This is a genomic window from Kitasatospora sp. NPDC057965, assembly GCF_042887135.1.
Classification (GTDB): domain Bacteria; phylum Actinomycetota; class Actinomycetes; order Streptomycetales; family Streptomycetaceae; genus Kitasatospora.
This window is the reverse complement of record NZ_JBHVPZ010000015.1, coordinates 1-221,971: the sequence shown is the minus strand read 5'-3', so window position 1 is coordinate 221,971 and position 221,971 is coordinate 1. Positions and strand designations below refer to the sequence as shown.

Annotated in this window: 183 protein-coding genes and 4 pseudogenes; 77 read left to right on the top strand and 110 right to left on the bottom strand. The window is 74.0% G+C overall.

Annotation, left to right across the window (positions count from 1 at the left end; translation table 11 throughout):
• Window positions 1-123 precede the first annotated feature (123 nt).
• The 6 genes from ACFVVU_RS21205 to ACFVVU_RS21180 form a co-directional block, all read right to left on the bottom strand.
• Complete coding sequence (locus ACFVVU_RS21205; RefSeq protein WP_387791518.1) at window positions 124-1,305, bottom strand: AAA family ATPase; 1,182 nt, start codon at window positions 1,303-1,305, stop codon at window positions 124-126.
• Entirely contained in the window at window positions 1,302-6,515 is a 5,214-nt protein-coding gene (locus ACFVVU_RS21200; protein WP_387791517.1) for a hypothetical protein, read from the bottom strand. Before ACFVVU_RS21200 ends, ACFVVU_RS21205 begins: the two co-directional genes overlap by 4 nt.
• The gene (locus ACFVVU_RS21195) at window positions 6,512-7,366 is read right to left on the bottom strand and encodes a DUF4132 domain-containing protein (protein ID WP_380679864.1); all 855 of its coding nucleotides are present in this window, start codon (window positions 7,364-7,366) and stop codon (window positions 6,512-6,514) included. The genes ACFVVU_RS21200 and ACFVVU_RS21195 overlap by 4 nt, the downstream gene beginning before the upstream one ends.
• Before the next feature lie 157 nt (window positions 7,367-7,523).
• Window positions 7,524-8,750, bottom strand: a complete 1,227-nt coding sequence (locus ACFVVU_RS21190) for a PQQ-dependent sugar dehydrogenase (RefSeq protein ID WP_387791515.1) — start codon at window positions 8,748-8,750, stop codon at window positions 7,524-7,526.
• Window positions 8,751-8,910: 160 nt separating this feature from the next.
• The gene (locus tag ACFVVU_RS21185) at window positions 8,911-9,750 is read right to left on the bottom strand and encodes an ABC transporter ATP-binding protein (protein ID WP_387791514.1); all 840 of its coding nucleotides are present in this window, start codon (window positions 9,748-9,750) and stop codon (window positions 8,911-8,913) included.
• Between the two features lie 78 nt (window positions 9,751-9,828).
• Window positions 9,829-10,884 (bottom strand): ABC transporter substrate-binding protein, encoded by a 1,056-nt coding sequence (locus tag ACFVVU_RS21180; protein WP_387791512.1) that lies wholly within the window; start codon window positions 10,882-10,884, stop codon window positions 9,829-9,831.
• A gap of 154 nt (window positions 10,885-11,038) precedes the next feature.
• Here ACFVVU_RS21180 and fhuB point away from each other — a divergent pair, with 154 nt between their 5' ends.
• Both fhuB and fes read left to right on the top strand, forming a co-directional pair.
• Window positions 11,039-13,210: a Fe(3+)-hydroxamate ABC transporter permease FhuB gene (fhuB, locus tag ACFVVU_RS21175; RefSeq protein WP_387791510.1), complete on the top strand. Its 2,172-nt coding sequence runs from the start codon at window positions 11,039-11,041 to the stop codon at window positions 13,208-13,210.
• Between the two features lie 40 nt (window positions 13,211-13,250).
• A complete protein-coding gene (gene fes, locus ACFVVU_RS21170; protein WP_380679879.1) occupies window positions 13,251-14,414 on the top strand; it encodes an enterochelin esterase in 1,164 nt (387 codons plus the stop codon).
• Window positions 14,415-14,459: 45 nt separating this feature from the next.
• Here fes and ACFVVU_RS21165 read toward each other — a convergent pair whose 3' ends face one another.
• Window positions 14,460-14,957, bottom strand: coding sequence for a carbonic anhydrase (locus ACFVVU_RS21165; protein ID WP_355362752.1), 498 nt, complete (start codon window positions 14,955-14,957; stop codon window positions 14,460-14,462).
• A gap of 430 nt (window positions 14,958-15,387) precedes the next feature.
• Between ACFVVU_RS21165 and ACFVVU_RS21160 the strand changes: the two genes are divergently transcribed.
• Entirely contained in the window at window positions 15,388-16,368 is a 981-nt protein-coding gene (locus ACFVVU_RS21160) for a GNAT family N-acetyltransferase (RefSeq protein WP_387791508.1), read from the top strand.
• Between the two features lie 149 nt (window positions 16,369-16,517).
• On the opposite strand, the gene ACFVVU_RS21155 is transcribed toward ACFVVU_RS21160, so the two are convergent.
• The 3 genes from ACFVVU_RS21155 to ACFVVU_RS21145 all read right to left on the bottom strand — a co-directional run bounded on the left by ACFVVU_RS21155 (window position 16,518) and on the right by ACFVVU_RS21145 (window position 25,570).
• Window positions 16,518-18,035, bottom strand: a complete 1,518-nt coding sequence (locus tag ACFVVU_RS21155) for a DHA2 family efflux MFS transporter permease subunit (protein WP_387791507.1) — start codon at window positions 18,033-18,035, stop codon at window positions 16,518-16,520.
• Window positions 18,032-18,229: an MbtH family protein gene (locus tag ACFVVU_RS21150; RefSeq protein WP_387791505.1), complete on the bottom strand. Its 198-nt coding sequence runs from the start codon at window positions 18,227-18,229 to the stop codon at window positions 18,032-18,034. Before ACFVVU_RS21150 ends, ACFVVU_RS21155 begins: the two co-directional genes overlap by 4 nt.
• A 99-nt stretch (window positions 18,230-18,328) precedes the next feature.
• Window positions 18,329-25,570 carry an amino acid adenylation domain-containing protein gene (locus tag ACFVVU_RS21145; protein WP_387791503.1) on the bottom strand — a complete coding sequence of 2,414 codons (7,242 nt, stop codon included), beginning with the start codon at window positions 25,568-25,570 and terminating at the stop codon, window positions 18,329-18,331.
• 129 nt (window positions 25,571-25,699) lie between these two features.
• Between ACFVVU_RS21145 and ACFVVU_RS21140 the strand changes: the two genes are divergently transcribed.
• The gene (locus ACFVVU_RS21140) at window positions 25,700-26,857 is read left to right on the top strand and encodes a M20 family metallopeptidase (protein ID WP_387791502.1); all 1,158 of its coding nucleotides are present in this window, start codon (window positions 25,700-25,702) and stop codon (window positions 26,855-26,857) included.
• Window positions 26,858-26,973: 116 nt separating this feature from the next.
• Here ACFVVU_RS21140 and ACFVVU_RS21135 read toward each other — a convergent pair whose 3' ends face one another.
• From ACFVVU_RS21135 to ACFVVU_RS21110, 6 genes are all read right to left on the bottom strand, one after another.
• Window positions 26,974-27,759, bottom strand: a complete 786-nt coding sequence (locus ACFVVU_RS21135) for an AMP-binding protein (RefSeq protein WP_387791500.1) — start codon at window positions 27,757-27,759, stop codon at window positions 26,974-26,976.
• Window positions 27,759-27,983: a phosphopantetheine-binding protein gene (locus tag ACFVVU_RS21130; protein ID WP_030391815.1), complete on the bottom strand. Its 225-nt coding sequence runs from the start codon at window positions 27,981-27,983 to the stop codon at window positions 27,759-27,761. Before ACFVVU_RS21130 ends, ACFVVU_RS21135 begins: the two co-directional genes overlap by 1 nt.
• Before the next feature lie 5 nt (window positions 27,984-27,988).
• The gene (locus ACFVVU_RS21125) at window positions 27,989-28,621 is read right to left on the bottom strand and encodes an isochorismatase family protein (RefSeq protein ID WP_387791498.1); all 633 of its coding nucleotides are present in this window, start codon (window positions 28,619-28,621) and stop codon (window positions 27,989-27,991) included.
• An 83-nt stretch (window positions 28,622-28,704) separates the two neighbouring features.
• On the bottom strand, window positions 28,705-30,393 hold the full coding sequence (locus tag ACFVVU_RS21120) for a (2,3-dihydroxybenzoyl)adenylate synthase (protein WP_387791530.1): 1,689 nt from the start codon (window positions 30,391-30,393) through the stop codon (window positions 28,705-28,707).
• A 92-nt stretch (window positions 30,394-30,485) separates the two neighbouring features.
• Window positions 30,486-31,688 carry an isochorismate synthase DhbC gene (dhbC, locus tag ACFVVU_RS21115; protein WP_387791528.1) on the bottom strand — a complete coding sequence of 401 codons (1,203 nt, stop codon included), beginning with the start codon at window positions 31,686-31,688 and terminating at the stop codon, window positions 30,486-30,488.
• A 212-nt stretch (window positions 31,689-31,900) separates the two neighbouring features.
• Window positions 31,901-32,767, bottom strand: coding sequence for a 2,3-dihydro-2,3-dihydroxybenzoate dehydrogenase (locus ACFVVU_RS21110; protein ID WP_387791497.1), 867 nt, complete (start codon window positions 32,765-32,767; stop codon window positions 31,901-31,903).
• A gap of 306 nt (window positions 32,768-33,073) precedes the next feature.
• On the opposite strand from ACFVVU_RS21110, the gene ACFVVU_RS21105 reads away from it, so the two are divergent.
• From ACFVVU_RS21105 to ACFVVU_RS21095, 3 genes are all read left to right on the top strand, one after another.
• Entirely contained in the window at window positions 33,074-34,312 is a 1,239-nt protein-coding gene (locus ACFVVU_RS21105) for an MFS transporter (protein WP_387791495.1), read from the top strand.
• Between the two features lie 10 nt (window positions 34,313-34,322).
• Window positions 34,323-35,111, top strand: a complete 789-nt coding sequence (locus ACFVVU_RS21100) for a TetR/AcrR family transcriptional regulator (RefSeq protein WP_387791493.1) — start codon at window positions 34,323-34,325, stop codon at window positions 35,109-35,111.
• 89 nt (window positions 35,112-35,200) lie between these two features.
• The gene (locus ACFVVU_RS21095) at window positions 35,201-35,902 is read left to right on the top strand and encodes a siderophore-interacting protein (protein ID WP_387791490.1); all 702 of its coding nucleotides are present in this window, start codon (window positions 35,201-35,203) and stop codon (window positions 35,900-35,902) included.
• A 7-nt stretch (window positions 35,903-35,909) separates the two neighbouring features.
• On the opposite strand, the gene ACFVVU_RS21090 is transcribed toward ACFVVU_RS21095, so the two are convergent.
• Both ACFVVU_RS21090 and ACFVVU_RS21085 read right to left on the bottom strand, forming a co-directional pair.
• Window positions 35,910-36,488 (bottom strand): class IV adenylate cyclase, encoded by a 579-nt coding sequence (locus tag ACFVVU_RS21090; RefSeq protein WP_387791488.1) that lies wholly within the window; start codon window positions 36,486-36,488, stop codon window positions 35,910-35,912.
• A gap of 75 nt (window positions 36,489-36,563) precedes the next feature.
• Entirely contained in the window at window positions 36,564-37,832 is a 1,269-nt protein-coding gene (locus ACFVVU_RS21085) for a CapA family protein (RefSeq protein WP_387791486.1), read from the bottom strand.
• Between the two features lie 335 nt (window positions 37,833-38,167).
• On the opposite strand from ACFVVU_RS21085, the gene ACFVVU_RS21080 reads away from it, so the two are divergent.
• The 4 genes from ACFVVU_RS21080 to ACFVVU_RS21065 all read left to right on the top strand — a co-directional run bounded on the left by ACFVVU_RS21080 (window position 38,168) and on the right by ACFVVU_RS21065 (window position 42,151).
• A complete protein-coding gene (locus tag ACFVVU_RS21080) occupies window positions 38,168-38,941 on the top strand; it encodes a universal stress protein (protein ID WP_387791484.1) in 774 nt (257 codons plus the stop codon).
• Window positions 38,942-39,041: 100 nt separating this feature from the next.
• On the top strand, window positions 39,042-40,244 hold the full coding sequence (locus ACFVVU_RS21075) for a M48 family metalloprotease (RefSeq protein WP_387791482.1): 1,203 nt from the start codon (window positions 39,042-39,044) through the stop codon (window positions 40,242-40,244).
• 37 nt (window positions 40,245-40,281) lie between these two features.
• On the top strand, window positions 40,282-40,704 hold the full coding sequence (locus ACFVVU_RS21070) for a MarR family transcriptional regulator (RefSeq protein WP_355362720.1): 423 nt from the start codon (window positions 40,282-40,284) through the stop codon (window positions 40,702-40,704).
• A gap of 97 nt (window positions 40,705-40,801) precedes the next feature.
• Entirely contained in the window at window positions 40,802-42,151 is a 1,350-nt protein-coding gene (locus tag ACFVVU_RS21065; protein WP_387791480.1) for a PP2C family protein-serine/threonine phosphatase, read from the top strand.
• A gap of 24 nt (window positions 42,152-42,175) precedes the next feature.
• Here ACFVVU_RS21065 and ACFVVU_RS21060 read toward each other — a convergent pair whose 3' ends face one another.
• Together ACFVVU_RS21060 and ACFVVU_RS21055 are read right to left on the bottom strand one after the other, a co-directional pair.
• Window positions 42,176-43,585, bottom strand: a complete 1,410-nt coding sequence (locus tag ACFVVU_RS21060) for an ABC transporter substrate-binding protein (protein WP_387791478.1) — start codon at window positions 43,583-43,585, stop codon at window positions 42,176-42,178.
• Window positions 43,576-44,202: a hypothetical protein gene (locus ACFVVU_RS21055; RefSeq protein ID WP_387791476.1), complete on the bottom strand. Its 627-nt coding sequence runs from the start codon at window positions 44,200-44,202 to the stop codon at window positions 43,576-43,578. Before ACFVVU_RS21055 ends, ACFVVU_RS21060 begins: the two co-directional genes overlap by 10 nt.
• 149 nt (window positions 44,203-44,351) lie before the next feature.
• Between ACFVVU_RS21055 and ACFVVU_RS21050 the strand changes: the two genes are divergently transcribed.
• The 4 genes from ACFVVU_RS21050 to ACFVVU_RS21035 all read left to right on the top strand — a co-directional run bounded on the left by ACFVVU_RS21050 (window position 44,352) and on the right by ACFVVU_RS21035 (window position 48,682).
• The gene (locus ACFVVU_RS21050) at window positions 44,352-44,969 is read left to right on the top strand and encodes a hypothetical protein (RefSeq protein WP_387791475.1); all 618 of its coding nucleotides are present in this window, start codon (window positions 44,352-44,354) and stop codon (window positions 44,967-44,969) included.
• A gap of 12 nt (window positions 44,970-44,981) precedes the next feature.
• Entirely contained in the window at window positions 44,982-47,075 is a 2,094-nt protein-coding gene (locus tag ACFVVU_RS21045) for an ABC transporter permease (RefSeq protein ID WP_387791474.1), read from the top strand.
• Complete coding sequence (locus ACFVVU_RS21040) at window positions 47,072-47,836, top strand: ABC transporter ATP-binding protein (protein ID WP_387791473.1); 765 nt, start codon at window positions 47,072-47,074, stop codon at window positions 47,834-47,836. Before ACFVVU_RS21045 ends, ACFVVU_RS21040 begins: the two co-directional genes overlap by 4 nt.
• A gap of 126 nt (window positions 47,837-47,962) precedes the next feature.
• Window positions 47,963-48,682: an ATP-binding cassette domain-containing protein gene (locus ACFVVU_RS21035; RefSeq protein WP_387791472.1), complete on the top strand. Its 720-nt coding sequence runs from the start codon at window positions 47,963-47,965 to the stop codon at window positions 48,680-48,682.
• 40 nt (window positions 48,683-48,722) lie between these two features.
• On the opposite strand, the gene ACFVVU_RS21030 is transcribed toward ACFVVU_RS21035, so the two are convergent.
• A complete protein-coding gene (locus ACFVVU_RS21030; RefSeq protein WP_387791471.1) occupies window positions 48,723-48,908 on the bottom strand; it encodes a hypothetical protein in 186 nt (61 codons plus the stop codon).
• A gap of 35 nt (window positions 48,909-48,943) precedes the next feature.
• Here ACFVVU_RS21030 and ACFVVU_RS21025 point away from each other — a divergent pair, with 35 nt between their 5' ends.
• Together ACFVVU_RS21025 and ACFVVU_RS21020 are read left to right on the top strand one after the other, a co-directional pair.
• Window positions 48,944-50,191, top strand: coding sequence for a histidine kinase (locus ACFVVU_RS21025; protein WP_387791469.1), 1,248 nt, complete (start codon window positions 48,944-48,946; stop codon window positions 50,189-50,191).
• Window positions 50,179-50,829: a response regulator gene (locus ACFVVU_RS21020; RefSeq protein ID WP_380679781.1), complete on the top strand. Its 651-nt coding sequence runs from the start codon at window positions 50,179-50,181 to the stop codon at window positions 50,827-50,829. Before ACFVVU_RS21025 ends, ACFVVU_RS21020 begins: the two co-directional genes overlap by 13 nt.
• A 188-nt stretch (window positions 50,830-51,017) precedes the next feature.
• On the opposite strand, the gene ACFVVU_RS21015 is transcribed toward ACFVVU_RS21020, so the two are convergent.
• Together ACFVVU_RS21015 and ACFVVU_RS21010 are read right to left on the bottom strand one after the other, a co-directional pair.
• Window positions 51,018-51,746 carry an MIP family channel protein gene (locus ACFVVU_RS21015; RefSeq protein ID WP_380680437.1) on the bottom strand — a complete coding sequence of 243 codons (729 nt, stop codon included), beginning with the start codon at window positions 51,744-51,746 and terminating at the stop codon, window positions 51,018-51,020.
• A gap of 172 nt (window positions 51,747-51,918) precedes the next feature.
• Window positions 51,919-52,887 carry an NADP-dependent oxidoreductase gene (locus ACFVVU_RS21010; RefSeq protein ID WP_380680434.1) on the bottom strand — a complete coding sequence of 323 codons (969 nt, stop codon included), beginning with the start codon at window positions 52,885-52,887 and terminating at the stop codon, window positions 51,919-51,921.
• Window positions 52,888-53,047: 160 nt separating this feature from the next.
• On the opposite strand from ACFVVU_RS21010, the gene ACFVVU_RS21005 reads away from it, so the two are divergent.
• Entirely contained in the window at window positions 53,048-54,448 is a 1,401-nt protein-coding gene (locus tag ACFVVU_RS21005; protein ID WP_387791467.1) for a LuxR C-terminal-related transcriptional regulator, read from the top strand.
• A gap of 127 nt (window positions 54,449-54,575) precedes the next feature.
• Here ACFVVU_RS21005 and ACFVVU_RS21000 read toward each other — a convergent pair whose 3' ends face one another.
• The 3 genes from ACFVVU_RS21000 to ACFVVU_RS20990 form a co-directional block, all read right to left on the bottom strand.
• Window positions 54,576-55,181 carry a helix-turn-helix domain-containing protein gene (locus ACFVVU_RS21000; protein WP_387791466.1) on the bottom strand — a complete coding sequence of 202 codons (606 nt, stop codon included), beginning with the start codon at window positions 55,179-55,181 and terminating at the stop codon, window positions 54,576-54,578.
• 92 nt (window positions 55,182-55,273) lie between these two features.
• The gene (locus tag ACFVVU_RS20995; RefSeq protein WP_380680425.1) at window positions 55,274-55,897 is read right to left on the bottom strand and encodes a restriction endonuclease; all 624 of its coding nucleotides are present in this window, start codon (window positions 55,895-55,897) and stop codon (window positions 55,274-55,276) included.
• Entirely contained in the window at window positions 55,897-56,163 is a 267-nt protein-coding gene (locus ACFVVU_RS20990; protein WP_380680422.1) for a hypothetical protein, read from the bottom strand. Before ACFVVU_RS20990 ends, ACFVVU_RS20995 begins: the two co-directional genes overlap by 1 nt.
• A 451-nt stretch (window positions 56,164-56,614) precedes the next feature.
• On the opposite strand from ACFVVU_RS20990, the pseudogene ACFVVU_RS20985 reads away from it, so the two are divergent.
• A pseudogene (locus ACFVVU_RS20985) lies at window positions 56,615-56,785 on the top strand (NAD(P)-binding protein); the annotation flags it as partial.
• Window positions 56,786-56,844: 59 nt separating this feature from the next.
• Here ACFVVU_RS20985 and ACFVVU_RS20980 read toward each other — a convergent pair.
• On the bottom strand, window positions 56,845-57,435 hold the full coding sequence (locus ACFVVU_RS20980) for a helix-turn-helix domain-containing protein (RefSeq protein WP_380680443.1): 591 nt from the start codon (window positions 57,433-57,435) through the stop codon (window positions 56,845-56,847).
• Window positions 57,436-57,628: 193 nt separating this feature from the next.
• Here ACFVVU_RS20980 and ACFVVU_RS20975 point away from each other — a divergent pair, with 193 nt between their 5' ends.
• Window positions 57,629-59,044, top strand: a complete 1,416-nt coding sequence (locus tag ACFVVU_RS20975) for an MFS transporter (protein WP_387791464.1) — start codon at window positions 57,629-57,631, stop codon at window positions 59,042-59,044.
• A gap of 153 nt (window positions 59,045-59,197) precedes the next feature.
• Here the strand turns inward: ACFVVU_RS20975 and ACFVVU_RS20970 are convergent, their stop codons facing one another.
• Complete coding sequence (locus tag ACFVVU_RS20970; protein WP_387791526.1) at window positions 59,198-59,695, bottom strand: YbaK/EbsC family protein; 498 nt, start codon at window positions 59,693-59,695, stop codon at window positions 59,198-59,200.
• Window positions 59,696-59,785: 90 nt separating this feature from the next.
• Window positions 59,786-61,459, bottom strand: a pseudogene (locus tag ACFVVU_RS20965) (2-isopropylmalate synthase); the annotation flags it as partial.
• 706 nt (window positions 61,460-62,165) lie between these two features.
• On the opposite strand from ACFVVU_RS20965, the gene ACFVVU_RS20960 reads away from it, so the two are divergent.
• From ACFVVU_RS20960 to ACFVVU_RS20935, 6 genes are all read left to right on the top strand, one after another.
• Window positions 62,166-65,324 (top strand): nitrate- and nitrite sensing domain-containing protein, encoded by a 3,159-nt coding sequence (locus tag ACFVVU_RS20960; RefSeq protein ID WP_387791463.1) that lies wholly within the window; start codon window positions 62,166-62,168, stop codon window positions 65,322-65,324.
• Window positions 65,321-65,752 carry a roadblock/LC7 domain-containing protein gene (locus ACFVVU_RS20955; protein WP_380680413.1) on the top strand — a complete coding sequence of 144 codons (432 nt, stop codon included), beginning with the start codon at window positions 65,321-65,323 and terminating at the stop codon, window positions 65,750-65,752. Before ACFVVU_RS20960 ends, ACFVVU_RS20955 begins: the two co-directional genes overlap by 4 nt.
• A 7-nt stretch (window positions 65,753-65,759) precedes the next feature.
• A complete protein-coding gene (locus ACFVVU_RS20950; protein WP_387791461.1) occupies window positions 65,760-66,191 on the top strand; it encodes a DUF742 domain-containing protein in 432 nt (143 codons plus the stop codon).
• A 3-nt stretch (window positions 66,192-66,194) separates the two neighbouring features.
• Window positions 66,195-66,815 (top strand): ATP/GTP-binding protein, encoded by a 621-nt coding sequence (locus ACFVVU_RS20945; protein ID WP_380680407.1) that lies wholly within the window; start codon window positions 66,195-66,197, stop codon window positions 66,813-66,815.
• A gap of 87 nt (window positions 66,816-66,902) precedes the next feature.
• The gene (locus ACFVVU_RS20940) at window positions 66,903-68,036 is read left to right on the top strand and encodes an FAD-dependent monooxygenase (RefSeq protein WP_380680404.1); all 1,134 of its coding nucleotides are present in this window, start codon (window positions 66,903-66,905) and stop codon (window positions 68,034-68,036) included.
• 148 nt (window positions 68,037-68,184) lie between these two features.
• Entirely contained in the window at window positions 68,185-69,270 is a 1,086-nt protein-coding gene (locus ACFVVU_RS20935; RefSeq protein WP_387791459.1) for an aminotransferase class I/II-fold pyridoxal phosphate-dependent enzyme, read from the top strand.
• Here ACFVVU_RS20935 and ACFVVU_RS20930 read toward each other — a convergent pair.
• A complete protein-coding gene (locus ACFVVU_RS20930; protein WP_387791457.1) occupies window positions 69,215-69,979 on the bottom strand; it encodes a serine hydrolase in 765 nt (254 codons plus the stop codon). The two genes, ACFVVU_RS20935 and ACFVVU_RS20930, sit on opposite strands and share 56 nt — an antisense overlap.
• A gap of 259 nt (window positions 69,980-70,238) precedes the next feature.
• On the opposite strand from ACFVVU_RS20930, the gene ACFVVU_RS20925 reads away from it, so the two are divergent.
• A complete protein-coding gene (locus ACFVVU_RS20925; protein ID WP_387791456.1) occupies window positions 70,239-71,741 on the top strand; it encodes a right-handed parallel beta-helix repeat-containing protein in 1,503 nt (500 codons plus the stop codon).
• A 46-nt stretch (window positions 71,742-71,787) separates the two neighbouring features.
• On the opposite strand, the gene ACFVVU_RS20920 is transcribed toward ACFVVU_RS20925, so the two are convergent.
• Window positions 71,788-72,714 (bottom strand): leucyl/phenylalanyl-tRNA--protein transferase, encoded by a 927-nt coding sequence (locus ACFVVU_RS20920; RefSeq protein ID WP_387791454.1) that lies wholly within the window; start codon window positions 72,712-72,714, stop codon window positions 71,788-71,790.
• Window positions 72,711-76,175, bottom strand: a complete 3,465-nt coding sequence (locus ACFVVU_RS20915; RefSeq protein ID WP_387791452.1) for an amino acid adenylation domain-containing protein — start codon at window positions 76,173-76,175, stop codon at window positions 72,711-72,713. The genes ACFVVU_RS20920 and ACFVVU_RS20915 overlap by 4 nt, the downstream gene beginning before the upstream one ends.
• A 187-nt stretch (window positions 76,176-76,362) precedes the next feature.
• Between ACFVVU_RS20915 and ACFVVU_RS20910 the strand changes: the two genes are divergently transcribed.
• Entirely contained in the window at window positions 76,363-79,554 is a 3,192-nt protein-coding gene (locus ACFVVU_RS20910) for a putative bifunctional diguanylate cyclase/phosphodiesterase (protein WP_387791450.1), read from the top strand.
• On the opposite strand, the gene ACFVVU_RS20905 is transcribed toward ACFVVU_RS20910, so the two are convergent.
• From ACFVVU_RS20905 to ACFVVU_RS20895, 3 genes are read right to left on the bottom strand one after another with little or no spacing between them, the layout of a single operon-like run.
• A complete protein-coding gene (locus ACFVVU_RS20905) occupies window positions 79,551-79,919 on the bottom strand; it encodes a helix-turn-helix domain-containing protein (protein WP_387791448.1) in 369 nt (122 codons plus the stop codon). The two genes, ACFVVU_RS20910 and ACFVVU_RS20905, sit on opposite strands and share 4 nt — an antisense overlap.
• Entirely contained in the window at window positions 79,916-80,065 is a 150-nt protein-coding gene (locus ACFVVU_RS20900; protein ID WP_380680381.1) for a hypothetical protein, read from the bottom strand. The genes ACFVVU_RS20905 and ACFVVU_RS20900 overlap by 4 nt, the downstream gene beginning before the upstream one ends.
• 16 nt (window positions 80,066-80,081) lie before the next feature.
• The gene (locus tag ACFVVU_RS20895) at window positions 80,082-80,747 is read right to left on the bottom strand and encodes a TetR/AcrR family transcriptional regulator (RefSeq protein WP_387791446.1); all 666 of its coding nucleotides are present in this window, start codon (window positions 80,745-80,747) and stop codon (window positions 80,082-80,084) included.
• Window positions 80,748-80,840: 93 nt separating this feature from the next.
• On the opposite strand from ACFVVU_RS20895, the gene ACFVVU_RS20890 reads away from it, so the two are divergent.
• Both ACFVVU_RS20890 and ACFVVU_RS20885 read left to right on the top strand, forming a co-directional pair.
• Window positions 80,841-81,878 (top strand): aldo/keto reductase, encoded by a 1,038-nt coding sequence (locus ACFVVU_RS20890; protein WP_380680375.1) that lies wholly within the window; start codon window positions 80,841-80,843, stop codon window positions 81,876-81,878.
• A gap of 145 nt (window positions 81,879-82,023) precedes the next feature.
• The gene (locus ACFVVU_RS20885) at window positions 82,024-82,515 is read left to right on the top strand and encodes a GNAT family N-acetyltransferase (protein ID WP_380680372.1); all 492 of its coding nucleotides are present in this window, start codon (window positions 82,024-82,026) and stop codon (window positions 82,513-82,515) included.
• Here ACFVVU_RS20885 and ACFVVU_RS20880 read toward each other — a convergent pair whose 3' ends face one another.
• The gene (locus ACFVVU_RS20880; protein WP_387791443.1) at window positions 82,516-83,127 is read right to left on the bottom strand and encodes a TetR/AcrR family transcriptional regulator; all 612 of its coding nucleotides are present in this window, start codon (window positions 83,125-83,127) and stop codon (window positions 82,516-82,518) included.
• 58 nt (window positions 83,128-83,185) lie between these two features.
• Between ACFVVU_RS20880 and ACFVVU_RS20875 the strand changes: the two genes are divergently transcribed.
• Window positions 83,186-84,673 (top strand): aldehyde dehydrogenase family protein, encoded by a 1,488-nt coding sequence (locus ACFVVU_RS20875; protein ID WP_387791442.1) that lies wholly within the window; start codon window positions 83,186-83,188, stop codon window positions 84,671-84,673.
• 49 nt (window positions 84,674-84,722) lie between these two features.
• On the opposite strand, the gene ACFVVU_RS20870 is transcribed toward ACFVVU_RS20875, so the two are convergent.
• Both ACFVVU_RS20870 and ACFVVU_RS20865 read right to left on the bottom strand, forming a co-directional pair.
• Window positions 84,723-84,953 (bottom strand): hypothetical protein, encoded by a 231-nt coding sequence (locus tag ACFVVU_RS20870; protein WP_387791440.1) that lies wholly within the window; start codon window positions 84,951-84,953, stop codon window positions 84,723-84,725.
• Window positions 84,954-85,013: 60 nt separating this feature from the next.
• The gene (locus tag ACFVVU_RS20865; RefSeq protein WP_387791438.1) at window positions 85,014-85,646 is read right to left on the bottom strand and encodes a TetR/AcrR family transcriptional regulator; all 633 of its coding nucleotides are present in this window, start codon (window positions 85,644-85,646) and stop codon (window positions 85,014-85,016) included.
• A 117-nt stretch (window positions 85,647-85,763) separates the two neighbouring features.
• On the opposite strand from ACFVVU_RS20865, the gene ACFVVU_RS20860 reads away from it, so the two are divergent.
• From ACFVVU_RS20860 to ACFVVU_RS20845, 4 genes are all read left to right on the top strand, one after another.
• Entirely contained in the window at window positions 85,764-86,660 is an 897-nt protein-coding gene (locus ACFVVU_RS20860) for an alpha/beta fold hydrolase (protein ID WP_387791436.1), read from the top strand.
• A 9-nt stretch (window positions 86,661-86,669) separates the two neighbouring features.
• The gene (locus tag ACFVVU_RS20855; protein ID WP_387791434.1) at window positions 86,670-87,347 is read left to right on the top strand and encodes a hypothetical protein; all 678 of its coding nucleotides are present in this window, start codon (window positions 86,670-86,672) and stop codon (window positions 87,345-87,347) included.
• Window positions 87,348-87,478: 131 nt separating this feature from the next.
• Entirely contained in the window at window positions 87,479-88,420 is a 942-nt protein-coding gene (locus tag ACFVVU_RS20850; protein ID WP_380680351.1) for a metallophosphoesterase, read from the top strand.
• A 63-nt stretch (window positions 88,421-88,483) separates the two neighbouring features.
• Entirely contained in the window at window positions 88,484-88,846 is a 363-nt protein-coding gene (locus ACFVVU_RS20845) for a hypothetical protein (RefSeq protein WP_380680348.1), read from the top strand.
• Between the two features lie 109 nt (window positions 88,847-88,955).
• On the opposite strand, the gene ACFVVU_RS20840 is transcribed toward ACFVVU_RS20845, so the two are convergent.
• The gene (locus ACFVVU_RS20840) at window positions 88,956-89,957 is read right to left on the bottom strand and encodes a DUF4331 family protein (RefSeq protein WP_387791432.1); all 1,002 of its coding nucleotides are present in this window, start codon (window positions 89,955-89,957) and stop codon (window positions 88,956-88,958) included.
• A 371-nt stretch (window positions 89,958-90,328) separates the two neighbouring features.
• Between ACFVVU_RS20840 and ACFVVU_RS20835 the strand changes: the two genes are divergently transcribed.
• Window positions 90,329-91,321 carry a winged helix-turn-helix domain-containing protein gene (locus ACFVVU_RS20835; protein WP_387791430.1) on the top strand — a complete coding sequence of 331 codons (993 nt, stop codon included), beginning with the start codon at window positions 90,329-90,331 and terminating at the stop codon, window positions 91,319-91,321.
• A gap of 125 nt (window positions 91,322-91,446) precedes the next feature.
• On the opposite strand, the gene ACFVVU_RS20830 is transcribed toward ACFVVU_RS20835, so the two are convergent.
• From ACFVVU_RS20830 to ACFVVU_RS20820, 3 genes are read right to left on the bottom strand one after another with little or no spacing between them, the layout of a single operon-like run.
• Complete coding sequence (locus ACFVVU_RS20830; protein ID WP_380680339.1) at window positions 91,447-91,866, bottom strand: arsenate reductase ArsC; 420 nt, start codon at window positions 91,864-91,866, stop codon at window positions 91,447-91,449.
• Window positions 91,863-92,627 carry an aquaporin gene (locus tag ACFVVU_RS20825; RefSeq protein WP_387791428.1) on the bottom strand — a complete coding sequence of 255 codons (765 nt, stop codon included), beginning with the start codon at window positions 92,625-92,627 and terminating at the stop codon, window positions 91,863-91,865. The genes ACFVVU_RS20830 and ACFVVU_RS20825 overlap by 4 nt, the downstream gene beginning before the upstream one ends.
• Complete coding sequence (locus tag ACFVVU_RS20820) at window positions 92,624-92,980, bottom strand: metalloregulator ArsR/SmtB family transcription factor (protein ID WP_387791426.1); 357 nt, start codon at window positions 92,978-92,980, stop codon at window positions 92,624-92,626. The genes ACFVVU_RS20825 and ACFVVU_RS20820 overlap by 4 nt, the downstream gene beginning before the upstream one ends.
• Window positions 92,981-93,055: 75 nt before the next feature.
• Between ACFVVU_RS20820 and ACFVVU_RS20815 the strand changes: the two genes are divergently transcribed.
• Both ACFVVU_RS20815 and ACFVVU_RS20810 read left to right on the top strand, forming a co-directional pair.
• Window positions 93,056-93,520, top strand: a complete 465-nt coding sequence (locus tag ACFVVU_RS20815) for an ArsI/CadI family heavy metal resistance metalloenzyme (protein WP_387791425.1) — start codon at window positions 93,056-93,058, stop codon at window positions 93,518-93,520.
• Between the two features lie 106 nt (window positions 93,521-93,626).
• Entirely contained in the window at window positions 93,627-94,277 is a 651-nt protein-coding gene (locus tag ACFVVU_RS20810; RefSeq protein ID WP_387791423.1) for a GNAT family N-acetyltransferase, read from the top strand.
• Between the two features lie 26 nt (window positions 94,278-94,303).
• Here the strand turns inward: ACFVVU_RS20810 and ACFVVU_RS20805 are convergent, their stop codons facing one another.
• A complete protein-coding gene (locus ACFVVU_RS20805) occupies window positions 94,304-95,122 on the bottom strand; it encodes a HEAT repeat domain-containing protein (protein ID WP_387791421.1) in 819 nt (272 codons plus the stop codon).
• Between the two features lie 198 nt (window positions 95,123-95,320).
• Here ACFVVU_RS20805 and ACFVVU_RS20800 point away from each other — a divergent pair, with 198 nt between their 5' ends.
• The 3 genes from ACFVVU_RS20800 to ACFVVU_RS20790 all read left to right on the top strand — a co-directional run bounded on the left by ACFVVU_RS20800 (window position 95,321) and on the right by ACFVVU_RS20790 (window position 97,656).
• Window positions 95,321-96,361, top strand: a complete 1,041-nt coding sequence (locus ACFVVU_RS20800) for an SGNH/GDSL hydrolase family protein (RefSeq protein ID WP_387791419.1) — start codon at window positions 95,321-95,323, stop codon at window positions 96,359-96,361.
• 134 nt (window positions 96,362-96,495) lie between these two features.
• On the top strand, window positions 96,496-96,993 hold the full coding sequence (locus ACFVVU_RS20795) for a hypothetical protein (RefSeq protein ID WP_380680321.1): 498 nt from the start codon (window positions 96,496-96,498) through the stop codon (window positions 96,991-96,993).
• A 141-nt stretch (window positions 96,994-97,134) separates the two neighbouring features.
• Window positions 97,135-97,656 carry a GNAT family N-acetyltransferase gene (locus ACFVVU_RS20790; RefSeq protein WP_387791417.1) on the top strand — a complete coding sequence of 174 codons (522 nt, stop codon included), beginning with the start codon at window positions 97,135-97,137 and terminating at the stop codon, window positions 97,654-97,656.
• A 153-nt stretch (window positions 97,657-97,809) separates the two neighbouring features.
• On the opposite strand, the gene ACFVVU_RS20785 is transcribed toward ACFVVU_RS20790, so the two are convergent.
• On the bottom strand, window positions 97,810-98,589 hold the full coding sequence (locus ACFVVU_RS20785; protein WP_387791415.1) for a FadR/GntR family transcriptional regulator: 780 nt from the start codon (window positions 98,587-98,589) through the stop codon (window positions 97,810-97,812).
• A gap of 107 nt (window positions 98,590-98,696) precedes the next feature.
• Here ACFVVU_RS20785 and ACFVVU_RS20780 point away from each other — a divergent pair, with 107 nt between their 5' ends.
• Entirely contained in the window at window positions 98,697-99,569 is an 873-nt protein-coding gene (locus ACFVVU_RS20780) for a proline iminopeptidase-family hydrolase (protein WP_380688900.1), read from the top strand.
• An 18-nt stretch (window positions 99,570-99,587) separates the two neighbouring features.
• Window positions 99,588-100,982: an APC family permease gene (locus ACFVVU_RS20775; protein ID WP_387791413.1), complete on the top strand. Its 1,395-nt coding sequence runs from the start codon at window positions 99,588-99,590 to the stop codon at window positions 100,980-100,982.
• Window positions 100,983-101,179: 197 nt separating this feature from the next.
• Here the strand turns inward: ACFVVU_RS20775 and ACFVVU_RS20770 are convergent, their stop codons facing one another.
• The 8 genes from ACFVVU_RS20770 to ACFVVU_RS20735 all read right to left on the bottom strand — a co-directional run bounded on the left by ACFVVU_RS20770 (window position 101,180) and on the right by ACFVVU_RS20735 (window position 106,767).
• Window positions 101,180-101,701, bottom strand: coding sequence for a DUF6879 family protein (locus ACFVVU_RS20770; protein WP_387791412.1), 522 nt, complete (start codon window positions 101,699-101,701; stop codon window positions 101,180-101,182).
• A complete protein-coding gene (locus ACFVVU_RS20765; protein ID WP_387791411.1) occupies window positions 101,698-102,234 on the bottom strand; it encodes a DUF6879 family protein in 537 nt (178 codons plus the stop codon). Before ACFVVU_RS20765 ends, ACFVVU_RS20770 begins: the two co-directional genes overlap by 4 nt.
• A 314-nt stretch (window positions 102,235-102,548) precedes the next feature.
• A complete protein-coding gene (locus ACFVVU_RS20760; RefSeq protein WP_387791409.1) occupies window positions 102,549-103,430 on the bottom strand; it encodes a phosphotransferase family protein in 882 nt (293 codons plus the stop codon).
• Between the two features lie 213 nt (window positions 103,431-103,643).
• The gene (locus tag ACFVVU_RS20755) at window positions 103,644-104,573 is read right to left on the bottom strand and encodes a hypothetical protein (RefSeq protein WP_387791407.1); all 930 of its coding nucleotides are present in this window, start codon (window positions 104,571-104,573) and stop codon (window positions 103,644-103,646) included.
• 77 nt (window positions 104,574-104,650) lie between these two features.
• Window positions 104,651-105,103 carry an NUDIX domain-containing protein gene (locus tag ACFVVU_RS20750; RefSeq protein WP_387791405.1) on the bottom strand — a complete coding sequence of 151 codons (453 nt, stop codon included), beginning with the start codon at window positions 105,101-105,103 and terminating at the stop codon, window positions 104,651-104,653.
• Between the two features lie 99 nt (window positions 105,104-105,202).
• Window positions 105,203-106,051, bottom strand: coding sequence for a Scr1 family TA system antitoxin-like transcriptional regulator (locus tag ACFVVU_RS20745; protein ID WP_387791403.1), 849 nt, complete (start codon window positions 106,049-106,051; stop codon window positions 105,203-105,205).
• On the bottom strand, window positions 106,041-106,562 hold the full coding sequence (locus ACFVVU_RS20740; RefSeq protein WP_387791402.1) for a DUF6879 family protein: 522 nt from the start codon (window positions 106,560-106,562) through the stop codon (window positions 106,041-106,043). The genes ACFVVU_RS20745 and ACFVVU_RS20740 overlap by 11 nt, the downstream gene beginning before the upstream one ends.
• Entirely contained in the window at window positions 106,546-106,767 is a 222-nt protein-coding gene (locus tag ACFVVU_RS20735; RefSeq protein ID WP_387791400.1) for a hypothetical protein, read from the bottom strand. Before ACFVVU_RS20735 ends, ACFVVU_RS20740 begins: the two co-directional genes overlap by 17 nt.
• Window positions 106,768-107,044: 277 nt before the next feature.
• Here ACFVVU_RS20735 and ACFVVU_RS20730 point away from each other — a divergent pair, with 277 nt between their 5' ends.
• Entirely contained in the window at window positions 107,045-107,551 is a 507-nt protein-coding gene (locus ACFVVU_RS20730; RefSeq protein WP_387791399.1) for a hypothetical protein, read from the top strand.
• A 245-nt stretch (window positions 107,552-107,796) separates the two neighbouring features.
• Window positions 107,797-108,390 (top strand): hypothetical protein, encoded by a 594-nt coding sequence (locus ACFVVU_RS20725; RefSeq protein ID WP_387791398.1) that lies wholly within the window; start codon window positions 107,797-107,799, stop codon window positions 108,388-108,390.
• 77 nt (window positions 108,391-108,467) lie between these two features.
• Here ACFVVU_RS20725 and ACFVVU_RS20720 read toward each other — a convergent pair whose 3' ends face one another.
• From ACFVVU_RS20720 to ACFVVU_RS20710, 3 genes are all read right to left on the bottom strand, one after another.
• Complete coding sequence (locus ACFVVU_RS20720) at window positions 108,468-108,758, bottom strand: DUF397 domain-containing protein (protein WP_387791396.1); 291 nt, start codon at window positions 108,756-108,758, stop codon at window positions 108,468-108,470.
• A 164-nt stretch (window positions 108,759-108,922) separates the two neighbouring features.
• Window positions 108,923-109,105, bottom strand: coding sequence for a DUF397 domain-containing protein (locus ACFVVU_RS20715; protein ID WP_387791395.1), 183 nt, complete (start codon window positions 109,103-109,105; stop codon window positions 108,923-108,925).
• Complete coding sequence (locus ACFVVU_RS20710; RefSeq protein ID WP_387791393.1) at window positions 109,102-109,989, bottom strand: Scr1 family TA system antitoxin-like transcriptional regulator; 888 nt, start codon at window positions 109,987-109,989, stop codon at window positions 109,102-109,104. Before ACFVVU_RS20710 ends, ACFVVU_RS20715 begins: the two co-directional genes overlap by 4 nt.
• Before the next feature lie 126 nt (window positions 109,990-110,115).
• On the opposite strand from ACFVVU_RS20710, the gene ACFVVU_RS20705 reads away from it, so the two are divergent.
• Together ACFVVU_RS20705 and ACFVVU_RS20700 are read left to right on the top strand one after the other, a co-directional pair.
• Entirely contained in the window at window positions 110,116-110,625 is a 510-nt protein-coding gene (locus ACFVVU_RS20705) for an ATP-binding protein (protein WP_355366595.1), read from the top strand.
• Complete coding sequence (locus ACFVVU_RS20700) at window positions 110,612-110,824, top strand: hypothetical protein (protein ID WP_387791391.1); 213 nt, start codon at window positions 110,612-110,614, stop codon at window positions 110,822-110,824. Before ACFVVU_RS20705 ends, ACFVVU_RS20700 begins: the two co-directional genes overlap by 14 nt.
• A 32-nt stretch (window positions 110,825-110,856) precedes the next feature.
• On the opposite strand, the gene ACFVVU_RS20695 is transcribed toward ACFVVU_RS20700, so the two are convergent.
• A complete protein-coding gene (locus ACFVVU_RS20695; RefSeq protein WP_380684839.1) occupies window positions 110,857-111,255 on the bottom strand; it encodes a RidA family protein in 399 nt (132 codons plus the stop codon).
• Window positions 111,256-111,327: 72 nt separating this feature from the next.
• Between ACFVVU_RS20695 and ACFVVU_RS20690 the strand changes: the two genes are divergently transcribed.
• A complete protein-coding gene (locus tag ACFVVU_RS20690; RefSeq protein ID WP_387791389.1) occupies window positions 111,328-112,233 on the top strand; it encodes a LysR family transcriptional regulator in 906 nt (301 codons plus the stop codon).
• Here ACFVVU_RS20690 and ACFVVU_RS20685 read toward each other — a convergent pair.
• Window positions 112,230-112,697 carry a hypothetical protein gene (locus ACFVVU_RS20685; protein ID WP_387791387.1) on the bottom strand — a complete coding sequence of 156 codons (468 nt, stop codon included), beginning with the start codon at window positions 112,695-112,697 and terminating at the stop codon, window positions 112,230-112,232. The two genes, ACFVVU_RS20690 and ACFVVU_RS20685, sit on opposite strands and share 4 nt — an antisense overlap.
• A 220-nt stretch (window positions 112,698-112,917) precedes the next feature.
• On the opposite strand from ACFVVU_RS20685, the gene ACFVVU_RS20680 reads away from it, so the two are divergent.
• Both ACFVVU_RS20680 and ACFVVU_RS20675 read left to right on the top strand, forming a co-directional pair.
• Entirely contained in the window at window positions 112,918-113,349 is a 432-nt protein-coding gene (locus tag ACFVVU_RS20680) for a hypothetical protein (protein WP_387791385.1), read from the top strand.
• A 73-nt stretch (window positions 113,350-113,422) separates the two neighbouring features.
• Window positions 113,423-113,977 carry a hypothetical protein gene (locus ACFVVU_RS20675; RefSeq protein ID WP_387791383.1) on the top strand — a complete coding sequence of 185 codons (555 nt, stop codon included), beginning with the start codon at window positions 113,423-113,425 and terminating at the stop codon, window positions 113,975-113,977.
• 22 nt (window positions 113,978-113,999) lie between these two features.
• Here the strand turns inward: ACFVVU_RS20675 and ACFVVU_RS20670 are convergent, their stop codons facing one another.
• From ACFVVU_RS20670 to ACFVVU_RS20655, 4 genes are all read right to left on the bottom strand, one after another.
• A complete protein-coding gene (locus ACFVVU_RS20670; RefSeq protein WP_387791524.1) occupies window positions 114,000-114,953 on the bottom strand; it encodes an arsenic resistance protein in 954 nt (317 codons plus the stop codon).
• 165 nt (window positions 114,954-115,118) lie between these two features.
• Complete coding sequence (locus ACFVVU_RS20665; protein WP_387791382.1) at window positions 115,119-115,631, bottom strand: hypothetical protein; 513 nt, start codon at window positions 115,629-115,631, stop codon at window positions 115,119-115,121.
• 176 nt (window positions 115,632-115,807) lie between these two features.
• Window positions 115,808-117,550, bottom strand: coding sequence for a glycoside hydrolase family 3 protein (locus tag ACFVVU_RS20660; RefSeq protein ID WP_387791379.1), 1,743 nt, complete (start codon window positions 117,548-117,550; stop codon window positions 115,808-115,810).
• A 48-nt stretch (window positions 117,551-117,598) separates the two neighbouring features.
• Complete coding sequence (locus ACFVVU_RS20655; protein WP_380684832.1) at window positions 117,599-118,888, bottom strand: MFS transporter; 1,290 nt, start codon at window positions 118,886-118,888, stop codon at window positions 117,599-117,601.
• Between the two features lie 127 nt (window positions 118,889-119,015).
• Here ACFVVU_RS20655 and ACFVVU_RS20650 point away from each other — a divergent pair, with 127 nt between their 5' ends.
• A complete protein-coding gene (locus tag ACFVVU_RS20650; RefSeq protein WP_387791378.1) occupies window positions 119,016-119,687 on the top strand; it encodes a TetR/AcrR family transcriptional regulator in 672 nt (223 codons plus the stop codon).
• A gap of 3 nt (window positions 119,688-119,690) precedes the next feature.
• Here the strand turns inward: ACFVVU_RS20650 and ACFVVU_RS20645 are convergent, their stop codons facing one another.
• Window positions 119,691-120,611 carry an EamA family transporter gene (locus ACFVVU_RS20645; RefSeq protein WP_387791376.1) on the bottom strand — a complete coding sequence of 307 codons (921 nt, stop codon included), beginning with the start codon at window positions 120,609-120,611 and terminating at the stop codon, window positions 119,691-119,693.
• Between the two features lie 195 nt (window positions 120,612-120,806).
• Between ACFVVU_RS20645 and ACFVVU_RS20640 the strand changes: the two genes are divergently transcribed.
• Together ACFVVU_RS20640 and ACFVVU_RS20635 are read left to right on the top strand one after the other, a co-directional pair.
• Complete coding sequence (locus tag ACFVVU_RS20640) at window positions 120,807-121,685, top strand: LysR family transcriptional regulator (RefSeq protein WP_387791374.1); 879 nt, start codon at window positions 120,807-120,809, stop codon at window positions 121,683-121,685.
• 346 nt (window positions 121,686-122,031) lie between these two features.
• Entirely contained in the window at window positions 122,032-123,504 is a 1,473-nt protein-coding gene (locus ACFVVU_RS20635; RefSeq protein WP_387791372.1) for an IPT/TIG domain-containing protein, read from the top strand.
• A 56-nt stretch (window positions 123,505-123,560) separates the two neighbouring features.
• On the opposite strand, the gene ACFVVU_RS20630 is transcribed toward ACFVVU_RS20635, so the two are convergent.
• On the bottom strand, window positions 123,561-124,427 hold the full coding sequence (locus ACFVVU_RS20630) for a helix-turn-helix transcriptional regulator (protein WP_380685088.1): 867 nt from the start codon (window positions 124,425-124,427) through the stop codon (window positions 123,561-123,563).
• Window positions 124,428-124,526: 99 nt separating this feature from the next.
• Between ACFVVU_RS20630 and ACFVVU_RS20625 the strand changes: the two genes are divergently transcribed.
• Window positions 124,527-125,330 (top strand): NAD(P)H-dependent oxidoreductase, encoded by an 804-nt coding sequence (locus ACFVVU_RS20625; RefSeq protein WP_387791370.1) that lies wholly within the window; start codon window positions 124,527-124,529, stop codon window positions 125,328-125,330.
• Window positions 125,331-125,462: 132 nt separating this feature from the next.
• Here ACFVVU_RS20625 and ACFVVU_RS20620 read toward each other — a convergent pair whose 3' ends face one another.
• The 5 genes from ACFVVU_RS20620 to ACFVVU_RS20600 all read right to left on the bottom strand — a co-directional run bounded on the left by ACFVVU_RS20620 (window position 125,463) and on the right by ACFVVU_RS20600 (window position 130,464).
• Complete coding sequence (locus tag ACFVVU_RS20620; RefSeq protein WP_380685086.1) at window positions 125,463-125,609, bottom strand: hypothetical protein; 147 nt, start codon at window positions 125,607-125,609, stop codon at window positions 125,463-125,465.
• 64 nt (window positions 125,610-125,673) lie between these two features.
• On the bottom strand, window positions 125,674-126,678 hold the full coding sequence (locus ACFVVU_RS20615; RefSeq protein ID WP_380685085.1) for a winged helix-turn-helix domain-containing protein: 1,005 nt from the start codon (window positions 126,676-126,678) through the stop codon (window positions 125,674-125,676).
• A 240-nt stretch (window positions 126,679-126,918) separates the two neighbouring features.
• Window positions 126,919-127,701, bottom strand: a complete 783-nt coding sequence (locus ACFVVU_RS20610) for a hypothetical protein (protein WP_387791368.1) — start codon at window positions 127,699-127,701, stop codon at window positions 126,919-126,921.
• A 91-nt stretch (window positions 127,702-127,792) separates the two neighbouring features.
• Entirely contained in the window at window positions 127,793-128,341 is a 549-nt protein-coding gene (locus tag ACFVVU_RS20605) for a PadR family transcriptional regulator (protein ID WP_387791367.1), read from the bottom strand.
• 71 nt (window positions 128,342-128,412) lie between these two features.
• Window positions 128,413-130,464: an FAD-dependent oxidoreductase gene (locus ACFVVU_RS20600; protein WP_387791365.1), complete on the bottom strand. Its 2,052-nt coding sequence runs from the start codon at window positions 130,462-130,464 to the stop codon at window positions 128,413-128,415.
• Window positions 130,465-130,683: 219 nt separating this feature from the next.
• On the opposite strand from ACFVVU_RS20600, the gene ACFVVU_RS20595 reads away from it, so the two are divergent.
• Window positions 130,684-131,922 (top strand): monooxygenase, encoded by a 1,239-nt coding sequence (locus tag ACFVVU_RS20595; RefSeq protein ID WP_387791363.1) that lies wholly within the window; start codon window positions 130,684-130,686, stop codon window positions 131,920-131,922.
• 102 nt (window positions 131,923-132,024) lie between these two features.
• Here ACFVVU_RS20595 and ACFVVU_RS20590 read toward each other — a convergent pair whose 3' ends face one another.
• Both ACFVVU_RS20590 and ACFVVU_RS20585 read right to left on the bottom strand, forming a co-directional pair.
• Entirely contained in the window at window positions 132,025-132,600 is a 576-nt protein-coding gene (locus tag ACFVVU_RS20590; RefSeq protein ID WP_355366530.1) for a TerD family protein, read from the bottom strand.
• 53 nt (window positions 132,601-132,653) lie between these two features.
• On the bottom strand, window positions 132,654-133,568 hold the full coding sequence (locus ACFVVU_RS20585; RefSeq protein ID WP_380685079.1) for a LysR substrate-binding domain-containing protein: 915 nt from the start codon (window positions 133,566-133,568) through the stop codon (window positions 132,654-132,656).
• 72 nt (window positions 133,569-133,640) lie between these two features.
• Here ACFVVU_RS20585 and ACFVVU_RS20580 point away from each other — a divergent pair, with 72 nt between their 5' ends.
• Window positions 133,641-134,411, top strand: coding sequence for an SDR family oxidoreductase (locus tag ACFVVU_RS20580; protein ID WP_387791361.1), 771 nt, complete (start codon window positions 133,641-133,643; stop codon window positions 134,409-134,411).
• A gap of 236 nt (window positions 134,412-134,647) precedes the next feature.
• Here the strand turns inward: ACFVVU_RS20580 and ACFVVU_RS20575 are convergent, their stop codons facing one another.
• From ACFVVU_RS20575 to ACFVVU_RS20555, 5 genes are all read right to left on the bottom strand, one after another.
• The gene (locus tag ACFVVU_RS20575) at window positions 134,648-134,983 is read right to left on the bottom strand and encodes a hypothetical protein (RefSeq protein ID WP_387791359.1); all 336 of its coding nucleotides are present in this window, start codon (window positions 134,981-134,983) and stop codon (window positions 134,648-134,650) included.
• 20 nt (window positions 134,984-135,003) lie between these two features.
• Window positions 135,004-143,370: a ricin-type beta-trefoil lectin domain protein gene (locus ACFVVU_RS20570; protein WP_387791358.1), complete on the bottom strand. Its 8,367-nt coding sequence runs from the start codon at window positions 143,368-143,370 to the stop codon at window positions 135,004-135,006.
• Between the two features lie 253 nt (window positions 143,371-143,623).
• Window positions 143,624-144,094, bottom strand: a complete 471-nt coding sequence (locus ACFVVU_RS20565) for a hypothetical protein (protein ID WP_380684197.1) — start codon at window positions 144,092-144,094, stop codon at window positions 143,624-143,626.
• 178 nt (window positions 144,095-144,272) lie between these two features.
• Window positions 144,273-144,791: a hypothetical protein gene (locus ACFVVU_RS20560; RefSeq protein WP_387791357.1), complete on the bottom strand. Its 519-nt coding sequence runs from the start codon at window positions 144,789-144,791 to the stop codon at window positions 144,273-144,275.
• Window positions 144,792-144,943: 152 nt separating this feature from the next.
• On the bottom strand, window positions 144,944-145,102 hold the full coding sequence (locus tag ACFVVU_RS20555) for a hypothetical protein (protein ID WP_387791356.1): 159 nt from the start codon (window positions 145,100-145,102) through the stop codon (window positions 144,944-144,946).
• Window positions 145,103-145,842: 740 nt separating this feature from the next.
• Here ACFVVU_RS20555 and ACFVVU_RS20550 point away from each other — a divergent pair.
• The gene (locus tag ACFVVU_RS20550; protein ID WP_380684200.1) at window positions 145,843-146,145 is read left to right on the top strand and encodes a hypothetical protein; all 303 of its coding nucleotides are present in this window, start codon (window positions 145,843-145,845) and stop codon (window positions 146,143-146,145) included.
• A gap of 4 nt (window positions 146,146-146,149) precedes the next feature.
• On the opposite strand, the gene ACFVVU_RS20545 is transcribed toward ACFVVU_RS20550, so the two are convergent.
• Window positions 146,150-147,721 (bottom strand): glycerol-3-phosphate dehydrogenase/oxidase, encoded by a 1,572-nt coding sequence (locus tag ACFVVU_RS20545; RefSeq protein ID WP_387791355.1) that lies wholly within the window; start codon window positions 147,719-147,721, stop codon window positions 146,150-146,152.
• A 114-nt stretch (window positions 147,722-147,835) separates the two neighbouring features.
• A complete protein-coding gene (locus ACFVVU_RS20540; protein ID WP_380684202.1) occupies window positions 147,836-148,423 on the bottom strand; it encodes a TetR/AcrR family transcriptional regulator in 588 nt (195 codons plus the stop codon).
• 20 nt (window positions 148,424-148,443) lie between these two features.
• On the opposite strand from ACFVVU_RS20540, the gene ACFVVU_RS20535 reads away from it, so the two are divergent.
• On the top strand, window positions 148,444-150,069 hold the full coding sequence (locus tag ACFVVU_RS20535; protein ID WP_387791354.1) for an FAD-binding oxidoreductase: 1,626 nt from the start codon (window positions 148,444-148,446) through the stop codon (window positions 150,067-150,069).
• The gene (locus ACFVVU_RS20530; protein WP_387791352.1) at window positions 150,066-150,983 is read left to right on the top strand and encodes a diacylglycerol kinase; all 918 of its coding nucleotides are present in this window, start codon (window positions 150,066-150,068) and stop codon (window positions 150,981-150,983) included. Before ACFVVU_RS20535 ends, ACFVVU_RS20530 begins: the two co-directional genes overlap by 4 nt.
• Here ACFVVU_RS20530 and ACFVVU_RS20525 read toward each other — a convergent pair.
• Window positions 150,937-151,353, bottom strand: a complete 417-nt coding sequence (locus tag ACFVVU_RS20525) for a hypothetical protein (protein ID WP_387791350.1) — start codon at window positions 151,351-151,353, stop codon at window positions 150,937-150,939. The genes ACFVVU_RS20530 and ACFVVU_RS20525 overlap by 47 nt on opposite strands.
• Window positions 151,354-151,486: 133 nt before the next feature.
• Between ACFVVU_RS20525 and ACFVVU_RS20520 the strand changes: the two genes are divergently transcribed.
• Genes ACFVVU_RS20520 through ACFVVU_RS20510 form a run of 3 tightly spaced genes read left to right on the top strand, consistent with a single transcriptional unit; the run spans window position 151,487 to window position 154,476 of the window.
• The gene (locus tag ACFVVU_RS20520) at window positions 151,487-151,849 is read left to right on the top strand and encodes a hypothetical protein (RefSeq protein ID WP_387791348.1); all 363 of its coding nucleotides are present in this window, start codon (window positions 151,487-151,489) and stop codon (window positions 151,847-151,849) included.
• A 34-nt stretch (window positions 151,850-151,883) separates the two neighbouring features.
• The gene (locus ACFVVU_RS20515; protein WP_387791346.1) at window positions 151,884-153,167 is read left to right on the top strand and encodes a tetratricopeptide repeat protein; all 1,284 of its coding nucleotides are present in this window, start codon (window positions 151,884-151,886) and stop codon (window positions 153,165-153,167) included.
• Complete coding sequence (locus ACFVVU_RS20510) at window positions 153,160-154,476, top strand: Clp protease N-terminal domain-containing protein (protein ID WP_387791344.1); 1,317 nt, start codon at window positions 153,160-153,162, stop codon at window positions 154,474-154,476. Before ACFVVU_RS20515 ends, ACFVVU_RS20510 begins: the two co-directional genes overlap by 8 nt.
• Window positions 154,477-154,540: 64 nt before the next feature.
• Here the strand turns inward: ACFVVU_RS20510 and ACFVVU_RS20505 are convergent.
• Window positions 154,541-154,867: pseudogene (locus tag ACFVVU_RS20505) on the bottom strand (hypothetical protein); the annotation flags it as partial.
• 232 nt (window positions 154,868-155,099) lie between these two features.
• Here ACFVVU_RS20505 and ACFVVU_RS20500 point away from each other — a divergent pair.
• Window positions 155,100-155,660 carry a TetR/AcrR family transcriptional regulator gene (locus tag ACFVVU_RS20500; protein ID WP_380684210.1) on the top strand — a complete coding sequence of 187 codons (561 nt, stop codon included), beginning with the start codon at window positions 155,100-155,102 and terminating at the stop codon, window positions 155,658-155,660.
• Window positions 155,661-155,749: 89 nt separating this feature from the next.
• Here the strand turns inward: ACFVVU_RS20500 and ACFVVU_RS20495 are convergent, their stop codons facing one another.
• From ACFVVU_RS20495 to ACFVVU_RS20460, 8 genes are all read right to left on the bottom strand, one after another.
• Window positions 155,750-157,111: a DUF2252 domain-containing protein gene (locus ACFVVU_RS20495; RefSeq protein ID WP_387791342.1), complete on the bottom strand. Its 1,362-nt coding sequence runs from the start codon at window positions 157,109-157,111 to the stop codon at window positions 155,750-155,752.
• Between the two features lie 189 nt (window positions 157,112-157,300).
• A complete protein-coding gene (locus tag ACFVVU_RS20490; protein WP_387791340.1) occupies window positions 157,301-158,890 on the bottom strand; it encodes a multicopper oxidase family protein in 1,590 nt (529 codons plus the stop codon).
• The gene (locus ACFVVU_RS20485; protein WP_387791338.1) at window positions 158,887-159,516 is read right to left on the bottom strand and encodes a hypothetical protein; all 630 of its coding nucleotides are present in this window, start codon (window positions 159,514-159,516) and stop codon (window positions 158,887-158,889) included. The genes ACFVVU_RS20490 and ACFVVU_RS20485 overlap by 4 nt, the downstream gene beginning before the upstream one ends.
• Window positions 159,517-159,846: 330 nt before the next feature.
• A complete protein-coding gene (locus tag ACFVVU_RS20480) occupies window positions 159,847-162,426 on the bottom strand; it encodes an FtsX-like permease family protein (RefSeq protein WP_387791337.1) in 2,580 nt (859 codons plus the stop codon).
• On the bottom strand, window positions 162,423-163,220 hold the full coding sequence (locus tag ACFVVU_RS20475; protein WP_380682068.1) for an ABC transporter ATP-binding protein: 798 nt from the start codon (window positions 163,218-163,220) through the stop codon (window positions 162,423-162,425). Before ACFVVU_RS20475 ends, ACFVVU_RS20480 begins: the two co-directional genes overlap by 4 nt.
• 294 nt (window positions 163,221-163,514) lie before the next feature.
• Window positions 163,515-164,303 carry an aminotransferase class IV gene (locus ACFVVU_RS20470; RefSeq protein ID WP_380682069.1) on the bottom strand — a complete coding sequence of 263 codons (789 nt, stop codon included), beginning with the start codon at window positions 164,301-164,303 and terminating at the stop codon, window positions 163,515-163,517.
• A 62-nt stretch (window positions 164,304-164,365) separates the two neighbouring features.
• Window positions 164,366-165,862, bottom strand: a complete 1,497-nt coding sequence (locus tag ACFVVU_RS20465; RefSeq protein ID WP_387791334.1) for a pyridoxal-phosphate dependent enzyme — start codon at window positions 165,860-165,862, stop codon at window positions 164,366-164,368.
• A gap of 147 nt (window positions 165,863-166,009) precedes the next feature.
• Window positions 166,010-167,086: a hypothetical protein gene (locus ACFVVU_RS20460; protein ID WP_387791332.1), complete on the bottom strand. Its 1,077-nt coding sequence runs from the start codon at window positions 167,084-167,086 to the stop codon at window positions 166,010-166,012.
• A gap of 630 nt (window positions 167,087-167,716) precedes the next feature.
• Between ACFVVU_RS20460 and ACFVVU_RS20455 the strand changes: the two genes are divergently transcribed.
• The gene (locus ACFVVU_RS20455) at window positions 167,717-168,802 is read left to right on the top strand and encodes a hypothetical protein (RefSeq protein WP_387791331.1); all 1,086 of its coding nucleotides are present in this window, start codon (window positions 167,717-167,719) and stop codon (window positions 168,800-168,802) included.
• Window positions 168,799-169,974 carry a glycosyltransferase family 4 protein gene (locus ACFVVU_RS20450; RefSeq protein WP_387791329.1) on the top strand — a complete coding sequence of 392 codons (1,176 nt, stop codon included), beginning with the start codon at window positions 168,799-168,801 and terminating at the stop codon, window positions 169,972-169,974. Before ACFVVU_RS20455 ends, ACFVVU_RS20450 begins: the two co-directional genes overlap by 4 nt.
• 380 nt (window positions 169,975-170,354) lie before the next feature.
• On the opposite strand, the gene ACFVVU_RS20445 is transcribed toward ACFVVU_RS20450, so the two are convergent.
• From ACFVVU_RS20445 to ACFVVU_RS20430, 4 genes are all read right to left on the bottom strand, one after another.
• Window positions 170,355-171,050 (bottom strand): alpha/beta fold hydrolase, encoded by a 696-nt coding sequence (locus ACFVVU_RS20445; RefSeq protein ID WP_380682074.1) that lies wholly within the window; start codon window positions 171,048-171,050, stop codon window positions 170,355-170,357.
• 56 nt (window positions 171,051-171,106) lie between these two features.
• The gene (locus tag ACFVVU_RS20440) at window positions 171,107-171,772 is read right to left on the bottom strand and encodes a response regulator (RefSeq protein WP_380682075.1); all 666 of its coding nucleotides are present in this window, start codon (window positions 171,770-171,772) and stop codon (window positions 171,107-171,109) included.
• Window positions 171,760-173,088: a sensor histidine kinase gene (locus ACFVVU_RS20435; protein WP_387791522.1), complete on the bottom strand. Its 1,329-nt coding sequence runs from the start codon at window positions 173,086-173,088 to the stop codon at window positions 171,760-171,762. The genes ACFVVU_RS20440 and ACFVVU_RS20435 overlap by 13 nt, the downstream gene beginning before the upstream one ends.
• A 195-nt stretch (window positions 173,089-173,283) precedes the next feature.
• Window positions 173,284-174,246: a DMT family transporter gene (locus ACFVVU_RS20430; protein WP_387791327.1), complete on the bottom strand. Its 963-nt coding sequence runs from the start codon at window positions 174,244-174,246 to the stop codon at window positions 173,284-173,286.
• 128 nt (window positions 174,247-174,374) lie between these two features.
• Between ACFVVU_RS20430 and ACFVVU_RS20425 the strand changes: the two genes are divergently transcribed.
• Both ACFVVU_RS20425 and ACFVVU_RS20420 read left to right on the top strand, forming a co-directional pair.
• Window positions 174,375-175,265, top strand: coding sequence for a LysR substrate-binding domain-containing protein (locus ACFVVU_RS20425; RefSeq protein WP_387791326.1), 891 nt, complete (start codon window positions 174,375-174,377; stop codon window positions 175,263-175,265).
• 703 nt (window positions 175,266-175,968) lie between these two features.
• Window positions 175,969-177,654 carry a translation initiation factor 2 gene (locus ACFVVU_RS20420; protein ID WP_387791325.1) on the top strand — a complete coding sequence of 562 codons (1,686 nt, stop codon included), beginning with the start codon at window positions 175,969-175,971 and terminating at the stop codon, window positions 177,652-177,654.
• Between the two features lie 994 nt (window positions 177,655-178,648).
• On the opposite strand, the gene ACFVVU_RS20415 is transcribed toward ACFVVU_RS20420, so the two are convergent.
• Window positions 178,649-180,739 (bottom strand): hypothetical protein, encoded by a 2,091-nt coding sequence (locus tag ACFVVU_RS20415; protein ID WP_387791323.1) that lies wholly within the window; start codon window positions 180,737-180,739, stop codon window positions 178,649-178,651.
• 441 nt (window positions 180,740-181,180) lie between these two features.
• Here ACFVVU_RS20415 and ACFVVU_RS20410 point away from each other — a divergent pair, with 441 nt between their 5' ends.
• Window positions 181,181-182,419 carry a chitinase gene (locus ACFVVU_RS20410; protein ID WP_387791321.1) on the top strand — a complete coding sequence of 413 codons (1,239 nt, stop codon included), beginning with the start codon at window positions 181,181-181,183 and terminating at the stop codon, window positions 182,417-182,419.
• Between the two features lie 87 nt (window positions 182,420-182,506).
• Here ACFVVU_RS20410 and ACFVVU_RS20405 read toward each other — a convergent pair whose 3' ends face one another.
• From ACFVVU_RS20405 to ACFVVU_RS20375, 7 genes are all read right to left on the bottom strand, one after another.
• On the bottom strand, window positions 182,507-185,542 hold the full coding sequence (locus ACFVVU_RS20405) for a hypothetical protein (RefSeq protein ID WP_387791319.1): 3,036 nt from the start codon (window positions 185,540-185,542) through the stop codon (window positions 182,507-182,509).
• Window positions 185,542-187,464 (bottom strand): HSP90 family protein, encoded by a 1,923-nt coding sequence (locus tag ACFVVU_RS20400; RefSeq protein WP_387791317.1) that lies wholly within the window; start codon window positions 187,462-187,464, stop codon window positions 185,542-185,544. The genes ACFVVU_RS20405 and ACFVVU_RS20400 overlap by 1 nt, the downstream gene beginning before the upstream one ends.
• A 147-nt stretch (window positions 187,465-187,611) precedes the next feature.
• Window positions 187,612-188,583 (bottom strand): hypothetical protein, encoded by a 972-nt coding sequence (locus ACFVVU_RS20395; RefSeq protein WP_380687546.1) that lies wholly within the window; start codon window positions 188,581-188,583, stop codon window positions 187,612-187,614.
• A 244-nt stretch (window positions 188,584-188,827) separates the two neighbouring features.
• The gene (locus ACFVVU_RS20390) at window positions 188,828-189,709 is read right to left on the bottom strand and encodes a geranyl diphosphate 2-C-methyltransferase (RefSeq protein ID WP_380687548.1); all 882 of its coding nucleotides are present in this window, start codon (window positions 189,707-189,709) and stop codon (window positions 188,828-188,830) included.
• Window positions 189,710-189,724: 15 nt separating this feature from the next.
• Window positions 189,725-191,071: a family 2 encapsulin nanocompartment cargo protein terpene cyclase gene (locus ACFVVU_RS20385; protein ID WP_387791315.1), complete on the bottom strand. Its 1,347-nt coding sequence runs from the start codon at window positions 191,069-191,071 to the stop codon at window positions 189,725-189,727.
• 171 nt (window positions 191,072-191,242) lie between these two features.
• The gene (locus tag ACFVVU_RS20380) at window positions 191,243-191,911 is read right to left on the bottom strand and encodes a phosphatase PAP2 family protein (protein WP_387791313.1); all 669 of its coding nucleotides are present in this window, start codon (window positions 191,909-191,911) and stop codon (window positions 191,243-191,245) included.
• 132 nt (window positions 191,912-192,043) lie between these two features.
• Window positions 192,044-192,694, bottom strand: a complete 651-nt coding sequence (locus ACFVVU_RS20375; protein ID WP_380680602.1) for a DedA family protein — start codon at window positions 192,692-192,694, stop codon at window positions 192,044-192,046.
• Window positions 192,695-192,842: 148 nt separating this feature from the next.
• On the opposite strand from ACFVVU_RS20375, the gene ACFVVU_RS20370 reads away from it, so the two are divergent.
• Both ACFVVU_RS20370 and ACFVVU_RS20365 read left to right on the top strand, forming a co-directional pair.
• The gene (locus ACFVVU_RS20370; protein WP_380680605.1) at window positions 192,843-193,520 is read left to right on the top strand and encodes a response regulator transcription factor; all 678 of its coding nucleotides are present in this window, start codon (window positions 192,843-192,845) and stop codon (window positions 193,518-193,520) included.
• On the top strand, window positions 193,513-194,973 hold the full coding sequence (locus ACFVVU_RS20365) for a sensor histidine kinase (RefSeq protein WP_387791311.1): 1,461 nt from the start codon (window positions 193,513-193,515) through the stop codon (window positions 194,971-194,973). The genes ACFVVU_RS20370 and ACFVVU_RS20365 overlap by 8 nt, the downstream gene beginning before the upstream one ends.
• Window positions 194,974-195,014: 41 nt before the next feature.
• Here the strand turns inward: ACFVVU_RS20365 and ACFVVU_RS20360 are convergent, their stop codons facing one another.
• From ACFVVU_RS20360 to ACFVVU_RS20340, 5 genes and pseudogenes are all read right to left on the bottom strand, one after another.
• Window positions 195,015-195,659 (bottom strand): response regulator, encoded by a 645-nt coding sequence (locus ACFVVU_RS20360; protein ID WP_387791310.1) that lies wholly within the window; start codon window positions 195,657-195,659, stop codon window positions 195,015-195,017.
• On the bottom strand, window positions 195,611-196,936 hold the full coding sequence (locus ACFVVU_RS20355; protein WP_387791308.1) for a sensor domain-containing protein: 1,326 nt from the start codon (window positions 196,934-196,936) through the stop codon (window positions 195,611-195,613). The genes ACFVVU_RS20360 and ACFVVU_RS20355 overlap by 49 nt, the downstream gene beginning before the upstream one ends.
• Window positions 196,937-197,086: 150 nt before the next feature.
• Window positions 197,087-199,612 (bottom strand): ABC transporter permease, encoded by a 2,526-nt coding sequence (locus ACFVVU_RS20350; RefSeq protein ID WP_387791306.1) that lies wholly within the window; start codon window positions 199,610-199,612, stop codon window positions 197,087-197,089.
• Complete coding sequence (locus ACFVVU_RS20345) at window positions 199,612-200,415, bottom strand: ABC transporter ATP-binding protein (RefSeq protein ID WP_387791304.1); 804 nt, start codon at window positions 200,413-200,415, stop codon at window positions 199,612-199,614. Before ACFVVU_RS20345 ends, ACFVVU_RS20350 begins: the two co-directional genes overlap by 1 nt.
• Before the next feature lie 167 nt (window positions 200,416-200,582).
• Window positions 200,583-200,924 (bottom strand): annotated as a pseudogene (locus ACFVVU_RS20340) (flavodoxin family protein); the annotation flags it as partial.
• A 259-nt stretch (window positions 200,925-201,183) separates the two neighbouring features.
• Between ACFVVU_RS20340 and ACFVVU_RS20335 the strand changes: the two are divergent.
• The 4 genes from ACFVVU_RS20335 to ACFVVU_RS20320 all read left to right on the top strand — a co-directional run bounded on the left by ACFVVU_RS20335 (window position 201,184) and on the right by ACFVVU_RS20320 (window position 207,784).
• Window positions 201,184-203,985, top strand: coding sequence for a hypothetical protein (locus tag ACFVVU_RS20335; protein ID WP_387791302.1), 2,802 nt, complete (start codon window positions 201,184-201,186; stop codon window positions 203,983-203,985).
• 421 nt (window positions 203,986-204,406) lie between these two features.
• A complete protein-coding gene (locus tag ACFVVU_RS20330; protein ID WP_387791300.1) occupies window positions 204,407-205,501 on the top strand; it encodes an ABC-three component system protein in 1,095 nt (364 codons plus the stop codon).
• Window positions 205,498-205,959 carry an ABC-three component system middle component 2 gene (locus tag ACFVVU_RS20325; protein ID WP_387791299.1) on the top strand — a complete coding sequence of 154 codons (462 nt, stop codon included), beginning with the start codon at window positions 205,498-205,500 and terminating at the stop codon, window positions 205,957-205,959. Before ACFVVU_RS20330 ends, ACFVVU_RS20325 begins: the two co-directional genes overlap by 4 nt.
• Entirely contained in the window at window positions 205,952-207,784 is a 1,833-nt protein-coding gene (locus ACFVVU_RS20320; RefSeq protein ID WP_387791297.1) for a hypothetical protein, read from the top strand. The genes ACFVVU_RS20325 and ACFVVU_RS20320 overlap by 8 nt, the downstream gene beginning before the upstream one ends.
• Window positions 207,785-207,981: 197 nt before the next feature.
• Here ACFVVU_RS20320 and ACFVVU_RS20315 read toward each other — a convergent pair whose 3' ends face one another.
• Window positions 207,982-208,701, bottom strand: a complete 720-nt coding sequence (locus ACFVVU_RS20315) for a flavodoxin family protein (protein ID WP_387791295.1) — start codon at window positions 208,699-208,701, stop codon at window positions 207,982-207,984.
• A gap of 86 nt (window positions 208,702-208,787) precedes the next feature.
• Complete coding sequence (locus tag ACFVVU_RS20310; RefSeq protein ID WP_387791293.1) at window positions 208,788-209,516, bottom strand: DUF5995 family protein; 729 nt, start codon at window positions 209,514-209,516, stop codon at window positions 208,788-208,790.
• Between the two features lie 259 nt (window positions 209,517-209,775).
• Between ACFVVU_RS20310 and ACFVVU_RS20305 the strand changes: the two genes are divergently transcribed.
• A complete protein-coding gene (locus ACFVVU_RS20305; RefSeq protein WP_387791292.1) occupies window positions 209,776-210,123 on the top strand; it encodes a VOC family protein in 348 nt (115 codons plus the stop codon).
• A gap of 43 nt (window positions 210,124-210,166) precedes the next feature.
• On the opposite strand, the gene ACFVVU_RS20300 is transcribed toward ACFVVU_RS20305, so the two are convergent.
• A complete protein-coding gene (locus ACFVVU_RS20300; protein WP_387791291.1) occupies window positions 210,167-210,841 on the bottom strand; it encodes a TetR family transcriptional regulator in 675 nt (224 codons plus the stop codon).
• Window positions 210,842-210,899: 58 nt separating this feature from the next.
• On the opposite strand from ACFVVU_RS20300, the gene ACFVVU_RS20295 reads away from it, so the two are divergent.
• Both ACFVVU_RS20295 and ACFVVU_RS20290 read left to right on the top strand, forming a co-directional pair.
• Window positions 210,900-211,769 (top strand): SDR family NAD(P)-dependent oxidoreductase, encoded by an 870-nt coding sequence (locus ACFVVU_RS20295; RefSeq protein ID WP_387791289.1) that lies wholly within the window; start codon window positions 210,900-210,902, stop codon window positions 211,767-211,769.
• 272 nt (window positions 211,770-212,041) lie between these two features.
• The gene (locus ACFVVU_RS20290) at window positions 212,042-215,050 is read left to right on the top strand and encodes a hypothetical protein (protein ID WP_387791287.1); all 3,009 of its coding nucleotides are present in this window, start codon (window positions 212,042-212,044) and stop codon (window positions 215,048-215,050) included.
• 79 nt (window positions 215,051-215,129) lie between these two features.
• On the opposite strand, the gene ACFVVU_RS20285 is transcribed toward ACFVVU_RS20290, so the two are convergent.
• The 3 genes from ACFVVU_RS20285 to ACFVVU_RS20275 all read right to left on the bottom strand — a co-directional run bounded on the left by ACFVVU_RS20285 (window position 215,130) and on the right by ACFVVU_RS20275 (window position 221,716).
• A complete protein-coding gene (locus tag ACFVVU_RS20285) occupies window positions 215,130-218,216 on the bottom strand; it encodes an acyltransferase family protein (RefSeq protein WP_387791285.1) in 3,087 nt (1,028 codons plus the stop codon).
• Between the two features lie 16 nt (window positions 218,217-218,232).
• The gene (locus ACFVVU_RS20280; protein ID WP_387791520.1) at window positions 218,233-219,942 is read right to left on the bottom strand and encodes a glycosyltransferase family 2 protein; all 1,710 of its coding nucleotides are present in this window, start codon (window positions 219,940-219,942) and stop codon (window positions 218,233-218,235) included.
• 325 nt (window positions 219,943-220,267) lie between these two features.
• The gene (locus tag ACFVVU_RS20275) at window positions 220,268-221,716 is read right to left on the bottom strand and encodes a glyceraldehyde-3-phosphate dehydrogenase (RefSeq protein ID WP_387791284.1); all 1,449 of its coding nucleotides are present in this window, start codon (window positions 221,714-221,716) and stop codon (window positions 220,268-220,270) included.
• Window positions 221,717-221,971 lie beyond the last annotated feature (255 nt).

Below are 221,971 nucleotides of genomic sequence, written 5' to 3'. Positions count from 1 at the left end.
GCGGGCTTGTCGGTCTCGCTCTGCTCCGGGGGGGGGGGGGGGCGCGGGGGGGGGGGGGGGGGGGGGGGGGGGGGGGGCCCGGGCGCGGCCGCCCCGGGGCGCCCCCCCCCCCGGGGGGGGCCCTCAGTGCTCCAGGGCGGAGCGCAGGTCCCACAGGGTGCGCCAGGTGGCGGCGCCCTGTTCGGCGCGGCGGCGGACCGGGCCGTCCCAGTAGCCGAGCAGTCGGGCGGCGTCGGCGGGGTCGTCCTTGCGCACCACGCCGATGAGCTGACCGGGAAGGCGGCCGAGCAGGTCGCCGCCGTCGGGCAGGTAGGCGGCGGTGACGCCGAGGGCGGTGGCCACCGACACGGCCTCGGCGGTGCTCATCACGGTGGAGGGGCGCTCGACGTCCCAGCCCTCGGTGGAGCGGCCGGTGCGCAGGTCGCGGAAGGCCGTGACCAGGGCCTCCAGCACCGCGTCGTCCACCGCGTAGGCGGCGCCGGCACGGGCCACGGCGGCGGTGGACTGACGGCGGACCAGCTCCACCTCGGCGGCGAGGCTGCCGATCGGGCCGACCGTCTCGAAGTTGAACCGTCGCTTGAGGGCGGCGGACATCTCGCTGACGCCCTTGTCGCGCAGGTTGGCCGTGGCGATCAGGGTGAAACCGGGGACGGCGTGCAGCTGGCCGTCGGGGGTGCCGGCGAGTTCGGGGACGGCGATCCGCCGCTCGGAGAGCAGCGAGACCAGTGCGTCCTGGACCTCGGGCAGGCACCGGGTGACCTCCTCGACCCGGGCGACCGCGCCGGTGGTCATCGCGGTGAGCACCGGGGAGGGCACCAGGGCGTCGCGACTGGGACCCTTGGCGAGCAGCAGGGCGTAGTTCCAGCCGTACTTGAGCTGGTCCTCGGTGGTGCCGGCGGTGCCCTGGACGGTGAGCGCGCTGGTGCCGCAGACGGCGGCGGCGAGGAGTTCGGAGAGCATCGACTTCGCGGTGCCGGGCTCGCCGACGAGCAGCAGGCCGCGCTCGCCGGCGAGGGTGACGACGCAGCGTTCGACCAGGGCCCGCTCGCCGACGAACTTCTGCTCGATCGCCAGGCTCTTCCGGCCTGCCTTGAGCTTCTCGCCGCCGCTGCCCATCACGAAGGTGACCACGGCGCGCGGGGTGAGCCGCCAGCCGGGCGGGCGCGGGCCCGAGTCGTGTGCGGCGAGGAAGTCCAGCTCGGCGGCGTACTTCTCCTCCGGCAGGACGATCTGCCGGGCGGTGGACCCGGCCGGAGCCGCGACGGCGGCGGTGGTGGTGGTGGCGGCGGTGGCGGTGGTGGTCATCGGCGGGCCTTCCTGCGCTTGCCGGTCTGGAGCTCTTCGAAGCCGGGGGCGTCCCCGTCGGTGACGCGCTGCCAGGCCCGGGTGAACAGCTCCGGGACGGACAGCTGCGGCAGCGCGGCGTGGTGGGTGGGCAGGGCGTAGAGGCCGGCCTTCCAGGTCTCGACGGGCAGACCGGGGGCCTTGGCCTCCTGCCAGCCGCAGGGGAGGAAGAGGCTGCGCCCGGCGCGGGCCCGCTTGGCCTCCACGACCAGCCCGGAGGCGAGGAGTTCGGCGCGCGCCTTCTTCAGCCGGACCGGCTTCCAGCCCGTCCAGCGGGCGACGTTGCGGTCGGTCGGGTCGGGCAGGGCGAGCAGCTGGAGGTAGACCACGGCGGCGTCCTCCCCCAGCTCGTGGGTCTTGGCGACCTCGGTGACCAGCTCCGGCACCGTGAGCAGCGGGTGGTGGGGCCAGACCTCGGCCTCGGCCGTGGCGCCGGCCTTGGCGCCGGCCTTGGTGCCGGCCTTGGTGCCGGCCTTGGTGCCGGCGTCCGCGTCGGCCGTGCCGGGGAGGTCCGGCAGGGCGACCAGGCGGTCCAGGGTGCCGTCCAGGAGGGCGGCGAGAACGGTCCGCTGGCGGGCGAGCCAGTAGCTCTCGGCCAGGCCGGCGAGCAGCTCCAGCGTCGGGTCCTGCGGCCCGCTCACGCCCGCCGGGCGCCACCAGATGTGCTCCGCCCCGCCGTGGGAGGGCGACAGCACCACGACCTCGCCGCAGCGCACCAGTCCGTCGGCGTCGGCACCGCCCTCGGCGGGCAGGCCGAAGCGGGTGCGCAGGACGGCGGCCAGCGGTTCGCCCTTGCTGTTGCGGCGCAGGTCGAAGGCGAGCATCAGCCCGGGGTCGGCCAGGCGGGTGCGCAGCGCCTGGACGGCCGGGGCGAGCAGCGCGCGCAGCGGGCTGTTCCAGGGCAGCCGGTAGGCGAGCCAGGCGAGGGCGTCGACGAACTCCGACGGGTCGCTGTAGTCCGGCAGGGCGTCCGCGTCGTCGGGCAGCAGGCCGACCGTGCCCGCCTCCCCCTCGGCGCGCAGCCGCTGACGGGTGGTGCGGCTGAGCCACGGGGTGACCGCGTGGTTCAGGACCTCCTCGACGTTCTGGATGCTGGTGCCGCTGACGGCGGCCTGGTCCTCGTCGGACAGGGTCACGATCCGGCCGAGGCGCTGCGTCCAGCGGGCGGCGCCGGCGGCGCTGTCCGGGCCGGTGGTCCAGAGGTCCTGCGGGTCCGCGGGCAGCAGGGCCGCCCAGACCTCGCCGAGGACGGACCGCTCGCGCCCGCGCAGCCAGTCGCGGGCGGCCTTGGCCTCGGCGGACTTGAGGCCGTACTCCTTGAGCGCGGTGGCGGGCAGCGGCGCGCCGTACCACTGGAAGAGGGTGCTGGTGGGGCTCAGCAGCAGGGTGGAGCGGACGGCGCCGATGCCGGTGCGCTCACCGAAGTCGGCGGCGCGCTCGGCGCGGTGGGTGATGGCACCGTGCAGGGCGAGCTGCGCGGTGAACTCGCTGAGCCACGTGCCGGTGACGCTCTCCTCGGTCCCGCGCTCCCTGGCGGTACCGAAGTGGGCGACCGGACCGAAGGCGCCGCTCGGGTCGTGGTCGACGGCGAGCCAGACCACCTTGTCGTCCTGGTGGTGGCGGCAGCCGAGGATGACGACGGTGCGCCCGCCGTGCCGCCAGACCTGGCCGGCCCGCGGCGCGTGCTTGCCCTCGTCGGCGTTCGGATCGGTGAGCGGCTCGGTGAGGAGCAGCTCGCGCAGGGTGGCGCCGCGGTCGGCGAGCGGCCCGCTGGTGAACTCGGAGAGCAGCACGCCGAGCGAGGCCCGGTGCCCGATCGTGGTGAGCGGGGCGGCGGCCGCGTAGGCGAGGGCGCCGAGGTTGCCGAGCACGTGCAGCCAGCCGTGGTGGGTGTCGTCGCCGTGCAGCCGGACCTGGTGCGGGGTGCTCCAGCCGTCGCCGTCGGCCGCGGGGGGATCGGCGAGGACGGCGGTGACCGTACGGAGGTTGTTGAGGACGCGGTAGTTGGCGCTGCGGTCCCAGGAGCGGCCGAAGCCGCCGGTGCCGGGCAGCAGCAGGGTGACCGCCTCGCTGAGCTCGTAGTCGGTGCCGTGCTCGGGCCGGTGGGCGAACTCGGGGGCGCTCGTGGAGGCGGTGGCGCGGCCGTCGTTCTCGGGCTGCGGCAGGTAGCGGGCGATCGAGTCGAGCAGCTTGGCGGCGGTGCGGGCGAGGCCGGCGACGCCGGCCACCAGCTGCCGGTGGCCGATGCCCGGCAGGACCTGCGCGACGGCGTCGAGCGGGAGCTCCTCGACGGCCTTGCCGCTGCTGACGACGGGGCGGCGCACGCCCTGGACGGTGATCCAGCGCTGCTGCGCGGCGGGCACCGGCTGGGCGTCGGCCGGCCAGGCGGCGTCGACGAGGCGGGCGGCCTGTTCGTCGGTGACGGCGCGCAGCACCGTCGAGCCCTGCTCGTCACGCGGGCGCAGGGCGTGCCAGAAGGCGAGCGGAAGCACGACGGGGGTGCCCGCGGCGTCCAGGCCGCCGGGGCGGCCGGGTTCGTAGTCGGCGGTGTAGCCGGTCGGGTCGGCGGTGACGGTGCCGTCCGCCGCGGAGTGCGCGGCGGGCAGGGCGAGGGCGAGGTGGCGGCCGACGCCGGACTGGACGACCGGCCGGCCGCCGCCGGGCAGGGCGATCCGGCCGAGCGGGTACGTCGGCTTCTGCTGCCCGGAGTTGTCGGCGACGAGCGTGGTGCCGTCGGCGGTGCCGGTGGTGACCTTGAGGTTCTCGGTCCGCGGCCAGCTGCCGAGCACGGTGCCGTCGGTGCCGAGCGGGGTGGCCTCCAGGCCCGGCAGGAGCGGCAGCAGCCGGGTGCGGCCGAGGTCGAGACGGCCCGCGGCGGCGCCCGCGGCGATCCGCGGCGGCTCGGACGCGCGGCCCAGGGTGCCGGTGGCGGCGTCGAGTTCGTGCAGCACGTTGCCGCCGCGGCCCCAGCGGGCGGTCCAGTGGCCGGTGCCGTCGGTCAGGACGTGGTCCTGATCGGACACCTGGGTGTCGCCGACGTGCAGCGGACGGTGGCCGCCGGTGCGACCGCCGCCGGGCAGCGGCAGGCTCGGCATCTCGGTCTCGTCGCTGCCGCCGTAGTAGCGGGCGATGCTCTCCCCACCGAGGACGAAGGTCTCGGCGGGCCGGCCGGACCAGTAGGCCCGCTGCTTGCCGTCGTGGAACCAGACGACCAGCAGTTCGCCGTCGGCGAAGCGGAAGTACGGGTGCTGGTGGCTCTCCAGCTTGTCGGGGATACGCAGGGTGTGTTCGAGCACGATGCCCTGCGGCCCGGCGACGACGACCTGGTTGCCGCGCGCGAGCACCAGGTTCGGCCAGGCCTCCTGCAACACCAGCCCCTTGGGGTGGGCGCGTCCGGCGCCGTAGCCGGGGGACTCGCCGTACTCGACGCCGAGCTTGTCGAGCGCCTCCTCCAGGGCCGGCCAGGCGAGTTCGTCGAGGATGCCGCCGCGCAGGGCGCCGGCGAGCAACCCGGCCACGTCGAGGTCGGCGACGCGCCGGGCGGCGGCCGGGTTCTCGTCGCGGATGCCGGCGCGGTGGGCGCTGAGCTCGCGCACCGCCTCCGTCGCGCTCTCCAGGCCGCGGACGGCCACCAGTTCGTCGACGCGGGCGTCGGACCACTCGACGAACAGCTCGCGCAGCACCGGCCGGGCGGCCAGGCCGCGGCTGTCGACGGCGTCCCAGACCGCGGGGACGGCGGCGCGCAGCGAGGGCCGGAAGCGGGGGTCGGCGGCGACGGCCGCCAGGGTGCGGCCGTCCGCCGAGGAGGAGGCGACCCACGGCTGGAGGAGGAAGCTGTAGCCGTCGTCCGGGTCGGCGACCGGAACGCCCTGCGCGAGCAGCAGGTCGAGGAGTTCGATCTGGGTGGCGCTGCGGCGCACCCCGGCGAGGAGGTCGACCGGCACGGCCTCGGCGCGCAGCCGCTCCAGCATGCGGTCGACCAGGCCGAGGGTCCCGGTGTTCAGGCCCCGGTCGCGCCAGCCGCGGCCGAGGTGGTTGGTCCAGCGCTGCAGCCAGGCGGCGGCCGGCTCGGGGGCGGCGGCGCCGTCGGCGGCGGGCGCGGCGGGCGGGTCGGTGAGCAGCCGCTCGGCGCCGCTATCGGCGAGCAGGGCGAGCCAGGCGGCGTCCTGGACGTCGGCGTCGTTGTTGCCGGGCGGGTCGGGCAGCAGCTCCAGCAGCCGGACGCGGACCGTGTCGTCGCGCTGCCCGAGGGCGACGATCGCGCCGTGCCAGACCTTCCAGAAGGTGCCGGGGGCCCGGTTGACGGCGGGTGAGGCCAGCAGTTCGGCGATCAGCTCCCGCTCGTGCTCGTCGCGGTCCAGCTCGGCGGCCTTGAGCAGGGCGCGGGCGTCCTCGGCGACCCCGGCGTAGGGGGCCATGCCGGCGGCGGAGCGCTCGGTGCACAGCTGGCGGAACCGCTGCCAGGCGGTCAGCGGGTCGAGCCGGCCGCTCAGTTCCTTGACGTACTGCCGCAGCGCCTTGACGCTGAGCGCGCCGGCCAGCGCGAACTCCAGGAAGACGGCGCGCAGCCGCTCCTCGTCGACGGCGAGGTTGTGGGTGCGCTCGGCCTCGCGGGCCTTGCCGAAGAAGGTGCTGGCATAGCTCTGGTTGCCCTGTTCGAGGAAGATCCGGCCGACCTGCTCGCAGTAGGTGGGCAGGAAGTGCGGGACGGCGCGGCCGAGCCGCACGGCCAGCGCGTCGAACCCGTCCTTGGCGTTGCCGGGCTTGGACTTGGCCTGGCGGGCGAGCCGCTCCATCTCCTTGACCAGGGCGAGCGCGTGGTGGCCGTTGGCCGGGTCGTTGACGAGCGCCCAGGCGGGGAAGCCGAGCGCCTCCTGGCGGACCTGGCCGACCTCGGCCGGCTCGCCGGCGGGGACGAGTCCGAGGAAGTCGACGGCGGCGTCCTCGGCGGGGCCGAGCGCGCCGGGCACCAGGCGCACGACCCGGCGCTCGCCCAGGGCGGGGTGGGCGTAGCCGCGGGCGGTGAGGACGTCGGCGGCGCTGTCGGGGGTGCCGACGTCGGCCAGGGTGCCGGGGGCGAGGATCGCCCCCGCCTCCAGCAGCCGCTCGTGGCGGGCGGCGTCGCCGCCGGGCGCACCGGTGGTGCGGTCGGGTCCGGTGGTGGTGCTCATGCGGCTTCCTCCCCTTCGATCGTGCGGCCGGCGTACAGTGCGGCGGCCATCCGCATCCCCTCGGACCAGGCGACCGGTCCGACCTCGGCCAGCGGCAGGACCTTGCCGTCCGGGCCGGTCCAGCTGAGCGCGCCCGTCTCGCACTCGTCGTACTCGTAGTAGTCGCCGACCCAGACCCGGGCCTCCAGGGCGAGGCCGTCCTCGACGACGGGCAGCACGGCGTGTCCGCCGCGGACCCGGTAGCCGAGCCGGGCGCAGCGGCCGAGCAGGTCGCGCAGCGCGGCGTAGTGGCCGCCGGCGTAGGTGCCGACCTCGGTGCCGGCGGTGTCGCCGGGCCGGTGCCAGACCTCCCGGTACAGCTGCTGGACCTGCTGGGAGACGCCGAGTTCGACGGCGAACTCGCGCAGCTCGTCGAGGTCCTCCAGCAGGACCGGGTGGGGTATGCGCAGTTCGCCGTCGGTCAGGCGGACGGTGTCCCCGTCGAGGTCGACCAGGCCGAGGCCGCGCTCGGCGTCGGCGCCGCGCAGGAAGCCGGCGACGGCGCCGTCCGGCCCGGTGACCACCAGGTCGCGCAGGACCTCCTGCCAGGCCTCGTCCGCCCAGACGGCGGTGACGACGGCGGCGGGCACGGGCAGCGAGCGGACCATCCACCGCTCGACGGTGTCCAGGCAGCCGCGCCGGTGCGCCTCCAGCCACTCGGTGAGCTGCTTGAGGCCGACGACCACCGGGTCGTCGTTCAGCTTCGGCGGGACGGCCTTCAGCAGGCGGCCGGCCGCGTTGCGGCAGACCACCTTGCCCTCCTCGTCGAAGGCGACTTGGTAGCCGCCCGTTCCCGTTTCCACCCACGCCACGGCCGCTCTCCTCCCAGCTGGTCAGTGATGGAAGGAACGTAACGGGACACACTGACAACACGGCCCGCGGGGAGGGGTACCGAGCGGTAGGAAGGCCGGGCGGCGGTTCTGGGCCGACCTCAAACCGCTCGAACGGGTGATCCAATGCCGGTCGGGATCACGTCCGATTGACGGTCAGCCGCAGGATCCGGTCGTCGCCGGGACGCGGATCGCCGCGGCCGTCGGTGTTGTCGGTGAGCAGCAGCAGGGTGCCGTCCCGGTCGGCCACCACGGCGCGCAGGCGGCCGTACGCGCCGGAGAGGAAGTCCATGGGCGGGGCGGCGAGCCGGTCGCCGTCCAGCGGGACGCGCCAGAGCCGCTCGCCGTGCAGGGCGGCCAGCCAGACGCCCCCGGCGGCGTGGGCGATGCCGCTCGGGGAGGCGTCGGCGGGGTGCCACTGGGCGACCGGGTCGACGAGGCCCGGTCGGCCGGCGGCGCCCTCGACGGTCGGCCAGCCGTAGTTGCCGCCGGGGGTGATCAGGTTCAGCTCGTCCCAGGTGTCCTGGCCGAACTCCGAGGCCCAGAACCGACCTTGCGGATCCCAGGCCAGTCCCTGGACGTTGCGGTGGCCGAGCGACCAGACCGGCGAGCCCGGGAACGGGTTGCCGGGAGCGGGAGCGCCGTCCGGGCTGAGGCGCAGGACCTTGCCGCCGAGGGAGTCGCGGTCCTGGGCGAGCGGGGGTTCGCTCGCGTCGCCGGTGCCGGCGTACAGCAGACCGTCGGGGCCGAAGGCGATCCGTCCGCCGTTGTGCCGGCCCCCGTGCGGGATCCCGGTCAACAGCGCCACCGGCTCGCCGAGTTGGGATCCGGCCGGGCGGGCGGGGTCGTAGTCGAGGCGGGCGATGCGGTTGTCGGAGGCGGTGGAGTAGTAGGCGTAGACCCGGTGGTCGGAGGCGAAACCGGGTGACAGGGCGAGGCCGAGCAGGCCGCCCTCGCCGCCGGCGGTGACGCCGGGGACCGTGCCGGCCACGGTCTTCGTGCCGTCCTTCGCCGAGACGCGCAGGATCCGGGCGTCGTCGCGTTCGGAGACCAGCAGGTCGCCGTCCGGCAGGACGGCCAGGCCCCACGGGGAGGCCAGGCCGTCGGTGACGGTGCCCGAGACGTCCACCGAGACGGCGGCACCCGGGGTCGGGGACGGCGTCGGGGTCGGGGTCGGGCCAGGGATCGCTGCGGTGGGCGCGGGTTCGGCGGCCGAGGTGGGCGAGGCGGGCGAGGTGGGCGCCGAGGCCGGCGTGGACGGCGCGCCACCAGGCTCGGGGGCGGCGGCCGAGGAGCAGCCGACGGTGACGGCCGGGCCGAGCACGAGGGCGAGGGCGGCGAACAGCGCGGCGGAACGACGGGGCATCGGTGACCTCTCCCGGGGCACGGCGGGGGCGGACGCGGCGGCGGAACGGACGTCCGGCGGACGCCCGTCCAGCAGACCACACCCGGCCCGGCGCCGGTCGCAACCCGCCGCGCCCGCACGACCGTTCGAGGGACCCCGGCACGCCCGCGAGGGGCGCGCCTCAACCGGTCGGCGAGGCCGTCGACCCGGCTGCCGACCCCGCCGCCGAGCGGACCGCCGAGCGGGTCCCCGCGCGCGGCACGATCACCGGCGCGCCGTCCCCGGGGGCCGCGAGCACATCACTGTCCACGTCGTACAGCGCCCGCACCAGCGGTGCGTCCACCACCTCGCGCGGCGCACCGCAGGCGATCACCTCGCCGCCGCGCATCGCCACCACCACATCGGCGCAGCGGGCCGCCGCCGCGAGGTCGTGCAGCACCATGACGACGGTGCGCCCGCCCGCCGCGACCTCGCGGACCAGCTCCAGCACCTCCACCGCGTGGCCGAGGTCGAGGGCGCTGGTCGGCTCGTCGAGCAGCACGACGGGGGCGTCCTGGGCGAGCACCATGGCCAGCCAGCAGCGCTGCCGCTGGCCGCCGGAGAGCCGGTCGAGCCGGCGGTCGGCGAACTCCTCGACGCCGGTGACCCGCAGCGCCTCGGCGGTCAGCCGCTCGTCGTCGGCCGACCACTGCCGGAACAGCCCTTGGTGCGGATGGCGGCCGTAGCGGACCAGCCCGGCGACGGTGACCGCCTCCGGGGCCTGCGGGCTCTGCGGCAGCAGCGCGACCCGGTGGGCGGCCTGGCGGGGCCGCAGCTTCCAGACGTCCTCGCCGCCGACCAGCACCCGCCCGGAGTCGGGCCGGTGGAGGCGGGCGATCGAGCGCAGCAGGGTGGACTTGCCGCAGCCGTTGGGGCCGACGATCGCCACCACCTGCCCGCCGGGCACGGTGAGGTCCACGCCGCCCAGCACCGGACGCCCGGGGCCGTACCCGGCCGTGAGGCCCTCGACCGTCAACTCCATGGCGGTTTCCTTCGATTGGGAGGGGAAGGCGGACCGGGCGGCGGACGCCCCCCACGGAGGGGCGCCCGCCGCCGGCGGTCACTTGGCGCCGAGCGCCTTGGCGATGTCGCCGATCACCACGTCCGCCGCCAGCGGGCCGCCGCGGGTGGACCAGACCGAGCCGTCGACGGTCACGGTGTGGTTGTTCTTCACCGCGTTCAGCTCCTGGTAGGCGGGCTTGGACTGGACGTCCTTCAGCGCGGCCTTGCCGTCGTCGGTCAGGGTGGAGAGGAACAGCCAGTCGCCGTCGATCTCGTTGATCTTCTCCAGGCTCAGCGCCGGGGTGTGGGCGTTGCCGTCCTTGTCCTGGGCCTGCGGGCGGGTCAGACCCATGTCGAGGGCGACACCACTGGCGAACTGCTTCTTCTCCATCCAGCTGGGGCCGGTCGGGTTCCAGCGGACGATGGAGACGGCCTTGCCCTTGTTCTCGCCGAGCTCGCCGCCCGTCCTGGCGGCCTTGGCGTCGTAGTCGGCGATCACCTTGTTGGCCTGGTCGAGCTTGTTGACGGCGTTTCCGATGCCGCGGAAGGAGAGCTTCCAGTCGTCGGTCGGGGCCATCGTGACCAGGGTGGCCGGGGTGATCTCGCGCAGCTGCTTGAGCACCTGCTGGTCCTGCATGTCGCCGGCCAGGATCAGGTCGGGCTTGGCGGCGATCACCTTGTCCATGACGGGCTGCAGCAGGTTGCCGACCACCGGGACGCCCTGGACCTTGTCCTTCAGGTACGCCGGCGGCTCGTTGAGGCCCTGTCCGTTGGTGATGCCGGCCGGCTTGAGGCCGAGGGCGAGCACCGCGTCGAGGTCCTCCTGGGTGAGGGTGACGATGCGCTTGGGCTCGGCGGGGATCTCGACGGCCGTACCGGTGGCGTCCTTGACGGTCCGCTTGCCGCCGGCCGCGTCGGCGGCCGGGCCGCCCGCGGCAGCGGACGGCGAGCCCTGCTCCGAGGGGGAGCCGGCGCCGGAGGAACCCTTGTCGGAGGAGCCCGACGAGCCGCAGCCGACGAGCAGGAGCGTGGCCGCCCCGGTGGCGGCCAGCACCTGGACCGCACGGCGGCGGGCGAGGTCGAACGGGCTCTGGGGGGTCGACGGGGTCGACATGGGGGCCTCCGGGCAGGGGTGTTGCAGACGGGCGGTGCGGACGGTGGAGCGGTGGAACTGCGCTGCGGCGCCGTGCACCTGGACGATCCGGACGGATCCGACGCGGCGTCGGACACCCGTCCGACCGCGATCACCATTAGGTTAGCCTTACCTTATGACATTGTCGCAAGTGGGTACCGCCGAGGCGGCCGACGCGGGTCCCCCCGCCCCCGCCCCGCCGGCGGCCGAACGGTCGCGCCGCACCTCCTGGGCCGCCGTCGGCGGCATCCTCGCCGCCCTGCTCGCGCTCACCGCGCTCTCGCTGTCCGTCGGCGCCGGCGAGGTCGGCCCCGGCCGGGTGCTGGACTACCTGCTCGACACCGACGGCGCCCGCGCCGACGGCCGGCTCGCCCTGGTCGTCGGCGACCTGCGCCTGCCCCGCACCCTGACCGCGCTGCTGGTCGGCGGCGCCCTCGGCGTGGCCGGCGCGCAACTGCAGGCCGTCACCCGCAACCCGCTCGCCGAGACCGGCCTGCTCGGCGTCAACGCCGGCGCCTCGCTCGGAGTCGTGCTCGGCATCGCCGTCCTCGGCGTGCAGACCTCCTACGGCTACCTCGCCTTCGCCTTCGGCGGCGCCGTGCTCGCCAGCGGACTGGTCCTGGCCATCGCCGGCAGCCGGGGCGGCGGCTCCCCGATGCGGCTCGTGCTCGGCGGCTCCGCCGTCGGCGCCACCTTCGGCGGCCTGACCGGTGTGCTGATCGTCAACTCCCCCGAGGCGTACGACCGCTACCGGGTCTGGGTGCTCGGCTCGCTGGCCGGCGTGGAGGGCTGGACGACGCTGCGCCAGCTCGCCCCGGCGCTCGGCGTCGGCTTCGTGGTCGCCCTGCTCACCACCCGGCCGCTGTCCGCGCTCGCGCTCGGCGACGACCTCGCCCGCGGCCTCGGCCACCGCCCCGGCGCGACCCGGGCCGCCGTCGCCCTCGCCGTCACCCTGCTCACCGCCTCCGCCGTCGCCCTCGCCGGGCCGATCTCCTTCCTCGGCCTGCTCGCCGGCTTCCTGGCCCGCGCCGCCGCCGGGCCCCGGGTCGGCCGGCTCACCCTGCTCGCCGGGCTCGTCGGCGCCGCCGTACTGACCGGCGCCGACGTGCTCGCCCGGGTGGTGGCCCGGCCGTTCGAGGCCCCGGTGTCGGTGATCGTCGCGCTGATCGGCGCGCCCGCCCTGATCGCCATCGTCCGCTCCCGCAGGACCGCCGCGCTCGGCATGACCGACACCGCGCCCGCCGAATCCTCCGGCCGCCACGGCCACACCGAGGAGAAGCCGCCCCGGCCCGACCTGGTGATCCGGCGCGGCGCCCTGTCGGTGCTGCTCCCCCGCCGCTCCACGGCGGCCGCGCTCGGCCTGTCCGCCGCGCTGCTGGCCGCCGTGGTGGTCTCCGCGCACGCCGGGCAGAGCGAACTCGGCCTCGGCCGCACCTTCCAGGCCGTCTTCGGCCACGGGGAGCGCCTGGACGTACTGCTGGTGCAGAAGTTCCGGCTCGGACGGATCGTCGCGGGCCTCGCCGCCGGCGCCGCGCTCGGCCTGGCCGGCTGCCTCACCCAGACGCTGGCCCGCAACCGGCTCGCCACCCCCGAACTGCTCGGCGTCAACGACGGCGCCACCGCCGCCGTGCTGATCTCGGTCACCGCCTCCGGCGCGTTCGGCGCCTGGTGGGCCGGGCCGATCGGCGCGCTGGCCGCCGTCGCCGTGGTCACCCTGGTCTCCGGCGGGCTCGGCGCGCGCGGCTACCGGGTGCTGGTGGTGGGCCTGGCCATGTCGGCGCTCGCCTCCGCCGTCATCCAGGTGGCGATGGCCCGGCGCTCGCTCAGCTCGGCCACCTCGCTGTACGTCTGGACCTCCGGCAGCCTCAACGGCCGGGACTACGCGGTGGCCACGCCGGTGCTGGTCGGCCTCGCCGTGCTGGTGCCGCTCGCCCTGGTGGTGGCCCACCGGCTGGCCGTGCTGCGGTTCGACGACGACGTCGCCTCCTCGCTGGGCGTCGACCCCGGCCGGGTCCGGCTCGTCTGCCTGCTGCTCGCGGTGGCCCTGGCCGGCCTCGCCGTCGGCGTCTGCGGGCCGGTCGGCTTCGTCGCGCTGGCCGCGCCTGTGGTCGCCGGACGGCTGGCCGGCCCGGCCCGGGTGCCGGTGCTCGGCTCGGCGCTGGTCGGCGCGGTGCTGATCGTGCTGGCCGACACGCTCGGCCGGGTGCTGATCTCCGGTGTCGAGATCCCGGTGGGCATCGTCACCACGGTGCTCGGCGGCCCCTTCCTGCTCTGGGTGTTGCTCAGCCGCAAGGGCAACCCCGCCTGACCGTTGAGGAGTTCTTCCCGTGCCGACCGAACGGACCACGATGGGTGACGAGTTCTGGGACCGGGTGGCCGCCGAGGGCGCGCCGCTGGTCGACCCCGACCCCGACGACCCGGCCTACCGGCAGGTGACCTTCGTGCTGCGCGACGAGCCGGACGGGCCGCCGTACGACGGCGTGCTCGCGCTCGTCCACACCGTCACCGACAAGGACCGGCACGCCGGCGACCTCACCCCGCACCTGATGGAACGCCGGGCCGGCGGCTGGTCGCGCACCTACCGGCTGCGCGCCGACCACCGGGCGTCCTACCAGCTGTACCCGGTGCGCGGCGCCGTCCCCGGCACCCGGCGGGCCGACTGGCTGCGGGTCCTGGACGGCGCCCGCCCCGATCCGCGGGGCACCGGGGAACTGCTGCCCGCCCGCGACGGGCGCCGCCCCTCCTCGGTGCTCGCCCTGCCGGAGGCACCCGCCCAGCCGTACGCGGCGCGGCGCGCCGATGTGCCCCGCGGCCGCACCGTGCGCGCCGAGGTGGCCGGGCGGCGGATCGACGTGCACCTGCCCGCCGGGCACCGCGCCGACGCCGGACCGTACCCGGTGCTGGTCCTGCTGGACGGCGAGATGTGGGGCGAGGTGCTGTCCTTCGGCGACACCCTGGACAACCTGACGGCCGAGGGCCTCGTCCCGCCGACCGTCGCCCTGCTCGTCCACACCATGGGCCCCGGCCGGCCGGACGACCTCAGCTGCAACCCGGACTTCGTCGACCTGCTCGCCGACCGGATCCTGCCCTGGGCCGCCGCCGAGCACCGCGCCACCGCCGACCCGGCCCGGACCGTGATCGCCGGACAGAGCGCGGGCGGCCTGACCGCGGCCTTTGCCGCCTTCCGCCGCCCGGCCCGGTTCGGCAACGCGCTCTCGCAGTCCGGCTCGTTCTGGTGGCCGGACGGCACCGAGTTCGACGGCGGCAGCGAGTGGCTGACCAGGCAGTTCGCCGCCACCGAACAGGGCGGCGCCCGGTTCTGGGTGGAGGTCGGACTCCAGGAGTGGATGCTGCTCACCCAGAACCGCCATCTGCGCGACGTGCTGACCGCGCGTGGCTACGACCTCGCCTACCGCGAGTTCAACGGCGGCCACGACTACGCCTGTTGGCGCGGCGGTCTGGCCGACGGCCTGGTGCACCTGCTGGGCACGGCCGCGCCGCAGGGACGCTGAGGAGCGGGGCCCGGGAGCGGCGCCGACCGCACCCGGGCCCGCCGGTCAGAGCACGACCTCCTTGAGGAGCCCGGTCGCGACGTCGAAGACGAAGCCGCGCACCGAGGTCCGGTGCGGGACGAAGGGGCTGGTGCGGATCCGGGCGGCCGACTGCCGGACGTCCGTCTCCACGTCGGCGAAGGCCTCCGCGGCCCACGGGGGCTTGACGCCGGTCTCCTCCCGGATCGACTCGCGGAAGGCGTCGTCGCCGAAGGTGAGCATGCCGCAGTCGGTGTGGTGGATGAGGATGATCTCCCGTGTGCCGAGCAGCCGCTGGCTGATCGCCAACGAGCGGATCGCGTCGTCGGTCGCCACGCCGCCGGCGTTGCGGATCACGTGCGAGTCGCCCTCGGCGAGGCCGAGCGCGCCGTAGACGTTGAGCCGGGCGTCCATGCAGGCCAGGACGGCCGTGCGGCGGGCCGGCGGGAGCGGGAGCGGCCCGTCGAAGGCCGTGGCGTAGTCGGCGTTGTTGCGCAGGTAGTGGTCGGTGGCGGTGTCGGTCATGGTGGACGGCTGTCCCTTCGGGGCGGTCGGATCGTGGTCGGCCGGGGTGCGCGCGGGCCTGCGGGTGCGCGGAGGGGCGAGCCTCTTGGGTGTGCGCACGCGTCGACGGCGTTCCCCGGCGGGGCGGACGACGGCCGCGGCGGCGCCCCGTGTGGCGGCGCGGCCGGACGGGCCGGGCGATCGAACGATCAGACGATGACCGGACAGCCGGTGGAGTGGATGCGGCCGAAGTCGATGTGACGACGGCGGACGAGCACGGTCATGCGGGCACCGTACTGCCCGCCGCGCCCGGCCGCCGGGGATTCGGGCTTTCACCACCCCGTCGAGTGACCGTTCCGGGACGACGGGTGCTTCCGGAAAAAGCCCGGCGGGGCCGACCGTGGGTCAGTACCGTGTCACATGTGATGGACTCAGCCCTCGGCGGTCGCCGGTGATCCGCCCGTTCCTGCCCGCCGTCGACTACCCCGCGTTGGCCGAGCTGCTGTCGGCCGACGGACCCGCGCCCGTGACGGCGACCGAACTCCGGGAGCGGGACGCGGCGTTGCCGGACACGGACGCGTTCTCCACCGACCACCGGGGGCGGCTCACCGGGCACGGGCGGGTGCGGCTGGTGCACCCCGGACCGTCCGGGGACCTGCTCGCCTTCGCCACCGCCTGGCGCGCGCCCTGGACGCCGCCCGGTGACCTCGCCTCGCTCACCGTCAGCGCGCCCGGCCGTGCGCCGGCCTGGCTGCTGCCGCTCTACGACGGGCTGGAGCGCTGGGCGCGCGGGGCCGGCGCCTCCCGGCTGCTCGGCGAGTTCCCGGACGGGCACGGGGCGTCGGGGCACAGCCACGGGACGTGCCCGTCCGACCTGGCCGCCCTGCTGCTCGGCCGGGGCTACCGGATGGACGCGCACATCCGATCGGCCGTGGCCGCCGTCGGACCGCACCTGCCCGCCCCGCAGGCACCGCCCGGCATGGTGCTCGGCACGCTCGCCACCACCACCGCGCCCGAGCCCGAACGGCAGCTCCACCACCTCTACCGGGAGACCCTGCGGGACAACCCGGGATTCGTCGACGCCCTCCCGGAGTTCGATCAGTGGCGTGCCGATGCCCTGGGCGCGCCCGGCGGCCGGCCCGACTGGGTGTTCACCGTCGAGTGCACGGGCCGCATCGTCGGCGCCACCGTCGTGCACGCCGTCCCGGCCCCGCACGCCTGCCACATCGACTACACCGGCGTGCTGCGCGCCTGGCGGGGCCGGGGGCTGGCGCGGGCCCTCAAACTGCACGCCGCCCGCCACCTCGCCTACCACGGTGTGCGGACGGTACGCACCGAGGTCGAGGCCGGGAACGTGCCGATGGTCGCGGTGAACACGGCGCTCGGATACCGGTGGGGGCCGGGGCACCGGCGGCTGGTCAAGGAGTTCTGAGCGCGGGGCCGGGGGCGGGACGGCGGGACGGCGGGACGGCGCGGCGGCGCGGCGGTGGGGTGGCGGGGTGTCGGGACGACGGGACGGCGGGGTGACAGGACGGCCCGCCGGGTTGCGGAGCCTGGCGGGCCGTCGGTCATGCGGAGTCGTCAGTCCAGCGGCGGGGGCCCCGGGGCCTCCTTGGGGAGGCGCGCCGCGACCAGGGCGCCGAGGGCGACCGCGGCGGCCGTGGCCAGCAGGGCGATCCGGTAGGGGCCGGGGTCGGTGGCGTGGGTGCCGTCCTCGGACAGGGCGCCGATGAGGGCCGCCGCGCCCGCGATGCCGAAGGCGCCGCCGAGGGTGCGGACGATGGTGAACAGGCCCATCGCGCGGCCCATCGCGGGCGGCGGCACGTCGGCGAACCCGGCGATCTGCACGGTCAGCACGGCGGTGCCCAGGATAAGGCCGACACCGAACATCAGCGCCCGCACCGCCCAGGCGTTCTCGCCGACGCCGGGCACCGCCAGCGCGGCCAGCACCAGCGCCGCCAGCAGCAGGGCGGGCAGTGCGAGCAGGCGCGGGCCCAGCTTCGGCAGCAGCCGGTCGACCACCTGCGAGGCGGCCATCAGGCCGATCGCCTCGGGGAAGACGCTCAGGCCCGCGTCCAGCGCCGAGGCGCCGAACGCCGCCTGGTGGAGCAGCGGGAAGGCGAACAGCGCGCCCATCAGGCCGGCGGCGGTCAGCAGTGCCAGCCAACTGGCCGCGCCGAAGGACCGGTCGGCGAGCAGCCGAAGGTCCACCAGGGGCTCCTCGGCGCGGAGTTGGTGTCGGGCGGCGAGGCCGAGCAGCAGCACACCGAGGACCCCGGACGCCGCCACCGCCGGGGAGCCCCAACCGTGCGCGGGGCCGAAGCCGAGCGCGTAGGTGAGCAGGCCGAGGCCGGGGGTGGCGAGCAGGAAGCCGGTGGTGTCGAAGCGGCCGGCCGGCGGCTCCTCCCGGTCGCGCAGGCCGAACAGGCCGGTGAGCACGGCCGCCACCCCGATCGGCACGTTGACCAGGAACAGCCAGTGCCAGGAGAGGTGTTCGGTGAGGAGGCCGCCGAGCGGCGGGCCGAGTGCCGGCATCAGCGCGGTCGGCACGATCAGCACCTTGCCGAGGCCCGCCCGCTCGTGCGGCTCGAACGCCCGGAACAGCAGGGTCATGCCGACCGGGGTGAGCAGACCGCCCGCCACGCCCTGCACGGCGCGGGCGGCGGTGAGCGCGCCGAGGCCGGGCGCGGCCGCGCACAGCGCGCTGGCCAGGGTGAAGACGGCGAGCGAGCCGAGGAAGACCCGGCGCACGCCGAACCGGTCTCCGAGCCAGCCGGCCACCGGGAGGCCGACGGCGAGGCCGACCAGGAAGGCGGTCTCCACGGCGTTGGCGGCGGAGACGGGGCGGCCGAAATCACCGGCGATGGTGAACAGGGCCGGGTTGACGATCGTCGAGTCCAGGCCGTTCATGCACATCGCGGCCGTGTAGACGAGCACCACGGCGAGGCGCCCGGCGAACAGCGGGCGCGGCGCCGGGCCATCGGCGGCCCCTGGGGACGGGCCGTCGGCGGGCCCTGGGGGCGGGGCGGGGTCCGGACCAGGGGCCGGGGCGGGGGCGGGGCCGGGGGCAGGGGCGGGCTGGGTGTCCGGCCGGCTCATCGGGCCGGGTTGAGGTCGGTCCAGTGGGCGGTGATCCAGTCGAGGGCGGCGGCGCGCTCGCACGGCCCGTGGGCGACGGCCCAGCCGGCCGGGACGGCGGCGAAGGCCGGCCAGAGCGAATGCTGGCCCTCGTCATTGACGAGCGCGAGGAACTCGCCGTCGCCGTCGAAGGGGTTGGCGGGGGCGTCGCTCATGGGGTGGGTTCTCCAGACGGGGTGGTCGGTGGGCGGGCTGACGGATGACAGCTGACAGATTTCAAAATCTGTCATCCGTTATCTGTTATCTGTCAGTTGTCAGGAGCGGGAGTCGAGGGCGGCGAGGTGCTCCGCGACGACGCCCGCGATGTGCGCGATCGGCTCGGGCAGCGTCATGTCCTTGTGCGAGCAGGCGACGTCCGTGTTGGCGATCCGCCCGGCCACGTACGGCGTCCACAGCTCGGGCACCAGGGTCTCGTCGATGGTGTCGACGGTGGCGCGGAAGAACAGCACGTCGCCCCGGAGGCGGCGGTGGTCGTAGCGGCGCACCAGGTGGTTGATGTGGAGGTAGATCCGGTTGAGCGCCTCGACGGTGGCGTCGTCCAGGCCGGCCAGCGGGCTGCCCTCGCGGCGCAGCAGCTCGGTGACGTGGCCGAGTTCGAGCGGCCGCCCGTCGAGGTCCTCCGGACCGTAGCCGCCCATGGTGAGCAGCGCCTCCAGGGCCTCGGCCTGGTCCGGGACGGGCAGGTCGCGGAAGCCCTCGGCCGGGTAGGCGTCGAGCACGGCCAACAGCTCGACCGCGCAGCCCAGTTCCTCCAGCCGGGCGGCCATGGCGTGAGCGATGATGCCGCCGGTGGACCAGCCGAGCAGCCGGTAGGGGCCCTCGGGCTGGACCTCCCGCAGCCGGTCGACGTAGTGCGCCGCCAGTTCCTCCATCGTGGCGGGCAGCGGCTCGCCCGCGGTGGCGGCGCCGACACCCTGTGCCTGGAGGCCGTAGATCGGCACGTCGGCCGGGAGGTTGCGGATCAGGCCGGTGTAGCACCAGCTGAGGCCGCCGGCCGGGTGGACGGCGAACAGCGGGTTGCGCCGGCCGGGGGCGGTGGGCCGCAGCGGCAGCAGGACGTCCAGCGCGTCGGCACCGGGGGTGTCGGCGGCGAGCGCGGCGTCCAGGGCGGCGACGGTGGGTGCCTGGAACAGCGTGCCGATGCCGACCTCCAGGCCGAGCACGGCGCGGATCCGGCCGGCGAGCCGGACGACCAGCAGCGAGTGGCCGCCGAGGGCGAAGAAGTCGTCCTCGACGCCGACCGCCGGGACGCCCAGGACCTCGGCGAACAGCTCGCAGAGCTGCTGCTCGCGCGGGTTGCGCGGGGGCCGCCCGGTGCCGGCCTCGGGGGCATCGGGGGCGGGCAGCGCGCGCCGGTCGAGCTTGCCGTTGGCGGTGAGCGGGAGGCGGTCCAGCAGCACCACGGCGGACGGGACCATGTGGACCGGCAGGTCGGCGGCGGTCCGGGCGCGCAGTTCCTCCGCGCCGGCCGGCTCCGCGCCGGGGGCGAGGACGGCGTAGCCGACCAGGCGCTTGTCGCCGGGCACGTCCTCGCGGACGATCACGGCGGCGTCGGCGACGGCCGGGTGAGAAGCGAGCACGGCCTCGATCTCGCCGAGTTCGATCCGGAAGCCGCGGATCTTGACCTGCTGATCGGCGCGGCCGAAGTACTCCAGGACGCCGTCGGCGCGGCGGCGGGCGAGGTCACCGGAGCGGTACATCCGGGTGCCGCGCTCGCCGAACAGTTCGGCGTACGGGTCGGCGACGAAGCGCTCGGAGCTGAGCGCCGGACGGCCGAGGTAGCCGCGGGCGAGGCCGGCCCCGGCGACGTACATCTCGCCGGTGACGCCGGGCGGCACGGGCCGCAGGTACGGGTCGAGGACGTAGACGCGCAGGTCGGGGATGTTGACGCCGATGGTGCTGCCGGTGCCGGCGGCGGCGCTCGCGCGGTCGAGGGCCAGGTAGGAGACGTGCACGGTGGTCTCGGTGATGCCGTACATGTTGACCAGGGTGGGCGCGTCCTCGGCGTGCCGCTCGTACCAGTCGTCGAGGCGGCCGAGTTCGAGTGCCTCGCCGCCGAACACCACGTAGCGCAGGGCGAGTTCGCTGCCGGGGCGTTCCCGGTCGGCGGCGCTGAGCTGGTAGAAGGCGGACGGCGTCTGGTTGAGGACGGTCACCCGCTCGCGGGCGAGCAGGTCGAGGAAGGCCGCCGGGTCGCGGCTGACCAGGTGCGGGACGACGACGAGCCGGCCGCCGTGCAGCAGGGCGCCCCACAGCTCCCAGACCGAGAAGTCGAAGGCGTAGGAGTGGAAGAGCGTCCAGACGTCCTCGGCGCCGAAGCCGAACCAGTGGTCGGTGGCGGAGAACAGCCGGACGACGTTGTGGTGGGTGACCGGCACGCCCTTGGGACGGCCGGTGGAGCCGGAGGTGTAGATCACATAGGCGGTGTCCTCCGCGCGCAGCGGCCGGGTGCGCTCGTGCTGGGCGAGCGGGACGGCCGGGTAGCGGTCCGACTCGCCGCCGTCGACCAGGAGTTGCGGGACGTGGTGCTCGGGCATCCGGGGCGCGGTGGCGCGATCGGTGATCAGCGCGGCCGGGGCGGCGTCGGAGAGCATGTAGGCGAGCCGGTCGGCCGGGTACTCGGGGTCGAGCGGCAGGTAGGCGGCGCCGGCCTTGGCGACCGCGAGCAGGCCGACGACCAGGTCCAGGGAGCGCGGCAGGGCGAGCGCGACGATGGTGCCGGGGCCGATGCCGCGGGCGGCCAGCAGACGGGCCAACCGGTCGGCGCAGGCGCCGAGTTCGGCGTAGTCGAGCGATTCGCCATCGCAACTGGCGGCGATCGCCGCAGGGTGGGCGAGGGCCGCGGCCTCGAAGAGCTCGGGCAGGGTGGCGCCGGCCCTTGCCGCATCGGGCGGTGAGGCGACAGGGGTGCCGTTCCACTCGACCAGGGCGCGGTGGTGCTCCTGCGCACTGATCAGCGGGAGCAGGCCGACGGCGGTGTCGGGGTCGGTGGCGGCGGCGGTGAGCAGCCGGGCCAGGCGTTCGGCCAGCGCCTGGACGGCGGCCTCGTCGAAGAGGTCGGTGCGGTACTCCAGGAAGCCCGCGATGCCGCCCTCGCGCAGTTCGCCCGCGTTGAGGGTGAGGTCGAACTTGGCGGTGCCGGAGGGGATCGCGGCAATGGTGGCGGTGAGGCCGCCGCCGAGCTCGAACTCCCGGTCGGGGACGGACTGCCAGGCGAGCATGACCTGGAACAGCGGGTGCCGGGCGAGCGAGCGGGGCGGGTTGAGCTCCTCGACCAGGCGGTCGAAGGGCAGGTCGGCGTGGTCGTGGGCGGCGAGGACGGCGGTGCGGGCGCGGCCGAGCAGCTCGCGGAAGGTCGGCTCGCCGGACGTCTCCGTGCGCAGCACCACGGAGTTGACGAAGTAGCCGACCAGGGCGGCGGTTTCGTCGGATTCGCGGCCCGCGACGGGCGTGCCGATCGGGATGTCGGTGCCGCAGCCGTGCCGGCTGAGCAGCGCGGCGAGGCCGGCCTGGACGGCGGTGAACACGCTGGTGCCGGTGGTGCGGGCGAGTGCGGCCAGGGCGGCGTGGGCGTCGGCGTCGAGGCGGAACGGCACGGTGGCGCCGCGGTGGGAGGCGACGGCGGGCCGGGGGCGGTCGGTGGGCAGGTCGAGCTGGTCGGGCAGGCCGGCCAGGGTCTTGCGCCAGTGGTCGAGTTGGCGTACGGCGAGCGGGCCGGGTGCTTCGGCGGTCCCGAGCAGCCGTGCCTGCCAGGCCACGTGGTCGGCGAACTGGATGTCGAGGGGCGGAAGTTCGGGGGATCGGCCGGCGAGGCGGGCGGCGTAGGCGGCGGCGAGGTCGCGGGCCAGCGGGGTGGTGGAGGCACCGTCGGCGGCGATGTGGTGGAGCAGCAACAGAAGGGTGCGGGTGCCGTCGGGGTTGTCGAACAGGCTTGCACGCAGCGGCGGTTCGGCGCCGAGGTCGAAGGCGTAACGGACGGCGTCGGCGAGCGGGCCGGTGCCGCGGTGCAGCTCGACGGGGGCGGGCGGCAGGATCCGCTGGTACGGCTCGCCGTCGGCGGACTCGCCGTAGACCGTGCGCAGGGTCTCGTGCCGGGCCGCGAGGTCGGTCACGGCGAGCGCGAGGGCGTCGCGGTCGAGCGGTCCGGCGAGGGTGAGGGCGAGCGGGATGTTGTAGGTGGGGCTGGGGCCTTCGAGCCGGTAGTGGAACCAGAGACCCCGCTGGGCCGGGGAGAGCAGCAGGTGCCCGGTGCGCTCGACGGGGACCAGGGCGGGGCGCGGCTCGGGGGCGGAGCGCTCGCGCAGCAGGGCGGCGAGGGCGACCGGGGTGGGGTTGCGGAACACGTCGGCGAAGCCGACGGCCACCCCGAGGGCCTCGCGCAGCCGGGCGGCGAGCCGTCCGGCGAGCAGGGAGTGACCACCGAGGTCGAAGAAGTCGGCTTCACGGGAGGGCAGTCCGGGCCGCTCCAGGAGGTCGGCGAACAGCCCGCAGATGATCTCCTCCTGCGGGGTGGCGGGCGCGGCGCCGCCAAGGGTCTCGGTGGTGGACTCGGGCTCGGGCAGGGCGCGGTGGTCGAGCTTGTCGTTGCCGGTGCGCGGCAGGCTGTCGAGGACGAGGACTGCGGCGGGCACCATGTGCTCGGGCAGCCGGGCGGCGAGGGCGGAGCGCAGCGCGGCCGCGTCGAGGACGGCGCCGGCGGCGGGGACGGCGTAGCCGAGCAGGCGCTTGCCGCTGGGGCCGGGGCGGGCGATCACCACGGCCCGGTCGACGCCGGGGAGTTCGCCCAGGACGGCGGCGATCTCGCCGGGCTCGATCCGGAAGCCGCGGATCTTCACCTGGTCGTCGGCGCGACCGAGGAATTCGAGGGTGCCGTCGGGGCGGCGGCGGGCGAGGTCCCCGGTGCGGTACATCCGGGCGCCGGGCGGGCCGTAGGGGTCGGCGAGGAAGCGCTCGGCGGTGAGGTCGGGGCGGCCGAGGTAGCCGTGGGCCAGGCAGGCGCCGGCCACGTACAGCTCGCCGGTGGCACCGTCGGGGGCGGGGCGCAGCGAGCCGTCGAGGACGTAGGCGCGCGAGCCGCGCACGACGCGGCCGACGGGGGTGCCGTCCGGTCCCGGGGTCCAGGAGTAGGCGTCGACGGTGGTCTCGGTGGGGCCGTAGAGGTTGACGGGGGTGAGGCCGTCGACGGCGGCGAGGCGGCGCCAGAGCGGTTCGGGGGTGGCCTCGCCGCCGACCGCGATCACGGCGGGGCGGTGCCGGTCCTCGGCCAGCAGGCCCTCGGCGAGCAGGACTTCGAGGTAGGAGGGGGTGACGTCGAGGTAGTCGATCCGCTCGTGGTGGACGTGGGCGGCGAGGGCGGCCGGGTCGCGGTAGGTGTCGTCGTCGAGCAGGTGGAGTTCGTGGCCGTGGAGCATCCACAGCACCGGGTCCCAGGAGGCGTCGAAGGCGAAGGAGGCGCTGTGGGCGATGCGCAGGCGCTCGCGGCCGGTGCGGGCGACGGCGGGGGCGATGTGGTCCTCGCCGTGGCCGGCGTGCAGGTTGGCGAGCGAGGCGTGGGTGACGACGACGCCCTTGGGGCGGCCGGTGGAGCCGGAGGTGTGCAGCAGGTAGGCGGTGTGCGCGGGGTCGGGGGCGGGCAGCGGTCCGATGGGGAGCGCCGCTGCGGGCGGCGCGGCGAGGTCGGCGCGCACGGCCGGGTCGTCGAGGGCGACGGCGGGGCGTCCGGCGGCGCCGGGGAGGGCGGCGAGGGCCTCGGCGGTGCCGACGGCGCAGACCGGGCGGGTGTCGTCGAGGATGTCGGCGATCCGCTGCCGGGGGTGGGCGAGGTCGAGTGAGAGGCAGGCCCCGCCGGCCCTGAGCACGGCGAACATGGCGACCAGGGTGTCGGCGCCGCGCGGCATGGCGAGGGCGACGGGGGTGCCCGGACCGGTGCCGAGGGCGGTGAGGCGGTGCGCCAGGCGGCTTGCGGCGGCGTCGAGTTGGGCGAAGGTGAGGGTGGTGGCGCCGCAACGCAGGGCGACCGCGTCCGGGGTGCGGGCGGCCTGCTCGGCGAGCAGTTCGGGCACGGTGCGGGTGGCGGGGGGCTCGGTTCGGCCGACGGTGGCCCGGCGCAGCGCGTCCTCGTCGAGCAGGTCGATCCTGGCGATCGGCGTGTGCGGGTCGTCGAGCAGCAGGGTGGCGAGGCCGTCGAGGTAGCGCAGCAGGCCGTCGAGGTGGGCGGCCAGGGTGTCGGCGGCGTAGCGGTCGGGGTGGGCTTCGAGGCCGATCCGCAGGGCGCCGCCGGGGCCGGGCGAGACGGCGAGGGCGAGGTCGTCGACGGGGCCGGCGGCGAGGTTGCGGACGGTGCCGGGCAGGCCGGCGAGGTCGAGGTCGCCCTCGAAGGCCTTGATGTTGACCATCGGTCCGAACAGGGCGCGGCGGGTGCCGGTGAGGGCGAGGTCGCGGCGCAGGTCCTCCAGCGGGTAGCGCTGGTGGCGGCGGACGTCTCGGACTTCCAGGACGACGCGGCGCAGCAGTTCGGCGGCGCTGTCGCCGGGGTGGACGGCGAGGCGCAGCGGCAGCACGTTGGCGGTGGCGATCGGGGTGCGCAGGGCGGCGGGGCCGCGGCGATTGGCGAGCGGCAGGCCGAGCACGACGTCCTCGGTGCCGGCGAGGCGGTGCAGGTAGCCGGCGGTGGCGGCGATGACGAGTTCGGCCCAGGTGGCGCGGGCGGCCCTGGCGGCGGCCTCCAGGCGGGGCAGGGTGCCGGCGGGCAGTTCGGCGGTGAGGCGGGGTGGGGCCGTAGGGGTACCGGTGGGGGCGGCCGTGGGGGTGCTGCCGCCGGGGAGGGTGGCGGGGGCGTCGGCGCCGGCCAGTCGGGTGCGCCAGAACTCCCGGTCGGCGGCGTGGTCCGGGCTCGTCCGGTAGGCGGCCTCCTCGGCGGCGGCCTCCGCGGGAGTGGCGAAGGTGCGGTCGCTGGGGCGGGCGCCGGTGGCGAGCGCGGTGTAGAGCTCGGCGACCCGGCCGGCGAGGAGGGTGAGCGCGTAGGCGTCGACGGCGAGGTGGTGGACGCGCTGGTACCACCAGTGGCGCCGGTCGTCGAGGCGGATGAGGGCCTGGGTGAACAGCGGGCCCTCGGCGAGGTCGACGGGGCGGGCGAGGTCGGCGCGCATCCAGGTCTCGGCGGTGGCCTCGGGGTCGGCGTCGGTGCGCAGGTCGAGGTGGTGCAGGGGCCAGGGGCGGCCGGGGACCAGGCGCTGGTGCGGGGCCTCGCCGGCGGCGCCGTCGGTGACGACGACGGCGCCGAGCGCGTCCGCCTCGTCGACGGTCCGGCGCAGGGCGGTCTCGAAGAGTTCGGCGTCGAGCGGGCCGGTGATCTCGACGGCGTCGCCGGTGTTGTAGACCGGGCTGTCGGGGTCGAGCGCCTGGGCGTACCAGATCGCCGCCTGGGTGGCGAGCAGCGGCACGTCGGCTGCGGCGGGGACGGCGACGGGGTCGGACGCGGCCTGGTGGCGACGCATGGTTCTGAGAGCTCCTCGGGTCCGGCGCAACGGAACGCCTACTGCCTACTTAGGTTAGCCTAAGCTATCTACATATCGTCTGGTCAACAGCCCGCCGGGAGGCGGGCCCTGACGCCCCCGGAGGCGCCGATGTCCCCCCTGAACGCGAGCGAGCCGGCCGTGGCCGACCCGGGAGTGAAGGAGGCGGTGCGCGAGCGCGTCCTCGCCCACCGGGACGAACTGCTCGCGCTCAGCCGCCGCATCCACGCCCACCCGGAGACCGCGTTCGAGGAGCACCGGGCCGCCGAGTGGTGCGCCGAACTGCTGCGCGCCCACGGGTACTCCGTCGCGCCCGGCGCGTACGGCCTGCCCACCGCCTTCGACGCGCGCCTCGGGTCCGGTCCGGTCACCGTCGCCGTGGTCTGCGAGTACGACGCGCTGCCCGGGCTCGGCCACGCCTGCGGCCACAACCTCATCGCCGCCGCCGGCCTCGGCGCCGCACTCGGTCTCGCCCCGTACGCGGACCGGCTCGGGCTCACCGTGCGGGTGATCGGCGCCCCGGCCGAGGAGCGCGGGGCGGGCAAGGCGCTGCTGCTGGACGCGGGCGCCTTCGACGGCGTGGACGCCGCGATGATGGTCCACCCCTGTCCGGTGGAGGTCGCCGACTTCCACTCCTTCGCGCTCGGCACCCTCTCCGTGCGCTACACCGGCCGCGCCGCCCACCCGAGCCTCGATCCGCACGAGGGGCGCAACGCCGCCGACGCGCTCACCGTCGCGCAGGTCGCCCTCGGGCTGCTGCGCCAGCAGCTGCCGTCGCACTGGCGGGTGCACGGCATCACCACGGCCGCCGGGACTGCGCCCAACCTCATCCCCGACAGCGCCGCGGCCGAGTACGAGATCCGCGCCTCGGTGGCCGAGGACCTCGCCGAGCTGCGTACCCGGGTCGAGGACTGCTTCCGGGCGGGCGCGCTGGCCACCGGGTGCGAGGTCGAGCTGACCCGGCCCGAGCCGGACTACCTGGACTTCCGCAGCGACGCCGGGCTGCTCGGCCTGTGGCGGGCCAACGCGGCGGCGGTCGGGCGTCCGGAGCCGGTCGAGAGCGGACCGTTCGCCTGCACCGACATGGGCAACGTCTCGCACGTGCTGCCGGCCATCCACCCGGTGCTGGACATCACCGGCGGAGCCTGCGGCCCGCACGAGGCGGCGTTCGCCGAAGCCGCCGTCTCACCGGCGGCGGACCGGGCGATCGTGGGGGGCGCCGTCGCCATGGCGTGGACGGCGGCGGACTTCGCGGCGGGGCGGCGGTGACGGCGGTGGCGGCGGTGCGCTGACGGCTGACAGATAACAGCTGACAGATTTCAGAATCCGTCAGCTGTTATCTGTCATCTGAAAGCTGTCAGTTGTCAGCCGTCAGCTGTCAGTCGTCAGCCGCGCTCCGGAACGAGGTGCACCGGTCCCGGCTCGGGCAGTGGCTCTCCGAACACCGAGGGCGCGGCCCGCAGGGCCGTCACCCCGGCGTCCCGGACCAGCTCCCCCACCTCGCCCGGCCGGTCCGGATCGGCCAGCACCAGCGCCGCCCCGGTCCACAGCGGCCACAGGAACTCCCACAGCGGCAGCCCCAGTTGCAGCACCCGGTCGCCCGGCCCGAGCCCGTACGCGGCCTGCAGCTCGCGCACCCGGCGGTCCACCTCGGCGTGCGTCGTCCACACCCCCGCCGGCCACCCGCCCGGGCCGTACGCCCGACAGAGCGGGTGCTGCGGGGCGAGTGCCCGGGGCGGGTCGGTGACCGCCCGGCCGGCCAGTTCGGCGGCGGCCGGCCGTTCCGCGTCCCGCACCCCCTCCCCCAGCACACAGACCGGCGACGCGTCCGCCAGCAGCCAGGCCAGCCGCCCCGGCGCGTCGTCCGGGTCCAGCGCCAGATACGCCGCCCCCGACTTGGCCACCGCCAGCAGCGCCGGCACGAGGTCGGCCGGGCGAGTGAGCGCGAGGCCGACGACCGTACCGGGGCGGGCGCCGCGCTCCGCCAGGAAGCGCGCCGTCCGGTTCGCCGCCGCGTTCAACGCGCCGTAGCTCACCGGCGGCGCACCGGCCGGCAGCAGCGCCGGGGCGTCCGGCGTCCGGGCGGCCTGCGCCTCGAAGGGGCCGATCGCCGTGGTCGCCGGCCACCGCCGCACCCCGGCGGGCCGGGGCGCCCCCGGGCCGGGCTCCATCAGGACGCGCCGAGCAGCTCGGCCCAGGCCTCGACGGCCGGGCGCTCGGCCAACTGCAGAAAGGCCACCTCGGCGCCCTCGGCCCGCCAGCGCTCGGCCAGCGCCATCAGCCGCACCGAGTCCAGGCCCCAGTCGGCCAGGTTCTCGTCCAGCGGGATGTCCGCCGGGTCCTCGCCGAGCAGGTCGGCGACCTCGGCCCGGATCCGCTCCACGGTGAAGGCCATGCCCGTCACTTCCCTTCCAGTACGGCATCGGTGGCGGTGACCACGCCGCAGCGTCCGGCCACCCAGGTGAGCGCGGCGCGGTGCTCGTCCGCGCCGAAGTCGGCAACCGCGTCGGCCACCACGAACGCCCGGACGTCGCGCATCCACGCGTCGCAGGCGGTGGCCTGCACCCCGATGTGGGCGTAGACGCCGGTGATCACCAGTTCGTCGCGCCCGTGCTCGCGCAGCAGCTCGTCCAGGTCGGTGCGGACGAAGGCGCTGTACTTCCACTTGGTGAGCAGCCGGTCGCCCTCGGCCGGGGCGACGGCGTCGGCGATGGCCGCCGCCCGCGGGTCGTCCGGGATGCCCGGGCCCCAGAAGTCCTGCTGCAGGCCGCGCTGTTCGGGGGTCTGACCGCCCGGCTGCGCCGAGTAGAGGACCGGGACGCCGTGTTCGGCCGCCCAGGCCCGCAGCCGGTTGATGTTGGCGAACAGTTCGGTGACCGGCGCGGCCGTCGTGTCGAAGGCGCTCAGGAAGTGGTTCTGCAGGTCGTGCACCAGCAGCACGGCCCGGGACGGGTCGACCGTCCAGTCGACCCGGTTGACCGGCAGGTCGGTGGCGGCGGGCATCAGATAGGAGGGGATGCGGGGCAGGCCCACGGCGGTGCTTCCTTAGCTGTGTCGGGGAGTTCAGGTACTTCGGGGACTTCGGGTACGTCGCGGACGTCGCGGACGTCGGGCGTTCAGCCGGTCGCGAGGCCCGCGGCGATGGCGGCGCGCAGGTCCTTCTTGCTGACCTTGCCGATGCCGGTGGCGGGGAAGGCGTCGACGAACTCGACGCGGTCCGGGACCTTGAAGTCGGCCAGCCCGCGCTGCCGCACGAAGCGCTTCAGCTCGACGGACTTCGGCGGGCGCGCGCGGTGTTCCTCGCGCAGCACGACGTAGGCGCAGGTGCGCTCGCCGAGGTAGGGGTCGGGCATCGAGACCACCGCGGCGTCGTGCACGGCCGGATGGGCCAGCAGGTGGTTCTCGATCTCCTCGGCGGCGACCTTCTCGCCGCCCCGGTTGATCTGGTCCTTGGCCCGCCCCTCGACCACCAGGTGGCCGGTGGCGGTGCGTCGGACCAGGTCACCGGTCCGGTAGAAGCCGTCCGCGGTGAAGGAGTTGGCGTTGTGCTCAGGCGCGTTCCAGTAGCCGCGGATGGTGTAGGGGCCGCGGGTGAGCAGGTGGCCGGTGGTGCCGTCGGGCAGCTCACGGTCCTGGTCGTCGACCACCCGCACCTCGTCGTCCGGGGAGATCGGGCGTCCCTGGGTGGTGATGATGACCTCCTCCGGATCGTCCAGCCGGGTGTAGTTGACCAGGCCCTCGGCCATCCCGAACACCTGCTGGAGGGTGCAGCCCAGCACCGGGCGCACCCGCCGGGCGGCCTCCTCGCTGAACTTGGCACCGCCGACCAGCAGCACCTCCAGGCTCTCCAGCCCGGTCGGCGCCCCGGCCGCCCGGCGCCGCTCGGCGGCCTCCAGCCAGAGCAGCGCCAGCGGCGGCACCAGGCCGGTGATGGTCACGCCCTCGCGCTCGATGAGCGGGAACGCCGTCTCGGGGCTCGGCTGCGGGCAGAGCACCACCCGGCCGCCCGCGTACAGGGTGCCGAGCGAACCCGGCGAGCTGAGCGGGAAGTTGTGCGCGGCGGGCAGCACCACGAGGTAGACGCTGTTCTCGTCCTGGCCGCAGAGCTCGACCGAGCCCCGCAGCGAGTAGATGTAGTCGTCGTGGGTGCGCGGGATGAGCTTGGGCACCCCGGTGCTGCCGCCGGACAGTTGGAGGAAGGCGACGTCGCCCGGACCCGGTTCGGGCTGCGGCTCCTCCCCTTCGCCGGCCGGGTCCACCGGGACGGCGGCCAGCGGCGTGTGCGCGCCCGCGTCGCCGCCCGCCACCAGGACGTGCCGCAAGGACGGCGTCTCCGCCCTTACCCGGGTGGCGAGTTCGCGGTAGTCGAAGCCGCCCTCGACGGCCGGGACGACGTAGCCGACGGCGCCGGTGAAGGCGCAGAAGTAGGAGATCTCGGTGTACCGGTGCGCGGGCAGCGCGAAGACCGGCAGCGCGCCGATCTGGAACAGCCCGAAGACCACCTCGAAGAACTCGGCGATGTTGGGGAGCTGGACCACCACACGGTCGCCGCGGCCGATGCCCAGGGCGCGCAGCCCGGCGGCCATCCGGTCCGCCCGCCGGTCGAGTTCGGCGTACGTCCAGCGGCGGGTCGGGTCCTCGCCCTCGCCGCCGACCGGGTCGACGACGGCGATCCGGTCGGGGTGAGCGGCGGCGCGCTCGCGCAGCATCGAGCCGAAGGTCTCGCCGCGCCAGTGTCCGGCGGCCCGGTAGCGCTCCGCGAACTCCGCCGGACAGGGGGTGAATCCGGCGAGCACCCGCCGCATCGGATCCTCCGCGCGGTCCAGCTGGTCCACCGGGCCCGCCGGATCGAGGTCGAGCGGTTCGGTCACGGAGTCCCCCGGGGTGGTCGGATCGCTCACCGCGGTACCCCCGCGGCGTCCAGGAAGGTACGGAACTTGGCGCTGGTCTCGGCGAGTTCGGCCTCCGGCCGAGACTCTGCGACGACGCCCGCGCCGGCGAACACCCGCAGCGTCCGCTCGTCGGCCTCGGCGCAGCGCAGGGTGACCACCCACTCGCCGTCGCCGTCCGCGTCGCCCCAGCCGACCATGCCCGCGTACAGGCCCCGGTCGAACGGCTCGATCTCGCGGATCGCCGCGCGGGCGAGCGGGGTCGGACTGCCGCAGACTGCCGGGGTCGGGTGCAGGGCGACGGCCAGCTCCAGGGCCGAGACCGCCGGGTCCGCCAGTTCGGCGGTGATGGTGGTGGCCAGGTGCCACATCGCGGCCGTACGCACCAGGGTGGGCCGTTCCGGCACGTCCAGGGTGCGGCAGTACGGGGCGAGCGCGGCGCGGATGGCGTCCACCACGAAGGCGTGCTCGTGCAGGTCCTTGGGCGATTCCAGCAGCGCGGCGGCGCGCCGGACGTCCTCGCCGAGGTCGGCGCTGCGCGGCACGGAGCCGGCCAGCGGATTGGCGACGACGGCGGCGCCGTGGCGTGAGAGCAGCAGTTCGGGGCTGGCGCCGATGAGGGTGCGCCCGCCGCCGGCCGGAACGCCGAAGGTGTAGCCGCCGGGGTCGCGGCGGGCGAGGCGCTGGAGGATCGCGGGCAGGTCGAGCGGGCAGTCGGCTTGCAGCTCCAGGGTGCGGGCGAGCACCACCTTGCTCAACTCGCCGTCCTGGAGACGGTTCACGGCCTCGGCGACGCCGGCGCCGTACGCCTCGGGGGCGGGCACCGGGCGGACGTTCCAGTCGATCCGGTCGGCGGCCGGGGCGGGCAGGGCGATCAGCGGGTCGTCGCGCAGCGCGCCGCAGCCGCGCAGCCGGGCGGGGACGGCGAGTTCCGCCCGGCCGTCGTGGTCGAACGCCACCGCGCCCACCACCAGCGGGTGTTCGATGCCGTCCCGGCGGGCCCGGGCGAGGGTGTCGGCGACCCGTTCGGCCAGCGGACGCCCGTCCTGGGGCACCCGGGCGTGCACGCCCTCGGCGAGCAGCGTGCGGGTCGGGGAGGCGAAGAACGCCTCGTCGGGCGCGGCCCGATACTGGCCCAGCAGCCCGCTGGCCGCGCCGATGACGGTGTGGTCCGTCCCGGCGGGGGCGTGGTGCACGGTGGTCACCTGGATTCTCCCAGTCTGCGAGTGGTCGCCGGGCGTCGCTGTTCGCGGCGGTCGGCGGGTGGTGTGGTTCGGGGCGCGCCCCGGTGGGGTGCGGTCCCCGGCGGGGCGGCGGGTCCGGGCGCCGCTCGTCCCGGGTCGCGGTCCGCGCGGCGGTCCGGGCCACCGGGTGCCCGGGCGTCCGGCTGCCCGGGCGGCACGGTGTTCGGACTGCCGGGGTGTCAGGCGCGCAGGGTGGCGCCGCCGTCCACGTAGAGGTCGTGCATGGTGATGTGGCGGGCCCGGTCGGAGACCAGGAAGGCCACCGCCTCGGCGACGTCGGCGGGTTGGGCGATCCGGCCGAGCGGGATGCCCACCCGGTAGCCGGACAGGTCGCCGTCGATGACGCGCTGTTCGGCGGCCGCGGCGTCGTCGCGCCAGAGCGCGCGCTGCATCTCGGTGTCGGTGGAGCCGGGCGAGACGATGTTGCAGCGCACCCCCGAGCGGCCGAGCTCCAGGCCGAGACAGCGGGTGAACATGGTGGCCGCCGCTTTGGAGGCCGCGTAGGCGGCCATCCCGGTGCGCGGCACGCCGGCGGCGTTGGAGCCGACGGTGACGATGACACCGCCGCCGCGCCCGGCCATCCGTCGCCCGACCGCGCGCGAGGCGTGGAAGACCCCGGTCGTGTTGACCGCGAAGGTGTCGGCCCAGTCCTGGTCGCTCAGCTCGGTCACCGGCGCGGCGCGCAGGATCCCCGCGACGTTCACCAGGATCCCGACCGGGCCGAGTTGACGCTCGACCAGGGCGACGGTGGACTCGACGGCGGCCGCGTCGGTGACGTCCAGCAGGTAGGGGTGGACGGGGCCGCCGGTGGCCGGGTCGCTCGCGCCCGGGGCGCCGCCCGGCCGTTCCGCGAGTTCGTCCGCGAGTTCGTCCGCGAGGGCGGCGAGTGGGCCGGGGTTGCGGTCGGCTGCGGCGACGACGGCGCCGGCGGCGACGAGCGCGCGCGTCACGGCCGCGCCGATGCCCTGCCCGGCGCCGGTCACGATCGCGACGGCGCCGGCGAGTTCGGACTGTTGCACAGGAAAATCCCCTCCGACCAGCAACATTAGGCAAGCCTAACCTAACACAGTTGTTCGGGGCCGCCGAGAGGCTGCGCGCGGCCCGGCGACCCCTGCGGGGGCGTCAACTACGGTCGGTGGCGCGGGCGGAGCGTCGGGGCCGGGCGGCCGATGAATCTGGACGCAACGTTGCGTCCAGTGTTACGGTCGCGGCGTCGAATCGAGACGCAACGTTGCGTCCACTTTTGGCGCTCCGAGCCTCCGCACGTCTGTGCCTTCACGCCTTCACGTCTTCACTCCTTCACGTCTTCACTCCTTCCGAGCCCTCCCCGTCTCCCCACCCGAGGAACACCCATGCACTCCGCCCCGCCCCGACGCCCCGGCGGTCGCCTCGCCCCGGCCGCCGTCGCCCTCGCCTTCTGGGTCACCATGGCCGGCACCACCGTCCCCACCCCGCTCTACCCTCTCTACCAACAGGCCTTCGGCTTCTCGACGTTCACCGTCACGGTGGTCTTCGCCGTCTACGCGCTCGGCGTGGTCGCCGGACTGCTCGCCCTCGGCCGGCTCTCCGACCAGATCGGCCGCCGGCCCGTCCTGCTGGCGGCCCTGCTGCTCGCCGCGGCCGCCGCCGGGCTGTTCGAGGCCGCCGACTCACTGCCCTGGCTGCTCGCCGCCCGCGTGCTGTCCGGCTTCGGCGCCGCCCTGGTCACCGGCGCCGCCACCGCCGCCCTGCTCGACCTCGCCCCGCCGGAGCGCCGACTGCGCGCCCAGACCCTGGCGCTCGCCGCCAACATGGGCGGCCTGGCCGGCGGCACCCTGCTCGCCGGCGGCCTCGCCGAATGGGCCGGCTCGCCGCTGCGGCTCCCCTGGACGGTCACGCTCGTCCTCACCGGCGCCGCCCTGCTCGGCCTGCTCGCCGTCCCCGAGACAGTGCCCGCCGAGCTGCGCGCCGCGTCCCGGTTCCGGCTGCGCCTCCAGCCGCTGCGCGTCCCGCCCGCGATCCGCGCCGACTTCCTGCGCGCCGCGCTCGCCGGCGGCGCCGGATTCGCCGTCACCGGTGTGCTGACGGCGGTCAGCGGGCTCTTCCTGGCCACCGTGCTCCACCTGCACCACCACGCGCTGACCGGGCTCGTCGTCGCCCTGGCCTTCCTCTCCACCGCCGTCGGACAGCTCCTCGTCCGGATCCTGCCGCCGGCCCGCGCGCTTCCGCCGGCCTGCGCCGGGCTGGTGCTGGCCGCCGGACTGGTCGCCGGAGCACTGCTCGGCGGCACACTGGCCCCGCTGTTGCTCGGCGCCTGCGTCAACGGCCTCGCCACCGGCACGGCCATCGGCACCGGACTGGGCACCATCAACGGCGGGGTGGCGCCGCAGCAGCGCGGCGAGACGGTGTCCGCCTTCTTCGCGGTGCTGTTCACCATGCTCTCGCTGCCGGTGATCGGCGTCGGCGTGCTGGTGCGGGTGACCGACCTGCGGACCGGCGGGGTCGCCTTCAGCGCCGTGGTCGCCCTGCTGGCACTGGTGATCGCGGCGGGGCTGGTGCGTCGGCCGCGCGGAGCCCGACAGGCGCCGACCACCCGTCCCGAGCGGGCGTGAGAGGATGGCCGTGCCCACCGCCACCGGCCCGCAGCGGCCCCCGGACAAGGACCGACCCGCCATCGCCGCCCAGCCCCGCCCCGCCACCGGAAGCCGCGCCGTCGGCGGCCGGGCGAGCGCCGCCACCCCGGCGGGGAGCGGAAGCGGCACCGGAGCCGTTGGCGGTACCGGCAGCGGACGGCGCAGCGAGGCCGCGCGCCTGGCGGTGCTGAACGCCGCCGACGACCTCCTGGTGGAGGTGGGCTTCGAGGGCCTCACCATCGAGGGCATCGCCGCCGCCGCCGGGGTCGCCAAGCAGACGATCTACCGGTGGTGGAAGTCGAAGGTCGACATCCTCTTCGACAACCTCGTCCTCGACGCGGCCACCGCCCTGGCCTGGCCGTCCGACACGCCTTCCGGTCCGGCCGACCTGCGCGCCTACGTCCACCGGTTCGCGGCCTTCCTCGGCACGGAACCGGCCGGCCAGGTCCTCCAGGCGCTCCTCGGCCACGCCCAACTGGACTCCCGGACCGCCGAGTTGCTGCACGGCGGGTTCCTGGACGAGCTGCGCGCCCGGGACATCGCGCACACCCGCGCCTGCCTCGGAATCGGCACAGGCGCGGGCGCGGAATCGGAATCGGGCTCGGCTACGGACGCAGGTGCGGGTACGGGAACGCGTGCCGACGAGATCGGTGCCGACGAGGCCGCCGTCCTGCTGGACACCCTGCTCGCCCCGCTCTACCACCGCGCGCTGGTGCTGCGCCGCCCGCTGGACGCCGCGTTTGTCGACGCACTGCTCGACCAGCACCTTTCCCGCTGACCCACCCCCTTCCCAACTGCGCCGCGCCCGGCCCGTGTTCACCTCCGGGTCGACCGCCCGCGCGCACCGGATCCCCGCCAGGAGTCACCGTGTTCCGTCGCCCCCGGCCGACCCACGACGTACGGGTCGTCGCCGTCACCCCGCTCACCCCCGCCCTCGTCCGGCTCACCTTCACCGGACCCAGCCTGGACACCCTCGCCATCGAACACCCCACCCAGTGGGTCAAGTTGGAGCTTCCCGAGGGCCACTCCCGGGCCTACACCATCCGCCACCACCGCCCGGCCGAGCGCGAGGTGGACATCGACGTCGTCCTGCACGGCAACGGTCCGCTGTCCCGCTGGGCCGAGATCGCCCGCCCCGGCGATCCGGCCCGACTGGCCGGGCCACGCGGCCGCCGCCCCTCCTTCGACGACGCCGGCCATGTACTGCTCGCCGCCGACGAGAGCGCCCTGCCCGCCGCGCTCACCATCCTCGACGACCTCGCGCAGGCCGTCCCGGTCTCCCTGTTCGTCGAGGTCGGCGACGCGGCCGGGTCCGCCGTGCCACTGCCCGACCGGGTCGGCCTGACCGCGCACTGGCTGACCCGCGACCCCGGCCTGCCGAAGGGCCGCACGCTCGCGGACACCCTGCTCACCACCGACCTCCCGGCCGGCACCGCGGCCTGGCTGGCGGGCGAGGCGAACGCCGTGGCCACCGTGCGCCGCCACCTGCTGACCGACTGGGCACTGCCTCGCGAACGCGTCCACAGCAAGGGCTACTGGAAGCACGGCGAGGCGGACCACAAGGATTGACAGCGCGTCACGGTCGAGGCGGACGAAGGCGGGCGGCCGCCACGGCGGCGGTGTACGGCTCGACGGTCAGGTCACCCTCCGGCACGCCGAGCCCGGCCAGCACCGCCCGGACGGCCGCGAGCGCGGCGGGCAGCTCGCGTTCGTCCGCCGCGGCCGTCTCGACCTCCAGGAAGACCCCGTCGAGCTCCGGCACCCGCACCAGGGTGGCGAGCATCCGGCGGCCCTCGTGCGCGAACGCGTAGTTCCGGCACCGCTTCTCGAAGGCGAGGGCGGGCCGGTGGCCGAGGCCGCGCACGATCGCGTGCGCGGCCTCGGCGTCGGCCACCCGCGTCTCGTGTTCCGGCTTCGACCCGGACGCCTCGTCGACCCGGGCGTCCTTGTAGGTGAGCAGCACCGTCCGGCCACCGTCCGCACCGGTCACCTCGCGGATCCGCAACTCACGGTCGGTTGCGGAGAGCCGACCGCCGGCCGTGTCGTAGTAGGTGTCCCGGTACACCTCGGCGCGCCCCGGCCCGTACGCGTCCTCCAACCGTCGCAGCACGGCGTCCGGTTCACGCACCACCGCCTTCAGCTCCGCCTCGATCACCGCACGCCCCCACGTTCCTTCGTCGGCCGGTCGGGCCCCGGGAAGTACACCGTAGCGATCACCGCCGTCCACCGCTCAGCGCGAAGCGGTGCGGGTGGGCGTGGGCGTGGGGGCGGGGGTCCGCGCGGCGCCCGAGGCGGTGCCGGTGCCGGACCCGGTGCTGGACGCGCCGACCGACGCGGCGGCGGGGCCTGGAACGGGGGCCAGGCCGGTGCAACCGCGCAGACCGTCGCGGCGTTTGAGGGCGGCGGTGGCGGCGGCACCGGACTGCGGCACCGGCACGCCCTTGTCGTCGATGCTCGCCGGGGCGAACGCCTCGCCGAGCACCTTGCCGGCCGGGCTGACGGTCAGCGTCGTGACCCCGGTCTCGTTGGAGTTGGCGTAGTTGGAGGTGCCGTACCAGAGGAAGTTGCCGAAGCCGTACCCGATGTAGGTGTCCCCGATCATCCCGGCGCCGAGCATGGTGTGCGCGTGCGTGCCGACCACGGCGGTCGCACCCGCGGCGGCGAGCTTCTTGGCGATCGCGGTCTGCGCGGCGGTGGGACAGGCCTTGCCCTCGTCGCCCCAGTGCAGGTAGACGAGCACCACCGGCGCCTGGCGTTTCGCCTCGCCGACCGCCTTGAGCAGCGCGGCGGTGTCCAGCGCCGAGGCGATTCCGGGCTTGTTCGCGCCGGCCCGCCACTTCTGGTTGGTGAGGTCCTCGACCTGGCTGGCCGCCACCACCGCGACCTTCACCCCGCGCACCGTGCTGACGTACGGGGCGTACGCCTCCTCGGAGTTGCGGCCGAAGCCGACGATCGGGACCGGCGAGGAGGCCTTCGCCGCGAGGGTGTCGGTGAGACCGTCGGCGCCGTAGTCGACCGCGTGGTTGTTGGCGAGCGAGACGACGTCGACGCCGGAGTCCTTGAGCGCGGTGAGCGCCTTGGGCGAGGTGCGGAAGGTGTACGTCTTGGGCTCGGGGGCGCCGCGTTCGGTGATCGCGGTCTCCAGGTTGAGCACGGCCAGGTCGGCGGCGGAGAGGGTCTTGGCCATCGGGCCGAGCGCCGTCTCGGGCGGCTGCACGGAGAGCCGGGCCTCGGTGCGGCCCTCGAAGTGGACGTCCCCGGCGAACGCCACCGTGATGCTGCCGTCGGGACGGGGCGCCGCGGTGTCGCCGGACTCCTGGTCGCCGGGGGCGGCGGAACCGTCGGACGCACCGGGCGAGGCCTTGGCGGCGGCCGCGTCGGCCGCCGCCTTGGCGGACTTCGATGCCTTCACGGCGGCCGGATCGGGGTCGTCCGGCCCGCAGGCGGCCACGGGTATCAGCCCGATCAGCAGGGCGACGGCGGCCGCGGCACGGCGCATGAGTTGTTCCCCCAAGGTCGATCCGGAAGCGGTCAGCCTACGCCACTCCCCCGCGCCGCCTTCGCCCCGCCTCCACAATCGAAACCCGCCCGTCGCCCTGCGTCCGGGGCCGCCCGCTCCGGGCCCGCGCGTCCCAACCCGCTGCCGCGCCTTGGCCATTCCGTCCCTGGCGCGGCGCCCGGGGTGGCGCGCAGCGTGGAAGCGTGGAGGCTCCGCGAGGGTGTCGGGGCCGTGACGACAGGCGGGCGGTGTGGGTCATGGCCGGCAACGGAACCACGGGCACCGGAACCACGGGCACCGGAACCACGGGCGGCGAGAGCACGGGCAGCGGGACCATGAGCAGCGAGAGCACGGGCAGTGGGACCACGGGCACCGGGCGGCGGATCGTCGTGGGGATCGACGGCTCGGCGCCCTCGAAGGCGGCGCTGCGCTGGGCGGTCGGACAGGCGGTGCTGACGGGAGCGACGGTGCACGCGGTGGCCGCGTGGGAGTACCCGTCGCTGTACGGCTGGTTCGCCCCGATGGTGGACGACGGCTTCGAGCAGTCGGCTCGCCGGACGCTGACCGCCGAGGTGGACGAGGTGATCGGTGCGCGGCGGCCGGTGCCGGTCACGGAGAGCCTGGTGCTGGGGCACGCGGCCGAGGCGCTGCTGGAGGCCGCCGAGGACGCCGATCTGCTGGTGCTCGGCAGCCGGGGCCGCGGGACGTTCGCCCGGACGCTGCTGGGGTCGGTGAGCACACGCTGCGCCGTGCACGGGTCGTGCCCGGTGGTGATCGTCCGGGCGGACGGGACCGCCGCTGCGCCCGCGCCGCTCGCGGCGGCCGCCACGGCTTCGGAGGCGGCGGGCGGTGGCCAGACGGCCGTCCGCACCAAGGACTGGCAGTTGAGCCTGCACGTGGTCGAGGACCGCGACACCACCCGGGTGCACGCGGTACTCGACGCCGACGGCACCGTGCTGCACAGCGACGCGCTGGCCCACCGCAATCCGCTGGACGCCCCGGCGCCGGCGGTGGGCGACGACTTCGCGGTCGGCCGGGCGCTGGTCGACCTCGGCCACCAGCTGCTCCGCGCGGGCACCCACGGCGCCACGGGGTCCGCCGAGGAGTGACATGCTGACGACCGAAGGACAAGATGACCATCGACGATCGACGGCCGACGCCTGACAGCTGACAGTTGACAGCTGACAGATTTCAGATGACGGATAACAGATGACAGATTCTGTCAGCCCAACTCCGGGCGGCGACCACCCCGCCCCGGCGCCCGACTTCACCCCCGCCCAGCGCGCCCGCGGCCGCGCGCTGCGCAGGAGCCAGCTCCCGTGGGCGCTCGGCGGACGGCTCACCGGCCTGGCACTGACCCTGGTGCTCGGCCTGACGCCCGCCGGCGCCGGGCTGGTCTCGACGGTCGGCGGATGGTTCGGCGGCTCGCGGACGGCGGAGGTACTCGCCGGTGCCGCCGCGCTGGTGCTGCTCGGGCAGCTGGCACAGCTGCCGTTCGGGGCGGGCGCCCGGTCGGTGCGGGCCCGGTTCGGCCTGGTCACCCAGGGCTGGGCCGGCTGGGCGGTGGACGTCCTGCGCGGGCTGGCACTGATGCTGGCCCTCGCCCTCCCGGTGGCCTTCGGCCTCTACGCGCTCACCGACCGCTCGCCGGACCGCTGGTGGATCCCGGCGGCGGGCGTGGCCGCGCTGCTGACCGCCGCCCTCTCCTTCCTCTACCCCCTGCTCGTCGAGCCGGTGTTCAACCGCTTCACCCCGATGGAGCCGGGCCCGCAACGCGAGGCACTGCTGGGCCTGGCCGAGCGGGACGGCGTCCGGGTGCGGGACGTCCTGGTGGCCGACGCCTCGCGCCGCACCACGGCGCTGAACGCCTACGTCTCGGGCCTGGGCGCGACCCGGCGGATCGTCGTGTACGACACGCTGCTGTCGACGGCCGACCCGCGCGAGGTGGAGCTGGTCGTCGCGCACGAACTGGGGCACGTCAAGCACCGGGACGTGCTGACCGGCACGGTGCTGGGCGCGGTGGGCGCGGCCGCCGTCGTCGTGCTGCTGGGCCTGGCTTCCGGCTGGGACGCGCTGCTGTCGGCGGCGGGCGCGACGGACGCGGCCGATCCGCGGTCGCTGCCGCTGCTCGCGGCGGTCGCCGCGCTGCTGGGGGCGTTGTCCGGGCCGGTGCAGTGCGCGGTGAGCCGTCGGGTGGAGACCCGGGCGGACCGGCACGCCCTCGAACTGACCGGGGACGTCGAGCAGTTCATCGCGATGCAGCGCAGGCTGGCGGTCACCAACGTCTCCGACGTCGACCCGCCGCGGATGCTTGAGCTACTGTTCGCCACTCACCCGAGCGCCACCCGGCGGATCGCGGCCGCGCGTGCCTGGCGGTCCCGTCGCCCCTCCACCCCCAAACTCGTTGTATAGTGCAACAAAGACCGAGGCCCCGAGGAGGTAGGTCACCGTGCCCGACCGCGAGACGTCGATCGCCACCATCCAGCGCGAGCTGACCGCCTTCGCCCGCCGCGCCCGCCACAAGGCGTCCCAGCTGCACCCGGACCTCTCGCTGGTCACCTACAGCATCCTGGACCTCATCACCGAGCGCGGCGGCTGCCGGGCCGCCGACGTCGCCGCGCACTTCATGCTCGACAAGTCCACGGTGAGCCGCCAAGTCACCGCCCTGGAGAAGCTCGGGCTGCTGCGCCGCGAGACCGACCCGGAGGACCAGCGCGGGCAGATCCTGCTCGCCACCGACGCCGGGCTGACCCTGCTGCGCGAGGCCAACGAGCAGCGGCGGCTCTCCTTCGCCGCCCGCTTCACCGACTGGTCGGACGAGGACGTCTCCCGCTTCGCCGACTACCTCGCCCGCTACGGCTCGGAAGGCTGAGCGAAGGCCGAGCGAAGGCTGACCCGGCCGCCGGCCGGGCCGGACCACCGACCGGCTCGGGGTGCGGCGGACCACCCGGACGGTGTACAGAGGAGAGGTGCCACCTCGGCAGCCTCCCCGCGAGCGGCACCCCGGCGCGGGGCACCCCGACGACCGGCGTTCCCGCGACCGCCGCCGTTCCCGGCGGCCCGGCCGCCGGGCGATGACGGCGGTCCCGCTCGCGCTGATCGTGGTGATCACGGTGGTCGACGTGCTCTCCCCGCCGAGCATCCACCTGGGCCCGCTGCTGATCGTCGCCCCCGCGCTCACCGCGTCCGTCGCCGGTGCCCGGGCCACCGCCGTCGTGGCGGTGCTGGCGATCGCCGGGCTCACCGTCATCGGCATCCTGCGCGACGGCCTCACCACCGCCAACCACGAGACCCAGCTCGGCGCCCTGATCGCCGTCTCGGCCCTCATCGTCGGCCTGCGCGCGCTGCGCGACCGCCACGAGCGCCAACTCGCCCAGGTCCGCTCAGTCTCCGAGGCGGCGCAGCGCGTCCTGCTGCGCCCGCTGCCCGAGCGGATCGGCCCGCTGCGCCTGGCCTCGGTCTACCTGGCCGCCGAGGCGGAGGCCCAGGTCGGCGGCGACCTCTACGCGGCGGCCCGCACCACCGTCGGCACCCGGCTGCTGGTCGGCGACGTGCGCGGCAAGGGCCTGTCCTCGCTCGGCGACGCCGCGCTGCTGCTCGGGGCGTTCCGGGCCGCCGCGCACCTGCACGCCGAGCTGCCGGGCCTGGTCGGCTACCTCGACGGCAGCATCGCCTGGGACCTCGCCCAGCTCGCGGAGCAGCAGCGCACCCAGGACCGGGGCGCCGAGGACCGGGGCGCCGAGGAGCAGCCGCGACTCCCGCCCCCGCTCCGACCGGGCGCCCGTCCACCGCCGCCCGGCGACGCGCCGGCCCATGCCTCCCCGGCAGCACCGACCCCCGCGACCCCCGCAACCACGACGTCCGCCGCGTCCGCGTCCGCCGCCACGGACGACAGCGGCGAGTCGTTCATCACCGCCCTCGTCCTGGACATCCCGGACGACGAGGCGGTGATCCGGCTGGTCGACTGCGGCCACCCGCCGCCGCTCCTGCTGCACGACGGCCTGGTCACCACCCTGGAGCCCGGCCGTACCGCGCCGCCGCTCGGCCTCGGCGAACTGGCCCCGGAGCCCTACTCGGTGGAGGAGTTCGCGTTCCTGCCCGGCGACCGGCTGCTGATCTACACCGACGGCGTGATCGAGGCCCGCGACGACGCGCGGCGCTTCTACCCCCTGTCCGAGCGGACCGCCGAACGGACCGCCGCCCACCCCGCCGAACGCCCGGCGGCCCTGCTGCACCACCTGCGCCGCGACCTGCTCGCGTACGTCGGCGGGCGGCTGGACGACGACGCGGCGATGGTCGTGGTGGAGCGCCTCGGCTGATCCGCCACCAGGGGGCCGGGCGGCTCACGGCTGGTACGGCAGCTGCGGCACGTCGAAGCAGGTGGTGGTCATCGAGGCCACCTGGGTGACCCAGCCGCCGCGCCCGCCCTCGGCGGAGTCCTGCCAGCGGGCCGCGTTCAGGCAGGCCCGGGTGAGCCCGGTCGGCGGGGGCTGGGGGACGAACGAGGCGGGCAGGATCAGCCCGTGCGCGTCGTAGGGCTCGGGGCGGTTCATGAACCGTTCGACGCAGGCCCGGGTGAGGTCCGCGCCGCAGGAGTCCATCGCGTCGGTGAGCCACTGGGCGCCCGCCCAGCCCTCCAGCTCCCAGGCCGAGAGCAGCGGCTCGCGGTCCGGGTAGTAGCGCGCCATCGCCGCCCGGAACGCGGCCACCGCCGGGTGGCCGACGTCCTCGTAGTTGAGCGAGGAGGAGGTGGCCCAGAGCTCGTTGCGGCAGGTGGGCGAGGCCTGGTAGTCGGTGCGCACCGACTCCGACCAGTTCTGCACATTGGTCACCTTGGCGGTGATGTGGACCCCGGACTCGTCCAGGGAGCGGCAGAGCGCGGCGTTGCCCCGGGTGTCCATGGCGTCGAACAGCAGCTGCGAGCCGTCCGCCCGCACGGCCGCGGCCACCGCCTGGAAGTTCGGCAGCGCGAAGTCCACCGTCTGGACGAGCACTCGGTAGCCCTCGGCCTCCAGGCCGGCGCGCAGCTGGGCGGCGTAGCGGGCGGAGTCGGCCTGGTTGTAGGCGACCACGGCGGCGCTGGTGGCACCCAGCTTCTGCTTGAAGAAACGGAACACCTCGGTGGACTGGTAGAGGGTGCCGTTCCAGCCGACAGCGTGCCCGTCGCGCGGCGCGTTGCTGCCGTAGATGCCGTACAGGTGCGGCCAGCGGTCGTAGGCGGTGCCGATCGGCTGGCCGCCGACGTCCGGCACCGCCTTGCCGCTCACGTAGGGGGCGCCGGCGTAGTCGAGGACGCTGCCGGAGACGAAGGCGAGGACGTGCGACTGGTCGATCAGCCGGTGCACGCAGTCCTGGTTGCCGATGCCGCTGCCGCCGTCGTCGCAGGTGACGACCTTGACGGTGCGGCCGTGCAGGCCGCCGTGGTCGTTGAGTGCCTGGAAGAAGGCCTGGGCGCCGTAGCGCGGTCCGCTGAACACCTCGCTGCCGACGGGGCTGGTCAGCGAGGTGACGATGCCGACCCGGATCTCGGTCGGGGTGACGCCGGTGTCGGAGGCCGGGTTTCCGGCGGCGCTCCCCCCGGGCCCGGTCCCGGTGGCGCCCGCCGTGGTGGGGCGGGCGCCGAAGGCATCGGGCGGCAGGCGGGTCCCGCAGCCGGCCACCCCTGCCGACAGCACGAGGACGAGGGCCAGGGCAAGAGCGAGGGCCGGGGCGGCGGGGCGCGGGCGCCGACGCGGGGCAGGGATCAGCTGCATCCGGGGATCGGGGTGCCGGTGGCACCGGCGGCCTGGGTCAGCAGTCCGCAGAGGGTCGCGCGGGAGACCTTCCAGGTGCCGTTGTCCAGCACCGCCTGGCCGGTCGCGGCCGGTTCGACCACGCTGCCCTGGAGGGACAGCTCGTAGGTGACGGTCGCCTCGGTCGCGGAGGTGAACGCCACGTTCGTCACCTTGGCCTGCACCTGGCCGACCCGCGGGTCCTGGGCGAAGCCCTCCAGGACGGGCAGCAGCGTGTCACCGTTCTGGAGCAGCGCGGCCTTCTCGGGGATCGGGGTGGTCGGGTCGAAGAACTTCTGCCAGTTGGCGGTGATCTCGGAGGTGGCCGCCGCCGGGTCGGCGGGCGCGGTCGCCCCGGGGCTGGGGCTCGTGGTCCCGGTGGCCGTCTGCGTGGCCGTCGCGGTCATCGTCCCGGTCGCGGTCTCGGTGCCGGTCGCGGTGCCGGTCGCGGCGGGCGGCGACGGGCTCGCCGTCGAGGACTCCGACTTGCCGCTGCTGCAGGCGGCCGCCGCGACCGCCAGCAGCAGCGCGAGCAGGGCGCCCGCCGACCGCAGGACCGGGCCGGCGGCCCGCCGGGTACCGCTCTGCCTCACGTGCATGGTGTTCCTCTCGACGGCTCTCGACGGCCGGGGCGGGCGGAACCGGCGGGCGCGCCTCGCGGGCGCCGCTCGGGCCGGTTCGCGCCGTTCCGGATGCTGTTCCAGGCCGATCCTGGAAACGTCGCAAGTGACACCATCAAGGCGGATCCATGGACGAATCGCAATCCGGGGCACAGGGGCGACCAAGCGGTACGAACCGCGCGAAGGGCGCGGCGGCGAGCGCGGTGCGCTCGGCCCGGGAGAACGGCGGGTGGGCCGGATGGGCGCTGGTCGCCGTGGGCGCGGTGCTCTGCGTGCTGGGCTGGTACGGGGTGTCCGGCGAGCGTTTTGTCGAGGAGCAGGTCCCCTACCTGGCGTCGGCGACCGTCCCGGGGGCGGCGCTGATCGTGGCGGGCGCCGTCCTGGTCGCCGTGCGCCCGCCCGGGCGCGGCCGCCCCGGACCGCCGTCGCCGCCGCTCTCGGGGGCGCCCACGGCCACGGACCGCCGGATCGAGCACCTGTACGCCCTGCTCGTCGATCCGGCGCGGCCCGGCGACGACGCGCCGGCCGCCGCCACCGGCGCCCCGCTGGCCGTGCCCGGTGGCACGCTCTACCACCGCCCGGACTGCCCGCTGGTGGCGGGCAAGGCCGCCGCCGCGCCCGTCGACGCCTCCACCGTCCGGGAGCGCGGGCTCACGCCCTGCCCGCTCTGCGACCCGGGGCCGGCCGGTGAGCCGTCCGACGGCTCCACCACCCGTCCGGGCGATCCGCGCCCGCCGACCGGCTGAGGCGGCGGGCCGATGACCGGGCTCGGTTCGGCAGCCCTCGGCGCGAGCGCCCTCCCCGCGATCCCGCTCCACCCGACCGTGCTCCACGCCGCCGGTCTCGACTCGACCGGTCTCACCGTCGACCTCGCGCTCGCCGGACTGACCGTCGGCAGCGCCGCCGCGCTCAGCGGCATCGGCCTGGTCGTCTGCCACCGCGCCACCGGTGTGCTCAACCTCGCCCAGGGCGCGCAGGCCATGTTCGTCGCCTACCTGCTGCGCGACCTGGTCGTCGTGCGGGGCTGGCCGGTCTGGCCGGCCGTGGGGTGCTGTCTGCTGCTGGTGGCGCCGGCCCTCGGGGTGCTGTTGGACGTCCTGGTGTACCGGCCGCTGCAACGGCGCGGTGCCGGACCGGCCGAGACGATGGTGGCCGGCCTCGGTGTGTTCGTGCTGCTCATCGGGGTGGTGGTGCTGGCGTGGGGGGCCGCGCCGGTGGGCGGCGCGCCGTCCCCGCTCGGCGGGGCACCGATCGCGCTGCCCGGCGGGCACACCCTGCGCCCGGACACGGTGGCGCAGCTGGCCGCGATCCTGGTGCTCGCCCTGGCGGTCGGGGCGACGACCCGGTTCACGCCGTTCGGCCTGCGGCTGCGGGCGGTGGTGGACGACCGGCGGCTCGCCGAACTGGCCGGGGTGGACGCCGACCGGGTGTCGGCGGCCGGGTGGGCGTTCGGCTCGTTCACCGCGGGGCTGGTCGGGATCGCGCTCGCGCCGTACCTGCTGCTCGACCCGTACGGGCTGCCGCTGCTGGTCATGGAGACGATGGCCGTCGCGGTGGCGGCCCGGCTGCGGAGCATCCCGGTCGCGGTGGTGACCGGGCTGGGGCTGGGCGTGCTGCAGGCCGAGCTGACCCGGTTCCGGCCGGACGGGCAGCTGCTGCCGCTGGTGCAGGCAGTGCAGGCGAACCTGTTCGTGGTGGCGCTGCTGGTCGCCGCGCTGCTGGCCGGCCCCGGGCTCACCGACGGGCGGGGGCGGCCGGACGGGTCGCCCGTCCCCCCGTGGGTGCGGGCGCGGGGCGGCGGGGGTGCCTGGGCGGCGCGGGCGGTCTGCCTGGTACTGCTCCTGCTGCCGCTCGGCTTCCGCGGCAACGACCTGCGCAGCGCGCTGCTGGTGCCGGCGCTGGCGCTGGTGCTGCTGTCGATCGTGGTGGTGACCGGCTACGGCGGGCAGATCTCGCTGGGCCAGGCCGGGTACGCGGGGCTGGGGGCGCTCGGGACGGCGCTGCTGATGTCCGGGCGGATCCCCGGGCTGCCCGCCCTGCCGGCCGTGCCCGCGCTGCTGTTCGCCGTGCTCGCCACCGCGCCGCTCGGCCTGCTCACCGGCTGGCCGGCGATCCGGCGGCGCGGCCTGGCCCTGGCGCTGGTGACCTTCGCGGTCGGCACGACGCTCAGCCGGTTCGTCTTCCAGCAGCCGTACGCCACCACCGGGCTGGTCCTGGACCGGCCCGCGTTCCTGGCGGGCGACCGCGCGTTCTACGTCGCCGAACTGCTGCTGCTCGGGCTGGGCGCGGCCGTGGTGCGGGCCCTGCACGGCGGGCGCACCGGCCGGGCGCTGAGCGCGATGCGCGACCACGAACCGGGGGCGGCCGCGGCGGGGGTGAACGTGCCGGGGCTCAAGCTGTTCGCCTTCGTGGTGGGTGCGGCGCTGGCAGCGCTCGGCGGCGGGCTGATGGGCATGGCCGGGCGCGCGTTCGACCCGGCGGCGTTCGACCCCGTGCAGGGTCTGCTCTGGTTCGCGGCCGTGGTCGTCGCGGGCGCGGACAGCGCGTTGGCGGCGGTCCTGGCGGCGGCGCTGCTCACCGGTCTGGACGCGGGCACGGTGGCGGGGGTGTCGGCGGTCGCGGTCGGCGTGCTGGCGGCCGCGATCGGCCGGCTGCCGGGCGGCCTCGCCGGCCTCGCCACGGCCCGGGCGGCGGTGCGGCCCGGTACCCCGTCGGCGTTGCCGGCAGCGGCGCCGCCCCTGCCCGCCGGCCGGCTGTCCCTGGTGGGGCGGCGGGTGCGGGCGCTGATCGCGGCCCGCCGGACGGCCGGGGGCGAGGCGCCCGGGGAGGCTCCGGGGGAGGCCGGGCCGTGACCGGGCCGCGTCGCGCCGTCGCGCCGTCGGCCGGGGTGCCCGCCACCCGGCTGACGGCCCGCGGGGTGGTGCGGCGGTACGGGGGGATCGAGGCGGTGGCGGGGGTCGATCTGGTCGCGGAGCCGGGGCGGGTGACGGCGTTGATCGGGCCGAACGGGGCGGGGAAGAGCACGCTGTTCGACTGTCTGGCCGGGACCGCCCGCCCGGATGCCGGCCGGGTGCTGCTGGGCGGCCGGGACGTCACCCGGCTCCCGGTGCACCGGCGGGTGCGACTCGGGCTGGCCCGCACGTTCCAGCAGATCGCCGTGTTCCCGACGCTGTCGGTGGCGGACAACGTCCGGGTCGGCGCGGAGCAGCAGCGCTCCGGTGCCGAGCGGCGCTCCGGCGCGGCGGACGGCCGGACGGCGCGGGCGCTCGCCGTGTTCGGGCTGGGCCCGGTGGCGGCGGAGCCGGCGGGCGGGCAGCCGACGGGCCTGCTGCGGCTGGTCGAACTGGCGCGGGCGCTGGCCGGTGAGCCGCGCGTCCTGCTGCTGGACGAACCGGCGGCGGGCCTGGACTCCGCGCAGACCACCAGGCTGCTCACCGTCCTGCGCGGTCTCGCCGACGACGGCATGGCCCTGCTGCTGGTCGAGCACGACCCGGACCTGGTCGCCGAACTCGCCGACACCGTCTACGCGATGGCCGACGGCCGGATGGTGGCGGCCGGGCCGACGGCGGCGGTGCTGGCCGACCCCCGGGTGGTCCGCGCCTGGGGGCGGTGACGGGACGGGTGACAGCTGACAACTGACAGATTTCAGAAAACAGATAACAGATAACAGCTGACAGATATCAGATGACAGATTTCCAATTCCCAACCCTCAACCCGTACTCGACCCCCGGAGCGCCCCATGCCCGTCGAAGTCGCCCTGCTGGCCGTGCGGGTGCGGTACGGCCCGCTGGAGGCCCTGCACGGCGTGGACCTGGCCGTGCCCGCCGGGCGGGTGACCGTGCTGCTCGGCCGCAACGGGTCCGGCCGCACCAGCGTGCTGCACACGCTGGCCGGGCTGGTGCGGCCGGCCGCCGGGCGGGTGGTGTGGCGGGGGCGGGACGTCACCGCGCTCGGCGTGCACCAGCGGGTACGGCTCGGGCTGGCGCTGGTGCCGGCGGAGCGGGCCGTGTTCGCCTCGCTGACCGTCGCCGAGCACCTCGCCCTCGGCGCCCGCACCCGGGGCGATCTCGCGGACGAGGCACTGGAGCTGTTCCCCGAGCTCTCCGCCCTGCTCCCCCGGCGGGCCGGAACGCTCTCCGGCGGCCAGCAGCAACTCGTAGCCGTGGCCCGCTCGTTGACCGCCGCGCCGGCGCTGCTCCTGCTCGACGAACCGGACCGGGGGCTGGCCCCGGCCGCCGCCGCCCGACTGCACGAACACCTGCTGACCTCGGCCGCCGCCACCGGTCGGACGGTGGTGCTGACCGCGCAGACGCTCCCCGCGACGCTGGCCGGGGCGGCGGCCGTGCACGTCCTGCACCGGGGTGAGGTCACCTTCTCCGGGGAGCCCGGCGAGCCCGGGGAGCCCGGCGAGCCTTGGGAGCCAGGCGAGCCGAGAACGGCTCCGGACGCGACCCGGTGATCACCTCGCACGGCGCGGCGGCGGCCGTCATCGACGCCACTCAGCAGTACGCGTTCTTCTCTCCCCCGCGGACGGCACGGGCCAGGTCGGTCGAGCCGCTCAGGATCCACGCGGCGATCCCGGGGTCGAAGACCTCGCCGTCTGCCGACCGCTCGGCCACCCACAGGCCGAGATCAGGATCTGCGGCTGGTACTGGGTTCACCATGAGATCGGGTACAGGCTTCATGGCACCGTCCTCCTGCGGTGCTCTAGCGTCGTGCCATGACGATTCCAGCTGGACTGAGACGCACGGTCCTCCGGGCGCGGCGGGACACCGGCTTTCTCGCCGCTGGTGTGCTGCCGCACCTGGCGCTGGTGCCCGTGTGGTCCTGGGCGGCGACGACCACCGCCAGGACGGGGAACTGGCTCCTTACGGTTTCCGTGTCGGCCGCCCTGGTCCTGCTCGGCACCCCGGTACTGACGGCCGTCCAGCGGGCTCGCCACCGGGTGCTCATCGGTGTGGACGTCCCCCGGCTCACCCCCACCGCGCCGGAACAATGGACGTGGGCCTCGACCGCCCGGTGGCTCGCGGCGACGCGGCCTTGGCGCAAGATCGGCTACCACCTCGTGCTGGGCCCGCCGCTCGCGCTGCTGGAGCTGCTGGTGCTCGCGGTGGCAGCGGCGTCCCTGGCGGGCGTCACCGCCTACGCCTGGTCATGGGCGCTGCCAACCGGAATCCGCCAGGACGGGTTCGACCACCTGACCCAGCTGCCGGTCTACACGGCGACCGGGCTCCTCCTCCTGTGCGCCCTGCCCTGGACCGCGCGGGCGGTAGCCCGGGCCGAGGCGCGGCTGGCGTCGGGCCTGCTCGGGCCCAGCCTGGCGCAGCGGCTCCAGGAGCGGGTCGATCAGCTGGCCGTGAGCCGGACCGACTTGATCGAGGCCGTCGACGCGGAGCGCCGCCGGATCGAGCGCGACCTGCACGACGGCACCCAGCAGCGGTTGGTGTCTCTCGCGGTCAACCTGGGTCTGGCCATGGCCACCCGCCCGGACCTGCCGGGTGATGCCCGCGAGGTGATCGCGAGGGCGCACCTGGAGGCGAAGGAGGCGATCGCCGAACTCAATGACCTGGTGCGGGGGCTGCACCCGGCCGTGCTCGAAGACCGAGGTCTGGACGCGGCGTTGTCCGGGCTGGCCGCCCGCACGCCCCTGCCGGTGCGGCTGCGGGTCAATCTGGAGGAGCGGGTGGCGCCCAGCGTGGAGTCGGCCGCGTACTTCGTGATCTCGGAGGCGCTGACCAATGCGACGAAGCACGCCAACGCGATGCGTGCTGAGGTGATGGTCCGTCGGGTCGGCGAGGTGCTGCGAGTGCGCGTCACCGACGACGGGCTGGGCGGTGCCGACGCCGCCGCCGGCACGGGGCTGACCGGGCTGGCCAAGCGGGTCGGTTCCCTCGACGGGGCCTTCCACGTCAGCAGCCCCGCCGGCGGGCCCACCACCATCACCGCGGAGCTGCCGTGCGCGCGGTGATCGCCGAGGATTCGGTGCTGTTGCGGGTCGGCCTGATCAAGGTGCTGGAGATGGGCGGGTTCCAGGTCGCCGCGGAAGCCGGCGACGCGGAGGGGCTGCTGGCGGCAGTGGCGGAGCACCGGCCCGAACTCGCCTTGATCGACGTCCGGATGCCGCCCGGCTTCACCGACGAGGGGGTGCGGGCGGCGATGGAGATCCGTCGGCGCTGGCCGGGGACGCCGGTGGTGCTGCTCTCGCAGTACGTGGAGGAGCGGTACGCGGCTGACCTGCTGTCGGCGAACACCAGTGGTGTGGGCTACCTGCTCAAGCAGCGGGTTGCCGATGTCGCCGACTTCGTGGCGGCGGTCCGGCGAGTGGCGGACGGGGGCACGGCCCTGGACCCGCAGGTCGTCGCCCAGTTGCTGCTGCGGCGCGACAGCGACCCGCTCGCGCGGCTGACCCCCCGCGAACGGGAGGTGCTCGGCCTGATGGCCGAGGGGCGCTCCAATGCCGGCATCGCGCAGGCGCTGGTGGTCAGCGAGAGCGCCGTGGCGAAGCACATCAACAACATCTTCGCCAAGCTCGACCTGCCCGTGGTCGACGCGGACCACCGCCGCGTCCTGGCCGTGCTGCGGTTCCTCGGAGCGGCCCGGACCTGACCTTCCCATCCGTGATCACGATCTACGGCCGGAGTACTTGCCCCGATGGCCGAGCGCCCCGCAGACGTGTGCGGTGCCCGATGGGCCCAGGCCGTCTGCCCCGGACACCGGACTGCAGTCGCCCGGCCTTGAACGGTGGAGTCGGCGCCATCCTGACGCCGACTCCACCGATTCGCCGACTCCGTCGACTACGCCGCCGCCCGGGCGTCCGTGGCGAGCGCCTCGGCGACGGGGAGGTTCGGCTGCGGGTGGGTGAGCAGGTGCACGCCGGCCGCCAGGGCGCCGCCGACCAGCGGCGCGAGGAGGAACAGCCACAGCTGCGAGAGTGCCGGGCCGCCCGCGAACAGGGCCGGGCCGAGGCTGCGGGCCGGGTTCACCGAGGTGCCGGTGAGCGGGATGCCGACCAGGTGCACGACCACCAGGGCCATGCCGATCGGCAGCCCGTCGAAGCCGGTGGCGGCGAGGCGGTGGGTGACCGCGAGCACCACGTAGACCAGCAGGAAGGTCAGCACGACCTCGGTCAGGAAGGCGCCGCCGGCGTTGATGTGGACCTGCGAGCGGTCACCCCAGCCGTTGGTGCCGAGCTTGCCGTGGGTCTCCAGACCCGGGACCTGCTTGGCGAGCAGCAGCACCAGCGCCGCGCCCGCGATGCCGCCGAGCACCTGCGCGACCCAGTACGACACCGCCGTGCGGCCGTCGATCCGGCGGGCCAGCAGGAAGCCGAGCGTCACCGCCGGGTTCACGTGGCAGCCGGAGATCGGCCCGATCGCGTACGCGAGCGCGAGCAGCACCAGGCCGAAGGCGAGCGCGATGCCCACCGAGCCGATGGCCTCCCCGGCCAGCACCGCCGCGCCCACCGCCAGCAGCACCAACAACAGCGTTCCGAGGAATTCGCCGACCACCGCTCGCCTGTCCATCCGGGTCCTCCTGACCTCGTCCGCGCGGACGGTCCGATGCCGCCCGTCGCTCCGGTCAACCCTGTGCACTCGAATGGGCGAGCGCATGTCGGCCGACCGGCTGATCCCCGTGATCTCGGGGATTCCGAGCGTCGGATTATTCCAAACGAGTGAAAATCAGGCCAATCCGGACTTAGCTCACCATCAGGACGATCTTCCCCCGCAGATGGCCGCGCGCGCTCTCGGCCTGTGCCTCGGCCGCCTCCGCCAGCGGCCGCACCCGGTGCAGCGGCAGGGTCAGGTCACCCGCCTCGAACAGCTCGATCGCGCCGTTCAGCGCCGGGCGGTCGTAGGTGGCGGTCGACTCTCCACCGGTGAAGCGCACCCCGTGCTGCTCGGCGCCCTGCCAGTCGGCGATGGTCAGCACCCGCTCCGCTCCGCCCGCCAGCTCGACCGAGAGCGGCAGCACACCCGACCCGGCCGCGTCCAGCACCCGGTCCACACCCCCGGGCGCGGCGGCGCGGACCCGCTCGGCCAGCCCCTCGCCGTACGCCACCGGCACCGCGCCCAGCTCGCGCAGGTACGCGTGGTTGGCCTCGCTCGCGGTGCCGATCACCCGGATCCCCCGGGCCCGGGCGAACTGCAGCAGCAGCGTGCCGACGCCGCCGGCCGCGCCGTGCACCAGCAGCGTGTGGCCGGACTCGGCGCCCAGCAGGTCGAGCGAGCGCCAGGAGGTCTCGGCGGCCACCGGGACCGCCGCCGCCTGCGCCCAGCCGAGCGCGGCCGGCTTGCGGACCAGCCGGTCCGCCTCCGCCAGCACGTGCTCCGCGTACCCGCCGCCGTGCACCGCGCCGAGCACCTCGTCGCCGGCCCGCCACTCGGTGACGCCCGCGCCGACCGACTCCACCACGCCCGCGACCTCGTAGCCGAGGACGGCGGGGAAGGCGACCGGGAACAGCGCGGTCAGCGCGCCGGAACGCACCTTGTGGTCGAGCGGGTTGACGCCGACGGCGCGCACCGCGATCCGCACCTGGCCGGGGCCGGGCGGGGGCAGCTCGACCGAGATCGGCCGCAGGACGTCCACGCCGCCGTACTCGGTGAAGCCGACGGCCTCGGTCGAGAGGGTGCCCGTACCCGTACCCGTGCCGGAAGGGTTGCTCATGGGAAAACCCACCGTTCGTTCGCTCCTGGGGACTTGGCTCGTCCCGGTGACGGCTCCAGCCTGGTACCGGCGACGGGCCCGGCCGCCCCGCCGTTCGGACGGTTCCGCCCGTCCGTTCGGCCAGGCCGGGGGCGGACCGGCGCGAACTACGCTGGTCGGCATGGTGGAGCAGGCGCGCGGCGAGGACGGACACGGCGACGACGGGGCGGCGGGGGCCGACGGGTGGTCCTGGGACGACCCCGAGGGCGCGTTGGCCCTCGCCGCCGAGGTGCTGCGCACACCCCGGACACGGCTGATGCCGAGGATCTCCGAAGTGCTCGCCGGCCTGGTCCCGCACATCGCGCTGGCCCAGCTGAGCGGGATCTGCACGCACTCCCCCGCGAGCGCGTCGGGGCCGGAGGAGCTCTCCGCGCGCATCACCGGCGCGGAACTGGCCCGACTCGGCGAGCAGGTGACGCCCGGTCGGCCCTGGCAGGGCGAGGCGGTGCTCGCGGGGCGCGCGCGCCCCGCGGTCGCCGTGGCGGCGGCGCCGACCGGCAGCAACGGGGCGCTGCTGGTCCTGGTCCGCGCCGACTCCGGACCGGGGGCCGACCGGCCCCCGGCGCCGCTGCCCGAGCGACCGCTGCGCGTGCTTCAGCAACTGTGGGAACTGCTGACCACGCACTCCCACCACCGGGCCGTCGACGCCGCCCCGGCGCACGCCTCCGCCTCACGCGCCTCGGCGAGCGCCCGGGCACGCACCATCGCCGAACTCGGCAGCGCGCACGCCTCCGCGCTCTCCGCGATCCTCGCGCCGTTGCGCTCCGCCGCGCTGGACGACGCCACCGCCCGGCGCAGCGCCACCGACCTGGCCGTGACCGCGCTGCTCGACCTGCGCGGAGCCTCCGACCGCGACCGCGAGCTGAGCGAGGAGCCGGCCGCCGTCGCGTTCGCCCGACTCGCCGACGCGGTCCGGCCGCTGCTGCGGCACAGCCCGGTCCGGCTGGACCTGCTGGCCCCGGCCGAGAGCGACCGCTCGGTGCCCGCCGACACCGCGCACGCCGCCCGCGCCGCCGTGCGCTCCACCGTGCTCGCCATGCTGGAGCAGGAAGGGCTCGGCCGCCTGCACGTGCGGTGGCAGTTCGTCGGGGACGGCCTGCGCGTGGTCGTCCGGGACGACGGCCCGGGCCTGCTGACCGCCGACGCGCTGGCCGTGCACCGCACCGCCGACCGGATCGCCGCCCTGGCCGGCCGCCTGACGATCGACGCCGTCCCGGGCTGGGGCACCACGGTGACCGCCGACCTGCCCCTGCACGCCCCGGAGGCCTGCACGTCCAGCGCCGCCACCGACCCGCTGGAGGGCCTGCACCCGAGAGAGCTGGAGGTCCTGGACCAGCTCGCCCGGGGCCGCCGCAACCGCGAGATCGCCCACGCCCTGCACATCAGCGAGTCCACGGTGAAGTTCCACGTCGCCAACATCCTCGCCAAGCTCGACGTCGCCTCCCGCGGCGAAGCCGCCGCCCTCGCGCACCGCGCCGGCCTCCCCACCCCATCCCCCACCCCCCTCCACGCCGCCTCCTGACCCCCGACGCCGGCGCGGGAAGTCGGACCCGCCGACTTCCCACTCCCCCGGCCCAAGCAGGGCCGGGGGGACGACGACGGGGCGGCATGGGCGTCGTCGGCTCGGGTGCCGGGGTGTCCGTCCCGGCTCAGGGTCGCTCGGTCCCCTTCGGGCGGGTGCGGGCGCGCAGGTGGAGGCGTTCACCCTGCTTGCCGAAGAGGCTGAGCACTTCGACGTCGCCGTCGCCGGTGGAGCCGAACCAGTGCGGGTTCTGGCAGTCGAACTCGGCCGCCTCGCCCGGGGCGAGGACGACGTCGTGTTCGCCGAGCAGCAGCCGCAGGCGGCCGGAGAGCACGTAGAGCCATTCGTGGCCGGTGTGGGTGGCGAGTGACGGGGTCTGGTGGGCCGCCGGGATGGTGATCTTGAACGCCCGGGGTTCGGTGCGGTGGCGGGAGAGCGGGACGAAGGTCCGTCCGTCGGCCCGGGCCGGGTGCTGGTGGACGCGCGGGTCCTCGACGCGTGGGGCGGCGACGATCTCGTCGAGCGGGACGGCGAGGGCGGCGGCGATGGGCAGGAGGAGTTCCAGGCTGGGCTTGCGCTGCTCGGACTCCAGCCGGGAGAGCGTGCTCTTGGAGATGCCGGTGGCCTGGCCCAGCTCGGTCAGGGACATGTTCTTGCGCTCGCGCAGGCGGCGCAGCCGGGGACCGATCTGGCGCAGGGTGGCGGCGATCTCGGGGTTGGCGTCCTGGTCCATACGGACGATCGAAGCAGGCCGTCCCGGTTCCGGCAACGCGGCTTCCCGGGAACGGGAGGAGGGGAAGGAACGGGGCGGGAGGGAGAGCGCGGTCAGAGCGGGCGGCGCGGCAGTGGCAGCAGGTGGTGCAGCGGCCGACCGACCGCCGCCCAGCTCTCCAGGCGGGCGCGGTCGACCCAGTGCACCCCGTACTGGTCGCCCCAGGCCATCGCGTCGCGGGTGAGGGCGCCGTTGGTGACGACCACGGCGACGTCGGCACCGTGCACCGGGCCGGCGGTCCCCTTGACCTGGTACATCACCTGCACGCCGACCTTGGCGCCGACGGTGGTGTGCTTGGCCTGGAGGACGATCCGGCCGTGCCGGGGGTGGTGGCCGATCACGTCGGCGGCCTGGTCGCCCTGCCGGCCGACCTGGTCCGCCGTCCAGCCGTCCCGGACCAGCAGGTCGCGCAGCGCGTACTCGAAGTCCTGGTCGCCCATCGCGTCCACCTCGGCGAGGCTGAGTCGCAGGCCGGCCAGCCGTTCGGTGCGGGTGCGCTCCAGCATCGGGCCGCAGACGGCGCCGGCGAGCGCGAGCACGGCGACCACCGCGAGGAACACCCAGGAGCGCAGCAGCGCCTGGGTGATGCCGAGCACCGCGACCGCGACCGCCGCGGCGACGAGCGCCGCCGCCAGCCGCTCCACCGGGCCGCGCGGTTTGCGGAAGGGCGGGGCCATCAGGGCGCCCCCGCGATGGAGGACGCCGACGCCTCGGCGGACGCGGCGGGCGTCGCGGGCACCGGCCCGGCGGCGTCGTCGCGGTAGCCGACGAAGTGCCCGTAGAGGTAGAACACCGCGGCCGCCCCGGCGAGCACCCACCCGCTGGTCCGCCGCCCCGCGCGGCCACCGTTCCGGCCGCCACCGCCGCGACCGCCGCCCCCGCCCGATCCGGGTTCGCGCCGGAGATGGGCGCGCACCTCGACCCACGCACCGCCACCTGCCATACCTGCCTCCTTCGCCACAACGGCCCGCGTCGCACCGGCCTTCGGTGCCGCAGCCTTCGGTGTAGCAGCGGCGGCCGACAGCGGCGGGCCGTTGTTCGCCACCCGCACCGCCGGAGCGCCGGGAACCGGCCACCCCCACCGCTCCCGCCCCTCGCCGTCCGTGCCGCCCCCACCGCCCCGCACCCCGCCCGACCTGCGAGAACGCCCCCGCACCGACTTGACGGGAACCCGCCCGGCGCCCACACCCGAACACGCGCCGCCCCGCACGCCCCACGCACGCCCCACGCACGCCGAACGGCACCCGCCCGGCCCCCGCTCAGCGCCCCCACCCCCCGCTGCGCGCGACGGGCTGTCACATCCGGGCACGCCGCGCCGTCTCCCTCCCGGCAGCGGCCCTACCCGACACCGATCCGGAGCGGCCGGACACGGACGACCCACGGAGGACGGGCCCATGGCACGGCGGCGGACGACCATCATCGGCGGAGGCTTCGGCGGCCTGACGGCGGCCATCCCGGCGGCCGAGGCCGGCGCCGAGGTGACGCTCCACGAGGCGCACCGGCGGCTCGGCGGCCGGGCCCGCACCGCGCGGGCGCCGTACCGGGCCAACGAGGGGCCGCACGCCTTTGAACGGCACCCGGGCGCCCCCACCACCGCGCACCGGAAGTCGACCGGGCCGACTTCCTAGGCGGGGGCGGTGGCGGTGCGCAGCACCGCCTGGTCGCCGTGGGGGCCGTAGAGGTGGAGGATCTCCACGGCCTCGGAGCCGGCCGGGCCGAACCAGTGGGGTTCGGCGGTGTCGAACTCGGCGGCCTCGCCCGGGTGGAGGGTGAACACGCGGTCGCCGACGAGCAGCCGCAGCTCACCGGCGAGCACGTACAGCCATTCGTAGCCGGCATGGCTGACGAGCCTGGGTTCGCGCGGGGCCAGGACCTGTTTGAAGACCTGCACCCGGCCCGGGTACTGGGTGAGCGGGACGAGGACGCTGCCGGAGTCGCGTCGGCGGGGCCGGAGGTGGAGGCGGGGGTCGCCGGTGGCGGGGGCGGCGATCAGGTGGTCCAGGGCGACGCGGTGGGCGCGGGCGAGCGGGATGAGCAGGTCGAGGGTGGGGCGGCGGTGGCCGGACTCCACGCGGGACAGGGTGCTCACCGAGATGCCGGTGGCGGCGGCGAGGGCGTCCAGGGTGAGGCCGCGGCCGAGGCGCAGCGCGCGCAGCCGGGGTCCGATGGCGGCGATGGTCCGCGTGACGTCGTCCGTCGCGGCAAGGTCACCCATCGCGGCAGCGTCGATGGCCCCGTCGCCCGTCTCGGCGACGTCGTCGGTCGTGGTGGAGTCGGCGTCCATGGAGGCGATTGTGCCCCGGAGCCGCCTCTTTGCGGTTTCCGCAAGAACACTGCGCCCCGGCCCTCCTCCGACCGCAGCATGGGCGCGCCGATACGACCGTCCGACCGGAAGGCGCGCCCACCCCATGACCACCGCCACGGCCACCGCACCACCACCGCCGCCACCCCCTCCCCCGCTCTCCGCCCGTCGTCGTTGGACCGTGCTCGCCGTCTGCGCGCTGAGCCTGTTCCTGGTCGGCCTGGACACCACGATCGTCAACGTCGGCCTGCCCGCGATCGGGCGCGGCCTGCGGGTGGGCACCCGCGACCTGGAGTGGATCGTCGACTCCTACACCGTCGTCCTCGCCAGTCTGCTGATCACGGCCGGCGCGCTCGCGGACCGCTTCGGGCGCCGCCGGGTGTTCCAGTGCGGCCTGCTGTTCTTCGGCCTCGCCTCCCTCGGCTGCGCGCTCGCGCCCTCCGCGGGCGCGCTGGTCGCGGCGCGCGCCCTGCAGGGCGTGGGCGCCTCGATGCTCAGCCCGGTGGCGCTGGCGATCGTGGTGAACGCCATGCCCGACCCCCGGGAGCGGGCCCGGGCGATCGGGGTGTGGGCGTCGGTGTTCGGGCTGAGCATGGCGGCCGGGCCGGTGACCGGCGGGGCGTTGGTCGCCGCGTTCGGCTGGCGGTCGGTGTTCTGGGTGAACGTGCCGGTGGTGGCCGCGGCCGTGGTGCTGAGCGTGCTGTTCGTGCCCGAGTCCCGCGCGCCGCGGGCCCGCCGGCTCGACCTGCCGGGCCAGGCCCTGCTCATCGCGGCCGTGTCCGCGGCGGTCGCGGTGCTGATCGAGGGGCCGCGGCTCGGCTGGACCTCGCCGTGGGCGCTCGCCGGATCCGCGGTGGCGGTGGCGGCCACGACGGGGTTCGTGCGCGCCGAGCGTCACCGGGCCGAGCCGCTGATGGACCTCGGGCTGTTCCGGCGGCCGGTGTTCGGCACGGCCGTACTGGGCGCGGTGGCGGTGTTCGTCGCACTGACGGTGAGTCTGCTGCTCACCACGTTCCAGTTGCAGCACGCGCGCGGGTGGACGCCGACGGCCGCCGGGCTGGCCGTGCTGCCGATGGCGCTGGGGGCGACGGTGTGCGCACCGCTGTCCGGCATGCTGGTGGCCGGGGCCGGACCGCGCCGGCCGCTGCTGCTCGCGGCCTGGTCCACGGCGGCCGGAGGCGTACTGCTCCTCGTGCGGGCGTCGCTGTCCGACGGCGGCGGGGCGGACGTACCGCTGCTGCTGGTGGCCAACCTCCTGCTGGGCACCGGCTTCGGCTTCGCCAACGCGCCGATCACCAACACCGCCGTGGGCGGCCTGCCGGCGGACCGCGCGGGCGTGGCCGGGGCGATCACCTCGACGGCCCGCCAGCTCGGCTCGGCCGTCGGCATCGCGGTGGCCGGCGGCCTGGTGGCGGGATCGGCCCCGGCCGGCCTGGCCGCCGCCTCCCGACCGGGCTGGCTGCTGGTCACGGCCTGCGGCCTCTTCCTCCTCGTGGTCGCCCGCGCCGCCCGCCGCCGGTAGATCGGCTGCGACGGGCCTGGACCCGGCGCGGCACCCGCTGCCGTCCGGGACCGCCCGCCGGGCCGCCGCGTTCGACGTCGGGTGACCGGTCCGGGGCGGCCCGATGTCGGGCCGCCCCGGCCACGGCTCCCCGGCGGACGCCGCCGACGGGCGCTACCCCTGCTGGGGCGCGGCCACCGCCGACGGCGTGCCACCGGTCAGCTTCAGCAATTCCCCGTACGTCATCGGCACGACGGTGTGCGGGTGCCCGGCGGCGGCCCACAGCAGGTCGTAGCCGGCGAGGGCGGTGTCGACGACGGTGCGCAGCGGCGCCGGGTGGCCCACGGGGGCGACGCCGCCGATGGCCTGGCCGGTGGCCTCGCGCACCTGGGCGGCACCGGCCCGGGTGATCGGGCCGGTGCCCAGTTCGCCGGCCAGGTAGGCGGTGTCGACGCGGTGGGCGCCGCTGGTCATGACGAGCAGGGGCGCGCCGTCGCAGACGAAGACCAGGCTGTTGGCGATGGCGCCGACCTCGCAGCCGAGGGCGGCGGCCGCCGCGGCGGCGGTGCGGGCGGAGTCGGGCAGGACGCGGATCTCCCCGGGCAGACCGGCCGCGGCGAGCGCGTCGGCCACCGCCCGGCTGCGGGCGGGCAGGGACGTGTCGTCGGTCATCGCCCCATCCTGCCGCACACCGCCCGGCTCATCGGGCAGCACGTCCGCCCCCGGCCCCGCGGCGGCGCCCGGCACCTCGGGCAGGACGCCCGCCCGCCCCACCGCGCCGAGCACCGCCCGCACACCGGCCGTCAGGACCGAGGAGTCGCGCCCGGCGCCCCAGACCACCTCCCCGTCGACCCGTGCCTCGACGTAGGCGACCGCGTCGCTGTCGGGGCCGCCGCGCACGGCGTGCTCGGTGAACTGGAGGATGTCCACGGCGACCCCGGCCGCGCCGAGCGCCGCCGCCACGGCGGCCAGCGGCCCGTTGCCCTCGCCGTGGTGCGCGGCGTCGCCGAGGGTGAGCGTGGCCCGGTGCGCTCCACCGGTCCCGGCCGCCTCCTCGGTGCGCCATCCCACCCCGGCCGGCACCGCGTCCAGGTAGGTGGCGCGGAACAGCGCGTACAGCTCGTCGGCGGTGACCTCCCGCCCGCTGTCGTCGGTCGACTCCTGGACCACCCGGGAGAACTCGATCTGCAGCCGGCGCGGCAGTTCCAGCCCGTGTCCGGTCTGCAGCAGGTAGGCGATGCCGCCCTTGCCGGACTGGCTGTTGACCCGGATCACCGCCTCGTAGTCGCGCCCGAGGTCGGCCGGGTCGATCGGCAGGTAGGGGACGTCCCACGGCGCCTGCCCCGCAGGGACGCCGAGCCGGGCGGCGGTGGCGGCGTGGTGGGCCAGGCCCTTCTTGATGGCGTCCTGGTGGGTGCCGGAGAAGGCGGTGTGGACGAGGTCGCCGACGTAGGGGTGACGCTCGGGGACGGGCAGCCGGTTGCAGTGCTCGACGGTGCGGCGGATCTCGTCGATGTCGGAGAAGTCGACCATCGGGTCGACGCCCTGGGTGTACAGGTTCAGCGCGAGGGTGGCCAGGTCGACGTTGCCGGTCCGCTCGCCGTTGCCGAACAGGCAGCCCTCGACCCGCTGGGCACCGGCCAGCAGGGCCAGTTCGGCGCAGGCGATGCCGGTGCCGCGGTCGTTGTGCGGGTGCACGGAGAGGATCACCGCCTCGCGCCGGGCCAGCTGCCGGTGCAGGTACTCGATCTGGTCGGCGTAGACGTTGGGGGTGGCGATCTCGACGGTGGCGGGCAGGTTGTGGATCACCGGGCGGTCGGGGCTCGCGTCCCACAGTTCGGTGAGGCCGTCGCACAGTTCCAGCACGTAGTCCGGCTCGGTCAGGTTGAAGACCTCGGGCGAGAACTGGAAGCGGATCCCGGGGTGGTCGCCGGCCCGGCGGGCCATCCGCTCGGCGGCGGCGGTGACCAGCTCCCGCACCTGGGCCCGGTCGCGGCCGAGGACGAGTTCGCGCCAGACGGGGGCGGTGGCGGTGTAGAGGTGGACGACGACCCGGGGCAGGCCCTCGACGGCCTCGAAGGTGCGGTCGACCAGGTCGGCGCGGGCGGCGGTGAAGACGACCACGGTGACGTCCTCGGGCACCGCGCCGGGGGTGGTGGCGAGGTGGCGCACGAAGTCGAAGTCGGTGCGGCTGGCGGAGGGGTAGCCGACCTCGATCTCCTTGAAGCCCATGGCGAGGAAGAGGTCGAACATCCGGCGCTTGCGGCCCGGGTCCATCGGCTCGGCCAGCGCCTGGTTGCCGTCCCGCAGGTCGACCGGGACCCACAGCGGGGCCCGCTCGATCCGCCGGGCGGGCCAGCGGCGGCCGCCGGGCAGGGCGTCGACGGGCGGCAGCGGGACGCGGGCGTGGGCGGGGCGGTAGCGGTGGAACGCCATGGCGCCGGCGCGCTGGCGGTTCCAGGCGGGGGCGTCGGCCGGGACCGGTCCGGCCGGTGTGCGCAGGGTGGGGAAAGGCTTGGCGTTCGGTGCGGATTCGGTGGAGCGCACGGGAGTGCGGGTCCTTCCCTGGTTCGGTGTCGGGGGACGACGACCGGCAGCACGGCGACCCGCAGCGGGGTGCCGGTCTGTCAGACCCCGCTGCGGCCACCGAGAAGAAGGCTCCACGTCTGCATGATGCCGGGTACCGTAGCCGTGAACCGCCCGCCGGAACAACCCCGTTCCATCCACCGGGACTTGCGGGGCGGCGAGGAGGGGCGGGGACGGGGGTCGCGGAGGAGCCGGGACGGGCCCGCAGCGGGCCCGCCGGGGGCTCCGCGCGGCTCGGCGGAGCCGTGAACCCCGCACTTCGGCGGTGTTAAGGACTTGTGTGTGCGCCCGCCGAAGATCGAACGGGCTTTCACTCCTAACACACCGTATGACTAGTATCGCCTCGTCATAAAGCCCGTGCCCCGGTCGGTGCGGCCCTCCCGGGCCGGCCGCCAGCCCCAAGGAGTCAGCTCTGCGCGCGCGTGCGAATCGGCGGCCCCCGACGCCGAAGGCCCCCCGCAGGCGTCGGCCGCGCCTGTCACTGCGGACGGCTCTGCTCGTCCTCGCCCTCGTCCCCAGCATCGCGCTGGCCGTCCTGTGGGCGGTCACCAGCGGTGTGACCTTCCTCGACTTCCGGCGCCTGGCGGACCAGGGCCTGCTGGCCCAGCAGGCGGGACAGCCGTCCAACATCGTCTACTACAACCTCCAGGAGGAGCGCCGGCTCAGCGCCGAGGTGCTCGCCCGGACCGGCACCGCCGGGGCCGCCGTCTTCGTCGAGCAGCTGAAGCAACAGCGCCGGCTCACCGACGAGGCCGTGCAGAAGTTCCAGGCCCTCTCCCGGGAGACCGGCGGCAACGCGCCCACCGAGGTGCTCACGGCCGTCGACGAGGCCCGGCGCGCCATGGAGAAGCTGGCCGACCAGCGGGCCGCCGTCGACAAGGGCACCACCGACCAGCAGGGCGTCTACACGTACTACACCGACCTGATCGCGGTGGACCTGCGGCTGTTCACCGCCCTCAGCCACGTCGACGTCGGCGAGGTCACCTGGATCTCCAAGACCCTGGTCAACGCCTTCTGGGCGAAGGAGATGCTGGCCCGCGAGGACGCGATCCTGGCCCGCGGCTGGCCGTCCGGCAAGCTCAACGCCTCCGACTACCAGCTCGTCCAGCAGTCGATCGGCGCCCAGGAGCACCTCTTCACCGTCCAGGTCGTCCCCTACCTCCCGCAGGACGAGCGGGGCGCCTGGACGGACGTGCTGAGCGGCACCGCGTGGCAAGCCAAGGCCTCCGTGGAGCAGGCGATCACCCGCCCGACCGTCGCCGACGCCACCGGCACCGTCCGGCTCCCGCAGCTGCAGGACCAGTGGCGCCAGGCGGTCGACCAGGTCAACCCGCAGCTGGTGAAGGCCCTCGAAACCCGCACCGAAGGCGTCGTCCAGGTCGGCAAGGACTCGTTCCTCTCGCTGCTCACCCGGGTCGTGCTGACCGCGGTGATCGGCCTGCTCGCGCTGATCGCGGTGGTCGTCGTCAGCTGGCGGCTGACCCGCTCGCTGCGCCTGCGGATCAAGGACCTGCACCACCAGGCGCAGGACCTGGAGCGCACCCTGCCCGAGGTCGTCGAGCGCCTCGCCCGCGGCGAGCAGGTCGACGTCGAGGCGGAGAGCCGGTCGATCACCGCCGGGGCGCGGGCCCGCGGCGGCGACGAGCTGGCCGAGCTGGGCAAGGCGATGAACCTCGCCCGCGCCTCCGCGCTGGAGACCGCCGTCCGGCAGGCCGAGCAGCACCGCGGCTTCGAGCGGCTGCTCCAGCGGATCGCGCGCCGCACCCAGCTGCTGATCGGCCAGCAGCTGCGCAAGCTGGACGCCCTGGAGCGGCGGCACGAGGACCCGGAGGTGCTGGAGGGTCTGTTCGACCTCGACCACCTGACCGCCCGTCTGCGCCGCTACGAGGAGAACCTGGTCATCATGGCCGGCGGCCAGCCGCAGCGGAAGTGGCGCAAGCCGGTGCCGCTGCTGGACGTGCTGCGCTCGGCGCAGGGCGAGGTGCAGGAGTACCGCCGGATCGTCCTGGACGTCGAGGGCCACCCCTGGCTGTCCGAGCGGGCGGTCGGACCGGTCGCCCACGTGGTCGCCGAACTGATGGAGAACGCGGCCAGCTTCTCGAAGCCGCCCACGCCGGTCGACGTGCGGGCAGCCGTCGTCGGGCGCGGGCTCGCCATCGAGATCGAGGACCGCGGCCTCGGCATGGACCTGGAGCAGTACGACGCGGCCAACGCGCTGATGGCGGCCGCGCTCGCCGACGACCCGCCGCGCACCGACATGCTGGCGCGCGGCGACGACATCCGCCTCGGCTTCCACGTGGTGGGCCGACTGGCGGCCGCGATCGGCCTGCAGATCGAGTTCCGCCCGTCGGCCTTCGGCGGGACCAGGGTGGTCGTGCTGGTCCCCGGCGAGTACGTGCTGGACGGGGACGCCGGGCTGCCGGACGGCGCGGCGGTCACCCCGATCCCGCTCGCCCGGCGCCAGCGGCCCGAGCAGCGCGAGGAGCGGGCGCCGCTCGCCTCGGTGACCGAGATGCCCTCGGCCGCGACCGCCCCGGCGTCCTCGCCGGTCGTCGCGGTGGACGAGGCCGAGGAGCGGGCGGCCCTCGAAGGGCCCGGGGCGGACCCGGACCCGACGGGCGCCGACTGGTTCACCCCGGGCACCCACCCGGCACCGGCCCAGGCCTTCGCCCACGTCGAGTACGTGCCGCCGTCGGACGACGAGGTGCTCGGGGCCCCGGCCCGCACCGGCTTCGACGACGGTTTCGGCGACGGCTTCGGCGGCCACGTCGACACCCGGTACGACCACGGGCTCGGTGACGGGATCGGTCACGGGCTCGGCGACGGGCTCGGCGCCGGGCGCGGTGACGGCTTCGCGCCCGGCGACGCGGACGGCTACCTGTACCCGCTCACCGAGCCGGGCCGGCCGGTCGAGCACGGCTCGCCCGACGACCCGTACGGCTACGTCGCCGGAGCCGGACACGGAACCGGAACCGGACTCGGAGCCACCGGTACCGGCACCGGGGCGCCGTACGACGACCCCGCGTACCCGGACATCGCCTACGCGACGGTGACGCCCGACGAGGCCCCGTACGCCGACGAGCAGTACCGGCCCGCCGACCACTACCGGCTGGCCGAGCGGCGCCGCGAGGACGGCCCGGGCCCGGCGGAGCAGCCCGCCGTCGCCCCCGAATCGGCCCCGGCCCCGGCGGCCCGACCGGCGGGCTCCCAGCCCCCGCTGCCGCAGCGGGTCCGGCAGGCCAGCCTGGCCGCCGAGCTGCGCGTGCCCCCGCCGCCCCGGGCCCCCTACGCCGGCCACCCCGGCGTCGGAGGCACCGGCGACCCGGGCCACCTCGGCACCGCAGGCACCCCCGCCACCCCCGGCACCCCCGGCACCGCCGGGAGCCCCGGCACCGCCCCGGCCGCCGCAGGCCCGTTCCAGCGCCCGGCCCGCCGCTCGGGCGCCACGGTCGGCGCCTTCCAGCGCCAGTCCCGGGCCGCCCGCGGCCTGGCCGGCACCGCGCCCGGTCACCCCGACCCCGCCGGCCCCGACCGCACGACCGCGGACCACCACGCGGACCACATCGCGGACCACGCCGCGGCGCACCGCGGCCTGCCGCCCGGCCCGGCCGCCCCCACGGCCGTCACCGGCCCCCCGACTCCCGCGCCGGGTTCCTCCCCCTGGGCCCTCCCGGCCGCGGACCCCCGAACCACGAGGACGGAAGAGCAGTCATGAACCGCACCATCGCCACCCACCAGGACCTCGACTGGCTGCTGGACGGACTCGTCGACGCGGTGCCCGGCACGAGAAGCGCCGTTCTGCTCTCCGACGACGGCCTCGTGGTCAGCCACTCGCGCTCCATCGACCGCGCCGACGCCGATCGCCTGGCGGCCGTCGCCACCGGCCAGCAGAGCCTGGCCCGGGGCATCGGCCAGCTCTTCGACGGCGGCCCGGTGCACCAGGTGATCATCGAGCTGGCCGAGCTCTGGCTGTTCGTCATCTCCGCCGCGCAGGGCACCCACCTGGCGGTGGTCGCCGACCAGGAGGTGGACGCCGAGGTGATGTCGGTGGCCATGCACCAGCTGGTCCAGCAGGTCGGCCAGAAGCTCAGCACCCCGGTCCGCAGCGAGTTCGACGCCTTCGCCGCCAGGAACCGGGGGTGACGCCACGGTGAGGCCACACTGGAGCGAGCTGCCCGACGAGGACGAGGACGACGACTACGGCGCGGGCACGATGGTGCGCCCGTACACCATCACCCGCGGCCGGACGGCGCCGGAGCACGACCACCTCACCCTGATCACGCTGCTGACCACGGTGGAGGAGCTCGCGGACCCGGTGCTGGGCGCCCGCTCGTCCGGGGCCCGCGGGCTGCAGCCGGAGCACCGCCGGATCCTGGAGCGGTGCCGCCGGCCGGCCGCCGTCGCCGAGGTGGCGGCCGGGCTCGACCTGCCGGTCTCGGTGACCAAGATCCTCCTGGGCGACCTCATCGCCCAGGGGTTGCTGCGGGCCCGGGCGCCGATCTCGGTGGCCCGGGCCTCGGGGGACGGCGGCCTGGACCTCGGGCTGCTCACGGCCGTACGCGAAGGACTCCGGAGGCTCTGAACCATGGCACCATCCGCACCTCTCCCTTCCTCCCGCTCCTCCCACCCCTCCCCCCTCACAGCCGCCGCCCCAGCGGCGCTGAAGATCCTCATCGCCGGCGGCTTCGGGGTCGGCAAGACCACCCTGGTCGGCACGGTCAGCGAGGTCGCCCCGCTGCGCACCGAGGAGTACCTGACCCGCGCCAGCGAGGGCGTGGACGACCTGTCCGGGGTGGACAACAAGGAGACCACCACGGTCGCGCTGGACTTCGGGCGGATCACGGTCAGCCCGGAGCTGGTGATCTACCTGTTCGGCACACCCGGCCAGGAGCGCTTCTGGTTCATGTGGAACGACCTGGTGAACGGCGCACTCGGCGGCATCGTGATCGCGGACACCCGCCGGCTGGAGACCAGCTTCGCCTCGATCGACTTCTTCGAGAGCCGGGGCATCCCGTTCGTGGTGGCGATCAACTGCTTCCACGGCGAGAACACCCGCACCGTGGCGGAGGTCCGGGCCGCGCTGGACCTCGACCCGCAGGTGCCGATGCTGGTCGGCGACGTGCGGGTGCGGATGTTCGGGCGGGACCTGCTGCTCGCGCTGGTCGACCACCTGATGGAGCTGTCGGCCGACGCCCAGGCCCGCTGAAACGTTTCCCTCCCTCCCCCTGCTTCGTCCCCCGCTCCACCCCTCGCTTCCTCCTCCCCGTTTCCTCCCGCTTGGAGTACCACCACCATGACCCCACCCCTGCGCGTCCTCGTCCACGGCGCCGGCATCGGCGGCCTGACCGCCGCCACCGCCCTCGCCGGCCGCGGCCACCGGGTCGACGTCGTCGAGCTGCGCGACGCCCTGGAGGCGCTCGGCGTCGGCATCATCCAGCCCTCCAACGCGCTGCACGTGATGCGCGAGATCGGCGTGCTGGAGCAGTGCCTGGCGGTCGGCTTCGAATGGGAGGTGCTGACCATCTGCGACCCGGCCGGCGGTGTCCTCGCGAAGATCCCGCAGCCCCGGATGGACGGCGCGCCGTCCAACAACGGCATCCCCCGCCCGGCGCTGGCCAAGGTGCTCGCCGAGTCCGCCACGGCAGCCGGGGCGACCCTGCGCTTCGGCACCACCGTCACCGAACTCGCCGACGAGGGCGAGGAGGTGGCGGTCACCCTGTCGGACGGCAGCAGCGCCCGCTACGACCTGGTGGTCGGCTTCGACGGCATCGGCTCGCCGCTGCGCAAGCGACTGTACGGCGAGAAGTACGCGCCCGAGTACACCGGATTCGCCAACTGGCGGGCCACGCTGCCGCGTTCGCCCGAGCTGCAGGGCGTGCTGATGTCCACCGGCAACCTCGCGGCGAAGGCGCTGCTGACCCCGATCAGCGACGAACTCATGTACCTGGGCTCGGTGTTCGCCGAGGCCGCGGACTTCCGCCCGGACCCGGAGCGCGCCCACGAGCAGCTGCGCGAGCGGCTGGCCGGCTTCGGCGGGCCGATCGCCGAGGCGCTGGCCCGGGTCACCGACCCGGCGGCGGTGGTGTACTCGCGGATCTCGCAGGTCACCGTCGAGGAGCCGTGGCACGTCGGCCGGGTGGTGCTGGCCGGCGACGCCGCGCACGCCTCCACCCCGCACCTGGCACAGGGCGCCGCGATGGCCGTCGAGGACGCCCTGGTGCTGGCGCAGAGCCTGGACGCCGCCGAGACGGTGCCCGCGGCGCTGGCCGCCTGGGAGGAGCGCCGCCGGCCGCGCGCCATGTGGGTGCAGGCGCTGTCCCGGGCGGTCCTCAAGCAGGAGACCGGCACGCCGACCACCCCGGAGGAGGACGAGCTGCTCAAGGTCGGCGTCCCGGGCGCGGCGCACGTGCTCGTGAAGCCGTACTGATCCGGCCACCACGGCCCGCCGATCCGGCCGCTACGGCCCGGTAGCCCGCACGCGAACCACCCGGACCCGGTGCGGACTTGTGTCCGCGCCGGGCCCCGGACAGACTTGACGCCCGTCCGACAAAGTGGCCAGCGCCCGAGGGGGACGGATGACGCCGTCGTTGTTCCGCATGCTCGACCTGTACGAGGCCGTGGAACGGGCCCGGCGACGACCGGACGGGCGGCTGTTCGTCTCCGGCGACAACGGCGGCCATCCCTTCGTGGCCGACTACCTCGGTGACCTCGCGCACACCCCGCCGTACCGGCTCGGCGACGTCGGCCGCTTCTCGGCGCTCGGCGAGGACCTCCCGCTGCGCGCCAAGATCGCCCGCCTGCACGAGAGTTACGACGCCGAGCCGTGCTCGCCGGACCAGGTCGTCCCGGCCGGTGGCGCCAGCGCGCTGCTCGCCACCTTCTGCACCTGGCTGCGCACCACCGACCGCACCCGGGTCCACTACCTGCCGCCGGTGTCCCACCGGTTCGCCTACGTCTTCCGGCGGTTCGGCATCGAGCCGGTCCCGGTCGCCGAGGCGCACGCCCACCAGCCCGGGCTCGACCTGCGGCTGCCGGACGAGCGGACCGTGCTGCTGCTCACCGACCCGGTCTGGTACACCGGCCGGCGAGTGCCCAGGCTGGTGCTGAAGCAGCTCGCCGAGTGGCAACTCGCCACCGGCTCCCTGGTGTTCGTCGACGGTACCTTCCAGTACATGCGCTGGGACGGCGGGCGCCGCGAGGACTCCGCCGCGCTGCCCGCCGACCTCACGCTGCGGATGGTCTGCCCCACCAAGTTCCTGGCCATCCACGGCTACCGCTGCGCCCACCTGCTGGTGCCCGAGCCGTTGCGAGAACCGCTCGCCGAGCTGCACCTCAACCTGCACGGCGATGTCACCCTCGCCGACCGGCTGTTCGCCCACCGGGCCGCCGACCTGATGCTGATCGAGGGCAACCACCGCCTGCTCGACCACGTCCGCGCCAACCACCAGCGCCTCACCGCCTCCGGGGCGCTGGCGGCCCAAGAGCCGGTCGACACCGGCTACTTCCTGTTCGCCCGCCCCACCGCCCCGCCCGAGCAGCTGCTCGCCCTGGACGGCCGGCACTTCGAACTCCCCGGCCACCCCGGCTATGTGCGGATCAACCTGCTCAACGAACCGGCTCTGGCAGGACTGGTGGAGCTGTGCGACCACCGGCCCGGGTGATCGTGTGCCGCCGGGCCCAGACCGCCGCCGAGACCCGGGCCACCAGGCGGGCCGCCGGATCGGCCTCGGCCCCGTCGGCGCCCGAGGCCAGCGGGCCGGTGTAACAGACGGCCAGCAGGTACGGCGGACAGTCCTCCGGGCTGACCAGGCCGACACAGTGCCGCGCGCCGGGGATCCAGCCGTTCTTGAACGCGACCCTGGTCCCCGGCGGCAGCCCGGCCGCGAGGTCGCCCCGGAAGGCGTTGCGCTCCAGCAGCGCGAACAACTCCGGGTCGCCGTCCAGGGACTGCAGCAGCCGGACGAGGTCGCGCGCGGTGACCAGGTTGTGCAGGCCCGCCGCACGCGCCGGGTGGTCCTCGATGCCGCGCGGGCTGGCGCTGCGGGTGGCCCCGGCGCGCCGCCACACCTCGTCGACGGCCTCGTGGCCGGCCCGGGCCAGGCAGAGGTTGGTGGCGAGGTTGGACGAGTGGGTGATCATCCGCTCGGTGAGCAGCCCCAGCGGCACGGTGGCGCCGAGCAGCGTCCACGGGACCGGATCGCTGTCCCGCTCCGGATCGTTGGCGAACTCACCTCCCGCCCGCGACACGAAGCCGTTGACCACGGGCACCGGTTCGCCGGGGTCGGCCCCGGCCCGGTGCAGTGCGGCCAGGACGGCGACCTTCATCGTGCTGGCGGCGTCGTGCGGCTCGTCCCCGTTCCGCTCGAACACCGGTTCTGCGCCCCATGGGGCGACCACTACGGAAAGCATGTCGGCCACCGTCCCCGCCCGGAGCCCACCCCAAACCGACGCACGCCTCGACGATGCCGCCGGGCGGCCACCGGCCGCACCCCACGTCCGGTTGAGACCGCACGCACGGGTCATGGATACTCTTGGCGATCCCGCATCCACCCGCCCGCACACGGTTTCTGTCGGTGCGTCAACCACGTGACGCCGATTCCGTGCCTGCTGCTCCAGGAGGATCCCGCCCGTGCCAGCATCCCGTCAGGTCGGCCTCGCGCTCGCGGCCGCCGGCTCCGCGATCGCCGGGACCGTGCTCCCGTTCACCGCGCACGCCGAGACCACCGTGCTCCACGTCGACAACGGCCCCCGCTCGAACTGCTCGGACGCCGGGACCGGCACCCGGGAGCGGCCTTTCTGCACGGTCCAGGCCGCCGCCGACGTGGCCGGCCCCGGGCAGACCGTCCAACTCGCACCCGACCGGCGGTTCACCGGCCAGGTCACCGTCAGGCGCTCCGGCGAGCCCGGTCGTCCGATCGTCTTCCAGGGCGCCGAGCAGGCCGACCGCGTGCCGAACGCGTCCGTGGGCACCCGCCACTGGGCCCCGGGGGCGCCCCCCGCTCCGCACGCCTTCGTGTTCGAGGGCGTGCACGACGTCACCGTGTCAGGCCTGCGCCTCGACGCCCCGCAGGAAGGCGTGCTCGTCAGGGACTCCACCCGGATCCTCGTCGACCACAACGACGTGGAGGCGGGCGATCCGGCCCGCGGCGGCGTCCGGGCCTTCCCGGCGGCGACCCCGAGCGTCCGGATCACCGGTACGGGCGCGAACGTCACAGTGAGCCGCAATCGGGTCTCCGCCGCGCCCGTCACCGGCGTCGCGGTCGACAGCGGGACCTCCGGCGTCGTCGTCACCACCAACCTGATCACCGGGGGCGCCGGCCGCGGTGTGGTGGCCACCGACGCGCCCGGCACGATCGTGGTGGGCAACACCTTCGCACGGAATTGCGGGACCGACCTGGAGTTCGCCGGGAACTCCACCGGGTCGGTGGCCGAGAACAACATCCTGGCCAAGCGTCCCGCCCCGCGCTGCGGCGGCACGCCGCCCACCGCGACACCCCTGGTGGTGTCGGCCGGATCCGTCCGGAGCACCAAGGTCGACTACAACACCGTCGTCCCGTCGGGCCCGTACGCCTATTCCTGGGGCGGCACCCCGTTCGCCACCCCCGAGGCCTTCCGGGCCGTCGGACAGGGCGCGAGCGACAACGCCGTCGACCCGGGATTCGCCGCCGACGGCGGGGACTACACCCCGTCCGCCGTGGCGGGTCTGACGGACGCGGCCGACCCGACCGCCCTCGGCACCCTGGCCACCGACCTCCACGGCGCCGAGCCGGCCGATCACCCGGGCTTCCCCAGCCCCACCGCGTGGGGCTACCGGGACCGCGGCGCCATCGAGCTCCAGGACCCGCTGCGCATCCGCGTGAGCGCCCGCCCCCGCCCCCGGCCCGGCCACCCGCTCAACGCGCGGTTCGCGGTCGGGTACTCCGCCGGCTGGGTACCGGGCACCGCGAGCCTGGACTTCGGGGACGGCAGCGCGCCCCGTGCCGTCGAGCCCGGCCACGGGTTCCTCGACCACGACTACCCCGCCCCCGGCACCTACACCGTGACGCTCACCGCGACCGGCCCGGCCGGCCCGGTCCGCACGTCCACCTCCGAGGTCACCCTGCCCGGCCCCGGCCGCACCGGCGGCTCCTGAGCACGGACGGCCGACGGCCGGGGGCCGCTGTTCGGCGGACGGCCCCTCAGGCACGCCGGGCGTTGCGGTACGGGTGCCGGTGCGCGCGCGGGTGCCCGTGCCGGTGCGGCTCGCGGGGGCGCTCCGGGGCGAGTCGGGCGGCCGGGAGGCGGACGGTGTCCAACGGCCCGACGGCCCGACCGGTCTCCTCCCCGTCCCCGGCGTCCCCGGCGTCCCCGGCGTCCCCGGCCAGCGCCGCGAGGTAGCGGGCCCGGGGCTGCGGAACGGCGCCGAGCGAGCGCACGTGCGGGGAGTCCCGCTGGGCGTCCAGCAGCGTACCCCCGGCGGCGGCGAAGCGGGCGGCGAGGTCGGCGACGGCCACCCGGGCGGCGTCCGGGCGGCGGTGGAACATCGAATCCAGGCTGAGCACCGGCCCGGCGACGATCCCGAACACCCCGCCGACCAGCTCGCCCTCCTCCCACACCTCCGCGCTGTGGGCCGCGCCGATCCGGTGCAGACCGGTCAACGCCCGCTGCAAGTCCTCGGTGAGCCAGGGAGGTTCACGGCCCTCGGCGCAGGCCGCGAGCACCTCCCCGAAGGCCAGGTCGGCGGTGGTCCACCAGTCCAGGCGGTTGCGCAGCAGCCGGGAGAGCTTGCGACCGAGCCGGACGCCGTCGACGGCGAGCAGCGGCCGCGGGTCGGGCGACCACCAGGCGAGCGCGTACGGGTCGGCGGCGGGGTCGGCGTCGGCCTCGGGGTCGGCGCCGGGGACCGGCAGCAGGGCGATCTCGCCGGCCGCCACCGCCCCCTCGCAGCGGGCCTCGTTGAAGGCGCTCGCGTAGGGGTCGGCGGCGGGCAGCGGGAACAGTCCGCGCCGGTAGGCGGCGAGCAGCGTGCGGGGCGCGAGGTCGGCGCCGAACGCGGCCGGGCCGTCGGCGGGCGCCCGGGCGACGTCGAGCGCGGCGAAGAGCTCCTCGGGGGCGGTGGCCGTCATCGCGGCGCCTCCAGCGGCGGTGTCTCCACGAGCGGTGCCTCCGGCGTCGACGCCTGCCGCGGCCGGGGCTCGCGCGGCGCGTCGAGGAAGCCGTCCGCGGTGAGCCGGTCGAGGTAGAAGTCGAGCAGGGCGTCGTCGACGGCCGGCAGTTCCACCCCGCTTCCGGCCAGCGCCCGTTCGGTGCCGGCCCGGTCGAAGCGCGGGAACATGGGCCGGAAGTACAGCTCGCTGATGGACAGTTCGGTACCCGGCACGCGGTCGACGAAGAGCGGCACGAACGGCGTCATCGGGTGGGTGGGGTGCCCGGCGGCGAACCGGACGAGGTCGCGCACCCACCGCGGGTAGGGGACGAGGTCGACGCGGTGGCCGCGGGCGCGCAGCCGGGCGGCGAGGTCGGCGAGGTCCGCCGGGTGCGGCGAGGTCAGGTGGTAGACCTCGCCGATGGCGGGGGCGTGGGCGACCACGTGGCAGATCGCCCGGCTGAACCGGTCGGCCGGCACGAAGTCCAGCGGCAGCCGGACGTCGGGGCAACTGCCGCTCTGCGCGATGTACTTGATCAGCGCGCAGATCTCGGTGCCGGTGTTCATCACGCCGGTGCGCAGGTCCCCGGTGACGTCGTTGGTGCGCAGCACGGTGACCGGCAGCCCGCCCGCGGCGGCGTGGTGGAGCAGCTGTTCGGCGACCCACTTGCTCTCGACGTAGCCGACGGCGAGCTTGTCGGGATGGGCGAGCGGGGTCCGTTCGGCGACCTCCCGCACGCCCGCCGGGCCGAAGCCGGCCAGCACGGCGAGGGTGGAGAGGTAGTGGACGGGGATGCCGCGGGAGTGTCCGGCGAGGCGGATCACCTCGCGGGTTCCGGCGACGTTGGCGGCGCGCAGCTGGTGGTAGGGGTAGAGGAAGTTGACCTGGCCGCCAAGGTGGTGGACGGCGTCGAGGCTGCCGGCCAGCCGTTCGAAGTGCGGTCGGCCCAGGCCGAGCCGGGGTTCGGCGAGGTCGCCGACGAGCGGGACGACGCGGCGGTCGGCGAGGTCGTGGCGCAGGTAGCGCTGCTGGGCGGCGCGCAGGCGTTCGAGGGCGTGCTCCTCGTCGGGGGCGCGGACCAGGCAGTGGATCCGGGCGTCGGTGGTGTGCAGCAGGGCGTCCAGCAGGTGGGCGCCGCAGAAGCCGGTGGCGCCGGTGAGCAGGATCTCGGTGGGTTCGGCGCGGGAGGGGGCGGGGCTCCAGGACTGCCGCAGGGGGGTGTCGAGGCGGGCCTCGGCGGCCCAGTCGACGGCGGCCTCGCCGGCGGGGGGCTCACCGGCGGCGAGGGTGGCGGCGGCGAAGGCGCGCAGGGTGGCGTCGCGCAGTAACGCGCGGGTGAGGAAGCGGATCCGGGTGACGTCGATGCCGAACACGATGCGGGCCCGGGCGAGCATCTCCATGGCGAGCAGGGAGTTGCCGCCGAGTTCGAAGAAGTCGTCGTCGGGGCCGATCTCCTCGATGCCGAGCAGTTCGGACCAGAGCTGGGCGACGCCGGTCTCGACGGCGGAGCCGGTGCCACCGGGGGCGGGCGCCTGCTCGCGGCGGTCGGGGGGCGCGTCCGCCCGGGCCCGCGCCGCCGCCCCGTCCGGCCGGTCCCCGGCGTACCGGTCCCCGTCCGCCGGGCGCCCGTCCGCCCGGTCGCCGTCGCGCGGCCGCACCCGGGGCGGGGCGTCCGGCAGCCGGCGGCGGTCGATCTTCCCGGCCGGGGTGAGCGGCATGCCGGCGAGCGGTACGAACCGGTCCGGGACCATGAAGTCCGGCAGCCGTTCGGCGAGGTAGGCGCGGATCCGGCCGCGCCGGGCGCGGGGGCCGGAGACGGCCCGGTCGGTGAGCGTGTAGTACGCGGTGAGCACACGGCTGCCGTCGCCGCCCTCGCCGGCGGCGACCCGCGCCTGCCGGACGTCGGGGTGGCCGGCGAGCACGGACTCGACCTCGGCGGGGTCGACGCGGTGGCCGCGGATCTTCAGCTGGTCGTCGTAGCGGCCGAGGACCTCCAGGGTGCCGTCCGCCCGCCAGCGCCCGGCGTCGCCGGTGCGGTACATGCGCTCGCCGGGACCGGGGGCGTAGGGGTCGGGAAGGAACGCTTCGGCGGTCGACCCGGGCGCCTTCCAGTAGCCGCGGGCCAGGCCCGGCCCGCCGAGGTGGATCTCGCCCTTCTCGCCGGGTCGCACGGGGCTGAGCCGGGCGTCCAGCACGTGCACCCGCACCCCGGGCAGCGGCCGTCCGATCGGTACCGGGGCGCCGGGCCCGTGCGGACCGGGCGCGGCGAGCGTGCGCCGCGTGACGGCGCCGAGCGTGGAGGTGACGGCCGCCTCGCTGACCCCGTAGGCGTTGACCAGCCGGACGCCCGGCAGCCGCTCCAGGCTGGCCCGGCAGTCGTCCTCGTGCACGGTGTCTCCGCCGACCACGATCAGCCGCAGTCCCTCGGGCGCGGGTCCGCCGGGCGGGAAGAGGCCGAGCAGGTGGTGCCAGTAGGCGGGCGTGAGGTCGGCGACGGTGAGCCGCAGCCCGGGCATCCGGTGGGCGAGCTCCGTGGGCGCCCAGGTGCGGGCGCCGCCGAGGACGAGGGTGGCCCCGGCGGCGAGGGTCGCGAAGACCTGCTCCAGCGAGGTGTCGAAGCCGAGCGCGGCGAGCTGGAGCACCCGGTCGGCCGGGGTGAGCCCGTAGGCGTCGATCACCCGGTCCAGGGTGAAGGCCAGGGCGCGGTGGGTGACCGGCACGCCCTTGGGGGTGCCGGTGGTCCCCGAGGTGTAGATCAGGTACGCCAGGTCGTCCGGCGCGCCGATGTCGGGCACCTCGGCCGGCGCGGCGGCGCCCTCGTCCGGGGTCACCGTCCGCGCCTGCGGGAAGCGCGTCCCCTCCCCCGCCACGACCAGGTGCGCGCCGCAGTCCGCGACCAGCCGGGCGAGCCGCCGGTGCGGGTGCGCCGGATCCAGCGGCAGGAAGGCCCCGCCCGCCTTGAGCACGGCGAGCCAGGCGGTCACCAGGTCCGCTCCGCGCTCCAGGCACACCGGGACGATCCGCTCGGGCCCGGTGCCCAGGGCGCGCAGCACGGCGGCGAGCCGTTCGCTGCGGGCGTCCAGCTCTCCGTAGTCGAGCGTGCCGTCGTCCGCGACGACGGCGGCGGCACGCGGGTCGTGCGCGGCGCGCGCCCGGACCAGCCCGTGCACGGTGCCGACGGGCCCGGACCGGGGTCGGGCTCCGGTCCCGGGGGCGTGTCCGGGGGGCCCGCAGCCGAGTCCGGCGGGAGCCCACTCGCGCTCCACGTACCGGCGGCAGTCCTCGCGCGGGGCGGGCCCGAACACCGGGCGCCAGCCGCCCGGCACCGTGAGGTCCCCCGGCCAGATCGCGTACTGACCGTCCTGGCTGACCAGCACGGCGTGACGTCCGGAACGCGCTCCGGGACGTGCTCCCCGTGCGCTCTCTGCTGCATCGTCCACCGGCTTGACCTCGTGCTGTGGCGGCAGAATGCTGGGAGGTGCGACATTTCCGACTATACGCACTCAAGGCCCATTTCGAACGTCCGACCGGACCTCCCCGGCCCGGGACGGACGCTCGCGAGCCCCTGCCCGGACCCCACCGCCCCACTCGGGGCGGGCGTGGTGATGCCGAGGAGGAGGTAGCTCGTTGACACGTCGGCGCCAACGCCTGATGGTCTGTTACCTGGCGTGGATGGTGCTGTTCACCGGCATCTACTACACCAACCCCTCCCAGCGGATCATCTGGTGGACGGGCATCGGCCTGGGCGGCGTCGCCGCCATCGTGGTCGGCGTCCGCCTCAACCGCCCCTCCCACGCCGTCTACTGGTACCTGCTGGCGCTCGCCAACCTCAGCTTCACCGCGGGCGAGGTGGTGCAGGTCGTCCAGATGCAGTTCCTGCACCTGGGCAGCCCGTTCCCGTCCGTCGCCGACGGCTTCTACCTCGCCGAGTACCTGCTCTACGCGGCCGGCGTGCTGGGCTTCATCCGCTGGCGGACGGCGCATCAGGACCGGGCCAGCCTGCTGGACGCGCTCATCCTCACCATGGGCCTGGCGCTGCTCGCCTGGATCTACCTGATCCTGCCCTACGCCCGGAACCCGGACCTGGACTGGTTCCAGAAGGCCGTCTCGATCGCCTACCCGCTCGGCGACGTCGTCGTGCTCGCCCTGCTGCTGCGGCTGATCGTGCCGCGCGGCGGGGTCAGCCGCTCCCTGCAGCTGCTCGCCGCCGGAACGGTCGGCCTGCTGGTCTCCGACATCCTGTACGGGCTGATCCTGCTGCACGGCGACTGGCGCATCGGCACCCCCGTGGACCTCGGCTGGGCCGCCTTCTACACCGCCTGGGGCGCCGCCGCGCTGCACCCCTCGATGGTCGAGCTGACCAGGCCCATCCCCAGCCAGCAGCCCGACATCGGCCCCGGCCGGCTCGCCCTGCTCGCCGCCGCCTCGCTGATCGCGCCGACCATCCTGATGGTGGAGGCGGCCAACGGGAACACCAGCAACGCCGGGGTCATCGGCGCCTTCTCGGCGATCCTCTACCTGCTGGTGCTCGCCCGGCTGGCGGTCGTGGTGCGCGCCCGCCGGCAGGCCGTCACCCGCGAGCGGGCACTGCGCGAGGCCGGCTCCTCGCTCACCGCGGCCGTCACCGTCGAGGAGGTCGCCGACGCCGTCCAGGCCGCCGCGTCCACCCTGATGCCCACCGAGCCGGGCCACGTCGCGCTGCTCGCCGTCACCGAGGGCGGCGTGCTGCACGTCCGGCACGCCGAGCGCGGGGCGGGCCGCCACCACCTCGGCGCCGGACGCGACTCCGGCGAGGTGCTCGCCCTGGCCGCCTACCGGGAGACGCGGCTGCTGCCCGTCGAGGACCTCGGCAACGGCCTCGCCGGCCGGATCGACGGCATGCCGAGCGCCCTGCTGTGCCCGCTCACCCTCGCCGAGCGCCCCTCCGGCGACCCGCTGATCGGCGCCCTCATCGTCACCGGCACCGAGCAGGAGCTGACCAGTCTCTGGGGCTCGCTGGAGATCCTCGCCGCGCAGGCCGCGCTCGCCGTCGAACGGGTCATGCTCAGCCAGGAGATCACCCGGCGCGACAGCGAGGCCTACTTCCGCACCCTGGTGCAGAGCGCCGGCGACGTCATCCTGATCCTCGACGAGGACGACTCGGTGCGCTACGCCTCGGCCTCCTCCGCCGGGCGCGTCCTCGGCCGTGCCGACCTGGCGGGCACGCTGCTCACCGACCTGGTGCCACCCGAGGACAGCCGGGCGGTCGGCAAGGCGCTGGCCCGGATGCGCGGCCCCGCCGTCACCGGCGGCGCCCGCTCCGGCCTGGACACCCTGCGTGAGCACTGGCGGTTACTGCGGGCCGACGGCTCCCCGATCGAGGCCGAGGTGCACTGCAACGACCTGCGCGACGATCCGACGGTCGGCGGCCTGGTGCTCACCCTGCGCGACGTCACCGAGCAGCGGCAGATGGAGCGCGAACTCACCCACCGGGCCTTCCACGACTCGCTCACCGGCCTCGCCAACCGCGTGCTGTTCCGCGACCGGGTCGGCCACGCACTCTCCCGCGGCGAGCGCAGCGGCGCCGTCACCGGGGTGCTCTTCGTCGACCTGGACGACTTCAAGGTGGTCAACGACACCCAGGGGCACGCGGTCGGCGACGAGCTGCTGGTCGCCGTCTCGCTGCGGATCTCCACCGCGCTGCGTTCCTCCGACACCGCCGCCCGGCTCGGCGGCGACGAGTTCGCGGTGCTGGTGGAGGACGCGCTGGAGCCGGCCGATGTCGGGGTGATCGCCCAGGCCGTGCTGGCGGCGTTCACCGAGCCGTTCAAGCTGAGCGCGGGCGCGGTGCGGGTGTCGGCGTCCATCGGGGTGGCGACGACGGAGGACAGCGTGGACGCCACCGAGCTGCTGAGCCACGCGGACCTCGCGCTGTACTCGGCGAAGGCGGCGGGCAAGCGGCAGTGGTGCCCCTACCAGCCGGCGCTGCAGGCCGGGCTGATGGCGCGGCACGAGCTGAACGAGAACCTGGACACCGCGCTCGCCGAGTCCGCCTTCCGGCTGTACTACCAGCCGATCGTCGATCTACAGACGGGGGACCTGGTCGCCTTCGAGGCCCTGGTCCGGTGGCCGCACGACCGGCGCGGCATGGTGCTGCCCGACGAGTTCATCGCCCTCGCCGAGGAGAGCGGCCAGATCGTGCCGCTCGGGGCCTGGGTCCTGGAGCGCGCCGCCCAGGAGGCGGCGGCCTGGCACGACCTCAGCACCCCCGCCCGCGCCACCGCCGGCCTGCCCCCGCTGCGCGTCAACGTCAACGTCTCCGCCCGCCAGTTCCGCGACGCCGGCTTCGTCGACGTGGTCCGCGGCGCCCTGCGCTCCTCCGGCATCCCGCCCGGGTCCCTGGTCCTGGAGCTGACCGAGTCCGTCCTGATGCGCCGCGACGACCGTGTCCACACCGACATGCGCACCCTCGGCGAACTCGGCGTCGGCATCGCCATCGACGACTTCGGCACCGGCTACTCCTCGCTGTCCTACCTGCGCGAGTTCCCGATCTCCGTGCTGAAGATCGACAAGTCCTTCATCGACGGTCTCGGCCTCTCCCAGCAGCAGTACGCCCTCGTCGAGGGCATCACCCGGATCGCCGACACCCTCGACGTCCAGGTCATCGCCGAGGGCATCGAGCACCCCGAACAGCGCGACCTCCTCGCCGCCATGGGCTGCCCCCTCGGCCAGGGCTACCTCTTCGCCCACCCCCTCACCGCGGACCAGGCCCAGGACTTCATCACCCGCCACACCACCGCCCTGAGCCACCCCTCCCGCACCGGCCTCCAGGAGCACTAGGCGGCCGACCGACCCGCTCCCGCCGAAGCCCCGCCCTCCGGCAGGTCGCCGTGCGGCGAGAACACGAAGGACGAGGCATCGCCGTCGAGATCGATGGTGAGCGCCGCCTCCAGTGCCCGCGCGAGCCGTCGGAGCAGGGGCAGCGTCGGCAGCGAGTCACCGCCCTCGATCGTCGAGATCTGGGGCTGGCTCATGCCCGCACGACGGGCCAGCTCGGTCTGGGAAAGCCCCAGTTCGGTGCGCCGGTCGTAGACCGCCTGCCCGAGTGCGAACGCGTACCCCGCCTCCACGTAGGCCGCGGACTCCTCGACCGGCTCACCCAGGAGCTTCTTGGTACGCCGGGTCCTCCACTCACCGTGGTTCACGGACTCTCCTCCTTGATCCGGTCGTACTCGTGCTCGGCCGGACCGTGCCGGGCCTCGCACTCCTTCTGCGCCTGGTGCGCCCGTTCGACCTCCGCGGACTCACGCTGCCGTGTCTTGCGATCCGGCTCGATTTCGAGCCGCCACATGTCTGGCCGGTGGCGACTATACAGAAATCCCTATAGCGCCCGGCCCGCCGAGCCGGAAGGCGCCCGCGCGGGCGGCGTGCTCGGCGGCGGCGGCGGCGCGGTCGGCGGCGGCCTCGTCGAGGGGGTCGGGGGTGGTGAGCATGCGGTAGTAGAGGGGGGCGGAGACGGCGCGGATGACTTCGGCGGGGTCGGTGCCGGGCGGGAGGTCGCCGCGGTCGACGGCCTCCGTGACGCAGGGGGCCCACTCCTCGACGCGGGCGCGGTAGAAGCGGTGGAGGGCCTCGGCGGCGGCCGGGTCGCAGGTGGCGGCGACCAGCACGGCGCGGAACAGGGCGCCCTGGCGGGGGTCGGCCAGGGTGCGCCGGACGAGGCGGGCGTTGGCCCGCAGGTCCTCGTGGAGGGAGCCGGTGCGGCTGCGCGGGAGGGACTGCTCGGCCATGTCGGCGAGGACGTCGGCGAGCAGCGCGCCGACCGAGCCCCAGCGCCGGTAGACGGTGGTGCGGCCGACCTCCGCCCGCCGGGCGATGTCACCGAGGTCGAGCCCGGCGAAGCCGACCTCGACGAGAGCGTCCTCGGCCGCCCTCAGCACGGCGGTCCGCACGCGCGCCGTCCGGCCGCCCGGCCGCTGCATGCCCTGGGCTCCCTGGGTTCCCTGCGGGCCCTGCGGGCTCGATGAAGTCATTAACGGGATTCCTGTTCCATTAGCGTCGCCGACAGTGCTAGGGTCGGTGACATCTTAACGGCACAAAAGTCCCGTTAGCGAAGGGAACCCCCCATGGAGTACCGCCGCCTCGGCGCGTCCGGCCTCACCGTCCCCGCCCTCTCCCTCGGCACCGGCACCTTCGGTGGCCGCGGCCCGCTCTTCGGCGCCTGGGGCAACTCCGACGCCGACGACGCCCGCCGCCTGCTCGACATCGCCATCGACGCCGGCGTCACCCTCTTCGACACCGCCGACGTCTACTCCGACGGCGCCTCCGAGGAGGTCCTCGGCCAGGCCGTCAAGGGCCGCCGCGACCAGGTGCTGATCTCCACCAAGGCCGGCCTGCCGGTCGGCGACGGCCCCAACGACGCCGGCACCTCCCGCGCCCGCCTGGTCACCGCCGTCGACGCCGCCCTGCGCCGCCTGGACACCGACCACATCGACCTCTTCCAGCTGCACGCCTTCGACGCCGCCACCCCCGTCGAGGAGGTGCTCGCCACCCTGGACGACCTGGTCCGCGCCGGGAAGGTCCGCTACACCGGCGTCTCCAACTTCTCCGGCTGGCAGCTGATGAAGTCCCTCGCCGCCGCCGACCGCGACGCCCGCCCCCGCTACGCCGCCCACCAGGTCTACTACTCGCTGGTCGGCCGCGACTACGAGTGGGAGCTGATGCCGCTCGCCCAGGACCAGGGCGTCGGCGCGCTGGTCTGGAGCCCGCTCGGCTGGGGGCGCCTCACCGGGCGGATCCGCCGCGGCACCCCGATCCCGGCCGGCAGCCGCCTGCACGACACCGCCGACTACGGCCCGCCGGTCGACGACGAGCTGCTGTACGACGTGATGGACGCGCTGGACGCGGTCGCCGAGGAGACCGGCCGGACCGTCCCCCAGGTGGCGATCAACTGGCTGCTGCGCCGGCCCACCGTCTCCTCGGTGATCATCGGCGCCCGCAACGAGGAGCAGCTGCGCCAGAACCTCGGCGCGGTGGGCTGGGAGCTGACGCCCGGGCAGGTCGCCCGGCTGGACGCGGCCAGCCTGCGCACCGCGCCGTACCCCTACTTCCCGTACCGTCGCCAGGAGGCCTTCGCCCGCCGCAACCCGCCGCTCGCGGGCTGAGCGGCGGCGCGGCGGCGCGGCGGCGCGGCGGCGCGGGGGTGCGCGGGTGCGGGGGCGCGGGGGTGCGAGCGGGGCGTGCGGACAGGCGCGCGGCCGGACAATAACCGCTTGTCAGCGCAGCTCACGACAGGGCATCGTCAAGACCATGATCGAACTGAGTGCACTGACCTCCGACGACTGGCCGCTCTGGCGCGAGCTGCGCCTGGCCGCCCTGGCCGAGGCGCCGTACGCCTTCGGCTCCGCGCTCGCCGACTGGCAGGGCGAGGGCGACCGCGAGGAGCGCTGGCGGTCCCGGCTGGAGATCCCCGGCGCCCTCGACCTGGTCGCCCTGGTGGACGGCGAGCCCGTCGCGATGGCGACCGGCGTGCCGCAGGACGGTCACGCCGAGCTGATCTCGATGTGGGTCGGCCCGAAGGCGCGCGGCCGGGGCGTCGGCGCCCTGCTGATCACCGAGATCGAGCGGTGGGCCGCCCGGCAGGGCCTGCCCGCCCTGCGCCTCGCCGTGATGCCGGGCAACGCCCACGCCATCGCCCTGTACGAGCGCACCGGCTTCACGGACACCGGCGAGCCGGGCGACCTCCTCCCCGACGGCGTGAGCCGCGAGATCGTGATGGCCAAGCCGCTTCCCGCCGCCTGATCAGGCGCGGTGGCCCAGGGCCCGCAGGACGAACGGGAGGAGGCGGTCGGCCGCCTCCTCCGCCGCCCGCGCGTCCACCTGGTCGGGCGCCTTCGGGGTGAGGAAGAACCGGCTCATGACCGGGCCGACGACCACGTCACCGAGCGGTTCGGCGTCCTCGGGCGGCGGGATCTCCCCACGCTCGACGGCGCGCCGCACGATCGTGCCGACCCGCTCGTGGACCGGCGCGAGGAAGGCCGCCGCGAGCGCCTCGGCCAGGGCGGTGCTCCGGGTGGCCTCGCCGATCAGGGCCCGCATCAGCCGGCCGCCCTCGCCGGTCATGGCGGCGGCCTTGTCCCGGAGCAGGGCGCGCAGATCGCCTTCGAGGCTGCCGGTGTCGGGCTGGACGGTGAGATCCTCGGCGCAGAGCGCGGCCGCGGCGATGACCAGGTCGTCCTTGGACGACCAGCGGCGGTAGAGGGTGGCGGTGGAGACGCCCGCCCGGGCCGCCACGGCGGCGGTGGTCAGCCCGCCGTAGCCGCTCTCCGCCAGTACGGCCAGGGTCGCGTCCAGCAGGGCCCGGTCCCGGCTCGCGTCACGGGGGCGGCCCCGGCGTGCCGCGGTCTCAGTCATCCCACCAGCATATCGCCACAAGAAACGAAAACGTTTCGTTTCGTATAGGCTCGACAGTATGAGCGCCTCCACCGAACCCCTCGCCCTGGACGCCGCCGACGCTGCCGCCTCGACCACCGACGGCACCACCACCGACGGCACCACCACCGACGGCACCACCACCGACGGCACCGTCACCGACGCCGCCTCGACCGTCGCCCGCCTGAACGCCGCCTTCGCCACCGGCCGCACCAGGCCCGTCGCCTGGCGCAAGGCGCAGCTGCGCGCCCTGCGGCGCCTGCTCGTCGAACAGGAGGCCGTCTTCGCCGCCGCCCTCTGGGCCGACCTCGGCAAGAACGCCACCGAGGCCCACACCACCGAGATCGGCTTCACCCTCAACGAGATCGACCACACCCTGCGCCACCTGGACCGCTGGCTGCGCCCGCGCCGCGTCCCGGTGCCGTTGTCGCTCCAGCCGGCCCGGGCCCGCACGGTGCGCGAGCCGCTGGGCACCGTGCTGATCATCAGCCCGTGGAACTACCCGCTGCAGCTGGCCCTCTCCCCACTGGTCGGCGCCCTGGCCGCCGGCAACACCGCGGTCGTCAAGCCCAGCGAACTGGCCCCGGCGACCTCGGCCGCCCTCGCCGAGTGGCTGCCGCGCGCCCTGGACCCGCGGGCGGTGGCCGTCGTCGAGGGCGGGGTGCCGGAGACCACGGCGCTGCTGGAGCAGCGCTTCGACCACGTCTTCTACACCGGGAACGGCACCGTCGGCCGGATCGTGATGGCCGCCGCCGCGCGCCATCTCACGCCGGTCACCCTGGAGCTGGGCGGCAAGAGCCCCGCCGTCGTGGAGCCGGGCACCGACCTCGCGGCGGCGGCCCGCCGGATCGCCTGGGGCAAGTTCATGAACGCCGGGCAGACCTGTGTCGCCCCCGACTACGTGCTCGCCGTCGGGGACACCGCGCCGGCCCTGGAGCGGCACCTCACGGAGGCGATCCGCGCGATGTACGGCGCCGACCCCGCCGCCAGTCCCGACTACGGGCGCATCGTCAACGAGCGGCACTTCGACCGGCTGTCCGCCCTCCTCGGGGACGGCCGCCTGGTCACCGGCGGCGACCGCGACCGCGCCACCCGCTACCTCGCCCCGACCGTCCTGGCCGACGTCGAGCCGGACGCGCCGGTGATGCGCGAGGAGATCTTCGGTCCGGTGCTGCCGATCGTCCGCGTCCCCGACCTGGACGCGGCGATCGCCTTCATCACCGCCCGCGACAAGCCGCTCGCCCTCTACGCGTTCACCGCCTCGGCCCGCTCCAAGGCCCGGCTGACCGCGCAGACCTCCTCCGGCGCCCTGAACTTCGGCGTCCCCAACGCCCATCTGGCGGTGCCCGGGCTGCCGTTCGGCGGCGTCGGCGAGAGCGGCACGGGCGGCTACCACGGCCGGCACTCGCTGGACACCTTCAGCCACACCAAGGCCGTCCTCGACAAGCCGCTGCGCGCGGACACCCTGCGGCTGGCCTACCCGCCGTTCACCGCGCGCAAGTCCGGGCTGCTGCGCCGGTTCCTGTAGGACGGGGCCGCCTCCCGGTTCCTCGCGGCTCCTCCCGGCCCCTCCCGGTTCAGGCACTCCACAGGTAGACGCTGAACGACGTGGCCCCGTCCCCGAGGTCCCACGACCGTCGCTCGGTGAACGCCCGGCGCCCGCGCCCGAGTTCGCGCTCGGACTCGGGTGCGGGCGCCGGCTCGGGCTCCGGCTCCGGCGCGTCGGCCGTCGCGGTGAGGACGGACAGGGCCATCCTCGTCATCGCGGCGCCACGCAACGGCCGGAGGGACTGCGTCGTCTCGCTCATGCCGCCAGCTTCTCGGCCCCGTTCACCCGGCTCCCCGACATTCCTCTGCCGTTCACCCGATCAACGGACCGTATGGGATGCGGACTTGACGCCTCCGGGGAAGAGTCGGCCGAGGTGGTAGTGCAGGACGGCCGTCGCGTCCTCTGCGGTGCGCTGGCCGAGCAGGACGCTCAGGCCGAGACCGGCGGAGACGGCGAGCAGCACGACGGCCTCCTGCCGGACGTCCAGCCGGGGATCGGTGTCCCCGGCCTGCTGGGCGGCGGTCAGCTGGGCGACCAGGAAGCCCTCCATCTCGTTGGGCGCGGCCAGGAACGACTGGCCGCCGAGCGCGGGGTCGGTGACGGAGAGCACCGCGTACTCGGTGTAGACAAGGTGGAAGGTGCGGCTCTCCTCGTCCGTCGGCACGGCCTCGATCAGCACCGCCTCGACGACGTCGCGCGGGGCCGTCGACGCTCCGGCCGCCCGGACGCGGTCGCGGACCCGCTCGCCCATGCGGACGGCGAGGCGGCCGAGCGCCGCGAGCAGCAACTGCTCCTTGGTGTCGAAGTAGTACTGCACGAGCCGCACCGAGACGCCCGCCTCGGTCGCGACGGATCGCATGGTGACGGCGTGCAGTCCGTCGCTCGCCGCCACCCGGAGCAGGGCGTCGATGATGTGGGCGCGCCGTTCCTCGTGGTCCACCAGCTTGGGCATCGGGTTCCGGTTCCTCTCGAATTCTTTTATGGTACAAACATACCATCAAGCCCTGCGGCTTTGCCGATCGGCGGCCTTGCCGATCCGCCGCTTCACGCCTGTTCCGGGAGGGGACCCATGACCAGGACAGCCATCGGACACTTCACCGACGACGGGGCCCGGGCGACGTTCCTCGCCGCCTACGACCGCGCGATGGAGCTGTGGCCGGGCCCGCGCGAGGAGCTGGACGTCGAGACCTCCTACGGCACCGTCCACGTCCACCGCTACGGCCCCGCGACCGGCGAACCGGTCGTCCTGCTGCACGGCCACGCGGGGCACGCGTCCAACTGGTACCCGCAGATCGCCGCCCTCGGCGAGCACCACCCCGTCTACGCGATCGACACCCTCGACGACCCCGGCCGCAGCGTCCAGCGCGCCGTCGCGGCCGGCTCCGCGGAGAACGCCGCCTGGCTCGGCGAGGTGTTCGCCGCGCTCGACCTGGACCGCATCCACCTGGCCGGCCTCTCCTACGGCGGCTGGCTGGCCCTCAACCAGGCGGTTCACGCCCCCGAACGCCTCGCCTCCGTCGCACCGCTCGACCCCGGCGGCATCGGCAAGGTCCCCGCCCGCTTCTACGCCCACATGATCGGCGGCCTGTTCGGCCTGCTCGCCCCCCGGCGCTGGCGCCCCACGCTGGGCCGCCTGCTCGCCAACCCGGCGCTGAGCGCCCCGCCCGAGATGATCGCCCCGCTGATGCTGGCCATGCGGAGCTACAAGCCCAGCACCCGCCCCGCCGCCCGCCGGTTCACCGACGAGGAACTGCGCTCCGTCCGCCTGCCCACCCTCGTCCTGCTCGGCCGCCGCAGCGCCCTGCTCCGCCCCGCCCCGGCCCTCGCCCGCGTCACCGCCCTCATCCCGGGCGTCCGCGCCGAGATCGTGGAGCGGGCCGGCCACGGCCTCAACCTGGAACGCCCCGACCTCGTCAACGACCACCTGCTGCGGTTCATCAGCGGCGCGGTCAGTGGGGCCCGCTAGCCTCCGGACATGGCGAACTACGCGTATCTCTGCGCCACCGAGGTGGCCTCCCTCTACCCCTCCAGCCAGTTGAAGGGCTTCGATCCGCAAGGCGGGGTCGTCGCGCACGACGTCTCCGGCGTGCCGCTGCTCTGGCTCGCCATGTTCCGTCCGGCGGACCTCGTGACCGGCGTGTTCACGCTCGACGAGGACGACCTGGACGACGACGAGGAGGCGGAGGTGGAGGCCACCGCGCCGCTGGCGGCGAAGGAGCGGGCGCTCGCGCAGCTCGATGCGGCGCTGCCGGTGCTGAACGCACTGTTCGCCGCCGAGGGCCCGCTCGACGCCCATGCCGCGCTGCTGCGGCAGGCGGTCGAGAAGGCGCCGGGCGCGTTCGTGACGATCGAGCTCGACGAGATCGAGGGGATCTGGGAGGAGGAGGGCACCTTCCAGCCCACCCTGCGCGCCGCACTGGCCGGCCTCGACGGCAGCCTTGACGGCGGCCTCGACGACGGCACGCGGGCCGCCGCCGACCGTGCCCGCCTGATCGAGCTGTCGCGACTGCGGCCCGGCCGCCCGTTCCCCTCCGCCCGGCTGATCGTCGACGGAACGGAGGCCGGTGACGACGACTACTGGAACCTCGTGCGGCTGCTCGGCACGAGCTTCGCCGCCGAGGTGCCGTGGGAGACGCCGGCCGCGACAGCCTGAACCGATCAACCGCAAGGAAATGCTCGTCAGGAATTTACACAACTGCCATCTGGCAGTCCTGCCACTTCCCTAGCTTTGGTGGGGCCCGGCCACGGACCCGCGGCCTGGCCCCCACCAGAGTGAGGCCGCACATGACGCACGACGGCACCATCGGCATCGTCCAGATCTCCGACACCCACTTCCGCGCCGCCCCCGGCACCCGATCCTTCGTCGCCCACGAACCCGAGGACGGCCTCGCGGCGGTGTTCGCCGACGCGGCGGACGCGATCGCGGACGCCGCCCTGGTGGTGGCCACCGGCGACCTGGCGGACCTCGGCGAGCCCGGCGCCTACGACCGGCTGGGCGGGATGCTGGACACGCTGCCCACCCCCGTCTACTGCCTCGGCGGCAACCACGACCGGCACGACCCGATGCAGGCCCGGCTGCCCCGCCCCAACGTGCACGTCGAGCCCGCCGTCCAGGTCGGCAACTGGCTGATGCTGCTCCTCGACACCAACGCCCACGGGCGCGAGGCCACGGACGACGGCGGCTACCGCGACCTCGACGACCGGGTCCACCGGGCCGCCCAGCCCGGCCTCACCCCGGTCGAGGAGCAGCGCGCCCGCGCGATCCTGACCGCCACGGGGGCGGAGCACGTCTTCCTCTGGCTCCACCAGCCGCCGCTGCCCCGGACCGCCCCGGACACCGAGACCTACCGCGAACTCACCCGGCTGGTCCGCGACTTCCCCACGATCCGGGCGATCGGCGCCGGCCACCTGCACAGCGACCTCTCCGGCGAGTTCGAGGGCCGCCCGGTCCACGTCTGCCCGTCCAGCTTCATGAGCATCGACGCGCCCAACCGCATCCTGGAGGGGCCCGGCTACCGCACCTACCGGCTGCACCCCGACGGCCGCGTCGAGACCGAGGTCCGCATCGTCCCCGGGGCGATGACCGAGGCCATGCGCGCCACCCCCATGCCGGTGTTCCTCGCCGACATGATGGCCGGCCGGATCACCGGCCGGGAGCTCAACGCCCTCAGCGACGACGAGTTCGAGGCCCGCTACGGCGAGCGCCGCCCGCTCGCCCACCGGTAGCCCGCGCGGCGCCCCTGCCGACCGCCACACCCGACTGTCGGTGCCGGATGACAGGCTGCGCCCATGAGTTACGACCTTGCCGTGTGGGAGGGCGAGCGGCCCGCCGACGACGCCGCCGCGAGCCAGTGCTTCGACGACCTCTACGACCGCTACGTCGCCGCCGACGGCCCCGACATCCCCCCGACCGACCGCATCGCCGCCTACGTCGCCGCCCTCCTGCGACGGTGGCCCGACCTGACCGAGGACGAGCACGACACCTCGCCCTGGTCGACGGGCCCCCTGATCGGGGAGGCGAGCGGCCCGCTGATCTACTTCCCGATCCGCTGGAGCATGGCCGAGGAGGCCGCCGTGTACGCCTCGCAGCTGGCCGCCTCGATGGGCCTCAACTGCTTCGACCCGCAGTCCCAGTGCCTCCTCCCGGGGTGATCGCGAACGCTTCCGGATTCCCGCCCCCGGCGCACCCTCGGCCCGGTCCTCGGGCGGTCGGGAGTGGGAAGTCGCAGCGGCCGGCTCTCCACTCCCCTCGGGCGGGCGGCTACCCGGCCGGCGGGTACGGGTGGGGGTGGCCGAGGTGGGGGAAGACGGGGAGGAGGTCGGTGTGCGGGGGGATGTGGTCGCTGGTGATCTTGCCGCCGGAGATCATGGCGAGGCGGGCCGAGGTCACGTCGTCGGTGAGGGTGCGGCCGTTGGGGTAGGCGGCGGGGCGGGAGCGGTCGTAGCGCAGGACGTCGGGGAGGACGAGCTTCAGCGTCTCGGTGGCGGCGTCGGTGGTGTAGTCGCCGGTGTGCTGGAGGACGGCCGTCCACGGCCGGCGGTAGGTGTCCCAGTCGTCGGCCGGCTCCCCGGTGTTGTACACGTCCTTGACCTCCTCCGCGTTGAAGTACGCGGTGAGCGAGGGGTGGGCGCCGCGGTCGACGGAGACGAGCTGCCCGTCCTGGTGGAGGCTGACCCGCGCCCACACGCCGATCGTCGGCTCCGGGCCGAGGTCGGCGTCCGGCACTTCGAGGGCGATGCCGAAGACGTTGGCGTCCTTCATCGCGTCCTTGCCGGTCCAGCTGAAGTTGTTGACGATCCCTTCGAGGTCCGCGAAGAAGGGGTCGCTGCGCAGCCCGACCGAGAGCCGGTAGCCGCCGTAGGGCGAGGGGATGACGTGCGGCGCGTCGCCGAAGGACACCGGGGCGTCGGCGAACACGACGTCGCCCGAGTCCTCGTGCTTGCGCGCCGCCTCGCCGGTCGCGCGGCGCACGGTGACGCTCTGGGCGGCCCCGGCAGCCCCGGCGCCCCCGCCGTTCGGCGCCGAGAAGGTGAACGAGTACGCGACGTCGGCGCGGTTGTCCCCGTCGCTGTCGATGTTGATGCGGTAGACCGCGTCCGGGTGGAACTCCGTGCCGCCGGTGGGGGCGTAGGGGTTCACGTTCATGATGAGGACGGTGCGGCCCGGGGCGTCGGCGGCCGGGAAGGCGAACAGGTCGGTGAGGTCCAGCCGGGCATCGCCGCGCGGTGAGCGGAGGTTGGGTCCGCTGAGGTGGTGGGACATGGCGGTAGAGCTACCAGGGTGCCCCGGGCGGACCGGGGAGGACACCCGCGAACCCGGCTCCTGTCCGCCGATCGGCGGACAGGAGCACGGGACGGCCGGAAGCCGGATCGTCGGCCCACTGCCAACCCCCGTGTCGCGGCGGTTCGAAGCGCGCCGACCGCGACCGTGACAGGGAGCCGGGGAAATCGATCGGTCCCGCGGCCGTACTGCGCTCCTGGGTGGAGTCCAGGATGTCTTCGTCGCGACCAACACTCCCCTGCCGGCAGCGCGGTGGCTACGCTTTTGCGCGAGGACGCAAAGGCTTCGAGCGTCGTCGAACGTATCGAGCGATCCACGACAGCACCGCCAGGGAGCGCGCCAGGGATGCCCCGTTGATACAGATCCGTCTGACGACCGACGACCTCGACCGGATGCGGGTCGCCGAAGCGCCCGACTTCGGTTACGAACTCGCGCTGAGCGGGCGGCACTTGGTGGTCAGGCCGCCCGGCCGCCACCTCTCGGCGTGGCGCCTGGACGTCGCCCGCGCCTGGAACCCGCGGCACAACCGGCTGTTCGACCTCTACACCGACCTCTACCTGCCGGCCTTCTTCGACGAGGCCGTGCAGCCCGCGCCGGCCCCGGTCGACCCCGCCTCCCCGCCCGCCGTCGCCCATCTGCGGGACCTGGCCCGGTCCTCCGCCCTGACGCCCTTCACCCGCGCACTCGCCGAGGGCGACCCCCGGGCGACCACCGCGCTGGACCGGATCCTCGCCGGCCTGCGGGCCACCGCGCTGGACCCCTACCGCCGGCGCATCTCCTCCCTCGTCGCCACCGCCTCCGCGACCACCCGGGCCCACGCCGCCGTCGGCGGCCCGGACAGCCTGCTGCGCTCGATCCACCCGTCCGTCGACTGGGACGGGCGCCACCTGCGCCTGAACACCCGGGTCGACTCCGTGGACTCCCTCGAAGGACGGCCCTTGGTCTTCCAGCCCTCCGCGCTCGCCACCGGCATCACCTTCAACCCGCTCGCCGACGCGGTGATCGTCAGCTACCCCACCGCCGCCACCCCCCTCACCCGGGACCCCGAACTCCACACGCCGTCCCGGGCCCTGCAGTCCCTGCTGGGCACGACCAGGGCGGCGGCCCTGGTCGCCGTGGCCCGGACCCCCGCCCTCACCACCGGCCGGCTCGCCGCCACCCTCGGGGTCTCCCCCGCCGCCGCCTCACGACACGCCTCCGTCCTGCGCGACGCCGGCCTCATCGCCACCATCCGCAACGGCCAGACCGTCCACCACCACCCCACCCGCCTCGGCCTCGAACTCGCCCACGGCACGGCCACCGATCAGAACGCCCAGGACGCCGCCTCCCCGCCCGGCGCCGTGTAGCCGACCAGCTGCGGGCCACCGGGGGCGCAAGGGCATCGGCTCTCCGGTACAGGAAGGGGTGGAACTCGAACGCCCGCACCGGAAGTCGGGCGGGCCGACTTCCCGTGCGGGGCAGTGGTGCGCGGTCAGGCGGTGGGGGTGATGGCGAGGTCGGCGAGGAGGGCGCGGATGTGGGATTCGATGGCGTCGCGGATGGGGCGGACGGCGGGGACGCCGTGGCCGGCGGGGTCGGCGAGGGGCCAGTCCAGGTAGCGCTTGCCCGGGTAGTAGGGGCAGGCGTCGCCGCAGCCCATGGTGATCACGATGTCGGACGCCTCGACGGCCTCAACGGTGAGGACCTTCGGGATCTCGGCGGAGATGTCGATGCCGACCTCGGCCATCGCCTCGACCACGGCGGGGTTGACGGCGTCCGCCGGGGCGGAGCCGGCGGAGCGGACCTCGACGTGGCCGGCGGCGAGGTGGGTGAGGAAGGCGGCGGCCATCTGGGAGCGGCCGGCGTTGTGCACGCAGACGAACAGGACGGTGGGGATCGCGGGGGTGCTCACGGGCGGCGTCCTTCGGGCAGCGGGGTGGGAGGGGCGAACAGCAGGGCCACCAGGGCGAGTCCGGCGGCGAGGCCGAGGAGCTGGGCGGCGACGAAGGGCAGCACGGAGGCCGGGGCGATGCCGGCGAAGGTGTCGGTGAAGGCCCGGCCGACGGTCACCGCGGGGTTGGCGAAGGACGTGCTGGAGGTGAACCAGTACGCGGCGCCGATGTACGAGGCGACGGCGACCGGCGCGAGCCGCTCCCGGCCGACGCGGGCGAGGCCGAGGACCAGCAGGACGAGCCCGGCCGTGGCGACCACCTCGCCGAGCCACAGGTGCGGGGCCCAGCGGTCGTGGGTCGACCAGCGGACCGTCGGTTCGGCGAACATCGCGTTCGCCAGCACCGCACCGGCGATCGCCCCCGCGACCTGCGCCGGGACGTAAGCGGCGAGCTCGCGGCCGGTCGGGCCGTCGCCGCGCCCCGTCCACCAGGCGGCCAGGGTCACCACCGGGTTGAAGTGCGCCCCCGAGACCGGCCCGAGCAGGGTGATCAGCACGCCGAGGCCGAAGACGGTGGCCAGGGAGTTGGCCAGCAGTTGCACGCCGACGTCCGGGGAGAGCGTGGCGGCCTGGATGCCGGAGCCGACCACGATCGCGACCAGCGCACCGGTCCCGACGAATTCGGCCGCCGCGCGACGGCCGAGCGGTATCGAGGGCGCCGTCGCGGACGCGGTCGAGGACGCCGTCGCGGACGCCGTCGAGGACGCCGTCGAGGACGTCACGGGGTCTGGAGCAGGGAGGAGAGCGTGGCCAGGGCGGCGGGCAGCACCCAGTAGTAGACCCACGTCCCGCGTCGCTCGGAGTCGACCAGGCCGGCCTCGCGCAGCACCTTCAGGTGGTGCGAGATGGTCGGCTGGGACACGTCGAACGGCCCGGTCAGGTCGCAGACGCAGGCCTCGCCGCCCTCGTGCGAGGCGATCAGCGACAGCAGGCGCAGCCGCACCGGGTCGGCGAGCGCCTTGAACTTCCGCGCGAGGTCGACGGCCGCCTCCTCGCCGAGCGGCTCGCGGACCATCGGCGAGCAGCAGGCCGCGGCCTCGTCCTGCCCGATCAGTTGCAGTTCCGGATTCGACATATGTCTATGTTGACAGCTGTCTAAGCAGCGAGCAAGCTCGCTGTATCGACATTCATCGATGCAGAGGAGACCGTCATGTCCCGTGTCCAGCTCGCCCTGCGGGTCGCCGACCTCGAAGGCTCCGTCGCCTTCTACTCCCGGCTCTTCGGCACCGAGCCCGCCAAGCGCCGCCCCGGCTACGCGAACTTCGCCATCGCCGAGCCCCCGCTCAAGCTCGTCCTCATCGAGGGCGAGGCCGGCGAGGACACCCGGCTGGACCACCTCGGCGTCGAGGTCGGGAGCACCGAGCAGGTCACCGCCGCGACCACCCGCCTCCAGGAGGCCGGGCTGGCGACCGCCGAGGAGAGCAACACCTCCTGCTGCTACGCCGTCCAGGACAAGGTCTGGGTGCACGGCCCCGGCAAGGAGCCCTGGGAGGTCTACGTCGTCAAGGCCGACGCCGACACCCTCGCCAAGGCCACCGACGGCGCCTCCGGCACCTGCTGCACCGGCGACGCCGAGGCGGCGGCGACGGGCCGCCTCGATGAGGCCCGTCGATGAGACCTGCCGAGGAGACCCGTCGGTGCGGCCCGTCGATCAGGCCCGTCGATCAGGCCCGGACAAAATCGCTGGTCACGGCGCCGGGAGACCGGGAGAATTCCCGGTCATGAGCCTGATGTCGTCACACTGGCCGCTTGCCGGACTGCGGCTGACCACCCCCCGGCTGGAGTTGCGGCTGCCCGGCCCCGACGAGCTCGCCGCGTTGGCGTCGCTGGCCGCCGGGGGTGTGCACGACCCGGACGTGCAGCCGTTCACGGTCGCCTGGACGGACGTCGCGCCGGAGCAGCGGGCCCGGGGCGTCCTGCAGTACCACTGGCGTTGCTGGGGCGAGTGGCGGCCGGAGAACTGGGAGTTGAACCTCGTGGCGCTGCACGACGGCGTCGTGGTCGGCACCCAGGGCATCAGCGCCCGGGACTTCGCGATCCGTCGCGAGGTCCGCACCGGCTCGTGGCTCGGCAGGGGGCACCACGGCAAGGGCCTGGGCACCGAGATGCGCGCCGCCGTTCTCCAGCTGGCCTTCGCCGGACTCGCCGCGCGGCACGCCGTCTCCGGCGCCTACGCCGACAACACGGCGTCGCTGGGGGTGTCGGGCAAACTGGGCTACCGCGACGACGGCATCGAGCACCACGTCGTGCGCGAGCAGGTCGCCGTGCTCCGCCGGCTGCGCCTCGACCCCGAACAGTGGCGGGAGCACCGGTCGGTCCCGGTGGAGATCGAGGGACTGCGGGAGTGCCTGCCCTGGTTCGGCGTGGACTGACACCTCGGCCGCCGCGGCCCGGGCCGTCACCGCGCCATGCGTTCCTCCTTCGCCTCCGCCACCGCCTCCCGGACGCCCGGGTCCGGGTCGTCGGCGAGCCGGTCCAGCAGCTCGCCGACCCCGGGGGTGGACCAGGCGGCGACCGCCCGCACCAGGACCTCCCGCACGCCGGGGTCGGGGTGCGCGGCGAGGCGGGCGAGTTCGTCGACCGGGCCCCGCGTGCGCCCGGGCATCCAGAACCATTTGAGGGCCTCGCGCAGTTGGGCCGGGTCGCCCGGCTCGCCCGCCGCCGCGATCCTGGCGAGCAGCACCCGGGTCGGCGGCGGCGGACCGTCCAGCGGGTGCGGCAGCCGCTCGCGCAGCCGCCGCGCCCCGTAGCCGCCGCGCCCCTGGCACCCGTTGCAGGTGCAGGGGCGGGTGCCGTGGGCGTCCGGCTGGTACCGCCAGCCGACCACCTGCGGCGCGGAGCGGATCCGGTGCACCTCCGCCGCCCTGATCGCCCGGGGCACGAACACCTCCCAGCCGCGCGGGTCGTCCAGCGCCGCGATCCGCCGCACCGCCTCCGCCGCCGGGACGGTCCGCTGGCGCTGCAGCCACCGGTCCCCGTAGGGACCGACCTCCACCGGCTGGGCGTCGTCCAGCCGGACGTGGACGGCAACCCGCCCGCCCCTGCTGTCGAACCGTCCCAGCTCGCGCATCCACTGGTGGGTGAGGGTGTACGACGGCAGCACCGGGAAGCAGTACACGCCGCGCGTGCCGTCCTGGCCGTGGCTCACCGCCCGGATCCCGGACCGCCGGATGCGCGGCGCATTCGCCGTCGCCGTCAAATGCACAAACATCGCCATGAGTTGGCATGTTATGCGCCCGCTGCGACAACGGCGGCCATCGCGGCCGGGCGAATGATCTGAGCATTGCGGCCGAACAGGGGTGGTCGGCCCGCGTCTCCCGGAGGGACGCGCCATCGGCATGGATGATCTCGGCCCAAGTCCGTTCCGCCCGGGGCCGCTTTCCGCCCGGCCGGCTTCCCAGCTCACGGAGGATCCATGCGACACCCCGACCCCCGCCCGCGAGCACGCGTCCTGGCCGTCGGGCTGGGGCTGACGGCCGCCGCGATCCTGCCCTCGGGCCTCGCCGGCGCGTCCGACAAGTACCAGTGGGCCGCGTTGGGCGATTCGTTCACCACCGGTGTGTTCGTCGGGGAGCCGCGGCCCGCGCTCGGCGACGCGTCACGGGACGGCTGCGACCGCACCGCCAACGCCTACCCGGACCTGGTCGACCGGGCGCTCGCCGCGTCCCCGCCGGGCAAGCCCGTCCGGCTGACCGACGTCAGCTGCAGCGGCGCCACCGTCGCCGACATCGCCACCACCCGGCAGACGCCGATCAGCCCGGTCCAGCCCCCGGCCGGCGGCTGGAGCGCGCTGGACCAGCAGACCACGCGGGCCGAGCTGGGCGACGGCACCGACGTCGTCACCATCGGCATCGGCGCCAACGACCTGCCCTTCGGCGTCATGCTCCTCAAGTGCCTCGAACTGGGCCACGCCGGCCGGGCCGGCCGCTCCTGCCGCGACTACTACACCGATCCGCCCGAGGGCGAGGCGAGCATCCGGGACAGGCTCGACCGGCTCCAGGACGAGTTCATCGGCATGCTGGCCAAGGTGCACCGGGCCGCGCCCAACGCCAAGGTGATCACGGTCGGCTACCCGGCCGTCCTGCCGGAGAAGGGCAGTGCCTGCACCGGCGGCGACCCCACCCAGCTCGGCTCGATCACCGCCGACGACATCAACTGGCTCCGCGACGAGGTGCTCGCACCGCTGAACCGCACGATCCAGCGGGTCTCGGAGGCCTTCGGCGACCGCTACGTCGACGTCCACGCCTCCAGCGTGGGCCACGACGCCTGCCGGCCGGAGGAGACCAGGTGGGTCGAAGGGCTCTGCGGCAACGCCGAGGACCACTGGCCGGGCTCGTTCCTGAACTGCGCGGCGATCGACAAGCGCACCACCCTGGCCCACCCCAACGCGGCGGGATACGCCGACACCGCCGCCCACGTCGAACGCGCCATCCGCGACGCCCTCCTCGAACACTGACCGCCCGACGCCTCCGATCTGCCGCACGCGGGCGCCCCGGGGCCGCGATCCCCACAGTCAGCTACCCTGTGGAGTCAAGAGGTGACAACAGGTAGTCACTTGACATATGAACCGACCTTCGGAAGGACACCTCCATGACTCGTTTCGCTCGGCTGTCCGCCCTCCTGGCCTCCGCGATCACCAGCACCGCGCTTCCGCTCGTGGCCGCCGCGCCCGCCCATGCGGCGGCCACCAGCTCCTGCGCGGCGGATGCCAAGTGGAGCTACGTCTGGGGCGAGCGGTTCCAGCAGGAGGTGGAGTCCAAGCTGTGCCTGGAGACGGAGTTCGGCCAGATCACGGCCACCGTCTTCTCGCACTGCAAGGTCGACGGCAACTTCGGCTGGGCCGAGGACTGGTGTGACGTCAACAAGTCCAAGTACCGCCTGACCTCACCGGACGGCACCGTCTACAACGGTGCGATTCCCACCGGGCAGGGCAAGGGGGCGTGGACGCTGCGCTCCGAGACCGACCACCCCTGCTCCACCGGGACGTGGAAGTACGAGATCAGCTCGTCGACCACCTTCTACTACAACGGCAAGCCGACGGTCGACACGTCCCAGAGCAAGGAGATCAACGTGTCCGAGTGCGGCTAGGAAGCACCCTGGCGGCGAGCGGCACCGTGGGGGGCGGCGACCGGTTCCACCCCACACGTCGTCAGCCGTCCCGCTCCGCGACGACGACGCGTCCGTCACCCAGCTTCGCCCGGCCGTTCGGGCGCTTGCTAGCGTGTGCGAATGGATGATCTCGGAGCGACAGCCTGGCCGCCCGCACCGATCAGGACCGAGAGGCTCGTCCTCCGCGAGCCCGAGGCCCGGGACCGGGCGGCGTTCGTCGAGCTGCTCGCCTCGCCGGAGGTGAACGCCTACCTCGGCGCGCCGCGGCAGCGCGAGGAGCTCGAACGCGAGCTGCCGGAGGTGCCCGAGCGCTGGCCCGGGAGCTTCGTCGTCGAGCTCGACGGAGCGATGATCGGCCACGTCCTGCTCCGCAGGGCGACCGGCCACCGCCGCCCGGCCGCCGCGGGGAAGCTCGACCTCGGCTACCTCTTCCTCCCGCGGGCCTGGGGCTCCGGCTACGCCGCCGAGGCGTGCGCGGCGGCCCTCGACTGGCTCGCCGGCGTGCTGCCCGGCGAGCCGGTGGTCCTCACCACCCAGCGCGCCAACGCCGCCTCGATGCGGCTGGCGGAGAAGCTGGGGTTCACCGAGGTGGAACGCTTCGAGGCCTGGGACGCCGAGCAGTGGCTCGGCATGCGGCCCTGAGGAGTCCCGACTGAGCCCGAGGGATCCTGCCGGAGCCGAGCGCGTACGCACCGCGCCGACCGGGCGACGGCCGAACCGGCGGCCGTCGCTCCACCCGCACCCGCCCCGGCCAGGTGATCAGCACCTCCCGCACGACGGAGGACGCCAGGGTCCTCATGCCCCTGACCGTTCGTCCGCAGCTGTCCGGGTGCCGAAGTGGGCCGCTTCGATGTGCTCGATGTTGATGCGGGCGTGCAGGCGCCCGATCTCGTGGGCCTCGGCGACATCCCGCGCGAGAATCGCTCCGACGAGGCGTTCGTGGTCGCGGAGGGCGCGGCGCTCCATGTCCTGCCAGGTCGGCTCCGTACCCCAGGGATGCAGCGGAGCACGGATGTGGATGCGACGTTCCAGGGTCAGCAGGGAGTCGTGCAGCGCCGGGCTCTGAGCCGCGTTCGCGATCGCCTCGTGCAGACGCTCGTCCGCGGCCTGGGCCTCGGGCCCCGAGCCCGCCGCCCGGAACTCGTCGAGGCGGATCAGCAGCGTCTCCCGGTCGGATCCGGTGTGGCGTTGTGCCGCCGCCGCCGCGACGGCTCCGTGCATCCAGCTCTCCGCCTCGTACTGGTCGAGGAGTTGTGCGCGTGCGGTCTCCAGGACCCGGACGATCTCGGGCTCCGCGCGCACGGCGTCCGCGCCGATGACGAAGGTGCCGCCGCTGCGTCCGCGCCGCTTCTGCAGGAGCCCGAGGTCCACGAGCCGGGCGATCGCGGCGCGCACTGTCACCCGCCCCACCCCCAGGGATTCGGCGAGCTCCCGCTCCGGCGGGAGCTGCACCCCGGGCAGGTACTCACCGATCGCGATCGCGACGATCAGGCGGTCCCCGATCTGTTCCCCCAGCGTCCGCGACCGGGCACCCCGCGGGAACGGCTCAACGTGGATCTCTTCAGGCTCCGGCACCCCTCCATCATCCGCCAAGGCCCGCTCGATAAAAGGTTCCGCCGTAGAACCTTTTATGAGAAGGTGGGCCACCAGCCAAAGGAGTCGAGGTGCTGACATCTCCACATATGCGACGTGAGGTCGATGTTCGGACGGGTTTCGTCCCGACCCCGCAAGGGCGCCTGGCCTACCGCGCACACGTCCCGGACCGCACGGACCGCATCGCCGGGCTTCCGTTGCTCGTGCTGCACGGAGGGCCGGGGATGCCCGCCGCGTACCTGTCCCCGCTGTTCGAGCTCGCGGACGAACGCCCCGTGATCCTCTTCGATCAGCTCGGCTGCGGACGGTCCGACAGGGCGGCCGATCCGGCCGCTCTCACCCTGGAGGTCTTCACCGAGCACGTGGATCTCGTGCGCGAGCACCTCGGCCACGACAGGGTCCACCTCTTCGGACACTCCTGGGGCGGGCTCCTCGCGCTCTCCTGCTACTCCGCCCACCCCGGACGGGTCGCGTCATTGGTTCTCGCGAGCCCCCTGGTCAGCGTCGACCGGTGGTGCGAGGACGCCCGGCGGCTGACCGAGGAACTGCCGGCGCCGCTGCGGCAGGCGATTGACGCCGGGCCGGGCGAGCCGGGCTACGCGGACGCGGAGAAGGAGTTCTACCGCAGGCACTTCTGCGCCCTGGACCCATGGCCTGGTCCACTGCGGGACTCGATGAGCCGGCTGGCAACCGACGTGTACGAGAGCATGTGGGGGCCGAACGAGTTCAGCCAGACCGGAACCCTCCGCGGGACCGATCTTTCCGGGATCGCCGCCACCGTGGACATCCCCACGCTCTGGATCGCCGGCTCCGACGACGAAGCACGTCCCGGCACGCTCCGCGAACTCGCCGGAGCCAATCCGCGAAGCGAGTTCGCCGTCCTGCCGGGCACCCACAACGTTCACCTCGAACAGCCCGAGACCTATCTCGCCGCGGTCCGCCGCTTCCTCGACACCCACTAGTTCCGAAAGGAAAGCCCCGTGGCCGGTCCGCAGCACCATGAACTCCCAAGGCACGACGCCACTCTCGAAGAACTCGGGTACGCGCAAGAACTCAAGCGCACGATGTCGCTCGGCGATGTCGTCATATTCGGGCTCATCTACATGGTTCCGATGGCACCGCTCGCGGTCTTCGGCATCATCTACAACTTCTCCCACGGCATGCCCGCCCTCGTCTACGTCGTCGCCGGCATCGCCATGGTGTTCAGCGCGATGAGCTACAAGGAGATGGCGAAGCGCTTCCCCGTCGCGGGTTCCGTCTACTCCTACGTCCGCCTCGGCATCAACCGCTTCTTCGGATTCGTCTCGGGGTGGGCGATCCTGCTGGACTACCTCCTGCTCCCGGCCCTGCTCTCGGTGTTCGCCGCAGCCGCGATGACGAGTGTCCTTCCGGGCGTGCCGGGGTTCGTGTGGGTGATCCTCTTCGTGGTCCTCGCGGCGGCGATCAACCTGCGCGGCATCACGCTCACCGCCGGCATGAACCTGGTGTTCCTGGTCCTCCAATGCCTCGTGCTCGCCGTCTTCGTGGTAGGCGCCGCAGTCGCCGTCGCCCAGGGGCGCGGCGCCTTCTCCCTCGGTCCGGTCTTCCGGGCCGACGAGTTCTCCTGGGAGATCGTCTTCGGCGCGATCCCGATCGCCGCCCTCAGCTACATCGGCTTCGACGCGATCTCCACCCTGAACGAAGAAGCCAAGGGGGGTGGAAGGACCGTGTCGAAGGCGACCATGATCGTCCTCGTCGTCGTCACCCTGCTGTTCGTCGCCCAGGTGTACCTGGCCGCGATCTTCGTGCCCGCCGGCACCGTCTTCGAGGACGGCGATCCCGTCAACAACGCGTTCTACGACATCGCCGGCCAGGTCGTCGGGCCGTGGTTCAAGGTGGTCATCACCTTGACGTCCGCCCTCGTCGCGATCTTCGCGAACTCGATCGCCTCCCAGGCCACCTCCAGCCGCCTGGTCTTCAGCATGGCCCGCGACCGTCAACTGCCGGCCGTCTTCGCCAAGGTCGGCAAGCACCAGGTTCCACGGAACGCCATGTTCCTGGTCGCCGGGCTGTCCCTCGTCGTCGGCATCGTCGGCACCACCCAACAGGAACTGCTGACGACGCTCGTCACCTTCGGCGCGCTGACCGCCTACATCCTGCTCAACGTCGCCGTCGTCGTCCATTTCGGGATCCGAAGGCGCAGCCGGCACTGGTTCCTGCACTGGACCTCGCCCCTGCTCGGCACCCTGGTGCTCGGTTACGCCCTGTGGAACGCCAATCCGCACGCCCAGCTCCTCGGCCTCGGATGGCTCCTCATCGGCATCGGCATCGCGGGCTACTGGGCATTCCGCGAACGCGGCACGGACACCGGATCGGCGGCCCCGGCAGGTCACTGAGGGCTGTCCCGTGGAGGACCCCCGTTCCTCACCTGCAACCGGAAGACCGAGAAGACCTGGGCGGGCGCCCTCCACCTCGGCCTGGCCGACGGCACCGACCACGCCGCCGACTCCCGCTTCAAACCAACGACCCGCCCGCCGCAACCCCGCCCGCCACTTGCAGCCCCCTGCACGCGGCGGGCGGCCGAGGCCGTATCTCACGCGGTGCCGTACCGTTCCCACCAGGACTCGAACGGCTCGGCATGGCTAAGCGCGGTGTCCCTGAGGGCGATCCACTTCTCTGGGCCGGGTTCCTCCTCGGCCCCGGTGAACACCCCTCCGTCGGCGTACGCCATCGAGACGACGGCCGACTCGTCGAACATCCAGAAGTCCGGTGCACCGGCCAACGGGTTCGGCTTCTCGGTGACATCCAGGATGTAGAACTCCTCGCCGGCGGTGGCGTTCTTCCGGTAGCCCCAGCCGAGTTCGAACCGGAGGTACGGAGTGAGCGGCCGCGAGAGCACGTGCACGCGGTACATGCGCCGTCCGGCGGACGTGTTCCGCCGGACCTGCGCCAGCCAGGGGGCGTTGTAGTCCTGTGGCTGGGGTTCGCCGGCGAGAAAGGCACGGTAGGCGTCGAAATTACCGGAGCCGCTGTAGTCGTCCAGCGTTTCGAGGCGGAAGGCCTCCCGCTGGACGGTATCGAACAGGGCGCCGAAGGCGTCAGGAGAGATGGTCACGGGCAACCCTCACCAGCAGGTCGATCGGAATGCTGTTGCCAGTACTCCACGAACGGAACCGCCCGGGACTCGGCGATCTGCCGGTAGTGGAGGTATTCGGGGGTGGCCTCTGCGGGGAGCTTCTCGGCTCCGATGAACCTGCCGTCCGTCGTGTAGTGCATGCGGTAGACGTCGGTGTCGTCGAACAGCCAGAAGTCGTGGTCCGGGAGCCCGGCCGCCTGCTGGTCGGCGCGGTCGATGATTCCGATGGTCTCGCCCGCCGTGATGTTGCCGGGGTAGGCGGCGAGTTCGTACCGCAGGTAGTCGGTCAGCGGCGAGGTGAGGACGTGGACACGGGCCACCGTCTTGCCGTGGTCCGTCATGGACCGGACCCACGGGTTGTCGGCCCACTCGGGCGGCATGGGGTCGCCGGCGAGGAAGGCCTCGAACTCCTCCCGCTCCTCCTCGACGTCGTAGAGGTCCAGCGTCTCCAGCCGGAACGCGGTGTGCTGGAAGTTCTTGAAGAGCCGGCCGAATTCGGTTCCGTCGATCATGGAAGTAGTCCTCCAGGATGTTCACAGGCACACGGACGACGGCCTCACCTTCGGGCAGGCCGATCTGGGCAAGCTTTTCGAGTCACCGGACAGTTTACGCAGAGCCACTGATCCTCCTCGTTCTGTTATCGAGGTCGATACTTCAGGCTCGTCCTGCCGGAAGGCAAGGCCATCGGCTTTCCAGTACAGGAAAGGGCGGAGCTCGAACACCGGAGCAGGAAGTCGGCCCGGCCGACTTCCTACGCAGCGCCGGGCCGGCCCGCCCCGCACGTCGTCACTCGGCGAGGGCGGGGAAGGACTGCCGGAGGAAAGGGCTACCCGAGGCGGTGGCGGAGCCAGGCGAGTCCGTGGCTGCTCAACGCGTCCCACTGGCGGCCGGGGGTCTCGGCGGCGCGGAGGGTCCACAGGCCGGTGAGGATCGCGCCGAAGGCCGTGACGGACCGATCGGGCGTGGCCCGCCACAAGGGCACGCTGTCGGCCCAGCGCTCCGCGTGCTCGGGGGTGTGTCCGGCCTCGATCAGCCGGATGACCAGGTACGCCGTATCGGCCCATGCGGCGCCGGGGGCAGGGAACGCCCAGTCGACGACGCGCACGGCCGTACCGTCCACCAGGAGGTTGGGGCCGGTCAGGTCGGTGTGGACCAGGGTCCTGCCGTCGATCAGATCGGGTGCTTCCTGTTCGGCCAGGGCCAGCGTGTCCAGCCGTGCCACGGTCCACGGGTCGAGCCGGTCCCGGTACCGGCTGCCGAGGGTGTGCCAGAAGTCATGTCCCGACCACCGATCGGCCAGGCTGAAGGCGCGCAGGGGCGGCGCGGGGGTGAGCGTTCCTGCCAGCACCTCCAGCGTCCGCGCGACCAACGGCAGATCGGCGGACCCCGGCGACAGGTCCGCGTGCCTGCCGGGAACGTGCTCGAATCCCAGCGCCAGCCACCCACCGGCTTCGGCCTTCCAGAGCAGGCGGGGAGCGATGTCCGGCGGGAGCACGGAGTTCACAACGGACTCCAGGTGGTGCATCCACGCCTTGGGGTTGTCCTCACGCACGGCCTTGCAGAACACCCGCCCGCGGGCCGTCTCCAGGTTGGCGGCGAAGTCTGACACCGTTCCCACCGCCGGGGGAACGGCCGCGGTCACCGCACCGGTCCGGGCTTCGATGCTGACGCGCAAGGCGTCCGGTAGTTGCTTCCAGGTGTCGGCCATCGGGGGTTCCTCGGGGTCGGGCCCGCCCGGCCCCGGTCGCGGGGCCGGGCGGAAGGTGGCGGCGCGGGTCGGGACGGGCGATCTGATCGGCTTCTAGCCGCTATGGCAACCGCGCTGCCGCTCCCACTGAGACGGGCCCGAGCGCCCTGCGAACCGGGTCGGTGATCAGCTTCACGTCGGTCAGATCGTCGTCGGGGTCGAAGTGCAGCAGGGCTACTCGCCGGGGTCCGGTCCGGTGTAGGCCGGTGAACGAAAGATGCGCGGGAACGCTCGGGCTCCGTAGCGCCGGTCGAGCCAGCCGGTCAGGCCGGACACGTCTCCCCCGATCATCGCGGCGACGATGAGGCCGTGCAGCGCGGCCTCCTCAGTCCCGCCCATCTCCGCCAGGAAGCGCCGGTAGCGCATCCCGACGCCGTGCTCGTACCCGGCCATGGCCAGTTGAAAGTGGGCGGCAACGCCGGGATGGGCGCTGTCGAAGTCGGACGGCTCCAGGCGGCCCGTGGTGTCGCTGAACGCCAGCCGATCGGGCTCTGTGATCCGCTCGGCCAGGCCGAGGCGATCGGCCACCTCGGCGGCGATCGTCCGCGCCTCCTGGTCGGTCGCGCCCTCCATCACGATCCCCAGATTGCGGGTCGAGACGGCATCGTCCTTGTCTCTCTCCGAGTAGCTGCGCCCCTGCGGGTCGCGCCGGTTGATCCCGTACCGGCTCCGGACCACCCGCCCTTCCTGGAGCCGGTACTCCCGGAACGATCCCCAGTGCAGGCAATCATGCGCGTAACTGCGGAGGAGGTCGAGCGCCACCAGCTCCGGTGAGGTCAGCCGGGGATCGCTCAACCGGCCGTACCGGGTGATCACGGACGCCAACTGCACGTGCCGGTAGCCCTGATTCGGGTGGTGGAAGCCGCCGAACGCATCGGCCTGGGTCGATCGGACCCCGACCCAGACTCGATCGATCGGCAGCAGTTGGTTCAATCCCAGCTGCCGGTAGCGGCCTGCCAGGAGGGTCGCGCCCTGCCGGAACACCTCCCGCGCCGGCTCGTCCGCCCAGGTGTCCAGCAACCAGTGCAGCAACGAGAACGTGACGTGCGGGTGTGCCCGATCGAGTGCGACCGTCGCCCGGTGCGCGGCCAGCAGGTGCGCCAACTCAGCGCGTTCGGCCGTGTCTCCGGCCAGGTATTCGTTCGGCCCCAGGCAGGAGGGCGTGAGCGATCGGCCGAGTGTCAGAACGGCCGACGCCCGATCAGCTGCCGGTGCGACTCCTGCAGTCCCTCGGGAAGGTCGTCCGGCGAGAACCATCGGGCCTCCAGGATCTCGAATGAGACCGCCTCGACACGGCCGCTGACGAACAGTGCCTCGTAGGCGACTTCAATGCGCAGCTTGTATCCGCTCTTCAGGTGCGCCAGTTCGCACACCTTCACCGTGAGTCCGGTCTCCTCCCGGACCTCACGCACGATCGTGTCCTCGAAGCTCTCGCCCTTGTTGGCATAGCCAGTCGGCAGACCCCACTGCCGCCCCTCCGGCCACAACCGGTGTTTGAGCAGCAGCACCCGCCCCTCGTCGTCGCGGACGATGCCCGTGACTCCGACCATGAACTTCGAGTGCCACAGCCACAGAACGCGCCACTGCATCGGCCCACGGATGAGCCGCCAGAGCTTCGCAATGATCTTCTTCATGGGTCGCCCCTTCATCTTTCCCCTTCGTTCGGCTTCGCGGAGCTGAATGCCAGGCTAGGGGGTTTCCGGATAGAGACTCAACAATATTCCTGCCATCGACTAAAAATCTTGCGATATATCTCGAAAATGGTCAGCCCAACCGCCCATCTTTACCCGGGCATTCTCACCCCAGAGCGCATATCCCTCGAAGGTCAGGAACTCGTCCAGATAGTCCTGGACATCTCGGGGATCGCGGAACACGAGCGCTCCCGTGGAGACTTCCACGATGGCCAGGGATTCGTCATAGACGGTGAAGACGTTCAACGGCGCCCATGGCATGTGGCCGGCCATCGGAATCACCCCGATCCGGACGTTCGGCAGCCGGGAGACGGAGACCAACCTGTCGATCTGCATCGCCATGGCCTGCGCCGGGACAAGGGGCCACCGGCAGGCCTGCTCGGTCAGGATGAAGCTGAACTGCTTGGACGACTCGTAGAGGACGTCCTGCCGTTCGAGCTTCTTGGCGATCGCCTTCGTATGGTCCCCGGGAAACGGGGCGAGGCTGGCCCGAACGTACTCGGGCGTCGCGAGCAGTCCGGTGATCATCGTCGGCAGGAAGTAGCGGAACCGGATCGTGCTGCGCTCAAGTGTCGCCAGCTCGATCTGCTTCCTGTCGAGGCCCTTCCGCCGCAACGCTCGCGCATCCTGCCACTCGGTGTTGGCGAGGCGGGCAAGCGCCGTCACATGAGCGACGAGGTCCAGCGGCGCGTCCAGCGCCCGCAGGATCAGCTCGACGTCGACAAGTGACGGTATGACCCTGCCGGTCTCGATCTTGGAGATCTTGGACTGCGACATGCTGACACGCCGAGCAAGCTGGACTCCGGAGAGTCCAGCTCGCTTGCGAAGCTCTTGAAGGATTGCCGCCAGGTCAGAACTCGATTGACCCAGCTCCTGCGGATCAAACGTCAATGCCCTTCACGTACTCCTCGAAAGGCACCGACTCGGCGATGGCAATGCGCTGGTACTCGATGAACGGACTGACGTCGCCCTCGAAAACGGTGCGGTCGATCTGTGTCCCGTCGGGGAGGTAGTTCATGAGCACCACCTCCCTCTTGTCGAACATCCAGAAGTCGGTGACTCCAGCCAGTGGATCGGGGCGGTCCGTGACATCCATGATGCGGATGTCCTCCCCCGCCCAGACGTGCGGCAGATAGTACATGAACTCGTAGCGAAGGTACTCGGAGAGCGGGCGCGTGACGATGTGCACCCGCCCCTTCACCTTTCCCTCGCGCCGGACCCGCTTGAGGTCGTCGGTGTACTCGTTGGAGTGTGCGTGCGGGTCGATCCGCTCGCCCGCCCGGAAGGCCCGCAACTCCTCGATCTCCTGCGGCACGTTGTAGACCGGGAGGGTTTCGAGGCGCCATGCCTCCGTGGCGAAGTCCCGGAACCTGGACTGCCAGGCGTCACCATCCAAGCGCACGAAAAGCCTCCCGAAGCACGCTCTCGGGGATCTCCACCAGTCCTTCGCCGCCGGGCGGCGTGAAGGCGTCGGACACGTCCCCCTGGACCACGATCGTCCCGCGGTCGGTCCGGTACACGTTGGGGCAGTCGTTCTGGTTGCACTCCCCCGATCCGCTGCCGTTGCCCGTGTTGGTCAGCCTCGTGAGATTCGACCTGCTGTCCATCTCAACCCCCTGAGTTGCAGAGCCGTCAGACCCGACGGCAATGACGCTAGAGAAACCGGTCGGCCTGTGTCCACGGCGGGAAGGGGATATTCCCGTATTGGACTAAAGATCACGGCCGAAGGGTCCAAGGATCCATCGGCCGAAGGGAGTTCGCCTCCGGAGCTGCACAGGAAGTCGGACGGGCCGACGTCCTGTGCAGCCGGCCAGCAGCTCCGGTGGGTGCGGGCCCGTGAGGGTAGGGTGGCGGGTGGCTGTTGGCGGGGGGAGGGAAGGCGGGTTGACGGTGCTTCACGTCATCACTGGCGCGCCGGGGGCCGGGAAGTCGACGCTGCTGGGGCACTTGGGGGCGTACCCGTTCGGGAGTGTCGACTTCGATGAGTTGCCGGAGCCGGATGGCAGGCTGCTGGGCATCGGCATCACCTCGCCCTCGGCGAGTCCCGTGTGGCCCGCCTACAACAGGCTCTGGGTGAAGATCGCGAACATGATGCTCCGGGCCGGTAGGCCCGTGCTGATCCTCTGCCCCTTGACGCCGGGCGAATGGGCAAGCGCGGCTGCCGACGTCGTGGACCCGCCGCGCACCTCCTGGGCGCACCTCGATTGCGTCGACGCCGACAGGCGTGCACGGCTTGCCGCGCGCGGGTGGGGGCCGGATCGGATCGAGGGCGCGATCAAGGACGCCGAGGAGCTTCGGTGCGCGGTGGACCGGCAGTTCACCACCAGCGGACGGAGCCCTGCCGAGGTGGCTTCGGCCGTCGCCGACTGGATCGCCAACGGCCCGGAGTAGCACCCCTTCGAACGCCGGTGTTGTCGAGCAGGTGCCGCTGCCCCGGGATGGGCGGCGGAGCAACGAACTGCCGTCCGCCCCGTGCTCGACGATCGTCCACGCTTCCGGGGACCGAAGCCCCGGGTGCCCCTCTTCCGGGTGAATTCCTCGGCACCCCGGAACCGTCCGCGGTAGTCCGGTTCCCGGGTGGTGAGGATGGCCGACGCACCGGACTCCGGCCACGCCGAACGCTGAGGGGTACGCCCATGTGGAAGTCACTACTGCTGCACCGATCGCTGCGCCGTACGGCGGTCGCCGCGGCCGGCTGCCTCGCCCTGCTGGCGGGTGCCGCCCCGGCGTCGACCGCGCAGGGCACCGCGACCCGCGCCGCCGGTCACCGGCTCCCCGCGAACTTCGCCCACCCCGCACCCTCGAAGCGGGAGACCGTCTTCGACCCCGTCTACCTCGTCCAGGCCAACTCCGGCCGCGGGGCGACGTTCGAGGTCTACGAAGGCTGGGACTACGCGCTCCTGACCAACCAGCCGGGCAACGGCACTGCCCTGGTCTTCACCCTGCACGCCGACGACCTCACCTACAGCATCGAGTCGACGTCCGCCAACTGGGGCGAGTACCGGACCTGGTGCCTCCACGGAAGTGACATCCGGCTGGAGAAGAGCAGTTGCAGGACCCGCTGGCAGGTCGAAGACCTGGGCGGCGACCAGTTCTACCTCAAGGTGGCGGGGACGAACAGGAAGATCAAGACCAGCAAGCTGCAGGACCGCAAGCGGTGGCTGGCCGCCGAGACGGAGATCTTCATCGTCAACGAGGAGTTCGTCAGGTTCAAGCTCGTCCACCCCTGATCCCGGGCTCGCTCAGCACAGGCGGCCGTCCACCGGTGGGCGGACGGCCGCTGGGCGCCGAGCGGGGAGGCCGGCCGTCAGACCGACTGGGCGAAGGCGAGGAAGGACTGCCAGGCGGCCGGGGTGAAGGTGAGGTGGGGGCCGGACTTGTCCTTGGAGTCGCGGACGAGGACGGCGGACGTCGTCTCGGCGACCTCGACGCACTCGCCGCCTTCGCCACTGCTGTGGCTGCTCTTGTGCCAGCCGACCTCGATGCAGCAGGCATTGTCGTTGAGGCTGTGGCTGCTCTTGAACCAGGCGATCTCGACGCAGTTGCCGCCCTCGTTGCTGCTGTAGCTGCTCTTGAACCACACCAGATCGCTGCTCATCGCTCTCCCTGAAGTGAGGTTGCTGTAGCGCCCGTTCAGGATACGGAGCGTCGCCCAGGGTGGCCATGGCACAACCCCTACACGGCGGGGACGGCACCCACACAGAGAGCGGCCGTCCACCGGTGGGTGGACGGCCGCTGGGCATCGAGTGGGGAGACTGGTCGTCAGACCGACTGCGCGAACTCGACGAAGGACTGCCAGGCCTCCGGCGAGAAGGTGAGGTGGGGACCGGACTTGTCCTTGGAGTCACGCACCAGCACGGTCGACGTCGCGTCCGCGACCTCGACGCACTCGCCGCCCTCGTTGCCGCTGTAGCTGCTCTTGAACCACACCAGTTCGCTGCTCATCGCTCTCCCAGAATCTTCTCGATCATCGCCATGGACTCCTGCGGAGTGTGCGCCTGCGACCTGAGCGTGCTGTAGCGCGCGTTCAGGATCCGGACTTCACTCTGATCCGTAATCAGCCTACTGCTCGTCTGCACCTCGATGTAGCCCACCTGCGAGCGTCCCCTCGGCGTGAGCAGGATGAACGGGCCGCCCATACCAGCGTGCTCCGTGCGGTCGAGCGGCATCACCTGGATCACCATCCCCCTGGTGCGCCCGACCTCCAGCAGGTGCCGCAACTGCTCCGCGTGCACGTCCCAGCCCCCCATCGGCCGACGGAGCACGCTCTCGTCGATCACCCAGCTGAACATCGCGCGAGGCCACTTCGTCAGGACCTCCTGCCGCGCCATCCGGGCCGCCACCCGCATCTCGATGACCTCCTCAGAGAGCAGCGGCTGACGCATCTCGTAGACAGCTCGCGCGTGGGCCTCCGTCTGGAGCAGCCCCGGGAAGTCCCACATGCTCCAGTTGTTCAGGTCCTCGCACACCGCCTCCAGGCCCGCATAGCCCCGGAACCACTCGGGGTGCCGCACACGGGCCTTGGCCTTCGCCTGCTCGATGTCGTCCGCGATGATGAGCAGCAGGCCACCCGCGTCCAGGATCCTCTCCGCCGCCTCCAGCAGTTCCCGCTGCGGCGTACGCTTGCCCTGCTCCACCGCGCCGATCAGGCTCTCGGTGTAGCCGACCTGCTTGGCGAACTCCTTCTGCGTCAGGCCGGCCCGCTCGCGCAGCAGCTTGATCTGCTTGCCGACCGCCCGCAGGAAGTCCGACACCTCGGACAGGTCCTCGTCGAGCTGCGGGCGCGCCACGTCGCCGCTGTCTCCGCCGGTTCCCTTAACTTCGGTCATTACGACCTCCCCATTTTCCGGTCACGGCCGACCGCCGTCACGCGACACTTTCCGCACACACACAGGCACTCACCGTGCCCACCAGATGCGTCGTCAGCCTAAGCCTGGGGGGGCAGGCTTTTCCCCATGAAGTCCGAAATTCCCCTCGACGACCCCGAGCCGCGCGCCCACACCGCGCTCCTCACTTCCACCCCCAAGGGAGCCGCCATCGGCCGCCGGATCGCCCGGCAGCAGCTGACCGCCTGGGACCTCAACTCCCTTTGGCCGGAGGCGTTTCACCACGCGTTGATCATCGTCGCGGAGCTGGCCGCCAACGCCTCCACCCACGGGCGCACTCCGGGGCGCGGGTTCGAGCTGCACCTCTCGCTCACCACCGCGCGCCGGGCGTGCACCACCGTGCTCCGGATCGAAGTCTCGGACTGCCGAGGGGACCGCCGCCCCGTCCTCCCGTCGGCGGCCTGCCCGCCGGACTCCCAGTCGGGGCGCGGGCTCACCCTCGTCGACGCGCTCGCCGACCGTTGGGGCACCCTGCCCCGGGAGCCCAACGCCAAGACGGTCTGGGCCGAACTCGATCTGCCCGTCGCCGAGTTCAAGACCGCCCCCGACCCCTCCCCCACCGACGATGTCGCTGCCTGACCAGACCCCGCACCCCCAGCACAGCCCGGCCGCCGCCGCGGCCTACACCGTCCTCCCCTTCGCCCTCCTCCTCGCGCTGATCGCCTGGATCTACCCGGTCCTGAAGTACCACCACGACCTGCACCCCACCACCCCGGCCGCCACAGCAACCGCGACTGCGACCGCGACCCCGACCCCGACCGCAACCCCCAACCCCTGACCGCCGCACAGGAAGTCGGCCCCGCCGACTTCCTACTCCCCCTCCACCGCCGGCCGCCGGGCGTCGACCTCGATCTCGATGCGCATCCGGGGGTCGGCGAGTCCGCAGACCATCATCGTGGCCGCGGGCCGCACCTCCCCGAAGTACCGCCGCAGCACGGGCCAGCAGGGCTCGAAGTCCGCACGCTCCGGCAGCAGATACCGTACCCGCACCACGTCGGCGAAGGTGCAGCCGGCCTCGGCCAGGGCCTCGCCGATGTTGCGCAGGCACTGCTCGGCCTGCTCGACGACGCCATCGGCGATCGTCATCGTCCGGTAGTCGAATCCGGTGGTCCCGGAGACGTGCACCGCGTCCCCGACCACCACCGCCCTCGCATAACCGATCTGCTCCTCGAAGGTCGAACCGCTGAGAATGGCGCGTCGCTCTGTCATGCGGCGAACGCTAAGCACGCTGCGGTGATACGTCCAATACCCGAATAACCATCGCCTGATATCCCTAGGAATATGGACCGCCCCGAACTCCCACTCCCCCAGTTGCACGCTTTCACGGTGCTCGCCGAGGAACTGCACTTCGGCCACGCCGCCGCCCGCCTCGGTATCGCGCAGCCCCCGCTCAGCCAGCAGATAGCCCGGCTGGAGACGAAGGTCGGGCACCCGCTGTTCGTCCGCGCGCCGGGGCGGGTCGCGCTCACCCCGGCCGGGCGGGAGCTGCTGCCGGCGGCCCGGCGGGCGCTCGCCGACCTCGCCGACGGGCTGGCCGCCGCCCGGGCCGTGGGCAGCGGGCGGGCCGGGCGGCTGCGGATCGGGTTCTCGGCCTCCCTCGCGCTGACCGTCCTGCCGGGACTGCTCGCCACCTTCCGCACGCGCTACCCGGACGTGGACCTCGACCTGCGCGAGATGACCACCTCCCCGCAGCTCGCCGCCCTCCAGGAGCGGACCATGGACGTCGGGCTGCTGCGCGAGCCCCCGGACGACGCCGGGGCGGGGCCGCTCGCCTTCCGGACCGTGCTCACCGAGCCGTTCGTCGCCGTGCTCCCCGCAGACCACCCGCTGGCCGCCCAACGCGCCATAGACGTCTCCCAGCTGGCGGACGAGCCGTTCGTCCTCCTCCCCCGCTCCGTCGGGCCGCGGCTCTACGACGGGATCACGGGACTGTGCGAAGCAGCGGGGTTCGCGCCACGGATCGCGCAGCACGCGGTGGAGTGGCAGACGGTGTGCGCGCTCGTCGGCGCGGGGCTCGGGGTGTCGCTCGCCCCGGCGAGCATCCGGCGCCTGCGGCTGCGGGAGGTCGCCTTCCGCCCGGTCGAACCGCGCACGGCCCGCACCCGGGTCGCCGTCGCCTGGCGGCGGGACGACCCGAGCCCCCTGGTGGCCAACCTGCTGGCGGCCCTCGGCGAGCGCGACGGCTAACGGTGCCAGTTGCTCCAGTTGCCGCCCGTGTCGCGCTCCTTGTACCAGCTGTTGCCGTCCGTGCCGCGCGCCTTCAGCTGCAGGTAGTTGCCGCTGTGGGCGCTGATGGTGGCGTCGGAGGTGAGCACGCCGCCCAGCGAGACCACGGGGCTCGCGGTGTTGTTCGGGGTCATCCAGGTGGTCCAGATCGCGTGGTCCGCGCCGACGAAGAACGACTGGCGGGTGCCGTCGTCGAAGTAGTACATGGGGATGTTGAAGCCGTACCCGCCGCCGCAGAGGAACTTCGCGCCGGGCCAGCCGATCCAGTTCTCGGCCGTGGTCGCCGGCTTGGTGCACATGTAGTTCACCAAGGTGTCCACCTGCGCGGCCTGGGCGGTGCCCGCCGTACCGGCGACCGCGCCCACCAGCGTGGCGGCGACCACGGCCGACGACGCGACGGCCTTCCCGAACCTCTTCATCCCCATGACCCGACCTCCGGATAGCGGACCGGCCCGCCCACCGGTCCGGCGGGCGGCGCGAAGGCCCTCACCACCCATCCTCAGCCGCGGGTTCGGCGCCTTCGGCGGTCACCGACGAGAACGGCCCGCGCGGCCGGGCAGGAGTGCCCGGCCGACCGCCGGACGACTGCCCGCTCGCGCGGAAAACCGCTTGCCGGCGGCACGTGGGCAACGCGGATACTGCGGCATGAGCAGAATCGCGCAGGTCATCGTGCTGGCGACGTACGCGGACGAGGCCATGGAGCCGCTGACGCGGGAGGACTCGCCGGACTGGCGCTTCAAGCCGCTCGACCTGTTCGCCGGCGGGTGGGTGATCGAGTTCCACGGGATGCGCCCGCGGACCGGGCTGCTGCGGCGGCTGGAGTCGCTGGCGTGGCCGCACCCGGAGAGCGTCCAGGTGCTGATCCACGACGAGGAGGACGACTGCTACGGGCTCTGGATGATGCGGGACGGCACCCTGACCGAGGTGCCGATCCCCGGTCACCGGCGCTACTACGGTCCGGAACCGAGCGGCGACGACCCGCCCTCGCCGGGCTCGCTGTGGCGGCCGGACACGGCGACGACGGCCGTCTCCGGCTGGGCCCGCACCACGCCCCAGGATCCGCGCCCCGCCTGGTGACGCCCGCCGGGCCGGGCGCTCCCGCAGGAAAAGCGCGTGCCCGCACGAAGCGGCCGGTGCGAGACTGCGCGCCATGAGCGAACCCGAACTCAGCGAGCTGGACTACCTCCGGGAGATCGAGCGCCTCGCACACGACGTGACCGTGGAGGCTTCCGCCGAGGACCGGCTCTCGTACGCGGAGGATCCGCCGGACGCGACGCCGTTCCAGCGCAGCGTCAACGCGCTCGCCCGGGCGGTGCGCTCGTACCACTTCGAGGGCGACGGCTGTGTGGAGGACCGCCCCCTCCTCAAGCTGGCCGCCGCCGCGGTCCTGAAGCCGGGGGCCATGCCGGCGGGGGCGGAGGAGGACTACGAGCAGGCGTGCGCGCGGTTCGGTGTCGAGCCCCGGCCGGAGGGCTGGGCGCTCTGGCACACCTGGGGCGAGGGCGGGCTCCAGGTGACCATGGTGGTGTCGGCGGTCGGGACGACCGAGGGGCTGTTCAGGAACTGGTCTCTGGGCAGGGAGCTCGACCCGGTGACGCCGCTGCCCTCGCAGATCGCCCTCGTCCACCACGGCTGGACCGGCCCGATGACGTTCGCACCGCGCGGCCACCGGCGCTTCGGGCTCACCGGGGCACCGCTGTCCTGAGCGCCGCGGCGGGAGCCGGCGCTCAGCGCGCCGGGACCGGGCCGGGGACGAGACGGGGCACGAGGCGGACGTAGGCGACCATGCCGAGGACCTCGACCAGCGTCTGCGTGACGACGACGGAGGCCGCGAGGGCCAGCGTGTCCGGCAGGGCGAGGGCGAGCGGGAGGACGACCAGGGAGTTGCGGGTCGCGCCGGTGAAGACGATCGCCCGGGCGGCGCCGGTGCCCAGCCCGAAGAGGCGGGCGACGGCCTTGCCCGCGAACGCCATCACCACCAGGAACAGCACGTAGAACGGGACCATCCCGGCGACGTCGCCCAGGCTGTCGCCGAGCTTGGGGACCTGGGAGGCGACCACGGTCAGCAGGGTCGCGGCCATCAGCGGCACCATCGTGGTGCTCGCCGCGTCGGACACCCGCTGCCCGGCCGGGCGGCGGGCGGCCCAGGCCTGGAGCAGCCAGGCGAGGGCGAGCGGGGCGACGATCAGGGTGAGGAAGGCCCGCAGGAACGGGGCGGCCTCGACGGTGTCGGCCAGCTCCGAGCCCATGAACAGGTAGAGGAACACCGGGAGCAGCAGCATCTGCGCCACCAGCAGCAGCGGGGTGGCGGCGAGCAGCCGGCGGCTGGAGCCGCCGGCCAGGCCGGAGAAGACGATGACGTAGTCCACGCACGGGCAGAGCAGCACCAGCAGCGCGCCGATGCGCACGGCCCGGTCGTCGGGCAGGAAGGTGAACATCGCGGCCACCACCAGCGGGACGACGACGAAGTTCACCGTCAGCGCGGCGGCGAGGAAGCGGGTGTCGCGCAGCGAGCGCAGCAGCTCGGCGGCGGGCACCTGGAGGAAGGTGACGAACAGCAGGGCGCCGAGCACGGGATTGATGGCGTGCTCCAGTCCGGGGCCCGCGCCCGGCGCCAGCAGGCCGAGCAGGCCGCCGAGCGCCATCGCGGCGAGGTAGATCGCCACCTGGTGCCGTTCCATCCGCTCGACGGGGCCGCCGCCGTCGCCGCTGCCGCTCGCCGGTTCCTGCTGTGACACTCCCACTGCTCCCTCGTGCGTCGGCGCCCGGCCGCCACGGTGGTGGCGGACCGGGGTTCATCCTCGCAGCTCAGGGCGGTCGGGCCGGATGGGAGCGGGTCGGGCAGGTCAGGGGCCGTCGGGGCAGGAGGCCTTGCGGCGCTTCTCGAACTCCTTGGTGTTCATCAGCTTGTAGTCCCAGTCCCAGCCGCCGGCCGCCCAGGTGCCGACGGGCAGGCTGAGCAGCACGTCGCCGGGGACGGTCACGCTGAGGGTGCGGTCGCGGGCGACCTCCACGGTGTACCGCTTGTCGGCGACGACGCCCTCGGCGAGGGCGCCGTGCGAGGTCCAGCCGGGCGGCGGGTCGCCGAGGTCGACCTTGTCGGTGGCGGAACGGCCCTCGCGCGGGCGGACCTCGACCTTGTCCGTGCCGGGGAAGACCTTCACCCGGATGGCGTGCAGGCGCTCGTCGTGGCACATGCCGGTGCGGACGACCACCCGGCCGGACTCCATGCGGACACCGATCAGCTGGTCCTGCTTGGGCTTCGGCCCGCCGCAGCCCACCGTCGCCGTCACGGCGGCCGTCACCACCACCAGCACCGTTCTCACCCCGCGCCGCCGCACCCCGTACCTCCTTCGCACCCACCCGATCGGACCCGATCCTGCCCCACGGGCCCCACCCGCCGCACAGGAGGGACCGGTGGGGGCGTTGCGGGGCGGGCCGTCGGGAGGGCAGGGGCCCGTGCCCCGAGGGGAAAGGGGCGCGCCCCGCACCGGGGGGACCGGTGCGGGACGCGGGGTGGGGTGGGGCAGGGGTGTCAGGCGTCGTAGCGCAGGCCGTGGCCGAAGCGGAACAGCGGGTCGGCGGTGTCGAACGGGACGTCCGGACGGCTGGCCTCCACGGCCGCCATCGAGGACGGCAGGTCGAACGGCAGCGAGCCCTGCGGGCGCTCCTCGCCGAACAGGACCCGCACGAAGGCCTGCTCCTCCGCGCCGAAGTTGACCGTCAGCGCGGCGGCGTGGCCCGCGATGGCGGTCAGGATCGCCGGGCGGTCCAGGTACACGTCCACGACCGTCGGCACGGTGGCGCAGATCCGCCGCACGCGCTCGACCTCCTCGGCCGGGAAGTCCAGCGAGCCCGCGCGGAAGAAGGACTCGACGGTTCCCGCCTCCCCGCGCGGCTCGAACGGCGCCGCCAGCCGCAGCACGGCCACGTCCGCCTCCTGCGGCGTCGCGACCAGGGTCGCCCGGTCACCCAGGACCTCGGCGGACAGCCCCTCCGCGTACACCTTCAGCGCGCCGCCCGGGGCGAGCGGCAGGCGGGCCGGGCCGGCGTCCGCGTTGGCCAGCAGGACAAACGCGGCCGCCTGGGCGGCGAGGCCCTCGGCGCGCGCCCCGGCGGAGCCGACCAGCAGGTCGGCGGCGTCCTCGTCCAGGTAGGGCCGGTCGAACAGGCCGAGCCGGAACTTCTCGCGCAGCAGTCGGCGCGCCGAGTCGTCGAGGCGCCGCTCGCTCACCTTCCCGGCCGTGACCAGGTCGACCAGCACCTGCGGGCGGAACTCGCCGCCGAACTGGTCCACCCCGGCGTCCAGGGACTTGAGCATGCGCTCCTCGTAGGTCAGCTCCTCCACACCCCAGAACTTGTCGCCGAGGATGGCCCAGTCGGTGCAGACGATGCCGTCGTAGCCGAGCCGCTCGCGCAGCAGGTCGGTGATGATGCCCTTGTTGAAGCCGAAGCCGACCTCCTCGTACTCGGTACCGACCGGCATGCCGTAGTAGGGCATCATCTGGGCGACACCGGCGTCGATGACGGCCTTGAACGGCGCGAGGTGGTAGTCGAAGTGGTCGCCCGGGTAGACCTGCTCGCGTCCGTACGCGAAGTGCGGGTCCTCGCCGTTCAGCTGCGGGCCGCCGCCGGGGAAGTGCTTGGCCATCGCGGAGACCGACTCCGTGCCGACCTCCTCGCCCTGGAGCCCGCGCACGTAGGCGACGGCGAGCTTGGAGGTGAGCTCGGCGTCCTCGCCGAAGGTGGTGCTGATACGGGCCCAGCGGGGCTCGGTGGCGAGGTCGATCTGCGGGTGCAGGGCGACCCGGATGCCGGTGGCCAGGTACTCGCGGCGCACGGTGTCGGCCCAGCGCTCGACCAGTTCGGGCGAGCCGACGGCGGCGAAGCCCAGCGGCTCGGGCCACTGCGAGAACGGGCCGGCCATCAGGGCGGTGGCGGGGTTGTCGGTGAAGGAGTGGCGCGGGTCGCTGGAGATGGTGACCGGGATGCCCAGCGGCCGCTCCAGGACGGTGCGCTGGAGGCTGTTGTGCCAGGCCGCCAGGTCACGCGCGCTGTTCGCCCAGAGGATGTTGAAGTGGTTGATGCGCCGCTCCAGGAGCTTCGCCATGGACGGCATGCCGAACAGGCCGGGCTCGTCGAGGGCGGCGGTGTGGCCCAGCGGGTGGAACATCAGGCCGACCTTGTCCTCCAGCGGCAGGCGGCTCAGCAGGTCCTCGACACGCTGGTCGACGGAGAGCGTCGGGTCCTGGTACGGGAAGCGGGCTTCGGTGCTCATGACGGGGGCCTTTCTCGGTGGTGCAGGGGGGGCGGGGAGTCGGGAGGGTCAGACGGCGCTTCTGATCCTGGTCACCAGCAGCGCGCCGGCCAGGCAGAACACGGCGGCGAGGCCGAACCAGAGCGAGTAGCCGGCGCCGCCGAGCAGGGCGTTGCCGACCGGGATGACGACCACGCCGGCCAGGAACGGCGAGAGCGAGGCCGGCAGGGTGTTGGCGATGTTGAGCACGCCCAGGTCCTTGGCCGTGTCGTCCTGACTGGGCAGCAGGCTGATGGCGAGGGCGTTGTCGACGGCGAAGAACATGCCGGCGCCGATGCCGAGCACCGCTTCGAGGGCGAGCAGGGTGCCGAGGCCGGCGTCGCCCAGGTACGGCGTGACGGTCACCACGGCGAGCACGGCCGCCATCACCAGGCCGCCGGCCATCACGAAGGGCTTGCGGCGGCCGACGCGGTCGGAGACGGTGCCGCCGACGACGCTGGCGACGACCAGGGTGGCCACGCTCAGGCCGTTGGCCAGGGCGTTGAAGCGCAGCTGCTCGTCGGTGTCGTCCATGCCGAACTCGGCCGCCAGGAAGAGCGTCAGATAACCGGCGAGGGCGCCGTAGCCGAGCATGATGAGGAACTTGCTCAGCCAGGCCCAGCCGAAGTCCGGGTGCTTGCGGGGATCGAAGACGAAGGAGAGCAGCAGGCTGCGCAGGTTGAGCGGCTCGTCCGGCGGGGCGGTGCGGACACGGTCGGGCAGCCGGGCGGCGAACCAGAAGCCGAGGACGACGGCGATGGCGGCCGGCACGGCGAAGCGCAGGAGATCGCCGGGCAGCACGGAGAGCAGGACCGCGCCGATCATGATGCCGATCGGGGTGACCGCGCCGACGATGCCGGACACGCTGCCGCGCCTGGCCTCGGGCACGTGGTCGGCGACGGTCGCGCCGGCGGCGGCGAAGGCGACGTTGGCGGCGCCCTGGGCGGCGCACCAGGCGATCAGCAGCAGCGGGACGTTGGGGGCGAGGGCGCAGGCCACCAGGGCCAGGGCCATGACGGAGATGCCGCCGACGATGAACGGGCGGCGCATGCCGAACCGGGAGGCGCAGCGGTCGGAGAGGCGGCCGGCGAGAGGCTGGGCGACCAGCGCGAACAGGGCGCCGGTGCCGCTCACCAGCCCGAGCTGGGCGGGGGCGTCGTCCAGGCCCACGAGGTCCTGGATCTTGACCGACAGGCCTCCCATGACGGGGGCGAGCACGGCCAGGTACATGCCGAACTGGCCGAGGGCCAGTCTTCGGACGAAGCCGTGCGGTGCCTGCGGCGCGGGGGTCGCCGCAGGCAGGGGCGGGGATTCGAGCATGGGGGAGCTCCTTGGAGGCCGGCCACGACGGCGGGGCGGATCCGGCCGCGGTTGCAGGGGGCGCGGCGTGGGGCCAATTGCTACACACGTGTAGCTTTCTGTCAAGCAACCCTGCTACCGTTCCCCCATGACCACCTCAGGAGCCGGGGCCCGGGCCGGGACCGCCACGGCCGGCGGGTACGCCAAGGGACGCGCCCGGCGCGCCGCGATCATCCAGAGCGCCGCCGAGCACTTCGCGCAGCGCGGATTCCGGGCCGTGACGATCCTCGACCTCGCCGCCGCGTGCGACATCTCCCGGGCCGGTCTGCTGCGCTACTTCCCCGACAAGGACGCGCTGCTGCAGGCCGTCCTGGAGGACCGCGACCGGCTCGACCGGGAGCGCTTCCGGCCCTACACCCGGCTCGGCGGCGGCCTCGGCGTGCTGCGCGGGATCGTCGACCTCGCCGGGCACAACGAACTCACCCCCGGGCTCATCGAGCTGTTCGTCCGGCTCTCCGGCGAGGCGTCGGACCCCGAGCACCCCGCCCATGCCTACTTCGCCGAACGCTACGAGCGCATCCGGCGCGGCACCGCCCACGCCCTGCGCGAGGCCGGCGCGGCCGGCCACCTGCGGGCCGGCACCGACCCCGGGGACGCCGCCGTCCGACTCACCGCGCTGATGGACGGTCTGCAGACGCAGTGGCTGTTCGACCGGTCCGTCGACATGTCCCGCCATGTGCGCACGGCCGTGCTCGCGCTGCTGAACGAGCGGGGCGCCGCCGCCTTCGAGGCGCTCACCCCGCCCGTCCTGCCCGACTGATCGTCACTTCTCCCGGACGGTCCGGGCGCGCGCGTCGCCCGGCGCGGCGGACAGGGGCCGTCCGAGCACGATCGCGATCGCCAGGAACACGGCTGCGATGCCGAGGAGTTGGGGCACGGACAGCGTCTGGTCCTTGACGAGGTAGCCCAGCAGCGCCGCCGTCACCGGGCTGGCGAGTGCCAGGAAGGAGACCGTCACCACCGGCAGGCGGGCCAGGCCCCTGAACCAGAGCAGGTAGCTCAGGACGGCGCCCAGGCCGGCCAGGTACGCAAACCCGAGGACGTTGGAGCCGGTCAGTCGCTCGGGAAGGCGCTCCAGCGACAGCCAGCACGGCAGCAGGACCACCCCGCCCGCGGTGAGCTGCCACCCGGTGAAGGTGAGCAGGCCGACGCCGTCGGGGCGGCCCCACCGTTTGGCCAGGGTGAGGCCCGCGGCCATGCACAGCGCCCCGCCGACGGCGGCGAGCACCCCGGTGCCGTCGAGCGGGACCGCGCCCTTGAGGACGAGCAGGGCCACTCCCCCGGCGCCCAGGGCGCAGGCCAGCGCGCGCCGGGCGGTGACCGGCTCGCCGAGGACGGCGGCGGCGAGCACCACGACGAACATCGGCTGCGCGGAGAGGATCACCGCGGCGACACCGCCCGGCAGCCGGTAGGCGGCGACGAAGAGCAGCAGGTTGAAGGCGCCGATGTTCAGCACGCCCAGCACCGGGGCGCGCCACCACCAGAGGCCGGCCGGCAGTCGGCGGCCGGCCGGCGACCGGCCGCCGAGAGCCAGCAGGAACAGGCCGCCGGGCAGGGCGCGGACGGTGGTGGCCAGCAACGGCCGGTCCGGGGGCAGGAGTTCGGTGGTCACCAGGTAGGTGCTGCCCCAGACCGTCGGCGCCAGGGCGGTCAGGGCCACGGTGGGCGCGGTCGTCAGGCCCACGCGGTGTCCTTCGGGGTGTGGTGCCCGGTGGTGTGGTCGATGCCGTTCACGTGGCGCTCCTCTCGGCTGCACGGGCGCGCGGAAGCGCGCTCCGGGTAAGGGAGTTGAGGGGGAAGGGCACCAGTCTCGGGCCGGGCGGATCGATGAGTCCAACACATGCTTGTCACCCGACGCATCGCACATCACGATGGATCGATGGAGCTCCAGCAGATGCGGTACGTCGTCGCCGTGGCCGAGACGAACAGCTTCACCAGGGCCGCCCAGCGCTGCCTGGTGGTGCAGTCCGCTCTCAGTCACCAGATCGCCCGCCTGGAGAAGGAGTTGGGCGCGCGGCTGTTCGAGCGCACCAGCCGCCGGGTCCGGCTGACCCCGGCGGGCGCGGCCTTCCTGCCGGCCGCCCGGCAGTGCCTGGAGGCAGCGGAACGGGCCGCCGCCGAGGTCGCCGCGTCCCTCGGGGAGGTGCGCGGACGGCTCACGGTGGGGCTGATCCCCTCCGTCGCCGCCGTGGACCTCCCCGCCGTGCTCGGGGAGTTCCACCGCCGCCACCCGAAGGCCCGGGTGAGCCTCAGCGTGGGCGCCAGCGACGACCTCGTCGAGCAGGTCCGGCAGGGCGCGATCGAGGTCGCCTTCCTCGGCATCCCCGTCACCGCGCGCCCCCGGGGTGTCATGGCGCGGGAGCTGGCGAGGGAGCGGCTGGTCGCCGTGGTCGCCCCGGACCACCCGCTCGCCGGGGAGACCTCGGTGGACCTGCGGCGGCTGGCCTCGGAGGTGTTCGTGGACCTCCCGGCGAAGACCGCCGGCCGGGCCCAGTCCGATCTGGCCTTCGCCGCCGCCGGTCTCACCCGCGAGGTCGCCTTCGAGGTGACCAACGCCGACTACCTGGCGCGACTGGTCGGCGCGGGCCTGGGCGTGGCCCTGCTGCCGCCCTCGTACGTCGCGGGCCTGACGACCGGCATGGTCACGGTCGAGGTGACGGACGCGCCGGCCCGCGCGGAGTACGTGATCTGGGGCCGGGAGAACCCCCACCCGGCCGCGGCCGCGTTCCTGGAACTGCTGGACCTCGCGGAGGACTGAGCGAGCGGCGCGGGCACCCCGTCCGGGGCACCCGCGGGTCCGCGGGTGCCTCGGGCGGGGGGGGTCGGTCCGGCTTGGATCGCGGCCGGTGACCGGCACCGGGGTCACCCGGGGGCCGCGTGGCGTGAACCGGTCGGGGTGACCGGCCTGACCGATAAGGCGTCAGATCTACATTTGCCACCGGAATCCGAGGAAGTGGGAGTCCGTTTGTGGACGGTGTGCGAGGATCACCGTCGGCCACAGGCCACTCCGCCGGTTCCGTGCTCCCACCGGCAGCCGAGTGCTCCGCCGTGCCGGACCGCGATCGCCCGTCCTGGCGCGGCCCACCCCCTGACGAAGGGCATCCATGTCTCGTTCCACCCTCGCCGCAACGTCGGCCCCCGGCAGGCGTGTCCCCGCGGCCCTCCTGGCCACGGCGGTCACCACGTTCGGTCTGCTGGCCGGCGCGAGCCCTGCTCACGCCGACTCCGTGGTGCAGATAGCCGGCCCGGCCGGGCCCGTTCCGGCGAACACCGGCTACACCGTCACCCTCGACGTCCCCAACACCAACCCGAACTCCCGCGCCAACTCCACGTACCTCAAGATCGCGCTGTCCGGCGCCGCCGCCACGGTGACGTCCGCGACGACCTCCAGCGATTTCTGGACCTGCGACTTCACCGCCGGATCGTCCGGCGAGTGCTGGCACCTCGCCAACCTGGTCGCCCCGGTGTCGATCACACTCACCGTCGTACCGACCGCGGGCGGGACCGTCACCACCGGCGTCGACGCCTTCAACAGCGCCCTGCAGCCGGTGGGGAAGGACTCCCTCAGCACGCGGGTCCAGACCCCGGCTCCGGTGGTGACGGGCCTCGCGCCCGGCCACGGCCCGCTGGCCGGCGGCAGCACCGTCGTGCTCACCGGCACCAACCTGACCGGCGCGAGCGCCGTGAACTTCGGCGCCACCGCGGCCACCTCGTTCACCGTCGACAGCGACACCCAGATCACCGCCACCGCTCCCGCCGGGAGCTCCCCCGGTGCCGTCGACGTCAGCGTCACCACCCCGGGCGGCACCGCCGCCGCCCCGAAGTACACCTACGACGAGGGCTCGTACGTCTTCTCCAAGACCGCCGACCCCGCGTCGGGCTCGACCGTGAAGGCGGGCGACAAGGTCACCTACAGCGTCACCGTCGCTCAGAAGGGCACGGGCGAGGTCAAGGGCGCGACCCTGACCGACGACCTGTCGAAGGTGCTCGACGACGCCGCCTACAACGACGACGTCAAGGCCACCTCCGGCACCGCCGAGGTCAAGGACGGCAAGCTGACCTGGACCGGGGACCTGCCGCAGGGCGGCACCGCGACGATCACCTACTCCGTGACCGTCAACGGCAACGGCGACAAGCAGCTGCACAACACCGTCACCACGTCGGACACCAAGCGCGGCACCTGCGACACCGAGAAGGCCTGCGCGACCGACCACGCGGCGACGGTTGCGAGCACCCCGTCGCCCACGCCGACCTCGACGGCCACCTCGACGCCGACGGCCACGCCGCCCCCCACCTCGACGCCGACCCCCACGCCGACCCCCACGGCCACGCCGACCGATGCCGGCCAGACGCCCGGCACCCCCGCCCCCAGCGCGTCGACCACGGCTCCGGCGGCCCCGGGCCACTCGGCCTCGCCCGCCCCGGTGGCCCCGGTGGCCCCGGTGGCCGCGCAGACGTCGGGCGGAGCGCTCGCGAGCACCGGTTCCACCGCGCTCACCACGACGGCGGTCAGCGGCGCACTGCTGATCCTCGGCGGCCTCGCCGTCGCCGTCAGCCGCCGGCGCCGCCTCGGCTGACCGGACCGATCCGACGGGCGGGGGTCGTGGCATCCAGCCACGACCCCCGCCCGTTGTCAGGCCCCGGCGAGGCGGGCGAGGGCGGCGGCCGCGGCGGTGTCCTCCCCCGGGGAGAAGACGTGCAGGACGAGGCCCGTCTCGCCAGGAGCGGCCGGGACGTGCAGGGCCTCGAAGTCCAGGGTGAGGGTGCCGGTGAGCGGGTGGTGCAGGCGTTTGCGGCCCGCCGCGCACATCACCACCTCCCCGGAGTCCCAGATCCGGCGGAACTCCGCGCTCGCGGAGGAGAGTTCGGTGATCAGCGCGGTCAACTCGGCATCGTCCGGCCAGGTGCCCGCCGCCACTCGGAGCTGGCCGACCGCCTCGGCGGCGCGGTCCGCCCAGTCGGGGTGGACCGCGCGGGAAGCCTCGTCCCGGAAGAGGAAGCGGGCCTGGTTGCGGTCGCGGCGGGCCTCGTCCCCGACGCCGCCGAGGAGCTCGGCGCCCAGCGGGTTCCAGGCCACCGCGTCGAGGCGGTGGTCGGTGACGAACGCGGGCAGGCCCGTGCCCAGCGCGTCCAGCATCCGCCGCAGCACCGCGCTCACCCGGGGCGCGGGCACCGGGGGGCGGCGGCCACAGGCCAGGGTGTCCAGGTGGCGGCGCTCCGCCTGGTCCAGGCCCAGGGTGCGGGCCAGCGCCTCCAGCACCTCGCCCGACGGCTGGGTGGAGCGGCCCTGCTCCAGGCGGACGTAGTAGTCGACGCTGATGCCCGCCAGCTGCGCCAGTTCCTCGCGGCGCAGTCCGCGCACCCGCCGGCGACCGCCGCCCGCCAGGCCGACCCGCTCCGGGGCGACCCGGCCGCGGCGGGCGCGCAGGAACTCGCCCAGGGCGCGGCGGGGATCGACGGAACGGGAGGCGGTGTCGTCGGCGGTGGCGGCGGTGTCCATGGGATCCAGTATGGGTGGCCCCGGCAGTACCAGGACCGGGAGTCCGCCGGACGCACAGGGGCCTGGCTGCGGCGGGCCGGGCGGGCGAGGGTGGGTGGCATGAACAGCCACGCACCGCGGCAGCAGCCTGCCGCCGAGCGCCCCAGGCGCGTCCTGATCGTCACCGCCCACCCCGAGCCCCGCTCGCTCACCGCCGCGCTGGCCGGCTTCGCCGTCGAGCGGCTGCGCGCCGCCGGGCACGAGGTGCGGGTCTCCGACCTGTACGCGATGAAGTGGCAGGCCTCGCTCGGCGTCGACGACTTCCCCGAGCATCCGGCGGACGCACGTCTGGAGGTGCTCCCCGCCCAGGGCGAGGCCACCCGCGCCGGGCGGCTCGCGGCGGAACTCGCGGCCGAGCAGGAGAAGCTGCGCTGGGCGGACGCGGTGGTGTTCCAGTTCCCGCTGTGGTGGTTCTCGGTGCCGGCGATCCTCAAGGGGTGGATCGACCGGGTCCTCACCTTCGGCTTCGCGCACGGCCCGGACGTCCCGCCGCCGTACAGCGAGGGCGCGCTCGGCGGCAAGCGCGCGCTGCTGGCGGTGAGCGTCGGCGCGCGCGAGTCGGCGTTCGACGAACGGGGCGCGCACGGGCCGCTGGCGGAGGTGCTGTTCCCGCTGCAGCACGGCGTGCTCTGGTTCACCGGTATGGCGGCGCTGGAACCGTTCGCCGCGTACGGGACGGTGGGCCTGGCGGAGGAGGGGTTCGCGGCCGTCGCGGAGGTGTACGGGCGGCGGCTGGACGGGCTGTTCACGGAGCGGCCGGTGCCGTTCCGGCGGCTGGACGGCGGCGACTACGGGCGGGACATGCGGCTGCGGGAGGGCGTCGGGCGGCCGGGCGCGAGCGGCCTGGCGCTGCACACGCGCTGACCGGATCGCCTCGGCGTCGTGAACGGCGCCTCCGGGGCGTTCGGAAGCGGGTTCAGAAGGAGGCCAGGCCGAGGGCTTCGCGCAGCGAGGCGGAGAAGACGCAGAGCAGCAGCCAGACGCCCAGGCCCGCGGTCACGGCGGCGAGGATCCGGCGAAGCGGCCTCGCCGCTCCTTGGGGCGGCGCAGCTGCCGCACGCCGAGCACGGCCACCAGTACGGCGAGGGCGCCCAGGGCGTAGGCGAGCACGGGGCTCAGGCGGTGGGCGAGTTCGGCGAGCACGAAGGCGGCGGCCAGGGAGCCCGGGGAAGGACGAGGGCCGGATCGGGGGCCGGGGGTCAGGGGGTCAGGGGTGGGGTGGGCGGTCGTCGAGGAGGGCTTGGCCGAGGGGGGTGAGGGCGTGGCGGACGCCGGGGCCGGTGCGTTCGGTGGTGAGCAGGCCGGCGGCGCGCAGGACGCCGGCGTGGTGGCTGGCGGTGGCGGCGGAGGTCCCGGTGCGGCGGGCGAGTTCGGCGGTACCCGCCGGGTCGGCCGCCGCTCGCAGGATGCGGGCGCGGGTCGCGCCGAGCAGGGCGACCAGTGCGCCTGCCGGCTCCTCCGCGGCGGCGGCCCAGACGGTCCGGTAGGTGGCGAGGTCACGGGCCAGCGGGTAGTGCAGCACCATCGGGTGCTCCGGGCCGCGGTTGTCGGTCATGGCCAGCGGCTCCGGCCAGAAGAAGGTGGGCACGAGCAGGATGCCGCTCCCCCGCAGCCGGATGTCGGCGTCCAGCGGGCAGGGCACCGTCAACACCGGTGACGTCCAACGGATTTCGGGGTGCAGCGAGCCGAGCAGGCCGTCCAGCCCGGCGTCCACCGCGGCCAGCGCCCGCAGCGTGCGCTCGGTGTGGGCGGCGGCCAGCAGCTGCGACCAGTACGGGGCGACCGCGAAGGCGTGGTAGTCGCGCAGCCTGCGGTCCACCACGGCGCGCCACTCCCGGGAACCGCCGTGCAGCTCCCGCACCCAGCGGGGCGTCCTCGGCCGCAGGTACTCCAGGACCGTCAGGTCCGCCGCCCACCGCCGGCGCGACAGCGACCAGGTGTGGTCCAGGCTGTCCGGCAGGCTGTCGGTGGCGACGTGCAGGAACGCCTCCGGCGCCTCCGCCGCCCCGGCGGGCGTCGCCAGCTCGAACAGCGGCCCCAGGTGGGGGCGCAGGCGTTCGCGGGTCCGGCTGCGCCACCCCTCCAGCGCCACTCCTCCCACGTCGCGGGTCTGGACCAGCGACAGGCTCAGGACCGTCTCGGCGAGCGGATCGGGTGCCCGCGCGATCCGGACCCTGGTCAGGTCGTCGTGGGTGAAGTGGATACGCAGCAATCCGGTCCCTTCCGTCGGCCTCCCGGCGGAGTTCGGCGACGTCCCGGCCACGTCCCCCACCGATCCCTGCGGCCCCGGGCGGCCGTGGGCCCACCGTAGCCGCGACGGTCGGGCGCGCAGGGCGCATTGCGCGGCTCTGACCGGTTCGTGGCGCCGCCCGGACATTGCCCCGTCCGAATTCGATGCGGCTCGAACGGTCTTGGGACGAAGAGTGGCGGTTTGCGGGACGGCCGGATGCCGTCAGACGTGCGCGCCCGGGGCGGCGGTGGAGCCGGCCTGGACGCCCAGGGTGCGTTCGGCCTTGGCGACGGCGGCGCGGTAGTAGAGCGAGGCGAGTCGGGCGTCACCGGAGTCGCGCTGGAAGAAGCCGAAGGCGAGGGCGACGCCGCCGAGGCGTTCGATGCCGAGGAAGCCGTTGAGCCGGACGCCGGCGAAGGTGCCGTCGAGGCGGACGGCCGGGGCCTCCTTGCGGTCGCCGAGGGTGAGCGGGGTGACGGTGAAGGTCACGGCCTCGCCGGTGCTGTCGGTGAAGGTGAGGCTCCGGCAGTCCGCGAACGCGGCGGTCGCGGCGGCGAAGTCGGCGTTCAGGCGCTCGGGTTCCTCGGCGGTGAGCGACTCGGTGACCATCGGGTTGCCGTCGGGGCCGTCGAACTCGACCTCCTGGTGGGGTGCCCGGGACGGGCTGTGGGCTCCGGTGCTGTTCAGCAGGGCGCGCAGCGCGTCGCAGCCGGTCACCGGGGAGGCGCCGGCGCCGGGTTCGGGCTCGGCCTCCGGCGCGGGCGAGGAACCGGGGTCGGGAGTGGATCCGGGGTCGGCGGGGACCTCGGTGAAGTCGGGGCCCAGCTCGGTGGCGGTCAGCAGGGCGGACCTGAGCTGGTCGTCGGTGGGCGGCCCGGTGGCGGCGCGGACGGTCGTCACGGGCGCGGCCGGTACCGATCCGGCGGCGAGCTGGGCGGTGCCGAGGGTCAGCACGGTGGTGACGGCCGCGGCGGTGAGGGCGAGGAGAGGCCTCGGGAGAGACATGCGGCCCCCGATCGATGAGGTCGGACAGGGACAGGCGTCCAGTGTCCCACCGGCCACCGGGCCCCGCCCGTCCGGCCGGCATCGCCGCAGGTCAGACCCTGTCCTCGGGGGCCGGCGGAAGGGTGGCGACGGTCTCCGCGAGCCACTGCACCCAGAAGGTCTCCAGGCCGATCCCGGCGCGCAGCACGGCGTGCTGGAGCGGATCGCCGTCGCGCCGCTCCCCCGCCGGGAAGTCGCGCCGCTCGATCTCCTCGTAGTGGGCCAACCGCTCCCGGTGCAGGGCGAGATGACGGCGCAGCTCGGCGTCCAGACCGGCCGTGCCGACCACGGCGGCGGCGCGCAGCCGCAGCAGCAGCGGGTCGCGGACCGGCCGGGGGTCGTCGGCGGCGGCCGTCCACCGCTCCAGTTCGGCGCGGCCGGCGGGCAGCACCTTGTACTCCTTCTTCTGCCCGCGCACCGGCCCGGCCTGCGGGAGGGCCCGGATCAGGCCGGAGGACTCCAGTCGGCCGAGTTCGCGGTAGATCTGCTGGTGGGTGGCGGACCAGAAGAAGCCGATCGACTTGTCGAACCGCCGGGTCAGCTCCAGACCGGAGGACGGCTTCTCCAGCAGGGCGGTGAGGATGGCGTGCGGCAGCGACATGGCACCGATCCTAGGGGTGCCGATCTTGGGGATGCCGGTCCCGGGCGCCGCTGCCGCACGCGGGGGCGGGCTCAGAGCGCGGCGGCGAGTTCGGTGCCCTGCTTGATGGCGCGCTTGGCGTCGAGTTCCGCCGCCTCGTCGGCGCCGCCGATCAGGTGCGGGGTGACGCCCAGGGCCCGCAGTGCGGCGTCCAGGTCGCGGCGCGGCTCCTGGCCGGTGCAGAGCACCACGGTGTCGACGGGCAGCAGCTGCGGCTCGCCGTCCAGGGTGAGGTGCAGGCCGGCGTCGTCGATCCGCCGGTAGTCCGCGCCGGCGACCATGGTGACGCCGCGGTGCTTCAGCTCGGTGCGGTGGATCCAGCCGGTGGTCTTGCCGAGCCCGGCGCCGACCTTGCCGGTCCTGCGCTGCAGCAGGTGGACGCGGCGCGGCGACGCGGGGCGCTCGGGGCGGGCGAGGCCGCCGCGCTCGCGGTAGTCCGCGTCGATGCCCCAGTGGCGGCGGTGCACGGCCGCATCGAGGCTCGGCGCGTCGCCCGCGTCGGTGAGGTACTCGGCGACGTCGAAGCCGATGCCGCCCGCACCGAGGATCGCCACCCGCTCGCCGACGGCGGCGCCGTCGCGGAGCACGTCGAGGTAGCCGAGCACGCTGGGGTGGTCGACTCCGGGCAGGTCGGCGGGGTCGGGGGTGCGCGGGGTGACGCCGGTGGCGAGCACCACCTCGTCGAAGCCCTCGGCGGCGAGCGGGCCCGCCTCCACCCGTGCGCCGAGCCGCAGGTCCACGCCGAGGGCGTCGAGCCGGTGGCGGTAGTAGCGCAGGGTCTCGGCGAACTCCTCCTTGCCGGGGACGCGGCGGGCGATGTCGAGCTGGCCGCCGATGGTGTCGGCCGCGTCGAACAGGGTGACCCGGTGGCCGCGCTCGGCGGCGGTGACGGCGCAGGCGAGTCCGGCCGGTCCGGCGCCGACGACGCCGATCCGCCGGGCGAGCCGGGTGGGGGCGAGCACGAGTTCGGTCTCGTGGCAGGCGCGCGGGTTGACCAGGCAGGAGGTGATCCGGCCGCTGAAGGTGTGGTCGAGGCAGGCCTGGTTGCAGCCGATGCAGGTGTTGACGGCCTCCGGGCGGCCCTCGGCGGCCTTGGCGACGAAGTCGGGGTCGGCGAGCAGCGGGCGGGCGAGCGAGACCAGGTCGGCGTAGCCGTCGGCGAGCAGTCGCTCGGCCAGCTCGGGGGTGTTGATGCGGTTGGTGGTGACCAGCGGGACGGAGACCGAGCCCATCACCCGCTTGGTCACCCAGGCGTAGGCGCCGCGCGGCACCGAGGTGGCGATGGTGGGGATGCGGGCCTCGTGCCAGCCGACGCCGGTGTTGATGACGGTGGCGCCGGCCTGCTCGACGGCCTTGGCGAGGCGGATCACCTCGTCGAGGGTGGAGCCGCCGGGGACGAGGTCGAGCATGGAGAGCCGGTAGATCAGGATGAAGTCGGGGCCGACCCGCTCGCGGACCCGGCGGACGATCTCGACCGGGAAGCGCATCCGGTTCTCGTACGGGCCGCCCCACTCGTCCTCGCGGTGGTTGGTGGCGGCGGCGGTGAACTCGTTGATCAGATAGCCCTCGGAGCCCATGATCTCGACGCCGTCGTAGCCGGCGCGCCGGGCGAGCTCGGCGCAGCGGGCGAAGTCGTCCACGGTCCGCTCGACCTCGTCCGCGGTGAGGGCGCGCGGCGGGAACGGACTGATCGGCGCCTGGAGGGCGCTGGGGGCGACCAGGCCGGGGTGGTAGGCGTAGCGGCCGAAGTGCAGGATCTGCAGGGCGATCCGGCCGCCGGCGGCGTGCACGGCGTCGGTGACGATGCGGTGCTCGTCGGCCTCCTCCTCGGTGGTGAGCTTGGCGCCGCCGTCCCAGGGGCGGCCGGCCTCGTTGGGGGCGATGCCGCCGGTGACGATGAGACCGACGCCGCCGCGGGCGCGTTCGGCGTAGAAGGCGGCCATCCGGTGGAAGCCGCCGGGCGTCTCCTCCAGGCCGACGTGCATGGAGCCCATGATCACCCGGTTGGGGAGGGTGGTGAAGCCGAGGTCGAGCGGCCGCAGCAGGTGGGGGTAGGGCGGCGGGGTGCTGGCGGTCGTCGTCATCGGGGCGTCTCCTGGGGCGGACGGGGGGCAGCGGCCCCGGGGTGGTTACCACACGGTAGGGGACGCGGATCCGTCTATGCAACCAGTTGCATAAGTGACCCCGGGGACACCGACGGGCCCCGCCCCGGGGCTTTCGCTGACGGATCATCAGTTCACGCCGTATCGTCGGAGGGGCGACGGACGGGGTCGGCGGGACTCCGGCGAGGAGGGGGGACGGCCGTGCGGGGTGGATCGGTGGCGGTGGTCGGTGGCAGCATCGCGGGATGCGCGCTCGCGCGGGCGGCGGCCCGCGGCGGCGCCGAGCGGGTCACCGTCCTGGAGCGCAGCCCGGGACACCTGGAGGACCGCGGGGTGGGCCTGTGCATCCTGCTGGACCGCTACGAGGAACTCGTCCGGGCCGGCCACATCGACGACGGCATCCGCCACCACCCCGTCACCGCCCGGCACTGGGTGGCCAGGGACGCCGAGGGCTCGCCGCGCGGGCGGGCGCTGTGGGTGCAGCCGATGGCCATGCACTCCTACCACTGGGGCGTGCTCTGGCAGGGCCTGCGCGAACGCACCCCGGAGAGCGTCGAGTTCCGCCCCGGCGCGGCCGTCACCGCGGTCGGCGGTTCCGACGGCGCCGGCCCCGCCTGGGTGGAGACGGCCGCCGGCGGGCGCGAGGAGCACGACCTGGTGGTCGGCGCCGACGGCCACCGCTCGGTGGTGCGCACCGCCGTCTGCCCCGAGGCCCGCTCGGAGTACGCCGGGTACGTCGCCTGGCGCGGCAGCTTCGACGCCCGGCTGCTCGACACCCTCCCGGGCGGCGCGGCCCGCTGGCCGGAGCAGGAGGTGATCACCGTCTGCTACCCCGGCGGCCAGGTCGTCCTCTACCGCATCCCGGGGCTGGACCCCGGCTCCACCCTGGTGAACTGGGTCTTCTACGCCCCCGCGCCCGCCTGGCTGCGGCGCGCCGCCGAGGACTCCGACCCGCTCGGCTTCCCGGTCGGTGCGCTCGACACCGCCCGCCACGACGAACTGGCCGGACTCGCCGAGCGCGTCCTTCCGCCGTACTGGGCGGGCGTCGTCAACCTGACCCCGGTCGCGCGGATCCTGCTCCAGCCGATCCACGACCTGGAGACCCCGCGGCGCACCGCCGGCCGGCTGCTGCTCGCCGGCGACGCCGCGACGCTGGTGCGCCCGCACACCACCAGCGGCGCGGCCAAGGCGCTCCAGGACGCCTGCGCCTTCGAGGACGCCTGGCGGGCGGCCGACGACTGGGCCGAGCTGCTGCCCGGCTACGACCGCGAACGCGGCGCGGCCGGGCGGGCGTTGGTGGAGCTCAGCCGCCGGCTCGGGCGGGCGCAGGTCAGCGAGGCGCCGGACTGGTCGGCGATCGACGAGCCGGGCATGGTCGCCTGGTGGAGCCGACAGCTGGGCGCCACCGGCGGGTTCGGCGGCCTGGCGCTGGGACGGTAGGCCACGACGCACGGCAGGCCACAACGCCGCGAACCACCGTTCGGCCACCGGGCGTTGACCCGCTCAGTCGACCGCCCGGTGGCCCGTCGTCCCCCCGTCGGGTCAGACGTTCACGCCGTAGTCGGTGGCGATGCCGCGCAGGCCGGAGGCGTACCCCTGGCCGATCGCGCGGAACTTCCACTCGGCGCCGTTGCGGTAGAGCTCGCCGAAGACCATCGCGGTCTCGGTGGAGGCGTCCTCGGTGAGGTCGTAGCGGGCGATCTCCTGCCCGTTGGCCTGGTTGACGATCCGGATGAACGCGTTGCGCACCTGGCCGAAGTTCTGGAACCGGGCGTCCGCGTCGTAGATCGACACCGGGAAGACCACCTTGGCCACCTGCGCCGGGACGGCGTCCAGGTCGACCTTGATCTGCTCGTCGTCGCCGTCGCCGCCACCGGTCAGGTTGTCGCCGCTGTGCTCGACCGAACCCTCGGGGCTGCGCAGGTTGTTGAAGAAGACGAAGTGCTGGTCCGAGACCACCTTGCCGTGCGCGTTGCAGAGCAGCGCGCTGGCGTCCAGGTCGTAGTCGGCGCCGGTGGTGGTGCGCACGTCCCATCCGAGCCCGACGATGACCGCCGTCAGCCCCGGCGCCTCCTTGGTCAGCGAGACGTTGCCGCCCTTGGCCAGCGAAACTCCCACGATTGCCCTCCTCGGTCGCTCTCCCTGCCAACGAATCTACAGCACTGTAGAGATCACGAGCATCCGTCACCCGACAACTGCCGGGACACGTGTTCCGGCAGCAGGCACGCCCGCCGCGCCAGCAGTTCGACGAACGCCGCCGTCAACGCGTCCGGCCTGGTCCGGGTGTACGCCACCAGCGGCCGCCGCACCGGCGGTTCGGGCCGGCGGACCAGCCCGTCGAAACCGGCCGGCACGATGTTCGCCGGCACCAGCGCGGGCCCCAGTCCGGCCGCCGCGAGCAGCGGCGCCGCCGCCGTCTGCTCGGTGCGCACCGCCGCGCGGGGGCGGAAGCCGGCCTCCGCGCAGGCCGCGTCCAGCAGGTCCGCCAGACCGTTGCCGGGGGCGTAGTGCACCCAGTCGCGCCCGGCCAGCCCGGCCAGCGGGACGCGGCCGCCGCCCGCCTCGTCGCCCTCCGGAAGGACCAGCACGAACTCCTCCACCCCCAGCTCGCGGATCGGCCCCTCCCAGTCCGCCGGCGGCGTCCCCACCGCCACGTCCGCCTGCCCGGCCGCCATCGCCGCCCGCAGCTCCTCGGTGTGCGCGAACTCCCGCAGCCGGATCCGCACCTCCGGGTGCGCGGCCCGCCAGGCCCGCAGCACCGGCGGCAGGATGCCCAGGCTCACCGAGTACACCGTCGCCAACTCCAGCTCCCCGCCCGCCAGTCCGGCCGCCTGCCGGGCCGCCGCCCGCAGCCGCTCGGCGTCCGCCAGCGCCGCCCGCGCATGCGGCAGCACCGCCCGCCCCATCGGCGTCAGCCGCACGGCCCGCGGCAACCGCTCCAGCAGCCGCCCGCCCACCGCCTTCTCCAGCGCCCGCACCTGGTGCGACAGCGCCGGCTGGGTGACGTGCAGAAGCTCGGCGGCACGGGTGAAGGAGCCGGTGTCGACGACGGTCACCAGGTACTCGAACTGCCGGAGGGTAGCCATGCACACAGTTTATGGCTGACGCAAAGAACAAGCCTTGGACGCATCGCCCCAGGTCGGCGCAGCCTTGTCGGCATGACCGCCAACACCTTCCCGGTACCCCTCCCGCTCTCCCTCCCGCTCCCGCTCGCCTCGCGCCGCGTCGTCGTGGTCGGCGCCGGCTCCCACACCGGCCGCGCCCTCGCCCACGCCGCCTCCGCCGCCGGAGCCGAGCTGGTCCTCGCCGGCCCCGACCCGCGCAAGCTGGAGTGGACGGCCGGCGAACTGTCCGGCCCCGCGAAGGTCGTGCCCGTCGACCTCACCGACGAGGCGTCCATCGCCGCCCTCGCCGCCGCCACCGGCCGCTTCGACCACCTGGTCTCCACCGCCGCGATCCCCGCCAACGGCCCGCTCGCCGAGCTCGAACTCGCCGACATCCACCGCGCGTTCGCCGCCAAGGTCTACGGCCCGCTGCTGCTCGCCAAGCACCTCGCCCCGAACGCCGCCACCGACACCCCCGACGGTGCCTCCTTCACCTTCTTCTCCGGCGTCGCCGCCTGGCGCCCCGCCCCCGCCCGCACCGTGATGGCCACCACCAACGGCGCCCTCGCCTTCCTCGTCCAGGCCCTCGCCGTCGAGATCGCCCCCGTCCGCGTCAACGCCGTCTCCCCCGGCATCGTCGACACCGGCGCTTGGGACCGGCTGGGCGCCGACAAGGCCGCCTTCCTCCACTCCACCGCCGCCCGCAACCCCGCCGGCCGCACCGGCACCACCGAGGACCTCACCCGCGCCGTGCACTTCGCCATGACCAGCCCCTTCGTCACCGGCACCGTCCTGCACGTCGACGGCGGCGGACGTCTCGTCTGAGCGGCTCGACGAGCCGGAAGCAGCCGGAAGACAGGCAGGGCCCGCCGGATCGGCGGGCCCTGCCTGGTGGGACGGATTCTTCGGGAGGGCTTCGAGCCGTCCGAGGGCGTATGCGGAACCGACCCGGTTCAGCAGGACGGCCCGTACCCGCGCGGGATTCCGCGCGGGTACGGGCCGCTTCGCCCGGCTCCTAGCCGTGGGCGGGTCCCACTGAACTCGCCCGCCCCTGCCGGTCGCTAGTCACCGATGAACGCGACCACCGTGCCAGGTCGCCCGATGCAGCTCCGCAGGATCTCCTCCAACGCATCGAGCGGCGGGACGGATCCCAAGGGTTGCAAGGCCTTCAGCTTTCCGACTTCACTCAATGCCTTCCGTGCCCCTGCGCCGTCGAGGCAGGTGTCCCCGTACGGGTCCACCGCACCCAGCACCGGGTAGGCCGCGGGATCGAGGGCGGAGATCAGATCGGAGAGCACATGGTCCGTGTCACCGAACTCGGCGAGCAACGTGCTGCGTGACAGTTCCCAGTCCCACTGTTCGTGCGCCTTGGAATGCCACTCAACATCCACGCCCACGGTGGATTCCTCCTTCTGCGTCAGTAGGGATATGCCGTGTTCACGGTGCCGTTCGGATAGAGCACCACCTTCACCCGGGTCTGGCCTGCCGTACCCACCCTGCGTTTGAAGTCGTGGATGTGAATGTGGCCGGCCCTCCCCTGCGTGTTCGGCTGGGCAGCCGACTTCTTGATCGCCGTGCGGATCATACGCTGCACCTTCCGTGGCGACTGGGTGCGGAACTTCGACTTGTTCGTGTAGGTGACCCGTGAGACGTGGCGCGGGTAGATGTGGGTGTTGTACCGGTGCTGGGTCAGGACCGCGGTGGAGCAGTTATGGACAACCGCATCACCCTCAGCGACCTGGACGGCATAGGTGTGCCGGTTCCCGACGTTGAGGTTGAACACCATCTGATCGGGCACGTCACCGAGGTCGTCGATCTCGGTGACGACCGGGGTGCTGCCGTCCGGGGACCGCAGGAGGTCACCGGGCCGCACGTCGAGCGCGTCGACCCAGCCGCGGTCGGTCACCCACACGGGGTGTCCGGCCGTTGCCCGGAGCGGAGCGGCTTCCGAGCCGAATCCGGTGAAGATGTCGACCAGGTGCTTCGACCCGTAACCGACGATGACGTCGAGAACGGGCTCGGCTCGGGTATCCCCCGTCTCCGGGTCGGTCGCGGCTACCAGGTCCCCCGGCTCGATCTCGCTGATCGCCTCGTAGCGGCCGTCCGCCATCAGGACCGGGGTGTCCGGCGCGAAGGAGTTGGGGCATGAGCTGGGGGTACGTCGGATGGCTGTGCGAGCGGCCGCCGCCACCTTGCCCACCCGCGCGGCAGCGCGGGTCGACTTCACGGCCACTGCTGCGGCCTTGACGACGGGGCCCGCGCCCACGGTCTGCGCCACCGCGGTGACGGCCATCTCGGCGGCCTTCTCCCAGTTGCCGGTGACGGCGTAGGAGACCGAGGAGACGGCGGCCGCGACGGCGCCGATGGGGCCGGGGATGTAGGAGGCGACCTCGGCGACCTTGGCGACCACCTCGACCGTCTTCTTCAGCCACTTGGGCATGCCCCAGTTGCCGTCGAGGTCGGTGCAGTTGACGGGGTCGCCGGTGCAGTATTCGTAGGCGCCGGCGTTGCCGCCGGGCACCGGGTCGATCTGCAGGAAGCGGCCGAGGGCCGGGCTGTAGAGGCGGGCACCCATGAGGATGTCGCCGTCCTGGGCCTCGGCCGAGCGCTGCTTGCCGCCGAGCCAGCCGTAGCGGACGTTCGTCTGGCCGTCCTGCGGGATGCCGAACTCGTCGAAGTCGAGCACGACCGGCTTGGTCAGCGCGGTGTCGGTGGTGATGACGACCGAGCCGAACAGGTTGGTGAGCTGGAGCTGGACGTCACCGGTCCTGCTGGTGGTGGCGACGAGATCGCCCTCCGGGCCCGAGACGTTGCGGGTCAGGGTGCCCTGGGTGGTGTCCTCGATCGTCCAGCGGACCTTGTCACCGTCGTCGCCGTAGTGGTTCAGCTTCGACGTGGCACCGGCCCAGGAGCCGTCGGCCTGCTTCTTCGACGTGGTGAACGCGGTCAGGCGGTGGGCGGCGTCGACGGCCCACTCCTGCTTGGTGTCCCCCTTCTCCTGGGCGGCGACCCGGTCGTTCGCCCAGTAGGTGTTGGTCGCACCGCTCGCGGTCTTCACCGTGCGCCCGAAGGCGTCGTAGGAGAAGCCCGCGTCGGTGAGGCGGTCGGCGCTGTCGTAGGTGTGGTTCTCCGCCGTGGCCCCGTCCGTGCTGCATCCGTCGGCCGCCCCGCGCGGAGAGGTCGACTTGGACAGGCGGTTGGAGTGGGCGTCGAAGGCGTACTGGCGGGTGACGCAGCCGGTGGCGACCGTCGACTGCTCGGCCTTCACCAGCCGGCCGAGCCGGTCGTACTGGTAGGAACGGGTGGCGGTGGAGCTGGTGTCCTTGGCCACCTGGCCCTGGGTGGAGATGTCGGCGCTCTGCGCCCAGATGACCTTGTTGTCGGAAGTGCGGGTGTAGGTGCGGCTGGTGGCCTCGCCGACGGCGTTGGTGGTGTCCTTGCGGACGATGCCACCGGGGTAGGTCTGCTCGACCAGCTGGCCGTCCGGACCGTACTTGGCGGTGAACTCACCCGCGACGCTGTCGTTGACGGAGGTGACCAGCCCGCGCGGCTCCTTGGCGCGGTCGTAGGTGTAGGTGGTGAAACCGGTCGGGTCGGTGACCTTCACCGGCTTGCCGAACTTGTCGAACTCGCTGGTGGTGGTGCCACCGTCGGCGTCCGTGTAGGAGATCAGGCGCCCGAGCTGGTCCAGGACGCGGATCAGCGACTTGCCGCCGGCGGTCGTCTTCACGATGTCGCCGGTGGCCGGGTCGTACTCGGTGGTGACCTTCGGCAGCGGCTTGCCCTCGTCCGAGGTGATCTCGGTGGAGGTGATCCGGTCCGCGCCGTCGTAGGTGGTGACCGTCTTGCGGGACTTGCCCGCGTTGGTCTCGGTCGTCTCCTCCGGCTCGCCGAACGGCGAGTAGCGGGTGACGCGCTTCACCGGCAGCGTGGTCGGCATCCGCGTCGCGTCCGCACCGGTGATCGCACCGCCCGGCCCGGTGACACACGGCAGGCCCGCCCACTCCGGACGGTTGGCGCACAGGGCGTCGTCCGGGTTGGCGCCGGCGGTGTAGAACACCGACTTCACCGTCCCGGCGTCCGCACCGTTCGAACCCGGCTTACGGGATTCGAGAGCGCGCCCGGAGGCGTCGAACTTGACCGTCGAGGTCAGCTTCGCGCCCAGCGCGTCGGTGGTCACCGACGTCGCGGTCTTCAGCACCCAGCCCGACGTCCCGCCGATCGGCGTGTCGTAGCCGGTCCTGGTGACCCGCAGCTCGACGTCGTCGGCGTAGCCCTCGATCCGGGCACCGTCGGTCTGAGTCGTGACCAGGTGGTACGCCTGGCCGTCCGGCTTCCCCTCGTCGTAGGCGCTGGTGTTGTGGTCCCGCGCCACCACCGAGGTCCCCACCAGCAGGGTCGGGTTGACGGTGGTCTTGGTCAGCGTGACCGTGTCCAGGCCGGCGTGGTAGCGCGCGCCGGTGCTGGCCGTGTTGGTGCCGGTGACGGTGAGCTTGAGTTCGTGGTCACCACGCGTCAGGTGGACCGGCGTCCCGACCGAATACGGCGCCACGGCCGGATCGGCGGAGTACTGGTCGATCGGCTGGCCGAGGTTCTGGCCGTCGATCGCGAACTGCACGATGCCGTGGTCGTTGTACCTGGTCTGCTGGCCGGAAAGGAGGTAGTCGCCCTCCTCCGGCACGCTGACGCGCAGCGCGACGTAGCCGCCCGCGGCGGTCGCCCGCACGCTCAGGTGCGCGCCACCGGACCAGATGAGACCGCAGCAGTTGTTGTCGATCTGGACGGGCACCGTGGCGCCGAGCTGCGGCAGCTTCTCGGCCTCCGAGGTGACGGAGACCGGGGTGGTCTGGCCGTTCACCTGCTCGGCGAGCGAGGCGCGGTAGACCGGGCCGAGCGTCTCGACGACGTCCAGGCCGTCCGGGCTGTAGGTGGTGCGCGAGTCCAGGAGCCGGGCGCGGGACTTGGTGATCTCGGCCTTGCGCGCCTTCTGCTCCTCGGTCAGGTTCGCGGCGAGCAGTTCGGCCGGGATCTGGGGCAGGCCCAGTTCGGCGGTGAAGCGGTCGGCCTCCGGGTGGGTGCCGAGCGCGATGGCGCGGTTGGTTGCCTCCAGGGTGCGCACGGCGTGGCCGTAGCGGTCGTACTCGGTGGTGTCGACGTCACCGCCGGGCGTGACCGACGGGCTCGCGGTGTTGACCTCGTTGCCGGAGGCGTTGAGGTAGTGCACCGCGGCCGGCTTGTAGCCGTCCTTGCCCGGCTTGACCGCCGTGGCGGTGCTGGTGCCCGGGTCGTCCTCGGGTCCGAAGACGGCGGTGGCGTCGGTGGGCGCGTCGGTCTGCGCCCAGGTGAGCGCCTCGGCACCGGACAGGTCGTACGGACCGCCGGCGCTGCGGGTCAGCGGCACCTCGTAGACGACGGTGGTCGCGACCTCGCCGTTGAGCTGGTCCTTGCTGCCCTGCGTCAGGGCCGCGCGGCGGACCTTCAGCAGGCGCCCCGGGTCCTGGTCGGCCGCGGCCTTGCCGTAGTCGAAGTTCCACGGCAGTTCGCCCGCAGCACCGATCCTGGTGACCCGGCCGTCCGCGTCGTAGGCGTACGAGGTCTTCAGCGGCTGGGCCAGACGCGGGTCCCAGGCCTGGGCCAGACGGCCCTTGTCGTCGTACGCGTAGTGGGCGACCTCGACGGCCTCCTGCTTGGAGGTCACCGGGTTCCAGGACCAGACCTTGACGCCGCGGATGCGGTCCAGGTAGTCACCGGGCGTCGTCGCGGTCGCCGTGGTGACCTTGGCGTAGTCGTACTCCATGACCTCGCAGCCGCGCGGCAGCGGGTCGACGGAGCAGTGGTTGGCGTCGTCCACACCCGGCTCGACCGGCGGGATGACGCGCTTGACGAGCGAACGGCCGTCGGCGGTGTCGTACTGGTACCGGGTGGTCGAGGACGCCTCGGGACCGGTGTCGCTGATCACCTGGTAGATGCTGGAGCCGGCCTGACGGGCGAAGACGGTCCTCGAACCGTCGAGCTCGCTCAGCTCGTAGGTGGTGCCGGCGGTCTGCACGTCCCAGATCTGGTTCGGGCCGCGCCAGCAGGACCAGATGGTGCCGCCCTGGTAGGCGTCCAGGCACTTGGACGACTGCTGGTTGACGACCTGGCCGTCGGCCAGGACCTCCCACTTCTGGTTGGTCCCGCCGTTGCAGTCCCACAGCACGACCCGGCTGTTGTCCGCGGTCACGCCCCAGGGGTTGTCCAGGCACTTGCCGAGGATCTGGAAGCGCTGCTGGTCGTCACGGGTCCACTGCTGGTTCGCGCCGCCGGTGCACGGCGCCGACTGCAGGTTGGCGCCGTTGCCCGCGGCCCCGCCCGGGACCTCCAGGCACTGCCCGGTCGCGGACAGCACGAGCGCGCCGCTGGTGGCCGGCACGGCCTTCAGCGTCAGCGACTCGGCGCCCGGCTCCGGGAACAGGGTGCCGTCGGTGCCCTTGGCGAAGGTGATGGAAGTGTCGTCGTTGCTCTTGATCTCGACCAGGTCGGACTGCGGGAACGACAGCGAGCGGTAGTCGGAACCCGCGCCCGCGTCGGGGCCGCCCGCCCACTGCGGACCGAACGGAGCGACGATCTCCTTCAGCGACAGGTCGTCGAAGAAGACCTCCTTGTCCGCGGCGGCGAAGCCGTTGATCAGCCGGAACCAGGCCTCGGTGGCGTCCTTCGGCACGGTCATATCGACGGTCAGCTGCTGCCAGCCGTCGGTGAACGAGGCCTTCGGCGACAGCACGTCCGTGTAGCCGGTGGGCGTGCGGTGGACGCCCAGGATGCGCAGGCCGATGTCGGCGCGGTCCGGGTTCAGACCGGTCGAGCCCGGCACGTAGATCCAGCCGGTCAGCCGGTACGTCTTCCCCGGCTGCATGTTCTGCCCGAGGCTGTACCCCGGACCGATCTCCAGGTAGGAGTTCACATTGCCGTTGGGCTTGACCAGCAGCGAGTCGGTGGAGCTGTCGTGACCGCGCACGGTCGAGCGGCTGATGTCCGCCGGACCGGCGGTGAAGCCGGCCGTGTCGGTGCTCACCTGACGCTGATTGGCCGTCAGACGCTCACCCTGCGGCTGCCAGCCCCGTCCGAGGTCGCGTGAGGAGGCGGTACGGGCCACCGACATGCCGAACTCGTTGGCGTCGGTGACGTCGGTGGAGAAGTCACCGGTCAGCAGGTTGACCGAGCCCGGGCCGATGCCCGCTCCGGCCGCGCCGTCCGCGTTGCGGTCGACGGTGATGGTGTTCCAGACGGTGGCGTACCCGGCGCCGGAGCCGTCCTGCGGGAACAGCTTGGCGCGCACCTGGAGGACGCCGCCGACGTTGCCCAGGGTGTCCAGGACGTTCCAGTTGGCGTGCGGGCCGAGGTCCGCCAGCAACGGCTTGTCCTCGGTGACCGGAGTGTTGTCCGCCTTGGTCAGGTTGCTCCGGGGCACCGCGTACTCGGTGGCGCCGGGGCCGCGACGGTACTCGTAGACCACCCGCTTGAACTGCGCCTGGGCGTCCACGGACAGCTTGACGCGCTTGGCCGCCTGGGTGCCGTTCACCGGCGAGCTCAGACCGGCCTGGCCGACCTGGAAGGTGTAGACCGTCGGCGGGGAGAGGTTGCCCGCGCGGTCCTTGGCCTGCACGCTGAGCACGCGCCGGCCCTCGGTGGTCGGGGTGATCGACGTGGTCAGCGCCGCCGTGGCGTTGACGGTGACCGGGGTGCCGCCGTCCAGGGTGTAGACGTAGGCGGTCAGGTCGTCGGTACCGCCGGCCGGGGTGAAGGTGAACGAACCGGCCTGGTTCGCCGCGCCGTGCCACAGCGAGTCCGACGGGTAGTCGGCGGAAGTGACAAACGGTGCGCCCGGCTTGACCGTGTCGGCGATCAGCGTCGTGCCGGCCCAGCCGGAGCGGGCCTTGCCGTCGTCGAGCATCGCCCAGATCGAGTACTGCACGCCCTCGTCGAGCCGGGCGAGGCCGTAGTCGGACGGACGGACGGTGGCGATGGCGCCGTTCGGGGTGACCTTGGGGATGCTGCCGATGAAGGTGCCGCCGCGCCACAGGTCGAAGTAGACCGTGACCTGGTCACCGTCGACATCGGCCGCCTGCACCTGGAAACGCGGGTTGGCGTCCGAGGTGTACGCCGGGTTGCCCGGCTGCGAGGGCTGCACCTGGACGGCGGCCGGGGTCGTCGGCACCGTGTTGTAGGTGACCGAGATGTACGGCGGGTAGTCACCCTCCGCGGAGTCGAACTTCTTCCAGGAGAGGCTGCTGTTCTCGTCCGCCGCCTTCAGCAGGAAGCCGTAGTCGCGGTAGCCGAACTGCGCGAAGTACCGGATCATCCCGGTGACGTCGGCCTTCGCCCACACCGAGCCGTCGCCGGCCGTGCAGGTGTGGGTGTCGCCGCCGTCGTTGTCGTAGGTGTCGTTGGACGTCGCCCAGAGGCTCTCGCCCTGCGGCATGTTGTTCCACCGCATCCACCCGGCCGCGCCCGGCGCGTTCCAGACCTCCCACTGCTTGGCGACGCAGGAGGAGGAGTGGAAGTTGTACAGGTTGAGCTTGGCGTCGATGATCTGCTTGCCGTTGAAGTCGGCACCCGGGATCGTCAGGAACGAACGGGCCTTGGTCGACCCGTCGTAGCTGCCCAGCTTGAGGAGATCGGCCGACGAGTTGTCGGTGTTCTCGTTGTTCTGGATGTAGGTGTCGAAGGTGGTGACGACGTCGACGACCGGGTCGATGGTGACCGGGTACTGGGTCTTCGCGTCGGTCAGGAAGGCCGCGTCCGGGGTGAACACCAGCTCGGTGTCCGCGCCCTCACCGCGCACCTCCATGGTCACCGGCGCGCGGTTGAGGTGCTCCTGCGAGGCCTCGTCGAGCGCGGCGTCCCACATCACGGGGGCGGGGATCTTGACGGTCTGCTTGCCGGTGGCCTTGTCCAGCAGCTGGATCGAACCGTCCGGCTGCGGGGCGACATTGAGGCCGGTGGTGTCGAGCGGGATCGTGATCGTGCCGGTCTGGGAGACGGCGGAACGATTCTTCACGATCAGGAACTGCTCGAAGCCGGTCCGGGTCGCCTGGAGGACCAGGTCGACGCCGGGGCGGGCGTCGACGTAGGTCGCCTTCTTGCCCTCCAGCTTGGGCTTGGGCAGCTTGCCCAACCAGCCGAAGGAGATCTGCTGGTCACCGGAGCCGATCGTGACCAGCGGGCGCTCGGCCGGCTTGGTCTCGGGAGCGGCCGGAGCGGGTGGAGCAGCCGGCTGGTCGGCGGCGCCGCGGGCGGCGCTGCGCGAGGCGTGCTCGGTGGGCGCCGGGGCCGGTGTCGTGGCGGGCGTCGTAGCGGGCGTCGTGGCACCCGGCAGACTGTCGCCCACCGTCACCCCGGCGTCGCCGCCCTCGAACACCAGGCCCTCGGGGTGCGCCTTCGGCGCCACCTTGCCGTCCGGCGTCTGCACCAGCGTGGTGTCCACCGGCACCCACGCGTCGCCGACCTTCATCCGCAGCGGCCCGGTGGCCCGCTCCGAGGTCAGCGTCCCGTCCGGGTTCGCCCACAGGGTGACGAACTCCGTCCGAGCCTTCGTCACCTCGATCCGACGCCCCTGCAAGCGGGCCGCCAACAGCGCCGACGCCTCGTCGGGCGCCTCGGTGGCGGGAGCCGCCGCCGCGACCGGCGGCGTCTGCGGCGTGACCCCGCCGGACCGGTTCGACGCCAGGGCGTCGGCGACGACACCGGTCTGCACGAGCAGACCGAGCGTCAGAACCGTTGATATTCGGCGTATCCAACGCATCGAAAAGGCCCCGCCGGTGGAACCGGACGAGGCCAAAGACCGTCGTTTCATCAAGACTCTCTCGTAGATGACACCTGTTCAGTTCGTTCAGAACCTTAAGGAACCTCTCATCTTCAGCGGACATCCAGGAACCTCCCAGGATGACAATCGAGTAACGGATCGTCGACGCAGCGTTATTACGTGCCACTTTCTCAGCAATTGCGCCGACTGCACTCCTTGTACGCATCATCCCGTTTAGGACGGGCCCGGCCGGCTACGTCAGATACGGCGACTCGAACTCATCGACGTTCAATCCGGACGCCCTGACATCCCGGACGGCCTGCTCCGGCTCGGCCACAAGGCCGATGTACATGTAGAAGTCGTAGCCGATGTGCACAAAGAAGTCACCGTCACCGACGAATCTGCACCAGACGAACTCCTCCCGGAGCACCGACCTGATGAGCTCGATCGCCTGGTCGAGCGCCAGCCACTCCCCGTCCGCGACGCGCTGCCACCACGGGCTCTCGGGATGGACCTCCAGCCCGTCGACCCGCAGCCCGGTCACCCCCTGCACCGCCGCGAACCGCCGAACGGCCGCGAGATACCGCTCCTCCGTCGCCAGGTACTCCGCCTCCGTGAGCACCTCCCCACCGAAACTCAGCCCGATGTCGGAGATCGCCGTCCACGCCGGCGCCGACCCCTCCATCTCCTCCGCCGAGTACTTCACCACTCTGAACTGAAACATCCGCCCTCTCCCGTCTCCTCAGGAAACCCGCCACCCGATCGACCGATCTCCTCTGGGCCCGGACACACCTCGGCCGCGGAGAGCGCTCTCTCCGCGGCCGAGCTCTTCATGCGTCCCGGGCGGCCTTCCTGGCCGGGATCCAGATTGCTCTGCTCCCAATGGTCGGATTCGGGGCGGGTCAGCACCCGATCTTCGAACGGTCCACGGCAGCCTCGGCGGTGGCCCGGAAGGTTGCACCGGCCTCTCCCCCCGGCCTGAACGTGATCGTCAGTGTCTCCCATCCCAGTTCGGACTTCCTCGTGAAACACGTCCGCACGTCCCCCGGCCCGGCATCCCGTCCTTCTCTTCGCCAGCCCAACCCGGCGAGCTCCCCCTCGTAGAAGCCGATCAAGTCCCTTTGACTCCCGCCGTACGAATACACGCGACTGCTGGACAGCCAGGAACCCACGGAATCATCGCCAACGCACTCGGCCGCATTCGCCGACTCCTCGACCTCTTGCGATCCGCTCGGCTTCAGGGCAAGAGCATCCAGCTTGTCGAGCGCGGTCAGGCGAGCGTCCTGGCCCGAGCACTGGTCACCTCCCTCACCCAGAAGCCGTCCGGATGAGACCACAAGCCACACCACGACCGTCAGGCCGAGAACGGGCACCGCTATCGCCAAGCGAGTCGCAATCCGCATTCGTCGGGCATCCAACACGAACTCTCCCTGTCGTCCTGTTCAGCGCTGCTCGCTTCTCGCACATCCTCCGCGATCTCCTCAGGCAGTCCGTCACCCGTGTCGCCGATCCGGTACTGATCACGCTCCGGCCGCCCCTTGGCGTCCACGCGCAGGGAACTCCGCAGCGGCACTCAGAATCCGAACTGCCCGAACTTCTCGACGGCAGGGAACTCGATGTACCCGCGCCCGGGCTCCAGGAGCGCCCCCTCGGCCGACTTCACGAGCAGCCGGTCCCCGAGGACGTCCGCCGTCAACGCCCTGGCAATACCCGGAGCCGTCCACTTCCCCATGACACTCCCTTCCGCGCCCATCCTTGGAGAGAACACCGGAAGGCCGCCCCCCAGGGGGTGGCGGCCTCCAGTCGTTCGCGCCCGGTCGGCATCACGTCATGGATGCCGGAAGCGTGGCGCCATGCCTACGGCCGATCCGGCCGTCCCAGCCGGCCCCGTGGCCCGCTCCGAGGTCAGCGTCCCGTCCGGGTTCGCCCACAGGGTAACGAACTCCGTCCGAGCCTTCGTCACCTCGATCCGACGCCCCTGCAAGCGGGCCGCCAACAGCGCCGACGCCTCGTCGGGTGCCTCGGCGGTGGGGGGCGGGGCAGTGGAGGGAGTCCCAGGTGCTGCCGCGGCCGGGGCCGCCGTCAGCACGTCTGACGCGGCACCGGTCTCCACCAGGAGACCCAGCGTCAGGACGACGGATATCCGGCGCATCCAACGCGATGAAAAAGCCCCGCCCGCGAACGCGGACGAGGCTCGGGAGTGAGAAGACATCGACCCTTCCGAAATGTCGTCAAAGAAATTGAACGGCTTGTTCGGAGCTGAAGCACAACCTCTCACTCTCCGGCCGATCCCCGAGGGGAGTTCAGATGAAAATCACATAACAGATGGCACATGTCATATGGCACTGCCCGAACTTTTCCTGCCAATGTCAGCCTTTTGGCGCGATCATTACCTTTGCCGCGCTTTTACGCGCTTTGGCGGATGAGTTCTAAACTGACCATGTCTCCGCCGGATCCGCCGGGAGGTCCCCCATGCGTCAGCGGCACAGCTTCCACCTCGACCGGGGCGGCCACTCCGTCACGGTGAACGTCCGGTCCGGCTGGATCACCGAGACCGAGGTGCTGGTGGACGGCAAGGAGGTGGCCTTCCACCGGGTGCACGGTCACGGGGTGTATCCGCTCACGCTCGCCGCCCAGCTGCCCGGGCCGCTCGAGGAGCCGGCGCAGCCGCTGGCCGTGCGGCTGGAGCGGACCGGCGTGGCCGAGCGGCCGCTGCGCTGTTCGCTGGAGCTGAGCGGGGCCGTGCACCCGATGGCGGAGCGGACCGAACGCTGAGGGCTCAGCCCGTCTGCGCCACGATCTCCTCGACGGCCGCGCGCGCCCGCTCGGCGTCCGCCGGGACGAGGCCGATCCGGGTGCGCCGGTGCAGGACGTCCTCGGCGTCCAGCGCGCCCTCGTGGGTGAGTGCGTAGACGATCTCGGCGCGGCTGACGTCGATCCCCTCGGCGACCGGCGCGCCGTGGCCCGCGCCCAGCCGCTGCTCCCCCGCCACCAGCACCTCGCGCGCCGCGCCGCCGTGCCGGGCGAGCAGCGAGGCCGCGACCCCGCCCTCCGGCAGCGGGCGGCTGTCGCGGTGGTCCGGCGCGCCGACCAGCGGCAGGCGGGCCGTCCAGCAGGCGCGGGCGGGCAGGCCGCGCAGCCGGACGGCGGTGTCCACGGCGTCCTCGGCCATCCGGCGGTAGGTGGTGAGCTTGCCGCCGACCACGGTGATCACCCCGTCCGGGGACTCCAGCACGGCGTGCTGCCGGGAGAGGTCGGCGGTGGCGCCGTCGCCGGTGTCGATCAGCGGCCGCAGTCCGGCGTAGGCGCCGAGCACGTCGTCCCTGGTCAGGGCGGTCTCCAGGGCGGCGTTGACGGTGTCGAGCAGGAAGTCCAGCTCGGCCGCGGTGGGCTGCGGCTCGTCGGGGATCGGGCCGGGCGCGTCCTCGTCGGTGAGGCCGATCGCCACCCGGCCGAGCTGCTGCGGCAGGGCGAAGACAAAACGGCTGGTGGAGCCGGGGACGGGCACGGTGAGCGCGGCGGTGGGCCGGCCGAGCGCGGCCGCGTCGACCAGCAGGTGGGTGCCCCGGCTGGGGCGCAGCCGGATGGACGGGTCCACCTCGCCCGCCCACACACCGGTCGCGTTGACGACGGCACGGGCGTCGAGGTGGAACGATTCGCCGGTCAGGGTGTCGGTGAGCCGGGCGCCCGTGCCGGTCACCTGCTCGGCGCGCACCCGGGTCAGCACGGACACCCCGTACTGCGCCGCCGTCCGGGCCAGCGCCACCACCAGCCGTGCGTCGTCGACGAGTTGGCCGTCGTGCGCGACCAGCGCGCCGGACAGCCCGGCACCGCGCAGGCCCGGCACCAGGGCGCGGGCCCGTCCGGCGTCGACCTTGCGCACCCGCGGCAGCAGCCGGCCCGGGGTGCCTGCGCTCAGCCGCAGCGCGTCGCCCGCGTGGAAGCCCGCTCGGACCAGGGCGGCCTGCCCCGGCTTCAGCAACCCGTCGAGCAGCGGGACGAGTTGGGGCAGCGGCCGGATCAGGTGCGGGGCGGTGCGGGTCATCAGGACGCCGCGCTCGACGGCGCTCTCCCGGGCCACGCCGATCCGCCCGGAGGCGAGGTAGCGCAGACCGCCGTGGACGAGCTTGGAGCTCCACCGGCTGGTGCCGAACGCGAGGTCGCGCGCCTCGACCAGGGCCACGCACAGCCCGCGCGCGGCCGCGTCCAGGGCGACGCCCGCGCCGGTCACGCCGCCGCCGATCACCAGCAGGTCGATGGCCGGCCCGGCGGCGAGCGCGTCGAGGTCCAGCTGCCGGCGGCGGCCGGTGAGTCGGGTGGTCCCGGCGAAGGGCCCGGCGGTGGTGGTCATCTGCGGCCTCCGTGGCGGTCGGTCTGCTGACGGTCGGGACTTCTGGCGGTCGGGGCTTCTGGCGGTCGGTCCGCCGGCGGTCTGCCGGCGCCCGGTCCGCCGGCGGTCGAGGGGCTACGGCGCGAGGTAGCCGTCGAGGGCGCGGGCGAGTTCGCGCCGCCAGGCCGCCTCCGACAGCAGCGGGGCCACCATCCGGTGCGACTGGACGGTGGACTGGGCGATCAGCAGCACCATCGCGGCGAGTTCGACCGGCTCGCCGGCCCGGATCGAGCCGTGCCGCTGGCCCTGGGCGATGCCGGCCCGCAGCGCCTCCAGCAGCCCGCGCTGGCTGGCGCCCAGACGGTCGACCACGTACTCGAAGAGCGTGTCGGAGTCGGCGGAGCGCAGCAGCGCGCCGAGCACCGGGTGGTCGCGCAGCCGGACGGCCACCTCGACGACCCCGTCGACAAACGCGGCCCGGTCGGTGCCGCTGAGCCGGACGGCGTCCCGGGTGGCCGCGATCTCCCGGGTGAGCAGCGCGCCGATCACCGCCCGCACGTCCGGCCAGCGCCGGTAGACGGTCGGCCGGCTCACCCCGGCGCGGCGTGCGATCTCGGCCAACTGGGTGCGGCCCACGCCGAATTGGACGATCAGGTCGGCGGCGGCGTCGAGGATCACGTCGTCGGTGCCGCGCTCGCGATGGTGCTCGTTACTACTTGACATGATGTGTAAAACTGTAACGCATGACCCCCGAGAAGCAAGCGGCGCCGGCCGGTGCGGCCGCCCTGCCGCTCCCCCCGATGAAGTGGGACGCCTGGGGCGACCCGGCCCTCGCCAAGGAGCTGTCCGCCGACGTCAAGAGCCTGCTCGCGGCCGCCCTCGGCGTGACCGGCGACGCCGCCCCCGGGCCCGACGCCTCGGAGGTCGTGCTGCGGCCCTCCGCCCTCACCCCCGACGACCTCGCGGCGCTCGCCGCCGCCGTCGGCGAGGCCCACCTCAGCACCGCCGACGCCGACCGCCTCCCCCGGGCCGGCGGCAAGTCCACCCCCGACCTGCTGCGCCGCCGCTCCCGCGAGCCGCAGGACGCACCCGACGCCGTCGTGCTGCCCGGCGACGAGGACGAGATCGCCGCGCTGCTCGCCGTCTGCGCCGAACGCCGCATCGCCGTCGTGCCGTTCGGCGGCGGGACGAGCGTCGTCGGCGGGCTCGACCCGGAGCGCGGCGCCTTCGCCGCCGTCGTCTCGCTCGACCTGCGCCGCCTCGACCAGCTGCTCGACCTCGACGAGACCTCCGGCGAGGCCCTGCTGGGCGCCGGCCTCACCGGCCCGGCCGCCGAGGCCCTGCTCGCCGAGCGCGGCTTCGAGCTCGGCCACTACCCGCAGAGCTTCCGCTACGCCACCATCGGCGGTTTCGCGGCCACCCGCTCCTCCGGGCAGAACTCGGCCGGCCACGGGCGGTTCGACGAGATGGTGCGCGGCCTGCGCGTCGTCACCCCCGCGGGCGTGCTGGACCTCGGCCGCGCCCCGGCCTCCGCCGCCGGCCCCGACCTGCGCGAGCTCTTCCTCGGCTCGGAGGGCACCCTCGGCGTGATCACCGCCGTGCGGGTGCGGGTGCACGCCCTGCCCGCCGTCAAGGCGTACGAGGCCTGGTCGTTCCCCGACTTCACCACCGGCACCGCCGCGCTGCGCGCCGTCGAGCAGCAGGGCACCGGAGCGACCGTGATCCGGCTCTCCGACGAGGCCGAGACCATGGTCAACCTCGCCATGACCGAGAAGATCGGCGGCGAGCCCGCGGTGAGCGGCTGCCTGGCCGTCACCGTCTTCGAGGGCACCGCCGAGCAGGTCGCCGCCCGCCACCAGCTCACCCGCGCCGCCCTGCTCGCCGCCGGCGGCAGCTCACTGGGCGAGGCGCCCGCCCGGGCCTGGGAGCACGGCCGGTTCAACGCCCCGTACCTGCGCGACGCGCTGCTCGACGCGGGGGCGCTGTGCGAGACGCTGGAGACCGCCACCACCTGGCAGCAGCTGGCGGGGCTGCGGTTCGCCGTCACCGCCGCGCTGACCGAGGCCCTGCCCGGCTCGCTGGTGCTGTGCCACATCTCGCACGTTTACCCGACCGGCGCCTCCCTCTACTTCACCGTGGTCGCCGCACTCGGTGAGCAGCCGCTGGAGCGCTGGGCCGCCGCCAAGCAAGCCGCCGGCGACGCGATCGTCCGCTCCGGCGGCACCATCACCCACCACCACGCCGTCGGCACCGACCACCGCCCCTGGATGGCCGCCGAGGTCGGCGACCTGGGCGTGCGCATCCTGCGCGCCGTCAAGGCCGAGCTCGACCCGACCGGCATCCTCAACCCCGGCAAGCTGATCCCATGACCGACCGGAGAACCATCGCCCGCGTCGTTCTCCTCACCAACCCCGCGGCGGCCGCCGGCCACGCCGAACCGGCGGCCCGCCGCGCCACCGCCCGCCTGCGCGCCCACGGCATCACCGTGGACGCCCGGGCGGGCGCCTCCGCCGCCGACTCCCTGGCCCTCGCCCGGGCCGCCGCCGCCTCGGAGGACTGCGACGCGCTGGTCGTGGTCGGCGGCGACGGCATGATCAACCTCGGCCTCCAGGCCGTCGCCGGCACCGCCACCCCCCTCGGCGTCGTACCTGCCGGCACCGGCAACGACCACGCCCGCGCCCACGGCCTGCCCCGCGACGCCCCCGAGGCCGCCGCCGACGTCATCGCCGCCGGCCGCACCCGCACCGTCGACCTCGGCCGGATCACCGCCGCCGACGGCACCACCCGCTGGTTCGGCTCCGTACTCGCGAGCGGCTTCGACTCTCTGGTCAGCGACCGCACCAACCGGCTGCGCTGGCCGCGCGGCCGGATGCGCTACCACCTCGCCATCGCCGTCGAGTTCGCCAACCTGCGCCCCCTGCCGTTCCGGATCACCCTCGCCGACGGCACCGAGATCCGCCGTGACCTGACCCTCGCCGCCGTCGGCAATACCAGCAGCTACGGCGGCGGCATGCTCGTCTGCCCCGACGCGGACCCCGCCGACGGCCTGCTCGACGTCACCCTCGTCGACGCCATGCCGCGCCACCGCGTCGCCCGCTTCTTCCCGACCCTGCTGAAGGGCACCCACATCCACCACCCGGAGGTGACCACCTACCGCACCCCGTCGCTGCGCCTCGACTCCCCGGGCATCACCTCCTACGCCGACGGCGAGTTCATGGCCCACCTGCCGATCGAGGTCACCGCCGCCCCGGCGGCGCTCCACCTCCTCGGTCCGCTCCCCTGAGCACAGCCCGCTGGAACGGGGGCGGCGGGGCGTAGCCGTGGTCGAGGATGTAGTGGATCACCAGGGTCGGCGCCGCGAAACCGCCGCCCCCGGCCCCTGCGACGTGGATCTCGGCGCTGCCGAGCAGCGTCGATCCGGAGGCGGCGTGCGGGTTCTCCACCGTCAGGTAGAACCCGCCGCAGAACGGGCACGTGTGCACGCCGCGCGTGACGTTCACCGGGTCGGCGGCCGGCCGGAGCAAGGCGTCCACCAGCCCGGCGGGAACGCCGCCGCGCCGGTACGGGTGGGAGTCGTCCAGCCAGCCGATGTTCACCAGCTCGGGCCACAGGTCGTCGTACACGTAGGGCGAACCGTCTGGGTAGTACGGCACGACCGCCTCCGGGGCGTCACGGGATCACGGAACGGTCCACCGTACCCCCGGGGGGTGGGGGCGCGGAGCGGCCGGGATCAGTAGACTGGCCGCCCTCAACTCCGTCCATCACCAGGCCTTATGGGGGGCGCTCGTGGACGTGCACATTTCCGTGACCGGTGGGGAGACCGTCGCGGAGGCCGAGTCGCTGACCGACTGGCTCCGGGGAGAACCCGAGCTCCGGGGCGTGACCCTGACCGGCCGTCCGCCCGGGCCCGGCGAGATGGGGTCGGTGCTGGACACCGTCTCCGTGGCCTTCGGGGCCGGCGGCGGCCTGTCGGTGCTCGCCTCCTCGCTGCGCGCGTGGTTCGCGCAGCCGCGGCGCAGCGACGTCCGGCTGAAGATCCGCCGCCAGGGCGGCACGGTCGTCGAGATCGACGCCAAGCGGGTGCGCGCCGGGGAACTGGAGGCGATCCTGCGCGCCGCCCTGGACGGTACCGACGCCGAGCAGGCCTGACGTGCCGCTCCCGGATCCACAACGGTCCCGGATCGTGATCGTCGGCGCGAGCGACTACACGGACCCGGACCTGCCGGACCTCCCGGCGGTCCGGCGCACCGTCACCGACCTCGCCGCCCACTTCACCGACCCGGACCACGGCATCGTCCCCGAGAAGCACTGCACCGTCCTGCTGGACGAGGGCGACCTGACCCGGATCGGCAAGACGCTGCGGAACGTCGCGAGGGCGGCCGAGGACCTGCTGCTGGTGTACTTCACCGGACACGGGCTGATCGGAGGCGGCCGGCACGACCTCTACCTGGCCCTGCCGCACAGCGAGTACGAGTCACCGGAGTTCAACTCCCTCGAGTACGACAAGCTGCGCGCCACCGTGCTCAACAGCCGCGCCGCCACCAAGATCATCGTGCTGGACTGCTGCTTCTCCGGCCGCGCCGTCACCGGCACCATGGCCGGCAGCGGCACCCCCATCGCGCAGCTGGAGGTCACCGGCACGTACGTGCTCGCCTCCTCCCCGCGCGACCAGGTCTCCCTCTCCCCGCCCGGCGAGGACTACACCGCGTTCTCCGGGCGGCTCCTGCGGCTGCTGCGCGAAGGCATCGTCGGCGGCCCGGAGGAGCTCACCGTCCTGGATCTCTACAAGCGGCTCGCCACCACCATGCGGGCCGAGAACCTGCCCGTGCCGCGCAACCGGGGCACCGAGAACGCCGACCAGACCGCCCTCGGCCTCAACCGGGCCTTCGCCGCCACCGCCGCCGAGGCCCTGCGCGAGCGGCAGGAGGAGGCCGACCAGCAGGCCCTGGGGGGCGACTGGGCGGGCGCCGCCGAGGCCCTGCGCGCCGTGGTCGACGAGCAGACCCGCATCCTCGGCGCCGAGCACGAGGACACCCTGATCTCCCGGCGCGCGCTCGCCCACTGCCTCGGCGGGGCCGGCGACCCGGCGGAGGCCGCCCGCCTGCTGCGTCCCCTGCCCGAGGTCTACGCCCATCTGCACGGCAAGGACCATCCGCAGACCCTGCACACCCGGCAGTTCCTCGCCGTCAACCTCGGCGAGTCCGGCCACCGGGTGGAGGCGGTGGCCATGCTGCGGATCCTGCTCGCCGACCGCAGCCGGGTCCTGGGCGGCGAGCACGTGGACACGCTGCGGACGCGGCACATGCTCGCCCGCAATCTGGCGCTGTCGGGCGCCCGGGAGGAGGCGGCGGCCCTGCTGCGGCAGTTGATCGCGGAGCGGGACCGCACCCTGGGCTCGAACCACCTGCACACGGTCCGGGCCCGGAAGGACCTGGCGGCACTGGAGGGAGGTGCGCGAGGTGTCTGAGCGGTTCACCGACCGTGCGCACCAGGCCCTCATCCTGGCGCAGCAGGAAGCCAGGCATCTGAACTACCTCCGCGTCGGCACCGAGCACCTCCTCCTGGGCCTCCTGCACGAGCAGCAGGGTGTGGCCGGCCAGGCCCTCAGAGCACTGGGCGTGTCGCTGGAGAACGCCAGGAAACAGGTGCTGACCGTCTCCAAGCCCGCCCTTGTTCCCGCGCTCGGGCACATGCCGTACACCCGGAGGGCCGCGGCCGTCCTCCATCGCTCGGCCGAGGTGGCCACCGGCCGCCGGCACTACGAGATCGGGACCGAGCACCTCCTCCTCGCCCTCCTCGACGAAGCGGAAGGGGGTGCGGCACGGACACGGGCGGCGCTCGGTCTGGACGGGGCCCGGGTGTTCCAGGAAGTCATGCTCCGTCTGGAGGACCGGGTCACCACGACGGCGCCGGCCGCCCTGGAATGGGCCACCCGCAACCTCACTCGCGAGATGGCCGAGCGGTCGGCCACCACCGTCCTCGGACGGCGTCCGGAGATCGAACGGATCCTGCAGACCGTCGCCCGGCAGAGCCGCAACGTCCCGCTGCTGGTCGGGGAACCGGGGGTCGGCAAGACGAGTACGGTCCTCGGGCTCGCCCGGGCCGTGGTGACCGGGAACGTCCCCCGGCCGTTCCGCGACCGGACCGTCCGCCTGCTCGACGTCGGCGCGCTCTTCGCCGACCCGCAGCACCACGGGCGGTTCACCGAGCTGATGGCGGAGCTGGTCGGCGAGGTCCAGCGGACCACGGGTCTCGTCCTGTTCCTCGACAACGCCCTCGCCACCGTGCACACCCGCGAGGGCCGGACGACGGCACTGGCGTTCTTCCGACCGGTGTTCGGCAGGCCGGGCGTCTCCGTGGTCGCGGCCGCCACCACCGCCGAGTACCAGCACTGGGAACGCGACTCCGGGCTCGACCGGCTGATCCAGCTGCTTCCGGTGACGGAACCGCTCCCCGCCGAGGTGCTGGCGATCCTGCGTGACGCCGGGCGCCGGCTGACCGAGCACCACGGCGTGGAGATCACCGGCGAGGCGCTGGAGGCCGCCGTCCGGCTCGCCCGCGGCCATCAGCCCGGCCAGGTCCTCCCGGGGGCCGCCGTCGACCTGCTCGACGAGGCGTGCGTGCGCGTCCGGTCCGAGTCGATGGCGGCCGGGACAGCGCCGACGGTCACCGGGGCCGTGGTGGAGGAAACGGCGGCCGGGGCGTACACCTCGCTGCACCTGTCGACTGTCTCCCCGCCGGTCCCGCACGACCCGTCCGTCTGGTCGATGAGCTGACGTCGCACCGGAAGTCGGCCGGTCCGACTTCCGGTGCGGCGCCGACGGCTCGGCGGCCGTGCTACCCCAGTTCCAGTGCCTCCCAGTCGAACGCCTCGCCCCACCCGGGCTCGCGGCGGGCCCAGGCGGTCATGGCGGTGATCACCGGATCGGGGGCGTCGAGACGCACCTGGAAGTGCCGGTCGGGCCCGCCCGAGCGGTGCTCCAGGGTGTACTCCCCCTCGCCCTCGTGCCACACCTGGACGTAGACGTCCGGCTCGTCGGGTATCCGCTCGACCACCAGGAAGCGGTCCTTGCGCCCCCCGATCCGCCGCACCAGCCCCGCCAGCTCCTCGGCGCTCACCCGCGGGTGGGCCTCGTCGTCTTCCGTCCGCACCGTGATCTCCAGCATGACCGCAGATCCTGGCACAGAGCACTGACACCCGGCCGGGCCCGCACGTCCGGGCAGGCACCTCGTCCTTCGCCGGTGCGCCCGCCCGCGCGGACGGCCGGCCGTCGACCGCTCGCGCGCGCAGCCGGTACGGGGCGGCGGCTGCGCCGAGCAGGGCGGCCAGGGCGCAGAGCCGGACCCGCCTCCTCGGCCGCGTCCAGCCCTGAGCGGCCGTTTCGGTACGGTGGGGCGCATGGGTGTGACGCGGACGCCGCGAGGGCGGTGGGTGGAGGAGGGGTTGCGGGCGCTCGCGGGGGGCGGTCCCGAGGCAGTGCGGGTCGAGGTGCTGGCACAGGCGCTCGGGGTGACCAAGGGCGGCTTCTACGGGCACTTCCGCAACCGCGAGGCACTGGTCGCCGAGATGCTCGACACCTGGGAGCGGACGGTCACCGACGACGTCATCGAGCGGGTCGAGGGCGAGGGCGGGGACGCGCGGACGCGGCTGGACCGCCTGTTCGTCATCGCCGCGACGCCCGGGGACGGGCCCGCCACCGGGGTGGCGCTCGATCTGACGATCCGCGAGTGGGCGCGCCGCGACGAGGCGGTGGCCGAGCGGCTGCGGCGGGTCGACGACCGGCGGATGGCGTACCTGCGGTCGCTCTACGGGGCGTTCTGCCCGGACCCGGAGGAGGTGGAGGTGCGCAGCTTCGTGTCGTTCACGCTGCGGATCGGCTACCACCTCATCGACGTCGACCACGGCGGGCGCACCCGGGCCGAGGTGATGGCGCGCACCAGGGACTGGCTGCTGAGGTAGCACCGGTCAGGGCGCCGGTCAGGGCACCAGGAACAGCTCGTCCAGGTGGAGGGCAGGGCCTGTCCGTCCCCGGATTCCTCGGCGGCCGGTCAGACGCCTCGCTGTGCCGTCAGGTCACCGGCGTCGATCGCCGCGAGCAGCGCGGCGTGGTCGGCGGCGGTCCGGTCGGCGTATGCGAGGGCGAAGTCGGCGACGGCCTCGGCGAAGGCGTCCGAGCCGCCGAGGTAGCCGGCGATGGCGATCCGGTCGCCGGAGCGGGCGTGTGCGCGGGCCAGGGCGCGCCCGCAGAGATCGGCGTAGGCGCGCAGATCGCCGGGGGCCATCCGGGCCACGTCGGCGGAGCCCTTCATGTCGCGCAGCTGGCGGCCGTAGAAGTGCCGGCCGGCCGGGCCGGTGGTCCAGCCGAGGAAGATGTCACTGGCGGCCTGCAGCAGGTGCTGGCCGGTGACGACGCGCTGCCCGCCGTGCACCACCGGGGCCTCGGCGGTCGGGCGGGCCGGCGGCAGGTGCTGCTCCAGGACGGACCGCCCGGCCTCCTTGATCTGCAGGAACAGCGGGTCGCTCGGATCGCGGCCCTCCAGCAGCAGGATGAAGCAGCGGGTGCCGACGCTGCCGACGCCGACCACCTTGCGGGCGACGTCGACCAGTTGGAAGCGGTCGAGCAGCACGCGGCGGTCCTCGGGGAGGGTGGCCCGGTAGTCGCCGAAGATCTTGCCGACCCGGCGCAGTTCGTCGCGCGGGAGGGGTTCGAGCAGCGGCGGATCGCTGACGATCCGGCGCCGGCCCTCCTCGTCCGTCGTGGTGAGCTTGCCGAAGGCCTGCAGGCTGGTGCGCCGGCGGGCCTTGTCGAGGGTGGCCTCGACGCGCTTGCGGCGGCCGGGGTTGCGGACCAGCGGGAAGACCTCGGCGGCGGAGATCCGGGTGTACCAGACGTCGAGTTCGCCCAGCCCGGCGAGGCGGCGCACGGCGAGGGCGTAGCCGCGCACGGCGGTGAGGGCGGCCCGGCGGGCGTTGTCGTCGCCCTGGCCGTTGTCGCGGGCGGCGACGGCGACGCTGGCGGCGAGCCGTTTGACGTCCCACTCGAAGGGGCCGGGGTAGGTCTCGTCGAAGTCGTTGACGTCGAAGAGCAGTATCCGCTCCGGGGAGGCGTACACGCCGAAGTTCAACAGGTGTGCGTCGCCGCAGAGCTGGACGGTGAGGCCGGTCTCGGGGACGGCCGCGAGGTCGGCGGCCATGACGGCGGCGGAGCCGCGCAGGTAGGCGAACGGCGAGTCGGCCATCCGGCCGTAGCGGATCGGGGTGAGATCGGGGAGCCGGTCCTCGGCCTGCCGGGCCAGGACGGCCAGCGGGTCGGGGCGGTCGGCGGCGGGGATCCAGCGGCCGTGGGCGGACCGCGGGATGAGCTCGCGGGCGGCCCGGCCGAGCCGGCGGCGTTCGGTCGGACTGGTCATGGCGCGGCTCCTCGACGTGCGTCCGGCGGACCGGGGCGGGCGGCCTCCTTCCCCGTGACGCTAGGGCAGCCGCCACCGGACGGCACGTCGGAGCGCGGGCGAGCGTCCTGGACGCTCGCCCGCGCTCCGCCGAACGAGTGAACGGGTGCACGGGTGCACGGGTGCACGGGGGTCGGTGTGCGGCCCGCGTCACTCCACGGCGAAGTCCGCCATCATCGCCATGTCCTCGTGCTCCAGGTTGTGGCAGTGCAGCATGTACGAGCCCGGGTAGTCGGTGAACCGCACCAGCACCTCCACCGCCTCCGCCGGCCGCAGGTCGACGGTGTCCTTCCAGCCCGCGTCGTAGGCGCCCGGGTCGCCGCCGTTGCGCGACAGCACCTGGAAGGAGTTCAGGTGCAGGTGGACGGGGTGGTGGACGTCGCTGAAGAACCGCCAGATCTCGGTGCTGCCGAGCGCCGGGCTGGCGAGCGCGCGACCGGGCTCGTAGGACCGGTTGTTGATGGTCCAGTCGCCGCCGCGGCTGCGGCGGAAGCCGAACACCCGGGTGGCGACGGCGTCGTCGGCGTCGAGCCGTTCGAGGGTGCAGAGCCGCTCGGGCACCGTCGAGTCGTCGCTCACCGCTCGCGAGCCGACGTCGAAGAGCATCACCTCCTCGGTCCGGCCGCCGCCGAAGCGGTTCATCAGCCGCACCGCGGTTCCGGGCGGGTAGCGGGAGAAGTCCACCACCAGGTCGAAGCGCTCGGCGGGGGCGATCTCGACCGCGTCGTGCGCGATCGGCTCCTCCAGCAGGCCGCCGTCGCCGCCGATCTGGACGAGCGCGTCGCCGCCGGGCGGCTGCGGGTCGAGTTCCAGCCGGTAGAGGCGGGCGTTGGAGGCGTTGAGCAGGCGCAGCCGGTAGCGGGCCCGGTCCACCGCGGCGCGCGGCCAGGGGGCGCCGTTGACCAGGATGACGTCACCGAGGACGCCGTTCATGTAGTCGTCGGTGACGCCCGGGGCGGCGAGCTCGGGGTCGACGGCCGGGTAGGCGGAGGAGCCGTCGGCGGTGAAGGCGCGGTCCGCGAGCACCAGCGGGAGCTCGCGGTCGCCGCGCGGCAGCGGCAGGGCGTCCTCCTCGTCGTCGCGGACGAGGAGGAAGCCGGTCAGGCCGTTCCAGATGGCCGGGCCGGTGAAGCCCATCCGGTGGTCGTGGTACCAGAGGGTGGCGGCGCGCTGGTGGCCCGGATAGGTGTAGTCGCGGGTGCCGATGGTGGTCCGGCCGAGGTCGACGGCGCCGGCCATTCCCTCCATCCCGGCCATTCCGGCCATCCCGTGCCCGGCGGTGTGCTCGGCGGACGAGCCGACCGGGAACACCAGGTCCACCGGGTAGCCGTCGCTGTCCGCCGGGGTGTGGCCGCCGTGCAGGTGCACCACCGTGGGCACCGGCAGCTCGTTGCGGTGGGTCACCACCGTCCGGCGGCCGGAGCGGACGGACAGCGTCGGCCCGGGGTAGCTGCCCCCGTACGTCCAGGTCTCGGTGCGCAGACCGGGCAGGATCTCCAGCCGGGCGACCTTCTGGGTGATCTCGTAGTAGTCCGTGGTGGCGTCGGAGCGGACCGGGGCGAGCACGGCCGGCACCGGCAGCGGCACCTGGAACGCCTCCGGCAGCGGGACCTCGCTGCGCAGCAGCCGGCCCGGCCGGCCCTCGGCCAGCAGCCGGGCGGTCGCGGGGACGGCGAAGGCTCCGAGGGCGCCCGTGCCGAGCAGGGCCACACCGGCGCCGAGGAACCGGCGGCGGTTCACGGCGCCACCTCCACCGGTCCGGTGCCCGCGCCGGTTCCGCTGCCGGTGCCGGTGCCGGTTCCGCTGCCGGTTCCGGACGGCCGGGGCAGGCGCCCGGTCCCGTCCTCCACCGCCGGCGACGGCGCGGGCGCCGACGCGGGCGCGGGCGCGGGCGCGGGCAGCGTCAGCGGCAGCCGCCACGCGCCGACCAGGCCGAACAGGTGCGCGCTGACCAGCAGGACGCCCAGCGTCACGTGCACCCCGACCGCCCGCTCGTAGCCGGTCCCGGTCTGCGCCCCGGCCGCGAACAGCAGGAGCGCCGTGACCACGAGCGGCCACCAGGGCCCCCGCTCCCCCGCCGGCCCGGTGGCCCGGCGGACCGGCACGGCCACCGCCAGCTGGAGGAGCAGCACGCCGCCCAGGGCCATCGCGGCCAGCGCGTGCCCCCGCAGCGCCTCGTAGTGGCCGTTCAGGAAACCGGCGGCCAGCACCGTCTCGGCCAGCACCAGCACGGCCGAGGCGGTCGTGGCGCCGCGCAGCAGCAGCCGCGGCAGGCGCACGGCCGGGGGCGCCGGCGCGCGGTCCGCGGAACGTGCCGGGGGGAACAGCGGCAGGCGGGGCGTGCGGATCACCGGGGGACTGCTCAACGGTCGGCCTTCTCTCTGCCGGGCACCGCGGCGCCGTGGGCACGCCGGGGTGACGGGCATGCCGAAGGGCGCTCGGCGCGGGGGTGTGGGCGGGACAGGCGCGTCCGGGCACGCGGCACCGGGACGGGCGCGGCCACGAACGCGGCTGACCACCCCTCACTATCGGTGCGGTGCCAGGCCTTTGCGCTCGGCGACCCCGCGCTCCCGCCTGTTCAGCGCGTCTTTGTCACCCGGACGGGCGGTGCGCCACCCCCGCGCGCACCGCCCGTCCACTCCCCCGGTGTGCTCCGGGAGCTCCCCGCTCCGGCGCCCGGAAGGGCCCGGGGTCCGCTACTGCTTCCCGCCGACCGAGGCGACCGGACTCGACCGCAGCAGGGCCCTGGCCGGCAGGGCCGTCGCGCCCAGGCAGAGCACCACCGCCGCGGCCGCCAGCGGCAGCGCCGTCCCGGCCGGGACGTGCGGCGCTGCGCCGGTGATGCCCCGGGTGATCGGCACCAGGGTGAGCCAGGCGATCACCGCGCCGACGCCCAGACCGGCCGCGGCCACCAGCAGCGCCTCCCAGCGCATCATGTGGCGCACCTGGCGCCGGGTGGTCCCGGCGAGCCGGAGCAGTGCCACCTCGCGGCGCCGGTCCAGCACCGTCATCACCAGGGTGTTGGCGGCCGTGACGGCGGCGAAGCCGCCCAGCACGCCGGCCATCACCGAGTTCGCCCAGGAGCCCATCTCCTGCGACTTGTCGGACTGCGCCGCGTACCCGGCCCGGTCGGTCACCGTCAGCCCGGCCACGCCGAGGTCGGACAGGCCCCGGGCGACCGCGGCCCGGTCGGCGCCGGGCGCGTCCGCGACCAGCACCTGCGCGTCGTAGGCGGCGGTGACGTGCGCCGCGACCGCCGCCCGGGGCAGCAGCGCCTGGCCGAAGCCGAGCCCGCGCTGGTAGGTGGCGACCAGCAGCGGCTTCACCGCCGTGCCGTCGCCGAGCCAGAAGGGGACGTGGTCACCGACCTTGGCGCCCAGGGAGGAGGCCAGTTCGGTGGAGAGCGCGACGGTGTCCGGGGAACCGCCCAGGTCGGCCAGCGCGCCGTCGCGCACTCCGAGGTCCAGCACCCGGGGCAGCCGGGACGGGTCACCGGTGACGCCCAGCGCGGTGGCGGAGAGCAGTTGGTCGCCGGTGCGGACGACGATGCCGGTGTGCAGCACGCCGACCGCCGCGTCCACACCGGGCACCCCGGCCGCCTGCGCGACGACACCGGGCGTGCCGGGCGAGGCGGCGGGCAGGCCCGGTCCGGTGGAGCCGAGCACGTGGTCGGCGGTGATGCCGGTGCGCACCTGCTCGCCGGTCTCGTGACGGATGGTGCTCTGCATGAACAGCAGGGTGCCGCAGAAGGCGGTGACCATCACGATCGGCGTGATCGCGGAGGCCAGCCGGCGGGCGTTGGCGCGGGTGTTGTCGGCCGCCAGCGAGCCGGGCGCGCCGCCCGCCCGCAGCGGCAGGCCCAGCACCCAGGCCGCGGCGCGGGCCACCCACGGGCCGAGCAGGGCGACCGCGACCAGGAAGCACATCACCACGCCGAGCGCGGTGTTGGCGGCGTTCTCGCCGTCCAGGTTGGCCGCGACCGCGGCGAGCACCACGCCGCCGGCCGTGAAGACCACGCCCAGCAGGGTGCGGACGACACCGAGCCGGGCCGGTTCCACGGCGGCCGCGCCCAGCGCCTGGCTCGCCCGCATCCTCGCGGGGCGGCGGGCGGCGAAGAAGCCGGCCGCGAGGGCCGCGAGCGTGCACAGCACGACGGCGACCAGCATCGGCAGCGGTCCGACGGACAGCTCGACGTCGGCCGGGACGACGCCGCGCTCCACCATCCCGTCGAACCACCAGCGGGCCAGGCCCACGCCGGGCAGGATGCCGAGCGCGGCGGCGAGCGGCGCGACCAGCATCGCCTCGGTGGCGATGGTGCGCCGGATCTGGCGCGGGGTGGCGCCGACGGCGCGCAGCAGGGCGAACTCGCGGGCACGCTGGCCGGTGGCCAGGGCGACGGTGGAGACGACCACGAACACTGCGGTCATGGTGGCGGTACCGCCGAAGGAGCCGCCGATCGCGACCAGCATCACCTTGGCCTCGTTGAGCACGGGCTGCTCGGCCTCGCCGCGCCCCTTGCCGCTCAGCACCTCGGCGGCGCCGCCGACGGCCTGCTTCACCTGGGCGGTCAGGGTCTTGCGGTCGACGCCCTCGCGGGGCTGGACGGCGATGGCGTCCACCCGGCCGGGGTGGCCGGAGATCCGGTCGGCCTGCTGGTCGGCGAACCAGGCGGTGGGGCCGGCCTGCTGGGCGGCGGCGAGACCGGAGATCCGGTAGCTGCCGCTGCCGCCGGGGGCGCTGAGCACCACGGTCGCGCCCGGCGCGAGGTGGGCGGCGCGCGCCGTGTCGGCGTCCAGCACGACCTCGTCCACGCCGGGGGCGCGGCCCTCGACCAGCTTGTCCTGCGGGCCGGCGATGCCGAGCGCCGCGAAGCCCCGGCCGGTGAGCGGGCCCGCCGGGCCCGCCGGGCCCTGGGACGCCCCACGCGGTGCCGCGGCCTGCAAGGGGAACGCCGTATCGGGGCGGGCGGCGGCGACACCGGGCTGTCCGGCGATCCCGGCCACCAGGCCCGCGTCCACCCGGGCCCGCTCGGACAACGGCTGCTCGTGGGTGTCGTCGTCGCCGTTCTTCTTGTACTTGATGGAGACGTTCGGGTCGGCGGCCACCACGACCGGCGCCTCGGCGTACCGGACGGACGGCACCGAGGCGGTGATGCCGGTCTGCAGCAGCGTGCCGCAGGCCATGATCACGGCGGCACCGAACAGCAGCGCGACGAAGGTGCCGACGAAGGACGCGGGGCGGAAGCGCACCGAGGCGCGGGCGAGTCCGTTGCTCATGCCGCCACCCCCACCGGACGCGCGGTCAGGCTGACCATCCGGTCGGCGATCGTCTTCGGGTCCGGGTGGTACAGCTCGTCGGCGAGCGCGCCGTCGGCCAGGAAGACCACGCGGTCGGCGAACGAGGCCGCCACCGGGTCGTGGGTCACCATCACGACGGTGGCGCCCATGGTGTCCACCGCGCGCCGCAGCAGGCCGAGCACCTCGTGGGCGGTCGTGGTGTCCAGCGCGCCGGTCGGCTCGTCCGCGAACAGCACGTCCGGGGAAGTGATCAGCGCGCGGGCGATCGCCACCCGCTGCTGCTGACCGCCCGACAGCTGACCGGGGCGCCTGCGGCCGAGGTCGCCGAGGCCGACCTGTGCGAGCAGCTCCCGGGCCCTGGCCCGGTCCTGGCGCTCCCCGGCGAGGCGCAGCGGGAGCAGCACGTTCTGCAGCACGGTCAGCGAGGGCAGCAGGTTGAAGGACTGGAAGACAAAACCGATCCGGCTGCGGCGCAGCTTGGTCAGCCGGTCCTCGCTCAGCCGGGTGATCTCCTCGCCGCCCAGGTAGACCTCACCGGTGCTCGGGCGGTCCAGGCCGGCCGCGCACTGCAGGAAGGTGCTCTTGCCGGAACCGGAGGGTCCCATCACGGCGGTGAAGGTGCCGTGGCCGAGCGCCAGGTCGATGCCGCGCAGGGCGTGCACGGTCTCGCCACCGCGGCCGTAGCTGCGCCGGACGTCGCGCAGCTCGATCGCGGCGTGGGCGGCGGGGCGCCCGGTCGGCTCGGGCTGGGGGCGGGAACGGCGGGGTGCCATGGTGGGCCTTCCTTCGTGGATCGTCGCTGCTCGTCGACGAGTTCCAGGCTAGGAAGGCGGGATGCGGCGGACCATGCAGGCCGCTGGCGGACCGGGGGTGGGGTTATCCCCCGGTCCGGTGTCCGGGCGGTGTCCGGGCGGCGTCAGGGCGCGTGCGCCGGGCGTGCGTGCCGGGTGTGCGTGCCGGGTGTGCGTGCCCGGTGTGCGTGCCCGGTGTGCGTGCCCGGTGCGCTTCGGGTCGGGCGCCGGCGATCACGTGCTTCGGGTCAGGTGCGTCGGTTCGGGCGCTTGCGGTCAGATCTGCTCGCCGTCGACGCCTTCGTAGGCGGCGCGCAGCTCGCCGACGACCGGGTGCGCCGGGTCGAGGGCGGTGCCGTCGATCGCGGCGAGCGGGCGGACGCCGACGCCCGCGTTGACGGCGACGGCGGCGACGAAGCCGCCGAGGGCGTCCGCGGTGACGGGCTCGCGCCGCTGCGGGCCGGTGTGCGCGTCGGCCAGCAGGGCGGCGGTGACGCCGGGCAGCGCGGCGGCGTCCGGCCAGACCAGGTCGCGGCCGTCGTACAGGGCGACGTTCCAGGTGGCCCCCTCGGTGATCCGACCCGCGTCGTCGAGCAGCAGGGCGTCGTCGTAGCCGTCGAGTTGGGCGAGCCGACGCTGGTGCAGCAGGCCGAACAGGCCGACGTGCTTCACCTCCGGCAGCTCGCGCCGGTACGCGGCGGTGCGCACCCGCAGCGGCCCCGGCGCGGCGGCCGGCGCCGGGCGGGTGGTGACCAGCAGGTGGGGTACGGCGGGGGCGGAAGGGCGCTCCAGGCCGAGCGCCGGGTCGAACACGGTGACCCGGACGATCACCGGCGCGCCGTCGGCCGGGAGCGCCCGGCGGATCCGGGTGCGGACCTCCGCCCGGTCCAGCTCGGCACCGAACACCGTGCGGCAGTCCCGGACCAGCCGGTCCAGGTGCAGCGCGAGGCCCCGGGTGCGGCCGGACTCGGCGCGCAGGGTGGTGAAGTGCCCGTAGTTGAGCAGGCCCAGGGCCGCCAGTCGGGCCGGGTCGGCGGGCGCTCCGTCGATCTCGATCTCTGCCATGGCGTCGAGTCTCCCAGGGGTCCCGGCCGGCGCGGGGCGGGGGCGGCGGTCCCGGGGCCTAGCTAGTCGGCGAGCGCCGAGCGCGGCAGCACCCCGGCGGCCCGGCCGTCCACCAGGACCAGAACACCCGGGTGCCCCGCTCCGAGCGCCGCGCGGGCCTCCGCCACCGACTGCCCGACGCCCACCGCCGGCAGCGCCGGCCCGAGCAGGGCGCCCAGCGGAGCGTCCGGCTTGGCGGAGCCGTCCGCGAGGGCCGCCGCGAGCACCTCCCGGGACACCGCGCCGACCACCTCCGCCGCGCTCACCCCGTACGGGCGCGCCGTCCGCGCCAGGACGGCCGGGGCCACGCCGCCCGGCACGCCGTGCAGCGTCCGCGCCGCCTCGCCGACGGTGGCGCCGGCGTCGACCGTCACCAGCGGCCCGGCAGCGTCGAGCAGTGGCCGCAGGCCGGTCGGCCGCGTCGGCGCGCCGTGCTCCACCGCGCCGCCGTTCCCCGCCGCGACGCCGTCCTCCAGGAAGCCCCACTGCCGCATCCACGCGTCGCTGTGCACCTTGGAAAGGTAGGAGCGGCCCGAGTCCGGCAGCAGCACCACGACCAGGTCCTCCGGCCCCAGCCGGCGCGCCACCCGCAGCGCCGCCGCCACCGCCGTGCCGGAGGACGGCCCGGCCAGGATGCCCTCCTCACGGGCGAGCCGGCGCGCCGTCAGCAGCGACTCGCGGTCCGGGATGCGCTCGAAGGCGTCCGCGACGTCCCGCCGGTAGGCCAACGGCCAGCGGTCCTCGGCGGTGTCCGGGTGGACGAAGTGGCCGATGCTCTCGACGTAGTACGGGCTGCCGTCCCCGCCGCCGTAGACCGAGCTCTCGGGGTCGGCGCCGACCACGGTCACCGCGCCGCCGGAGACCGCCTTCAGATGGCCGCCGGTGCCGGTGATGGTGCCTCCAGTGCCGACCCCCGCGACGAAGTGGGTCACCCGGCCGCCGGTCTGCTCCCAGATCTCCGGGCCGGTGGTGCGGACGTGCGCGTCGGGATTGGCCTGGTTGTCGTACTGGTCGGCGAGCCAGGCTCCGGGGGTCTCCTCGACGATCCGGCGGACGACGTTGAACAGGTGCGCCGGGTCCTCCAGCGGCACGGCGGTCGGCGCGAGCACCACCTCCGCGCCGTACGCGCGCAGGATGTCCGACTTCTCCGGCGCCGCCCGGTCCGCCACCGCCGCGATCACCCGGTAGCCGCGCCGACGGCCGACGATCGCCAGGCCGATGCCGGTGTTGCCCGAGGTCGCCTCGACGATCGTCCCGCCGGGCGCCAACAGCCCGTCACGCTCGGCGGCCAGCACCATGGACAGCGCGGCGCGGTCCTTCACGCTGCCGCCGATGCTGAGGAACTCGGCCTTGGCGTAGACCGGGGCGGCGAGGCCGGCGCCGAGCCGGGCGAGGCGGATCAGCGGCGTCCCGCCGATCGCGTCGAGGACGGATTCGTGCACAGCGGGTGCGGGCTTCGCGGGTGCGGGCATGGCGGGCTCCGCGGGTGCGGGCATGGCGGGCTCTGCGGGTGCGGGCATGGCGGGCTCCTCGACTCGGTCTGCTGCGGGCGGTGTCGGCACGGCCTCCGGCGGAGCCTGCCCAGGGTGGCGCGCCGGTAGGCCGGGTCCTGCGACTCGTCCGTGGTGTTCCGGTGGTGTGCGGTGGTGTGCGCGGGGTGCGGCCCCTCAGGTCGTCGACGCGCCGTCCGACGGCCGGAGGGCGGGAACGTCCGGCCGGGGCTCCTCGGACGGCCGGGGCAGGTCCGGGACGGCCGGGGCCCGGTAGGGCGTGACCACCGCCCGCCCCGCGGCGCGGGCCGCCTGCTCGATGTGCCCGATCCGGTAGGCGAGGCCCTCCGGTTCACCGATGTCCGCCCAGCGCCAGGCCTCCGCCCACCACTGCGGGCCGCGCACCAGCGGACGGCCGGCGAGCGCGAGGTGCAGGGCGAGGGTCGAGCGGGCGTAGCCGTGCACCCAGCCGTCGGCCTGCCGGTAGGCGGCGGTCTCGTCCAGGCGCAGCCGGCGGCCCTCGCTCCCGGCGGCGAGCAGCGGCGTCCAGACCGCCTCGGCCGGGTCGGGCGACGGGCGGTCGGCGACCAGCAGCACCAGGCGGCCGTCCTCCTCCCGGACGCGGTAGGGCGGGAGTTGGGGCATCCGGGCGAGGCCGAGGGCGTGTTTCCAGGAGACCACCCACAGGCCGCGGCGCAGGTGGTAGCGGACGGCGCGCTGCCAGGTCCAGTGCGCCTCCAGTCGGTAGCCGGGCAGGCCCTCGGCGGTGGCGGCCCGGTAGACGTGGTCGAGGGCGCTCGCCGCGAGGCCGTAGCCGCGCGCCGAGGGGCGGAGGTAGAGCGAGGAGACGGCCAACTGGCCGGGGCCCCTGGTCCAGTTGTCGACGGCGAAGATCCCGACCGGCTCGGCCTCCCCGGCGCCGGTGCCGGTGCCGGTGCCGGTGCTGGTGCTGGTGCTGGCGCCAGTGCCGCCGTTGCCCCGGGTGCCGTCGGCCAGCAGCCAGTAGCGGCGGCGGTACAGCTCGCCGCCCGGCCACTCACGGCCGCTCTCGCCGAGGCGCTCGCGCAGCCGGCGCTCCTCGGCCGGGCCGATCGCCGACGGGTCGACGCACTCGCCCAACTCCCCCTCGGCGCAGGAGGCGAGGTCCCAGAGCGCGAATCCACGCCCCTCGCCCTCCCTCACCGCCCGCACCCCGGGCACCGTCGCCAACCGTTCCTGCGCCCGCCCGACCGCCGCATCCCAGGACCTCACCACGGGGTCCACGATAGCGAGCCATCAGCACCGAACGTAATTCGGTGGACACCGAACGTGAGATCGGATACGAATTCCCTTGTCCGGAACGCCGGCTGACGAGGAGGAGCCACACCCGTGCACACCGACCGCACCCATGACGCCGTGTTCAGGACGCGGGGGCCGCCCCGGACTCCCGCCCGGTGGTAGGGGAAACCCGACCTGAGGACTCGACCTGACCGTCATGACCTCGCCGACCTGCGCCGCTGCAATGAAGTGGTGCTGATCCACCGCATCCGTACCGCGTTTCCGTCCGGCCCCGGCCCTGCCTCCCAGTCCGGCACCGACTCCCCATCCGCCTCCCGATCCGTTCCCGGTTCCGCTTCCGTCCCCCGCCGCGGCCGTCCACCCCGCACCGGCCGTGTCCACCGCGTCCCCCGTCCACCGGGTTCCTCCGGTCCGCCCCGCCCACCCGGCGGGCGGAGGGCGCTGTGGTGCGGCGGGTGGCTGGTCGCGGCCGGGTGGGCAGGGGCGTTCCCGGTCGTCTCCGGGCTGGGGCCGCACCGGAGTTGGGGGCTGCTCGCAGCCGCCGGGTACCTCGCGGCGGCGGTCGCCGCGCTCACGCTGCCGCCGCGGTGGGCGCGGGCCGGATCGGTGACGGTCGCGCTGGCCGGTGCGCTGCTCACGCCGCTGCTTCTCCTGGTCGCGACCGGGCAGGGGCAGAGCGAGGTCGCCGTCATCGAACGGTCGGGCGAGTTGCTGCTCCGGCACGGGACTCCGTACCTGGCCGAGCCGCACACGGTCGCCGAGTACACCCCCTACCTGCCCGGGATGGCACTGTTCGGGCTGCCCCGCGCCCTGTTCGGCGCGGACGGCTGGCCGGCCCGGCTGCTGGGCGACGCCCGCCTGTGGTGCGCCGCCGTGTTCCTCGGCTGCCTGGCCGCCGCCGTCCGCCCCGGACGGCCCGGCGCCGCGCCGCACGCCGGCGGTCGCGCGTCCGTGCGCCCGTCCGGCGGCGTCGGCGGCGGCGGCGGCCTGAACGTGCCCGTTCTCGCGGTGGCGGCGCTGGTCGCCTCACCACCGGTCGCGCTGCCGCTCTGCGTCAGCGGGGTCGACCTGCCGCTGGCCGGCCTCTGCCTGCTCGCGCTCGCCCTGGCCGGACGGGCCCGCCCGTTCGCCGCCGGGTCGGCCCTCGCGCTGGCCTGCGCGCTCAAGTGGACGGCCTGGCCCGCGGTCGCCGTCGTCGTCGCCCTGCTCGCCGCCACGGCCGGACGCCGGTCGGCCCTGCGGGCGTTCGCCACCGCCGCCGTCGGAACGGCCGCGCTGGTCCTGCCCGGCGCACTGCGCGCACCGGGGCCGCTGGTGGAGCAGGTGTTCGCCTTCCCCACCGGTCGCGGTGGGCTGCTCGCCGACCTCGGCCCCGGCGGCTGGTACACAGCGCTCGCCCTGCTGCTGCTCGCCGGGCTCGCCGTCGCCGCGTCGCTGGTCCGCACCCCGCCCCGGGACACCGTCGCCGCCGCCGATCGGCTCGCGCTCGGCCTCGCCCTGGCGTTCCTGCTCGCCCCCGCCACCCGCTTCGGCTACCTCGCCCTGCCCGCCGTACTGGCCCTCGTCCCCCGTCTCCCCCGCCTCCCCCTCGTCACCGGTCCGCACCGTCCTCCCCGCCCGCAGTCCACTCCGCGCGCCGTCCCGTCCGCCGCCCCGCGCCCCCGCACACCCCAGGTGGTCCCCGTCCCATGACCGGCACACTCATCGTCACCAACGACTTCCCGCCCCGGCAGGGCGGCATCGAGACCTTCGTCCACGCCATGGCCACCCGGCTGCGCGCCGACCAGGTCGTCGTCTACACCTCGGACGAGCCCGGCGCCGCCCGCCATGACGCCGCGCTCCCGTTCCCGGTGGTCCGCGACCGGTCCCGGACCCTGCTCCCCACACCCCGGGTGACCCGCCGGGCCGCCGAACTCGCCCGGGCGTACGGCTGCGACCGGGTCTGGTTCGGCGCCGCCGCCCCACTCGCCGCGATGACCCCGGAGCTGCGGCGGCAGGCGCCCGGCATCCGGCGAACCGTCGCCACCACCCACGGCCACGAGATCTGGTGGGCCCGCACCCCGGTAGCCCGGCGCCTGCTGCGGCGGATCGGTGACAGCGTCGACGTCGTCACCTACCTCGGTGCCCACACCCGCGAGCGGATCGCGCCCGCGCTCGGCCCGGCGGCCCGCCTGGAACGGCTGGTCCCCGGGGTGGACACCGAACTGTTCCGCCCACGCCCCCGGGAGGCCGACCCGCAGGCGCCGGTGATCCTCTGCGTGGCACGACTCGTGCCGCGCAAGGGCCAGGACACCCTGATACGGGCACTCCCGCTGATCCGGCGGACCGTGCCGGGCGCGGTCCTCGTCCTGGTCGGCCAGGGACCGGACGAACGCCGCCTGCGCGACCTCGCCCGCAGGTTCACCGAACCCGGCACGGTCGTCTTCGCCGGCGGCCGCGAACACGCCGACACCCCGGACGCCTACGCCGCGGCCGATGTCTTCGCGATGCCCTGCCGCACCCGCCGGGCCGGCCTGGAGGCGGAGGGCCTCGGCATCGTCTTCCTGGAGGCGGCCGCCGCCGGCCTGCCCGTCGTCGTCGGCCGCTCCGGAGGCGCCCCGGACGCCGTCCTCGACGGCGTCAACGGCACGGTCGTCGACGGCCGCGACCCGTCCGCCGTCGCGACCGCGATCGCCCGCATCCTCCGCGCCTCCGCCCCCGACCGCGCCCGGATGACCACCGCCGGCCGCCATTGGGTCCGCACCCACTGGTCCTGGGACACCACCGCCCACCGCCTGGCCACCCTCCTGGCCGAGAGCCCCACCCCGCCCGAGCAGGCACACCACCACCAGCAGCCCAGCCGCCCCGACCAACCCCGGCGCTGACCCCGCGCCCCTCACCGACCAACCGGGCCAACCCGACACAGCCAGTGCCCCCACGCACCCCGCCTGCCAGGCCGAGGCACACCCCAGCAAGCCACCCACCAAAGCCGCCCACCCCGCCAAGCCGGCCACCACAACCCCGCCCGACGGCACACCCCGGCCCGGCCGGGCCGACCGGACCACCGAAGCAATCAGCACGCCCCGAGACAGGCAACCACCCCGACCCCATGGCCCCGGCCACAGCGACCAGGGCGACCTGGCCCAGTCGCAACCCCACGCCGGAGGGCAACAGCGGACCACTCGCCCGGGCCGGGGCCGGGCCTGACCCCGGCCCCGGGTCGACCAGGGCGCCGCTCGGCGGAGCAGGGGGGCGGGCGGGCCGGTCAGCGGCGGGCGGCGGTCAGGAGGAGCTCGGTGAGGGCCCCGGGCTGGGAGAACATCGGCCAGTGGCCGGTGTCGAGGGTGGCGTGGTGCCAGCCGGCGTCGCGGATCAGGGCGACGACGGCGGGTGGGGGTTCGGGGCTGTCGAGGAGGCAGGTCAGGTAGGTCCCGGGTATCGCGGCGAGCGGACCGGCGAGGGCGGCGGGCTCGGTGAGGGTGCCGCCGGGGTGCGCGGTGGAGCCGGTGACGATCCGGGAGATCTGTGCGTCGGTGAGCCCCTGGCCCACGAACTCGTCGGCGGTGAGCGGCGGCCAGTAGCCGTCGTTGGCGCCGATCGACGCGGCGACGGCCTCGCCCCACGGCCCGGCACCGACGAACGCCTGCCCGTCGACGGGAACGTTGGCGTCGACCAGGACCAGGTGGGCGAGCCGGTCGCCGATCCGCTCCGCGGCCTGCCCGACCGGGATGCCCGAGTAGCTGTGCCCCACCAGGACGACCTCACGCAGGTCGCGCTCCTCCACGAGGTCGACGACGTCCTGCACGTGGGTCTGCTGTCCGGCGGGCAGGCCGCGCCGTTCGGCGAGGCCGGAGAGGGTCAACGGGTGCACGCCGTGTCCGGCGGCGCGCAGCCCGGGGACGACGTCGGCCCAGGCCCACGCTCCCAGCCAGGCACCCGCCACGAGTACGAATTGCGTCATGGCGGGCACCGTAGCGCCCGCCACCGACAACGAGCCGACCCCACCGAGCCGCCCGGCTACTCGCCGCGCAGGTCGGCGAGGTGCGCCAGGACGGCGAGGACCCGCCGGTTGCCCTCCACCGGGTCGAGGTCGAGCTTCATGAAGATGTTCCCGCAGTGCTTCACCACGGACGCCTCGGTGATGTTCAGCCGGGCGCCGACCGTCTGGTTGTTGAGGCCCTCCGCCATCAGCCCCAGCACCTCGCGCTCGCGCGGGGTGAGTCGGGTGATCGGGCGGTCCGCGGACTGCTGCCGGAGCAGCACCCGGACGACCTCCGGGTCGATCACCGTCTCCCCGGCCGCCACCCGCCCCAGCGCGTCCAGGAACTCGGACACCTCACCGACCCGGTCCTTGAGCAGGTAGCCGAGCCCGGCCCGCTGCGCGCCGGCCGCGCCGAGCAGCCGGGTGGCGTACGGGGTGGCCACGTACTGGGAGAGGACGAGGACGGGCAGGCCGGGGTGGCGTCCGCGCAGGTCGAGGGCGGCGCGCAGCCCCTCGTCGTGGAAGCCGGGCGGCATCCGGACGTCGGTGACGACGGCGTCCGGCCGCTCGGCGTCCACTGCGGCGGCGAGCGCGTCCGCGTCGCCCACGGCGGCGACCACCCGGTGGCCGCCCCTGGTGAGCAGTTCGACCAGGCCGGCCCGGAGCAGCACGGCGTCCTCGGCGATGACTAGCCGGAGCACGGCACCTCCAGCCGGAGCCTGGTCGGCCCGCCGGTCGGACTCGTCACCATCAGTCGTCCTCTCAGGATCGCGACCCGGTCGGCCAGTCCCTGGAGTCCGGCCCCGGCGGCCGGGTCGGCGCCGCCGCGGCCGTCGTCGGTCACCTGGAGCACCAGCCGGCCGTCCGCGATCCGCCCGTGGACGGTGATGGCGGCGGCGCCGCTGTGCTTGGCGGCGTTGGTGAGTGCCTCGGTGACGGTGAAGTAGGCGGTGGACTCGACCGGACCGGGCAGCCGTCCGGGCAGGTCCAGGTCGACCTCGACGGGGATCGGGTGGCGCAGCGCGACCTCGGTGACGGCGGCGGCCAGTCCGTGGTCGGTGAGCACCTGGGGGTGGATGCCGCGGACCAGGCCGCGCAGCTGCTCCAGCGCCTGCCGGGCCTCGCCGCGCGCCCGGTCGACCAGGTCGAGCACCGGGTCGTCGCCGACCGGCCCGGCCCCGGGGGTCGCGCCGCCGGTGCTCACGGCGGTGGTACCGGCGGCCCCGGCGCGTTGGCGCAGTTCGTGGGCGGCCAGGCCGAGGGTCATGCTGAGGGCGACGAGTTGCTGCTGGGCGCCGTCGTGCAGGTCGCGTTCGATGCGGCGGCGCTCGGCCTCGAAGGCGTCCACCAGCCGGGCCCGGGAGCGGGTCAGTTCGACGACCTGCCGGCCGAGGTCCTCCTCGCGGGGGCCGAGCAGCAGCCGGGCCAGTCGGACGTGGACGACGGTGAGCAGCGCCCCGGCGTAGCCGGCGAGCAGCAGCCCGGCCAGGCCGACGGCGGTGGCGGGCAGGGCGTACAGCGGTCCGGGGACGGCGTGGCCGGGGATCAGCATGACGGTCTCGGGGGCCATCGCCCAGACCACGAGCGGGCTGACGACCAGCGCCGCGGAGAGCAGCAGCAGGGCGGTGAGGCCGAGTCCGGCGGCGGTGAGCGGCGGGCCGGCGAGCAGGGTGTGGGCGAGTTCGCGCCAGGTCGCGCGTTCCCGCAGCCTGGTCCGGAGCCGGGCGCGGCGGCCGGCCCCGGGCAGTGCGCGGTGCGGGTCGGGCAGCGGGGTCGGTTCGACGAGCCGCAGCAGGCGGCGTTCCAGGCGGCCGACCGGCAGGCCGGAGAGGGCGACGGCCAGGAGCAGCGGCAGACCGATGCCGACCACCGAGAGCCCGAGGCCGATGACCACGAGGGCCGCCAGCAGGACGGCCACCAGCAGACCGAGCAGGGCGCCGCCGACCAGGTAGGCCCAGCAGCGCAGCGAGTCACGGGTGAACGGGAAGCGGAGCGGACGGGCGCGCAGCGCCGCCAGGACGGCGACGGTGAGCGGGGACTGCGGCGCGTCGGCCGCACGGTCGACGGCCTCGTCGGTGGTCGCGTCGACGGGCTGGTCAACGGTCTCGCCGGTGGCTCCGTCGACATCAACGCCGACATCAACGCCGACGTCCACGCCGACGTTCACACCCGTGCCCCCGTCCGCTGCCCGCCCCGCGCCCATCGGCCCACCCTAACCGACCGGCTGACGCCCTCTCCGGCCCCAGCGTCCGGTCCGCGCCGCGCCGTCGGGGGCGCTCGGCGGCTGCCGGGTGAGCGCGACGGCGGCGATCACGGCCAGGCCGCCGACCAGGGTGTTCCAGCCGACGGGCTCGGCGAGCAGCAGCGCGCCGAGGGCCGTGGACCAGAGCGGGGTCACATAGGTGACGGCGGCGGCCACGGCCGTCCCGGCGGTGCGCACCAGATCGAGGTTGAGGACGTAGGCGATGCCGGTTCCGACCGCACCGAGCAGCAGTAGCGCCACGGCGGCCCCGGCACCGGGCCAGTGCGGGGCGCCGGCGGCGAGCGGGGCGACGACCGCGAGTTCGACGGCGGCGCAGGTGATCTGGGCGGTGGACAGGGCTGCGGCCGAGTGCGGTCGGGCGGAGAGGTGGCGGCGCAGGTAGGCGAACCCGGCGCCGTAGCAGCAGGTCGCGGCCAGGCAGGCGAGCCCGCCGACCACGACCCCGGAACCGGTACCGCCCACCGCACCGGAGCCGAGCCCGTGCTGCACGCCCAGCACGGTGAGCACCCCGGCGAAGCCGAGGGCGAGTCCGGCGAGCCGACGCCACCCCGGACGCGGTTCCCCCGGCAGGGCGGCCAGCGCGAAGAGCAGGGCGAACAGCGGGGTGGTCGCGTTCATCACCCCGGCGAGCACCGAGCTGACCCGGGTCTCGCCGTAGGAGAAGAGCACGAACGGCACCGCGTTCAGCAGCACCGCGACCACGGCGCTGTGGCCCCAGGTGGCGAGGTCGCGCGGAGCGGCCTCACGGCGGACGGCGAGGATCGCCCAGAGCGCGACCGCGCCGAGCAGGCAACGCCAGGCCGCCACCCACACCGGGGGCACCCCGGCGTCGACCGCCACCTTGATCAGAGCGAAGCTCGCACCCCAGATCGCCGACAGTGCCACGAACCCCGGCCACCAGCGCCGTCCCATCCCGGCCACCCGTCCTTCCGCTCTCGTCGACGCGCCTCGCCTCTCGCGGCTTCGCGCTGGACAGAGGGTGACGGGTCGGCCGACCATGAGTCCAACAAGTGACAGTGCTGCTCGGATGAGGAAGTCTCATGACCTCGGAGGTGAACCTCGCCCAGCTCAGGGCGCTGGTCGCGGTGGCGGACGCGGGCGGCTTCGGGGCGGCGGCGGTCGAGCTGGGCGTGAGCCAGTCGGCGGTCTCGCACGCGGTGGCGGCCCTGGAGCGGACGCTCGGCGCGCCCGTCCTGCACCGGGGCGCACCGGCCCGGCCGACCCCGCTGGGCGAACGGATCATGCCGCACGCCCGGACGGCGGTCGCCTCCGCCACCGCCGTGCGGACGATCGCCGCCCACCACTCGGGCGGGCTGACCGGGACCGTCCGGCTGGCCGCGCCGACCACCGTCTGCCAGGGGCTGCTGCCCGGACTGCTGCGCGACTGGCGGACCGAGCACCCCCGGCTGACGGTGCGCGTGTTCGAGGGCGAGGATGACGAACTCGGCGTCTGGCTGGAGGCCGGCACGGTGGACGCGGCGGTCCTGGTGGACGCGGACCCGGTGCCGCCGGGGGCCGTCGCGCTCGGCGCGGACTCGATGCACGCGCTGCTCCGCCGCGACCATCCGCTCGCGGGCGAGCCGACCGTCGACGTGGCCGACCTGGAGGACGACGACTTCCTGCTCTCGGAGGGCGGCTGCGAGCGGCACATCCGGGACGCCTACCGCCGGGCGGGCGTCCGGTTCACGCCCCGGCACCGGATCCGGGACCTCAACACGCTGATCGGCATGGTGCACGCGGGGGTGGGGGTGTCGGTGATGCCGGCGCTGGCCCAGCCGATGCTGCCGGCGGACTGCGTGCTCGTCCCGATCCGCCCGGCCGCGCACCGGACGCTGACCCTCACCGGCCCGGCCGGCCGACCGTGGTCGCCGACGGTGGCGGGCCTCCTGGCGGCGGTGCACGGCACCCACCGGGCGCCCACCCCGCGCTGAGCGCCGGCCCGGAGCGGGAAGCGCAACCCCGCGTTCCAGCAGAGCAGGCGGGAGTTCGCCGCTGGGCCGGCCACGGCAGTCAGCCGACGTGCGGACCCGCCGGCAGTGCGACTCCGTCGGCCGCAGGATCGAACCCCGGAACTGGGTGGAGCGGGTCAGGCTCCGGGCTCGACGTCACCGGCTTTCCGAGCCGGACGCCGCCCCGCAGCAGCAGATCCGGCATCCCGCCATGCTGCCCGGCCACCCGCCCGAACGCAGCCCGGCTTCCTCGACGAACCCCGGACGGGTACCGCCGATTGATCCGCCGGGCCCCGGCACCGCCGACACCGCCCCACCTGCGGCCCGACCTGCCCGAACGCCGCGCGCACCGCTCCCGTAGATTCGGATCCGACTGACGGAACGTCCGATCGACGGGGGCTCGGGGTGGAGTGGCGGCGGAGCGAGGTGGGATCCACGCGGTCCGGCCCGTGTCGGCGGTCCGCCGGTTACCATCGCCCCTATGCCCGCGCCGACGCCGCACCGCCCCGAGCCACCCGAGCATCCGCTCGGCGCGGCTCGACGGGCGTCGCTGAGCCGTGGTAGGCGCGAGAATCGGCCAGCGGCCAGCGGCCAGCGGCCAGCGGCCAGCGGCCAGCGGCCAGCGGCCAGCGGCCAGCGGCCAGCAGCGGGCCCGCGTCCCCAGGTCTCCGGCCCGGGAGATCCGATGACGCCGCCCGATGCCCCGTTCGGCGTGCTCTTCGCCGTCCGCTCGGCGGCCGCGCTGCACCGGCTGCTCGACCTGCTGCCCGTCTTCGACGGCGACTCCCGGGTCCGGTGCCGCTTCACCCTCGTCCCCGGTTCCGCCTTCGACGTCGACGCGCTGGCCGCCGTCGCCTCGTCGGGTGCGCGCTGCCTGTCCTGGCCGGAGGCGCTGGCCTGCCGCCACGACCTGATCCTCACGGCCAGTCCGAAGGGTGAGCTGGCCGCGCTGCGCGGCCCCAAGGTCCTGCTGCCGCACGGTGCCGGGTTCAACAAGGCGCTCTCCGAGGAGGGTTCGCCGCACCTCCCGTCCGGACTGGACCCGGCGTTCCTGCTCACCGCCGACGAGCGCCCGATCGCCGACCTGCACGCCCTCGCCCACCCCGACCAGGTCGCCCGGCTCATCGAGCAGTGCCCGCAGGCCGGGTCGACGGCGCTGGTGGCGGGCGACCCGACGCTCGACCGGATCCTCGCCTCACCGGACCGGCGCGAGGCGTTCCGGGCCGCGCTCGGCACCGGTCCACGCCGGCTGGTCGTGCTCTCCTCCACCTGGGGGCCGGAGTCGCTGCTCGCGCGGCATCCTGACCTGCCCGCCCTGCTCGCCACCCGGCTCCCGTACGACGCCTACCAGTTGGCGCTGGTCGTACACCCCAACGAGTACAGCCGGACGGGCTCCTTCGACCTGGCCCGGCGACTGCGGCCCGCGCTGGACGCGGGACTGGTACTGGCCGGCCCGTACGAGGAGTGGGCGGCGCTACTGGTGGCCGGCGACGCCGTGGTCACCGACCACGGCTCGACCGCCCTCTACGCGGCCGCGCTCGACCGGCCCGTGGTGGCGGTCTGCGACGGCGGCGCGGAGCTGGTCCCGGGCAGCCCGATGGCCCGCCTGCTCGCCGCCGCACCCCGGTTGGACCCGTCCGGCGACGACGCGGCGGCCGTGCTCGCCGCGCAACCGGCCGCCGCGGGCACCCGCCGCTTCGCCGAGGCCGCGTTCGCCCTCCCGGGGGAAGCGCTGACGACGCTCGGCCCGGAGCTGTACAAACTGCTCGGCCTCGTCCCGCCGCCCCGGGCCGCACACCCGCGCCCGCTCGCCGTCCCGCCGGCCGCGCCCCGCACCCCGGCCGCCTTCGCCGTCCAGGCCACCCGGTCGGACCGGGCGGACCGGGCCGACGGCGTCGTCATCGACGTCGACCGGCTCCCGCCGTGGACGGACCTGCCGTACCACCACCTGGCCGCCGAGTACGGCCGCGCCGGGATCCGCGAGACGCAGAGCGCGGCGCTGCTCTACCACCGGACGACCGGCGCACCACCGCCGGACGCCGCCCGGCACCACGAGTACCGGACCGCCGCCGACTGGACCGCCGAGGCGCTCGCCGACCACCCGGGCTGCCGCACCGCCGCCGTCATCCTCTCCCCCACCCGCTGCCTGGTCCGACGCCGGAACGGCGAACCACTCACTCTCCGGATCGACCCGCACCGGACCACCGGCCGCGTGCGGTACACCGACCCCGCCGCCGCCCTCTCCGCCGCCCACACCTTCCTCGGCGGCCAACACCCCCCGACCACACCCCTGACCTGCCGCATCAACGGAACCCCCTACCGCCTCCACCTCACCCCGGCCACCAGCGCCGACCTCCAGCACCTCCTCTGACACCCCCACCCAAAAGTCGACCCCACCGACTTCCCACTCCACCCCCTGCACCCCGCCACCATCGATCTATGCGCATAGAACGCCTCCGACGGGAATCCCGCGACACCCAAAAGTCGGACCCGCCGACTTTCCACCCCACCACCCACCCGCAAGCCCCGCACCCAGCTGCCACACGCGAGCCGTACCGAGAAGTCGGCCCCGTCGACTTTCCACTCCACCCCCCGGCGCCCCGCCGCCACCGACTTGAATCTACGCGCATAGATAGATCGCAGCTCGCACGCGGGACCCAAAAGTCGAACCTTCCGACTTTCCACCCCACCGGCCCGCCGGCGCACCCCATGCCCCGCACCCCACTCGGGCCCGGCATTCAACTCCACCGCCCCCACTTCGCCACCCATCTACGCGCATAGATCGGCCCCGGCGAATCACATGCGGCACTCAAAAGTCGGGCCCGCCGACTTTCTACTCCATCACCCGCCGGGCACACCCCAGTACCCAGCTGCCACGCGCGCACCGCACTCAGAAGTCGGCCCAGCCGACTTTCCACCTCACCCGACCCCCGCCCGCCAGCGACGCCGATCCATCCGCATACATGGCTCCCGGCGAATGGCGGGCGAGACCCAAAAGTCGGACCCACCGACTTTCCACTCCACCACCCAGCCACCACACACAAGCCGGCCCACCTCCCCACCACCGCGGCCGCTCCACGCGCACAGGCGGACGGCGAGGGCCCGCGGGCGGGAATCGAAAGTCGGGCCCAGGCACCGGCACAAGGGGCACCGAACCGCCGCACGTCGGTCCAATGAGCCGCAGGCGAGACCCAAAAGTCGGACCCACCGACTTTCCACTCCACCACCCAGCCGCCACACGCAGGCCGGCCCACCTCCCCACCACCGCGGCCGCTCCCCCCGCACAGGCGGGCGGCGAGGGCTCGCGGGCGGGAAGTCGGAAGTCGGGTCCGCCGACTTCCTGGGATCCGCGGTCCGGGGTGTCGTCAGGTGAGTGGTGCGGCGGTGCTTCCGTCGGGGCCGCGCAGGGTGGCGGCGGCGGTGCGGTAGGTGGCTGCGGCTTCGGCGTCGCCGGTCTCCTCGCTGAGCGCCGACAGGGCCTCCAGCACCCGCAGTTCGTCGCCCGGGGAGCGCCGTTCGCGGGCCGCCGTCAGGGCCGCGCGGTACAGGCTCGCGGCCTGCTCCCGGCGGCCGGCCGCGCGGAGGGCGCTGCCCAGCTCGAAGCCGGTCCGGGCGGCCATCCGTTCCCGGCCGAGTGCGGTCGCCTCCGCGTGCGCCTCGGTCAACAGCTCGACCGCTCGCGGCAGTTCGCCCATCGCGACGGCGGCGCGGCCGAGCAGGTAGGTCTGCAGCATGACACCGTAGGCGTTGCCGATGGCCCGGTGTTCCTCGCGGGCGGCCTCGAAGTCCGGAACGGCCGCGGCCCAGTCGCCGCGCACGGAGGCGAGCTTGCCGCGGAACTCGACGGCGGAGGCCCGGAGTTTGCGCTCCTCGGGCGAGTCGCCGAGCAGCCGGGCCCCGTTGACGGCCAGCCGCAGTTCGTCGGCGGCCTGCTCGTAGCGGTGCTGTTCCCAGAGCGGGCGGGCGAGTTGGCAGCGCATGCGGACGGTGGCGGCGAGCCGTTCGGAGCGGACGGCGGCGGCGACACCGTGCCCGAAGGCCTCGATGGCGTCGGCGTAGTGGCGGTGGTCGAGGAAGTGCGTCCAGAGGGCTTCGCAGAGCGCCACCGCCTCCTCGTCGAGCCCGTCCTCCGCCGCGAGCCGGACGCAGCCGTAGAGGGCGAGCCGTTCGGCCTCCAGCCAGTGCAGCGCGGTGGCGGCGTCGGGGAATGGGAGGTCCGGCACCTCGGCGGGAGCGGGTGCCTCGGCGGCGGGGGCGGAGACGGTCAGCCGGGGGCCGGCGGCGACCAGGTCGGCCCGCCCGGCCTGCCGCCGGTACCAGCGGACCAGCCGGCGCCGCGCGTCAACGGCGTCCGAGGAAGCCGAAGCGGCCCGCGCCCGGCGCAGCGCGTGGCCGCGCAGCAGGGCGTGCATGCCGAGGCCGTCGGGCCGCCGCTCCAGCAGCCCGGCCGTGTCGAGTTCGTCGAGCGCGTCGGCGGCCCCGTCGAGGTCGGTGCCGAGCAGCGCGGCGGCCGCGTGATCGTCGACGACGGGGGCGGGGTGGTGCGGCAGCAGCCGGTAGAGCCGCGCCGCGACGGGGCCGAGGCTCGCGTACGCCGCGTCCCAGACGGCCTCCACCACGGGCAGTCCCTCCCGGTCGAGTTCGGTGGTCAGGTCCTCGACGAGCCGGCGCAGTTCGCGGCGCCGGTGGCGGCGGATCCAGCGGCCGGCGACGTAGAGCGCGGCGGGCAGGCCGGCGCAGCGGCGGGCGAGTTCGGCGGCGGCCTCGGGGTCGGCGGCGAGCCGGGGGTCGGCGACGATCCGGCGCAGCAGGTTGGCGGCGTCCTCGGGGCCGAGCGGGCCGAGCGGCAGGTCGAGGAGGCGGACGCCGTCGAGGTCGTACAGCGGCCCCGGGCCGGCCACGATGACGACGCTCGCGGCGGAGGCGGGCAGCAGCGGGCGCAGTTCGGCACCGCTGCGGGCGTTGTCGACGACCACGACCAGCCGCCGCCCCTGGGTGGCGGTCCAGTACTGGCGGGCGCGGCCGCGGAGTTCCTGGTCGGGCCGGGCCTGCGGGTCGAGCGAGCGCAGCAGGTCGCCGAGCGCGTCGGCGGTCTCCACGGCGCCGTCGCGGCGCAGGTCGTCGAGGTCGACGTGGAGGGCGCCGTCCGGGCAGTGGTCGAGCAGCGCGCGGGCGAGTTCGAAACCCAGCGCGGTCTTGCCGATCCCGCCCATCCCGCTGAGCGCGACGACCAGCGGCCCGCCGCCGTCGCCCGGTCCCTCGGCGACGGCGGCCAGCACCCTGGCGCGTTCGTCGGCGCGGTCCTCGAAGTGCGCGAGCGCCGGCGGCAGCTGGCACGGCACGGCGGCCACCGGCACGGCCGCCTCGTGCACGTGCAGTTCCCCGACGGAGCCCGCCTGCACGATGGCGCCGGCCCGCACCGGCCCTTCCACCCTGTTCCACGTCTCTTCGGCCACCCGTCAACTCTAGGGCCTCTCTTCCGGATCGCGTCGGACAAGCGGGCGTCGTCGGAGTGCGTGCGTCGGCGGTGCGAAAGGTGGCGACACCTCCCGGTCGGAGACTGGGGCGTGTCCCGGCCGGAAGCTGGGGCGTGCGCGCTCCGGCTTCGACCGCCCGGCGGGATCCGGATTCTCACCCGGAGCAGCAGTCCGGGTGGTTGACGGCCCCTCAGGACAGGTCTATACCAGTGAGGACCTTGCGGCGGCCCGACCCCGACGCGGGGTCCCGTCGGCCCGGCGCGCCGCCCCCACAGTTGGCGCGGGTGGGCCGTACTCCGCCGTTTCCTGGAGAGGTCGATCCCGATGGAACGCGCACGTCCCCCACAGACACCGTCACCTCAGCAGCCACGTCCCTCCCACCGGGCCCCCCGACAGCGGGCCGCCGCCGCGGTGGCCGGGGTGCTCGGTCTGGTGGCCGGCGGCCTGGTGGCCGTCGCCGCCGCGCACGCGGCGCCCACCGCGGCCGCCGGCGCGACCGCCACCGGCGCCCTCGCCGGCGGCATCGGCAGCAACTGGTACGCCTCCGCGCCGTACCTGATGCCCGAGGACAACAGCCCGCCGGACGTCGCCACGGTGATGGACGCCACCGGCCAGAAGGCCTTCCAGCTCGCCTTCATCCTGGCCAAGGGCGGCTGCGTCCCGGCCTGGGGCGGGACGTCGCCGATCGACACCGACACCACCATGCCGAACGTCATCCAGACCGTGCGCGCCAAGGGCGGCGACGTCTCGGTCTCCATCGGCGGCTACAACGGCACCAAGCTGGGCCAGACCTGCGGCACGCCGGAGGCGACCGCGGCCGCGTACCAGAAGGTCGTCGACACGTACCAGTTGAAGGCGCTCGACTTCGACCTGGAGGAGCCGGAGTACGAGAACACGGCCGCGATCCACAACGAGATCGGCGCGGCCCGCATCCTCCAGCGCTCCAACCCGGGGCTGTACATCTCGGTCACCACGGCCGGGACCGCCGCCGGCACCGGCTGGTTCGGCCAGCAGATGCTCAACGAGGCGAAGGCGCAGGGCTTCACGCCCGACAACTTCTCGATCATGCCGTTCGACGGCGGCTTCAACGGCGCGGCGGCCCAGACCTCCGCCCTGGTGAACTTCAACCAGATCCTGCGCACCACGTTCGGCTGGTCGGAGGCGGACGCCTACGCCCACGAGGGCGTGTCGCAGATGAACGGCCGCACCGACGCCGCCGAGTACTTCCGGCAGGCGGACTTCCAGACGGTGCTGGACTTCGCGCTGGCGCACAGGATGGCCCGCTACACCTACTGGTCGGTCAACCGGGACCGGCAGTGCCCGGGCACCGTCGACCCGGGGCTGTCCGGCTCCTGCTCCAGCGTGGTGCAGAACGACTGGGACTTCACCAAGTTCACGGTGCGGTTCGCGGGGGCCACGCCGCCCACCGACCCCACCGTCTCGCCGACGTCCCCGTCCGCCTCGCCGACGTACACCATGCCGGGGGTCTGCAAGGACCCGGAGTGGCAGCGCGACACGGTGTACACCGCCGGCGCCAAGGTCTCGTACCAGGGCCACGCGTACCAGGCCAAGTGGTGGACGCTGAACGAGGAGCCGACCGCCGGCGGCGAGTGGGGCGTCTGGACGAGGGGGGAGATCTGCGCACCGCGCAACCCCTGAGCACCCGGAATCCATCGAGCCCCTGACACCCGCCGGGCCCCTGCCGTGCCGCCGCTCCGGGCGGGCACACGGCAGGGGCCCCGGCCGTCAGTCCGCGAGGCGCTCGCGCAGGTCGGTGAGGATCTCCGCCGCCTCCTCCAGCCCGTGCGCCCGGCACCGCTCGGCGGCGGTGGTCAGCCGCTGACGGGCCGCCGCGACGCGGCCGAGGTCGGTGCCCTCGATCAACGCGGCCAGCCGGACGGCCTCGGCGCGCGGCGTCTCGGCCTGCTCACCGCCCTCCTCGTAGGCGGCGATCGCCCGCTCGGCCTCGGCCAGCGCCTCCTCGTAGCGGCCGGCCACCGCGTGGACCCGGGTCCGCTCGTAGTGGACGGCGGCGCGCGGGTACCAGGTCTCGGCCCCGGGCTCCTCACGCTCCAGCCGCTCGCGCACGGCGTCCGCCTCGGCCAGCCGGGCGAGCGCCGACTCCACGCCGTCCGGGCCCTCCTTCTGCGCGGTGAGCCGGGCGAACTGCCGCAGCATCGCGGAGACCGGGCCGGGCTGCGGCCACTGCTCGTGCGCGGCGAGCGCCCGGGTGCGGGCGGCGTGCGCGGCCTCCCAGCGGTCGGCGTGCACCAGCGCGACGGCCGCCTCCGAGGCGACCATGGTGCGCAGGTGGAGGTCCTCGGTCCAGCCCTCCAGGATCGCGGCCAGCCGCAGGAACTCCTCGGCGGCGTCACGGTCCTCGTCCAGCGCGAACAGGCCGCGCGCCAGGTCCAGCCGGGCCTGGGCGAGCACCCGCTCGTCCAGGCCGGCGGTAGCCCCGTCGGCCAGGACGGACTCCAGGACGGCCACCGCGTCGGCGGTCCGGTCGGCGCCGGTCAGCAGGTCGGCGAGCTGCAGCCTGGTCCGGGCGGCGTCCTCGGCGGCCCCCGGTCCCTTGCGGTCGAAGCGGGAGGCGGCCTCGGAGAGCGACCGGATCGCGGCGCCGGTGTCCCCGAGGTGGGCGCTGGCGTGCCCGGCCATCACATAGGTGGCGGCGAACGGGTACGAGTCGTCGGCCCAGCGGGCGGCCGCCGCCAGGGCGCGGTGCAGCACCTCGACGGCCTCGGCCTGCTCGCCGCTCTGCAGCAGTGCCTGCCCCAGCAGGCCGTACGCCCGAGGGGTGTGCCAGGGCTGCCCGCCCCGCTCCAACTCGGCGATGGTGTAGCGCAGTTCCTCCACCGCCTCATCGGTCCGGCCCTGTCGGGCGGCGGCGTCGGCGGCGTACTGGCGGGCCACCGCCAGCCGGCGCACGGAGCCACGGGCTGCGGCCGCGTCGCGGTAGGCGGTGACGGCGGCCTCGAAGCGCGCGGCCTGCTCGGCGGGCGGCTGGTCCGGCCGCCCGGGCAGCGCCCGGACCAGCTCCTGGTGGGCGGCGTAGGCGCGGCACTGGAGGACGACCAGGTAGGCGTCGTCGGTGATGCCCGGCGCCCCGTCGGCGGCCGGCGCGGCGGCCAGTTCCCCGGCACTGACGAGCGCGGCGTCCAGGGCCGCCCAGTCGATGACCGGCGCGGACGGCGCGACCGCGACCGCCCCACCGGCGCCGTCGGCCTCCGTACCCTCCCCGTCCTCCCCGTCCTCCGGGTCCTCCCGGATGAGTTCGGCGACCAGCGCCCTGGTCCGGGCCGCCAGCGCCCGGCCGAGCAGCCCCTCCCGCCGGAACAGCCCACCCGCGGCCAGCAGCTGCGCGGCGCCCTCCTCCCAGTCGCCGCGGTCGAGCGCGTCGTGCGCCCGCCGCTCGGTGAGCTCGGCACGCAGTTGCCCGAACGTCCCGGCCTCCGCGCCGAGCAGCCCCTCGACGGCGCCGTCCTCGACGGCGTCCTCCTCGGCGGCCGTGAACCGCTCGGCGATCCGCTTCCAGAGCCGGTCCGCGTCCGGGTGGCCGACCAGCTGCAGTTCGCGGGCGCGCAGCACCAGCGCGGTGAAGTCCTCCGGCTCCGGCTCGGTCTCCCGGGCCGGGACCGCCGGGACGACCGGCACGGCCGCCAGCTCCGGCGCGGCCGCCGCCCGCACGCCGAGGGCGAGCGGCTCGGCGAGCAGCGGCCGGCGGGCGAGCCGGTCGCGGCGCCGGCCGCTGACCGCCGCCGTGCCGTTGCGGGCGTCGAAACGGGCGGCGAGCGCGTCCGCCTCGGTGCGCAGGTGGGCGAGCAGGGTGTCGACGGTCCAGCTCGCGCCGGGCGGGCCGCTGACGGTCAGCTCGCCGTGCCCGGCCCGGGCGAGGCCGGCGATCAGCACCTCGACGCCGGTGAGGAAGTCCAGCCGGCTGACCGGGTCGCCGGTCATGCCGAACAGGTCGCGGTTCTCGGCGAGCAGCTCCAGGCCGCGCGGCTCGTTGCCGGACAGCGCGCAGAACTCGATGTGCAGGCCGACCGAGCGGGCCAGCCCGCTCTTGCCGCGGGCGAAGCGGTAGCCGACCAGGTGGCTGGAGCGGGCCTCGTCGAGCCGGCCCTGGCGCAGCAGCGGCAGCAGCGCCTGGGCGTGGCTGACGTAGGGCTCCTCGGCGCAGGTCGCCTCGCCGCTGAGCACCGGCCGCCAGACGTCCAGCGCGGTCGCGTCGTCGCCCCGGCGCAGGTGGTGGACGGCGCGGGCGCGGATCTCGCAGGCGTGGCAGTCGCTCAGCTCGGTGCGCGGGCGCCCGGCCCACAGCTCGTAGGCGTCCTGGACGTCCTCGCCGAGGTGCGCGGCGAGGTGGAAGCGCTGGGCGTAGTACGGCTGCAGGCCGTGCCCGGCGGCGCGGTAGCGGCTGCGCATCTCGTCGTGCCAGCGGCGGATCGCGGCGAGCGGCACGTCGGGGGTGCCGAGCAGCGAGGTGGCGACCCACTTGAAGCGCCAGAACACCTGCTGCTGCGACCACTCGCCGAAGCCGTCCGGGTCGGTGTCCCAGAGCTTGAGGACGCGGGCGAAGACGACCGGGGACTTGCTCCGCTCGCCGTCGTACTCGTAGGCCTCCATCAGCTCCAGCAGGGCCATGGAGCGGACCGCGGTGTCGTCGAACTGCTCGGCGGCGTCGACGAGTTCCTCGGCGGTGACGGTCCGCTGCCGCCCGTAGGGGCGGTCGTCGTTCTCGCGCAGCGCGGCCATCACCGCGTCGATGCTGTTCAGCATCACGCCTCCTTCGCGTCGGAGCCGCCGGAGCCGCCAGCGCCGCCGGAGCCACCGGTGCCGCCGGAGCCACCGGTGCCGCCGGACGCGGCCTCGTGCCCGAGCATCGCGTGGTCGAGCAGGCTGATGAACGAGCGGTTCAGCAGCGCGCTCTCGCTGGAGGTCAGCGGCCGCCGGGTGAGCAGCACGGCCTGCCCGTAGAGCGTCTCGACGGCGGTGACGGCGAGTTCGCGGTCACCGATCGAGGCCGCCCGCCGGACCAGCGGGTTGAGGTGGTTGAGGACGAGCTGGGCGCGGGGCACCTCGGCGCGCAGCGAGCCGAGGATGTCGGCCCACAGTCCGTCGGCCTCGTCGGCGAGCTGGGCGCGGGTGCGCTCGTGCCGGGCCTCCCGGTTGTCGAGCAGCAGGGCGGGCGCGCTGGTCGGGTGGAAGCTGCGCAGGGCGACGTCGCAGTCGAAGCGGCCGACCACCTCGCGCGCGGTGGTCAGGAAGGCCGAGGCGGCGAGTTCGGCGGCCGGGTCGACGGTGTCCAGGTGCGCGGTGACGGTGCTCGGGTCGAGGTCCGCGACGGAGGTGCCGGGGCGGATCTCGGGCAGCCGGTGCACGAGGTCGCGGTCGTAGGTGTAGCCGCCGTTGACGACGCCGAGGCCGGCGGCGCCGGCGATCGGGGCGACCTGGCGGAACTCCTCGACGGTGCGGGTGACCAGCACCACCGGGTGGGTGCGGGCGAACTCGTCCAGGGTGACGTTGCCGTCGGTGGTCTCGAACGGCAGCCAGGGCAGCAGCATCCGCAGCAACTCGTCGTCGTAGCGGGCGAGTTCCTTGACGGCCAGGTGGTGCACCGAGATGAACCGGTGGAGCAGCGCCGGGTCGCTGGCGGACAGGCCGGTGAGCCAGTCGCGGATCCGGGCGCCGAGCGCGTCGCGGACGGCGGCGAGCGTCTCGTCGGCGTACAGGCCCTCCCGGCTGGCGGTGGGCCGCAGGCCGTCGGTGTCGACCACGCAGCGCACGAAGAACGCCCAGTCGGGCAGGAGTTCGTCGGCGTGGTCGGAGAGCAGCATGCCCTTGAGGTGCACCCGGTGGCCGGCCCGGCGCGACGGCGGGACGGCGTCGGGCAGCACGTAGGCGACGCCGCGCAGGCCGACCAGCGGGAGGTCCAGCTCGATGGTGTCGAGCGGGGTGAAGTCGAAGGTGGAGCGGCAGTAGGCGGCCAGCGCCTCGCGGCGGGCCAGCGGGGAGCCGTGCTGGGCGGCCCACGGCGGCGTGTGGTTGACCCGGGTGGCGTCGCCGCGGCCGTCGATGACGGTGACCTCGTGGCGCAGCAGGCTGCCGAAGTCCCGGGCGAGGGTCAGCACCCGGTCGGCGCGGGTCCACTCGGCGGCGTCGGCGCGGGGCGCGAGGCGGACGGTGGTGCCGGGCTCGGGCTTGGCGTCGGCGGGCAGGGTGCGGATGGTGTAGCGGCCGTCGGAGCCGCCGCGCCACTCGATGACCGGGGCGTCGGGGGTCGCGGCGGAGCGGGTGACGACGGTGATCTCGTCGGCGACCACGAAGCAGGCGAGCAGGCCGATGCCGAACTGGCCGATGAAGTCGCCGCGGGCGCGGGCGAGTCCGTCGCCGTCGAGGCGGCCGTCGGCGTCCCGCTTGGAGCTGCGGCCGATGGTGGCGAGGAAGGTGTGGACGTCCTGCTCGGTGAGGCCGATGCCGGTGTCGGTGATGCTGAGCTCGCCGTCGGCGCGGACGGTGATGGCGGCGGGCGCGGACGGGTCCAGGGCCTGCCGGGCGGAGATCGCGTCGACCGCGTTCTGCAGGAGTTCGCGCAGGTAGACGCGGGGGCTGGAGTAGAGGTGGTGGGAGAGCAGGTCGACCAGGCCGCGCAGGTCGACCTGGAAGGTGTGCGCGCTCGTCGGGTTCTCGGATGGGGACACCGGTGGCTCTTTCGATCGCAAGGGGCGGGTCGGACTTCGGCGGCCTCGGGGCGGGACGGCCCGGGCCGCCGGGCGGCGCGTTCGGGCGCCGCTCTACAGGCTCTGTGCAGGCTCTGTGCAGGCTCTGTGCAGGCTGGTCGCGCCGGCTCAGCGCGGCACGCAGCGGTCCCGGTGGACCTGGAAGTTGTCGGCCTCGTCGCCGCCCAGGTAGTACCAGGGCCACTCGGTGACGACGTCGTCGAGGGTGGCGAACACCGCGTGGGCGAGCTCGCGCTCGTCGGCCAGCGAGAGCACCATGGCGAAGGCGTTGTGGGTGGCCCGCCAGTCGCGCCGGCGCCGGTAGGCCGGGTGCAGCACGGAGCGCAGCACCGCCTCGCGCAGCGAGGAGCGCACGGCGGGGCCGGTCAGGTAGGCGTGGTCCTCGCCGTCGGCCAGGTCCAGCCAGTGCTCCAGGTGGGCGAGGGCGACCAGTTCGCCGAGCGGGCTGCCCTCGGGGGCACCGAGCATCGCGGCGCGGGCGAAGGCGTGCATCTCCTCGTGGGAGCCGCCCCACTTGGCGCAGAGCTGCTGGAGGCGCTGCTGGTGGGAGGCCTGGTGCTCCGGATCGCGGCGCAGCGCGGCCTCGAAGCGGGTGGTGGCGACGGTACGGCCGAGCGAGGCGCCGCGCGCCGCGATCTGGAGGAAGAACCAGGGGGCGAGCCAGCGGGGCTCGCGCTCGGCCACCTCCAGCAACTGCTCCTCGGCGGTCTCCAGCCGCTCGCCGAACAGCCGCCACTGGTCCTCGGTGACGTGCTTGGCGCGGGCGCCGGTGCGGGCGTCCCAGGCCCAGGCGATCTGCCGGGCACCGGAGAGCAGCAGCACCAGGGTGTCCTCGGGCCGTTCGGCGACGGCCTTGGCGAGCCACTCCTCGGTGCCCTCGACGTCGGAGATCCGGTGCACCAGCCAGGTCAGCTCGCCCTGGTCGGGGACGGCCGCGAGGGCGGGGCCGAGGGCGGCCCAGTCGCCGGCGTCGGCGAGGGCGCGCAGCCGGCGCAGTTCCTCGTCGCCGTGCGAGAGGTCGAGCACGGGAGGCAGCGCGCGCGGCGTCTTCCGCCCGGTCAGGCGGCGGAAAATGGACATGGTGCGGCCCCCCTGAGACCTCGTCGACCGGCACGGTCGTCGGCATCGTTCGTATGGCCTCGCAGTGGCCAATCGGATGATGCACTGCATATCACGTGCCACCGACGTCCCGGTGAGCAGCCCTCTTCCGGGAGCCCCCGCCCGGGCCCCGCCGGAGGGCGGCGGACCCGGCCGGACCGGACGACAGGACCCGGCCCCGCCGTCGTTCGGCCGGGCCGGGTCCTCGCCGTACGGCGACGCGGGGTCAGACCCGGTCGGCGGCGATCAGCAGGTACTGGAAGGAGCCGTCCTTGTAGGAGTTGATGAACGCCTCCTCGATGCCGGTCACCAGGGACGGCACGGTGGCCCGCAGCTCCCAGTACGGGAGGGTGGCGGCGGTCAGGTCGACGACGGCGTTCGGGACGAGGCGGTTGTCGGCCATCGCGCGCAGGTACTCGCGACGGGAGTGGATGTTGCACTCGAAGTGGGCGTTGATCTGCGAGACCCACTTCGACGGCTGGCCGTAGATCGGGTTCCAGCAGCCGGTGATGGTCACGTACCGGCCGCCGACGGACAGGATCCGGGAGTGCTCGGCGAACAGGTCGTGCAGGTCGACGTACATGCTGGACTCGTTGTTCCACGAGGCCCGCACCGTACCGCTGTCGAACGGCATGTCGAGCATGTTGCGGACCTGGGCGTGCACCGAGTCGTCGATGCCGAGCTCCTTGGCCCGCCGGTTGCCGAACTCGGCCTGCTTGGCCGACAGGGTCACGCCCTCGACCTTGCAGCCGAAGCGCTGGTGGGCCATGACCATCGAGCCGCCGCGGCCGCAACCCGCGTCGACCAGGGTGTGCTCGGGGCGGATGTCGCCCAGGCTGTCGAGCAGGACGTCGGTCTGCGCGGACTCCAGCCGGTGCAGTTCGGCGACGAGCTTCTTCTCGCGCTCGCTGTCGTCCGGGTCGCCCAGCGCCGACTGGTCGACCTCGCCGATGCCGTAGTGGTGGTGGTAAAGGCCGTCCACGTCGCCGAGACGCAGGTTCACCGGCCGGGCCTCATGGTCCCAGTAACGGGCGATGTCGCCCTGGTAGGGAGTGGCCGGCCCGGGGACGGCAGTGCGGGTGACGGGGGTGGTGTCGGTGACGGACACGGTTCAGCTCCTTGGTTACCAGAAGTCGGGCAGGCTGTAGCGGTAGGTATTGGTCTGGTGCCAGTAGTGGTTGCCGTCGACCCACGCGGCGACCCCGCGCAGGAAGCGCACCACCACCGGGACGGGGGTGGCGGCGGCCAGCGCCGCGGCCTCCGCCTCGAAGGCGTGCATCAGCTCGTTGTGCACCTCGACGGCCTTCAGGTAGCCGTCGCGGTCGCCGACGGCCTCGCGCTCGGAGATCACCACCGGCAGGTTGAGGTGCCGACCCGGGCTCGCCAGCTCCTTGGTGTACGAGTACAGGTCGTTGACGATGGTGGTGGCGTTGGAGGCGAGCGCGATGACCCGCTGCATGGCCGGGCGGGCGTGCAGGTCGGCGGGCAGCTCGTAGCCGCCGACGGTGTCCGTGATGGTCGGACAGGGGCGGAAGTTGTTGAACTGCCGCATCGACAGGTACTCCCACACCTCCGGGACGTGGCCCTCCTGGTCCCAAGCGGCCTCGGCGAGGTAACCGAGGTGCAGCCGCGCCATGTCGTGCCGGAACCGGTCCGCCTGGGAGGCGGTGGCCGCGCCGGTGAAGTGCTCCATCGCCGAGCGGTACGCCCGCCGGGGCGCGTCCGAGAGCAGCGACTCCTGCCAACCGCCCTGGTACTCCGCGGTGGTGTGCACCGGGTCGAGGGCGGTGTGGGCGAGCAGCAGCCGGCTGCCGAGGCCGACCGGCGAGCCGCCGAGGTCCTCGCAGTAGCAGTCGTCGACGGCGTTCTCGGCCACCATCAGCCGGGTGGCGAGCATGACGTGGTCGACGCTCGGGGCGTCCGGGTGGCAGGCGACCATGTACCGGCTCACCGAGAAGCCGTCGAACTGGTCCTCCCAGTCCGGCGGGTAGAGCTCGATCTCCTCGGCCCACAGCTTGATCCGGCGGTTCACCTCCGCCACCCGCTCGGCGTCCGGCTCGGCCACGGGGTGGAAGTACAGGCCGGGGACCGGGTCGCCGGACTTCGGCTTGCCGGACGGCACTTGCGCCACCGCCCCGGCCGGCACCTCCGCGACCTGACGTCGCGTCAGGTTCAGTCCGGCGGTGCCGATCCCGCTCGGCCCGCGGAGCAGCTGCTCCAGGACCGTCCCGCTCATGACCGCACCGCCGCGCGCCGGAACGGGTGCGGTTGCCGCTGCGACGCCGGCGGTGTCTCGTAGCTCGTGGCCACGGGCATGGGAGAACCTTCCTCTGTGAAGGGGGACGGGCCATGACGGGTCGTCGGCCGTCGCCTCCGCCCCGGGAAGAGGGGATCTCCGCGCTGCTGCGGCGGTCCCGTCTCGCTTGGGCCCAACCGTAGGCGGGGCGGAACGATCTGGGCCGCTTCCCATGATCCTGTGCACTCGAAAGGGTGAACGTTCACATCAGTCGCGTTTGAAATGGCGCATCCGATGATCGGTTCGGACCGCCACCAATGGCAAAGCGGCCCCGCCGGGTTGGCGGGGCCGCTTTACAAGGATCGTTCCGGTACCGACGGAGCGCCGGTCCGGCTCCGCGCCATGTCACCGCCGCGCGTGCTCCGGCAGCAGCGAGGAGGCGGCCGCGCCGGCGGCCAGCCAGCCGACGGCGAGCAGCCAGCCGGCCAGCACGTCCAGCGGCCAGTGCACCCCGAGGTAGATCCGGGTCAGGCCGATCGTCCCCGCGAACAGCACCGCGCCGACGACGGCCGGGCGGGTGGCGGCGGGGCGGACGCGGGCGACGGCGAGCGCGAGCAGGCCGGCGCAGAGGGCGGAGGTGAAGGCGTGCCCGGAGGGGAAGGCGAAGCCGGAGGCGCTGAACGCCCAGTCCGTCTCCGGCGGCCGGGGCCGGCCGAAGGCGTGCATCAGGCCCTGGCGCAGCAGTTGCCCCAGGGCCAGCCACAGCACCGGCAGGAGCAGCGCCCGGGCCACCGTCCAACGGGACCGGGGCGATCCGGCGCCGCGCCGGGCGATCAGGACGCCCGCGGCCAGCGCCAGCAGGTAGGGGAACAGGTCGGTGCCGAGGGAGGTGACGGCCATCGCCACGGCGCGGGCGAGCGGCGGCCGGTGGGCGGTGCCCCAGTCGACGGCGGACCGCTCGAAGGCGAACGGTGCCCAGCCGTGGGCGGCGACCACCACCGCGAGCACCGCGAAGGCCGCCCAGGTGGCGGCGAGCACGGCCGGCCACCGTCGCCCCGTCATGCGGTCGCCCATCGGCTCAGCCCTCCTGCCCGTGCCCGGGCCACCGGTCCGCGGCTCCGCGCGGCCAGGGTAGCGGGCGAGGTGGCGGGCGGAGCAGCGAGCCGGGGTCCGGACGACCGAGCCGGCCCGCGACCGCCCTCGTGCTCACCGGTGCCCGGCCCGGCGGCGGGAGCGCAGCAGCTCCAGCAGCAGGGGCAGCAGCGAGAGCACCACGACGACCGCGACGATCGGCAGCAGGTAGCGGTCGACGTTCGGCACCGAGGAGCCCAGGGCGTAGCCGGCGAGGACGAGGCCGAACGTCCAGACCAGGCCACCGACCACCTGCCACAGGGTGAAGGTGCGCACGTTCACGCCGAGCGCGCCGGCCAGCGGGTTGAGCACGGTGCGCACCACCGGGACGAAACGCGCGAGGACGACGGCCTTGGCGTGCCCGTAGCGGGTGAGGAGTTCCTCGGCCCGCATCGCGCCCTCGTGCAGCCGCTTGTTGCGGGAGCGCGCGAGCAGGGCGCGCCCGCCGCGCCGGCCGATGACGTAGCCCGTCTGGGCCCCGGCGAGGGCGCCGACGGCGGAGGCGGCCAGGACCTGGGCGAGGTTGAGGTGGGGGCCGCTGTGGGTGCCGGTGGTGCACAGCAGGCCCGCGGTGAACAGCAGGGAGTCGCCGGGCAGGAAGAAGCCGACCAGCAGCCCGGTCTCGGCGAACAGGACGACGGCGATGCCCAGCGCGCCGAACGCGCCGAGCAGCGATCCGGCGTCCAGGGGGTTGACGGCCAGCAGGGCGGCCGAGGGCGACGGCATGGTCGGGACCTCTCCGTGAGCGGGAGCGCTACGGTCCGGGCCCGGTACCCGGACGACAGCGCCAGCATGGCGGGCCGATGCTGAAGATCCGCTGAAGACGGCACGGCCCCCGCCCCCGACCGGCCCGGACACCTGCCACCCTGGGGACATGCGCGTACTCGTGGTGGAGGACGAACGACGGCTGGCCCAGGCACTGCGGCTCGGGCTGACCGCGGAGGGTTTCACCGTCGACCTCGCCCACGACGGCCTCACCGGCCTCGCCCGGGCCACCGAGCACGCCTACGACGTGATCGTGCTGGACATCATGCTGCCCGGCCTCAACGGCTACCGGGTGTGCTCACGGCTGCGGGCCGCCGGCAGCGACGCCGGCATCCTGATGCTGACCGCCAAGGACGGCGAGTGGGACGAGGCCGAGGCCCTCGACACGGGCGCCGACGACTACCTGTCCAAACCGTTCTCCTTCGTCGTCCTGGTCGCCCGCCTCAGGGCCCTCGCCCGCCGCATCGGCACCCGCGCCCCCCGGCGCACCGTGCTCGGGGACCTCGTCGTCGACTCCGCCGCCCGCACCTGCACCCGCGCCGGCACCGGCATCGCGCTGACCCCCCGCGAGTTCGCCGTGCTCGACCACCTGGCCCGCCGGGCCGGCGAGGCCGTCTCCAAGCGCGAGATCCTCGAACAGGTCTGGGACAGCGGACCGGACAGCGACCCCAACACCGTCGAGGTGCACATCAGCGCGCTGCGCCGCAAGATCGACACCCCGTTCGGCCGCGCCGCCGTGCAGACCGTGCGCGGCGCCGGCTACCGGCTGGCGGCCGACGGTGGCTGATCCGACGCACCCCGGCCGCCGACGCGGCGCGGCGGGCGGGGCCGGCGCCCTGCTGCACCGGCTCGCCCGGCACCCCCGGGCCGCCGCGCTGCTCGACCGGCTCGCGCCGCGCTCCGTGCGCACCCGCACCACCCTCGCGGCCTGCGCGAGCGTCGCCGTCGTCCTGTTCGTCGCCTCCGCCGCCGTGCTCCTGCTGCTGCGCGCCAACCTCGAACGCACCGTCGAGACGGGCGCCCGCGAGCAGGCCCAGGCCGTCGCCCGCCTCGCCTCCGGCGGCCACCTGCCGGCCCAGCTCGCCCTGGACCACGGCACCGACTTCATCCAGGTCACCGACCACGCCGGCACCGTGGTCGCCGCCAGCCAGAACCTCGCCGGCCATCCGCCGCTGACCGACGCCGGGGCCGGCCGCGGCACCTTCGACCTCGGCTTCCTCGGCGACGAGCACCACCAGCGCGTCACCACCCTCACCGCCGACACCCCCACCGGCCCCGTCACCGTCCGGGTCGGCGCCTCGCTGCGCACCGTCGACACCGCCGAGGACCTCACCACAGCGGCCCTCGCCGGCCTCGGCGCCGTCCTGCTGCCGACCGTCGGCGTGCTCACCTGGCGGGCCACCGGCCGGGCGCTGCGCCCGGTCGAGGCGATCCGGGCCGAGGTCGCCGCGATCGGCGACCGCGACCTCGACCGGCGCGTCCCGGTCCCCGGCAGCGAGGACGAGATCGCCGGTCTGGCCCGCACCATGAACGCCATGCTCGACCGGCTCGAAGCCGCCGGCACCCGCCAGCGCCGCTTCATCGCCGACGCCTCCCACGAGCTGCGCAGCCCGCTCACCGTGCTGCGCACCCAGCTGGAGGTCGCCCTCGCCCACCCCGACCCGCAGGTACGGCAGGAGCTGGTCGCCGGGGCCCTCCAGGACACCGAACGCCTCCAGGCCCTCGCCGCCGACCTGCTGCTCCTCGCCCGGCTCGACACCACCGGCCAGGAGCGCCCCGGCGAGGCGGTGGACCTCGCCGAACTCGTCCGCGCGAGCGTCGCCCCGGGCGGACCGCAGGCCCGTCCGGTCACCGTCCACGTCTCCGTCGACGCCTCCGGGCCCGTCACCGTCGACGGCAACCCGCTGTGGCTCGGCCGGCTGCTGACCAATCTGCTCGACAACGCCCGGCGGCACGCCCGCGGCCGGGTCACCGTGCGACTGTCCACCGACACCGCCACCGGCGACGCCGTCCTCGACGTCGCCAACGACGGCCCCGGCATCGACCCCGCCGACCGGGAGCGGATCTTCGAACGCTTCACCCGGCTCGACGACGCCCGCAGCCGCGACGACGGCGGCACCGGCCTCGGCCTGCCCATCGCCCGGGACATCGCCGCCCTCCACGGCGGGACGCTCACCGTCGAGGACGGGCCCGACGGCGTCACCTTCCGCGCCCGGCTGCCGCGCACCCGGGCCCACTGAGCCCGGTGGCCGGCCACCGGGCTCGGGGGATGCCGGCCGGCTCAGGCGTTGAGGTAGGCGAGGACCGCCAGCACGCGCCGGTTGCTGTCGCTGTCCGGGGCCAGCATGAGCTTGGCGAAGATGTTCGAGATGTGCTTGGCCGCCGCCCCCTCGGTGATGAAGAGCCGCTGGGCGATCGCGGTGTTGGAGCAGCCCTCGGCCATCAGCTCCAGGACGGCGCGTTCCCGCGCCGTGAGCGAGCCGAGCGGTTCGTCGCGGGCGTGGCTCACCATCAGTTGGGAGATCACCGCCGGATCCATGGCGGTGCCGCCGGCGGCCACCCGGCGGACCGCGTCGATGAACTGCTCGTTGTCGAAGACGCTGTCCTTGAGCAGGTAGCCGATGCCGCCGGTGCCGTCGGCGAGCAGCTCCCTGGCGTACATCTGCTCGACGTGCTGGGAGAGCACCAGGATCGGCAGTCCGGGGATCTCGCGCCTGGCCCGCAGGGCGGCCTGGAGTCCCTCGGTGGTGAAGGTCGGCGGCAGCCGGACGTCGACGATCAGGATGTCGGGCCGGTGCCGGGCGGCGGCTTCGAGCAGGTCGGGGCCGTTGTCGACGGCCGCCACGGTCTCGAAGCCGTAGGCGTCCAGCAGCTGGATCAGCCCCTGCCTGAGGAGGAAGAGGTCTTCGGCGAGGACAACACGCACGGTATCTCCATGGTGATCGCGGTCGGGCCGCCCGGCGGGCTGGCGACATCGAGGGTTCCGTCGAAGGTGGCCAGCCGGCGGCGGATGCCGTGCAGGCCGGTTCCCCCGGCGGCGTCGGCACCGCCGCGGCCGTCGTCGGCGACCCGGGCGTGCAGCACGGCGCCGTCGTGCCAGGCACGCACCTGGACGTGCTCGGCGCCGGAGTGCTTCAGGGCGTTGGTCAGCAGCTCGGACACCGCGAAGTACAGGGCGGATTCGAGCGGTGGCGGCACCCGGCCCGGGAGGCTCACCACCACCTCGGTCCGGAGCGGACTGGCCAGGCCGAGGGCGCGCAGCGCGTCGGCCAGGCCGCGTTCGGCGAGCACCGGGGGGTGGATGCCGCGCACCAGGTCGCGCAGCTCGCGCAGGGCGGCGATGGACGAGGCCCGGGCGTCGCGCAGCAGTCTGCGGGCCTCCTCCGACTCGCCGCCGAGGTGGCGTTCGAGCGCCCCGAGGGTCAGGCCGAGGCCGACCAGCCTGGCCTGGGCGCCGTCGTGCAGGTCGCGTTCGATCCGGCGCAGTTCGGCGGCGGCCGTCTCCACCGCGCCGGACCGGGTCTCGGCCAGGTGCCGGACCCGCAGGGCGAGCCGGGAGCGTTCGGTGGGGCCGAGCAGCAGACGGGTGAAGTGCGCGTGCACGACGAGGAAGAGCCGGCCGTACCGGACCCAGACGGCGAAGAGCGCCACGGCCGCCAGCGCCGCCAGGAGAGCGGTGGGCCGGTTCTGGACCGGGATGAAGAGGTACGCGCGCGGGCTGCCCTGCGCCCGCAGGACCGGCCGCCACAGGCCGAGGGCCAGCGCGAGCCCTTCGAGCACGTAGTAGAGCACCGCGGCGGGCAGGAATCCGATCATGCCGACGACCGAGTTGAGCAGCAGCCAGAGCAGGTCCCGCCAGCTGGCCGGGTCGGTCAGGATCCACTTGCAGCGGCGGATCCAGCCGACGATGTCCTTCTCGAACTCCGGGGGCTCCGGCCGGTAGGGGACGTCGACCAGGACCCCCACCCGGGCGGCCGCACGCCGGTTGGCGTTGCACAGCCGGCGGACCCACCCGGTCAGGATCGGCAGCGCCGCCGCGCCGATCCCAATGACGAGGAGGATCACGAAGTAGCCGGTGACCACGAACAGGCAGGCGGAGAGCACGGCGCCCAGGGCGATCAGCACGCCGGCCACCAGGTCTTCCCCGGCCCGGCGCAGTCGGGCGGGGAACGCCTGCAGACCCTTGCGGTGAGCGATTGACACCTGAGCGATCGTCCCTCCCTGACGGCGGTGACGGCAGCGGTCCCGCGAGCCCGACCCCTTCATACGTACGTACGTCCAAATCGTTCCGGCTGGTCAGGCTAGCGGGTTTCACCGACGGGCGCCACGGCATAGAACGCGGTCGCGCGGCGGTCAGCGGGCCGTTTCGACCGGCGCGGTCCGCATGCCCCGCCAGGAGGGGAGCAGGGTCGCGCCGAGCACCAGGACGAGCGCGCCGCCGACGATCGCGAGGTAGATGCCGATCGAGCCCCGCGGCAGCACCGAGCCGGCCTTCACCAGGCTGTACGGGACGATCGTGGCCGCCGAGGCGGCGGTGCCCAGGACGGTCGCGACGACGGCGATCAGCGCGCCCTCGACGTTCAGCATGCCCAGCACCTGGGCCCTGGTGGCACCCGTCAGACGCTGGAGACCGAACTCGCCCCGGCGCCCGCGCGTCACCGCGACCAGGCTGTTGATCACGGTGATCGCCGCATAGCCGACGATCATGGCGACGACGGTGTAGTTCGAGGAGGCCAGGATCTGCTCGATCCGGTGGTCGGCACCGGTCAGCGCGGAGCGGTCGGCGACCGCGGTGCCGGGCAGCCCGGCCGCCACAGCTTCCAGTTCGGCCCGGATCCGGGCGGGGTCGGCGCCGGACTCCGCCCGGACCAGGATCTCGGTCGGCAGCCCGGCGGTGGTGTGCGCGGCCAGCACGTCGGCGGGCAGCAGCAGGTACCGCTCCTGCGGGCCGGCGGCATAGGTGGCCACCACCCTCGGGTCGGCGGCGGCGCCGTCACCGAAGTGGATCCGCAGGGTGTCCCCGACGCGGACGCCGAGCTCCTTCGCCCGTTCCTGCGCCAGGGCCACCGTGTTGCCGCGCAGGTCGGCGATCGACCCGTCCAGCACCTCGGGCGCGACGGTCTGCCGCGCTCCGTCGGCCGAGACCCCGCGCAGGTCCACGGTGCCGTCGCCGGCGGAGTCCACGGTGCCGTCGCCGGCGGAGTCCACGAAGCCGGTGGAGCCGACCAGTTCGGAGGCGCCGGCCACCCCCGGGAGAGCGCGGACCGAACTGACCACGCCCGGTGCGAAGCCGCCGGTCGAGGAGGTGAGCACGTGGTCGGCCGGGACGCCGCCCGCGCGGCTCGCGGCGGAGACGTGGTCCTCGGTGGCCTGCATGTACAGGGTGCCGGTGGCGATGCCGATCAGCAGCACGATCGGGGCCACGGCGCCCGCCGTCCGGACGTGGTGGACGGAGGCGTTGCGTTGCGCCAGGTACCCGGACAGCCCGCAGAGCGCACGGACCGGCCGGCCGAGCACCGCCACGGCCGCCCTGGTGATCCCCGGGGCGAGCAGCGCCAGGCCGATCGCGCACAGGACCGAGGCCGGCCCGGCGGTGCTCGCCAGGGTCGGACCGTCGGCCATCACCGTGGCCGTGACGACCGCCAGCAGCACGCCGCCGAGCAGGAGGAACACCGCCGACAGCAGGCGGGTCCGGGTGAGCCGCCCGGTCGGCACCGCGCTCTCGGCCAGCGCCGCGACCGGCTCGGTCCGCGCGGCCCCGCGGCCCGCGAACAGCGCCGCGCCGAGGGCGGCCGCGATCGCCACGCAGGCGCCGACCGCGGTCGGCAGGGGGCCCTGGTGGAAGACGACCTCCTCGGACACCACACCGTTGGCGGCCAGCTGCCCGAACAGCAGCCTGCCGACGACGGAGCCGAGCGCGACCGCCGGCGCGGCGGCGAGCACCGCCAGCGCGGCGGTCTCCCCGAGGACCATCCGGCGCACCTGCCGGGAGGTGGCGCCGATCGCCCGCAGCAGAGCCGTCTCGCGCGCCCGCTGCCGCAGCGAGAGCCCGAGCGTGGAGGCCACGCCGAACATGACGATCAGGACCGCCCAGCTCCCGAAGATCGCCGCCAGGACGGTCACGGTCGGCCCGCCGGCGAGTGCCCCCGGCAGATCGGCCAGACCGCGCCGCTCACCGGTGAGCACCACCGCCGCGCCGCCGACCGCCGACCGCACGGCCCGCCGCAGTTCCGCGACGTCGGCGCCGGGCGCGGGCAGGACCCCGATGGCGTCGAACCGCCCGTCGGATCCGGCCAGTTGCCGCGCCTGGTCGTCGGAGAGGAACAGGGTCGGCCCGAGCGCACGGCCGGTTTCCGGGCGGGCGCTGCCGGAGACCGTGAACGTCCGGGTGACGCCGTGCACGGTGAGCTGGAGGGCGGAGCCGACCGTGAGGCCCGCGTCGGCCGCGAGCCCGGTGTCGAGGACCACCTGCCCGCTGCCCGGGGCCGACCCCCGGGTCAGCGTGTAGGGGGTCAGCGCGGCGCCGCTCCAGGTGTGGCCGACGGAGCCGGCGTCGACCGCCCGGCCGTCCACCACCACGGTCGCGGGGAAGGACAGGTCGGGGAGCACGGCGCCGACGCCGGGAACCGCCCGGACCGCGTCGAGCACCCCCGGACCGGTCCGGTTGCGCTCGGTCAGCGCGGCGGAGCCGTGGGTCTGCTGACCGGTCACCACGATCGGCACCCCGGCCAGGCGCTGCGGCGCGACCGCCATCCGCAGGCCGGTCTCCAACAGGCCGCCGCAGGCCATCACGATCGCGGAGCCGAGGAACATCGCCACGAAGGTGGCGACGAACCCGGCCTTGCGGAACCTCAGGGTGCGCAGGGCCAGCAGCAGCATCAGCGGCCACCCTCCGAGCGGACGGCGGCGGAGGCCGGGACCGTCGCGTCGTTCCAGGCGCCGAGCCTGGTCATCCGCGCCGCGACGGCTTCGGCGGTCGGCCGGTGCAGCTCGCCGGCGAAGCGGCCGTCGGCGAGGAAGACCACCCGGTCGGCGTAGGAGGCGGCCACCGGGTCGTGGGTGACCATCACCAGCGTCTGCCCGCCGGCGTCCACCGTCTCCCGCAGCAGGCCGAGCACGGCCGCGGCGGTGCGGGTGTCCAGCGCGCCGGTCGGTTCGTCGGCGAAGACCACGGCCGGCCGGGTCACCAGCGCCCGGGCGATCGCCACCCGCTGCTGCTGCCCCCCGGAGAGCTGCCCGGGCAGGTGGTCCAGCCGGTCGGCGAGCCCGACCCGGTCGACCACGGCCAGGACCTGGCTCCGGTTCGGACGCCGGCCGGCCAACTGCGACGGCAGCACGATGTTCTGTCGCACTGTGAGCGCCGGAAGCAGGTTGTACGACTGGAAGACGAAGCCGATCCGGTCGCGGCGCAGCCTGGTCAGCCCCACCTCGTCCAGGTCCGCGAGGTCGGTGTCGCCGACCAGCACGCTGCCCCGGGTGGGCCGGACCAGGCCGGCGGCGCAGTGCAGGAAGGTGCTCTTGCCCGAGCCCGAGGGCCCCATCACGGCGGTGAAGGTGCCTGCGTCGAAGGTCATGCTCAGCCGCTTGAGCGCGGCCACCTCGTTGTCCCCCGTGCCGTAGATCTTCTCGACCGCCACCAGTCGGACGGCCGCCGTCCCCTGACCGATCTCTTGCGTCTGCACTCGAACTCCCCACCGGGTCGGTCGCGCACCTCGTGCGCGCTGGTGACCACGCTAGGAACGGCGGCGGTTCGGCACAGTGACGCTGCTTGGCGTATCCGGAGTAGAACTTCCTCCACCAACCCGTCCGCGCCACCGGCCGCCGACCGCCGCTGCCGGCCGCTGCCGGTTCAGCGGTGCTCGGGGTTCTCGAAGTCGAACCGGCACCCGGCGTCCCACTCGGAGCGCTGGTTGCCGTGGGCCGGGATCCCGCCGGCGTCCTTGAGCATCCGGGCCAGGTGGAGCAGGTTCCACGTCATGAACGTCGCGTTGCGGTTGGTGAAGTCGTTCTCCGGCCCGCCCGACCCCGCGTCCAGGTACGACGGCCCCGGCCCCGCCTCCCCCACCCACCCGGCGTCCGCCTGCGGCGGGATGGTGTACCCCAGGTGCTGGAGGCTGTAGATCACGTTCATCGCGCAGTGCTTGGCGCCGTCCTCGTTGCCGGTGATCAGGCAGCCGCCGACCCGGCCGTAGCATGACATGTAACGCTGAGTCAGATCGGCGGAACTCTCTGGCACCCTACCTGACCTGCACCGAATCAGCTCACCCGTGCTGGTGAGCGCGTTTGTCCCGAACTGCACTGCCCCGTAAAGCCCGTATGACAGTCCGTGCTCGACGCGACACTTACGCCCTATCCCCGGCGTCAAGCCCAGAACCGGCTCGGCCGCGCTGTCAGCACGACCGCATAGGCTGCTCACGAACACGAGCGAGCCGAGCACGAAGGTGCCACCGATGCCCCACCGCACCCCGACCGCCCAACCTCCGGTGGCCGACCCGAAGATCCCGCTCCTCCCCTTCGACTCCCAGAACTGGGCCGACTTCGAGCGGCTGGTCTGCGAACTCGTCGAAGCCGCCGAGGGCCTCGCCCGGGTCGCCCGTTACGGAACCGCCGGCCAGGCGCAGGGTGGCATCGATGTGGTCGGCCGTGCTTCCGACGGTCGTTGGTCAGCCTTCCAGGTCAAGCACGTCGCCGAGTTCTCTGTCACCGCAGCCCGAAAGGCCTTCGACCGCTTCGTCCACGGCAACCGTCCCCATCGCGCGACCAGGTTCGTGATCGTCACCTCATGCCGGGGCACCAACACCCAGGTACGGGAACTCGCGCTTGAGTACCAGGCCGAGTTCCCAGACCTGCAGCTCGGCGAGGTGTGGGACGCCGAGCACCTGGGCCGCCTGCTGCGGCCCCTGCCGTGGATTGTCGCGCGGTATTTTGGTGACCAGATCGCCCACCGCTTCTGCGACGCGGACGCGGTGGCCGCCTACTACGCTGGTACCTCCGGGCAAACAGGCACGCCCGAGGACACCGTAGGGATCGCCGTCACGGAGGCCGACCCGTTCGACTTCGAAGTCCACCAGGCGATCCGGACCGAGGACGGCACCTTGGCCGACGATCCTCTCCCTCGCTACCTGCGGAGGCCCTTCGACGACGAACTCGCCGCTGTCCTGGGCCGCGCTGCGCATGGCAATAGCGGTACGGCTGTCCTGCTCGGCGACTCCTCCACTGGCAAGACCCGGGCGCTCTGGGAAGCGGTCCAACAGCTGTCTACCGGCTGGCGCCTGTGGCAGCCGCGGTCGCCCGACGCGTTGCTCGGTTCCCTTCGTTCGGTCGGGCCACGGACGGTCCTGTGGCTGAACGAGATCCACCGGTACCTACTCACCACCGACCGCAGTCGGGACGAGAACGTCGCCGCCGGGCTTTCCACACTCGTCCGTGACCCCGACCGAGCCCCAGTGCTCGTGCTGGGTACGTGCTGGCACGAGTATCAGCAGTCGATGACCAGGGCACCGGGCACCACCGACGAGACCAAGGAACGTCGTGCGTTCCTCGCAAACCGGTGGATCCCCGTGCCCTCCCGCTTCACCGAGGACCAGGTGGCCTCGGTCTTCACGATGCCCGGCCCGAGTGACAAGCGCCTATACCAGGCGGCGCGTTCGGCCGAAGGCCGTCACATCACCCAGTACCTGGCGGGCGGTCCCGCGCTCCAGGAGCGGTACGCCAACGCTTCCCCCACTGCCCGCGCCGTCCTCGAGGCCGCGATGGACGCCCGCCGGTTCGGCTACGGTCTCGAACTGGCTGCAGGTTTCCTGGAGGAGGCGGCCACGGATTACCTCACCGAGCTCGAACTCGACCTCGCGCCGGAGGACTGGTTCGCGAGGGCGCTCCACTACCTCTCCGAGCCGTGCCGAGGTGTGCGCGGACCCCTTTCACCCGTCCGGGGTACGAAGGGCGACAGGCTCCGGCTCGCGGACTTCCTCGAACAGGATGCACGTCGTGCCCGTGGCCTCCACTGTCCTGGTGACGCCTTCTGGCGTGCTGCCGAACGGCATGCGACCGCCACCGACCGATCGGCCCTGTCCCGCGCTGCAGCGGCTCGCGATCGGATCTCTGATGCCGCATCCCTCGCCCGGTCAACGGCGGCCAGCGACGGCGGGGAGGCACTGAACGCCCTGGCCTGGCACTTCGAACAGCGCCACAACAAGCGCGACGCCGCCCCCTACTATGCCCTCGCCGCTGAGGCGGGTCATCCTGGAGCACAGGTCCGACTGGCCTGGCGGCTCGAACAGGACGGGAGCCTGGACGAGGCCGAGACATGGTACCGACGAGCCGTCGGCTCCGACGTCAACACGGACGCCACCGTAGGCCTCGCATCCATCGCCTGGGAGCGCGGCAACCGGCAGACAGCGCTGGATCTCTACGACGAGGCCCTCTCCTCGGGCGGTGCCCGCAGCGTCGAGTACCAGGCCCGCTGGCTGGCCACGAGAGGCCGACATCGGCTGGCCCTCGCCCTGACCAGCTGTGCCTTCCGAGCCGGCAACACTGGGGCATTCACCGGACTCGCCTGGACGTACATGACCCCGGAGGAGAAGCCGAGGGCTCTCGCCGTCCTCAAGCACGCGCTCCACGTCGAAGGTGACGTGAACGCTCCTCGGGAACTGGCCTGGATCCTGGCCGATGACGGTGACCGAGCGGGAAGCGAGGAGTACACCAAGATCGCGCTTGAGCTCGGCGAGGCAAATGTGTTGCGCGGGCTGGGGATGAAGCATGCCTCCGAGGGCAACCATCGCGCCGCCGCAGGGCTGTACTGGCACGCCTACAACCTGGGCATGACCTGGATCCTGCTCGACCTTGCCAACCTCCGGGAGAAGCAGGGTGACCTCCGCCGCGCCGGACGCCTCTACCGACGGGCGCTGCGTGACGGCCAGTCGTACGCCGCCCACGGCTTGGTCCGGGTCCTCGAACTCGCCGGACAGGGACGGGCTGCCGAGGAGCTGGCGAACCGCTCCTACGAAACCGTGGAAACGCTCGCCCGTGTCCGTGCGGCGAACGGACAGCGGGAGAGTGCCGAACTGCTTCTCCGCGCCCTGGTCGTCGAGGGACACACCGAAGCCCTCCTCACCTTGGGGCAGCTCCGCCGGGCAGCCGGGGACCGTGCCGGGGCCGAGTTGGCTTTCCGTCAGGCCATTGCCGCCGGCGTTGACCGAGCCATCCAGGCGCTCACCGATCTGCGCGCCAGCCCGCAGGACAACACTCACTGAACCCAGCCGCCCGCACCTAAGGGGCCCGGGTTTCACCACGCCGAGACGGCCCACAGCTCCACGTTCAACCCGGGCGCCGTTGGCAAGGTAGGCGATGGTCCCGTAGGCCGCGATCCCGGAAAGGTCGAGCAGCGACGCGTCGCCGCAGTGTGGACAGATGGCAAGTCAGATGCTGGCGTGAGGACTTCGTCTCGCGAAGGCACGCTACAGGCCGGCCAAATCCCGCCTGGCTCAAACAAGTTCGCTGCACGGCACATTCGGAGGCCAACCGCCCTCCGCAGACGCCCAGGTCGCTCGTGAGGGGCCAGACGAGCAGTCAGTCCTGATTCGTACTCTTCTCTCGGTCGGGGCAGTAGTGATATCACTTGACCCCGAGTGATCGACTGGTCACGGATGCACGGGGTTCGGGGGGCTGGGAGAAGTGTCTGATGGTGTCGACATCGGGGCGGACGACAACGAACCGCCGCCGCTGACCCTCATCGGTCCCTGGCTGAGAACCCATGCCGTACCGTCCCCGAAGAAGATCGTCTTCTCGTACGACCCCGACGAGTTCGAGGAGTTCGTCAAGGAGTGGGTCCCCGCCCTGACGACCAAGTACGTCGCGGTGCAACGGCACGGCGGTTCCGGGGATCACGGAGTCGACGTCGCCGGCTACCTGACCCCGTACGGGCTTGAGGGCACCTGGCACAACTACCAGTGCAAGCATTACGGGGAAGCCCTGACGTGGTCGAAGGCCGCTCCGGAGATACGCAAGATGTTCGCTTCGGTGGTGGGCGGGTATTTCACCATGCCCCAGCAGTACGTCTTCGTCGCGCCGATCATCGGCCCCAGACTCGTCCGGCGGTTGTCCAAGAAAACCGAATCCAAGACCGAGTTCCTCAAAGAACTGGCTTTCACCAGCGATCCCGCCATCACCTCACTCACCTCCGAGAAACGGCGAGAACTCCAGGAACTCGCCGAAGCCACGGACTTCTCCATGTTCACGACCCTGGACATGGACGACATGTTGTCGCTGCACCGGACCACCCCACACTGGGCGGTGCGATTCCCCCAACCCCCGGCGCCACGTCCGCAGAGGATGCTTCCGCCTGACGCCCACGCCCCGAAGGAGGCCCGTTACATCCAGCAGTTGGTGCGGGCCTACGGCGAACTCTGGGGCGAGCAGGCCGACACCCTGGAACGCGTCGCCGAGCACGACGAGGCATGCGATCACCTGCGCAGGCAGCGTGAGGCCTTCTACAGTGCGGAATCGCTGCGCCTGTTCGCCCGCGACTCGACCTCGGACGGGCACTTCGACGCCGTACTCGACGACGTCCACGACATCGTGGTCGAGGTCGCGGCCGGCAGGTTCGAGTTCGGATACGACCGCATGCAGGCGGTCCTGGCCGCCTCCGGAAACGTCGAGCTCACCAAGACGATCCTCACCGAGTTCGTGCGACCGCTGGACCGCAAGGGAGTCTGCCACCACCTGGCGAACGCCGACCGCTTGATCTGGTGCCGCGGAGGTGCCGCGTGAACCCACTGAACAGCCCCCTCGAAGTCGGGATGCGCGCACTGGTCCTGCTCGCCGAAAGCCATCCCGAACCCCTGGATCTGGCCCAGATCACCCTCCTCGACTACGCGCTCCTGCACAGCGGGGAGTTCGACGGCCCGCCCAGCCTCCACCCCGACCTGCCCGCCCGGTCCGGCGAACTGGGCATGAAGCGCGGCCTGTTGGAGAAGGCGTTGCTCGTCCTGATCCGCGCCGAGCTGGCCCGGCTGGAACCTGCGGACGACGGCCTCGTCTACCGCGCGACAGAGCGGGGCCCTGCGTTCGTCGAACTCCTCGAAGCCCCCTATGTCGAACGCCTGCGCGAGCGCGCCGAATGGGCCGTCCACCAGTACGCGCCCGGCGCCGACGTCCGGGCTGCCACCCGTGCGCTGCTCAACCGCCCCGCCGAGACGCCCCTACCCCCCGAGGTCCCCCGTGGCTGACCTGCGACTGACCCACCTCACCTACGCGGGCTCCGGAAAGCCCACCGCCCGCGTGGCCTTCGGCTCCGAGCTCACTGTCATCTACGGCGCATCCGACACCGGCAAGTCCTTCATCGTCGAATCCATCGAGTACATGCTCGGTGGTGCGCGTCTGCCGCTCATCCCCGAAGCCGAGGGCTACAGCCAGATCCTCCTCGGGTTGCAGTTGCCGGACGGGGCGCCGATCACCTTGGTCCGGCGACCAGGCGCCGGCACCGTCGCCGTCCACTACGAGGACCTTCGCGACCTGGTCACCCGGAGGTCCGACCGGGAACTGACCGCGGTCCATCGCTCGGGCAGCTCCCGCAGTCTCTCCGCCATGCTCCTTGCAGAACTCGGTTATGCCGACGCCCGGATCCGCAAGAACGACGCCGGCGGCACCCGCGGGCTGTCCCTTGCCGACCTCGTGTACCTGTCCCTAGTGACCGAGACCCGCATGGGCGACCCCCTCTCCCCTGTCCTGCGGTCGAACGCAGCGAACGGCAAGACCGCTGCCGCCTCGGTGATGAAGTACCTGCTGACCGGCGAGGACGACCCGGTGGTCGACACGGGGCCGAACGCTGAACAGCGCCGGGTCAACAAGGGCCAGATCGGGCTCCTCGACCAGATCGTCGTCGAACTCTCCGCCAAGCTGACGACCAGGGAGAACGCCTCCCAACTGCGCGAACGGCTGACGCGGATCCAGGCCACCATCGACGGCCAGTCCCGGTCCCTGCGGGTGATCACCGACCGCCACGTCGGCGCGGTCTCCGCCCGTATGAATGCCTCGCAAGAACTCGCCGCCGTCGAGTCCCGCCTGGCCGAGGTGCACGACCTGCTCACCCGGTTCGGGCTGCTGGAACAGCAGTACCGCTCCGACCTCGACCGCCTCGCGATGGTCAGCGAAGCCGGCAGCATCCTCGGCTACTTCCGTGTCGGCACCTGCGTCTTCTGCGGTGCCGAACCCGAACACCAACACCATGGCCACGGGGTGCACGAGACGACCCAGCTGCACGCGGCCGTCGAAGCCGAAGCCGCCAAGACCAGCTCGCTCCTCGCCGACCTCCTCCCGACCATCGCCGACCTGCAGTCCCAGCTGGACGAACTCGTCGGACGAAGGGGCGTCCTGCTCCTGCGGGCCAGAGAGCTCGACACCGAGATCTCCAAGGCTGAGGAGCGCCTCGCGCCCTTGCGGACGCACATGGACGAACTCCTGACGGCCCGCTCAACCGCCGAACGCGAGCTCGAACTCCACGCCCGTATCGAGGAATTGGACGATCGACGGTCCAAGCTCGATGGGGCAGGAGCGGTCCGGTCCCAGCGGCCCGCCAGTCACATTCCCGCCCGGGTACTCTCCAATTTCGACCATGCCCTGAGGCGGACGCTGGACGCCTGGTCCGTTCCCTCGGTCGAGTTCGCCGAGTACGACCAGTACGGCATGGATGTCCGGGCCGGCAGCCGCCCCCGTTCCGGCCGCGGCCAGGGCGTGCGCTCGGTCCTGCACTCGGCGTTCACGACCGCCCTCGCCCGGTACTGCCTCAGGGAGGGCCTGCCTCACCCCGGCTTCGTCGTACTCGACTCGCCCGTGGTCACCTACCGCGAACCGGTCGGGGAGGACGTCGACATCACCTCGAGCGTCGTCGACCACTTCTACCAGGACATGCTGACCTTCCCCGGCCAGGCCATCGTCATCGAGAACGGCGACCCGCCAAGCAGCGTGCTCTCCTACGCCACGACATACCGCTTCACCGGCCCGGGCGGAGGCCGGCCCGGCTTCTTCCCTACCTCCCCGACCAGCGAGGCGTGATCATCGGCGGCCAGACGGTCCAGACCCACGGCTCCCGGATCCTGACCAAACTGAGTGTCCGCGACCGGTTCAAGCGGTCGCCCAAGCCCACGTGAAACGCGACTCGCCATCATGAACATCCGGATACGGCGACAGAAGCTGCTGCCGCATGTCCTGCCGTGGCCGCGTGTGAGAGGTCTGCGCTCCGCACGGCCGGTTCAGCGGTGCTCGGGGTTCTCGAAGTCGAACCGGCAGCCGGCGTCCCACTCCGAGCGCTGGTTGCCGTAGGCCGGGATGCCGCCGGCGTCCTTGAGCATCCGGGCCAGGTGGAGCAGGTTCCACGTCATGAACGTCGCGTTGCGGTTGGTGAAGTCGTTCTCCGGCCCGCCCGACCCCGCGTCCAGGTAGGACGGCCCCGGCCCCGCCTCCCCCACCCACCCCGCGTCCGCCTGCGGCGGGATGGTGTACCCCAGGTGCTGGAGGCTGTAGATCACGTTCATCGCGCAGTGCTTGGCGCCGTCCTCGTTGCCGGTGATCAGGCAGCCGCCGACCCGGCCGTAGTAGGCGTACTGGCCGCGCTCGTTGAGGATCGACGAGCAGGCGTACAGCCGCTCGACGACCTTCTTCATCACGGAGGAGTTGTCCCCCAGCCAGACCGGCCCGGCCAGCACCAGGATGTCGGCGGCCATCACCCGGCTGTAGAGGACCGGCCAGTCGTCGGTCTCCCAGCCGTGCTCGGTCATGTCCGGCCAGACGCCGGTGGCGATGTCCTGGTCGACCGCGCGGACCACCTCGACCTGGACGCCCTGGCGCTCCAGGATGCCGGTGCTGACGTCGATCAGGCCCTGCGTGTGGCTCCGCTCGGGTGACCGCTTGAGCGTGCAGTTGATCACCAGGGCGCTGAGGTCGGTGTACCGGGCGGGGGGCGAGGTGGACATCGGCGGCCTTTCGCGTCGCGGCTTGTCACCGACCAGTCCACCCCGCCCCCGCTCCCGCCCGCCCGCCGGACTCCGCCAACCGTGAGCTACGCCTCCCCGTCCGGCTGCTCCACCGGCGGCAGCACCGGCGTGACCAGCATCCGCCCCGCCAGCGCGGTGCTCGCGGTGACCGCGGCGAGCGTCGCGTCGTACATCGGCCGGATGTTGCGCTGGTGCCACAGTGTCTGGGTGGTCGCCCAGGCGGCGTCCCGGGCCCGGGCGATCGAGAAGCTGGCGACGATGTGCTTCAGCGGCTCGGCCTGCTCGGTCGCGACCCTGATGATCTGCGCCTCGAAGGACGCCCGCACCTCCGCCTCCACCTGCGCGAGCAGTTCGTTCACCCTGAGGTAGTCGGCCTGCACCGGCGGGGTGTCCGGCGTGGTCCGCCGCTCGATGCAGGTCTGGACGACGGCGAGCGCCAGATCGTGGTTGATGTGCGCGTTCATCCCCGCGAACGCGAACTGGACCGGCCACACCTTCCGGTGGCCGCGCGCCTCGAACAGCGGCTGCCACACCGGGTTCACCGGCCGCCCCGCCTCGTCGGCCTCCACCGCGTCGAAGTACAGGTTCGCGAACACCACGTCCAGCCGCTCGATGAACGCCTGGTCCTGGAAGTACCCGGCCGTCAGCCGCTCCCCGACCAGCTCGGTCACCCTCAGGTACATCCGGTCGAAGCAGGCGACCCCGTCCCGCGGATCCAGCCGTGCCTTGATCGCCCGCATCCGCTCGATGACCTCGTCGACACTCTGCGCGGGCTTGGCGGCTGACTGGGTCATGGGGGTGGTCCCTTCCGTCGGTGTGCTCCGGCTGCCAGCTATACACACCGCCGCCGCCCCGGCACCGCCGACCCGGGAGACTCCTCGCCCCCCGTCACCCGATCCGGTGAGTGCCGGGAACATCCGGCCGGTGCCCCCGGCCGACGGCGTCCGCAGCGGTGGACTCGTCGCGGAAACACGACCGGGCGGCCACCGCCGAGCCGCGGCGCGCGATGCTGGACCCGACAGCGAAGAACTCAACGGGAAGCAGGGGGTCCGCATGGATGTCGCACGGGTCATGATGGTCGCTCCGGTCCGCAACGCCGAAGCGGCGGCGCTCTGGTACGAGAGGCTGCTGGGCCGCCCGGCCGACCGCCGGCCGATGGCGTCGCTGGCCGACTGGCACCTGACGCCGGGCGGCTGGCTCCACGTCTTCGAGGACGCCGAGCGCGCCGGCTCCACACTGCTCAACCTGGAGGTGCCCGACCTGGACGCCGCTCTGGCGGAGCTCGCGGGCCGCGGACTGACGGCGGGACCGGTGCGGACGGGTGGCGTGCGCACCCGCTTCGCGGTCCTGGAGGACCCGGACGGCAACCGGGTCACCCTGATGGAACACCCGGTGGCCTGACCCGGGCGGTGCCTGCGGCCCGGGCCGGGGCCGCAGGCACCGCTCAGGCCCGGGAGTCGCCCGCGCCCGCCGCCAGGCCCCTGACGGTCGCGGTGAGGATGCGGGCGAGCCGGGGCTCGACCTCGACGACGGCGTGGGCGAGGCGGGGGTCACCGCGGTACAGGGCGGCGACCTCGGGGCCCGGGTTCGCGATCTGCCACAGGGCGCCGGCGAGGGAGACGGCGGTGGCGACGAGGTCGGTGACGTCCTGCTCGTCCAGGGCGGGCAGCTGGGCGCGGACGGCCGCGGTGATCGGCTCGCGGGCGGCGAGGGTGGCGAGCTTGAAGTCGCGGACCGCGTCCAGCGAGACATGGCGTTCGAGGTTGAGCGGCGCGTGGGCGAGCAGGTCGCAGAAGGTACCGCGGGCGGCGAGGGTGGCGGCGAACTCCCTGGCCACGGCGGCCGGGCCCGGGTCCGTGGCGGCGCGCAGCCGGGCGGTCAGCGCGTCGGACCACTCGGCCCAGCCCTCCGCGGTCAGCCGCAGGAAGATCTCCTCGCGCGTCTCGAAGTAGCGCAGCAGCGCCGACTTGTGCATGCCGACCGCGGCGGCGATGTCGGTGAGGGTGATGTCCCTGATGCCGCGCTCGCCGCCGAGCGAGCGGGCGGCGTCGAGGATCGCGGCCTCGCGCCGGCGCTTGGCCTCGGGCGAGCGGGCGCGCTGGAAGTCGGATCCGGTCACTCATCCAGAGTAGCGCAACACCGTTGCACTATTAGCGCAACGGTGTTTCACTAAACCCATGGAACAGACCTGGTTCATCACCGGAACGTCCCGCGGCTTCGGCCGCACCCTCACCCGCGCGGCCCTGGAGGCCGGCGACCGGGTCGCCGCGACCGCCCGCCGACCCGAGCAACTGACCGACCTCGTCCAGGAGTTCGGCGAGCGGATCCTCCCCCTCCCGCTCGATGTCACCGACCCGGCGGCCGCCCGGGCCGCCCTCGCCGAGGCGCACGCCCGCTTCGGCCGGATCGACGTCCTCGTGAACAACGCCGGCTACGCCAACGTCTCGCCGATCGAGACCACCGAGGACGCCGACTTCCGCACGCAGTTCGAGACCAACTTCTGGGGCGTCTACCACGTCACCAAGGCGGCGATCCCGCTGCTGCGCGAGCAGCGGGGCGGGCTGGTGGTGCAGTTCTCCTCGGTCGGCGGCCGGGTCGGCGGCTCCCCGGGCCTCGGCTCGTACCAGGCGGCCAAGTTCGCCATCGACGGGTTCAGCCGCGTGCTGCGCGCCGAGACCGCCCCCTTCGGCGTGAAGGTGCTGGTGGTCGAGCCCAGCGGGTTCCGCACCGACTGGGCCGGCTCGTCGATGACCGTCCACGACGTCCCGGAGGCGTACGCGCAGACGGTCGGCGCCATGAACGCGCGCGTGCGGCAGAGCGGCGCGGGCGCGGCCGGCGACCCGGTGCGCGCCGCCGAGATCCTGGTCCGGGTGGCCAAGCGGCAGGACATCCCCGAGCACCTGCCGATCGGGGCCCACGCGGCCGAGGCCTCCATCGCCCAGGACTGCCGGCTGCTCGACGAGGACACCAGGTGGCGCGAGGTGGCCCGCTCCGCCGACTTCGCCGAGGCCTACCCCGCGCCCTTCCCGCCCGACCCGGCGTCCTGACCCCGGGCCGGATCCCGGGGAGCGGCGGGCCGCAGCACGGCAGAAGTCCCGATGCTCCCTCAATCGCCCCTTCGGTGAAGCCCGGTGGGCACGCGACTCTGCCGAAGGTTCGTGTCCGTCCTCTATGATCCGCCCGGGGATGGGTGTGCCGCGCACGGTGCGCCGGTGTGTCCGCCCGATCGGCGGCGCACCCGCACCGCCGATCCGACGCTCCGGCGGCCGGGCCCGATCAGGTCCGACCAGGCCGGACGAGAGATCGGAAGAGAGACTCGGTGATCCTCACCCCACGTGTCCGCGGCGCCCTCGGTGCCGCGACCGCCGCCCTCACCCTGGCACTGATACCCGCGGGACCGGGCGGCGCCACGGCCGTCGCCGACACCGCGCCGAAGCCGCCGCCGAAGCCGGCGAACCTGAACACCACCCGCGCCTTCAACGACACCTTCCGGCAGGAAACCGCACTCGCCACCGCCCCCTTCTACGGGCTCAACGGCGGGCTCGACAACAACCTCACCACCCGGCAGTCGACGGGCGGTGAACGGGCGGTCTCCTACACCCGGGTCTCCGGCCGCTGGTGGACCGCCGAGCCCGCGGGCTCGCAGGTGGTCCAGGTCAGCCGGCCGGACCAGCCCAACCGCCTGGTGTTCGGCAACGGCATCTCGGCCGTGATGCTGGGCGCGCCCGCCGTCGCGGACGAGACCGGCACGTACACCGTCTCCACGGTGGTCGACCCCTCGGTCGGTGACACCACCAGCCAGGAGTGGGCCTCGATCGTCCTCAGCCGCAGCCACCGCAGCGCCGGCTACGTCACCAACGCCGACGTCGACCTCGGCCTCACCGTCAAGTCGAACGGCGAGCTCGCCCTGTACCACGGCGGCGGGGGCGAGACCGCGTTCTGGTCCGGCCAGGTCACCCCGGCCACCAGTTACGCGGTCTCCCTCACCGTCTCCACCGGCGCGGACCGCACGGTCACACTGACCGTCAACGGCACCACGCTCACCGCCACCGCCCCACCCTCGGTCACCCGCTGGCCGAGCAGCGCCTTCCTCTACCTCGGCGCCTACCTCCAGGCCGACCCCTCCAAGGTCACCACCTTCGGCGACGACGCCGGACACGGCCTGTCGGTCAGCCGCATCGACACCTCCGCCGGCGCCACCGCCAGACCGCTCGTCGACACCTTCGACGGCGCCCCCTCCGCCACCGCCGACTTCGGCCTGAACCAGGACCTGAGCGCCCGCCAGCCGAGCCTGCTCTCCGGCAACTACGCCGCCGAATCCGGGGTCAACGGCCTCATCACCAACCCCGTCCCGGGCGCCGTGCAGGTCAACTCCCCCGCCCACCCCAACGTCCTGTCCTTCCCCAAGGGCACCGCCGCGGTACGCCTCACCAAGCCCGCCACCGCGAACCTCGCCGGCGACTACACCGTGCGCGCCAAGCTGACGCCCGTCGTCGGCAGCACCACCGCCACCGACTGGGCCTCCCTGGCGGTGAGCCGCGCGAGCAACGGCACCGGCGCCGTGGACGCACCCGACGTCGCACTCGGCCTGCGCGTGCAGGCGAACGGCGGGCTCGCGCTCTTCCAGGGCGGCACCACCCTCACCCTCCCGGTCCCGACCGTGCCCGCCGCCCCCGCCTACGAGGTCTCCCTGACGCTCGCGACCGGGCCGGAGAAGCTCGCCACCGTGACCGTCAACGGCACCACCGTCTTCACCGGCGCCACCACCGCCGAACTGCCCCGCGACGGCTACGTCGTCCTCGGCTCGCACACCACCGCCCCCGGCCGGGTCACCACCGTCGACGACCTGCGGATCTCCATGCTCGGCGGACTCGGCTACTACGGGTACTACGGCGCCGTGGAGCCCCTCGGGACGATCCACCCGGACTACACCCGCGAATTCGCGGGCTGGACCAACTTCAACGGCTACGGGCGCGACGCGGACGACGTTTCGCTGGACTTCCTGGACCGCTGCCCGCCCGTCTCCTGCGTCCTCGGTGTCAACCCCGAAACCGTCACCCCGGGCATTGACCCCGTCCTCACGCCCAAGCCGGACGACGTGGTCACCAAGAACCTCGACGACCTGAAGAAGCGGATCGGCGCCAACCTCGACAAGATCGGCGCCGTCTACCTCACCGACGAGGCCTACTACCACCGGATGACCCCCGCCCAGGCCGAACGGCAGGCCGAGCTGGTGCGGGCGGCCTTCCCCGACAAGCTGCTGATCTTCGACTACGCCGAGGGCGACATCCTGACGGGCCCCGGGCTCAACCTCGCCCCCAGGCAGGCCGACATCGTCGGCTTCAACCGGTACTGCCAGGGCCGCGACACCGTCCAGAACCTGCTGGACAAGCTGCGGTCCAAGCTCACCGACGACAACCAGCACCTCATGCTCTACCCGGAGGTCCACAAGGGCTCGACAGGCTGCGGCGACAAGACCGACGCGCAGATGGCCGCGTTCAACGCCGAGTACGAGGCCGTCGCGGCGCAGGACCCGCGCGTCGTCTACCTGCACCCCTTCCGCTGGGTGGACAACACGGCGGCCACCCTGCCGCTGACCGCCGCCCACGAGCAGGCGGCCGGCAAGGCGATCGTCAACGCCACCCCCACCCGCCGCCCCTCCTCCGTCGGCGTGTACCAGGCGGCCGACCGGAGCGTCACCCAGACGTCGCACAACGGCGTCACGATCGCCCGGGCCACCCTCGGCGCCCCGGACGACGTCCCGCTGGTCGGCCACTGGAACGGACCGGGCGTCGACACCGTCGGCTACTACCGCCCCAGCACGCGGGAGTTCTTCCTGCCCGGCCCCGACGGCACCTTCGGCACCCCGGTGAAGTACGGCAACACCGGTGACATCCCGGTCGTCGGGGACTGGAGCGGGCGCGGGAAGACCACGATCGGCGTCTACCGCCCGTCCGACCAGTTCTTCTACCTCTCCGACGACAACGCCACCGTCAAGTACCCGATCAAGCTCGGCAACCCCGACTGGAAGCCGCTGGTCGGCGACTGGGACGGCAACGGCACGACCACCGTCGCGGTCTACGACCCGCAGACGCGGATCTTCCACCTGAACAACTCCAACGAGACCGAGCACGTCCAGGACATCACGTACGGCAACCTCGGCGACATCCCGGTCAAGGGCGACTGGGACGGCACCGGCATCGACAGCATCGGCGTCTACCGCCCGTCCGACGGGTCGTTCTCCGGCGCGGCCGTCGGCAGCGACGTGACCGTCTACCGGGCGGCGGTCACCACCAACGGGACCCCGCTGGTCGGCAACTGGGGCTGACCGCCCCCGACCGACGACAGGCCCCGGGCCGGGGAGCGGTGCGCTCCCCGGCCCGGGGCCTGTTCGTTCGCTGTCCCGGCTACGGCTTCGTGGCGACGGAGACGTAGTCGACCCGCATCGGGTGCCCGGGCTCGGTCGCCGGGGTGACGGCGCCGCCGAACGCGGCGGGCAGATTGCCGCCGACGGCGACGTTGAGGATCAGGAACAGGCCGTGGTTCACGGCCCGGTCCCAGGTCGCCCGGTCCATCTGCGCGGCGGTGACCCGGTGGTGCTCCCGGCCGTCCAGGTACCAGCGGACCTGCTCCGCGCCCGGCCGCAGGTCGACCTCGACCGCGTAGCGGTGGAAGCCGGTGCGGCACTCGGCGCCGCAGGGCTGGTCCCCGGAGCCCAGACCGCGCGGCTCCTGGCAGGGGCCGCCGTCGAGGACTCCGCAGTGCATCGTGCCGAACACCGCGTCCCGGCCGTTGACCTGCTCCATGACGTCCAGCTCGCCGATGGCCGGCCAGCCCGTGTAGCCGTTGCGCAGTTCGCCGCCCAGGGTCCAGAAGGCGGGCCAGTAGCCGGCCGCGGCCGGGCCGGTCACATCGGGCAGGGCGATCCCGGCCTCGATCCGCAGCACACCGCCGGGCGGCGGGGCGAAGTCGGCGCGGCGGGACTCGATCCGCCCGGAGGACCAGCGCCCGTCGGCGTCCCGGGCGGGCACGATCTCCAGGGCGCCGCGGCCGTCCAGCCGGACGTTCGCGGTCGAGTCCGTCATGGTCTCGATCTCGCCCGTCCCCCACTGCGGCGCCGGGCAGCCCGGGTAGCAGGTGCCCAGGTCGTACTGCCAGTCGGCCTCGGACGGGCGGCTGCCGGCCGGACCGTCGAAGTCGTCGCGCAGCAGCTGCGTCCAGCCGTCCACGGTGACCGACGGCACGGTGGCCGGAGGCGCCGCGGCGGACGCGGCCCTCGGCGGCAGGGCACCGGACTCCGTCAACAGCCGCTCCAGGCGCGGCGTGAGCACCACGGCGGCCACGTTGGTGAGGTGCGCGTCGTCCCGGTAGAGCAGGATGCGCTCCAGCACCGCCGGGCAACTGCGGCCGCTGCCCGGGCAGATGACATCGTTCACCGAAACGCCGCGCACTCCCGGCACCCGGCCGGCCGCGATCTCGTCGGCGAGCGGGTCCGCCCACAGCGCCTTGTCGCGCGGGAACTCGCAGGCGGACGGATCGTCGGTGTGGCCGGACACGCAGGCCGGCACGTCCGTGCCCGGGATCGGGGTGTCCCGCAAGTAGACGATCGGGACGCCGAGTTCACGCAGCGGGGTGAGGGTCCGCTCCCAGCCCTGGAGCAGCAGCTCGCGGTCGTCGGTGTACCGGTTGAGGGTGGAGACCACGATCAGGCGGGGCTTGGGGCCCTCCTTCAACCGGGTCAGCGCGTTCGCCCGCCAGGTGTCGCACTCGCGGTAGGTGCGGCCCAATTGCGGGTTGACCACCGCGAGTTCCGGAAGCGGGCAGCCCTGCTTGACCAACTCCTCCAGCTCCCAACGCCGTTCGGCGGCGAGGGCGAGCAGCGCGGAGAACCACTGGCCGGCGTGCGAGTCGCCGAGCAGCACCATCCGGTCCGGGCTGCCGACCACACCGAAGCGGCAGTCGGGGCTGGTGACGGCGGTCGGCGCGACCTCGCACTCGCCGTCCGGCGGGAAGTCCTTGCGGGCCTGGACGGCGTCCGGCACCACCGCGGGACTCCGGGTCTGCGCCGCGGTGCGCACCAGCAGCGAGGTGCCGTCCGCCGACCCGGGTGGCAGGCCCTGCAGGTCGACCGGCGCGGCCGGGCCGAGCAGCCGCAGCGTGCCGGAGCCGACCACCAGCGCCAGCACCACCGGGATGACCACTGCGGCGAGGCCCAACGAGAGCCCGCGGCGCGGGAGTTCGGAGACGGTCCGGCTGTGCCGCAGCGGCCGCTCGACCCAGCGCAGCACGGCGGCGGCGGGCAGCGCGGCGGCGGCCGTGAGCGCCACCTTCACCGGCCAGTCCAGCGGGCCGAGCTTCGCGCCGACGAGCACCAGCACCGGCCAGTGCCACAGGTACAGGTTGTAGGAGAGCCGGCCGATCGCCCGCGGCACGCGCAGGCCGAGCACCCGGTCCACCCCGAACCCGGGCGCCGCTGCGCCGTTCCGCCCGGGCGTGCCGGCCAGGATCACGGCGGCCGTGCCGAGGGTCGGGACGAGCGCCGCCCAGCCCGGGTACGGGGTCGTGTTGTCGTACGCCAGCACGGACCCTACGACGGCCGCCGCCCCGCCCCAGCCGAACAGCACGCGCAGCACGCGCGGGCCGCTCAGCAGGTGCCAGGGCAGCAGGGCGAGCAGCGCGCCGACCCCGAACTGCCAGACCCGGGAGGGCGTGCCGAGGTAGGCGAGCGAGACGGAGTCGTGCGTCCAGCGCAGCGAGAGCGCGAAGGACCCGACCGTCAGCACGGCGGCGAGCCCGGCCGCGACCGGCCGCACCGCCCGCCCGCGCCCGTCCGCCCGGCCGCGCCGCACCACCCGCAGCACCAGGTAGACGGTCAGCGCCAGCAGTGGGCCCCAGAGCAGGTAGAACTGCTCCTCGACGGCCAGTGACCAGAAGTGCAGCAGCGGGCTCTCGTCCCGCCCGGCGGCCAGGTAGTCGGTCTGCTGCGCGACGAAGCGCCAGTTGCCGACGGACAACGCCGCCGCCAGCACGTCGTACTCCAGGTCCGCGCGGCGCAGTGGCACGGTCAGCCAGGCGCCGAACAGGGCCACCGCGCCGAGCACGATCGCCGCCGAGGGCAGCAGCCGGCGGGCCCGGCGGGAGAAGAACTCGCCGAGCCGGATCCGGCCGGTGGTGGTGGCCTCGCGCAGCAGCAGGCCGGTGATCAGGTAGCCGGAGATGACGAGGAAGACGTCCACGCCGACGAAGCCGCCGGCCAGGCCGGGGACGGCCGCGTGGAACGCGAGGACGGCGAGCACGGCGACCGCGCGCAGGCCCTCGATGTCGGGTCGGAAGCCGGCCCGGCGGGGCGCCGGGCCCGGGGCATCGGAACCCCGGGAGGCGGCGCCGGCGCTCCGGCCGGGGATGGTGAAGGCGTCCGGCCGCAGCTCGGGAACGGCCGACGGTGATGACGGTGGCGCTGAGGGTACCGGTGACGGTATCGGGGAGGACGGCATGGAAGGCGACGACCTTTCAACCCAGCCAGGGCAGCATCGGGCGGACCCAGCCGGACGCGAGCAGAGCGGTGAGCACGAGGGTGGCGGTGGCGGCCAGGCCCTCGGGCCACCGACGGGGCAGCATGCCGATCCGGGACGCCTTCGGCCCGTCGGCGGCGGCGTCACGGCGGGCGCCGCCGCGCAGCTCGCCGAGGAGATCGCGGATCAGCGGCAGGCCGATCTGCGCCTGCACCAGGAGGTAGAGGCCGAGGCCCCAGTTGGGCGCCCAGCCGTACCCGGCGACGGCCAGGGCGAGGCCGAGGGCGCCGGCGCCGAGCGAGGCGCAGAGCCAACCGAGCGAGAGCAGGACCACCTTGCGGGCCATCCCGCCGGACCGGGCCTTGCGGCGCGCGCCCACGGCCTCGGCCGTACCCGCTCCCGCGCCCGCGCCCGCCGCGCCGGTCGGCACCCAGGCGGCGCTGCGTCCGCGCAGCGTGTGCCAGAACGCGACACCGGCGGCGACGCTCATCAGCACGTTGGAGCGGATCACCTCGATCCGCCAGCGGGTCCGGCTGACCCTGGGCAGCAGCACGTGCCAGAGCCAGAGCGGCGCGAGCATCGGCAGCACGTGCCAGGGCCGGATCTGGTCCGGGTAGAAGAACATCATCACCAGCGGCGGCAGCGGCGCGACGAAGATGTTCACGGCGGCGGCCAGGTAGCCGACGATGCCCTCGTAGAAGCAGAGCCGCATCCGCCAGGGCGCGCCGATCCGCTTGAGCTCGGGCGAGCCGAGCAGGTGCAGGTTGCCCATCGCCCAGCGGTACTGCTGGTTGACGTACGAGGCGAGGTTGTCCGGCGAGGTGCCCTTGGCGACCAGCACCGGGACGTACAGCGTGCGGTACCCCTTGGCGTACAGGCCGAGGCCGGTGAAGAGGTCCTCGCTGTGGTCGAGCCGGGCGAAACCGCCGGCCTCGTCGATCGCGGCCCGCCGGTAGACGGCGTTGCTGCCGCAGCAGATGGCGGCGTCGCTGGCGTCCCGGGAGGGCTGGATCCAGCGGAAGAACCACTCCTGCGCGGCACCGGCGGCGCGCTCGATCCAGCTCATCGTCTCGTCGGTGTCGAAGCACTGCGGGCTCTGCACGATGCCGATCCGCGGGTCCGCGAAGTACGGGACGAGGTGGCGCAGGAAGTCCGGCCGCGGCGCGAAGTCCGCGTCGAGGATGGCGATGAGCTCGGCACCGCTCAGGGTGAGCGCGTGGTTGAGGTTGCCGGCCTTCTTGAGGTGCCCGCGGTCGGGCCGCACCACGTACCGGTAGCCGTGCGCCGCGGCCAGGTCGGCGACCTCGGCCCGGTCGGCGTCGTCGAGCACCCACACCGTCAGCGCGCCCGGCCAGTCCACCCGGGCGACCGCCCGGTAGGCGTTCTCCAGGACGTCGAGCGGCTCACCGCAGGTCGGCAGGTACAGGTCGACGGTCGGCAGTTCCTCCGGCGCCCACGCGTGCACCAGCACCTCGTGGGACTGCCGGGTGAGCCGCCGCTGCCGCAGGCTGTTCACGGACGACAGCACCAGCGCGACGACGTTGAGCGCGAGCACCGCCAGGAACACCCACAGCGCCGGCGTCCGCAGCGCGAACGTCAGCATCGTCCCGGCGGTGAACACGAACGCCGCCGAACTGGCGACGAGCACCCACCTGCGCTGCGGGCCGAAGTACCAGTACAACTCCTGGTCGGTCGGCGGTTGCGGCAGATGCGGCGGTTGTTCAGGAGATTCGGAAGAGGAAGAAGACACAAAGGAAACAGGAGATACCTGTTGAACAGTCATATGGCCCCCACAGCCGTGTTTCTGACAGCTCCACGGGCCACAGTACCCCATTGGTATAGACCATTAATCCCGCGTCCGGCTCCCGGACGCCACCTCCGCGCCACCTCCCCCGCCCTCGCGAAGCAGCAGGTCAAGCGGACGTGAACACTCCTCCAACATCCCTTCCCACCCGCCCGCGAAAACGCCCGTGGGACGGCAACCGGAGACCGGTTGCCGCCCCACGGGCGTCATGCGTCGTGCGTCCCGCGGATCAGACCGCCGCGGACGGGTACGTCGGGTACTCGACGCCCGAGACGTGCTGGACGACCCGGATCACCTGGCAGGAGTAGCCGAACTCGTTGTCGTACCACAGGTAGAGGATCGCGTTGTCGCCCTCGACCTTGGTGGCGCCGGCGTCGACGATCGAGGCGTGGCGCGAGCCGATGAAGTCGTTCGACACCGCGTCGGGGGCGGTGGTGAAGTCGATCTGGCGCTTCAGCGACGAGGTCAGCGACACGTTGCGGAGGTAGTCGAGGACCTCCTCGCGGGTGGTCTCGCGGGCCAGCTGGAGGTTCAGGATGGCGATCGAGACGTCCGGCACGGGCACGCGGATCGAGCTGCCGGTGATCTTCGCCTTGAGGTCCGGCAGCGCCTTGGCGACGGCCGAGGCGGCACCGGTCTCGGTGATCACCATGTTCAGCGGTGCCGAGCGGCCGCGACGGTCGGCCTTGTGGTAGTTGTCCAGGAGGTTCTGGTCGTTGGTGAACGAGTGGACGGTCTCCACGTGGCCGCGCAGCACGCCGTACTCGTCCTCCATCGCCTTCAGCGGCGGGACGATCGCGTTGGTGGTGCAGGAGGCGCAGGAGAGGATCTGCTCGTCCGGCTTGATGGTGTCGTGGTTGACCCCGTGCACGATGTTGGGCACGTCGCCCTTGCCCGGCGCCGTCAGGACGACCTTCTCGATGCCCGGACGGAGGTGGTTCGAGAGACCCTCGCGGTCCCGCCACTTGCCGGTGTTGTCGATCAGGATGGCGTCCCGGATGCCGTACGCCGTGTAGTCGACCTCGGACGGGTCGTTGGCGTAGATCACCTTGATCTCGGTGCCGTTGGCGACGATCGTGTTGTTCGCCTCGTCGACGGTGATCGTGCCCTGGAACTGCCCGTGGATGGAGTCGCGACGCAGCAGCGAGGCGCGCTTCACGATGTCCTGGTCGCCGCCGCCACGGACGACGATGGCCCGCAGACGCAGGCCGTTGCCGGAACCCGCCTTCTCGATCAGCAGACGGGCCACCAGGCGGCCGATCCGGCCGAAACCGTAGAGGACCACGTCACGCGGCGACTCGCGGCGCTCGATCTTGTTGGCACCGGTGGCGCCGGCGACGGCCTCGGCGGTGAACTGCTCCACCGAGAGACCGCGGCTGTCGGCGCGGTAGGTGGCGGCGAGCATGCCGAGGTCGATCTGGGAGGGGCCGAGATCCAGGGTCGTCAGCGCCTGCAGGAAGGGCAGCGTCTCGGTGACCGAGAGCTCCTCGCCGGCGATCTGGCGGGCGAACCGGTGGGTCTTCAGGATGCTGACCACCGACTTGTTCACCAGGGAACGGCTGTACAGCAGGACGGTGACGTCCCGCTCCCGGTGCAGTCGGCCGATGATCGGGATCATCGACTCCGCGATCTCCTCGCGGTTCTTCCAGTCCGTGAACACGTCGTCGTTGACAGTCACAAGTCCATCTTTCGAGCTAGGAGGGTGTTCACATGCTAACTGGGCCCCACCCCCCACACCGAAACGGTTCTGCCCTCTCCCGCATGACAAGAATCACATATGATCCCGCTCGGCATGTCGTGACGACACGTCAACGGGAAACGCAAAGAACCCCCGCCGATAATCCGGCGGGGGTTCTTCTCAAAATTTGTTCGGCGGCGTCCTACTCTCCCACAGGGTCCCCCCTGCAGTACCATCGGCGCTGTGAGGCTTAGC

What these genes read in the sequence shown, in the direction of transcription:
- ACFVVU_RS21205 (WP_387791518.1), bottom strand. Translation starts at nt 1,305, where the DNA reads ATGACCACCACCGCCACCGCCGCCACCACCACCACCGCCGCCGTCGCG.
- ACFVVU_RS21200 (WP_387791517.1), bottom strand. Translation starts at nt 6,515, where the DNA reads ATGAGCACCACCACCGGACCCGACCGCACCACCGGTGCGCCCGGCGGC.
- ACFVVU_RS21190 (WP_387791515.1), bottom strand. Translation starts at nt 8,750, where the DNA reads ATGCCCCGTCGTTCCGCCGCGCTGTTCGCCGCCCTCGCCCTCGTGCTC.
- ACFVVU_RS21185 (WP_387791514.1), bottom strand. Translation starts at nt 9,750, where the DNA reads ATGGAGTTGACGGTCGAGGGCCTCACGGCCGGGTACGGCCCCGGGCGT.
- ACFVVU_RS21180 (WP_387791512.1), bottom strand. Translation starts at nt 10,884, where the DNA reads ATGTCGACCCCGTCGACCCCCCAGAGCCCGTTCGACCTCGCCCGCCGC.
- fhuB (WP_387791510.1), top strand. Translation starts at nt 11,039, where the DNA reads ATGACATTGTCGCAAGTGGGTACCGCCGAGGCGGCCGACGCGGGTCCC.
- fes (WP_380679879.1), top strand. Translation starts at nt 13,251, where the DNA reads ATGGGTGACGAGTTCTGGGACCGGGTGGCCGCCGAGGGCGCGCCGCTG.
- ACFVVU_RS21165 (WP_355362752.1), bottom strand. Translation starts at nt 14,957, where the DNA reads ATGACCGACACCGCCACCGACCACTACCTGCGCAACAACGCCGACTAC.
- ACFVVU_RS21155 (WP_387791507.1), bottom strand. Translation starts at nt 18,035, where the DNA reads ATGAGCCGGCCGGACACCCAGCCCGCCCCTGCCCCCGGCCCCGCCCCC.
- ACFVVU_RS21150 (WP_387791505.1), bottom strand. Translation starts at nt 18,229, where the DNA reads ATGAGCGACGCCCCCGCCAACCCCTTCGACGGCGACGGCGAGTTCCTC.
- ACFVVU_RS21145 (WP_387791503.1), bottom strand. Translation starts at nt 25,570, where the DNA reads ATGCGTCGCCACCAGGCCGCGTCCGACCCCGTCGCCGTCCCCGCCGCA.
- ACFVVU_RS21140 (WP_387791502.1), top strand. Translation starts at nt 25,700, where the DNA reads ATGTCCCCCCTGAACGCGAGCGAGCCGGCCGTGGCCGACCCGGGAGTG.
- ACFVVU_RS21135 (WP_387791500.1), bottom strand. Translation starts at nt 27,759, where the DNA reads ATGGAGCCCGGCCCGGGGGCGCCCCGGCCCGCCGGGGTGCGGCGGTGG.
- ACFVVU_RS21130 (WP_030391815.1), bottom strand. Translation starts at nt 27,983, where the DNA reads ATGGCCTTCACCGTGGAGCGGATCCGGGCCGAGGTCGCCGACCTGCTC.
- ACFVVU_RS21120 (WP_387791530.1), bottom strand. Translation starts at nt 30,393, where the DNA reads ATGCGGCGGGTGCTCGCCGGATTCACCCCCTGTCCGGCGGAGTTCGCG.
- ACFVVU_RS21110 (WP_387791497.1), bottom strand. Translation starts at nt 32,767, where the DNA reads ATGTTGCTGGTCGGAGGGGATTTTCCTGTGCAACAGTCCGAACTCGCC.
- ACFVVU_RS21105 (WP_387791495.1), top strand. Translation starts at nt 33,074, where the DNA reads ATGCACTCCGCCCCGCCCCGACGCCCCGGCGGTCGCCTCGCCCCGGCC.
- ACFVVU_RS21085 (WP_387791486.1), bottom strand. Translation starts at nt 37,832, where the DNA reads ATGCGCCGTGCCGCGGCCGCCGTCGCCCTGCTGATCGGGCTGATACCC.
- ACFVVU_RS21080 (WP_387791484.1), top strand. Translation starts at nt 38,168, where the DNA reads ATGAGCAGCGAGAGCACGGGCAGTGGGACCACGGGCACCGGGCGGCGG.
- ACFVVU_RS21075 (WP_387791482.1), top strand. Translation starts at nt 39,042, where the DNA reads ATGACAGATTCTGTCAGCCCAACTCCGGGCGGCGACCACCCCGCCCCG.
- ACFVVU_RS21060 (WP_387791478.1), bottom strand. Translation starts at nt 43,585, where the DNA reads ATGCAGCTGATCCCTGCCCCGCGTCGGCGCCCGCGCCCCGCCGCCCCG.
- ACFVVU_RS21055 (WP_387791476.1), bottom strand. Translation starts at nt 44,202, where the DNA reads ATGCACGTGAGGCAGAGCGGTACCCGGCGGGCCGCCGGCCCGGTCCTG.
- ACFVVU_RS21050 (WP_387791475.1), top strand. Translation starts at nt 44,352, where the DNA reads ATGGACGAATCGCAATCCGGGGCACAGGGGCGACCAAGCGGTACGAAC.
- ACFVVU_RS21045 (WP_387791474.1), top strand. Translation starts at nt 44,982, where the DNA reads ATGACCGGGCTCGGTTCGGCAGCCCTCGGCGCGAGCGCCCTCCCCGCG.
- ACFVVU_RS21035 (WP_387791472.1), top strand. Translation starts at nt 47,963, where the DNA reads ATGCCCGTCGAAGTCGCCCTGCTGGCCGTGCGGGTGCGGTACGGCCCG.
- ACFVVU_RS21030 (WP_387791471.1), bottom strand. Translation starts at nt 48,908, where the DNA reads ATGAAGCCTGTACCCGATCTCATGGTGAACCCAGTACCAGCCGCAGAT.
- ACFVVU_RS21025 (WP_387791469.1), top strand. Translation starts at nt 48,944, where the DNA reads ATGACGATTCCAGCTGGACTGAGACGCACGGTCCTCCGGGCGCGGCGG.
- ACFVVU_RS21015 (WP_380680437.1), bottom strand. Translation starts at nt 51,746, where the DNA reads ATGGACAGGCGAGCGGTGGTCGGCGAATTCCTCGGAACGCTGTTGTTG.
- ACFVVU_RS21010 (WP_380680434.1), bottom strand. Translation starts at nt 52,887, where the DNA reads ATGAGCAACCCTTCCGGCACGGGTACGGGTACGGGCACCCTCTCGACC.
- ACFVVU_RS21005 (WP_387791467.1), top strand. Translation starts at nt 53,048, where the DNA reads ATGGTGGAGCAGGCGCGCGGCGAGGACGGACACGGCGACGACGGGGCG.
- ACFVVU_RS21000 (WP_387791466.1), bottom strand. Translation starts at nt 55,181, where the DNA reads ATGGACCAGGACGCCAACCCCGAGATCGCCGCCACCCTGCGCCAGATC.
- ACFVVU_RS20995 (WP_380680425.1), bottom strand. Translation starts at nt 55,897, where the DNA reads ATGGCCCCGCCCTTCCGCAAACCGCGCGGCCCGGTGGAGCGGCTGGCG.
- ACFVVU_RS20990 (WP_380680422.1), bottom strand. Translation starts at nt 56,163, where the DNA reads ATGGCAGGTGGCGGTGCGTGGGTCGAGGTGCGCGCCCATCTCCGGCGC.
- ACFVVU_RS20980 (WP_380680443.1), bottom strand. Translation starts at nt 57,435, where the DNA reads ATGGGTGACCTTGCCGCGACGGACGACGTCACGCGGACCATCGCCGCC.
- ACFVVU_RS20975 (WP_387791464.1), top strand. Translation starts at nt 57,629, where the DNA reads ATGACCACCGCCACGGCCACCGCACCACCACCGCCGCCACCCCCTCCC.
- ACFVVU_RS20970 (WP_387791526.1), bottom strand. Translation starts at nt 59,695, where the DNA reads ATGACCGACGACACGTCCCTGCCCGCCCGCAGCCGGGCGGTGGCCGAC.
- ACFVVU_RS20955 (WP_380680413.1), top strand. Translation starts at nt 65,321, where the DNA reads ATGAACCGCACCATCGCCACCCACCAGGACCTCGACTGGCTGCTGGAC.
- ACFVVU_RS20945 (WP_380680407.1), top strand. Translation starts at nt 66,195, where the DNA reads ATGGCACCATCCGCACCTCTCCCTTCCTCCCGCTCCTCCCACCCCTCC.
- ACFVVU_RS20940 (WP_380680404.1), top strand. Translation starts at nt 66,903, where the DNA reads ATGACCCCACCCCTGCGCGTCCTCGTCCACGGCGCCGGCATCGGCGGC.
- ACFVVU_RS20935 (WP_387791459.1), top strand. Translation starts at nt 68,185, where the DNA reads ATGACGCCGTCGTTGTTCCGCATGCTCGACCTGTACGAGGCCGTGGAA.
- ACFVVU_RS20920 (WP_387791454.1), bottom strand. Translation starts at nt 72,714, where the DNA reads ATGACGGCCACCGCCCCCGAGGAGCTCTTCGCCGCGCTCGACGTCGCC.
- ACFVVU_RS20900 (WP_380680381.1), bottom strand. Translation starts at nt 80,065, where the DNA reads ATGTGGCGGCTCGAAATCGAGCCGGATCGCAAGACACGGCAGCGTGAG.
- ACFVVU_RS20895 (WP_387791446.1), bottom strand. Translation starts at nt 80,747, where the DNA reads ATGACTTCATCGAGCCCGCAGGGCCCGCAGGGAACCCAGGGAGCCCAG.
- ACFVVU_RS20890 (WP_380680375.1), top strand. Translation starts at nt 80,841, where the DNA reads ATGGAGTACCGCCGCCTCGGCGCGTCCGGCCTCACCGTCCCCGCCCTC.
- ACFVVU_RS20885 (WP_380680372.1), top strand. Translation starts at nt 82,024, where the DNA reads ATGATCGAACTGAGTGCACTGACCTCCGACGACTGGCCGCTCTGGCGC.
- ACFVVU_RS20880 (WP_387791443.1), bottom strand. Translation starts at nt 83,127, where the DNA reads ATGACTGAGACCGCGGCACGCCGGGGCCGCCCCCGTGACGCGAGCCGG.
- ACFVVU_RS20875 (WP_387791442.1), top strand. Translation starts at nt 83,186, where the DNA reads ATGAGCGCCTCCACCGAACCCCTCGCCCTGGACGCCGCCGACGCTGCC.
- ACFVVU_RS20870 (WP_387791440.1), bottom strand. Translation starts at nt 84,953, where the DNA reads ATGAGCGAGACGACGCAGTCCCTCCGGCCGTTGCGTGGCGCCGCGATG.
- ACFVVU_RS20865 (WP_387791438.1), bottom strand. Translation starts at nt 85,646, where the DNA reads ATGCCCAAGCTGGTGGACCACGAGGAACGGCGCGCCCACATCATCGAC.
- ACFVVU_RS20860 (WP_387791436.1), top strand. Translation starts at nt 85,764, where the DNA reads ATGACCAGGACAGCCATCGGACACTTCACCGACGACGGGGCCCGGGCG.
- ACFVVU_RS20855 (WP_387791434.1), top strand. Translation starts at nt 86,670, where the DNA reads ATGGCGAACTACGCGTATCTCTGCGCCACCGAGGTGGCCTCCCTCTAC.
- ACFVVU_RS20850 (WP_380680351.1), top strand. Translation starts at nt 87,479, where the DNA reads ATGACGCACGACGGCACCATCGGCATCGTCCAGATCTCCGACACCCAC.
- ACFVVU_RS20845 (WP_380680348.1), top strand. Translation starts at nt 88,484, where the DNA reads ATGAGTTACGACCTTGCCGTGTGGGAGGGCGAGCGGCCCGCCGACGAC.
- ACFVVU_RS20840 (WP_387791432.1), bottom strand. Translation starts at nt 89,957, where the DNA reads ATGTCCCACCACCTCAGCGGACCCAACCTCCGCTCACCGCGCGGCGAT.
- ACFVVU_RS20820 (WP_387791426.1), bottom strand. Translation starts at nt 92,980, where the DNA reads ATGTCGAATCCGGAACTGCAACTGATCGGGCAGGACGAGGCCGCGGCC.
- ACFVVU_RS20815 (WP_387791425.1), top strand. Translation starts at nt 93,056, where the DNA reads ATGTCCCGTGTCCAGCTCGCCCTGCGGGTCGCCGACCTCGAAGGCTCC.
- ACFVVU_RS20810 (WP_387791423.1), top strand. Translation starts at nt 93,627, where the DNA reads ATGAGCCTGATGTCGTCACACTGGCCGCTTGCCGGACTGCGGCTGACC.
- ACFVVU_RS20805 (WP_387791421.1), bottom strand. Translation starts at nt 95,122, where the DNA reads ATGGCGATGTTTGTGCATTTGACGGCGACGGCGAATGCGCCGCGCATC.
- ACFVVU_RS20800 (WP_387791419.1), top strand. Translation starts at nt 95,321, where the DNA reads ATGCGACACCCCGACCCCCGCCCGCGAGCACGCGTCCTGGCCGTCGGG.
- ACFVVU_RS20795 (WP_380680321.1), top strand. Translation starts at nt 96,496, where the DNA reads ATGACTCGTTTCGCTCGGCTGTCCGCCCTCCTGGCCTCCGCGATCACC.
- ACFVVU_RS20790 (WP_387791417.1), top strand. Translation starts at nt 97,135, where the DNA reads ATGGATGATCTCGGAGCGACAGCCTGGCCGCCCGCACCGATCAGGACC.
- ACFVVU_RS20780 (WP_380688900.1), top strand. Translation starts at nt 98,697, where the DNA reads ATGCGACGTGAGGTCGATGTTCGGACGGGTTTCGTCCCGACCCCGCAA.
- ACFVVU_RS20765 (WP_387791411.1), bottom strand. Translation starts at nt 102,234, where the DNA reads ATGATCGACGGAACCGAATTCGGCCGGCTCTTCAAGAACTTCCAGCAC.
- ACFVVU_RS20760 (WP_387791409.1), bottom strand. Translation starts at nt 103,430, where the DNA reads ATGGCCGACACCTGGAAGCAACTACCGGACGCCTTGCGCGTCAGCATC.
- ACFVVU_RS20750 (WP_387791405.1), bottom strand. Translation starts at nt 105,103, where the DNA reads ATGAAGAAGATCATTGCGAAGCTCTGGCGGCTCATCCGTGGGCCGATG.
- ACFVVU_RS20735 (WP_387791400.1), bottom strand. Translation starts at nt 106,767, where the DNA reads ATGGACAGCAGGTCGAATCTCACGAGGCTGACCAACACGGGCAACGGC.
- ACFVVU_RS20725 (WP_387791398.1), top strand. Translation starts at nt 107,797, where the DNA reads ATGTGGAAGTCACTACTGCTGCACCGATCGCTGCGCCGTACGGCGGTC.
- ACFVVU_RS20720 (WP_387791396.1), bottom strand. Translation starts at nt 108,758, where the DNA reads ATGAGCAGCGATCTGGTGTGGTTCAAGAGCAGCTACAGCAGCAACGAG.
- ACFVVU_RS20715 (WP_387791395.1), bottom strand. Translation starts at nt 109,105, where the DNA reads ATGAGCAGCGAACTGGTGTGGTTCAAGAGCAGCTACAGCGGCAACGAG.
- ACFVVU_RS20710 (WP_387791393.1), bottom strand. Translation starts at nt 109,989, where the DNA reads ATGACCGAAGTTAAGGGAACCGGCGGAGACAGCGGCGACGTGGCGCGC.
- ACFVVU_RS20705 (WP_355366595.1), top strand. Translation starts at nt 110,116, where the DNA reads ATGAAGTCCGAAATTCCCCTCGACGACCCCGAGCCGCGCGCCCACACC.
- ACFVVU_RS20700 (WP_387791391.1), top strand. Translation starts at nt 110,612, where the DNA reads ATGTCGCTGCCTGACCAGACCCCGCACCCCCAGCACAGCCCGGCCGCC.
- ACFVVU_RS20695 (WP_380684839.1), bottom strand. Translation starts at nt 111,255, where the DNA reads ATGACAGAGCGACGCGCCATTCTCAGCGGTTCGACCTTCGAGGAGCAG.
- ACFVVU_RS20690 (WP_387791389.1), top strand. Translation starts at nt 111,328, where the DNA reads ATGGACCGCCCCGAACTCCCACTCCCCCAGTTGCACGCTTTCACGGTG.
- ACFVVU_RS20685 (WP_387791387.1), bottom strand. Translation starts at nt 112,697, where the DNA reads ATGGGGATGAAGAGGTTCGGGAAGGCCGTCGCGTCGTCGGCCGTGGTC.
- ACFVVU_RS20680 (WP_387791385.1), top strand. Translation starts at nt 112,918, where the DNA reads ATGAGCAGAATCGCGCAGGTCATCGTGCTGGCGACGTACGCGGACGAG.
- ACFVVU_RS20675 (WP_387791383.1), top strand. Translation starts at nt 113,423, where the DNA reads ATGAGCGAACCCGAACTCAGCGAGCTGGACTACCTCCGGGAGATCGAG.
- ACFVVU_RS20670 (WP_387791524.1), bottom strand. Translation starts at nt 114,953, where the DNA reads ATGGAACGGCACCAGGTGGCGATCTACCTCGCCGCGATGGCGCTCGGC.
- ACFVVU_RS20660 (WP_387791379.1), bottom strand. Translation starts at nt 117,550, where the DNA reads ATGAGCACCGAAGCCCGCTTCCCGTACCAGGACCCGACGCTCTCCGTC.
- ACFVVU_RS20655 (WP_380684832.1), bottom strand. Translation starts at nt 118,888, where the DNA reads ATGCTCGAATCCCCGCCCCTGCCTGCGGCGACCCCCGCGCCGCAGGCA.
- ACFVVU_RS20650 (WP_387791378.1), top strand. Translation starts at nt 119,016, where the DNA reads ATGACCACCTCAGGAGCCGGGGCCCGGGCCGGGACCGCCACGGCCGGC.
- ACFVVU_RS20640 (WP_387791374.1), top strand. Translation starts at nt 120,807, where the DNA reads ATGGAGCTCCAGCAGATGCGGTACGTCGTCGCCGTGGCCGAGACGAAC.
- ACFVVU_RS20635 (WP_387791372.1), top strand. Translation starts at nt 122,032, where the DNA reads ATGTCTCGTTCCACCCTCGCCGCAACGTCGGCCCCCGGCAGGCGTGTC.
- ACFVVU_RS20630 (WP_380685088.1), bottom strand. Translation starts at nt 124,427, where the DNA reads ATGGACACCGCCGCCACCGCCGACGACACCGCCTCCCGTTCCGTCGAT.
- ACFVVU_RS20625 (WP_387791370.1), top strand. Translation starts at nt 124,527, where the DNA reads ATGAACAGCCACGCACCGCGGCAGCAGCCTGCCGCCGAGCGCCCCAGG.
- ACFVVU_RS20610 (WP_387791368.1), bottom strand. Translation starts at nt 127,701, where the DNA reads ATGTCTCTCCCGAGGCCTCTCCTCGCCCTCACCGCCGCGGCCGTCACC.
- ACFVVU_RS20605 (WP_387791367.1), bottom strand. Translation starts at nt 128,341, where the DNA reads ATGTCGCTGCCGCACGCCATCCTCACCGCCCTGCTGGAGAAGCCGTCC.
- ACFVVU_RS20600 (WP_387791365.1), bottom strand. Translation starts at nt 130,464, where the DNA reads ATGACGACGACCGCCAGCACCCCGCCGCCCTACCCCCACCTGCTGCGG.
- ACFVVU_RS20585 (WP_380685079.1), bottom strand. Translation starts at nt 133,568, where the DNA reads ATGGCTACCCTCCGGCAGTTCGAGTACCTGGTGACCGTCGTCGACACC.
- ACFVVU_RS20580 (WP_387791361.1), top strand. Translation starts at nt 133,641, where the DNA reads ATGACCGCCAACACCTTCCCGGTACCCCTCCCGCTCTCCCTCCCGCTC.
- ACFVVU_RS20570 (WP_387791358.1), bottom strand. Translation starts at nt 143,370, where the DNA reads ATGCGTTGGATACGCCGAATATCAACGGTTCTGACGCTCGGTCTGCTC.
- ACFVVU_RS20565 (WP_380684197.1), bottom strand. Translation starts at nt 144,094, where the DNA reads ATGTTTCAGTTCAGAGTGGTGAAGTACTCGGCGGAGGAGATGGAGGGG.
- ACFVVU_RS20555 (WP_387791356.1), bottom strand. Translation starts at nt 145,102, where the DNA reads ATGGGGAAGTGGACGGCTCCGGGTATTGCCAGGGCGTTGACGGCGGAC.
- ACFVVU_RS20550 (WP_380684200.1), top strand. Translation starts at nt 145,843, where the DNA reads ATGCGTCAGCGGCACAGCTTCCACCTCGACCGGGGCGGCCACTCCGTC.
- ACFVVU_RS20545 (WP_387791355.1), bottom strand. Translation starts at nt 147,721, where the DNA reads ATGACCACCACCGCCGGGCCCTTCGCCGGGACCACCCGACTCACCGGC.
- ACFVVU_RS20540 (WP_380684202.1), bottom strand. Translation starts at nt 148,423, where the DNA reads ATGTCAAGTAGTAACGAGCACCATCGCGAGCGCGGCACCGACGACGTG.
- ACFVVU_RS20535 (WP_387791354.1), top strand. Translation starts at nt 148,444, where the DNA reads ATGACCCCCGAGAAGCAAGCGGCGCCGGCCGGTGCGGCCGCCCTGCCG.
- ACFVVU_RS20530 (WP_387791352.1), top strand. Translation starts at nt 150,066, where the DNA reads ATGACCGACCGGAGAACCATCGCCCGCGTCGTTCTCCTCACCAACCCC.
- ACFVVU_RS20500 (WP_380684210.1), top strand. Translation starts at nt 155,100, where the DNA reads ATGGGTGTGACGCGGACGCCGCGAGGGCGGTGGGTGGAGGAGGGGTTG.
- ACFVVU_RS20495 (WP_387791342.1), bottom strand. Translation starts at nt 157,111, where the DNA reads ATGACCAGTCCGACCGAACGCCGCCGGCTCGGCCGGGCCGCCCGCGAG.
- ACFVVU_RS20480 (WP_387791337.1), bottom strand. Translation starts at nt 162,426, where the DNA reads ATGAGCAACGGACTCGCCCGCGCCTCGGTGCGCTTCCGCCCCGCGTCC.
- ACFVVU_RS20475 (WP_380682068.1), bottom strand. Translation starts at nt 163,220, where the DNA reads ATGGCACCCCGCCGTTCCCGCCCCCAGCCCGAGCCGACCGGGCGCCCC.
- ACFVVU_RS20470 (WP_380682069.1), bottom strand. Translation starts at nt 164,303, where the DNA reads ATGGCAGAGATCGAGATCGACGGAGCGCCCGCCGACCCGGCCCGACTG.
- ACFVVU_RS20465 (WP_387791334.1), bottom strand. Translation starts at nt 165,862, where the DNA reads ATGCCCGCACCCGCAGAGCCCGCCATGCCCGCACCCGCGGAGCCCGCC.
- ACFVVU_RS20450 (WP_387791329.1), top strand. Translation starts at nt 168,799, where the DNA reads ATGACCGGCACACTCATCGTCACCAACGACTTCCCGCCCCGGCAGGGC.
- ACFVVU_RS20445 (WP_380682074.1), bottom strand. Translation starts at nt 171,050, where the DNA reads ATGACGCAATTCGTACTCGTGGCGGGTGCCTGGCTGGGAGCGTGGGCC.
- ACFVVU_RS20430 (WP_387791327.1), bottom strand. Translation starts at nt 174,246, where the DNA reads ATGGGACGGCGCTGGTGGCCGGGGTTCGTGGCACTGTCGGCGATCTGG.
- ACFVVU_RS20425 (WP_387791326.1), top strand. Translation starts at nt 174,375, where the DNA reads ATGACCTCGGAGGTGAACCTCGCCCAGCTCAGGGCGCTGGTCGCGGTG.
- ACFVVU_RS20420 (WP_387791325.1), top strand. Translation starts at nt 175,969, where the DNA reads ATGACGCCGCCCGATGCCCCGTTCGGCGTGCTCTTCGCCGTCCGCTCG.
- ACFVVU_RS20405 (WP_387791319.1), bottom strand. Translation starts at nt 185,542, where the DNA reads ATGCTGAACAGCATCGACGCGGTGATGGCCGCGCTGCGCGAGAACGAC.
- ACFVVU_RS20395 (WP_380687546.1), bottom strand. Translation starts at nt 188,583, where the DNA reads ATGTCCATTTTCCGCCGCCTGACCGGGCGGAAGACGCCGCGCGCGCTG.
- ACFVVU_RS20385 (WP_387791315.1), bottom strand. Translation starts at nt 191,071, where the DNA reads ATGGGAAGCGGCCCAGATCGTTCCGCCCCGCCTACGGTTGGGCCCAAG.
- ACFVVU_RS20380 (WP_387791313.1), bottom strand. Translation starts at nt 191,911, where the DNA reads ATGGGCGACCGCATGACGGGGCGACGGTGGCCGGCCGTGCTCGCCGCC.
- ACFVVU_RS20375 (WP_380680602.1), bottom strand. Translation starts at nt 192,694, where the DNA reads ATGCCGTCGCCCTCGGCCGCCCTGCTGGCCGTCAACCCCCTGGACGCC.
- ACFVVU_RS20370 (WP_380680605.1), top strand. Translation starts at nt 192,843, where the DNA reads ATGCGCGTACTCGTGGTGGAGGACGAACGACGGCTGGCCCAGGCACTG.
- ACFVVU_RS20350 (WP_387791306.1), bottom strand. Translation starts at nt 199,612, where the DNA reads ATGCTGCTGCTGGCCCTGCGCACCCTGAGGTTCCGCAAGGCCGGGTTC.
- ACFVVU_RS20335 (WP_387791302.1), top strand. Translation starts at nt 201,184, where the DNA reads ATGCCCCACCGCACCCCGACCGCCCAACCTCCGGTGGCCGACCCGAAG.
- ACFVVU_RS20315 (WP_387791295.1), bottom strand. Translation starts at nt 208,701, where the DNA reads ATGTCCACCTCGCCCCCCGCCCGGTACACCGACCTCAGCGCCCTGGTG.
- ACFVVU_RS20310 (WP_387791293.1), bottom strand. Translation starts at nt 209,516, where the DNA reads ATGACCCAGTCAGCCGCCAAGCCCGCGCAGAGTGTCGACGAGGTCATC.
- ACFVVU_RS20305 (WP_387791292.1), top strand. Translation starts at nt 209,776, where the DNA reads ATGGATGTCGCACGGGTCATGATGGTCGCTCCGGTCCGCAACGCCGAA.
- ACFVVU_RS20295 (WP_387791289.1), top strand. Translation starts at nt 210,900, where the DNA reads ATGGAACAGACCTGGTTCATCACCGGAACGTCCCGCGGCTTCGGCCGC.
- ACFVVU_RS20285 (WP_387791285.1), bottom strand. Translation starts at nt 218,216, where the DNA reads ATGCCGTCCTCCCCGATACCGTCACCGGTACCCTCAGCGCCACCGTCA.